Here is a 229,402-nt window from a genome sequence, read left to right as displayed (position 1 = left end):
ATGTGGTTTACGCAAAAAATCTTGGTGTGGATATCGATAATCTGCTTGTATCACAGCCCGATTACGGCGAACAGGCTCTTGATATCGTCGAAACGGTTGCGCGCAGCGGAGCGGTCGATCTTATCGTCATCGATTCGGTCGCAGCACTTACTCCTAAGTCTGAAATCGAAGGCGAGATGTCCGATCAAAACGTCGGTGTTCAGGCGCGTCTGATGTCAAAAGCGCTCCGTAAACTTACGGGTGTGCTTCATAAGATGAACTGTACGGTCATATTTATCAACCAGATTCGTATGAAGATCGGTATGATGGGATACGGTTCGCCGGAAACTACCACGGGCGGAAACGCGCTCAAGTTCTATGCATCGGTGCGTATCGACGTCAGACGTATTGCCTCGCTTAAACAGGGTGAAAGCCAGATCGGTAACCGTGTGAAAGCAAAAGTTATAAAAAACAAAGTCGCACCGCCGTTCCGTCAGGCAGAATTTGATATTATGTTCGGAGAGGGGATCTCAAAAGAGGGTGAACTGGTCGATTACGGTGTTAAATTAGACATTATCGATAAAAGCGGAGCCTGGTTCTCGTATGAGGATGTAAAACTCGGACAGGGCCGTGAAAATGTGAAACAAAAATTTAAAGACGAGCCGGAACTGGCTCGTGAAATAGAAGATAAAATAAAAAATGCCATGGGTATGAGCTCTCTTATGACCATGGATGTATCAGACATAGATGAAGGAGATTTAGATATATGATTTTTATAGATAATGTTAGTGCCATAGAGGTTATGGATTCACGCGGAAATCCGACTGTAAAAGCCACTGTAGAGTTAAGTGACGGCACGACTACTAGCGCTATAGTTCCTTCGGGAGCAAGCACGGGTAAGAGAGAAGCATTGGAACTTCGTGACGGCGATGAACGTTATATGGGAAAAGGTGTTTTAAAAGCCGTCGAAAATGTAAATACCCATATCGCCGACGCTTTAATAGGTATGAGTCCGTTCAATCAGGCGATGGTCGATGCGATCATGAAAGAGCTTGACGGTACGGATAACTACGGGCATTTAGGAGCGAATGCAGTTCTTGGAGTCTCTATGGCGGTTGCACGCGCAGCGGCAAAAAGTCTGAAGATGCCTCTTTATCGTTATCTTGGCGGTGCAAATGCCATGGTTATGCCTACGCCGATGTTAAACATCATTAACGGCGGAAGCCATGCAGACAACTCTGTCGATTTTCAAGAATATATGATCATGCCGATCGGCTTTGAAGACTTTGCGGATGCACTGAAAGCTTCGGCTGAGGTGTACCACAACCTAAAATCTATTTTAAAATCAAAAAATCACAATACGGCACTCGGCGACGAAGGCGGTTTTGCTCCTGATCTCAGTTCGAACGAAGAGCCTATACAGGTCATAATGGAAGCGATCAAAAAGGCGGGGTATGAAGCCGGTAAAGATATCGCGATCGCGCTGGATGTCGCTGCATCCGAACTGGTAACGGAAGGCGGGTACCGCTTGGAGTCTGAAAACAGAACCGTGACCTCAGAAGAGCTTGTAGCTTATTATGAAGATTTGTGTGCAAAATATCCTATCGTTTCCATCGAAGACGGCTTAAGCGAAGACGATTGGGCAGGATGGAAAGTACTGACTGAAAAGCTTGGAGAAAAGGTTCAGTTAGTCGGTGACGATCTTTTTGTTACCAATGCGGCTATATTAAACGAAGGTATACAAAAAGAGATAGCAAACGCTATTCTTATCAAACCAAATCAGATCGGTTCGGTAAGCGAAACCATGCTGACGGTTCGTTTGGCACAAAGAAACGGTTATAAATGCGTTATGTCTCACCGTTCCGGAGAGAGCGAAGATGCGTTTATCGCCGATTTTGCGGTCGCACTTAACTGCGGCGAGATCAAAACAGGTTCGACTGCCCGCGGCGAGAGAACGGCAAAATACAATCGTCTGCTAGAGATAGAAAACGAGATTGTATACGGTGAATATCTAGGTTCACTGCTTTTTAATTGATTTGACGGGAAGTTCTTTCCTGTCGATTATTTTTATGAAGGCGAGACTATGAATCATGATGAAATGTATGATGAAATAGATAGTTCACAATCGATTACCGAGAAATATCTTGGTCTCTCCGTAGGTAAATTTCTGGCTGCACTTTTTATCGTCCTTTTTTCGGGAGTTTATATAGGCAGTCTTTTGTACGGCACAAACTCTTTACAGGTTTTGATGAAACTCGATGATTATCATGACTATCTCAAAGATGAGATACATACGCTAAAAAAAGAAAATGCACAGAAGCAAAGAGAGTATTTTGAATTAAAAGAGATTACCGCACAATAATTTGCTATAATAACTTTCATAATAAAAAAAAGGGTGGCAGTGTTTAAAAGTATTATTTTATTCATAATGTTTATCGTATCCCTAAATGCCAGAGAAAACCCGTTTTTTCCTTCAAAAGACTCTCAAGACCTTTCCATATCGACAAACAAAGTGCAAAAATATGAACCGCTCAAAAGAGCGACTCTGACTCTGCCTTCAAGCGCCAGAGTGATAAGAGAAGTTTCTGTAGAGTATGTTAATCTTGACGGTTCCATCGAAAAAAAATCGATATCTTTAGATAATTCTATTGACTGGCATCTTCCGATTTTTATCTCACAGTCATACACGAACGATACGGCAGTCCAAGAAAATATTCCTATGAAAAAAGAGGAAAAGTATGAAAAAGTCGCGGATTATAAGTTTATCTCTTTTTCAGTAAAGAACAAAAGATTAAAGATAATCACAAAAGACAAAAAAATACGTAATTTTATGCTTATTGATCCCTATAGGATAGTTATCGATTTTAAAAGAGTTTGTGACTTTAGATCATATCAGGAAAATGTAAAAAATTCTGTGTATAAAACGATCAAGATCGGTAATCATGACGGCTATTACAGAGTGGTTATAGAGCTTGACGGACAGTATGAATATACTCTAAAACGAGAGAAAAAAGGTTATTTGCTTTTTTTAAAGTAGGATTCGCCTCAAGAGCTTTATGCTCTTAAGACATAGAGTACTATTTAGCGTTATCTGCCATTCTTTGCAGGTGTGCCTTATAATCTTCGACATTAAAATCTGTCACTCCTGCAACACCGTCATCGACTGCAGCCTGTGCTACCGCTGATGAGACGAACACAAGAAGTCTTTTATCAAATGGAGACGGAATGATATAATCAGGGCCGAAACTCATATCATCTCTTTTGTGTGCTTTTTTAACATAGTCAGGAACATCTTCTTTTGCAAGTTCTGCAAGTGCTTTAGATGCTGCCATTTTCATATTTTCGGTGATCTTAGTCGCTCTTACGTCAAGCGCTCCGCGGAATATAAAAGGGAAACCAAGAACATTGTTCACTTGATTTGCAAAATCGCTTCTTCCAGTTCCCATGATAAGGTCGTCTCTTACCTCTTTTGCAAGATCAGGCATGATCTCCGGGATCGGGTTTGCACAAGCGAAAATAATCGGATTGTCAGCCATAGAACGAACCATATCCTGTGTGATCTGTTCCGGACCGGAAAGACCCAGAATCATATCGGCATTTCTTGCCGCATCAGCAGGCGTACGGTCTTCTGTATCGATCGCATAAGCCGCTTTTTGTTTGTTAAGGTCAGTTCTTCCTGTGTGGATAACGCCTTTGGAGTCAAGCATAGTGATGTTTTTAACACCAAGCGCTTTATACATATTCGCACAAGCGATACCGCTTTCTCCCGCACCGATAACAACGACTTTCAGCTCTTCGGCTTTTTTACCGCTCATCTCAAGAACGTTAATAAGTCCCGCTGTAGTGATAACTGCCGTTCCATGCTGATCGTCATGGAAAACAGGTACGTTACAGATCTCTTTAAGTCTTTCTTCGATCTCAAAGCATTTTGGTGCAGCGATGTCTTCAAGATTGATCCCGCCGAAAGTATCGGCGATAGCAGCTACTGTCTTGATGATCTCTTCTGTATCTTTTGTGTTAATCTCGATATCGACTGCATCAACGTGAGCAAATGCTTTAAAAAGAACACATTTACCTTCCATAACCGGTTTTCCCGATAAATGGCCGATATCGCCAAGACCAAGAACGGCAGTACCGTCTGAAATAACTGCAACCAGATTACCTTTGTTAGTATAATCATACGCAGTACTGATGTCTTTTTCTATTTCAAGACAAGGGTAAGCGACACCCGGGCTGTATGCCATTGCAAGCTCAGCTACCGTATCGCAAGGCTTTGTGATTAGTGTACCGATTTTTCCGTTACCTTCAAACTCGTTACGAGCTTTATGGTAGTTTAGAGATTCTTGTTCGAAAGAAGCCATTTGTTTTTCCTGTATTATAAAGTAGAGTTATTTTATCTATTACACAGTTAGAAATTTGATAAATATAAATACATAAGGTCAAGAAGCAGAAAAAAGTTACGATAAGTGACATAAAACTGCATGATATTGTTAAATGTTTACAAAAAGAAACACTGTGCGTCGTTCACAGAATCTTCATGAAAATTAAAAAAAAATTTATACCGGAAAATGCGGATAGTTTAGTAGCTTTTTTTGCTCTCTAATATATAGAAGAAGAAAAATAAAAAATAAAACAGAGCTATTTATCATAGATTATGAAACTAATAGAAACGGTGTATTGAAATTTACGATTATGACAGTGTATAGAATTTTTTTAGTCCGAGAGAGGCTTTTTTATCGAGGTTATAAGATATCTTTTTGAGATAACTTAAGATATCTTTTTGGGAGATGCCGGTTTTTTTTGAGGCCTTTTGCAGTATATATCCCGGAATTCTTACTTTTGCTTTTGAGAAGTGTTTTTCTATTTTTTTTATCCTGCTGCCGTGATTGCGGTATGACAGGAGCGCAAAAACGAACGGAAGATGATGTTTATCATTCCATGTTTTTGCCAGATCTATATGAGGTCCTCCGCTGAGATAATATTCTAACGCTCTGTCTCCGATAAGAACCTCTCCTTTGATACCCAGGATATTTGCCAGAAGATTTGAGGTTGCCGATGCCGTATCTTTCTTATATTCGTCTTGAGGGATCACAAGTACGCTCAGCACCTCTTTTTTGGCGATGATGCCGAGTTTTGCATATTTGTATTTTTTTGCTTTTATGCTGGATATAAATGCGGCGTCTACTCTTCTTCGTTCAAAAAGCACGTTTATTTTTGCAGGAACGTTTTTTTTGTATTCCATTGTCATGTTTTCTCTGCTGGACCTGTTGAAGCGCTTTATAAATACGTGAAAAGGTAAAAGATTAAGATATTCTATTTTTCCAAAAACCAAGCTAAGAATTTCCCGATGTTTATTTATGTAAGCGAATTATAGCTACATTTTTTGATATAATCGCTTTAACAAAATGCAAAGGAAGAGATATGGTACATATCGAATTTTTAGGTCCCATACAAAAAGAGCCTCTTGATCTGGAAGCGCTTACCTTAAGAGAGGTCGCCGATATTTTAAACCAGGACGACGAATTGAAAGAGTGGTTGCAGACAAGCGCCGTCGCCCTGAACGATACGCTTGTTTCATCTCTTGATATAAAACTTAACGACGGAGATAAAATTTCACTTTTGCCTCCGGTTTGCGGCGGATGAGCATGTTAGAACTCTACAGCGGTCCGTTGGATGTCCCTGAGATCTTAAAAAGATGGTATGAGAGCGAGGCGCTTAGCAACTACGGCGCGTATATCCCTTTTATAGGAACGGTAAGAGCCGAAGACTCTATCGAAGCGTTGAGCTTTGATATCTATGAACCTATTCTTGAGAACTGGTTTAAAGCATGGGAACAAAAAGCAAAACAAAGAGGTGCAAAAGTCGTGATGGCTCACTCCATAGGCGACGTTCCCGTTCATACGTCCTCATACATCGCAGCAGTCTTCTCTCCAAAAAGACGTGTCGCACTAGAGCTTATAGTGGAGTTCGTGGAAGATTTTAAAGCGAGTGCGCCTATATGGAAATACGATATCATAGCAGGCGAGAGGATCTATGCAAAAGACAGATCGACGCGTATTAAAGGCAGCGGGCTTCTGGGAGCGGAAAAATGAGCTTTATTTCATACGAAGCATCCCAAAACATGCTGCATCTTTTAGATGTAGGCGCTTTGCGTTTTGAGAATCTTTTTCTCAGCGATGCGCTCGGGCGTATTTTAGCGGAAGATATCGTAGCACGAAGCGCCTCTCCGGAGTTTCCTACGGCATCGATGGATGGGTATGCGATAATAGGGCAGGATCAGGAGCTGGGGCGTATTAAGATCTTAGGCGATAATCCTGCCGGAAGCGAAGAGAGAAGAGTGATCACGAGCGGACACTGCATAAAAACCTTTACGGGCTCGAAGATACCCGAAGGTGCAGATACTCTCATTCAGATCGAAAACGTTACGGTCGAAGGCGATGAGATCGTCATAGACGAGTATGTGCAGATCGGATCAAGCGTCCGCCCCGTAGGCGAGAGTTATCATGCCGGCGATATTCTCATCAAAAAGGGCACAAAGATCTCTTTTACAGAGATCGGCGTTATGGCGGGGTTGAACAAAGTCACGGTGAAAGTTGCCTTAAAACCGCGTGTGGCTGTTATATCGACCGGAAGCGAAATTCTTGACCTGGGCGAAGATGCCGCGACATCCACGCAGATCAGAAGCTCAAACAACTATACCATCGAAGCGATGGCAAAGCTTGCAGGTGCCGAAGTTATCCAGCTCGGCGTGGTAAAAGATGACAAAGCTTCCATTATGGAGAGTTTTGAGAATGCGCTTGGCTGCGCGGATATCGTTATATCCACAGGCGGTGTGAGTGTGGGTGATTACGATTTTGTAAAAGACATTGTTCCGCGCCTTGGTGCCGAAGTCGTTTACAAAGGGGTAAACATCAAACCGGGTCAGCATATCTTGCTCGCACAGCGCGACAACAAGTTCATAGCCGCGCTGCCCGGTTTTGCCTATTCATCCACAGTTACCGCTTTACTCTATGCAGTTCCTTTGATATACCGTTTTTTAGGGATGGAACCCGAACTGCCGGTTGTGGAAGCAAAATTAAAAGAGCCGTTTTATAAAAAATCGAAAAAAACGGAGTTCACGGCTTGCAACCTGACTATCGAAGACGGAGCTTACATGGTCGATTTTAAAGATAAAAAATCGGGAACGTCGGCGATACTTACAAACCTGCTATGCAACTCAGCGCTTATGATAACAGGCGAAGAGGACGGTGATCTGGAAGAGGGAATGCTCGTCCATGTAATACTTTTAGACAGACTGTAAAGTTCTGTCTGTCTCTCTTAAAAAGTTCACCTTATGTGTAAGCTTTTTTTCTGACTTCATTTTAGAAAAATTAAAGGATTTTTATGGGCATAATTATTTTTACTGTGATCGTATTACTAAAATTTTTTACATTAATTGATGTTTCTTGGACAATCGCTATGCTTATAGGATTGAGCTCAATTGCACTTGATTTTGCTATGCCAGCAAATTCGGCTCATATTGATTATGTAAAAAGATTAGAAACACGAATAGATGAATTGGAAAATGAAATTGCAGATTTAGAAAAAAAAGTTGACGATTATAAATATGATGAGATAGATTGAAATGAAATATAAAGTATTTGATGAAAAGACAGATGTTTTATCACATGAATTTACTTATAATAAAATTGAAACAGATTTTTTAAAAAATCATATGAAAAAGAATAAGAGTATATCTATTGATGATATAAGAAGGATCGCTTTATGGAAATTAGATAGAGTATTAGAGATAAGTGAAGAAACATTACAAAATTTAAAACGAATAGCTGTCCATAAGGATATTACTATCGATGCACAGATTGTACTTGGAACAATACAACTATTGACTTCATCTAAGGGTGTTGGTTTTCCAATGGCTAGTGCAATATTAAAGTTTTTAAGACCTGATATATTTCCTATAATCGATATTAGAGCATATAGAGCAATTTATGGTAAAAAAATAACCTATAGTCAATATTCAATTGATAAGTATGTTGAGTATACAAAAAAACTTCAAAAGATATCTGCAGATTTGGGTATTGAACTAAATGAAATTGATGAACAATTATATTGTTTTGATAAAAAATATAATGGGAAAATATAATTAAATTAAAAATAAAATATGGTAATTTAATCAATGAAAAATCGACTTTTATTGTCAATGCTTCAAATACTGAGTTGATATTAGGAAGCGGAGTTTCAAAATCATTCAGAGAAAAATGCGGCGGTAGTTTTTACCAACAATATCTTTATGAAATAAAACAAAAATATATTGATATCTTTGGGACGATTGAACAAGGTGATGTCATTATCTCGAATGCGGGATCAGCGAAAAATTTTAAATATGCCTTACATGTAGCCGTCATGAATTATACAGATGACACAAAAGTACCTTTTCCGACATATTCACAAATTAAAAGAAGTTTGAAAACAATATTATCATTAATTGAAAAAAAAGTTATAAGTGAAAAATTGACTAATCCAACACTAACCATTCCTTTATTGGGGACAGGAACAGGCGGTTTAAAAAAAGAGAAAATATTTTTTATGATAAAAAATATGTTTCAAAATAGTGATCTCAATTTAACTCTGATAATATATATTCACGATAAAAAAGATTTTCTTAAATTTTTTTATAAAAATTTGAAAAAAGAATTTAGTAGTTAATACCTATTTAACTCATTTCCCAAGCTTCAGCTTGAGAATAAATTAAGAGCTTTTTACTACTTTTTTGCGGAGAAAAAAGTATGAGAGATTTCTTTAAAATTTGTAAAGTGAAAAAAATTCTACTTAACGATCTTCGCTTTAAGCGCTTCTTCTGAAAGATGTTCACTTACATATTTTACGACAACGAGCTTTTCACTTTCGTTGATATACCATTCTGCAATATGCTCATGCTCCAAGCCGTTTAGTTTATCCATATCCACATGGCTTTGCGGAAGATACAGATGCGAATGCAGTATAGGGTTTTGAAGTTTGAACGTTGTCCATAACAGCCAAAGAAGAGCGACTGCTGCCGTACCGATACCCAAAACTTCACGATCGGAATAATCCAGTAGGATACCCGCTGCCGTACCGCCGATAAATGTCATAAAATAAGCGACCGTGTTTGCGATGCCCAGTGCGGCACCTTTTTGGTGAACTTTTGCGAATTTGGAGATCATAGACTGTACCAGCGGCTCCATCATATTAAACGCTAAAAAGAAGCTCACAACGCCTACGACGAACATAGTACTGCTATTTGTGAGTCCCATAAGCAAAAATGCGGCAATAAAAAGAATTATGGAGAGAAGGAAAACCTGCTTTGGTTTATTATACTTTTCACCCAATATCGCGGCAGGTCCCATTGCGATAAGCCCCATGATCATGGCCGGAACATACGCTTTGTAAAGATCGGCTTTCGCCCATCCAAAAGCGGGACTGGTCAGAATGATAGGGATGATAACAAACGCCATCGTCATCAATCCTTTTTGCATCCCGTCGATAACGAGCATACTTAAAAGATTTTGATCCTTTAGGATGTCGGATGTCTTGGAAGTGTTATGGTAAATATGTTTGATCTTCGGAGGATTGGGAACTTTCGTAAAGAGCATAAGCATTGCTAAAAGCGCTAAAACCGCCGCAATCCAAAAGAGCGTGCTCACGCCGAAATGTCCTCCCACAACCGGACCTATGACCATGGCGGCTGCAAAACTAAGAGCGATCGAACCGCCCATCATCGCCATCGCTTTACCGCGGATCTCCTCTTCGACAAGATCGCTTATCATGGCGACGATCACAGAACCTATGGCCCCCGCACCCTGTAAAAAGCGTCCGAGCATAAGCATATAGATGTCCGTACTCATTGCGGAGATGACCGAGCCGGCAAAAAAGATAAGCAGACCGATAAGAAGCGTAGGTTTTCTGCCTATTTTATCGCTCATGAGTCCAAAAGGAAGCTGAAACACTGCCTGAGTAAGGGCATAGCCGCCGACGATGATACCCACAAGCATCGGAGTCGCTCCTTTAAGGTGCAAAGCATAAGCGGAAAGAACGGGGAGAACGATAAAGAGACCTAAAAAGCGAAGTGATAATATTCCGGATAACGGAAGTACTTTTTTGAGCATTAAAAACCTTTATATAAATATATAAACTATTAAGAACTTTCAAATTATAATCCATAAATAGTTTATGAAATGTAAATGATCTGAAAGTTTAAAACATTAAAGATAAAAATAAGGAAGATAATGAAACTTGTACTTGCGACATCGAACAAGGGAAAAGTAAGGGAGATAAAACATATCTATGAAGATATGGATGTTGTTGCTTACAGTGATATTATCGAACCCTTTGAGATAGAAGAGAACGGTTCGACATTTAAAGAAAACGCTCTCATAAAGGCAAGGGCGGTTTTTGAAGCCATGCCGGACAAGGATGTCGTGGTCATAGCCGATGACAGCGGGATCAGCGTAGATGCACTCGGCGGCGAACCCGGAATATACAGTGCCAGATATGCGGGTGCGGACGCGACTGATAAAGACAATCTTTACAAGCTTGTTGATGCGTTAAAAGAAAAAGGGTTGAAAAGTTCCAAGGCTCACTACACAGCGGCGATCGCGATCGTAACAAAAGAAGCGGAATTTAGTGTTCACGGCTGGATGTACGGAGATGTGGTGACGACGCCAAGAGGCGAGAACGGATTCGGATATGATCCTATCTTTATTCCAGAAGGTTACGATAAGACGCTCGGAGAGCTGGATGAGGAGACGAAAAAAGGTCTTTCGCACAGATCGCAAGCTTTGAAACATACAAAATCCGTTTTGAAGTCTATTTCAAAGCATACCATTTAGCATCCTTGCTTAATCGGTTGTCATAAAACCCTTTGGCTTAAGCGATATAAAGACATTTCAAGACGTTGCATAAAAGTTGTAAATTTACAACTTAAATCTATACAAGTTTGCATGGCATCTCCTTCAAACTGCAGGGATCATCCCAAAACAGTTATGCAGGAGAAATAGCAAAAAATGTTCCATCAGTTAAAAAATGTTAGCAATGTGATACCGAAGATGATGCGATAGATGCCAAAAGAGACAAACGTAAAGTTGTCTAAAAATTTTAAGAACAGTTTGACGGTCAGATAAGCGGTTATGAACGCAACGATGAAACCGACAAGCAGGACTATCAGGTTTGCATCGCTGAACTCTTTGTAGTGCTTTAGCAGGTCATAGGCACTCACGGCGCTCATAACGGGAAGGGCGAGCAAAAAACTGAATTCCGCACTCGCCTTTCTGCCAAGACCTACAAGAAGCGCACCGATGATGGTAGAACCCGCACGGCTTGTCCCGGGAATGAGTGCAAATATCTGAGCTATTCCGATGAACAGTGATTGTTTCATAGTAACATCTTCGACATTTTGAATCAACCTGCTCTCATCTTTGATAAAAAATTTCTCGACTATCAAAAAAACGACTCCGCCGATGATGAACATGACGGCGACTATATGAAGGCTGAATAGCTCTTTTATTTGATGTGCGAAGATAAACCCGACGATGCCGATAGGCAAAAAAGCGACAAAAAGTTTTATCCATAAAGAGAGATGTTTCGGTGAAAACTTGTCCTTATAGTTAAACACGACCGCCAAGATGGCGGCAAATTGAATAATGACCTCGTATGCCTTGGTGACGCTTGTCTGATCTATACCCAAAAGATCGCTGACAACGATGAGATGCCCTGTCGATGAGATCGGCAAGAACTCTGTAAATCCTTCGACTATGCCTAATATGATGGAATCAAAAATTGTCATTTGATATCTGCCTTTGTTTTTAAGAAGTAAAATTCTACCACCAAAGTTATTAAGTATTGGTTTGTTATTATTTTAAAAATATTTGCGAGGAACTATACTATGCCATTATTAGACAGTTTTAAAGTCGATCATACGAAAATGACAGCCCCTGCCGTGCGTTTTGCAAAATCTATGAAAAGCAAGTGCGGCGACGACGTGACGGTATTTGATCTGCGTTTTACTCGTCCAAATGCCGAAGACAACATCCCTCCGCGGGGTATTCACACGCTGGAGCATCTTTTTGCGGGTTTTATGAGAGATCATCTCAACAGCGACGACGTGGAGATCATCGATATCTCTCCGATGGGATGCAGGACGGGCTTTTACATGAGCCTTTTTGGAACTCCTGATGAAAAGAGTGTCGCATCGGCGTGGGAAAAAAGCATGAAAGATATTTTAAACGTGAAAAACCAAGAGGAGATACCCGAGCTCAACGTCTATCAGTGCGGAACATACAAAATGCACTCTTTAGAAGAGGCGCACGCGGTATCCAAACAGGTTCTTGAGCGCGGTATCGGCATCATGAACAATGAAGAGCTTGCTTTGGACGAATCTCTTGTCAAAGTAGCAAAATAAAAATATATCCGCTTTTTTTGCATACAGGATACTCTTCATTAAAAATAATCCTGCATGCAGACGATTAAATTTAAGATTTATACTTCTTTGGTTATAATACGCAGTTTTTTATTATAGATTACGGCACACGGGCAAAGCCCGAGTACCTGCGCTAGGCGCTGTGCCGCAAAGCTAGCCCCAAAGGGCAGAATTTCATTATTTGATATATATAGGACAACGATAATGTTACTTTTTACGCCAGGACCTACTCCTGTTCCCCAAAGTGTTAGAAATGCAATGAGCGATGAAACGCTGCATCACAGAACACCGGAATTTGAAGCGATTTTTGAGAGAACCCGCGGACTTTTATTTGAACTTTTTGCAATGGATGAGGTAGTGATGCTTTCATCAAGCGGGACTGGGGCTATGGAAGCCGCGGTCACGAATCTCTGTAAAAACACTTTACTAAATATCGATTCAGGGAAGTTCGGCGAGCGCTTCGGAAAGATCGCGGTCGCTCATGGATTAAAGAACGTCAGTATCAAGCATGAATGGGACACGCCGGCCTCTGTTGAAGAGGTAACGGCGGCGATCAAAGCAAATCCGGATATTGACGCGATCGCTATGCAGGTGAGCGAATCGGCAGGCGGACTTCGACACAGTGTCGAAGAGATCGCAGCAGCCGTTAAAGCGATAAACAAAGATATCATCATCATCGCCGACGGTATTACTGCCGTAGGCGTGGAAAAGATCGATGTGACAAATATAGACTGTCTTTTAGCAGGCAGCCAAAAAGCGTTGATGCTTCCTCCTGGTCTTGCTATCTTGGGGCTTAGCAAACTTGCTTTAGAGAAGATCGGAAGCGGAAAAGGGTACTACTTCAATCTGGCGACAGAGATCAAAAACCAGAACAAAAATACGACCGCGTGGACGGCTGCGACAACTTTGATCATCGGTCTTGAATCTGTTTTGCAAAGGATCAAAGACGAGGGCGGTTTGGAAAAACTCTATGCCGATACGGCCCGCCGTGCAGATGCGAACATAAAAGCGCTTGAAGCTTTGGGTCTGCATGTGTATCCTAAAATTCCGGCAAAATCTATGACGACCATAGATGACGAAAATGCAAACGAAATAAGAAATATATTGAAAAAAGAGTTCGGCATTAACGTAGCCGGCGGTCAAGATCATCTAAAAGGCAAGATCTTCAGGATCAATCAGATGGGGCTTATCTCCGCTTATGAAGCGGCTTGGGTCGTAAACAGTGTCGAACTTGCTCTTGACAAGCTTGGGAGAAGAAAATATGACGGAACCGCTAACCGTATATTCAATGAGGTGTTTTTTCAGTTATGATTTTTGAGCAAACGCTTTACGCGAAATTTATGATGATCGGAGTATAGATGATTTTTGAACATGAGATACCCGATGGCAGTAAGCTCTATTTTGCCGAATCAGCGAAAAAAAAGCGCCAGATAGAAACGGTAGCATCAGACATCCTCTATGCGGAGGGATTCGATGAGATAGTAACTCCGCTGTTTTCGTATCATCAACATCTAAGTATACCAGATGAGCGTGAACTGGTACGCGTGAACGACAAGCAAAACCATAAGATGACGCTTCGAGCGGATTCTACCATCGATGTCGTGCATATCATAGACAAAAGACTCGGACGCAATACTTCTCACAAAAAATGGTTCTACATCCAGCCCGTCTTCAGGTATCCATCGATAGAAAGATATCAGGTCGGGGCCGAATTTTTGGGAGAGAGCTCGCTTTCACGCGTGATGAGTAGTGCGCTAAAGATATTTCAGGCATTGAAGCTCAAACCGCTGGTTCAGATATCCAACATGCGTATACCGGCGATATTATGCAGAATGTTCGATCTGAATCTGGATGATTTCCGTCATATTAACATAGAAAAATTTTTGAGTTTGAATGTGGACTGGCTAAACAAACTTGTTTATCTTCAATATGTCGAGCAGATCGATGAGATCATCACGATGGTTCCCCAAGAGATCAAGACGGAACTCTTGAAGATGAAAGAGCTTTGCAGCGAACTGTCCTGCGAAAATACGGTTCTTTCACCGCTGTATTATGCGGAGATGCTATATTATGACGAACTTTATTTCAGGGTAATCGAAAAAAATGAAGTCTATGCGCGCGGCGGAAGATATAAAAATGATGAGCTCACCTCCGTGGGCTTTGCAATATATACAGATACTTTAATAGAAACTTTGAGCAAGGAAGATATAAAATGAGAGCGGATTTAATTGTAGGGATACAATGGGGTGACGAAGGAAAAGGCAAGATAGTCGATCTTTTGGCACAAAAATATGATGCGGTAGCACGTTATCAAGGCGGACACAATGCGGGACATACGATCGTAGTCGACGGCAAAACACACGCTCTTCATCTTATTCCGTCGGGAATATTAAATCCTAAAGCGATCAATATTATCGGAAACGGGGTTGTTGTATCGCCTGAAGCGCTCATAAAAGAGATGAAACAGTTCGAAAATCTTCTCGGACGTCTGTATGTCAGCGAATCGGCTCATATGATCTTAAACTTTCATATAGCGATAGATCAGGCAAAAGAGAAGCTTCGCGGTTCAAAAGCGATCGGTACGACGGGGCGTGGAATAGGGCCTGCATACAGTGAAAAAGTTGCTCGTCAAGGCTTTAGACTCGGTGAACTTCGCGACATCGACAAGCTCGTGGCAAAAGCTATGGAGTATTTTGAACAAAACAGAGCCGTATTTGACGCACTCGGCGTCGAATGTCAGGGTGAGATGTCGCTAAGAGCCGAACTTGAAGAGTATGCAGCAAAACTGCTTCCTTTCTTGGCAAATACGACCCAGATGACATGGAAACTTTTAGACGAAGGCAAAAAAGTCCTTTTAGAAGGTGCACAGGGAACGCTTCTTGACATAGACCATGGTACGTATCCGTTCGTTACGTCCTCTTCGACCATCAGTGCAGGCGCATGTACGGGGCTTGGGATCAATCCAAAAGATATCGGGCATATCACGGGTATCGTAAAAGCTTACTGTACACGCGTAGGAAACGGCCCTTTCCCTACGGAAGACTTCGGCAAAGACGGCGATATATTAAGACAAAACGGTCATGAGTTTGGGACCACCACGGGCCGTCCCCGCCGCTGCGGCTGGTTTGATGCCGTAGCGTGTAAATATGCAAGCCGAATAAACGGATGTGACACGCTGAGCATTATGAAGCTTGACGTACTTGACGGGTTTGAAGAGATCAAAGTATGCGTGGCATATGAAGTCGACGGACAAGAGATAGATTATATGCCTGTAGATCTGGAGAACGTAAAACCCGTTTATAAGACTTTTAAAGGATGGGAAAAGTCTGTCGGAGCAAGAACGTTAGAGGAACTGCCTGCAGAAGCAAGAGAGTATCTCGATTTCCTTGAGAAGATAACACAGACAAAGATCGGTATGATTTCGACATCTCCTGATAGAAATGATACAATACTTCTATAAAAAAGATCTAACCGGCTTATGAGATGTCCAGTTTCATAAACCGGTTCACATAGGAACGATTATGAAAACGCGTTACACGCCACTTCTTAAAATCAAAAAGAATGATCTGGACAGATGTGAACGTGAATTGCAACAGGCAAATGCAAACTTAAAAAGTGCAGAATCTTCACTTGCAGAAGCATACGGCACTCTTCAAAGCCTCCAACTTCCAAAAAGCGGCAAGATACAGGATATGTTGTCCGCCAAAGCCTATATCAACTCCCAGAGACTGATCGTAAACGATAAAAAAGACTGGGTATTATTTGCTTCTAAACAGGTCGATGCGGCAATTTCCAAGCTGAAGAGTTCAAACGTAGAATATGAAAAATTCAAATATCTGAATCTCGAAGAGGTTAAAAAAGCTCTAAAGCAGAGAAGCATCAAAGAATCAAAAGATCTGGATGAGATCGCGATAATGACACATAACGGAAAAGGAAATATATGAGATACCTGTTTTTGGTTTTACTGATAACGATAAACCTTTTTGCAATAGAAAAAAATGACAAGCTTTTTGAATGTACGAAAGTCTTTGAAGACAGAAAGAACGAACTTTTAGTGGAACTTGAACGCATAGACGAGCAAAAACAGGCTCTTGACGCATTAAAAGTGGCGACAGAAGAGCTTTTAAAGAAAAAAGAGAACGATCTTAATGTAAGAGAAGCAAAAATAGATGAAAAATATGACGACGTCAATAAAAAAGAGGCTTCCATAAAAGCGATGCTTGAAGAGAACAAGAAGGTTTTAGAGACGATAAAAAATACAAAAATGGATAAGATCTCCCAGACATATTCAAAGATGAAGCCGGCGGCAGCAGCGGGGGTTCTTGCCGATATGGACGAGAATATCGCTGTTAAGATTTTGGCATCGCTCAAACCGGCGATAGTCGGAAAAATATTGACAAAAATGGATCCGCAAAAAGCATCGAAACTCACGATTATGCTCACAAAAACGGAAGCTCAATAGAGGAGAAAAAAGAGTTTAAACCAGCACTAAAAAAAGGTAATGAAGACGGTTAAAATAAAAAGCCGGACAACTAATTATTTCTTTACCTTTTTTATTGTAAAATAATAAAATTTTAAATAGGGCTTAGTATGAAAGTTTCACTCAAAACTGTACCGCATATATCAAGTAAAATAGCGATAGATTTAAATAAAAGTGGTGTCGTTACAATGACTAAGGGTTTAGAAGCAGTAGCGCATGAAGCGGAAAAAGTTTTATTGGAAAATATAAAACAAGAGATGGCTTTAGAAGAAAAAGTCCACGAGATCGTCGATGACAATGAGGACCAGATAGAGTTTTATCTGGCGGACGAACGTCAGCTGTTCTTTATGATTAAGAAAAAATTAGCACCTGAATACGGGGTCATTTTGAATTATGAGGAGCGTTACTCCGACCTTTCACACAAAATATTGGATGAACTTTATGAAGAGGATCTGATACATTTCGATGTAACGGAGAACCGTATTAAAAATATTATCTACAACTCCATAACTTCGTTTATCGCAGATAACGACGAGATTGAAAATGCTGTAAGAGACAAGATAAGTTCATATAAGCGCAATATTATCCCCGGTACGGACGACTATGAGATACTTTATGAAAAACTTTTCCATGAAGAGCTGCAAAGAAGAGGAATGGCATGATGCAAAAAGTTTGGTTATACCTTGAAAATGGAACTTTTTTAGAAGCAAACAGTTTTGGTGCGAGTACAACAAACGTCGGTGAAATAGTTTTCAATACGTCGATGAGCGGATATCAGGAGATCATGTCTGATCCCTCTTACGCAGGTCAGTTTGTTACTTTTACTATGACGGAGATAGGCAACGTCGGTGTGAACGATGAAGATATGGAGAGCAAAGCAGCACACGCAAAAGGGATGATAGTTCGTCAATATCAAGAGCGCTACTCCAACTTTAGAGCAGAGGGCTCGCTTTCGGATTTTCTTAAAAAACACAATGTCATGGGGATCTGCGACATCGACACCAGATATCTTACGAAGATGATCAGAAAAGAGGGCTCGATGATGATGGTCGCTTCGACCGAAGTGAACAGTAAAGAGGAACTTAAAAAGATATTGGAGAGCTCTCCGCGTATAGAGGATGTGAACTATATAGAAAAAGTCAGTACAAAAGAGAGCTATGTTCATAAAAACGGAACATATGACGCTTTTAACTTCAAATACAATGACGCGCCAAAACCCGAGGCTAAAATAGTCGCTATAGATTTCGGCGTGAAAAGAAATATATTAAACGAGCTTACGCAGGCGGGAATGCAGGTGGAAGTCGTTCCTAACACTTTTAGCGGCGACGAGCTTATCTCAAGATACAACAGCAAAGAGATCGACGGCGTGTTCTTGTCAAACGGTCCCGGCGATCCGCTTGTATTGAAAAAAGAGCATGAGCAGATAAAAAAACTGATCGAAGCAAAGGTTCCGATGTTTGGGATCTGTCTGGGGCATCAGCTTCTTTCCATCTCCCACGGGTATGATACTTTCAAGTTAAAGTTCGGACACCACGGAGGCAATCACCCCGTAAAAAATGTAAAAACGGGCGTGGTGGAGATAACCGCACAAAACCATAACTATAATGTTCCAGAAACCATTGTCGAAGTGGCCGAAGTTACTCATATGAACCTTTTTGACGATACTATCGAAGGGCTTCTGTATAAAGACGGACCGATATTTTCGGTACAGCACCATCCCGAATCAAGTCCCGGGCCAAAAGAGAGCAGATATATATTCGGTGAATTTCTTTCACTTATGAAATCTCAAAGATAGGAGTTATCACTCTTTTGAGATATTACTTAACATAAAGTTAACACTTTAACGTTAAAATTATAAAAAAAAGAAATAATTACCAATGAACAGTATTGAACTAACGGCTATCATAAGCTTCGCATTTCTCGCCTCTATAGGACATTGTGTCGGTATGTGCGGCGGATTTATCATGACATACACCATGGCGAAAGTAAAACCTACCGCCTCCAAAGTGACTCAATCGCTGTATCATCTCTCCTACAATCTCGGGCGTGTGTTCACATATACTATTTTAGGTGCGTTTTTTGGATATTTCGGTTCTTTATGGGAGATAAATCCGCTTGCCAGATCCATTATGTTTACCGTCGCAGGTATACTGATGGTGGTCATGGGACTCTCTTTTGCGGGGAAATTGAGATTTTTGAACTCCATCGAAATCCCGATCGGCAATTACAGCTGGTTTAAAAGGATATTCACTTATCAGATGAACTCCGGGAACAAAAGCAGTTTTTTCGTCTTGGGGATGCTCAACGGACTTTTTCCATGCGGGCTGGTCTATACCATGCTTGTAACCGCAACAACCACTTCTTCGGCATTTTACGGCGCTTTGGTCATGTTCGTCTTTGGTATATTCACGATCCCGACCCTGTTCACTTTTGCTTTTGTGATCAGTTTGTTCTCAGGTCAGAAATTTCGCTCGTTCATGATCCAGTTCGCTGCATTGACGGTTATTATTTTCGGAATATGGACCATTTATAAAGCATATCTTCAATTTGACTATTGGTACAACACGAACAAAGAGGCGGAAAAGATCGAGTCCGCGCAGATGAAATTCGGTCCCGCTATGAAGTGTGCTCCGGGCAAATGCGGCATGGGGAAATGCGGCTCAAAAAAATAACATTTTTGTTATAGTGTTACGAAATTCTACAATCATATTAATTTTTCCTTAAAATTAATTTTTACTAACGTATTGCAACTAAATAATTAAATTTTTATATTTCTTCTGCTATTATGATGCTGTTTATAGTCTATACTTGTGTATAGACTGTTACGCTTTGAATCTTGAAGGAGGCTATATATGGAAAATCGTCCATTAGAGTATGACTATACAGTTGCTAAGATGTTCATGCTTACAACAATTCTGTTAGGGATTGTAGGTATGCTTATCGGTGTAATTTTGGCTGTAGAGCTGGCTTTTCCTAGTGCTAATACTATGCTAGGCGGGTTAGGTCTTAACGAATTTACGAACTTTAGTCGTTTACGTCCACTGCACACTGATGCAGTTATTTTTGGTTTTACGTTAAGTGGTATTTGGGCTACTTGGTACTATGTTGGTCAACGTGTATTAAAAGTCTCGATGGCAGAATCCAAGGTATTAATGTTCCTTGGTAAATTACATTTCTGGTTATATTTACTAGTCGTTGTATCTGTTGTCGTTTCTCTTTTTGCGGGTGTTACAACATCAAAAGAGTACGCAGAGTTTGAATGGCCTATCGACATCGGTGTCGTTTTGGTCTGGGTTATTTGGGGGTTAGGTTTATTCGGTCTTATCGGTATCCGCCGTGAAAGATCGCTTTATATTTCGATTTGGTATTATATTGCTACTTTCTTGGGTATAGCAATGCTTTATCTATTCAACAATATGGAGATCCCGACCATACTTGCGACTTCACCTGCAGGTGAGACCGGTATAGGTGCTTGGTACCATTCGATCTCTATGTATTCAGGTACGAACGATGCTCTTGTCGAATGGTGGTACGGACACAATGCGGTTGCATTCGGCTTTACCGTTCCTATCGTTGCAATGATCTATTACTTCCTGCCAAAAGAATCAGGTCAAGCTGTTTATTCATATAAACTGTCTTTACTTTCTTTCTGGGGATTGATGTTCGTTTATCTATGGGCAGGCGGACACCACCTTCTTTTCTCTACAGTTCCTGACTGGATGCAAACTATGGGTTCTATCTTCTCTGTAGTTTTAATTCTTCCGTCTTGGGGTAGTGCTATCAATATGCTTCTTACAATGAAGGGTGAGTGGCAGCAAGTCGCGACATCTCCATTGATCAAGTTTATGATTTTGGCTTCGACTTTCTATATGTTCTCTACATTAGAGGGACCGATTCAAGCTATAAAATCTGTAAATGCTATCGCTCACTTTACTGACTGGATCATCGGTCACGTTCATGACGGTACACTTGGCTGGGTCGGATTTATGATTATGGCGGCGCTTTTCCATATGGCTCCACGCGTATTCAAACGCGAACTATATTCAAAATCGTTAATGGGAACTCAATTCTGGATTCAAACTTTAGGTGTTGTTTTATATTTCACTTCTATGTGGATTGCCGGTATCACACAAGGTATGATGTGGCGTGCCCACGATGAGTACGGTAACTTGGCTTACTCGTTCATCGATACGGTTTCAGCGCTACATCCTTATTGGACAATTCGTGCTGTAGGTGGTTTATTGTATCTGGTAGGTTTCTTCATGTTCGCATACAATATCTATAAAACTATGACAGCCGGTCGTCGTGTTGAAGAGAGCGAGTTACAAAACGCTTCTCCTATGGCAGCGTAGAAAGAAGGGGGAAAATAATATGTTTCATTGGTTAGAAAAACATCCGTTCTTTTTTGCGGTAGGAGTTTTTGTCGTTATTGCGTTTGCAGGTTTAGTAGAGATACTACCGAACTTTGCACAAGCCGCTCAGCCGGTAGTCGGTACTAAGCCATATACTATATTGCAGATGGCAGGCCGCGAAGTTTATATCAAAAATAGCTGTAATGCTTGTCATTCACAACTTATTCGTCCATTTAAAGCTGAGACTGATCGTTACGGTCACTACTCTTTAAGCGGAGAGTATGCTTATGATCGTCCATTCCTTTGGGGTTCAAAACGTACAGGTCCGGATCTTCACCGTGTCGGTAACTATCGTACTACCGATTGGCATGAAAATCACATGAAAGACCCGGCGGGCGTTGTCCCTGGTTCTGTAATGCCGGCATATACCTGGATGTTTACAAACTTAGCTGATATCGACACTGCATATGCGGATCAATTGACAAATGCAGAATTTTTCAATGTGCCATACAACAAACCTGTACCTATGAAAGACGGCAGTACAGTTACGGTTCCAATGGCAAAATCAGTAGCAGACGCTCACGCAATGGCTTTGGCTGAAGCAAAAGTGATTACTGCTGATATGAAAGATAAAAATGTACAAGATATGGTTGCGGCAGGAAAAATTCCTGAAATCGTAGCTTTGATCGCATATTTGAACAGTTTAAAATAGGGGTGAAAGTGGATATAGTTCAACTTCAAGGATACGCCTATTTTGGACTCGTTGTATTTATGGTTGTAATTCTTTACAGTTATATTTATCATCTATACAGCAGCGAGAAAAAAGGTGTAAAAGATTATGAGAAGTATGGAAATATCGCTTTAAACGACGAGATCGATGATGCTCCGGTTGAAAAGATCTCTAAAGATGAAAAAAATAAGTAGGAGGCATATATGAATAAGCTTTATTTGGCAGCTGTGGTATTTGTTGCTGCGATGCTAGGTTTTACATATGTTGCGATGGATATCAAGGGCGGCTTAAATGGTGACATTGTCAACATGCTGGCTATACTCGGTGCAATCGCGCTAGTAATCGTATCGGTTTTTGTTGTTACTAAATATGTTCGCCAAATGCAGTCAGACACAGCTGGCGGTGAACTTGCAGATGAAAAATGGGACGATATAGGTGAATATAAAAATCCACTTCCAATGGGATGGGCGATTATATTTTTTGGAATGATTATTTGGGCAGGATGGTATTTTGTAGCCGGGTATCCGGTAAACGCATATTCTCAAATCGGCGAGTATAATGAAGATTCGGCTGCAGCGAACGCTAAGTTCGAAAAGAAATATGCAAACCTTAGCCAAGAAGAGCTACACAACATGGGTGAGTCGGTATTCTTAGTCGATTGTGCGCCTTGTCACGGTCTTGCTGCTGACGGTATGGACGGTAAAGCTGCTAACCTTAACAAGCGTTTAGAAGCAAAAACCGTAGCGTACGTGATAAACCACGGATCAAACAACCATTTAGCCGTACATCAAGAGATGACGAACGGCAAGCTGGTCAAAACTACGAGTATGATGCCTGATCGCAACGGATTGTTCAATTCAAGTACGAATGCTCTAATCACTGATGCTGAGATAGAAAAAGTTGCAAAATATGTTTCTAACGGTATGAAAGGTGACGGTGCCGATATCTTTGCAGCTACTTGTTCATCTTGTCACGGTCCTGATGGTAAAGGTATGGATTTTGTTGCTCCGAACATAGCTGCGTTTACTCCGGCTTTCGTTGCAGATATATTATCACACGGCAAAAAAGGTGCTATAGGTACTATGCCGGCATTTACTAATCTAAACGATACTCAGATTAAAGCCGTATCAACTTATATCACAGACATAAGTAAAGGAGAATAGTAATGGAAAATAATTTCAAAGGTTCCGGTATATTTTCACTTGACGGGATTACGGGTATGTTAATAGCTACTGTCTTATTACTATCTATCCTAGCAGGATTGACTGTGTGGGGATTAGGTGTTCAAAACGCCAACCAGCAGAAATTCTATAAAATCACTGATGAAAAATCCATCAAAATGATAGATACTACAAGCGGCACTCACCGTGTCCTTGTAAACTAAGGAGTCAAATTATGGATAAAATTATAACAATCGGTTTAGCCGTATTGGCAGTAATCACTCTGTGGTCGGTTCTTACTCCTAATCACCTATTTATAGGTTAAGAAAACTTGAATAAGTTTAAAAGAGGGCTTTTTGCCCTCATTCTCTTCTTTTATTCCATCAATCCCCTATATGCAGAGTATTTATATAAAGATGAAGTGATCTTCAATCCGAAGTTGACGCATGACGTCGAAGTTATGGGCGAAGAGCTGCATGACAAAACGGGTATTGCCCTGCGTCTTGTCGTCTTAAAACAGCTAGATGCCAATCAGACCATTGTCGATTATGAAAAAAATTTGATAAAAAACTTTAGCGAACCGACTATATTATTGACTTTTTCAGAGGTAAATAAAAAAGTCGATATACTGGCTCGTCCGAAATCTTTATACAAATATTTTGACAGAAGACAGGTGTTGTCGCCTACAGCGACCGGGTTGCAGGCGTTCTTTATGGCTGTTTTCTTCAGCAATAGTTTTGATGATTTTAAAGAGAATGTAACCAATTACGGCGGTACTATCATCCCTATCCTTGCAGAGAAAGCAAAAGGGGCAGAGATAGTCAACAAATACAGCGCAGCGTTGTTTAACGGTTATGCAGATATAGCAGAGCAGGTCGCACTGTCTAAAAACGTTAAGTTGGACAGTGCGGTGGGCAACTCCAACCGTTATACGATCGAAGCGGTCAAAGTTGTATTTTACTTATTTGTAATATATGGACTTTATTTATACTTGAGAAAAAAATTCTACATGAAGAAGAATAAAAAATGAAAAAAAACAGCGGTATGATTTGGCCGATTGCCATAGGTTTGTCAATACTCGGTGTTGTCGGACTGGGTGCATGGACGATAGTCGAAACCTCTAAGGCTCCTGTCGAAGAGAGCGATATCTACATGACCTATTATCAGGATGCGGATGCGAATGCAAATAAAATAATAAATGCGACAATAGCGTTTAATAAAAAGTATAACATCCAATATCTCGGTAAACGCCTGGACCCGAACAATTCACAGATCATCTATAAGATCACGACAAAAGAGGGAAAAAATGTTGATAATGCGAAAGTTAAAGTTATTATTACCAGACCTCAGACGCATCAATTTGATATGACATTGAACGATCCTAAAGTCAGTGACGGAACATACAGTTTTGAAACAAAACTTCCCGGAATCGGCAGATGGAATATCATGGCTCAGATCGAAGTAGGTGATAATAAACGTTTTTTTAATTTAAAAACAGATACTAGAACTGACGCAAAGCCGACAGAATACTAAAGGTATGCAAGCAGAAACTCTTATCTTTCCTACGACTCGTGCGATCAGGCACGAGTTGCTTTCACTGAAAAAATCAACCCTTTTTTTACAAAACTACATAACCGTCTCCGAATTTATCGAGAGAGCCTGCATCGTAGAGGGTTTTACAAAAATAGACAGTGACACGCGTCTTCTTCTGCTTTTGGAAGCATCGGATTTTAAAGAGTTCGAATCCCTTCATATAGAAAGAAATTTTTTTACCTTCACCCAGAACAGCAGTTATATATTTTCCCTTTTTACAGAGCTCGGCGGAGAAAAAGTAGAGCTTGACGATCTTGAGCTTGCAGATACGTACGGAGATTATGAAGAGCATATAGCAATACTCAAAATTCTCTATAAAAAATATGAGGTGATCTGCCGCGAAAAAAAGATATTTGACCCGATCTTTTTACCTAAATCGTATAAATTTAATGCGGAGTACGTAAAAACATTAGGTGAGATAAGAGTTGTCGTTGAAGGGTATTTGACGGCATTTGAGATCGAAATCTTGCAAAAGTGCAGTGAGGTCGCGGATTTAAAAGTAGAGATAGCCACGACTGCTTTTAACCAAAAGATAAGAGAGAGATTCAAATCTCTCGGATTTTCCTTAGAAGGCGGGTATACCTATCTTTTGGATTTTAACGGTAAAAAGATTTTAGATGCGCAAAAAATATTTAAAAATACCGATATCGAATGCAGCGGTTTTAGTGAGCGTCTGTTGCAGGCCGCTTTTGTAAAGCAGAAGGTTTATGAATATATCCAAAAAGGCTTAAAGCCCGAAGATATCGTGGTCATACTTCCCAATGAGTCGTTTGCATCCATTTTAAGACTGTATGACGATCAAACGAACTTTAACTTTGCTATGGGAGAGGATTTCAAACGAACCGAAGCCTATATGCATCTAAATGCTGTATGCGAATATATAGAAAATCCCACTGTACAAAACGGTGCAAGAGTGCAAAGATACGGATCGTCATTTTACGAGCTCCTGTCTCCGATCTATTACGCCGATATGAAAAAAGTGGATTTTAAAGAGCTGATAGAAAGATATACAGACTCTTTACGGATAAGTTCGCATAAAAAGGTGATCGAAGAGGAGCTGTACGGTTTTGTACGATTAAAATATCTGTATGAAGAGTTTAATCTTAGGTCGACTCTTCATCTTTTCATGCAAAGACTTGCCCAAAGAAGCGTGGATGACGTTCGAGGAGGAAAGATAACCGTGATGGGCGTGCTTGAGAGCAGATATGTTCGCTACAAAGGTGTCATTATGGTCGATTTTAACGACTCTGATGTTCCTAAAAGAAGTGAAAAGGATCTGTTCTTAAACTCGGATATCAGAGCTCTTGCAAATTTGCCGACGCAAAACGACAGGGAAAACCTGCAAAAACATTACTACGCGCTGCTTATCGACAGAGCACAATATGTAAGCATCTCTTACGTCGCTTCGACATCTTCGATGCCCTCAAGATTCTTAACGCAGCTCGGTATAGAAACAAAAGAGATAGAGAACGAAGCGGCATTTGCAGCCATACTGCATAAAAACGTGCCGCAAGAGAAAAAAGAATCGGATGAAGAGATAACAGGTGAATATGATTTTTCAAAAATAAGACTTTCTGCGACATCGCTGAAAACGTTTTTGGAGTGTAGAAGAAGGTATTACAATAGATATATCATGCAGCTTGAAAAACATGAGTTTCCGCAGGATTTTCCGACAGAAAACAAAATAGGACAGGATCTGCATGAAGCCCTCAGAAACGTTTATTTGAAAAGATCCGTTTACACGGACAAAAGGGAGCTGCAAAGTGCGATATATAAAGAACTCGAACGTATCAGCGGAAGCAGTTCTCTGGAGCACTACCAATTAAAACTCTGGAACAAGAAATTGAATTCTTTCGTAGAAAACGAGATGCAAAGATTTGAGCAGGGGTATGCGGTCTATGATTGTGAAAAATCGCTTACATGCAAGTTTGCCGGTATGGAACTTACAGGTCAGATAGACAGGATCGATATAAAAGAGGAAAAACTTTTCGTACTTGACTATAAAAGCGGAAAGTATCCTTCCTATACAACAAGAACACTTCAAAAAGCTACGGATTTTCAACTAGAGTTTTACTATCTTCTGGCCTCGACGATCAAAAAGGTAGACGCTTGCGGATATTATGATTTAAACAGTGGAAAGATCGTGGACGAAACACTCCTTGAAGAGAAACTGGAGCTTTTACAAAGACATCTAAAAGAGATGCTTGAACAAAAAAGTTTTAGTTTTGACAAAACCGAAGATGAAAGCAAATGTCAGTATTGTGAATTTGTATATCTGTGTGGACGTGGATGATGTTTAAAAATAAATTGGCCTACGAGGCGAGTGCGGGAAGCGGAAAGACTTTCAATCTGGTCGTGAGATATCTGAGTCTTCTTTTTATGGGAGCATCGCCTTCAAAAGTGCTGGCACTCACCTTTACGAATAAAGCTGCTTCGGAGATGCAAGAACGCATTGTTCTTACGCTTAAAGAACTTCAAAACAGAGATGAGCTTGATGTCATTTGCGATGTTACCGCAATACCGAAAGATGAGATACTTAAAAAGAAAAAAGATGTTTTAGAGCAATTCTTAAATGCAGACGTGAAGATAATGACGCTTGATAAATTCTTTGCAAAGATACTTAGAAAGTTTTCACTTTACGCAGGACTGATGCCCAACTTCACGACATTTGCATCGCAGCATGAGCAAAAACTCTTTGCGCGCTTTTTGGACGAGGTAAGCGTAGCTTACAAAGATGAAACGCTGATCGATCTCTCGCTTATGATGGACAAGCGCGTGAGCGACATCTTTTCACTGCTCGATGAGCTTTACTCAAAACTCTCGGAGATAAACAAGCTCTCATTTGCGTATGCGCCTTATAAAGAGTACGAGCAAAAAGTACTTGATGCGTTTTTAAAGATACGTCAGGCGGTGCTTGCATGCCGGGATGCTTCGACTACCGTGAAAAATGCGGTCGAGGGAGAAGAGTTCGAGTCCGTCTTGTCAAAAGCGTGGCTTTCAAGGGATACGCTTGATTATTCGACGTTTAAAAAGTGTTATCAGCCTTTCATGGACGGCGAGCTAAGAGTTATAAAAGAGAACGTAGAACTCTATATGAAAGCCCGCGAACAGAGTTTTTTCAGTTCACTTTTTGCTCTTTTAGATACTTATGTCAAAAGCAAAAAAGCGCTGGCTTATGAGATTGCAGAGCTTGGATTTGACGATATTTCGGCTCTTGTGCATGAACTTTTAAGCAGCAGGATCGACAGTGAGTTTCTCTATTTCAGGCTGGATTCCAAGATAGAACATATCCTGCTCGATGAGTTTCAAGATACAAGCGTACGGCAGTATGAGATACTCCGTCCGCTTATCAAAGAGATCACTTCGGGAGAGGGAGTGCATAAAAACGGAAGTTTTTTCTTTGTAGGAGACGTCAAACAATCTATCTACAGGTTTCGCGGCGGTGTGAGTGCCCTTTTTGATTTTGTGCGTCAGGATAACGATGTAGAAGTGGAACCGCTGGTAGTAAATTACCGTTCTCAAAAAGAGATCGTGGATTTTGTAAACAGCGTGTTTAGAGAGAAGATCAAAGGCTACAAAGACCAAAGCGTCAAGACGGACGCCGCGGGAGGATATGTCGAGGTCGTTAAAAGCGATGATATCTTACAAACGACGCTTCTCAGACTTCAAGAGCTAATAGACCTTAAAGCGAATTTAAACGAGATAGCCGTACTTACGGCAACCAACGGTGACGGGCAGGAGATCGAAGCGGTACTGAAAAATGCCGAAATAAATGTCGTGACGGAAACGACGACAAAACTGATAAATCAGGATGTCGTAAAAGCGCTTATCGAGTATCTGAAATACCTCTATTTCAAAGAAGAGATATACGGACACAACTTCTTTGCGCTGCTCGGACGTGAAAACTCTGCGCTTGCAAAAGTAGATGTAAATGTTCTTTCTTTGCAAGAGATAGTAAAAGATGCCATCGACAGATACGATCTTTTCGACGGAGAGTTTCATCTTCTTCGTTTTATGGGTATGCTGGAGAACTATCAGGATATAGAGCAGTTTCTTTTTGAGTATGAAAGAGACGATACGACTGCTGCGGCATCTGATCTAAACGGAGTAAGAGTACTTACCGTACATAAATCAAAAGGGCTGGAGTATGCGCATGTTATCGTGATGGACAGATTAAAAAAAGCCCCTCCCTCCCGTGCCCCTATCATCTATGAGTATGACGGAGTAGAGCTGCGTAACATCTATCTCAGGATGAGCGGCCGCGATGCTTTGGACAGCTCTTATGCAGCGGCCCTTCAAAAAGAGAAAAATCTCGTCGCAGAGGATAATCTAAACGCCCTGTATGTCGCGTTTACAAGGGCAAGAGAGAATCTTTTTATCGTTAGCAAGGAAAAAGATTCCGTTTTCGAACCGTTGAATCTGGAAGCAGTGAGTTACGGTGTTTTAGAGGTAAAAGAACATGCGCAGGTGAAAAAAATACAAAAGACACCTCTTGAGTACAAAGCACTGCGTTACGGAATACAAACGGATATCTTGTCAGTTGCCAAAGAGGAGGAAGATGACCGTCGTGCTCTCAATTTCGGTCTGGCTCTTCACTACTGTCTGGAGATGATGCAGGAATTTACAAAAGAGAGTCTGCAAAGCGCTTACAGCGTAATGTTAAACAGATATGGGAATATTCTTGATGCGGATGAACTTGCAGGTATTCAAAAACGTATAGAGGTGCTTTTAAAAAATGAACGCTTCTTAGAACTTGTAAAGGGTGAGCATTTTAAAGAGAAAGGGATGTTGGTAAAGGGCGAGCTCAGATATATGGACCTGCTTGTAAAACGAGTCGAGGGCGGGTATAATATCATCGATTATAAAAGCTCCCAAAACCCTAGTGAAAACCATGTCAAACAGGTGCTTGGATACAAAAGAGCGGTGCAGGAGATCACGTCGTGTGAAGTGAGAGGATACCTCTGCTATCTTCATGAAGACGAGACAAAAATAAAAGAGGTTTTATGAGCTTATAAAAACCTTAATTTAAGGTCATTATAAGTTTATATAGATATACTTTCGCCACTTTAATTCGACGAAAGGTTCGAGAATGAAATTTACAAAAATTGCAACTCCTGAACAAATCGATCAAAAATGGGTTTTGATCGATGCTGAAGGGAAGACGTTTGGACGTATCGTAACTGAGATCGCTACTCGTCTTCGCGGTAAAGATAAACCGTGTTATACACCGAATTTCGATTGTGGTGATTATGTGGTTGTAGTGAACGCTTCAAAAGCTGTATTCAAAGGTGCAGGTAAGATAGCCGGTAAAGAGTATTTTACTCACAGCGGTTACTTTGGATCGACTAAAAGCGTTAAAATGACCGAGCTTTTAGAAAACAATCCTGAGAAACTATTCAAACTGGCGACTCGCGGTATGCTACCAAAAACAAAACTTGGTGCTAAAATGCTTAAAAAACTAAAAGTGTATGCAGGTGCAGAACATCCTCATACTGCTCAATTAGCGAAGTAAGGACATATAGATGGCTAATAAAATATATGCAACAGGACGTCGTAAGTCTTCAATAGCAAAAGTGTGGTTAACTCCGGGGACTGGTAAAATCACAATCAACGGTCTTTCATTAGACGCATGGTTAGGTGGTCTTGAAGCGAAAAAACTTCGTGTAAAACAACCACTTGCATTAACAAAACAAGATACATCGGTTGATATCGTAGCTACTACATTAGGCGGTGGTTTCGGTGGACAATCCGATGCATTACGCCACGGTATCTCTCGTGCACTGGTTAAGTTCGACGCATCGTTTAGAGCGATCCTTAAACCAGAAGGCATGATGACTCGTGATTCACGTACTGTTGAACGTAAGAAACCGGGTCTTAGAAAAGCACGCCGTTCACCGCAATTCTCTAAACGTTAATCGTTTCATGGAAAAAGCCCTTTGGGGTTTTTCCGTTTTTCTCTTCAAAAAACAATTTTCACCTTTTAACTGCTATAATTCCTCTAAAAAGATTTTATATGATACGCTATTTCTATCTTTTGATCATCTTTATCTCATTGCACGCATCGACGCTGCATCTTGCTACCTCCGCGAATCCTTCGCGTTTAAATCCTATTTTGGCGACGGATTCAAGCTCATCGGAAATAGCTGATTTTATATTTAACGGTCTTGTAAAATACGATAAAGACTCATCTACCATCATCGGCGATCTGGCGGAGAAGTTCTATTTTGAAAACAACACGACGCTTATTTTCAAACTTCATCCAAACGTAAAGTGGCAGGACGGAGCTCCCTTTAGTTCCAAGGATGTGGTCTTTACGTACGATCTTATAAATTCAAAAAACGTAGTTTCACCCTACAGCGCGACTTTTCGCATGGTCAAAAGCGTCGAAGCCCTCGACAAGGATACCGTAAGGGTTACCTATAAAAAACCCTATTTTAAAGCACTGGAAACATGGATGATGGGTATTTTGCCCTATCATATACTAAAAGACGAAAAAAATCTTATGAACTCCTCTTTTAACACGCATCCCATAGGAACAGGAGCGTATAAACTAGAGCGTCTTGAATACTCAAAAGATATAGTCTTGAGTGCGAACGAGAACTATTTTTTAGGACGTCCGAAGATAGACAAGATCGTCTTTCATGTCATCCCCGACCCTATGACGCGTTTTTTGATGCTAAAGTCGGCAAAGATAGATGTCGGCTCGCTTGAACCGATGGAGCTTGAAAGACAGGTGAACAAGAACTTTTTCAAGATTTTTAACAAATATGAAGATATTGCTCACTCCTATACGTATCTCGGATTTAATTTAAGAAAGAAAAAGTTTCAAGATCCGCGTGTCCGCGAAGCTCTCTCGTTGGCTATCGACAGAGAAGAGCTGGTAAATATCCTGTTTTTGGGACATGCGAGAGTCTGTACAGGTCCTTTTTTACCGACGGGAGCCGCTTTTAACAAGGATGTCAAAGCGCCAAAACAGAACATAAAAAGAGCCAAAGAGCTTTTACGCGAAGCCGGATATGATCAAAAGCATCCCCTCTCTTTTGAGATAACGACGTCAAACTCCAGCTCCGTACGTCCTTATGCCGCGCAGATACTGCAGTATCAGCTTCACAAAGCGGGAGTCAAAGTAACGCTGCGCGTTATGGAGTGGCAGGCATTTTTAAATATGGTGGTCTTTCCAAGAAAGTTTGATACCGTACTTTTGGGCTGGTCACTCTCATCTACGCCCGATCCCTATCTTTTGTGGCATAGTGACAACGATAAAAAAGGCGGGTTTAATTTTATAGGGTATCATAACAAAAAAGTTGACCATGAGATCGACGTGATGCAAAATGTGGTGGATAGAAAGAAGCTGGCACATATCTGGCAGAGTATCTTTGCCGATATCACAGCCGACAACCCGTATCTGTTTTTGTTCATCCCCAATAACATAGCCGTAGCCAACAAAAAAATAAAAAATATCGAGCCGAGCCCTAGCGGGATCTGGTATAACTACAAAGACTGGGAGATCACAGATGAGTGAAAAAAGTACATTTGACAATAGAGCCGAAGGCTGGGACAGTTCAAGCATGCGCGTGCAGCTTGCGCAAAATACTTACAATGCGATCGTAAAAGAGATACCGCTGAAAGACGATATGGATGTTATCGATTTCGGCGCGGGGACCGGGCTTTTGAGCAGAAATATCGCTTTACATGTAAATTCTTTGCTGGGCATAGATACTTCGCGGGGAATGCTTGAAAAACTCGATGCTTTGGAGATGGACAACGTCGTTTCCTGTTACGGCGATTTCTGCGAGTTTAAGAGCGTGAAGAAGTATGACGGGATCGTAAGTTCCATGACGATGCATCATATCAAGGAACTGGACAAACTCTTTACAAAGATGCATGAACTTTTAAAAGAGGGCGGCTTCATCGCGATCGCCGATCTTATGAGCGAAGACGGGACTTTTCATCCGGATAACGAAGGAGTGCATCATTTCGGGTTCGATGAAGATGAGCTTGTCCATATAGCAAAAAAGCACGGCTTTAAAGAGGTGCGCTATGAAAAGATATTTGAAGTGGAAAAAGAGGGCAAAAATCCTTACGGCATCTTTTTGCTGACGGCAAGAAGATGACGATACTCTTTGATCTGGACGGAACCCTTATAGATTCGACAGAAGCCATATTGGAGAGTTTTTACAAAACATTTGAAATATTCGATCTTCCTTTCCCAAAGGAAGCGGATATAAAAGCTTTGGTGGGACATCCGCTTGATGTTATGTATAAAGAACTCGGAGTCGAAGAAAAGATCGTTTGGGATCTGGTAGATGCTTATAAAGAGCATTATAGAGAGATATCGACGCAAAAGACGGTGCTTTTGCCGTTTGCAAGAGAGGCCGTGGAACTTGCAAGTAAAAATGCAAGAGTCGGTGTCGTTACGACAAAAACCGGCAAATATTCCAAGCTTTTGATGGAGCATTTTAACGTAATGAAACATTTTGAAATATTAATCGGCAGAGAAGATGTAAAAAACCCGAAACCGCATGCCGAGCCCATACAAAAAGCGATAGATTTTTTAAGGGTCGACAAGGAAGATTGCTGGATGATCGGAGACACGAGAATGGATTTGATTTCAGCAAAAAATGCAGGCATAAAAAGTGTCGCAGTGATAAGTGAATACGAAGCTGTAGAGGAATTGAAAAAGCATACGAATATAATAAAAAGTAATGCACTGGAAGCCGTCCGAAGTATCCTAAAATAGGTAGATATAACACAACTTTATCATCTTCATAAATAACATTCTTCAAACAAGCTATATTTAAGAGCAAGTTTCATAAAATACTCCAAACGTAAAAACAATTCTTTTTTGAATTTCAATATGTAAGGGGACTTTAATGCTAGAAATCAGATGGCACAGCCGTGCGGGACAGGGTGCTGTTACTGGTGCAAAAGGCTTGGCAGACGTTGTTTCAACGACAGGAAAAGAGGTGCAGGCTTTCGCATTTTACGGATCTGCCAAACGTGGAGCAGCGATGACTGCGTATAATCGTGTTGACGATAAACCGATAATGAATCACGAAAAATATATGAGTCCGGATTATGTTTTTGTTATAGATCCGGCTTTGGTTTTTACGACAGACGTTACTATCAACGATAAAGAAAGTACGGTCTATATCGTTACTACTCATATGAACACCGATGAGCTTGTGGCTGCACAGCCTAAGCTTGCAGGTAAAAAAGTCTACACGGTCGATTGTATCAAAATCGCTCAAGAGACTATCGGACGTGCTATTCCAAATACGCCGATGCTCGGCGCGTTTATGAAAATCTCGAATATGTACGACATAGAGTTCTTTAAAGAGAATATGAAACGTATCCTGGGTAAGTTACCTCAAAAAATCATTGATGCAAATATGCTGGCTATCCAGCGTGCATACGATGAAGTGAAATAAGGAGTGAATGATGGCAAATAAAGGGTGGGATGAATTCGAAATCGGTGCGATGCTTCGTTCGTTTAACGGTCCTGTTAAAGATGTTGCATTAATTCATCAAGAAGATAGAGCTTATTCGGAAAATAACTCTTTTACTGCAAGTGTCGCAGACTGGCGTATAGAAAAACCGGTGTTTAACAAAGACTTTTGTATCGATTGTCAATTTTGTTGGATATATTGTCCGGATATCTCTATTATCTCTCGTGACAAAAAGATGGTAGGTGTCGATATGGATCACTGTAAAGGATGCGGGATTTGTGTCGAGGTGTGTCCTACAAATCCGAAATCGCTTCTTATGTATTCAGAACAGACAGATGAGGAAGAAGCACTTGCTGCTTGGCCTAGTAAAGATGAAGGAGAAAACTAATGGCATTTGATAAAATGGAACTACGAGACATTGAAGTTTGGGACGGTAACTTTGCTGCTGCTCAAGCTTTGAGACAATGTCAGATAGATGTTGTTGCCGCATATCCTATTACCCCATCGACTCCTATCGTCGAGGGTTATGCTAAGTTTTTAGCAGACGGTTATGTGGAAGGCGAATTTGTTATGGTCGAATCCGAGCATGCTGCGATGTCAGGGTGTATCGGTGCTTCTGCCGCAGGTGGACGTGTTGCGACTGCGACTTCGTCTCAAGGTCTTGCGCTTATGTCTGAAACGCTTTATCAAGCTTCAGGTATGCGTTTACCGATCATTTTGAACCTTGTCAACCGTGCGCTTGCTTCTCCGCTTAACGTTAACGGTGACCACTCTGACATGTATATGGTCAGAGACAGCGGCTGGATACAGTTCGATGCATACAATCCGCAAGAGGCGTATGACTTGAACTTCATCGCTTTTAAAGTAGCCGAAGATCATGATATCCGTTTGCCGGCTATCGTCAATCAAGACGGTTTCATGACGTCTCATACCGCACAGGGCGTAAAAACTCTAAGCGATGACGTAGCTTACGGATTTGTCGGCGAATTTAAGCCTATGAACGATATGCTTGACCTTGACCACCCTGTAACTCATGGTGTTCAAACGGAAGAGGATTGGCATTTCGAGCATAAAGCTCGTCAGCATAGAGACCTTATGACAAAGGTGATCCCGAAAATTGAAGCGGTGTTCGATGAGTTTGAGAAATTAAGCGGACGTAAATACAATATCGTAGAAAAATATGACATGGATGATGCAGATGTTGCAGTCGTATGTCTGGGAACATCGGTAGAAACTGCACGCGAGGTTGCAAAAGAGATGAGAGAAAACGGAATCAAAGCGGGTGTCGTCGGTATCCGTGTTTTAAGACCGTTCCCTTTCATGCAGATCGCAGAAGCACTTAAAGACGTAAAAGCGATAGCGGCACTTGACCGTTCATCTCCAAACGGAGCGGCGGGTATGCTGTTCAACGAGATTGCGGGTGCGCTTTACAACACCGGTTCCAAAGCTCTGCTTTCAGGTTATGTATACGGTCTTGGAGGTCGTGACTTGACAAAAACACATCTAAGAGACCTGTATAAAGAGCTTCAAGCAAATGCAGACGCAGGTAAAGTAACAACTCAATTACAGCAGTTTATCGGCGTTCGCGGTCCGAAACTGGCATTTTTATAAAAGGAGATTCTTATGAGTGAAATGAAAAAAATTAAAAACTTAAAAGAGTTTTCAACATCGGCGGATCGCTTTGAGGGGGCAAACCTTCTTTGTCCCGGTTGTGCTCACTCTATCATTGTTCGTGAAATCTTAAATGCGACAAACGATGATCTTATCCTTTCGGCGTCTACGGGATGTCTGGAAGTGTGTACGGCAGTTTATCCATATACGTCTTGGGATGCTTCTTGGATACATATCGGTTTTGAGAACGGTTCGACTGCAGTTGCAGGTGCAGAGGCAATGCACAAAGCGCTAAAAAGAAAAGGGCGTCTAAAGCAGCCTGATCGTGAGCCTAAGTTCGTTTCTTTCGCAGGTGACGGTGCGTCTTACGATATCGGTTTCCAATGGATCTCGGGATGTATGGAACGCGGTCACAACATCATGCACGTCGTACTTGATAACGAAGTATATGCAAATACGGGAGGACAGCGTTCAAGCTCTACTCCTATCGGTTCAAGCGCTACTACTTCTCCTGCTGGACGTATAAGCTACGGTGAAAAGAAAAACAAAAAAGATATGCTTTCTATCATGGCGGCTCATCAGGTTCCATATGTAGCGCAGGTCGCTCCAAACAAATGGAAAGACATGGTGAAAAAGATCCAGCACGGTCTAGCTGTGGACGGACCTGTATTTATCAACGCGATGAGTGCTTGTACGACAGAGTGGAAATTTGATCCGAAAGATACTATGAGTATCTCTGATCTGGCGACGGATTCTTTGGTATTCCCTCTTTACGAAATAATCGACGGTCATGAACTAAACATCACTTACCGTCCTAAAAACATCGTTCCTGTAGAGGAATATCTTGCAGCACAAGGACGTTTTAAACATCTATTCAAAGATGAGTACAAATATCTTATCAAAGAGTGGCAAGAGCGTATCGATGCTCAGTGGGCGTATCTGCAACGCCGCGAAGAAGCACGCGTATAATAAAAGCTTCATCTTCAGTAGCCCCAAGGGCAATTGTCCCTTCGGTCGGGCACGCACTTGCGTCCAAATCGGACGTCGGTGCACTGTTAGTGCTACCTCAGTCCGACTTGGACACAATCTACACTAAATCTAAAACTTTTTGACCTTTTCCTTTTTGACTTCTTTAAAATAAAATATTAACGCTTTCTCCAAGTTACGGTAATGGAAAAATAATGGTAAAATCACAAGAAAAATAGGAATGATAATATGAATATTTTACTCGCAATGGACAGTGACGATGTCGAAGAAGCAAAACTTTGCAGAATAAACGACGTTAAAAAATGGGCTTTGGTCGTAGTGGAAGAGGGTGAGATCGTCGAAGTCTTCTTTGAAGAAAACAGAGGAGATTTCAAGATTTTTGCCGAAACGGCCGTCGTATTTGACGACAACGAATATGTCTGGCCTTTTATGGAGGAGCAGATGCAGGTTCTTGTGGCTCATACCCAGAGATATATCGACGACATCGTAGAAGCATATCTGTTTAAAGAACTTCATGAACTCGCGTATTAAAGAGCTCATTTCCCCCTTGCCCGGTTTTACTATCTTGCATGCAAGAGCAGAAGAAGATGCGTTGACGCCGATACTCAGCAGTATGCTTCAAGAAGCGGGCGGAACGCTGAATCTTGCGATATATGAGCCAAAAAACGAGGCAGAAGAGTTTGACGACAACGTAAAAGTACAGTATGTGGAAAACTACGACAAAGTGTTCCGTGCACTGCCAAGAGACAACGATATCGTCATCTTGCAAGACGTGCTTGCAAAACACTCCGATAAAGAACGGATGCTTAAAAACGCTTATATGACCCTGGCAAATGCGGCGCAGATAATCATTATGGAAAAAAAGGGCGTAATGGATATCGATGAAGTAAAATCATGGCTGTATGAGCGAGAGTTTCGCGCGGCCAACGAGATAGAGATCATCGACGGTTATGATCTTATTATGGCAAAGAAGATGCATATGTGGGGTAACGGTCTGTAATGCCGAGTTCTCAAAAACATACGACGGTGCAAAGCGAAGACGGCACGTTTACCGCCTTTTCAAAAGAGTTCGGTGAGCATTATCATTCTACAAAGGACGGCGCGCTTACGGAGTCCCTGCAAAAACATGTCATCCCGGCATTTGAGCTTTCAAAAAACAAAAGTGAGCTGACGATCCTTGATATCTGCTTCGGTTTAGGGTTCAATACGCTTGCGACACTTTACTACATGAAACGCGAGGGGATACAAAAAAAACTTTCTGTCTATTCACCTGAGTTTGATAGAGAGCTTATCAATTCTTTACAATACTTTCAATATCCCGATATTTTCGATGATCTTAAAAAGATCATCGTCTCGCTTTCAACGACGGGCGAGTATAAAGACGATGACCTGCATGTAAGCCTCTACCTCGGTGATGCAAGAGAGTATCTTCTCATATGTAAGGAAAAGTTCGACATCGTGTATCAGGACGCTTTTTCACCTGCTGCTAATCCGCTTCTTTGGACCAAAGAGTATTTCAAAGATATTAAAAAGCTTATTAAAGATGACGGTGTGCTGACGACGTACTCTGTCTCTTTGGCGACAAGACTCGCTTTGCATCAAAACGGGTTTAATATTTACCTTGCGACACCTAAAGGGTGCAGAAGCTCCACGATCGCTTCTCCTTCGCCAATTGAAGGATATGAGGTGGTAGATATGCCTCATAAGATCCTTTGCAATCCCGGTGCAAAAGCTTTAAGCGACGCCGATATACAGTCTCTTTAAAACGGTGATGATGCTTTGCACCGCTTTGTCCGATGTAGTCTCATTGACGGTATGGTACCCGATCGTCGGTATCTGAAGGGTCGTACCCTGTATAGCTCCCTTTGTGGCATGGATAAGCCTTCCCAGCTCGGTGACGCCGATCGAGCCTTTAGTTCCGTTTTGAGCCATTTTGTTTTTGAGATAGGTGTCTTTGAACTGGTAACGTATCTTCTCTTTTATCGCGATCTTTTTGATCTTCTCTTTTAGCGATGATCGGAAAACGGCATTTGCATCTCTGTGTCTGAGTACTATATCTATATTTTTTAACTCTTCAAGCGTCTTGTAGGGACTGGTATCTAAAACAAGCAGTTCATCGGTCGAAATATCGAACCGCTTGAACCATTCGAGCAAAAATCTCCAGCTTTTTCCCGCTTCTTCAGAAGATGTGAAAAATGCCGTTCCCCGGTATCCTATCTGGTACATATAGATGATGATGGCGACCGAGAGAACGTTGTCAAGCTGCGCGCTGATGAGGTCGTCTTTGATCTCCAGCTTGTCCATAAAAGCGATCGGTGTTCCGGGAAAAAGATGGTCGAACCCTTCGACTTTGAAGATGATGTTGTTTCGTCTTGTACAAAGATATGCTTCCTTGATGACGCCAAGACCCAGATAGCTTCCCGACCACGGCTGATACGCCTGGACCTTTTCATCCACGAAACGGCTCGTAAAGTTGTTTAGCATTTGCTCAGAGTTTGAGTTTCCCGTCAGATCGGCTCTGTTTTTTGCTATGAATGCCGCATACTGAAACTCGTTGTGTCCGGTGCAGATAAGCCCGTTTCTATCCGAATGAGCAGAGAGGTATCCGCTTGAGGGGTCATCTCCTTTTGCGACCAAAACGCCGTCATAGTATTCGACGGTAACGCCTATCTCTTCGAGCTCGCGCTTGACGAACATAAAAAACGGGTGCTCGGCCCCTACGACGCTCGGTATGCGTATCAATTGTTTTAAAATATCGTAGAACTGTTCCATGGCTACTCTATCGTGTCCTCTTCGTTTAATTCTATGAACTCGCTTTGTTCAAACGCGTCTTCGTTGAAATACTCTATCTTGTCTTCGGCCGCCTCAAGGTTTCTGAACTTTGCGATGTGAAATACCGCATCTCCTTCCTGAACCAGCGGGATTTCCGATTTTCCGATGATAACGCCGTCAAAGACGGCTTTTATCTCAAAATTTCCGTCTTCTAAAGGATTGTCGATATATGCGATTGTCTCCTCTTTTTTTACCGTATCTCCAAGTGCCTTGATAGTTCTTAGTATCCCGCTTTCTCCGGCACGGATCCATTGACTGGTTTTGCTTATGATGGGGATCTTCATACTTTTTTTCATCCCTTTTTTTGGCAGCATTCCGTTTTCTCTCAGTACGTTTACAAGTCCTTTTACGCCTATTCTGATACTTGTTTCATCAAATCGGAGTGCTTCTCCCGCTTCATACAGCAGTATCGGCACGCCGTTTTCCTGAGCGGCTGCTCTGAGTGATCCGTCCCTGAGCTCTGAGTGCAGAATCACGGGTGCCTGAAATGCTTTTGCAAGCTTGAATGTATACTCGTTGTCCAGATTCGTCCTGATCTGAGGAAGGTTCGATTTATGGATGGACGCCGTGTGCAGGTCTATTCCCAGATCGCATTTTTTTACTATCTCTTGGAAAAATATCTTTGCTACCCTGCTTGTCAAAGAGCCTTTGGAACTTCCCGGAAAACTTCTGTTAAGGTCTCTTCTGTCGGGCAGATATCGCGAGAGCGTCATTATCCCGTAAACGTTTACGATAGGAACGAGAATAACGGTTCCTTTGAGCTTTTGCAGGATCTCGAGCTTTTTAAATCTTCTTATGATCTCTATGCCGTTAAGTTCGTCGCCGTGCACCGCGGCGCTGATAAAAACGACCGGTCCCTCTTTTTTACCCCGTATAACCCTTATGGGCAGGTTTGTAGGCGTGTTGTAGAGTTTGGGCAGTTCAAGATTGATAACGACATTGGAATTTTTTGGGATCTCCTGAGATCCTATGATAAATTTCACACCGGACATCTATGCTCCTATGCTGTCCTTTTTCAGCTTTTTCTTTTTGGAAACGGTGTCGCTTTTAGGAGTCACGTTCTTTGCTATATAATCCATTATCTTACTCGCGATATCTATATTCGTAGATTTTTCTATTCCCTCAAGACCAGGAGATGAATTCACCTCCATGACAAGCGGACCGCGGGATGAAGGGATCATATCCACTCCGCATACGCCAAGACCCATCGATTTGGCCGCCGCAAGCGCGACAGCCTTCTCTTTGCGCGAGAGCTTATGTGCACTCGCGCTTCCGCCCTGATGCAGGTTCGATCTGAAGTCTCCTTCGGCTCCCTGTCGTTTCATAGCACCTACGACTTCGCCGCCGACGATGAAGGCTCTGATATCTGCTCCGCCCGCTTCTTCTATGTATTCTTGAACCAGCAGGTTTACTTCCATACCGTAAAATGCGTCAAGGACGGATTTTGCCGCTTTTTCACTGTCTACCAGAACTACGCCGACTCCCTGCGTACCTTCGAGTATTTTAAGGATAAGCGGTGCGCCTCCGCTGAGTGCTATAACGTCTTTGGCGCTTGATTTGTTCGATGCAAAGACGGTACGGGGCATATCCACGCCGTTTTTAGAGAGGATCTGAAGACTTCTTAGTTTGTCTCTGCTTCTTTTGATCGCAAGACTTCCCGTGACGCTGAAACACTCCATCATCTCAAAGTGTCTTACCATAGCCGTACCGTAAAACGTCCTGCTCGCACCGATACGCGGAATGATGGCATCGGGAACGGGAAGCTCTTCTCCCAGATAGTTGATTCTGAGATGCCCCTTCATGATCTCGATACTGCACTTCAGGTAGTCGATGACTCTTACTTCCCACCCTCTTTGCTGTGCAGCTTCCACAAGTCTTTTTGTAGAGTAAAGTTTTTTGTTTCTCGATAATATATAGACTCTCATGTTTTTCCTTTTTATGCTTGTTGTGTCAGGTACTCTTTGGAGACGTCGACTAAAAATTTGTTCGTCAAAAATTTTCTGCCTATGAGCATCGGATATTTCATATCTGCACGGTTTGTCAGAGATATTACGGTCTTGTATCTTTTGCCGAAGAATTTGACCGAGACCTTTATGGATGCTCTTTCTTGTATGATGCCGTTAGAGCTTTTTACTTTTTTTATTTTATGAACTGGCATCTTCATTTTTTTGCCATGATAGGAGGGATGAACTTCGTCCAAGAGCGTGAAATGCACGAAGTTGTCTTCATCGATAAAAATGTCGTCGCAATGCAGAGCGTTTGAATCCGCGCCCGTATCGACCTTTGCGTCCAGATCATAGAGTTGTAGATCGATGATCGAGATCAGCTCTTTTCTTCCCACTATCTTTTTATCGGTCATGACGGTGCCTGCGCTTTGGATTCGTTTTTCATCAGCCATATAAATACATCGGCTACCGCCTGATATAACTGCACGGGTATCTCGTGATCCAGCTCCAGATTTATCAAAGAGGAGGCAAGCTCCGGATTTGAAAAAATGGGAACGTTATACTCTTTTGCTTTTTGGATTATTTTTTGTGCGAGTTCGCCTTTTCCCGAAGCTACTACTTTTGGGGCCGTATCTTTTTTGTCGTATTTGAGTGCTACGGCTTTATCGCTGTTCATCTTAGTAGAGCGAACTTATCTTGTCGAAGTCGTCCCAGGAAGGAGAGGACGCTTGATGTTTGAGTATATGCGCGACGTAGCGTGCGAACATATCCGTTTCTATGTTTACGTGTGAGCCGGTTTTGTAGGTTGCAAACAGGGTTTCTTTCATCGTATGGGGTATGATCGTAAGTCTGAAGGAGTCTTTGAACACTTCGTTTATCGTAAGACTTACTCCGTCGATCGTGATGGAACCTTTTGGAACGACGTAAGAGATAAATTTTTTGTCGATATCTATAAAGACGTCATAGCTGTTGCCGTTGTTTTTGATGGATTTTATCGTTCCTACGGTGTCGACATGGCCCTGTACGATATGCCCTTCAAATTTGTCGCCCATGCTCATGGCAGGCTCTATATGGACTCTGCTTTTGTAGTTTTCCATCGCCAGTATCTTTTGGCTTTCGGGGGAAAGCTCTACGCTAAAACCGTCGCTGTTCACCTTTGTGACAGTGAGACAGGCACCGTTTATAGCGATAGAGTCGCCGATACCGGCTTTATATTTTGCGCGGAGCGTAAGAGTGCTTCCCGAGAGGCTTTTGACTTCTGCCATTTCGCGTATGAGTCCTGTAAACAAATGTTTCCTTTGCCGTGTCTGGTTTAAAAGACTATCTTTCCGTCTTCTTGAAGGGATTTGATGATCTCTTTTGCTTTTGGATGCCCTTTGTATGCCGCTTTTCTGCACAGGTCAAGTGCTTTGTCGTGGTCCTCTTCGCATCCGATACCCTGATCATAAAGAAGTCCGAGGTTGTAAAGACCCTCTTTAAGCTCCCCTTCTGCCGCGCGTGAAAAACAGATGAAAGCTCTTCTGTCGTCTTTCATCACCCCATGGCCGTCTTTGTACAAGACGCCTAGATTGTTAAAGGCTTCCAGATGTCCGCGTTTTGCCGCTTCTTCATACCAAAACGCTGCTTCGCTGAAGTTGCCGACGCAGCCGACCCCTTTTTCGAGCATGACCGCCGCTTCATACATCGCAGGCGGAACTTCCCTGACGGCTGCTTCTAAGAAAAGCTGATGCGCTTTGTATTGGTCAAAGGGTACGCCGTGAAGACCGTTCGCATAAAAAAGTGCGAGGTTGTACAGGGCATAAGGCTGTTTGTTTTCTGCTGCCTGCGTATAAAGTTCTACGGCTTTTTGCAGATCCTGTTCGCACCCTTGTGCATTTTGGTACATGAAAGCCAGCGAAGTCTGCGCTTCCGCGTCCCCTTCTTGGCTTAGTTTCGTATACATATCAAACGCAGTCTTGAAATCTTGTTTGTTATAAGCTTCATGTGCCTGTTTTAGCATGGTTTGTCTTTTTATTGAATTTTTCTAATTGTATTTGATATATCGTTAGCTTACGATAAATGAAAAAAGCTAAATACGATCATAAAGTTAACGCCTGAGTTTGTTTATACGGCGTTTGTTCTTCATCTTCACGATAGTGTCTACCAGCTCCTCTTTTTTTGCTAAAAGCTCATGACGTACAAGATGCTCTCCGCCGCCGTCAACCTCTTCGTCATACTCAACTACTTCAGGAACCCAATCTTTGAACAGATCTTCTTTTTTATCTTTGTTATTACTCATAAAATGTATTTTATACAGAGTATCATAAAAACTTAATAAATTCGACTAATTAGATGATAAAGAGCTTCTGTTAACATTGCTGTTTTATAATCTTGAAATATTATCTTGTCAAAGGAGATATCGTGAAAAAATATATCTGTACCACCTGTGATTATATTTACGACCCAGAGATCGGTGATGAAGAGGGAGGCATCCCTCCCGGAACCGTTTTTGAAGATCTGCCGGATGACTGGGTCTGTCCGGACTGCGGTGATTCGAAGGAAGTTTTCGAGCCTTTGGAGGATTAATAACTTTTTTGTTACATACAAGGTTGTTGCCATCTCTTTTATGCCCAAATAGTTATGCAACAACCTACTTTAAAAGTAGGATGTTATAATTTTGGCTATAACATTAGAAAAAGTATCGATTTAATATGATTCAAAGTGCCAACAAAGTCAATAAAAAAGTTTCACTGATATTTATAATTTTCGCTATTGCTCTCATCTTTTCATTCATCTCTCTTGAAAATCTTTTTTTGGGCAATCAGGCAAATAAGATATCGCTTGAAAATGCGGTAAAAAAAACAAAAGAGAGAGAACTTTTCTTTAAAAATTTTCTCGATCATGCTTCAAATACGCTTCATACCGTCAGAAAATCCAGAGCCTTTAACGAGTTTCTTACACAACAAAACGGAGAAGCTATCGAAGATATGAAGGATATGTTCAAGATAATAGCAAAAGACGATCTCTCCTTGATGCAGTTGAGGTATATAGACAAAGAGGGATATGAAAGGATAAGAATCGATCGAGAAAAGGAAAACAGCGAACCGTTTTTTATTCATCAAGCAGATCTGCAAAACAAATCTAACAGGTACTACTTCTTCGACTCAAAAAACAAACCTCTGGAAAAAGTATGGTTTTCCGCGCTTGATCTCAACATCGAACATAAAAAAGTCGAGATCCCTTACAAACCGACCTTAAGAGCCGTCCTTCCCATCGAAAAAAACGGACATTTTGACGGTATACTCATCATCAACTATTTTATGAAGGGTTTTTTGCAGAGATTTTTGAATGCGCCTTTATACGATATGATCCTGATAAATGACCAAGGATACCCGTTGTCTCATTATGACAATTCAAAAAGCTGGGGGTTTTATCGGCATCCCAAGTACAATATAAAAAGCGATTTTGCGAACTCCGCAGACAAAATACTCTCCGGCAGCATAACGATACATGAGAACTTTATCTCAAAAAGATTGGATCTGCCGATCAAAGACGGCCTGATACTGATAATGCAGTTAAAACACAAATATCAGCAGGATACGAGCGAGCAAAGATCGACTTTGTATCTGTTTATCGTGTTGATAGTATTTTTCCTCGCGGCTATTACAAGCGTCTTTTTGTCTTCAAGTGTCGGAAAACTCTACAATGAACTCAATAAAAAGCTGGAAAAATCCCAACTAAAATTTTTTACTCTTTTTAAAGAGTCTTTAGATGCGATCGTTTTGATCGATCCGGCTACGCAGAAATTTATAGAGTTCAATCAAAAGACTTTGGATATGTACGGGTACACGAAAGAGGAGTTTAAAAACATAACCGTCAGGGATCTGGAAGTAAACGATACGGACGATGAGATCAAAAAACGACAAGAGCGCATCTTTGAAAAAGGGTGGAACACGTTTGTAACAAAGCACAGAACAAAGAACGGGCTTGAAAAAGATGTAAACGTAAATGCGGTAACCATAATGCTTGACGGCATGACGTATCTCTATGGAACGTTTCATGATATAACAAAAGAGAAAAAATATGAACGCAGTCTCAAAAAGCTTTTAAATCAGCAAGAAGCACTGATGCAGATAAAAACCACGGGTTTCGTGCATTTGAAAAACAGACGTTTTTTATGGACCAACGAAATATTTGACGAGATGTTCGGATATGCTAAGGGAGAGCTGCAGGGTAAAGATGCGCGCATAATATATGCTGATGAGCAGACGTACTTAGAGTACGGAAAAGAGGCGTATGAAACTTTGGCTGAAGCCGGTGTCTACACGGGAGAGATAGAGTGTGTCAAAAAAGACTCTACGCCTATAGTGCTTCGTGTCAGCCTCACCGCGCTTAAACATTCGGATAGCGAAGCTTTGGGTGTTTTCATAGATATCACGAAAGAAAAAGAGCAGCAAAAGCTCATCAATAGTCAAAAAGATGAACTCGAAGCTATTTTTAGTGTTTCAAAAGACGGCATAGCGATCTTGGATTTGCAGACCAATTTTCTCGACTGCAACAAAGCCTACCTGGAGATGACCGGCTTTACAAAAGAGGAGCTTTTAAGCAAGTCATGTCTGGAGCTGACTGCACCGGAGGATTACGAGCATGCACTAGAAGCGGTAGAGATCGTAAAAAAAGAGGGGTATCTAAAATCTTTTAACAAAACCTGCATAGTCAAAAACGGCAAAAAGCTTTTTGTGAATATGTCAATATCTATGATGCCCGACAATAAAAGGCTGCTCGTAACCACAAAAGATATAACGGAGATGAAAAAATATGAAAAAGAGCTTGAATTTATAGCTCATTACGACTCCTTGACCGGTCTGCCGAACCGTATTTTAAAATCCGACAGGCTCAATCAAGCGATGCTTCATGTACAGAGAAACGGAGGCTATCTTGCGGTCGTATATCTTGATCTGGACGGATTTAAAGAGATCAACGACACTTACGGACATGAGATCGGGGACAAGGTCCTCATCGAGGTGTCAAAACGTATGAAGTTCGCACTGCGCAACGAAGATACCCTCTCAAGGCTCGGCGGAGATGAGTTTGTGGCGATCATCGCCGATATGAACGACAGATCGGTTGCATCGCCCGTGCTTGAGCGTCTTTTAAATGCCGCGAACGAACCTATACTCATCGGTAAGTTAGACCTGCAGGTATCTGCAAGTATAGGAGTTACTTTTTATCCGCAAGACAGCGAACTTGACGGCGATCAGCTTATCCGCCAGGCCGATCAGGCGATGTACGTGGCAAAACAGGCGGGTAAGAACAGATACTACATCTTTAACTCATAAAAAGAGTATGACTATTTTATGTATGAGCAGCAGTAATCCGTAATGGTTTTTACTTTGATATCGAACGAGCTGTTTGCAGGTACGTTAAACTCGCACGGTGCGCTCATATCTACGAATGCGTCGCTACCCGGTAGTTTTACAGAGAACTCTCCCTGTAAAATTTCCATTATCTCTGCATCACCCGTGCCGAAAGTGTACTCACCTACTTGCATGATCCCAAGAGTTTTTTTCTCTCCGTTTGAAAATTCAACGGTACGGCTTGTGACTTTTCCGTCAAAATAGATATTTGCTTCTTTAACGACATCGACGTTTGTAAACTTTGACATATGTAACCTTTTTTTTGCGCAATTATATCTTATTCTCTATGCAAAGATAAAAGGGTATAATTCCATTATTATTTTACATTACGGAAAACAGATGAATTATGACGTAATCGTGGTCGGCGCGGGACATGCAGGTGTAGAAGCTTCCCTTGCCGCTGCAAGAATGGGGCATAAAACCCTTTTACTTACTATGCTTGCCGAACAAGTGGGAGCAACAAGCTGTAACCCCGCCGTGGGCGGTCTTGCAAAAGGTCACTTGGTGCGCGAGCTTGACGCTCTTGGCGGCGAGATGGGACTCATTACCGATGAAGCGGGCATACAGTTTCGCATACTCAACCAGACAAAAGGACCAGCAGTTCGCGGAACCCGCGCGCAGATAGATATGGACAAGTACCGTATCATCGCCAGAAACAAGATCCTCCACACACCGAATATGGAGCTTAAACAAGAGACTGTAGAAGCACTCATCTTTGATGGCGACACGGTCGTTGGTGTAAGAACGGAGCTTTTCCACGAATACATGGCAAAACGCGTAATCCTTACGACGGGAACATTCTTAAAAGGTGTTATCCACATCGGCGAATACCAAAAGAGTGCAGGGCGTTTTGGAGAGTTTAGTGCAGAAAACCTCTCGGAGTCTTTAAAAAGTAGAGACGTACGTGTGGGACGTTTAAAAACGGGAACATGTGCGCGCATCGACAGCTCAAGCATCGACTTTAGCGTAATGGAAGAACAACCCGGCGATGACGTACCGACACCGTTTAGTTTTAGAACGGACCGTGAAGAGTTTGCACGCACAAAAAAACAGCTGCCGTGCTACATCGCCTACACAAACCCTGAAACTCACGCCATCATCGAGGGTAACTTTCATAGAGCTCCTCTTTTTACGGGGCAGATCGAGGGAGTAGGGCCGCGTTACTGCCCGAGCATCGAAGACAAGATAAACCGTTTTCGCGACAAAGACCAGCACCATCTTTTCATCGAACCGCAGACCTTTGACAACACAGAGTGCTACATAAACGGTATGAGCACATCTTTACCTGTTGACGTACAAGAGGAGATGATCCACTCCGTTAAGGGGATGGAAAATGCGCGCATCGTGCGTTACGGTTATGCCATTGAGTACGACTACGTAGACCCGACAGAACTCAAACACTCTCTTGAAACTAAAAAGATAAAAAACCTTTTCCTGGCAGGGCAGATAAACGGTACGACAGGTTACGAAGAAGCTGCAGCACAAGGGCTAATGGCGGGCATCAACGCTTCTCTTTCACTCCAAGGAAAAGAGCCGCTAGTCCTTCGCCGTGATGAAGCGTACATAGGCGTGCTCATAGACGACCTTGTAACAAAAGGAACAAAAGAGCCGTATAGAATGTTTACATCCCGTGCCGAATACCGTCTGCTTCTTCGTGAAGAGTCAGCAGACGTTCGCTTAAGCGGTTACGGTCACGAACTTGGACTTCTCCCGCAAGATGCATATGAAAAGATGCTTGCAAAAAAAGAGCAGATAGCCCAGGGTGTACAACTTTTAAAAGAGACAAAGTTCACACCGAACAAAGAGTTCATAGCACTGCTTGAAAGCATGGGCGAGGACAAAATAACAGACACCATCTACGCAGAGCAGCTTGCAGCGCGTAAAACATTTACGGTAGAAAAAATGGTTGCCATAGTGCCTGAGCTGGAAAAATTCTCAGACTACATCAAAGAGGAGATCTTAGTAGAGGCAAAATACTCCCGCTATGTAGAAAAACAAAGCCAAGAGATCGAGAAGATGAAAAAATATCTCACCATCGAGATCCCTGAGGGTTTTGACTTCAAAAAAGTAAGCGGACTTTCAAAAGAGATCGTGGAGAAACTAGAAAAGTTCAACCCGCCAACGCTACAGGCCGCTTCGCAAATAAGCGGAGTAACCCCCGCAGCTTTAGAAATACTGCATATCTATATAAAAATATCGAAACGATAACAAATAGTTTTTATTGCAAAATAAAAACTATTTCATGTAACTTATCATTAGAACGGTTTAGCGCATAAAAATGATTATGTAAGTGATACTCTTTACAGCTCTTGTTGTTTTTTTCAAAAATTTTTCGTAATTCTGTTGCAGAAGGGATACCTAAATTTCGATATGAAAAAACAATGACTTTATCATGATACTTTTTGATAAGTTTATCTATTTGTGTATGTATTGTATGCTTATTTTCAAATTCATCTGAGTTATTTATCAAAACTTCTTTATTTTTTTTATTAGGATTAATAAAATCAAGGAAACTATCATAATGGGCTAAAGCTTCCAAAAAATGATAACGTTCATGATATCTTAAATGATAACCTCTTTCGCTTATATATGGAGGATCAATATAAATAAGATCAGCTGTTTCTTGACATTTTAAAGCTTGGTAATTTAATGCTTTATTCTTTAAACCATTTGATATAATATATTGATTTATATCTTTACAAAAAACTTTAAAGGTATTGACAAGATCTTTTTCCCAAGTAGTTTTATTCCCAAATTTCCTTTTAACATCCCGAGTTCTTAAAGAAAGATTTTTACGGTGAAAGCTATTAAAAGGTCTTTTAATAATTGCTGTTTGAGATAATGCATAAAATGCCATGGCTCTTTTATAAGGGCTTTTTAAATGAGAAATATTTTGCACGATTATATCAATAAGTTCATTTTCATGATCTAAAAAATAGATATCTTTATAATGTTCCTTTACATAATATTTGTAATCAATACCGTGTTGTTTTGTTATTAAAAAGTTAACATCTTTTTGTGTTAACTTAGTAGTGTTGTTTTGAAGTAAAGCTTTGCCGAATAAGTAATTAAACTTAAAAATATCATTATAAATAACTTGTTTACCTTCAAGTTTTGCTTTATATGCAAAAGTACCAGTTCCACCAAAGAGGTCAAGTACAGAATCAAATTGAATTTTCTCTTGTTCTATTAAGTTCCATATATCTAAAATGATTTTTCTTTTTGAACCATAATATCTTGTGACTGGTAATTTTTTCAATCTCTGTCTCACTTGAATAAAATTTGAGTGATCAAGAGCTTGCTTTTAAGCTTTCTTCAATTTTACTTTTCAAATTATCATAATAAATATCAGCTATACAATAAAGTTCTTTGTCTTTTTGCCCTGAAATGGGTACTTTAAAACTATACGCTTTGTCATGCTCTTGTAAGGCATTCCCATTTATAGGGTATTTTTCAATAAAAAAGTTAAATTTATCTTTGCAAGTTTCATCACTATTAAAGCCAATAATTATATACTCATCAAGTAAAGTTTTAGTTGAATCAGATTCATATTTTGAAGAAATTTTGTGTAAATCATTAAATTTTTTAAGTTGTCTTTCTATGTAATATCCTGTTAGTTTGGTTTTTGCTTCTACTACAAAAATCTTATTGTCATCTGTGAGTAGTATAAAGTCAAATTCTTTTTCATTAAGTTTCACACTGTAAAGTATATCTGTAATTTTTGATGAACCTTTCATTTCTTTAAAAAGCTCATCTAATAAATCTTCAAAAAAGTGTTGTTGATAATAAAAACTATATTTAGGTTCTAATGTCATAACCTCACAAACTTCATCTCTACTGTCTTTATTGTTACTATAATTGCATGTTACACCATTTTTATTAATCCAACTACTTAAGCCTCTTTGAGATTGATCTTCATGATTTCTACTCTTATTATCATTATAAATTCCAAAAAAAGCTTTATTTTTATCTTTATCAAAATAAGGTACAATAAATTGAAAATGTTTTAAACTAGCCAGTGAATGGTCATCTTTTGGTATATTTTTTTTGATTAAATATGATTTTTCAAAAAAATCTTCTTCTTTTTCTGTATTTTTTATATAAAAGTTATTTTCTAAACTTGCTAATATTTTTGCAGTATTATTCCCATCTTTTCTAAAATATTTTAAAAAGGCTTCCTTTATAGTCTTTCGTTTTAAATTACCAATATGTCTTTCATCAGCTGTTGTATGGTCAAGATTTATTTTTATATATTGAAAATCATAATGAGCTTGTTTTTCTTGCTTGATATACGATCTAAATTTTTCATACTTAAATGGAAATATAAAATCTCCTATTATTATATAGTCTAAATCACATTTATTAAGGTAGTCCAACCTGATTTCTTCTATTCTTTCAAAATTCACATAGCACTTTTTAATATGCACATAGTTTTCAAAATATTTTATATTAATACTATTGACATTTTCAAAGTCCAACTCTTTATTAATATCTTCAAGTTGAATACCTACAAAATCTACATAACTTATTTTATGGAAGTTGATTTCATCAACAATTTTCTGGGTATCTGCAAACTTCTGAATAATTGTTTCTAAATCTTTATTATCGAGATCTAATTTCGCATATGAACTTTCAAATAATTCACTTAGTATTTTATGATTTATCTTCCTAATAATTTTTTTGTCCAAATCATTTTTCATGTTACTCATCACAAATACTTTTTTATCTGGAATAATCACTTCACACTTACTAGTAGTGTGCAATATACTTTCAATTTTTTCAAATAAGCTTTCTTTTAAAATAAGTTTTATTTTATTATCTAGTTTTTCTAATAATAATTCTTCATCAGAGACATTTAGAAATGTCTTGAGTTTCTTTTTTATTCTTCCTTTAGGTAGGCAGGGCATTAAATTAATAGCTGTCATTAACAAATGGTTAAATTCATGTATTTTTTCTTCTAAATCATCTTTAATAATAATTTCATAGCAAGCATATTGTTCATTAGATTTAAACATTATAATACTCCGTCAAAGAACTTCATTAAGGCTTTTAGAACTTCGTCTTCTTGCTCAAAGTAATCGGAATCTAAATAGAGTTCTAATAATGTAAATAGCTGTTTAGGATTATATCTTACTAAGTCAATTTTATCAGTTGTTTGATCATCATCGCCAAAGTTTTCCTCTATTGAGAAGTCCATTTGATTTGGTATTAATAAAGTGATTTCTTTGCCATTTTGAATCGATTTTTTACAATTTATAATTTGATTTTCTAATGATGTGTTTTTAAAGAAGAAGTATATGTCTTTATTTGAAGTGAGTAATCTTCTATTCTGTTTATTTACTTCTATATTATCGTATGTAGATGTGATAAAAGTTGTTAATGGAGTGAAAATATTTACATATATACTTTTAAATAAATCCTCAAGTTCTAATTGAGATTCTTTTTCTTTAACATACTCTTTTAATGCAAATTGATCAATAATATTTTCTATTGATTCATAATCTTCATTATTCTGTAAAATTTCCATAATCTCTTGTAGTAATGCTCTATTAGTTTCTTCTATTAATCCTGATTGACGAGCACTTTTAACTCTAGATACAACTTTGGCAGATGTCGTATTTACAGAAATATTATTGTTTTCAAGCAAAGAAATAATTTTATTTACTAGCTCTTCTATGTCATCTTCATTTATTGGACTAATCTCTATTCTGTCTTTATCTATCCTAGATCTAAATGCTGGATTTTCATCTAAGATCTCTCTTGCTTGTTGATCTCCAGCTGTCATAGCAGTTAGTAATAAATGGCCATTTACCTTATTTGATATATCAATTAATTCTCTATAAGAGGTCAAAAAATTTCTTAACCTAGTTTTGGATTTATCATATAATTTTTCAATTTCGTCAATTGCAAAAATAAATAATTTATTATTTTCATAAAGTAAATTTAAAAATAGGGCGAGTATTTGAGTCATTGCATGTTCAGTGAAAGGTTTTATTTTATAATTATGGAAATAAGATTTGTAATATAAGTGTCCTGTACCCATTTGAACTAATTCATCTAGTTTTTTGTCATTATTTTTATTTTGAAACAATTGTTTAATGTATTGTGGAATATCTTCAAAATCTTCATATAATTCATCAACTTCATTTTCATCAAAATTTTGAATAGCTTCTATAAGTTGTTCATAATGTCTATTATTTAATACATCTAAAAGCATTGAAGAGATATTCACTAGATCTATATCTGCTGTTATATATTCGAAATGAATATCAAAATTCTTGATATTAGAGTTATTTTTAAAATATAGTTTTAAATATTTTAAAAGGTTTGTTTTTCCATTCCCATAATTACTAGTCAAAATCAATCTATCAAAATTTTGTTCATCAAGTTTTTCTAATCTTTTTGTTACTGCATTTTTTAAATGAGTTTGGCCTACAATGAAGTAAGGAAGTTCGGGTACCAACCCAGCATTATAAGCTTTTACAAGTCTTTTTAAGTTTGATTTACTAAGAACTAAATCTTCCCATAAATTTTCTAATTGTATCATTTTAAATCCTCTAAAATTTTAATATTTAATATAGGCTTTCGTCTAATAAAAAACCTTTTTCTAGAATCAGCTCCACCAATTACGTTATTTAATTTTACTCTTTGCCAGTTTTCTTTATCTAATACTAGATGATTCAAAAAATCTTGCATTTTATTATATGAAAACTTTGCTTCTTGTGCGATGTCGTATAAGTTTATAAAAGCGTAATTTTTTCTATCCTGTTCTTTAACTAATTGTTTATATGTTTTATTGATAGTTTTTAAACTTTCTAAATATTTTTCTAAAGGTGTTACTTTTGTTTTAATATATTGTTTAGCTTGTAATGCGACTTGATTATAATAGTTTTTACTTTCTTCTGTATCAAGTAATTTTAATTTAAATGAAGGTTTTATATTACCATTTGAACCTATACAGTCTATGTCTTTTAGCCACTGATTTCTAACAACAATGTAGTTGTTCCAACTAATTGCAGTATATACAAACTTTTTATGTGACAATGCTTCTGATATAAACTTTATAGAGTTTTCATACTTGGCTTTATCACCATAACCACTAACTATTTTTGGATGTTTTATTAATATGGTTCGCCAAAATATCAAAGGCAATATGAATAGTAAATCTTTTTCAATTATTCGATTAAAGAAGAAGGATTTTTGTTTTGAACTTAAATTAGTAAAATCTTTTTTAGATGGGTAGGAAGCCAACTCCAAACCTAAATCTGTTAAACTGTCTTTATAAATTAAATCAAATATTGCGGATAATTTTATATAATATCCTACAGTTTTAAATAGTGAGAAAATTTTTTTTTCTTCATCTGTTTTATCTTTTTTTGCAAGGTTGAAAGTAGTTAAAAAACTAATTTTTTCTTTTTTTGTTTTGTTCTGAAATAAATTATTGATAACCCCTAAAGATTCCTTACTTGTTATCCCAAATGTGTCTTTTGTTAAATTGTTTTCATATGAATGATTAAGTTCATTTAAAATATATAGAAAGAACTCTGCTCTAAATGTTTGTTTATCATACTTTTCATTTTTCATAAACTTACATAAGTGAACACAAGATTTTAATCTTGTATTAGCAGGCCTATGAAGACTTTCTATAAATTGTATCATTCTCTTTATCCCAGTAGTTAACTTGCCAATATTTTAATATTTTCTTTAGTAGTAAATTATTAAATGAAATAATAATTATGATTTAATTTTAATTAAAGTTTCATTATTGAGTTTACGATATTGCAAGAATTTCCCTCAAAACTACCATACTATCTCTTTTTTACCCTCTTTTTTTAGTATCTCATTTGTTTTACTAAAGTGTTTACAGCCGAAAAATCCTCGGTATGCCGAAAGGGGGCTTGGGTGCGGGGCGGTGAGGATGAAATGTTTGTTCTTGTCGATGAGGTTTGACTTGGCTATGGCAGGTGAGCCCCAGAGCAAAAAGATGATTCCCTCAAAATTATCGGAGATATGTTTTATGACGGTGTCGGTGAAGATCTCCCATCCTAAACCAAAGTGCGATTTTGGTTTACCTGCTTCGACCGTTAAAGTAGTGTTTAAAAGCAAAACTCCCTGCGTTGCCCACGGGGTAAGGTCGCCGTCAATTGCCTGAGGCTGTTTGCCTGTGTCGGCAGCTATCTCTTTAAGTATGTTTTGCATCGAGGGCGGGTTTTGAATGTTTGCGGGTGTGGAGAAGCAAAGCCCCTGCGCCTGTCCCGCTCCGTGGTACGGGTCTTGCCCGAGGATGACTACTTTGAGCTCTTCATATTTTGTTTTGCTAAATGCGTTGAAAATTTTTTCTTTTGGCGGGTAGACGGTCGTCGTTTCATATTTTTCATCGATGATAGCTTTGAGCTTTTTGAAATACTCTTTGTGACGCTCATTTTCAATAAGTGTTTTCCAATCCATGCGGTATTGTATCACAAACACCTCACAAAGAAATAGTATAATGTTTGCAGAAATAAAAACTACAGGAAAAACTCATGAACGGATATATGATGAGTGGATGGGGGTTTATGATGGGATTTGGCTGGCTGATTTTTATTTTGGCGATCGTGGGTGTGGTTTATTTTATGAACAACAGCTCTAAAAATGATGAGCCTTCCGCTAAGGATATCTTGGATAAAAGATATGCGAACGGAGAAATAGACGAAGAAGAATATAAAAGAAAAAAAGAGAATTTACGTTAAAAAAGGGAATATATGAAAATCTTTTTAAGTCTGATGCTGTTTGCCGCATTTGCTTTTGGCGGACATATCCAGTGGCAGAGCAGTTATGATAGTGCATTGGCAAAAGCAAAAGAGCAAAACAAAGACATACTGCTCTTGCTGCTAAAAAAAGACTCTCCAAGATGCAAGACGGTTTTTGTCGACATTTTCAATAAAAAAAGGGTTCAAGACGAGATAAACGAAAAGTATGTGGCTGCTATCGCTTTTTATGAAGATGAGAACAGTTATCCCATCGAGATGTTTTATACGCAGCAGTTTCCTGCACTTTTTTTCGTATCGGGAAAAGACGAGACATTTTTGACACCTTCGTTATCAGGACATTTTACAAAAAAAGAACTCTTGGAGAAACTCAAAAGAGAGTAGAAATCCAATGTAAAGCCTACAGTAGTTATAATCACCCCATTATTATAGTAAAGAAGTGAGTAACAGGTGAGAAAATTTTATTATGTAGATACTGGGCACAGGGTAGGGCTTGACAGATTTAGGCGCGCAGCTGCGATCTTAAACGCTTTGGACGATGACGAGATGACTCTTCTTTGTTCGGATTTCCGCATAGCGCATGAAGCCAGACACTTCGGTATAAAAAACAGTGTCGGCATAGATATGGTAAGAAACATCGTAAACATAGCGCATAAAGGAGACAAGATCATCTTTGACAGCGCAGAAGCAAATCCCTTGATGCTTGAAGATATGCGCTCCTATTTTTCGACTTTTATCCGAGTGAGCGACGATCCCGATGACAAACGTATGAACAACGAGTTTTTAATATCGCCGTATTATGAAGATGATCGTACATGTACATCCGTTGTCGTAGATGACAAATATTTCGGCGAGTTTGAAAAAAACATCGAGTTGGGATTTTTTTTCGGTGATGATGATTATGAAAAAGATATAGAAAAGAACCTTAAGTTTTTTGACGGATTGAATGTCGCTTTTTTGAGTGGATTTTATTATTTTTTGGATTATGAAGAGATGTTAACGGGCAGATTTGACAGCACTTTTGAGTTTGAAGAATACGACACGTTTATTACGTCGACAAAAATATTGGTTACTTCATCTCCTCAAGCCGTTTTGGAAAGTCTTGCAAGCGGCGGAAAGCCCGTCTACATGCAGAGAAAAGACTATAACAAAGATTTTGTAAAACTGTTCGAAACACTAAAAATACCAATAATTAACGATTTTAATAGAGCCGAATTTGATACCGTTTTGTCCATGGTTTCATCACAAAAATATAATAAATTACAACAAAATTGTAACAAAGTTGTAAATTATCTTAAAGATAAGTTGTATTTATAGATTTTTAAGAGTTGTTGATATAACATAAAGCCTACGATTCTACAAAGTAATGAGGAAAATACTATGAAAAATGGAAGAAGAGGGTTTATGGGTAAAGCTTTCGGCGCCGTTACGGGTGTCGGAGCTGTTGCTTCCCTTTATGCTATGAAAAAAACTTGGGATCCACTTCCAAGCGTACGTTCTGCAGGTTTCACGACTCTTGATATGTCTGTATATAAAGAGAATGAACTTGTAGTTGAAAAGTGGAGGGGGAAACCTATCTTTGTCTTGAAACAATCGGCAGAGATGGTAGCAAAACAAAATGAAGCTGATAAAGCTCGTAACATCGTTATCAACGGAAGCCACTACGTGGTTTGTATAGGTCTTTGTACTCACCTTGGATGTATTCCAGGATATGATAACAAAAAAGAAAGCTTCTTATGTGCATGTCATGGGGGTATGTACGATGCAACTGGTATGGTAACAAAAGCTCCACCTCCGCGTGGTCTTGATATTCCTCCTTTTAAAATCGACGGTAACAAGTTGGTTTTAGGTGAAGAGGGACCGGAATACAAAAAAATGGTAGAAAACGGCACTACGCTGAGAGTTTAAGGAGAAAAATAGATGGCACATTTTACAAAAGCTACAAGTGTTCACGATTGGGTAAATCAGCGTCTTGGCATTGATACCGTTCGTCGTGTTATGGCAACTGAGTATTGGATTCCAAAAAATATTAACTTTTTATGGGCAATGGGTATGGTATTGGCTATTACTTTTGCTCTATTATTGGTTTCGGGAATCTTTTTATTGATGTATTATCAACCAAACATCCATACGGCATTTGACAGTGTTAACTACACTATTATGCGTGAGGTTGAGTTTGGATGGTTATGGAGACATATTCACGGTGTAGCTGCATCGGTAGTATTCTTGGTTATATATATCCACATGTTTACGGGTATCTATTACGGTTCGTATAAAAAAGGGCGTGAGATGATCTGGATCTCAGGTATGCTTTTATTTGTAACATTCTCTGCTGAAGCTTTCAGTGGCTATATGCTTCCATGGGGACAAATGAGCTACTGGGCAGGTATGGTTATTACAAATATCTTCAGCCTTGGTGGATTGCACGCAAACGGTTTAGTTGAATGGATCCGCGGTGACTACGTTCCTGCGCAAGCATTCCTTGATCGTTTCTTTATGCTGCATGTACTTCTTCTTCCTTTGGCGATCATCGGACTTATCGGTTTACACTTCGGAACACTTCGTATTCCTCACGTAAACAACCAAGACGGTGAAGAGATCGATTTCGAAGCTGAAGCTAAAAAATATAAAAGCGGAAATAAAGCAGGTTCTAAAGTTATTGCGTTTGCTAACGACTTTATGAGTAAAGATATGTTTGTTGTTTCAATATTCCTGATCTTTTTCTTCTACCTTGTGTTCTATCATTATGATTTTGCGATGGATCCGGTCAACTTCGACCCTGCTGACGGTCTTAAAACACCGACTCACATCTATCCTGAGTGGTATTTCCTATGGTCTTATGAGATCCTTCGTCCGTTCTCTACAAATGTCGGTCTAATGGCATTCGGTTTTGCGCAAGTTATCTTCTTCTTGCTTCCGTTCCTAGACAAAAGTCCGAATGCTGTTCCTGCAAACCGCCGCGGATTATTCGCTGTTTGGTTCTGGGCTATGCTTATAGACATGATTGTATTGACGGCAATGGGTAAAGTACCTCCGATCGAACCGTACGGTACAGTAGGATTCTTTGCCGCGTTGACGTTTATCGGTTTATGGATAGTCCTTCCGATTATCACTAAACTAGAGAAAAAAGCGTAAGGAGAAAGAGAAAAATGAAAGAATTATTTATATTAGCAATAGTTACAGTCTTTACGCTTGTTACATATTACCTGGTCGAACCTTTTGCACACTCAAAGATGCATAAGCATGTAGAGAGCGAAAAATTCGTATACGCGGATCTGCCTGCACTTACAAAAACAGGTGATGCGGCACGTGGTAAAGATTTAGTTATGGGTGCCGGCGCATGTACTGGTTGTCACTCTATTAAAGTTGCAAGCGTTCCTGCTCCTATGGATCCTGTAGCGACTGCACAAACTTACGGTGTTGATACACCTGACTTAAGTAATGCGGGTGTCATTTACGATCCTAAATTCTTGGCAGCACTTATTAAAAATCCTGCTCACGCTTTAATGCTGGAGCATAAATACAATGAGTCTACAGGAAAAGTTCACCCGATGGCACAGTTTTACGGTGCAGGCGGAGATATAGACCAAGAAGTAGCCGATATGGTAGCTTATCTACAGTCTATCGCAGTGAAAAAAGAGGAGCTTACTCCTAAAATGGCATTTGAAACGGCTTGTGGACGTTGTCATGCTATGAAGTATGAAAAATGGACACAAATCGGTGAAAAACCTAAGTTCAAACATAAAAAAGATGAGTTGGCTTTCGATATCCAAGTTCTTACTTATCAAGATGCTCTAACAAAATATATGGGTAAACTTCCTCCGGATCTATCTATGTATATCCGTTCACGCGGTGAGCACTACCTAAGTACGTTTGTCGAAGATCCGCAAAACTTGCTTGAAGGTACGGCGATGCCTCGTGTCGGTGTTACTGCAGAAGCAGCTGAAAAAGTTATCGAACATTTAGCTGACAGTGGTGATACAAAACGCGTAGAGCGTGCAGAAGTCGGTAAAAATGTTATGTTCTTCTTAATCATTTTTGCTATCTTTGCATATCTATGGAAACGTTCAGTGTGGAGAGACCTACACTAATTCGTCAGCTAAAGGGATAACCCCTTTAGCTGCACACTTCTCGATTTTCTTTCCTGTTACATTTTCTATATTCATTATTAAAAACAATCCTATTTCATAAAACATCAACTATTTACAAACATCATATTGATATAATCTTTTACTTATAAAGACAAAGGACCTATTTGTTAAAAGACAGTTATGAGAGAGTAGTGGATTATATCCGGGTATCGGTAACGGAGAGATGCAATTTCAGATGTCAATACTGTATGCCGGAGAAACCTTTTTCCTGGGTTCCAAAAGAGAGCCTGCTTTCATTTGAAGAGCTGTTCGAGTTTTTAAAGATAGCGATCGATGAGGGCGTAAAGAAGATTCGCATAACCGGAGGCGAACCTCTGCTTAGAGAAGACCTGGACAAGTTCATCAAGATGATATACGACTACAAGAGCGATATAGATCTGGCGATGACAACCAACGGGTATCTTTTAAAAGGCGTCGCACAAAGACTTAAAGACGCAGGATTAAAACGCCTCAACGTCTCTATCGATTCTTTAAAACCCGAAGTGGCACAGCGCATAGCAGGAAAAGATGTACTTGCAAACGTACTTGCCGGAGTCGAGGAGGCTTTAAAGGTCGGACTGAAGGTAAAAGTCAATATGGTGCCTATGAAAGGCGTAAACGCTCAGGAGATAGTAGACGTGCTGCAATACTGTAAAGAGCGCGGTATGAGCATACGCTTTATAGAGTATATGCAAAACTCCCATGCTTCAGCAGATATCAAAGGGATGAAAAGCCCCGAGCTTCTTTCACTGCTAAAAGAACATTACGACTTTACGGACGAAGGGTTCGACGGACACTCTCCTTCGCATTACTTCAAGATGCAAGACGGATACAGATTCGGTATCATAGAACCTTATGAGGACGATTTTTGCAAGAAGTGCAACCGTATCCGCCTGACCGCCGAAGGGCAGCTCATACCGTGTCTGTACTTCGATGAGGCAATGAGCATAAAAGAGGCTATTCAGCGCAAAGATATAAAAGGTGCTGCTCTTGTCTTAAAAGAGGTGGTACGTACAAAACCGGAAAAGAACCGCTGGAGCGAATCGGACGATGAAGTCTCCACCCGTGCTTTTTATGAGACCGGCGGCTGATGCTGTATCTGGTAGAACATTTTTACTCCATACAGGGCGAAGGACGCTACACGGGAGTACCGTCGCTTTTTTTTAGATTCGGCGGCTGCAATATGCGCTGTGAAGGATTCGGCTGCGTACAGACTTCGCATGAGGGAGTGGAAGTGCTGGGATGCGATACCGTTTATGCGGTCAATAAAGAGTATTTCTCTTCAAAATGGATACCCATAACCAAGACAGAGCAGCTTTTACACATAATGGATATGTATGAGCTTCCGGATAATGTGGATGTCGTTCTAACAGGCGGAGAACCGCTTTTAAACTATAACGATGAGATCTTTTTGGAGTTTATAAAATACTTGAGAGAAAACGGTTTTCGCGTGACTTTCGAGACGAATGCGACGATAAACATCGATTTTGAAAAGTATCCGGTTTACAAGGAGTGTGTTTATGCTTTGTCAGTAAAGCTTTCGAACTCTCATGAGAGCTTTTCAAAGCGTGTAAAACCCGATGCGATCTTCTCCTACGCGCAAAACGCAAAAGAGGCATTTTTCAAGTTTTCCATAGATGAAGCATCCATAGACCTCGGGCTTGACGACGAGATCGACGAGATCATCTCATATGCGCCGTTTTTGCAGGTCTACTGTATGCCTCTTGGCGGCAGCAAAAAAGAGATAGAGAAAAACTCGGAGCCCCTTATAGAGTTTTGCAAGACAAAAGGCTATACTTATTCGGATAGATTGCATATCCGCATATGGGACCAAAATCATGGAGTGTAGAACCTATCTCAAAAATCTTAGCAGGGGTAAACAGAGATGATTTTTGGTTCAATCAAGGCAGTTTTTTGAAGCCCTAGCTAACGTTAAGGTAAAAAAAACTAACGCAGAGTGAGACAAAAACCACTCTGCCTGAAAGGTAGCACATAAAAAGATGATCGCAAGGCAAAATTTTGAAGACTTAGTAAACTAAGTCAAAGAATTTTAACGAAGCAAGTGCTCTTTTTATGTGCTATTTACCTATACTAAGATTTTGGAGAAAGGTTCTAAATATGATAATAAGAAAACTTTTTAAATTTGAAAATGCGCATATCGTCAGAGGATGCAGCTCTATCAGATGCAGAAGTTCCATTCATGGACATTCTTACAAGGTCGAAGTTCTGTTTGAGTCGAATTTTTTGGATAACGGACAGATGGTTTATGATTTTGGTTTGATGAAGCAGAACATGAAGTCTCTTGTAGAGAGCTTCGATCATGCCATCACTTTGTGGAGCGGTGATTCCAAAGAGTATCTGGCAGATATGAAAAAACATTCCGCAAGATGGATAGAGCTTCCCGTATCGCCTTCGGCCGAGCAGTTCAGCCGCGTCATATTTGTCATGGTGGATGCTCTTTTGGCGCTTACCCGCAAAGTGAACGGTGAAAAAGAGGTAAAACTTTACAGTATCATCGTACATGAGACCGATACCGGATATGCACAGTGTTTTGAAGATGATGCCTATTCAAACAGCATGGGCGACATAGATCTCAATGACATCATATTCAGCGATGCAGTAAAAGAAGGGTTTGCCGATCCCGATCTTTTTGAAAAGATAAAAAGCAAAAAAACTCTGACAAATCCAAAAAGCGTTTAGCGGGTAACCAGGTCTTTGATCTGGTTGCTTGTGAACTGAAATCTCGTGGGGATGAATTTTACGCTTGATCCCGATTGCAATTCGCTTATGCTCTCATCGACCATGATAAATCCGTTTGCGGTCGACATCGGCGAGACCATCCCCGGCGCGAACTTTTCGTTCGGGGTAAAATCCGAACCGTCGAAATATCCCGGCAGCAGAGTTCTTTTCCCCGGTTTTAATTTGTAATCATCTTTCATCTTCGTTTCGATCGCATTGATATATTTTGCTTCGTTTCCGCTCATCGCCAAAATGGCGGCTTTTGCAAAAAGTTCGAAATTAAGAGTAGCTGCAAGCGGATTTCCCGGAAGATTGAGTATGAATGTATCGCCGATCCGTCCAAAAGTAGTCGGTTTCCCCGGTTTTATGTTCACTTTTTCAAAAATGGTCTCAAAACCAAAATAGGAAAATGCCTCTTTTGTAAAATCCGCGTCTCCGACACTTACGCCTCCCGAAGTTATGATAAGATCGAAGTCAAGTGCCGCTTGTATCATTTCGCGTATGTTCTCCAGAGAGTCTTTTGCGGTTCCGATAAACTGTGCATCACATCCGAGTTCCATGGCGCGCGCTAGAAATGTAGGCGTGTTTGTATTGTAGAGCTGATGCTCTTCAAGTTTTTGCCAGTGCATCTTCAGCTCGCTTCCAGAAGCAAAAAGCGCGATACGCGGCTTGTCGTAGACATTGACATGCGAGATACCCTGAGATGCCAGAAGCGTTATATGGTGTGCGTTTAGATATGTCGATTTTGAGATGATCTTGTCATCTATCTCTATATCTTCTCCCGCGAGCCTTATATGTGCGCCATGCTTTATATTTTTGCTAAACGTCACGCAGCTGCCCTCGACTGTGACATCCTCTATAGGGACGATAGCTTCGCAGCCGGCAGGGATCTTTGCGCCCGTCATTATTTTGTAGACCGTATCGCCGTTTATGATAAACTCATCCTTATCTCCTGCAAAGATCGTATGCAATACTTCCACTGTTTTGCCTTGTATATCGCAATTCACGGCATATCCGTCCATTGCGGAGTTGTCGTAAGGAGGGAGATTATGCGTAGCTATGATGTCTTCTGCTATCACATGGTTAAGTGCGGATTCAAGCGGTAAGATCTTGGTAGTTTTAGGTATGACGTTGTCATAGATAAGTTTCAATGCTTCTTCAACTGATACGGCCATTTTGTAAACATCCTCTGTTTTTAAACATATTATAGTAAAATTCGCTTATGAATTACATGTATAATCTAAGTATAATTTTTCATAACTATAGCGTGATCTCGCTTTTAGTTTTGATCGGGCTTAATTTTGTGTTGCTTTTTAAAGCCGAAGAACTTCTTCCATATAGAAAGAAGATGGCATATATGACGCCGCTTATTGCCATTGTATTGGCTTCGATACTTTTCACCGGGACCATTATGATGGCGTCTAAACATCTGCATTTCACTTTGGCCAATATCGCTATGATAATCATCGGGACCACGTTTATCGTTTTGGAAGTCAAAAGGGTAAAACCTCTGAAGTATTTGAAAAATGTTCCCCATGCCATACCCGCGTACAGGGATTATGCGAAAAAAATAATCTCTGCGGAGCTTATCATCGTCATGATCATAGCCGTTTGGATGTGGATTTGATATACGTAGTCGATGATGACGCAGGACGTGAAAGCCTCAGCATAAAAGGCGAACTTTATAAGTACCTTGTAAAGGTAAGACGCCATAAAGAAGGCGACAGACTGATGTTTCGTTCCGGCGGCGATCTTGCAGTTGCGCATACCTATGTCATTGAATCGATAGACCCAAGAGCTTTGCATGCAAGACTTCTGGGATCGGCTGAAGAAAAGGTCGAAGCATCAAAGATCCTACATGTAGGCTGGTGCGTCATCGATACCAAATCCGTCGAGAAAGTATTGCCGATGCTAAACGAACTCGGCGTAAAAAAGATAAGCTTTATCTACTGTGACCGCTCTCAAAAAAACTTCAAACCCGACTTCAGCCGTTTCAAGCGTATCTTGGAAAGTTCCTCTTCACAATGCGGAAGAACGGATGTTATGGAGTTCGAGACACTCAAAAACATCGGCGAGTTTATCACAAAATATCCCGACAGCGCCGTTTTTGATTTTTGCGATACCGTCTTGAGCGGTGACGAAAAGTTCAAGACTATACTTATCGGAAGCGAAGGCGGTTTTTCCAAAGATGAAAAAGAGATACTTTCTAAACAAAAAGTCTACAGGCTCGACACTCCGATGGTTCTGCGTTCCGAAACGGCAGTTGTTGCCGTCGCGTCTAAGATGTTATTGTAAATAAATCTATTTTTAGGTATAATCCGATTTCAAAAATCCGCCCCCATACGGATTTAAAAAATATATAGATATACGCACGCAAACGTGTATCACAAGGAAAATTGATGAAAAAAGATATCCACCCGGTACTAGTAGATTGTACGGTAACATGTTCATGCGGCAACACGTTCGTGACAAAAAGCCAAAAAAGCGAAATGATTATAGATATCTGTAACGAATGTCACCCGTTCTTTACAGGTTCAGAGCGTATGGTCGATACTGCCGGACGTATTGATAAATTCAAAAAACGTTACAATATGAACTAATCAGGAGTCACTTTTTTGCTGACTCTTGTTCCAACTCCGATTGGAAACATCGGCGATATGACCCTAAGAGCCATGGAGGCTCTTGGGTCTGCCGATACCCTTCTTTGCGAAGACACCCGCGTTACAAAAAAATTACTCCAGATACTCAAAGAACGCTATAATCTTACTTGTAAAGAGAAGCAGGATTTTATTTCGCTTCATTCGCACAATGAACACCGTTTTGTTCAAAACCTCTCACCCGATTTTTTTGAAAAAAACGTTGTTTATGCAAGCGATGCAGGGATGCCCGGTATCAGCGATCCCGGCGCCATGTTGGTTCGCTACTGCATAGAAAATGAGATAGAATACGATGTGCTTCCCGGTGCGAATGCGGTTCTTACCTCTTATGCTGCCAGCGGTTTCAACGAGACTTCGTTTTTATTTTTCGGTTTTTTGCCGCATAAAGGTGCAGACCGCGACAAAGCTTTGCAAAAAGCGCTTTATAACGGCTATACGACCATCTTGTACGAATCTCCGCACAGACTGGAAAAACTTTTGAACGAACTTGCTAAAGAGGTGCCCCAACGAGAGATATTTTTGGCAAAAGAGCTGACGAAAAAGTTTCAAAGATATATGAGAGGGACGGCCGGCGATATGCTTAAAAAACTTGAAGGCAACTTCAAAGGCGAATGGGTTGTTATCGTCGAGGCGGGCGAAGCGGTAAGCTCAAATATAAGCCAAAATGATATACTGGCACTCGATATTCCGATCAAAACGGCATCAAAACTTATCGCCAAGATAACGGGTGAAAATCCAAAGAGCTGTTACAACAGGCTGCTCGAACTACAGAAATCCTCCTCAAACATTGACTAAAAAAATATAATTATTCCGATTTTTTAAGAATTTTTGGCTAAAATGTACGCCATGTTAATTTATGGGAAACAGCCGGTATATTATATACTGCAAAATCATCCTCACCTTGTAAGCAAACTGTACCTTGCAAAGGATATAGATAAGAAAGATTACTCAAAACTGATGAAGTCCGGTTTTGAGGTCAAACGCATTCCGTCCGATGCCGCTGACAAGATGTGCAAAAGCTCGAACCATCAAGGCTTTTTAGCCGAGATAGAGGATTTTGAGTATACGCCTTTGAAATCTTTTTTAGATAAAGATTTTGTAGTCGTTTTGGCATCGATCACCGATGTCGGAAATATCGGTGCAATTGTAAGAAGCGCCTATGCTTTTGGCGTTGAGGGTGTTATTGCCACGGGGATTAAACAGCTGAGTATGGAACCTGTCATGAGAAGCTCTACGGGGGCTTTATCGGATATGCCGTTTGCTCTTGTCTCAAATATCTATGATGTCATAAACGATCTGAAGACATCAGGATTTACGATCTACGGCGCCGTCATGGACGGAGAAGACATACGTGATGTGAAGCCTTCTAAAAAACGTGCGATCATACTCGGGAGCGAATCTGCGGGAATACCTCCCAAAGCGGAAAGCCGTCTCGATAAAAAGATCTCCATAAAAATGGAGAATGGATTTGATTCTTTAAATGTTAGTGTTGCGGGAGCTATTTTGATGGATAGGATGCGTGTATGAATGAAGATTTTGAAAAGTTAAAGGCAATAGGTGCACAGAAGATATATGAAAAGACTCATATAGCTCGTAAAAATGTGGAGTATATTCTCACGAAATCATTTGACAAGATTCCAAAGATCCAGTTTCGCGGGTTTATCTCTATCTTGGAACGCGAATATCATCTGGACCTGAGCGAACTTTTGGATGAATATGAACAGCAGCATACCTCTGATGAACAAGATCCGCTTGAACCTACGATAGATAAAAAAGAGAAGAGCAAACCCGATAAAAAACTGATTATTTTGATTCTGATAGCTATGCTTGCGGTCGGATATTTTCTGATATCGAACATATTAAACGATAACACGGAAGATCTGGAGCTGAACAACTCTCAGATAGAATCCGCAAAAGTACATCTGGACCTAAACACCACGGAAAAAAACGTTACGGTCGTACCGGCGGACACCAGTGTGATCCATGATCAAAACGTGACCGATAAAAACGATACGAAAGAGAGTCTTGCGGCGACAAGACTTGAGATACTGACTAAAAGATCGCTGTGGGTCGGTTATATAGATATGAGCGATTTTAAAAAGAAACAGATCATTATTCAGAACAATCTCGAACTGGACCCTTCAAAAAACTATCTGCTGGTCTTTGGTCACGGGATGCTAAAGATAGATCTGGGTATAGAGCTTAAAGAGTATCATGATGCGAATAAAAAATATTTCAAATTTGAAGACGGCGAGCTGACGGAACTTACAAAAAAAGAGTTTAAAAAATTGAACAAAGGGAATACTTGGTAAAGTTTGTTTTTGTAACTTTATTGGCGTGTTTCTCTCTTTTTGCTGCAAATCAGGATAACAACCAAACGCTTTCTATTGACACCAAGATAGAATCGATACTTGGCAGCAAGACCTATAACGCCAACAAAGATTTCATAAATATTATCTTTGAGCCGAAAAGTGCCTACTACAACGACAACAGACTCGATATCGTAAAGGTCGTCCAAACGCTAAAAGACAACGGACTGTTAAACCTTTTTTTTAATAAACCCCAAACCATAACGATGAACTTTTCGACAGACGGTTCACCGATATTTTTTGTAAAGCTTTTAGAAGATACGCTCCGTTCGATCGGCTACTACAGGTATATAACGAAAGAATCGCATATGAACCCTTCGGAGTTCGTATGGAGCATAGAACTCACGAGCGAATATGCGATCGACCCTACGATATTCAGAAAAGAGCTGAACAAGCGCGGATGCGATATTGTCGATATCTCAACGCAAAATCCGGCTTCATGGAGTTATCAGATCGATATGAAAAATGCGCATCTCAATGTCCTTAAGCTTACATCCACGGATATCATAAATCTGGAACGTTCCATTTATGAAAAATGGCTTGACGTTTCGGCGATAAAAAAGATAGTGATAAGTTCGAACTACGGTAACAGCTGGTATCCTTACATCTCGTTTTACGACAGATCCCTGCGTATCCTCAAGGTTAACAAAACGGACAGTAAAACGACGAGACTGAGCGTAGATATCCCCGCAGATACCGTATATATCAAAATAAGCGATCTCTACACACTCAAAAATATAAAAAACGGCCTCAATATAGAAGCGATAGGTTCTAGATAAATACGTGAATATTTATGTTAAAATTCCACAATTTATTTAGGCAGGTAGACCGATGTTTGATGAAATAAAATTTGATAGAATGGAAAGACTTCCGAAGTATGTTTTTGCGGAGGTCAATGAACTTAAAATGAAAGAGCGCCGCGCAGGCGCGGACGTCATCGATTTCAGTATGGGAAATCCGGACGGCGATACTCCTTTGCACATTAGAGAAAAACTTATCGAATCTGCCAAAAAAACAAAGACGCATGGGTATTCGACGTCAAAAGGCATCCCTAAACTTCTTCAAGCGATAGCCGACTGGTATAAACGCCGTTACGGCGTCGATCTTGATCCTCAAACAGAGTGTGTCGCTACGATGGGAAGCAAAGAGGGGTACGCTCATCTGGCGTATGCTATTACGAATCCCGGCGATGTCGCCGTCGTTCCGGATCCGACCTATCCGATCCACTCCTACGCTTTTATATTGGCGGGAGGAAACGTCGTTAAGTTCGGTCTTTCGTTCGATGAGGATTATAAGATCGATGAGGACAAGTTTTTCGAAGATCTCGAACGTGTCTTTAAAGAGAACTCTCCGAGACCGAAATATGTGCTTGTAAATTTCCCGCACAATCCGACGACTGCGACGGTCACGCAGGATTTTTACGTAAGACTGGTCAATATGGCAAAAAAAGAGAGATTTTATGTGATCTCAGATATCGCTTACGGAGATATCACGTTTGACGGTTACGTTACCCCGTCTATTATGAGCGTTCCGGGCGCAAAAGATGTAGCCGTCGAATCGTTTACGCTCTCTAAAAGCTATAATATGGCAGGATGGCGTGTAGGTTTCTTTGTAGGGAACAAAAAACTCATAGGAGCGCTTCAAAAAATAAAATCATGGCTTGACTACGGTATGTTTACGCCTATACAAGTTGCCGCAACTATCGCTTTAAACGGCGATCAGCAGTGTGTTAAAGAGATCACCGATAAATACGATCATCGTCAAAATGTCCTGCTTGATGCGTTTAATAAAGCGGGATGGCCGATGAGAAGAAATCAGGCGAGTATGTTTGTATGGGCAAAGATTCCGGAGTGTGCTATAGATCTGGGATCTTTGGAGTTTTCGAAAAAACTGCTTCGCGAAGCGCACGTGGCAGTTGCTCCGGGGATCGGATTTGGTGAATACGGCGAGGGATATGTCCGTATTGCGCTGATCGAAAATGATAAGCGTATCCGTCAGGCCGCAAAAAATATCAAGGTGTTTTTAAAACAGTTTGAAGAATCTAAGGATAAATAGTGATTACAGTAGGGATTATTGGTGTCGGAACAGTAGGAACGTCAGTAGTAAATATCTTAAAAGACAATCAAGAGATCATCTCGGCGCGTGCGGGTGACGAGATAAAAGTAAAAAGCGGGGTGGTCAGGAATCTTGCCAAGCACAGAGGTCTTGATATCATTTTGACAGACAATGCCCGTGATGTATTGGAAGATCCGGAGATAGATATCGTCGTCGAATTGATGGGCGGCGTTGACGATGCATTTGTAGTGGTAAAGCGCGCTTTAGAAAACGGTAAGGCAGTGGTCACTGCAAACAAAGCACTTTTAGCGTACCATCGTTACGAACTCCAGGATATGGCGGGTGATCTTCCGTTTGAATATGAAGCGAGTGTCGCAGGAGGTATCCCTATCATTAACGCTCTTCGCGACGGTCTTTCTGCGAACCATATCAAATCAATCATGGGCATAATGAACGGCACTTGTAACTATATGCTGACCAAGATGATAAATGAAGGCGTGGCTTTTGACGTTATTCTTAAAGAAGCCCAGGAACTGGGATATGCCGAAGCAGATCCTACTTTTGATATCGGTGGATTCGATGCGGCTCATAAACTTCTCATTCTTGCCAGTATCGCATACGGTATCGATGCAAAACCCGAAGATATCCTTATCGAAGGGATTCAGGAGATCACGCAAGACGATATCGCATTTGCAAAAGAGTTCGGCTACAGTGTGAAACTGCTTGGTATCGCAAAGCGTGTCAATAACGAAGTCGAACTCCGTGTGCATGCGGCGCTGATAGACAACACCGAAATGATCGCCAAGATAGACGGCGTCATGAACGGCATCAGCGTCGTAGGCGATAAAGTCGGAGAAACGCTTTACTACGGACCGGGTGCGGGCGGAGACGCAACTGCAAGCGCGGTCATAGCAAATATCATAGATATCGCCAGAAGCGGAAAAAGCAAGCCGATGCTCGGGTTTGACAAACCGCTGGAAAGAGGGTTGAAGCTAAAGCCTGCCGGCGATATCGAATCCAAATACTATCTTCGCATCAATGTCTCTGACAAAGCGGGAGTTTTGGCAAAACTGACAAATATCTTTGCAAACAACGAGATATCTATCGAAACGATTTTACAGCGCCCATCGCGTGAGGGAAGCGCGAATCTTCTTATCTCGACACACATGGCCGTCGAAAAAGATATACAAAACATGATCAAGAGCATAGAGGTTCTTGATTTTGTGAACTCAAAACCGGTTATGATCCGTATCGTATAAGTGAAGATACTCATAACAGGCGCAAGCAGCGGCATCGGTGCTGCGCTGGCGCACCGCTACGCAAAAGATGGCAACCACCTTATCCTGCTCTCCAGAGATAAAAACAGACTTCAAGACCTTCAACGCTCCCTGTCATGCAAAACCGATATCATAGATATAGATATATGTGATTTCGAGCTTTTGCAAAAAAGGATAAAAGAGATAGATTCGATCGATATGGTCATACTCAATGCCGGGATCTCTATAGGACACTCCCTTGAAATCACCCCGTTTGATGATTTTAAAAAACTCTACGATACGAATCTTCTTTCTTATCATGCCCTCCTTGAACCGCTTCTGCCGAAATTTAAAGAGAAAAAGAGCGGTACTATCGTGTTTATCTCCTCTCTTGCCTCGCTTATCACGATGCCCAGCTCCGTGGCTTACAGCTCTTCAAAAAGAGCCCTCAACGCGTATGCAGAGGGGATAAGATATAAATATAAGCCGCATGGGATCAATGTCGTCAATATCCTGCCCGGATTTATAGATACGCCGCTTACGCAAAAGAATGATTTTTCTATGCCGTTTTTGATGAGTTTGGAAGAGGGAAGCAAAAGGATAGAAAAAGCGATAGAAAAGAGAAAAAGGATCTACGCTTTTCCTCTTAGATTTTATTTAATCATAAAAACTCTCGGTCTGCTTCCACAGTTTTTAAGAGAAAGAATTGTAAACTCCCTATATAAATAATACAGGATCGTTCGTAATGGAAAATGTTGAAACTATAGACAGTGTGTGTACATACTGCGGGGTCGGATGTGATATAGCAGCGAATGTAAAAGATAACAAGATACAAAAGATTTTTGCTCATCCCGACGGTGTTGTTTCACAAGGAAAACTGTGCATCAAAGGAAAGTACGGCTTTGATTTCATAGAAGCGCAGGACAGGCTGCAGACTCCACGTATCCGTAAATCTTTTCTAGAAAAGAACCCGTATATAAAAGAGAGCATCGTTTCGACTCTGATCGATCTTGACGATATATGGTATGAGACCACGCTTGAGAGCGCGACTACCGCGGCGGCAATGAAACTTCAGGATATCCAGACGAAATACGGTGAAAAAAGCGTCTGCTCCATCGGCGGAGCAAGGACGTCATGCGAAAGCTCATACTTTTTTCAAAAGTTTACGCGTCATACTCTGAACTCTCCGCATGTGGACAACTGTGCGAGAGTCTGCCACAGCCCGAGTCTAAAAGGGATGAGAACTACCATAGGCGAAGGTGCTGCGACAAACCCGTACAACGATATCTATAACTGTGAATTTATGATCGTCATCGGTTCGAATACGACCGAAGCTCATCCTATCATCGCAAACCGCATCGTCGATATGGCGCAAAAACATGACAACCTGGCGGTATTTGACGTCAGAGAGATCAAACTTCACAGATTCTCTAAATATAAAGCGATTATCCCGCATGAAGCAAATCTTTTAGTTTTGAACATGCTTGCTTATACGATCATCGACGAGGAACTTTATCATGAGAGTTTCATCGCCGACAGGACAAAAGGATTTGCCGAGTTTAAAGAGAAGATATTAAACGATCCGTATGCAAATCCGAAATACTTCGAAGAGATAGAGGGATATGAATATCTCTCAAAGATGATACCGAAGATAGCTCGCGAGTATGCGCTTAAAAAATCGATGATCTTCTGGGGGCTTGGAGTTACCGAACATCTGGACGGCTCATATGCGGTCATGGCCATAACGCATCTGGCGTTAATGACTGGAAATGTAGGCAAAGAGGGTGCCGGGCTTATGCCTTTAAGGGGGCAGAATAATGTTCAAGGAGCCTGCGACATGGGTATGCTTCCATATTATGCGCCCGACTATCAGGAACCAAAAGAGATCGGACTGATGACCCCTCAGCTGGTCGATGAGATGCTTCAAGACCGCATAAAAGCGGTGCTTAACGTGGGAGAGGATATCACGCATATCCATCCGAATCTCAATAAAATAGATAAAGCCTTTGAACGGCTGGAGCTTCTTTTTGTGCAGGAACTTTTTATGACCGATGTCGCTTCCCGTGCGGATATCGTCGTAGGGGTGAAGTCGGCGTACGAGAAGACCGGAGTCTACGTTAACGCGATGAGAAGACTGCACCTTTCACAGCCGCTTGTAAAATCGGATCTGCCTGACGACTGGGAAGTGCTGCAGATTCTTGACAACAAGATGGGCGGAAATGCAAACTATGCAAGTTCAAAAGATGTCTGGGACGAAGTAAGAGAGGTCGCTTACCACCGCTTCAGCGGCGCTTCTTACGTAAGGCTCGAGCGTCACAGAAAAAGAGGGCTTCAATGGCCGGTTCACACCGAAGACACGCCTATTTTACATCAGCTTGACTTTAGAACCGAAGACGGGCTGGGAGAGTTTCATTACCATCAGTATAAACTAAGAGGAATGATAGAAGAGATTGTCAATAAAGAACTCACGGGATACCATTTCACCACGGGACGCACGATTGCCCAATACAACAATGCCTCTCAGACTTCGCGCAGTGAAAAACTGAACAAACGCTATGATGAAGATATTCTGCTTGTGCATGAGGGAGACAGAGGTGATTTTACGACGGAAAAAGTCATACTGAGATCTGAATTTGGAGAGACTACCCCTTTAAGCGTGCAGTTTACGGAAAAAATACAGCCGAAGACGCTTTTTTGTACTTTCCATCATGCAAAATCGAAGATAAACTCTCTTTTTGGAGACAAAAGCGACGAGCTTATTTTAACGGCGGCTTTTAAATCCGTAAAAGTAGAGATACTTCCTGTGCAATGAGCAGAGCAAAAGGCGATGCTGCGGAGAGCAGGGCCTGTGAATATCTCTCTACTAACGGGTATACGATAGTGCAGAGGAATTTTTACAGCAGGTTCGGTGAGATAGATATCATAGCTTTTAAGGATGAAGTTCTGCATTTCGTAGAAGTGAAAAGCGGTGAAGAGTATGAATCCGCAGTACAAAACATCACGCCTCAGAAGATGAGTAGAGTTTTGAGAACGGCAGACGTTTATATAAAGAAAAATGCACTTGAGTGTGCTTATGTGTACGATGCAATCATCGTCACGCCCGCCTCGATCGATATGATCGAAAACATCACCTTTTAAAATAGTATCTTAAAGAGTAAATAAATCCGTCTTGATATCCGTAGTAGCCGAGTTTGTTCAGTGCGTAACGGTACTGCAGCCCCGCTTTTACTCTTTTTGTCATATGCCACCAAAGTTCAAAAGAGCCTTGAATGCCGTAAGATTCTCCGTCTCCTGTGCGTGAACCGTCGGCTGCAAGGTAGTGTTTTTTATCTCTTGCGAACTCTTGCTCATGCCATTGAAAGATGGTAAATTTTTCCTTGTGCATCGTAAAATCATAGTTTAATATCCAGCCGAACATATAGCCGTTAAAACCGCTGTAATAGGTGCTTTCCTGATAGTGCGGAGCCAAAAAAGGCTGAAAGAGCAGATCCTCTTTTACCATTTTATACGAGATACCGGCGATGAGGTTTGAGATATGGTAATCTTTTGAATAAAGGTTGAAATCCTGAGAATATATATACCAGTTACTGTGAAAAAGCCTGATATCCATTGCGGGTTTGAAAGCGTATCTTCTGTTGTCTTGAGGTGTATTGTCATATCCTCTTGAAGGGTTTTCTATGTCAAAATAGCCATAGACGTCTCCCCACTCAAATCCGGCTCCGCCTTCTAGCTCCAGATAGGCAAAATCTCTTTGCGGCGAGCTTTTTTCTGTGCTTTTCGTCCAATCAAGATAGTTAGCGCTGACGTTTAAAAAAGAGTAGTTTGTTTTCAAAAGAGAATCGTCGGCAAAAAGAGAGGAACAGGTCAAAAATACTACTAAAAAAGCAAAGATCATTTTTTTATATTTTTTCAAATTATGCATTACTAAAGCAGCCTTTGTTTTTTGGTTCGAGGATGATATCATATGATATCTTTAAAGTCGCAGAACGTTTGTAAAATATCTATTTTTCTATGAATGTACGCATCAACGAAAAGGGCAAAAAATTAAATTACGATATGTTTAAATAAGAAAGATATTATAAGATAGTTTAAAGATTTCATTTGTATAATACAGCAACTAGATAACATAAAAAAGGAACTAAAGATAATGGGTAGATATATAGAACTTACTTCAGCGAATTTTGAAGAGACAATTAACGAAGGTGTGGTATTAGTGGATTTTTGGGCTCCATGGTGTGGACCTTGTCGTATGATCGCGCCTGTTATTGAAGAGTTGGCAGAAGATTTCGACGGAAAAGCAAAAATTTGTAAAGTAAACACTGACGAAGAACAAGATATCGCAGTCAAGTTCGGTATTCGTTCCATTCCGACTATCCTTTTCTTTAAAAACGGTGAAATGGTAGAACAGATGGTCGGTGCTGCTTCAAAACAGGCTTTTGAAGATAAACTAAACTCTCTTTTATAATAGGGAGAGTTGATGGCTAAAGGAGGCAGAAGCCTTTTTAGCGTCACTACCGTTTTTGCTTCTTTCTTCGGTGCGGCTCTTATTGCGGGGGCTTTTGCGTACTTCAATTATAAGTTTTCAGAGTATAAGTTCATAGATTTCGGTGAGTGGGTCTTTTATGAAAAAAGCGATATTTTCAGACCGGCCGACGATAAATACATCGTAGTTTTGTACAGTTCAAAAGATAAAAACACGCAAGACGTAATCTCAAACGTCAATGCCCCGTACAAAGTAATAGCGATAGATTTTTATCAAAACAGCTTTGAAAATACGAAAAATACGATATTTCTGCGTTCGGGTACCAATACGAATCTAAAATTTATTCAGAGATTTAATATCTATCATTCTCCATCTATTTTCATTATAAAAAAAATCAAAGACACTCTTTATAAACAAGATAGTATGATACGAGAATTAGATACATTAGAACAGATCGATAAAAAAATAAAAGAGTTATAGATGGAAAATAATATTTTAGATTGTGCTATTATAGGCGGTGGTCCGGCAGGTCTTACAGCGGGACTTTATACGACGCGCGGCGGTCTTGCGAACGTAGTGATGTTTGAAAAAGGTATGCCCGGCGGTCAGATAACGCAAAGCAGCGAGATCGAGAATTATCCGGGCATAACGGGCGAGATCACGGGTATGGACCTGATGATACCGTGGCCCGAACAGTGTCAGAAGTTTGGATTAAAACATGAGATGGTCGAAGTAACGCGTGTTTCACGCAAAGAAAACGGCAATTTTATCATACACAGAGGCGACGGTAAATCACAAGAAGCTTACAGTGTCATCGTTTGTACGGGTTCGACTCCCCGCCGTGCCGGCTTTAAAAAAGAAGATGAATTCTTCGGAAGAGGCGTAAGTACCTGTGCGACATGCGACGGATTTTTCTATAAAGGCAAAGAAGTTGCGGTCATCGGCGGCGGAGACACTGCTTTGGAAGAGGCTCTTTACCTAGCAAAGATCTGTACAAAAGTCTACCTTATACATCGCAGAGATACGTTCCGCTCGGCGCCAAATACCGTTGAACGCGTAAAATCCACCGCAAATATAGAGCTTGTTTTAAACGCCGTTCCCGATGAAGTGTTCGGTGATGCAATGGGTGTAACTGGTATCAGAGTCGTAAACAATGAGGGACAAAGCAGAGATATCGCAGTGCCCGGCGTATTTACATTTGTCGGGAACAACGTGAACAATCAGGTGCTTTTGCAAGAAGACGGAACATTTTTATGTGAGCTCAACAGTTTTGGCGAAGTTATCGTGGATTTGAGTATGAGAACCTCGGTCGAAGGATTGTTCGCTGCGGGCGATATGAGAGTAGAAGCCCCAAAACAGGTCGTCAGTGCTGCGGGCGACGGTGCAGTGGCAGCGCTTAAAGCGATCTCATACGTAGATGAAAAATTAAGCCATCAAAAAGATTAAATAAAATAAGGAATAGATATTATGATTAAAGTTGGAGTCTTTGGCGCGAGCGGAAGAGTAGGCCGTTTACTATTGGAAGATCTGAAATTAGAGGAAAATATGTCGCTGTCTACGGTGTATGTAAGAGAGAGTCTTGATTTTTCTATCGATCCTTCGGTTTTAGTGACAAACGATCTGCACACTTTTTTGAGTGCTTGCGACATTGTAGTGGATTTTTCTTTGCCGGAGGCATGTCAATGGCTTTTAGAAGAGGCCGTCAAAGCTCCGAAACCTTTGGTCATCGGTACGACGGGGCTTGATCTGCACCAAATGAACCTTTTAAAAGATGCGAGTGAAGTCATGCCGATTCTTTATGCTACGAACATGTCGCTTGGTGTCGCTCTTTTAAATAAACTGGTCCATATTGCGTCTCAGACTTTAGAAGGGTTTGATATAGAGATAGTCGAACAGCACCATAGACATAAAAAAGACGCTCCGAGCGGTACGGCGCTTACGTTGGCGTATAGTGCGGCGGAAGCCAGAGACCTTGATCTGGATAAAGTCAGAGTAAGCGGCAGAAACGGTAATATCGGCGAGAGAACGAAAGATGAGATCGCCGTTATGGCGCTTCGCGGCGGCGATATCGTCGGACGTCATACCGTAGGTTTTTATAACGACGGTGAATTTATCGAACTAAATCATACGGCGACAAGTAGAAATACTTTTTCTAAAGGTGCGCTTCGCGCTGCAAGATGGCTTGTGGACAAGCCTGCGGGACTCTATAATATTGCAGATTGTCTGGAGCTTTGACGATATATTAAAAAAGAGCCGTTTTAGCTCTTTTTTAGTATAATTCCAAAATAAATTTATAAAAACCATTTCAAAACAAAATCTTATAGTTTTTATAAATATATTTAACATTTACAAGGATTCTATCTTGCTTGAAAATATGAATGAAAAGTGTGCGGTCGTCGGAATATTTGGTCATAAAGAGGCTTCTAAGCTGGCATACTTTTCACTGCATGCGCTGCAGCACCGCGGTCAGGAAGCCGCCGGAATATCTTCTGCCGACGGAAAAAAACTTCATACTATCAAAGACAGAGGATTGGTAACCACCGTCTTTGACGAGAAAAAACTTGAAACGCTCAAAGGCAAGAACGCGATAGGACATACGAGATATTCTACGGCTGGAGATGATTCCATTCTTGATGCCCAGCCTGTTTTTGCAAGATACGATCTCGGAGAGATGGCCATCGTTCACAACGGTAACTTGACCAATGCCAAAGAGGTTCGTGATGCGTTGATCGAAAAAGGGGCGATTTTTCAAACTTTTATGGATACGGAGAACCTTATTCATTTGATCGCAAAAAGTGAAAAAGAGCATCTTGTAGACCGTATAATCGACGGCGTAAAACGAATAGAGGGCGCATTTTCATTAGTTTTTTTAAGCCGCACGAAAATGTTTGCTATGCGCGACAGATTCGGTTTTCGTCCTTTAAGTCTTGGAAGAATAGCCAACGGCGGATATGTCGTAGCGAGCGAAACCTGCGCATTTGATCTTATCGGTGCCAAGTATATACGTGACGTAGAGCCCGGCGAGCTCCTCATATTTGAAGAAGATAAGGCACCCCAGAGTATACGGATATTCGAGCCTACTCCAAAACACTGTATCTTCGAATATGTGTATTTTGCCCGTCCCGATTCAAGTATATACGGACAAAGCGTCTATCAGATGCGAAAGAACATGGGTGTCGAGCTCTCCAAAATAAAACCCGTCGATGCGGATATGGTCATTCCTGTTCCCGACGGCGGTGTTCCTGCGGCTATCGGATATTCTCAAGGAAGCGGAATTCCGTATGAGATGGGAATCATGAGAAACCACTATATCGGACGTACTTTCATCGAACCTACGCAGGAGATGAGGGATCTCAAAGTGAAGATGAAGCTTTCACCTATGCAGGAGATCATAAAAGGCAAATCGATAATCGTGGTGGATGATTCGATTGTCCGCGGAACAACCTCAAGAAGAATAGTTAGGATGCTCAAAGATGCAGGGGCAAGAGAAGTTCATATGAGGATATCCTCTCCTCCTACGACCGATCCATGTTTTTACGGTGTGGATACTCCAGACAAAGATAAACTTATCGCCTCGAATATGTCCATAGACGAGATATGTGATTTCATAGAGGCCGATTCTTTGGCGTATCTTAGTGAAGAGGCCCTGCTCAAAAGTGTGAACGCCGACACTGAAGATCGATATTGTACGGCTTGTTTTACAGGTAAGTACATAGTATAGGTTATGGAAATAAAACAGATATATACTTTTGGGAAGTACTTAAAAGATAAATTTGGTGTAAAAGTTTATAAAACCGCAGTATCGATATCCGGTTTTACCTGTCCCAATATAGACGGAACGGTCGCAAAAGGCGGGTGTACTTTCTGCGAAAACGATTCTTTCAGCCCGAGTTTGGACAGTGCAAAACCATTAAAAGGTTTTTACCTGAATTTGAATTCGGACGAAAATCCTTTTCTTGAGAAACAGCTTCTTCAATTGGAGACGCAGTTCAATGCTCTTAGCTCCTATCAAAGAAAAGAATACGGCATAGATAAATATCTCGTCTATTTTCAATCGTTTACAAACACTTATGCCCCGTTTGAAACATTAAAAGCCCTATATGACAAAGCGCTTTCCTTTGAAGATGTCGTAGGACTCAGCATAGGTACAAGAAGTGACAGTATCACAGACGAAACACTTGAGTACTTGGGAAAGCTGGCTAAAGATAAAGAGATATGGATAGAGTTCGGTATACAATCGGTCTATGATGAAACGCTCAAACGCATTAACCGTGGTCATAGCAGTGCAAACGTCAAAGAGTGGATATTAAAAGCAAAAGCAGCCGGACTTAACGTCTGCGGACATCTGATCTTTGGATTGCCGGGCGAAGACAAAAAGATGATGCTTGAGACTGCAAAACAGGCGTATGAATGGGGAATAGACTCCGTAAAATACCATCCTCTTTATGTCGTGAAAAAGACCGCGCTCGCAAATGAGTATGCCAGAGGCGAGTTCACTCCTATCGGTGAAGAAGATTATCTTGAAGTCTTGAACGAAGCTATTAAGATGAAGCCTGAGCATGTAAGTGTGCAGAGGATCACCGCAGGGATGAATGACGATTCCCTGATCGCACCGGCTTGGTGCAGAGATAAGAACCAGCAGGTTAGAAATATAAACAGCTCTTTAAAAAGAATAGGATTTAAATATTAGTGGGCTGTAACGCTTGTGAATTGTGAGACGTTTTCAAAATAGGGAGGATAATCGAACATGACTCTAAAGCTTTTTGCTTTGTTGGGTTTAAGGTCCTTGGCGACTACGAATTTTTTCGTTACGGTCTGAGGTTTATACAAGATATTCATCCCTCCGCTGAAAAATTCGGCAAATCCGCTCGGGCTGTAGAAGCTTCCGGCTTTGACTTTTCCGCCTGCATGCGCTTTGTTTACGAGCTTCACTTCAAATGTCACTTTTCCGATGGTATGGTTGCCGACGTTTTTTACGATTCCAGTATACACGATCTTCTCAATAGAAAGGATTCTGTGATTGTGTACATTGCTTAAGTGTACTTTTTTTGTATATTTGTCAATCGCTACAAGGGTAAAACCGACTACAAGAACGACTATTAGCGAGATGGAAAATATCATAGGCGCAATGATCTTTTTTTCTTGCTGCCTGAAAGCCAGAAAAACTCCGAGAATAATTAGTATGATCCCGAGCAAAATGATAAGATAGTGCCAAATAGTTAGATATGTGCTCATCTGCAATCAGCTCCCATAGAGACGTTATAATCGTTTTTGTAGTCAAAAGGCTCGACTATTATCTTCACGGCTCTTGTTTCATTTTTTAGAATGTCTTTTTCAATAATCGACATTTTTTGAAATGGATTAAGCATGAACAATCTGTCTAGTATCGCATTATGGGAAACTTTATACAGCTTTACGGTGATTTTGCAGGTATGAAAATCTCTTTTTGATTCGTTTGTGAGGGTTCCCGTTACTACGACTGCGGGAGTAAACTGCAGCTCTTTGACATCGGTGATCTTACAACTGTGCTTATATAAAGTTTTATGGAGTTGTATATATCCTACGACGGGTCCGATAAAGATGGTTATCATGCTTAATAGAAGAATTATAATGGATAAAAGATGTTTTTTTCTCAGCAGGAGTGCTGTAAGAAGCAGAAGCAAAAAGACAATAAATATACCGCCAAACAGGGCATAATCGTAATTGGTCAGCCCATGAATGAATGCGAGCAGTTTCTCTTTCATGATTCTCTGGAGTTCTTTTCCGCTATTCCGCTTATATCGAATCTGCGTGCAAGCTCTTGTTTGATACGGTCGGGGGAGATATCTTTATATGCAAGAGCGACCAGCATATGGTATGTCAGGTCGGCTGCTTCATAGATCATCTCCGCTTCGTCATCGTCTTTAAACGCAAAGGTGAACTCACCTGATTCTTCGATCACTTTTTTTAGTATGGTGTTTTCGCCTTTACTGAAAAGTTTTGCTGTCCAGGATGTGGAAGGGTCGGCATTTTTTCTTTCTTGGATCGTATGATACAGAGTGTCTATGACTCCGTATACCGCGTCGGTATCTACTTCAACTTCCGTTTGTATCTCTCCGGATTTAAGTTCGGTAAAAAAGCAGGAACGTCTGCCCGTATGGCAAGCTACGCCCTCTTGAGTCACTTTTATAAGCAGAGTGTCGTTATCGCAGTCGATATGAAAAGAGCGGATCGTCTGGATATGTCCGCTGCTCTCACCCTTCTTCCAGATACGCTGTTTAGAGCGTGAGAAATAGTGGGCGATGCCTGTCTTTAAAGAAAGTTCAAGAGCTTCTTTGTTCATATAAGCCATCATCAAGACCTCGTTATTAACAACGTCTTGAACGATCACCGGCAGCAGTTCCTGTTTTTTCCAATCAACGCGATCAAGTATGTTCTGCATTCGTTTCCTTAAGCTAAAAAAGTTCCGGGAGGAACTTTTTATTTAATCGATGTAACCTTGTTGCGGGATTCTTTCATATCAACCCAGATATTTGGAGTCGAACCTCCCGGTGTTAGGAATATTTTCGCATCTTTGTTCGTTTGAAGCGCTTCGTTGAACTTACCTTGTACTTTGATCTGCTCTAACTGCAGAAGTTTAGAAGTCAATGATTTTGATATAAGCATATTCGCTTTTGCATTTGCATCGGCTTCTATCGTTATAGCCTGTGCTTTACCTTGTGCTTCGATTCTAACGGCATCTGCTTTACCTTGCGCTTCAGCGGCACGTTTTAAAGCCTCTTGTTTTGCACGTGATACCTCTTGCTCTGCACGCTGTACCTCTTGTTTTGCTATCTGCACACGTTCGATCTGATCTTTTACTTTTTGCGGCAGGACGATCTCGCGCAGTTGAACGGATTGTAAAATTGCAGGAGAGTTCGGCAGGGCTTTTACGTTTTCACTGATCCCCGCTTCGATCTTGGTTGCTATGGTATTTCTCTCATTTGGCAGAGATTCTGCATCATAGTTTCCTACAACATTTCTCACAACGTCACGTACGACCGGATTGATGATCTTGTCTTCCCAGCTGAATCCCCAGTTGGAGATTGTCTGTGCGGCAAATTGAGCATTGAGTCTGTACTGGACTGTCAGCTCGATGGCAACAGGAAGACCGCGGCGGTCCAGAACGGTAACAGCAGGTTTTGTAAGGATACCGTCACCCTTGTCTGTTCTCTCCAATCCGCTTGCATAGTTGATGATACGTACTTTCGTATCGACCGTATAGACCTTTTGGATAAGAGGAATAATAAAGTGAAGTCCAGGAAGAAGCGATTGCTCTTGGTATTTTCCGTTTGTAGAGAGAATACCGCGTTCACCCTCTTGAATGATCACGAAAGGTTTGGCTATGATCAAAAGCAGAACAAGACCGATAATAAAATAGAGTATGATCGATTTGCCGCCGCCGAGATTAAAATCGATCTTTGGAGGTTTGGGTGCTTTTGGCGAAGAACCGTCTCCGCCGCCGAATCCACCGCCTTGGCTTTTTTTCTTGTTAAAGTAATCGTTCATATCTGATGCCATGTCAGTTTGTTCCTTTATATGAGTTTTGTTTTATTTACCGTATTGCAACGGTAAATTCTAAATTAATCGATATACGTCAAATAGTGTTCGTACTTCTTGTTACGTCCAAAAACGATATCAAAATACATCGATTGCAGTTTTTCTGTTACTTCTCCGCGTGCGCCGCCGCCTATGACCCTTGCATCCACGTTGCGTACTGGTGTTATCTCGGCCGCAGTTCCTGTCAAGAACGCTTCGTCGGCTATATAGACATCCTCTCTTGAGATACGTTTGCGTACAACTTCGATGCCGAGGTCCTGTGCCATTTCTATCACTGTTTTTTGAGTGATCGATTCCAGTGAATTGTCGTTTGGCGGAGTTATCAGTTTACCCTCTTTTAGCATAAAAAAACTCGCACCGCTTGCTTCGGCTACATACCCTTGATCGTCAAGCAAAAGTGCTTCGTCGTAACCGCAGTCGATCGCTTCATACTTTGCCATTTGCGAGTTCAGATAGTTTGCCGTGGCTTTTGCTTTACCCATGTTAGAAGTATTGGCAGGGCGGGTCATAGAAACTATTTTCAGTTTGATCCCTTTTTTCATTCCTTCTTCACCGAGGTATGCGCCCCATTCCCATGCGGCAAGTACGGTTTCTACCGGAGCATTTACATGATAAACGCCCATGACCCCGTATCCTAAAAATGCGAATGGACGGATATAAACGTTGTCACCGGTGAACCCATTGTCTTTTATGAGTTGTATCTGCGCTTTGTTAAGCTCTTCGACACTGTACGGGATGTTTATAAGAGTCATCTTTGCAGACTCTTTTAATCTTTTCGTATGGTCGTTTAAGCGGAAAATAGCGTATCCTTTATCGGTTTTATATGCTTTTGTTCCTTCGATTACGCCGTTTCCGTAGTGAATTGTATGAGAGAGAACGTGTACTTGTGCGTCGTCCCAGTTTACAAATTTTCCGTTCATCCAAATATATTTGGCTTTATCCATATTATGTTGTCTCCGTTGTTGCCAAAGTTAAAAGTCAGATATTTTACCAAAATAGCCATTTGTATTTTATTAAATTTGGATATATGGCGAACAATAAGGTAATTAAAAGAAGTATAAAGATACTATTTTGATATAGTTGTGAGGTGCAAATGCGTTTTTTGTTGTTAGTATTTCTGATTTTTAATGTATATTCTTATGCGGATAATATTGATGATTTTAATGATGAATTCGTAGAAAAAAAACATGAACCTTTTGACCCTCTTAGCGGTTATAACCGCGTTATGACGAATTTTAACGATTATCTGTATATGCATGTGCTGGACCCGTATCTGTTCAAAGGCTATGATTATGTCGCTCCAAGAACGGTTCGTTCGTCCATACAGTGCTTTTTCGATAACCTGAAATTTCCTATTACGTTTATAAACAACCTGCTTCAATTGAAGTTTAAAAGAGCATGGATAGATGTCGAGAGATTCGGTATCAATACGACGGTCGGACTTTTCGGTTTTTTCGATCCTGCATATACGTGGCTGAAATTGGATAAAAGCAATGAGGATTTCGGACAGACGCTCGGTCATTACGGAGTAGGCGGCGGATTCCCGATAACCCTGCCGTTTTTTGGACAGTACAACCTCAGAGATCTGGCGGGAGTTTATGTGGATGCGGCGGCCGATCCTCTTTATTATGACGATTACAGAAAATATAACGCGGTCGATAATAAATATCAATCTTGGGGTATAATCTCATACAAACAATTCAATGAAGGTTCGCTAAAAGCCAAAGAGTATAAAGAGTTTAGAAAAGATGCTATCGATCTCTATCCGTTTATACGCGATGCTTATGAACAGAACCGTGAGATGTTGATTAAGGAGTAACGGTGAAGTCATTTTTGATGATTTTGATTTTTGGAGTTTTTTTTACGCTGCATGCGAACGTAGAAGATGATATTACGAATATGATCGTTCAAAACAGCGAAAAAGTAACGTCCATATTGAAAGATAAATCGATGCCAAAAGCGGAACAGGACAAGGAGATAGTCAGGCTTGTCGATCCTCTTTTCGATTTTTATCTTATGGGTAAACTTTGTCTTGGGAAAACTATCTATACCTCTCTTACAAAGAAGCAGAAAAGCGAATTTCATGTCGTGTTTAACAGAAAAATCAAAGAGTCGTATATAAACAAACTGCATCTCTATACGGATGAAAAGCTCGAATTTGAAAAAGCCAAAAGGATCAGAAAAACGCGGATCACTCTGCTGAGCTATCTTATAACAAAGACGGAAAAGAAGCCTGTCATCTACAAGTTCTATGAAAACGACGAAAAAAAATGGCTTATCTACGATGTCGATATCTTCGGTGTCAGTATAGTTCAGACATATAGAAACCAATTTTCAGCAGCATTAAAAACAAAGAGTTTCGAACAGTTTTTAGAAGAACTGGATAAAGATAAATCGCAATAATGATAGAAAATTTCTATAAGAACAGGATCATCAAGTTTCCCAAGATCACGCTGTTCGTCCTTTTTTGTATCGTCACGTTTCTGGCGTTTTACATTCCGCGGCTCAGTGTCGATGCATCCGCGGAAACACTGCTTTTGGAAAATGACAAAGACCTTATATATACCAGAGAGATAAACAGCCGTTACGATGCGCCGGATTTTCTGGTCATCACCTATACTCCCGATGCGCCTCTCTTAAGCGAGAAAAGCCTAAAAAACCTGAAAAGTCTGAAAAAAGATCTACAGTCTTTGAACTTCGTCGACAACGTGGTTTCCATCCTTGATGTTCCTCTTTTTAAAAGCCCTTCAAAACCCTTAAAAGAGCTAATACAAAATATACCTACGCTGGAATCGAACTCGACGGACAGGAACCTGGCAAAAGCGGAATTTCTGTCAAATCCCATATATAAGAACAATCTGGTCGGAAAAGATTTTATAACCACTGCAGTCGTCGTCAATCTCAAAGAGGACAAAAGGTACAAAACGCTTTTAGATAAAAAGAACGCGACAAAAAAAGCAAGCGATATCAAAGCGTTTAAAGACTACAGAGAGATACAACGCGCCAGAGAACATCTCAATCTTCAAGAGATAAGAGACGTTATGCAAAAGCATTCTTACGACGCACAGCTTTTTTTAGGCGGCGTGGATATGATAGCCGATGATATGATCACCTATGTAAAGAGCGATATAAAGACGTACGGTTCGATCGTCCTTGTCATTTTACTTTTGATGCTTTACATCGTATTTCGGGAGCTGAAATGGGTAGTTATTCCTATCGTTATCTCCACGGCTTCCATTGTTGCATCGACGGGCCTTTTCGGTCTGCTCGGGTTTGAAGTCACCGTCGTATCGTCGAATTTTATCTCGCTGCAGCTGATTGTGACCATATCGATAATCATACATCTTATGGTCAGGTACAGGGAGCTTTTTATTACCCGAAACGAACTCTCCCAAGAGGAGCTGATTCTGCAGACGGTCACATCCATACTAAAACCCTCTTTCTTTGCCATCATCACCACGATAGCGGGATTCAGCTCTCTTGTCTTTTCGGGAATATTGCCGGTCATTATGCTTGGCTGGATGATGAGTCTCGCCATTACGGTTTCTTTGATAGTTATATTTTTAAGTTTTCCGGCGATGCTCGTTTTAATGAAAAAATCCGATAAAAAAGTATATTTTAAAACGAGGGTCTCATTGACTGCTCTTTGTTCGCATCTGGTGGAAAAACATAAAAAATCGGTCGTCTTTTTCAGTATGCTCATCTTTGGTATAAGCATACTCTATACATTTGATATACGGGTAGAGAACAGTTTCATCAACTATTTTAAAAAATCGACCGAGATATATAAAGGGATGGAGGTCATCGACAGATCCTTGGGCGGAACGACGCCTTTAGACGTCATCATCGATTTTCCAAAGCCTAAAGACACTCCTAAAAAAACCGTGAAGAAGAACGCAACCGAAGACGAGTTCGATGAGTTTGAAGATGAATACAATGCCATCAAGAATCAAAATCAGTACTGGTTCAGTGCCGATAAGATGGATGTGGTAAGAAAGGTTCACAGTTATCTTGAATCGATTCCCGAGATCGGTAAAGTTTTGTCTTTGGGAAGTGTTTTGGAACTCGGGCGCAGTCTCAACGACAACAAAGATCTGGATGATTTTGCTCTTGCCATGCTGTATAACGAGCTTCCGCAGAGATTCCGTAAGATCGTGCTCTCCCCGTACGTCAATATCAAAGCCAATCAGGTCAGATTTTCCATGCGCATAGTAGATTCAAACCCGAAACTAAAACGCGACCGTCTTTTGAAAAAGATTAAGTACGATCTGGTACACAAACTGGGATTAAAAAAGGAAAATGTCCATCTTTCCAATCTGATGGTACTGTACAACAATATGCTCCAGTCGCTGTTCAACTCCCAGATCAAGACGCTTGGGTTGATGCTTGTTTTACTGGGGATCGTGTTTTTTATTCTGTTTCGCTCTTGGAAGGTCATGCTGATCGCTATGATAGTAAATGTTATACCGATATCGCTTATTTTCGGTGTTATGGGCTATCTTGATATACCGCTGGACATGATGAGCATCACCATCGCATCCATCGCCATCGGTATCGCCGTGGATGATACCATCCATTATCTTCACAGGTATAAAAAAGAGTATGCAAAAGACCATGACTATGTCCAAGCGATGAAAAGATCGCATCAAAGTGTCGGGTATGCGATGTATTATACTTCCATTACCATTATGATCGGTTTTTTGGTTTTGGTACTTTCCGAATTTACGCCTACGATATATTTCGGGCTTCTTACGGTCTTGGCTATGTTCAGTGCTCTTGTGACGGACCTTTTACTGCTTCCTGCATTGCTCTTATTGGTCAAACCGTACAAAAAATAGTTAACTTTCTGAAACAAAAGATAAAATTGCTTATTTTTTAATCAAAGATAATTATTTTAATCAGGAAATCTTCGGTACAATACGGGCAATATATAATTAAGATCAGGAGAGATTTGATGGGAAAATTTGTTAATAACGTAGAGGAGTTTTTCTCTTTTTGTAAAGAGAACGAAGTTCAATTTGTGGATCTTCGTTTTACAGACATTAAAGGTGCTTGGCATCATCTTACTTACCGTATGAGCGCGGTAAACGAAAGTAACTTGGAAAACGGTTTCCCGTTTGACGGTTCGTCTATCGAAGCATGGCAGCCGATCAACAGATCAGATATGTTACTTAAGGCTGACGTGCCGACAGCTTTCTTAGATCCGTTCACTGCAGACCCTACGATCATTATTTTCTGTGATGTATATGACATCTATAAAGGTGAACTATACGAAAAATGTCCGCGTTCTATCGCGAAAAAAGCACTTGCGCATGCAGAGTCTTTAGGTATTGCTGATGCTGCATACTTCGGACCTGAAAACGAATTCTTTGTTTTCGATGACGTAAAATTCGTCGACAACATCAATGAATCCGGTTACAAAGTCGACAGTGAAGAGGGTGAGTGGAACTCTAACACCTCTTATGAAGATATGTACAACACTGCACACCGCCCGGGTACTAAAGGCGGTTACTTCCCGGTTCAGCCTACAGACTCTATGGTCGATCTTCGTGCAGAGATGATGCAGATTCTAGAGCAAGTCGGTCTTGAGGTTGTTCTTGGTCACCACGAAGTTGCTCAAGCTCAAGGTGAGATCGGTATTGTTTTCTCTGATATCATCGGAGCAGCGGATAATGTTCAAAAATATAAATACGTTGTTAAAATGGTTGCCCACCTTAACGGTAAAACTGCTACTTTCATGCCAAAACCTCTTTACGGAGATAACGGAAACGGTATGCACACGCACCAATCACTTTGGAAAAACGGTAAAAACCTTTTCTACAAAGAGGGTGAGTACGGAAACCTAAGTGAAACAGCTCTTCACTATATCGGCGGTATCTTTAAGCATGCGCGTGCCGTTGCTGCGTTTACAAACGCTTCTACGAACTCATACAAAAGACTTATCCCAGGTTTCGAAGCTCCAAGTATCTTAACTTACTCTTCTCAAAACCGTTCTGCATCTTGCCGTATCCCGTATGGTGCAGGTGAGAAAGCTACCCGTATCGAGATGAGATTCCCTGACTCAACTGCTTGTCCATATCTTGCATTTGCTGCAATGATGATGGCCGGACTTGACGGTATTCAAAACAAATATATTCCTGTAGGACCGATGGATGAGGATCTTTTCGAACTTACTTTAGATGAGATTCGTGAAAAAGGTATCCCGCAAATGCCTCATACATTGCGTGGTTCACTCGAAGCGCTTATCCGTGATAACGATTTCTTAAAACCGGTATTTACAGAAACGTTTATCGATACATACCAAGCATATAAATTCGAGCGTGAAGTATTCCCTGATGAAGGACGTCCGACAGCTTACGAGTTTAAAACTACGTATCAGTGCTAATCTCTTTGTTCCAGGTAAGCGTGAGCTTGCTTGGAAATTTTTTTCTTTAAAAAACTCCACTTAAATTAAATATACATACTTCTTTTTTAAATTACTCAACCGTAAAATTGGCTATAATTGCGCAAATAATTGTAAATTAAGAGTGCAGTTATTTAATATTTCAAGTAAAAAGGATTCTAATGAATCATATAAAACAGGGTAAATACCGCCCCTATCCGCAGATAGATTTGCCAGATCGCAAATGGCCTTCTAACACCATAACAAAAGCGCCGCAATGGTGCAGTGTCGATCTTCGCGACGGAAATCAGGCATTGATCACGCCGATGAATCTGAATAAAAAACTTGAACTATTTGCACTCTTACTCAAAATCGGATTTAAAAATATTGAGGTAGGTTTTCCTTCGGCCTCAAAAGTCGAATTCGACTTTTTGCGCAAGCTGGTCGATGATAAGCTGATCCCCGATGATGTGACGATCCAAGTTCTTGTCCAGGCGAGAGAACATTTGATAGAAAAAACGTTTGAAGCGCTTCAAGGCGTAAAAAAAGCGGTCGTGCATCTTTACAATTCCACTTCAGTCGCACAAAGAAAGATAGTGTTTAAAAAGACGCAGGACGAGATCGTCGAACTGGCTCTTGAGGGTGTCGACTTGATCAAAAAATATGAAAAAAATCATAACGGCCAGATCGTTTTGGAATATTCTCCGGAGAGTTTTACGGGAACCGAACTGGAGTTTGCAGCACGCATCTGTAATGCGGTCACAGAGCGCTGGGGAATCTCTAAAGAGCGTCCGGTTATTATCAACTTACCGGCAACCGTCGAGGTTGCGACACCCAATGTCTATGCTGATCAGATAGAGTGGATGAGCAGGCACTTGAACAACCGTGAACACGTGTTAATATCCACGCATACGCACAATGACAGAGGAACCAGCGTGGCAGCGACAGAGCTTGCGCTTTTGGCGGGAGCCGACAGGGTAGAGGGGACTTTGCTAAGTAACGGCGAGAGAACGGGAAATGTCGATATTATCACTTTGGCGCTCAATATGACGACACAGGGAGTTGAGAGCGGACTCGATTTCTCTAACGTAAACGAAGTCTTGGATATCGTTGAAAGATGTACGGAGATAGATACGCACTGCCGTCATCCGTATGTCGGAGAGCTTGTCTATACGGCATTTTCGGGTTCACACCAAGATGCGATAAACAAAGGTCTTGCGTTTCAAAAACTAAAAGAGGATCCTCTTTGGGAGGTTCCGTATCTCCCGATAGATCCCGAAGATGTCGGACGTACGTATGAGGGTATCATACGCATCAACTCCCAATCGGGCAAAGGCGGAGTCGCTTATATATTAGAACATGAGTTCGGATATCAGCTTCCTAAAAAAATGCATCCGGAATTCGGGCGTATCATTCAGGGAGTAACGGACAAAGAGGGCAGAGAGCTGAATAACGATGAGATCTTGGATATCTTTACAAAGACCTACCTTGAATCCGAAGGCGGTGTAGAGCTTGTAGATTTTGCCATCAGCTCTCCGACTTCGAAGGATAAAAACGTGTGGTGCAAGCTTACGTACTCATGCAACGGTAAGGAGATAGTCTCAGAAGGACATGGTAACGGTCCTATCGATGCCTGTAAGAACGCACTTTCAAAAGAGTGTGAATACGCATTTAAGATCAAATCGTATTCCGAGCACTCTTGCGGTGAACAAAGCTCGGCAAACGCAGTGGCGTACATAGAGATCGAGACAAATGACTTGACATCGTTCTTTGGCGTGGGGGTAGACAGTGATATAACGATCGCTTCTATAAAAGCACTTTTCTCCGCATTAAACAGAGCTTTTAACTAAAACGTAAAGAGTATGAGCAGTTCCGGATAGCCGGTACTGCACTCTTTAAAGTTAGAGCACTCTTTGTAGTATTCTTCTATCCATCCCGCACCCAAAAAAGTATTTTTCGATATATTTACCGTGATACCCGCTTTGACCCCGTAAGAGCTGTAGTCACTATAGGGCTCTCCCATAGATGTGTACCTGTAAAAAGTGCCTAGGTAAGGTAGAACTTTTTTGCTAAAAGGTATATAGTAGTTCAAAGGTACCGTTAGTTGGGATATATTTGGAGTGTTTCCAGACCAATATGTGTATTCAAGTCCAAGAGAGATATCGTCGGCAAAAAAATAGTCCGCGCCTGCACCTATGACCGTGTAGTTTTTCGTGTCTTCGTTCGTATTCAAAGAAGCGCTTCCCGCGGCGATATTTACGCCGATACTTCCTTTTTTGAAACTATCGGCATGTATGGAGGTAAAAAGAATGCTCAACAGAAATAGCAGATTTTTCATATTGCTTCCTTTTATTAAAAGATCAACTCCTCGTTTTTCTTCTCCGTATTATCATTTTTTGGAGGTTTGGAAGTGTTGGTAAAATATTCCGTTTCTCCTCCGATCTTGACCTCTATGACGCCTTCAGGTTTTACGAATCTTCTCTTGACCTGAGGATTGCTTTTTAGAAGCTCTTTGTAGAAGTAGTTAAATGCAGGAGCGGCTGTTCTTCCTCCAGTTTCTTTAGCATGCATCGGCGTATTGTCGTCATTTCCGAACCAAACGACGGTCTCTATACTGGGAGAATATCCTGCGAACCAGGCATCAACGTTATTGTTGGTGGTGCCCGTTTTTCCTGCGAGTTCTATGCCTCTTACCCTCGCGTTTCTTCCCGTTCCTCTTTTAACAACGTCTTGGAGTATGGATGTCATCAGGTAGGTCTGTTCGGGCGAAGTGATATATTTTCTTTTTGCTTCTTGTCTAAAGACGACTTCGGAGTTTTTCTCTACTTTTTTTATAAGAATCGGTTCCACCTGAATACCATGGTTTGCAAAAGAGCTGTAGTATTGAGCCAATTCCAGCGGAGAAAGAGAGATCGAACCCAGCGACAAGGAGAGATCATGAGGAAGGTTTTTTATCCCGTAGCTTTCCAATGACTGCAAAATAGTGTTTAATCCGATATCCGTGACCAGGTTTATAGTAGCCAGATTTCTTGAGTGGATCAGCGCTTCGCGCAGGGTTATAAGACCTTTGTAATTCTTTTCATAATTGTCCGGCTGCCATTTCATCTCTTCCCCGTCTTTTTCATACTCATAGGTCTTTGCAATATCGACTAGCTGAGTCGCACCAGAATAGCCCAGATCGATCGCTACTTGATAGATAAAGGGCTTGAACGCACTTCCGGGTTGGCGTCTTCCCTGTGTTGCACGGTTATAAGGGCTTTTATCGTAGTCGACGCTTCCAACAAGTGCAAGAATGTCTCCGCTGCTCGGTTCGATACTTACAAGTGCACCGTTTAGCTGTGTGAGGTTCGTATCATTGGAATCTTCGCTCGAAGAGACTCTGGTAATTGCTCGATCATATGCATATTTTAAAGCTTCCCTTCCGCTTTTTTGCATGTTCAAGTCGATCGTCGTATAGATGTCGTAACCGCCTGTTTTAATGTCTGGAAAATCTTTTATCAGCTCTCTTAGAACCTCGTCTACGACAAAAGGAGCCTGGTTTTGTGTAAGTGTCGAGTCATATACATGGGGCTGCTCTTTTGTGGCTTTTTCATAGGTTTTGTCGTCGATCCAGCCCAGTGAGTGCATACGTTCTATGACACGGTTCGCGCGTCCCAGCGATATCTCATAGTTTTTCGTCGGAGAGTAGAAGCTCGGGGCTTTTGGAAGACCGACGAGCATCGCCATCTCTTTTAAAGTGAGGTTTTTCAGGTCTTTGTGAAAATAGCCGTCCGCGGCCGTTTTCATACCGTAATAACCGTGTCCCAGATAAACTTCGTTCAAGTAGCGTTCTAAAATCTGTTCTTTGCTTAGTTCACGCTCCAGTTTCAAGGAGAAAATAAGCTCTTTTATCTTTCTTGAAATCTTTTTTTCACGCGTTAGCAACGTGTTTTTTACAAGCTGCTGCGTAAGAGTACTGGCCCCTTCGACCATCTTTCCTGCTTTTATATCTTTGATAAGTGCGCGGAAAATAGCGTCGAAATTGACTCCATGATGTTCAAAAAACGTGGTATCTTCTATGGCCAGAAGTGCTTCAATCAGTCTGGGAGGGATCTCATCAAACGTTGCATAATATCTGTGTTCTTCATTAAAGATGTTAGCGATCTTTTCGCCGTTTCTGTCATAGATTCTGGTGGTTAAGATAGGTTTATAGTTTATCAGTTTGTCCAGGTCGTAATTGTACTGGGTAAGATAATATCCGACAACTGCGAAAGGCGAGATGAGGATCAATAAAAAAATAGATATAAATGCTTTTTTCATTCGCGATATTTCCTGTTTGCAAAGTTTGCTTCTATGAGTGTTTTTGTATATATGTTCTGCGGATCGTTTAATACATCCGCCATTTTACCAGATTCTATGACTTTTCCGTTTTTTATGACGCATATCTCGTCGCACAAAAGCTGTGCAGAACTCATATCGTGCGTTACAAAGAGAACCTTGAAGCCAAATCTGTTTTGAAGATCTTTGAGCAGATCTATGATCGTCGTTCTTGTCTGCGGATCAAGAGCAGTCGTGGGTTCGTCAAGAAGCAGGAGTTTTGGGTTTGAACTGAGCGCAATGGCGATAACGACACGCTGAAGCTGTCCTCCGGACAACTCGGGAGGATATCTTTGAAGAAGCGAGATATCCAGATTGACCTGTTTGAAAAGTTCCTTTATCTCATCGAAAGGAATAAATATCTGATCTTTTATCTTCGTCAGCGGAGAAAGTGCGGTAAAAGGATTCTGCGGAACAAAACCTATGGTTTTTCCCGCTGCAAGCTCAAAGCCGCTTTTTATCTGTAAAGAGAGTTTCATCTCTTGGGGAAGCATGTTTAAAAGCGCTTTTATCGTAAGGCTTTTGCCGCTTCCGCTTTGCCCGACCAAAGCCAAAGAGGAGTTTATGTCAAAATCTATATTCACCAGGGTTTTGTCTTTATAGGTGATATCAAGATTAGATACCTTCATCTAAAAGCCTTTTTACTTTTTTGCATAACTCTTCAAATACCAAAGCATCGTCGTCGATCCTTGCAATAATACGCAAGATCGCTCTCTCGACGGTCGGCTGTCTTATGGCGCCTATCATATAACCCTCTTTTTTAAGAGTGTTTTTTACCTGCATCACTTTTTTATTGTCTCCTACCACAAGAGGGATTATGAGCGAAGGCGTATCCGTATGGAAGATGTCATGTGCGATCTTTTGCCGCTTTCTTATCTCTTTTTTCAAGCTCTCTTTGTTTTGCAGGATATATTTTAACGAGTTGTGGGCTAACAGAGTGTCATAAAGCGATAAAGAGGTCGCATATATTATCGGTTTTGCGCGGTTTAAGAGATACTCTATGATGTGCGAAGATGCGAGAATATATGCACCGAAACTCCCGTAAGCTTTGCCTAGTGTCCCCATTTTTATGTGGTTATCTCTTATCTGTATATCAAAAAGATCATAAACTCCCATAAGGTTTTTTCCCACGACTCCGCTGCTGTGTGCTTCGTCCACGATGAGCAGAGTATTTTCACTGTCGCATATTTCAAAGATCTCTTTATCCATCAAGTCGCCGTCCATAGAATATATTCCCTCGACGGCGACTATCTTTCTTTTTGCATCGGATTTATGCAAAAGCTGCTTTAATTCATTGGTATCATTATGTTTGAAGAACCTTACATGCAGATCGTTGAGATTGCTTGCAAGCACACCCGAAGCATGAAATTTTTCATCCATAAAAAGCGTGTCGCCTTTTCTCACAAGACTTTCGATGAGCGCTATATTCGCATTAAAACCGCTGCCAAGCACTATGCCCTCTTCAAATCCGTTTGCTTCGCATAATGCTTTTTCAAACTCTTTATGTATCTGATGGTATCCGTTTACGAGCAAAGAGGCTTTTGGCGCATGAACGGGGTTTGAAGCGAGTTTTTTGCATGTAAGATCGTGAAGCTCTTTGTTAGAAGAAAGCCCGAGATAATCGTTTGAAGCAAAATCTTTTAAACCATAATCAACGATCTCTCTTGTTCTGTAACGGTTTGATTTTATGAGCGCTTTTAGCTCGTTTGCGTAGTAATTCATGGTGGATATTATAACTAAGTAAGCAAAAAAAGTGTATAATTTGAATAGTCTGGGCGGTTCGACTACGTGCGTATGAGAGGGTTCTACATATACGTTTAGCGAATTTCGTAGAAATCTTTGTGTGTCGATGATCTCGTTTGAGGTACGTTGACTCTGCCGAGAGACTGTCGCCTGATGAGATTCTCGCTTCGCTAGTTTTTTTGCTTTGAGAACCAAAGCGATTTGCACAACGGCTGCTCGGGCTTAAATAGCTAATTCAGGTCATTTTTGTGATCTGGATTAGCTATTTTTTTATAGGATAGATTATTTTAAGGATTGTTGATGAATATTTTAGTTGTCGGTAGTGGTGGACGTGAGTTTTCGATCGGGCGTATGCTCAAAAAAGACCCTGTAGTGAAAAAACTGTATTTCGCTCCGGGCAACGGTGCCACCGACTCTCTAGGAGAAAATCTTTCTATCAAAGACTATAATGAACTAGCCGATTTTGCAGAAGCAAACGGTGTCGATTTGACGATAGTCGGGCCGGAAGCTCCTCTGGTCGGAGGTATAGTCGATATCTTTAAAGAAAAAGGTCTCGTGATATTCGGACCAAGCAAAGAAGCGGCGCGTTTGGAAGGTTCAAAAGTTTATATGAAGAACTTTTTGGCAAAGTACAATATCCCTACGGCGCGTTACATAGAGACCGATTCTATCGAAGATGCATTTAAGTTCATTGATATACTTCCTACCCCTGTCGTAGTGAAAGCCGACGGGCTTTGTGCCGGAAAAGGCGTTATTATCGCTGCGACTCATGACGAGGCAAAAGTAGCTGTTTCGGAGATGCTTAGCGGAAAAAGCTTCGGCGATGCGGGAAGAAAGGTGATCGTCGAAGAGTTTTTGGACGGGTACGAGCTTTCGATGTTTGCGATCTGCGACGGGAAGGACTACATCCTGCTTCCGGCGGCTCAAGACCATAAGCGTCTTCTTGATAACGATCAGGGGCCAAATACGGGAGGAATGGGTGCATATGCCCCGACTCCTTTGGTAAACGACGAGATCTACCAAAAAGTAAAAGAGAGGGTGATCCGTCCGACACTTGAGGGGATGCAAAAAGAGGGCGCACCGTTTGAAGGCGTGCTTTTCATCGGTCTTATGATAGTCAACGGCGAGCCGATCACTTTGGAGTTCAACGTCCGCTTCGGCGATCCTGAGTGCGAGATACTTATGCCGCTTATGAAGACTCCCGCCCGTGAACTTTTCTATAAAGCCGCAACAGGTAAACTGAATGAGCTTAATGTAGAGTTTGAAAACAAATACGCCGTCGGCGTGGTAATGGCAAGTGAAAATTATCCGTATTCCGAATCTGTTCCTGCGGAGATAGTGGTCGATGAGATCGTTCATGACGAGATAAAAGAAAATACTCATATCTCATATGCAGGTGTTAAAAAAGAGGACGATATCCTTTATGCGACGGGTGGACGCGTGCTGGTGTGTGTCGGTCTTGGCGATTCCATCAAGCAAGCCAGAGACAGAGCTTATATGCTTTGCGGACAGGTTCATTATGTGGGCAAAAAGCTTCGTATGGATATAGCGTATCAGGCACTGTGATCGATGAACGAAGAGATAGAGAACCTGCTTGATCGGGAACAGTTCGTATTGGCATCCATACAAAAGCGTGCTTTGGCTTTTTTTATCGACGAGGTGCTCTTGTCTATCATCTTTATCGCCATTATATGGAAGTATTTCGTTCAGGCGACGAATATCGAACAGATGATAGACCTTACAAACTCTTTTGTTCTGGAATATATGGCGTTGAAAATAGTCTATCAGACTTTTTTCGTCGCTTTGTACGGCGCCAGTATAGGAAAGATAGTCACAAAAATAAAAGTGATAGAGATCATGACCTTGGAGAAGCCGGGGATAATCGTATCTTTTAACAGAGCTGTCTTTAGAGTTATCAGTGAAATGATATTTTATCTGGGATTTTTGTGGGGTGTTATGAACCCTTCCAGACAAGCATGGCACGATCTAACTGCAAAAACCTTGGTGATCGATGCGTAAGGTATGCCTGCTTCTGCTGCTGCTGCTGTTGCCGCTTTATCTTTTTGGTGCCGATAAAGCTGATAAAGTAGAAGTCTATGCGACCAACATCGATAATCAGGCGAGCATAGTCAAAGCCAGCGGCGATGTTATCGTCTTATACAAAGATTATTACATAAGCGCGCAAGACGCCGTTTATGACAGACAAAACGGTAATTTGGAGCTTTTTGGGAATGTCAGAGCGACGCAAGGGTCCAACTATCAGCTTTTAGGTGATTATGCAAAATTAAATATTAAAAACAAAGAGAGAATCTTTAAGCCGTTTTATATGCTTGAACAAAAAAGCGAACTTTGGCTCAGTGCCGATAAGGGGCACATAAAAGATACTTTTTTTGATGTGAGGTCGGGGATGGTATCGGGATGTAATCCGAACAACCCTCTTTGGAAGATAAAGTTCAGTTCATCAAATTACGATGCGACCGATAAATGGATGAACCTTTACAACGCCAGACTTTACATCTACGATATCCCAATCTTCTATATGCCGTATTTCGGCTATTCTTTGGATACAACAAGACGCTCGGGGCTTCTTATCCCGGCATTTGGTATCTCCTCAGACGAAGGTTTTTATTATGAACAGCCTATCTATATCGCTGTGCAGAACTGGTGGGATCTGGAGATCAAACCGCAGATAAGAACTTCCCGCGGATATGGATCATACGAAACCTTTAGATTTGCAGATTCCAAGATATCAAGAGGGTCCATCACGACGGGATATTTTAAAGAGCAGAGAAGTTATGTCAACTTAAACAATCTGGCGCATGAAACTCATTACGGAGTAAATTTCAAATACAATAACGGCGACTTTTTAGACAGATGGTTCGGTTTCGGTTTAAAAGGACAATCGGGCATATATGCCGACATAAGCTGGATGAACGATGTCGATTATATAAATCTCTCCACAGCAGACACTATAAACAATGTAACTTCGAACCAGATCCTCTCTCAGGTAAATATGTTTTATAATACCGACAGAAACTATTTCGGTGCATATTTCAAGTATTATTTGAACCTCTCTTTGCAAAGCAATGCCAGAACGATACAAAAACTGCCTACGATTCAGTATCATAACTATCTTTCGACACTTTTAGATGATCATCTGACATACGACATAGATTTCTCATCGACAAACTTTTACAGAGAGGTCGGCAAAAATGCTCTTAGAAGCTCGGTAAATATCCCCGTAGAGCTTCAAACCTCGATCGCGGACGAATATATCAATCTAAGCTATGCGTCGCAGCTTTATGCCGAACATACTACGTTCAGCGGACCGGTGGACAGAGATTCGGGACAGGATCCAAACGTATACGAAGACGGCATTTTTTTAAGGCAGTATAATGTCTTTAACATCAATACGAACCTGACAAGAGCTTATGACAATGTGACGCATACCGTGGTCTTCGGTGCAGAGTATGTCAAACCGGGTTCCGATGCCAAATACGGATATTATAAAACAAGAGCGGACGAGTGCACCAACGACCCGACTTCGGTGGATTGTGAGTTTTACAGCATAAGTGATGTTGTTGAAAAAGTCGGGCTCGATCTTTCCCAATACCTTTTTGACGAAAACGGCGACCAATTTTTGTACCACAGGGTCTCTCAGCAGATATCTTATGCAACGGGTAAAGGCAAGCTCGGCGAGATAGAGAACGAGCTCGACTATAAAGTGACCAAAACCGTAAACTACTATAACGATACGTTTTATAACTACGATCAACATCTGATCTCAAAAACGATAAACACCATAGGTTATACCAATGAAGGAGTGAAAATAAGTCTTTCATATCTGTATAAAGACAGTTTTATAGATCCTTTGACGGTCGGTGCGGCTCCAAGATACACCAAATATCTGACATCGAGCTTCAGTTACAAATATAACGACCATTACAGTTATTTCGGTTCATACAACTACGATGTTCAAGCGGCGGTGAAGAAAAGTTCCGAGATAGGATTTTTGTATTCAAAAAGATGCTGGGATTTCGGACTTAGATATGTAGAAAACGTAAGACCGATACTTACCGCGGCAAATACTGCATCCTCTATAGATGACAGATATATCTTTTTTACGATAACCTTAAAGCCGATAGGCGGTTCGGAGCTAAACTATAGAATCCCGAGTTCTGCAAAAGGGCAGTGATGAAATGTAACAGTGTTATGCTCGAAAACAGAGAAGATGCCGCAGCAAGATTAAAAGATATCATTCCGATGCAGCAGATGAAAAGTGAAGACTGGAAAGTTATAGCTCTTTCTTCAGGAGGACTTGTTCTTGCATCATATCTTACGAACAAGACACAAAATAAGATGGATTTTCTGTTCAGTGCTTCTATTTATGCCCCTAATAATGAAGAGTGTGAAGTCGCCCGGGTAAGTGAAACCGAAGAGATCGTTATCAATGAGGAGTTAGTCGGTTCGTTTGGGATAGAGTATGATTATATTTACGGTGAAGCACATAGAAAGCATGAAGATAAAATTTTAAGTTATACTTACAGGTATAGAAAAGGCAGACAGCTTATGCCTTTGAGAGACAAGGTCGTTTTACTTGTGGATGAAGGCAGCGAAACGGGCTGCAAGTTCATGCTCGGACTAAAAACGGTTCTTGCGATGCAGCCTAAAGCCGTATATATCGCAGTGCCTATAGTTCCCAAAGCTGTTTTGGAAGCTCTTGAACCTTTGGCGGACAATATCTTTTATATCCAAGCGATAGAAGATTATGTCCAGACAAAATGTTATTACGAGGATCTGGACGACGTAGATAACGAGACTATCGAAAAACTATTAGGAGATAAAAATTGAAATACGATGTTAATTTAGCACTGGCAAACAAAGAGGAAAATTATTCCTTCAATGATGTAGCACGTCAGGCAAACGGTGCGGCGTGGCTGAGATGCAAAAATACCGTTATGCTCGCTACCGTAGTTATAGACGAGACAGAAGTGGTAGAGGATGATTTTTTACCTTTGACGGTTCAGTATATAGAAAAAACATACGCGGCAGGGAAGATCCCCGGCGGATTTTTTAAACGCGAAACAAAACCGAGCGATTTTGAAACATTGACATCACGCATCGTAGATAGATCTCTTAGACCGATCTTTCCAAAAGGTTTCGGTTATCCGACTCAGATCTCCATTATGGTCTTAAGTGTCGATGAGGATGCCGATCTTCAAGTCCTGGCACTAAACGCTGCTTCTGCCGCTTTATATGTTTCAGATATCGATATATCGACTAGTGTGAGCGCCGTGCGCGTTGCCAAGATCGAGGGAGAGTTGAAATTCAATCCGACGATCAAGGAGCTGAACGATTCGACATTCGATCTGTATCTTTCGGGTACTAAAGACGACATGCTGATGATAGAGATGAGGTCTCTCGGGTCAACGGAAGTAGAGATGATAGACGCTCCTATGGTCGATCCTATGCTGGATCCCGCTTTGATAGCCCAAACCATGCAAAGACACTCCTCAAATGCGATGCCAGAAGATGAACTCATAGATATCCTTGCCAAGGCTCAAACAATATTAAAAGAATCAAATACTCTTTATGAGCAGGAGTTTGCTCCATACTGCAAAGCAGTAAAGCCTTTAGAGTTAAAAGCACATTTCATCAATGAAGAGATGGTCGCTTATGTGGCACAAAAACATATCTCCGATATAAAAGCGGCGCTTGTACAGATGGCTAAGAGCGAACGTTCAACGGCTTTGAGAACATTGAGAAAAGAGATATTAAAAGAACAGCCCCAATGGTGCGAGCTTGATCTTAAAAATGCCATAGAGACCGTAAAACGCGATGTAGTAAGAAAGATGATTTTGCAGGATAATATACGTGCTGATGGCAGAGCGGTTGATCAGGTTCGTCCTATTACGATAGATACGAACGTGCTTCCTTCTGCACACTCGTCATGTCTGTTCACCCGCGGTCAGACCCAGGCCCTTGTCGCTCTTACATTGGGCGGACCAAAAGACGCTCAGATGTACGAAAATCTTACGGATTCCGGTACTCAAAACGAAAACTTTATGGTGCATTATAATTTTCCCGGCTTTTCTGTCGGTGAAGCTTCGCCTATCGGTGCTCCAAGACGCAGGGAACTCGGACATGGAAATCTTGCAAAACGCGCACTAGAACCTATCTTGGATATGGAGGGAGAGACGATACGTTTGGTTTCCGAGATCCTTGAATCAAACGGCTCTTCATCGATGGCAACGGTCTGCGGCGGTTATATGGCGCTTCGTGCGGCAGATATAGAGACATCGGACGTTATCGCGGGAATCGCTATGGGAATGGTCAGCGAAGGTGACAAGCATGTAATACTGAGCGATATCATGGGTCTTGAAGACCATGACGGGGATATGGACTTTAAAGTGACGGGTTCCAAAGAGGGTATCACTGCGATGCAGATGGATATAAAACTCGGCGGAATCAGTCTGGATATACTCAAAAAAGCTCTTTATCAGGCAAAAGAGGGGCGTATTCATATTTTAGATATTATGAACGAAGCTATCGGCAACATCGAGTTTAACGACGGAGTCCTGCCGACTACGAGCATCTTTCATGTCGATCCTGGAATCATAGGCGAGATCATAGGACAAGCGGGCAAAACGATACGCGAGATCATCGAAAAATTCGAAGTAGCGATCGACATAGATAAAAAAGTGGGTAAGGTGAAACTTTCGGGAACGAACAAAGACTCACTTTCTGCAGCACAAGAACATATTGAAAATATTGCATCATCGGCAAAAGTAAACAAAGTAGAGTATAAGGTCGGTGATATAGTCGATGGAAAAGTCAAAAAAATAGTTGATTTCGGAGCATTTATCGAACTTCCAGGCGGAGTGGACGGTCTTTTGCACATCTCCAAGATCTCTGAGGGCAGAGTAGAGAAAGTTTCAGACGTACTCAGCGAGGGAGATGCCATAAAGGTCGAGATATTAGAGTTTAAAGGAAATAAGATCGGTTTGGGACGTGCACATTAAAGCGTCTCTAAATATATCTTAAACTTATTTTGTGTACAATTGCGCGTTCAAAGTGATAAGTAGGGATACGCAAGCCGAACGGACTTTGTTTAAATTTTTATGGAGAAACATATGAAAAAGATTCTATTTTTAATGCTGGCTTTAGCCGGTGCTGCTTTCGCTGCTGACGGTGAAGTTGCAAACCAAACTTTAAAAGCGTACTCAGTAGTCGCTGCAGGTGTTGGTCTTGGTCTTGCTGCACTAGGTGGAGCTATCGGTATGGGTCATACTGCTGCTGCTACAATCGCTGGTACTGCACGTAACCCGGGTCTTGGCGGAAAGCTAATGACTACAATGTTCATCGCTCTAGCAATGATCGAAGCGCAAGTTATCTATACACTTGTCGTTGCTCTAATCGCATTATATGCAAACCCGTTTTTAGGTTAATCAACTTAAAAATATCTCTTGTCAGCTTCGGCTGACATCCTTTTAAAAACTTTTCTTTTTGCGCACGTGGTGGAACGGTAGACACGCTACCTTGAGGGGGTAGTGCCTTACGGGTGTGGGAGTTCAAATCTCCCCGTGCGCACCATTGTTTAAATCTCTTTTTTTACCGCTTTTATAAATTTCTTAATACTTTTCTTTTTGAATTTTTTGCCGTCTATATTTGCCGTAGGCAGTGATCTGCAATGTTTGCACATCCCTATGCATGATTTCACTTTTATCTGTGTATCAGGAAAATTTAAAGAGAGTTTTTTGATGAATTTATTTTTTTTAGAGTAGTTCTTACACACTTTGATCAGCATTTTCGCACCTTTTTATGAGCGATTGGATTTTCATTTTTTTAATATAGATCGGCATGACCGAAATAGATCTTTTTTTCTTTGTCTTTTAGCATCGATTCCAAGATACCTCTTGCTTTTTGTTTTGTCTCTTTATCAAAATAGATAAGCATATTTCTTGAAAAGATATAATCGAATCTTCCGAGTTCTAAAAATTCTTTATCAAAAATATTCACCTGTTTGAACATCACCTGCCCCTTTACAAAATCTTTAAGAGCGTATGTATTTTCTTTAAAGTCAAAATATTTCGATCGGATATTGTTGTCGATGTTTTTTACGTTTCTTTCTTTATAGAGAGCTTTTTTTGCCATCTCAAGGGCATCTGTGCTTATGTCTATGGCGGTGATATTAAATTTCTCCGCCGAAATACCTGCTTCTAAAAGTGCGATTACAAGAGAGTACGGTTCCTCTCCGCTCGAACATGGCGCGCATAAAACGGAAACCTTTTTATTTTCGCTTTTTATACACTTTACAAAATCTTCTATTTGTGAAACTTCCCTGTAAAAATATGTTTCATTCGTTGTAAGGTAATTAATAAGTTCCTGTTTAAACGAAGAATCTTCATGAACTTTTGTCAGGCAGGTTTGAAAGCTTCTTATATATCGTATCTTACAGAAGCTTGTCATCTTGCTTCTTAAGATGCCTAGCTGTCTGTCGAAGTTTATTCCCGTCTGTTCTTTGATATATCGGGCGATTGGCGAGACGTCGGTATAGTCTTCGGTTTCAAGAACCGTTGTTTTTTCTTCCGTAACGGTATCTTGTTTCTTTTTAAAAAATCTGCTCAGCATCTCTAAGCTCCAAACTTATTTATATAGTTTATGATCTCGTCAAGCGAGAGGACCTTGATCTCTTTTACAGCTTCCGCTGCTCTTTTAGGCATACCGTAGACCACAGCACTTTTATGGGATTCGGCGATAGTTTCTCTGCCGCTCCCGGAGAGATTTTTTATCCCCTTTACTCCGTCATCGCCTATTCCTGTCAATATAATTGCCAGAATTTCGCACGAAGAATCTATATTTACGGCTGAATCAAACAGAGCGTTTATACTGGGATTGTAATTGCTTTGCATATTCTCTGAGACGATAAAGTTCATCGTTTTGCCGTATTGGATCTCACTTTTTTTAGTGCAGATATAGATATGCGAACTCTTTATCTCTTGTCCGTTCTCGGCTAAAGAGACCTTGAGTTTCGATTCTCTGTCGAGTCTGGTCGCGAAACTCGGAAGATACTCATCACCCATATGTTGTGCGATTATAATGGTCGCATCAAAGTCTTTTGGCAGTGAAGAGAGTATCTTTTCTATATGTCCGGGTCCTCCGGTCGAAGAACCGATAAGTATCAGCTTGCGCATTTTGTCCTCAATTGAGTTCATGGTCTGCATACTATGATTATATACATATTTTAGTTGTTTTGGTCAAAAAACCAATAAAAAGCTACCATTAATCCGGGTGTTTTTTGGTATTTTTTCTCCAAAACGAACCGTTTTGCTTCATCTTTTTTTATATGTACGACCTCAATGCTTTCCTCTTCAAGCCCGCCGCCTTCGTTTTGCTTCATCTTTTCATCGATAATTGCGTAAAAAAGCGTCTGTTTCGCTCCTGAGATGCCTACGCTAGTGTAAAACGAGGTTATCTCTTCTATTTTTTCCAAGGGTACGTCATAACCGCACTCTTCGAGGATCTCCTCTTTTGCGATCTCTTTAAGGGAAAGCTCTTTGTCTACGATACCTGCGCAAAGTTCGTACATCATGCCGTCTGTCTCGTTACTCAGAAGAACAGGAGGGCGGAACTGTTTGACAATCACAAAGGTATCCAGATCCGTGTTATAAAGCAGTATAGAGACACTGTCATGGCTTTTTACCGCTTCCCATGTTCTATGGATGCCGTTTTGTTTGTAGTGGATCAAAAGAGGTTTGACAAAAGAGGGGTTTTTTAGTCGTGCGGTCTCTTTTATAGTCGGACTCATATGCTCTCCTGCATCTTTACTAGAAGGATCATTGGTTTACTTTGACTGGTTGTTCCTTCTTTGGTTCTATCTGGTTGCCGTTTTTGTCTACATAGTAGACTGGTTCATATTTTCCTAAAGCGATAGGTTTCGTATTTGCTTTGAGGTAGAGATCGATACTTTGATTGAGATTCTCTTTGAGCTTTTCAAATGCGACTTTGTCCTTGCCTTTGAGTTTGTTGGTAGTGACCCTTACGACGCGTGCTGGATTGATTGCGCGTCCGTCTTTGTAGAGTCCGAAATGAAGATGAGGTCCGGTTGAAAGACCCGTTGTCCCCACATACCCTATGATCTGCCCCTGCTTGACGTATTTTCCGCGTCTGATCCCGTGTCTAAAGGCTTTTTGATGAGCGTAAAGTGTTACGTAACCGTCGCCATGTGCTATTTTGATCAAGTTGCCGTAGCCGTTTGTTCTTCCGCAAAATATGATCCTGCCGCTTCCGGCTGCCATGATGGGTGTTCCGGGACGCGCGGCGTAATCTATGCCCAGATGTGCGCGGTATTTATGAAGAATTGGATGCCATCGCTTCAGCGTGAATCCTGAGCTTATTCTTGCTCCTCTGACCGGGCGGGCGAGTAGGAAACCTTCCACTTCCGCTCCCTTTTCGTCATAAAACCTGTCGTCCGTGTATCTGTATACGTAGTGGCGTTTTTTACCCAGTTGTATCATCGAGACATCAAGTGTGGGCATGGAAAAAGGCCGGCCCAATCTATACATTCTGTCATAGATCATAACGAGCTTGTCTCCTTTATGGACATCCACTTTGAAATTGAGAGAGTTTTTAAATCCTTCTACGAAGATCTGTGCGATCTTTTTTGAGTTGGTGGCTTTTATGATATCGTAATAGGGGGAGTTGTTTATCTCAAGGGTAAAAGCTTCTTTTCTTGTTTCGCTGATAATGGGGATCACTTCAAATCCGAGATCGTCCTTGTTTTTTGTAATATGGATCTGAAGCTCGTCATTGACGGGGATCAGGATCTGTTCGATCGTACCGTTTGCATCTTCTAGTATCTGATAGTTAACGCCCGTTCTTATCTCTTCGGTGATCTGTTTGTCATCTTTGTCCAGATTATAATATAGCGGTTTGTTTGAGAGGTTCAATCTTTGAAGGAACATCAGGTAAGTTTCTCCGTCATCCCAACGAAGATTTTTAACCTGCGATGAAAAAAGAGCCATCGGAATAAAAAATAATAGCAGCAAACGTAGCATCAAGTAACCTAAAAATAAAATATTGTGTAAGACTATCAAAACTTGACTTATAAAAGACTTCTTTGCCTCTTTATCAAATCTGATAAGTTAAGCAAGAAGTCTAAGGTTTCTTTGATATAATCCAATGAAAAAAAGAGAGAGTTTTTATGGGTAGATATCTGATATTGTTTTTGTCACTGTTTTTCGTCGGTTTTGCCAATTCCATGTCGCAGCCGATCATAAGTGTAGATGGCGATAAAGCCACCATAAAGATAGATAATATCGATGTAGGCATGAGCGGTTTTGTCGTAAAACATCTAAATAAAGAGCATAGTATAATACTGAAAAACGCCGTTGTAAGCGGGTTTGATAAAAAAACAAAGATAGCTACTCTGAAACTAAGCGATTACGATGCATTGAAACAAAACTCTCTGCCCAGCGGAAAATGGAAGGTCTCTGTCGGCGATGAGGTCGTGCTGGCTTTCGGTTATTCGCGTGCACTTTTGATCGCGCCCAATGAAGAGATATACCACCGCATTACAAAAGCGCTGCCTACACTTGAATGGGTGCATCCGGATCTTTTTGCGACGGTATTATCTTTTAACGGGCATCCTACGCCTTTAAAAGAGGATTTTAACAATATGTGCAGTATCTCATCGGCAGGGCTTCTCTATTTTTATATCCATGAAAATCTTTTTACCCTTGACTGCAAAAGTATGACGATACTGCAGATCACAAAGGCTCCTTTGAAACAAGAATCGCTGCAGTTACCGTTTTACTCACGAGTCGAGCAGATCAATGCGAACTGGTTTGGATCGGGGAGCAGTAAACTAAAAGCATATGATCCTTATTATTATGAGCTTTTGGTGAAGAACAATCCGAAAAACAAAGAGCTGTATGATCTGATAAAAAACAAAGAGCAGAAGTTGAGTTCTCTTTTGGATGATTTTGATATGAAGGATGAAAAGTGATAGATCAAAAACACTTAGAAAACTTTGCAAATATTGTAGGAAAAGAGAATATCTACAGCGACAAAGCACATCTTTTGGCGTATTCCTACGACGCGACCCGCGAGCGTTTCGAGCCTGATGCGGTCATCTTTCCCCGTCATGAACAAGATGTCAGCGATATTTTAAAATACTGCAACGAACACAAAATCATTATAGTTCCCCGCGGAGCCGGCAGCGGTTTTACTGGCGGGGCTCTTCCAAGCAGCGGAGGCATCGTGCTTGCTATGGAAAAACATATGAACAAGATCCTCGAGATCGATATGCAGAACATGGTCGCGGTGGTTCAGCCGGGCGTCATAAATATGGAGCTGCAGCGCGCGGTCGAAGAGGTGGGACTTTTTTATCCGCCCGATCCGGCAAGTCAGGATTATTCGACGATCGGCGGAAATGTGAGTGAAAACGCAGGAGGGATGCGTGCGGCGAAATACGGCATCACGAAAGATTACGTGATGGCGATGCGTGCCGTTTTGGCCAACGGCGATATCATAAAAGCAGGCAAAAAAACCATCAAGGACGTCGCAGGGTATAACATAACGGGAATTTTGATAGCTTCTGAGGGAACGCTGGCCGTTACTACGGAGATAACTTTGAAACTTCTTTCAAAGCCCAAGCTCACAAAGACTGCCATGGGGATATTTGACAGCGTGCATCAGGCTATGGAAGCCGTCTATAAGACGATGGCAAGCGGTGTGACTCCCGTTGCGATGGAGTTTTTGGACAATCTTACCATCCGCGCGGTGGAGCAGACATTCCAAAAAGGACTTCCCGTTGATGCAGGAGCTATTTTGGTAACCGATGTCGACGCGAATATGGAAGACGATCTTGATTTTCAGCTTGCACAGATAGAAAAGGTCTTCCGTGAAAACGGATGCAGCGAGTTTAAAGTTGCTCAGACAAAAGCCGAAGCGGCGGATCTTTGGTTTGCCAGACGTAACGCATCGCCGTCACTCAGTGTTTACGGAAGCAAAAAACTAAACGAGGACGTAACGGTTCCCCGTTCGGCTCTTCCTGCACTGCTTGAGAAGTTTTATGCGATTGCCGATAAATATAACGTGAAGATTCCCTGCTTCGGACATACGGGAGACGGAAACGTGCATACAAACGTCATGGTCGACGGCAAAGACCCAGAGCAGGTAAAGATCGCTTATAAAGCTATTGAAGAGGTATTTCAGGCTACAATAGACTTAGGCGGAACACTGAGCGGCGAACATGGGATAGGTCTGGCAAAGGCACCGTATATGCATATGGCTTTTACCGATGCTGAGATGAACCTTTTTAGATCGATAAAAAAAGCGTTCGATCCAAATAATATACTCAACCCTTCGAAAATGGGGCTTGATTAAAGATAATAACGGATATGTGATGAAAAACAAAAAAGAGCTGACGGAAATTACAAATGAAGTAAAATACCAGTTGACGGATATCGACATCGCTCCGCCTCTTTTATACAAAGCCCTTTTTACGAATCTGCTGCTAAAACATGATATAAAACTTGATGATGAAGAGCAGCTGATAAACAAGATACTCGATGAAAGAGTTTCTATGATAAACAGCATTCAGGAAAACACCTCGTCAAACATAGCAAAACTCGACAACAGCACGAAAGAAGCTATTTCCGCTATCCAAAATAAAGATGAAAACAGACTTGAAGAGGTGGTAAAAGAGATGACCTCTCTTCGCAAAGAGGTCGAAAAACTTAAAAAATCCGTTTTTACGGATACTTTGACAAAAGCCAACAACAGACAATGGCTGTATACTAAATATATCAACGGCAGCGAACATTTCAATTACGGCGGGATCATTGTACTCATAGATATGAACTATTTTAAAGATATAAACGATAACTACGGACATATCGCAGGAGACAAGGTCCTTGAATTCGCGGCAATGCACCTCAAAAAGACAAAAGGGGATCTGATACGCTACGGCGGTGACGAGTTTTTGCTTATCTTTGACGATACGCTGTCGTTAAAAAATGTAGAAGACATCATGCATAAAAACAGAGAGCTTATCATGAAAAAAGAGCTGAAATTTAAAGAGAACAGTTTTCGTACCAGTTACTCTTACGGTATAACGCCGTTTAAAAAGAATGACAATTTTCAAGATATTTTAACCGTCATAGATTCTTTGATGTATGAGGACAAAGAGAAGCTCAGACACAGATCTGTTTTGTCCAAATGATCTGATGCACAAAGTTATCTTTTAAGATATCTTTGTTTTATGTAAATTTCATATAGTATCGGAATGATGACCAGACTCAGTACCGAAGAGGTGATAATCCCTCCGATCATAGGTGCTGCAATGCGCTGCATGATCTCGCTGCCCACGCCTTGAGAGTACATAATGGGCAAAAGACCGGCAATGATGGCAAAAACCGTCATAAGCTTAGGACGGAGTCTTCTTAGCGCGCCGTCATATATGGCGTCTTTCAGATTGGCTGCGCTGAAAGCTTCGGAGTTTTTTTGCAGAGAATTTTTGACGCTTTGCTGCAGATAGACGATCATCACTATAGCAGATTCCGATGCGATACCAAGAAGTGCGAGAAACCCTACGATCACGGCTATGCTCATGCTAAAATGCAGCATATCCATATATATAAGTCCGCCAAGAAGCGCAAAAGGAAGAGTGAAAAATACGATAAGCGATGCTATGATATCTTTTAGTGCAAAGTAGATCAGAAGCAGTACGATAAGGGTGACTGCCGGGATTATCCAGATTATCTTTGCCATCGCAGATTCTAGATACTCGCTTTCTCCGGCAAATTCCGTATAATAGCCGCCTGGAAGTTTGATGTTTTTTAAAACCTTTTGTGCCATCTTTTTATATTCAGAAGAACTCACTCCGTCTTTGGGCGTGATATAAATATAGGTGACGGGCATCGCCATCTCGCTTTTTATGATGGAGGGGCTCTCTTTGTAGGAGATATTCGCAAAGGTCGACAAAGGTACGAAACCAAGAGGCGTCTTTATCATGATATTTTTGATGGAATCAAGGGAATCTCTTTCGTTATCCTCAAGTCTCATTGTTATCGAATAGCGTTCAAGACCTTTGTACATCGTCGATATTTTTGCACCGCCTACGGCAAAAGATGTGTAATCAAGCAGAGCCTCTTTGGTGAGAGCATATCTTTTGAGTGCCTCTTCGTTTATGTCTATATTTAAATAGTATCCGGCAGTGGTCTTGTCTGCAAAAACGGACATCGTCATCTTCTGTGCTTTGAGCTTTTGTTCTATCTCTCCCGCATAGAGCTGCAGTTTTTTTGCATCGTCGCCGTAGAGTTTTATTCCTATGGGTGTGCGGATACCGCTTAAAAGCATATCTATACGCCCTTTGATGGGATATGTCCAGGAGTTGACAAGCCCCGGTACATGCAAGGCGTTTTCCATCTCGTCTTGAAGTTTTTTGTATGTCATTCCTTTTGGCCATTCGTTTTGCGGTTTAAAAGTGATGATGGTTTCAAGCATTCCAAGAGGAGCGGGATCCGTTGCCGTATCTGCTCGTCCCCCTTTTCCAAAGACGGTGTTTACTTCGGGGAAACTTTTAAGTATCTTGTCGGTTCTTTGTGTGAGTTCTTTGCTCATATCGATGCTGGTTCCATACGGGGTCACGGGCATATACATGAACGTCTCTTCGTTGAGAGTCGGCATAAACTCCCATTTTAAAGAATTAAAAAGAGGGTACATGTAAGCCAGCGAGGCAAAAAGCAGGACTAAAACGATATATTTGAATTTTAATCCGTAAGTAAGCAGAGGACGATAGATATAGGTAAAAATTTTGTTTAAGATGTTTTTTTCTTCCGAAGGTATTTTCCCTCCCAAAAAGTAGATCATCAGTACGGGTACAAGAGTGATGGAGAGTATCGCTCCCGCACTCATTGCAAAAGTTTTGGTAAATGCCAGAGGCGTAAATAGCATCCCCTCCTGTCCCGTCAAAGAGAAGATGGGAAGAAAGGAGACGACGACCAGGATAAGCGCAAAAAAGATGGGACGTCCGACGAGCTGAGAGGACTTTATGATGGCGTCGATTCTCTCTTGTTTACCTATTTCGCCTGTTGTCTGCAGTTTGTGAAGTGTCTGATGCGCATTTTCTATCATGATGATGGACGCATCGACCATCGCACCGATCGCGATCGCGATACCTCCAAGACTCATGATGTTCGAACCGATACCAAAGAGCTTCATAAGCAAAAATGTCATACCGATCGTGATGGGCAGGATGATAAGTACGATAAGCGAACTTCTTAGATGCATCAAAAACAGCGCGATGACGACAATAACTATGAGAGACTCTTCAAAAAGCGTATGTTTCAGTGTATCCACCGCTTTATCTATCAAGCCGGAGCGATCATAGACCGTTGTCACCTTCACCCCCTCGACTTGAAGCTGGCTCAGTCTTTTTTTTACGTTTTGTATGGTTTTGTAGACATCTGCGCCGTATCTGACTATGACTATTCCGCCGACGACTTCTCCTTTGCCGTCAAGATCGGCGATACCGCGTCTGCTTGCCGGAACTTTTTCCACTCTTGCTATGTCTCCGAGGGTAAGAGGCGTGCCGTTTTTTTCGGTTATGACGAGGTTCCTTATATCATTTAGGTCCTTTACATAGCCTTCTGCCTGTACCATCCATTCATAACCGTTTTTTACGACTATGCGTCCACCCGTGTTATCGTTATTTTTTTTGAGTATTTTTACAACGTCCTGTATCCCTAGATTGTAGCGCACGAGCATGTCGTTGTTTATGCTTACTTGATACGTCGGTATGAATCCGCCTACGGCCGCTACTTCGCTTACTCCGTCAACGCCTAAAAGAGCATTTTTGTAATAGTAATCCTGCAGAGTCCTCAGTTCAGAGAGGTTCTTGGTTTTAGAGGACAAAGCATATTCATATACCCAGCCTACGCCGCTTGCATCGGGTCCAAGAGAAACATGCAGACTTTTTGGCAGAGTGGAACCTATGGATGAAAGCTGCTCGAGAACTCTGCTTCTGGCTTCGTAGATGTCGCTGCCCTCTTTAAAGATGATATAGACAAGGGCGTTCTCATAGCTTGAAAATCCTCTGACCGTTTTTACGCCCGGTGTGGAAAGAAGGGCGGTGATGATCGGGTAAGTACCCTGCCTGTCTATGATGTCGGGTGATTGTCCCGCCCATTTTAGCTGCAGTATGACTTGTGGGGGAGAGATATCCGGAAGTGCGTCAAGAGAGGTGTTTCTCATCGACCAGATCGAGCTTCCAATGAGTACAAGTGTAAAAGTCAGAAGTAAAAATCTGTTTTTGACGCTGAATCCTATCAGTTTTTCGATCATCATAGACTCCTAATACAGCCCGTTTATCTGTGCGTCGCTGTCCATCATAAACAGAGCGTTGTTTACGACTTCATCACCTTCATTGAGACCTTTTACGATGTATGTCTGTGCATTCAGTTCTTTTGCATCCACGCTTTTTGGTTCGTATTCTCCTTCATATTCACCTTTTATAAAGACATAGTATTTTTTGTTCTTAAAGATGACAGCGGTCGATGGAAGCGTGAGATAGCTTTTTTGTTTCATTTTTGCTATTACGGTCACGTACATATTTGGAAGCAGTGCATCGTCTTTGTTTTTAACATCGAGCCTTAGAATCGAGAGAGCGTCTTTTTTGCTCAGCATCGGGTAGAGATTTTCCTTATATGCTTTGAAATCTCCTACCGGAGAAACTACTTTAAAATCCGTAAATTTTGGAATAAGAGGGATATCTTGAGGCATGATCGAGATTTCCGCCCATACGTCTTTTAGATTTACGATGGTAAAAAGCTTTTGTTTCATCGAAAATGCAGAACCTTTTACGATATTTTTTTCAAATATATAGCCGCTTGCAGGCGCGTAGATGTTCGTATGTCGCGATACTTTGCAGTCGATCTTTATATCGTCGACCTCTTGTGCGGAAACGCCCAGAAGCAGAAGCTTCTCTTTGGCACTTTCAAGCATCGCTTTGTTGGGGATCTTTCGTATATATTTTAAAGTGTTTAGGTACTCCTCTTTTGCACGTAGGACCTCCGGCGAGTAGACTGTTGCCAAAAGAGCACCTTTTTTGACATATTCATAACGCTTGTCAACTTTAAGATCTTCGATATATCCGCCGAATCTCGGTGTTACGTCATAGATATTGGAATCGTTCTCTTTTATGTAGCCGTAATACTTTTTAGTCTGTGAACTCTCAGTTTTTTTTACTTTTACGGTCTGGACGTTAAAAAGCTGTTTTACCGTTACCTCTTTTGAGAACAAAAAAGTGTATAAAAGAAGTAGGATCGTCAGTATTTTCATAATCATTCTCCCGTCAGTGCATCAAGAGATGCTTTGGTTTTATTGAATTCGGCCGTCACCTGTATAAGCTGTTCTTCGAGTTTAAGCTTTTTGCCCAGCATATCGATATACTCAAAAAGCGTGTCGCCGCTTTTTACCGAACTGTCGACAAGCTCGAAAAGATGTTCTATCTGCGGCATGGATTGATCTGTTATGATCTTGTATACTTTGTAGTTCTTTTGCAGATTTTCGTAAAGCTGTGCGATACGGGAGACCAGCTTTTCTTTTAAGTCATTTCTTTGCGAACTTTTTGCAAGAAGCAGCTTTCTTGCTTCTTCGCGGCTCTCTTTTTCACTGCCGTATAGCGGCAGTGATGCACCGACGGTCACGGTCGCATAATCCGGATGATTTTCTCTGTAGTAATACCCGGCTTGTATATAAGGATCGATCTTCTCAGCAAGCTCTTTTATGTGAAGATCCGCTTTTTGTATCTCTACTTCTGCATCCCTTACATGCAGGGCGCTTGAATCGAGCACTCTGTTCTCATAAAACGTAAGGTTCTGCGGTTTATCCACACTCAAAGATATGTCCAGAGTTTTAACTTTTCTGCCCGCAAGATAAGAGAGTTTTTCATAAAGCGAGTTTTTGAGAGTCTGTAGAGAGCTTTTTTTGATCATAAGATCGCTAAGGGCGAGCTTTGCCGACATCAGTGCCAGATGGGTGTTGCTTGAAGTGATGTTGTAGGCTTCGTCCAGTGCAATGTTTTGGTTTGTGATGTTGATATAAGAATCTAAGATACCAAGCTGTTTTTGGACATCCCAGAGCGAATAGGCCGTTATTCGTATCTCTTTTTTCAGCTCAGATCTTAGATTTTCAAGACTCATATCCAAAAATCTTTTTTTAGAATCGACCTTCTGCTCTTGAGCATCTCTTTTGCCGAAATAGGGAATCTTTTGTTTGATGTTCACGGCACTGAACTGCATCGGTTCGAGTGTACGATCAGAAGGGTTGTCGAACTGTATGTCGCTTACGGTAAAAGAGATGTCGGGATTGGAAAAGTTTCTGGCACGGTTTTTTTCATTTTCGACAGCAGAAAGACGCTCCTGTATACTTTTTAAAGAACCATGATGGTTCAAACTGTACTCTATGATACCCTCAAGGGTATCGCCTTGCAGCAAAGACATCAGAAAAAGTAAAGACAGAAACGTTTTCATCATCTGCTTCTTTAGATATTAAGCGATGTTTTTATACGCACTTTTTTACCTTCGGCAGGAGCGATGTATATCCATACCTGCCAGGTTCCGCTCATAGAAAAATCTATACGAGCTTCATAGTTTCCGTTTCCTAATGATTTTGCTTCTACCTCTTGCTCCATGCGGGGCATCCCGGGCATCTCGGGCATGAATGCTTTGACCTTTACTTTTGCGTCTTTGTATTTTAGATGTAAAAGAAGTGTATTACTACCGGGAGTGAGAGGTTTTTCGGAACTGATTGTTACCTCCGTTTTGCCTCCTTGTACCGTTTTTTCAAAAGCCGCGGCTTGAAGAAGCGTTACTGTGAGGATAAGAGCCGTAAATATTTTTAGTAATTTTTTCATATCGAATCCTTTTTTTGTTTTCATATAATTATATTTGAGGTTTGTGAGGAGTTTGTGAGTTATAATACTTTATGATGAAAATTTTACTGCTAGAAGACGATACGGTCTTATCGGACATACTGATAGATTTTCTGCAAGAATCACACAGCGTGACGCATACGTACAGTATGCAAGAAGCTCTCAGACTCAGCGAAGACAATTCGTACGATCTGTATATTTTCGATATCAACGTCGTGGACGGAGACGGATTGACCCTGTTGCGAGAACTTCGGAGCTTTTATGACGAGACGCCGACTATCTTTATAACGGCTTTTCATGATACGAAATATCTGACAAAAGCGTTCGCATCGGGAGGAAACGATTTTATACGAAAGCCCTTCGAGCTTGAGGAACTTTCTGCCCGTATAGAAAACATTAAAAAGCATTTCGGATTGAACCAAACGCTGATTATAGGCGAAGAGATGGAGCTAAATACCCAGACGCATATCCTCAAAACTTCAAAACACCTGTTTCATCTGACGGCCAAAGAGAGTGAGCTTCTGCTCTATCTTTACAAACATAAGAACCGTGTAGTAAGTACGGACGAGATACTTCAAAATCTTTGGAAGTATGATGATCTGCCCTCATCGGATGCAGTGCGTACGCTTATAAAAGAGCTTCGAAAATATGTGGGTAAAGAGCATATCATAAATATAAGAGGCGAAGGGTACAGATTTGAATAGGTTAGAGAAAAGGTCTTTTTCATCTTTTTTACTGCTATACATCGGTTCGTCGTTTTTATTTCTGGCGATGTCGGGTTTTTGGTACTATAAAGCTCAAAAAAACGCATTGGAAAACACCGTTTACTATAAACTGCAACACTACAGCGATACCATAAGCGGGCTTATCATCAACGCACAGATGCACGGCACTGTTTTAAAAATTCCAAGACTTGAAGAGGGGTATGAATATTTTTTGGTAAGAACGGATGAGAAGCGGGTATTTCAAAACAGTTATTTTCAGGAAAACGGCTATACGTTTTTAGCATCGACCTCTCCTCAGGAACATCTGAATATCAGATATGTCGTGGTCAAAACGGACGAATATCATAAAAAACTGCTTTCTTTGAGAAAAGAGGTCTTATCCGTGATGACGGTCATATTTTTGCTGATAGTTTTGATCTCGTTTGTACTGGCGAAGCTTTTTATGCGTCCGATCCATCAAAAAGTCCTGCAGATCGAACAGTTTATCCAAGATATCTCTCATGAGCTAAATACTCCCGTCACCGCGCTGCAGATGAGCTCAAAAAGGGCGATGCAAAAAGGTGTTTACGACGAGAAGATACTAAAAAATATCTCCATCAGCACCAAACAGCTCTACACCATATACAGATCCCTTTCATATCTCAGCTTTTCGGACAGATCAAAAGAAGTACGGACAATAAATCTAAAAGAGATAATAAAAGAGGTTGTGGAATTTTACAGTGAGCTTTGTCTTGCAAAGAACATCGCTATTATCCTGCATATGGAAGATGCGTTTTTGAAGATGGATGAAGACAGGGCAAGGCTTCTTTTTTCGAACCTTCTCTCAAACGCCATAAAATACTCTATGCCCGATAAAAGGATAACGCTTACTTTGACAAAAAACAGATTTCTCATACAAGATGAGGGTGTCGGTATCGAACAGGAAAGTTTAAAAAGGATATTTGATCTTTATGAGAGGGGTTCTAAGCTCGCAGGCGGTTTTGGCGTGGGGCTCAGTATCGTCAAACAGATATGCGACGAAGCGGGTATAAAGATAGAAGTAGAATCCAGACTCAATCAAGGCAGCAGTTTTAAGCTTAGCTGGGAGGCGGTCTCAGATGAGTCCTAGCTCCGCCAAGATCGGTTTGATCCCTTTTGTTATCTCGAGAAGTTCTTCATAAAAAGTACCTTCAGCTCTGTCTTCAGCTATCCATTCTTCGATACGCTTTATCGTTTCGGATTTTTCATCTTCGCTTAGATGAGGTGCTTTTTCTACTTCCTCTTTTATCTTTTGTAAATGGGTATGGTCTTTGTGTGAACTCATAACTCTCTCCTTAGTAGTTTTTGTATTTGCCGGACTTTACGTCTTGGCGGATGTCGTCAAGTTTTTCTTGTAAGATATCTATCAAGATGTTTGCCGCCTTATTGTCGTCGGCTTCGGGAACATCCCAGTCGCTTATTTTCATATTTGCTTTAAACAGGAGCTCAAGAGCGTTTTGTATCTCTTCTTTTCTGCCTGCCAGTTCTTTTTGTATCACATCCATATCAAATCCTTTTATAGGCAATCAATTCTACAAGAGCAAGCCTTAAAGTTCTATGTTAAATTCTAGTTTTTTGCTCTTGAGGGCATAAAGGGAGGTTTGGCAAACCAGATGAGCACGATCAGACTTAAAAAGATGTAGCCCGAAATCAGCAGGATATCGTCGTTGGCTCTAGTCAGCGCCTGCTGATTGATAACATGGTTTATAAAAGAGAGCGGCGGGATAGACATCTTGGAGACAACGGCCGAGAACTGTTCGGTAGCATGAGAAAATCTTGTTATCTGCTCACTGTAAAGAGCATGATGGTAATCTCCCCTTGTCGTCCACATGCTCACGGCTATGGAAGTCCCGAAACCTCCGCCGAGGATCCTCAGAAAATTCACCACGCCCATAGCAGAAGCTATTTTTGAGGGATGGATTTCGGATATGATGATACTAGTCAGCGGCACAAAGAACATCGCCATCCCGATACCCATGAGAAGTCTCGGAAGAGACGCATGGATAATATCTATGTCCGTTGTAAAGTTTGCCATCCAGAAATAACTTAGCGCAAAAAGTATAAAGCTTACACTTACCAGGACCCGAAGGTTCAGGCGGTGCAGATTGTTGCCCACTATCGGCGAAAATAAAAAAGCAAATATTCCGACCGCCGCTGAAGCAAATCCTGCCCAAAAAGCGGTATAGCCAAGTTGTGTCTGCAGCCAAAGGGGAAACACGACGCCTCCTCCCAAAAAAACCGTATACCCCAAAGCAATACTTACTGTGCCTATGGTAAAGTTCCTGTTCTTAAAAAGTGTGAGATCGATGACGGGATGATCATCGTAAAGCTCCCAGGCGATAAAAAAACAAACTGCAATGAACGCCGTAATTCCCAAAGTGATGATGGTATTAGATTCAAACCAATCAAGCTCGTTTCCTTTGTCAAGCATTATCTGAAGGGTGCCGACCCCGACGACAAGTAGTGCTAGACCAATAAAATCGATAGGGAACTTCGATGTATTCGTTTCACGTTTTTTAAGCATCTGCCAAACGACAAAAGAGCTTATAACTCCTATAGGAACATTTATGTAAAATATCCACGACCAGGAAAAATTATCCGTTATATATCCTCCCAGAAGCGGTCCGGCGATAGGGCCTATAGTAGCCGTCATAGCCCAAAAAGCAAGGGCCAGACCTTTTTTGTGCTGCGGATAATTTGCCAAAAGCAGGCTTTGAGACAGAGGCATCATCGGTGCGGCGACGGCTCCTTGGAGCACTCTTGCCGCAATAAGCATCTCGTAAGTGGGAGAAAGTCCGCACATCATGGAAGTGACGGCAAACAGAAGTGTCGAAAAAACAAAAAGTCTGACCTCACCAAAACGTTTTGCAAGCCAGCCTGTCAGCGGCATAGAGATTGCGTTTGAGGCGGTAAACGCCGTAATGACCCATGTCCCTTGAGTAGAAGTGACACCCAGATTGCCTGCGATAGAGGGGATGGAGACATTGGCAATGGTGGTGTCTAGTACCTGCATAAAAGTTGCCAGCGCAAGCGCTATGGTGACCAATGCAAGCAAAGGAGCGGGAAGAGTCTCGTGTTCGTTCATGAATTTTGTTTGATGATCTCGTCTGCGATCAGTTCAGATTCTTTGAGGGCATTTGGATAAAGCCTGTAATTTTTATCGCTGTTTTTCTCCAAGATCGCGTGTTTGAGCAGACTGCCGTTTTTCTTATGGACATCTACGGTCACGGACATAGAGTTTCCTACCTGCAGAGGATGTTTTTTGAGCTCTTTTTCATTCAGCAGTATGCGCACGGGAATACGCTGAACGATCTTGATCCAGTTGCCGCTCGCATTTTGTGCCGGGAGCAGTGAAAATACCGCTCCCGTTCCGGGTGCGATCCCTTTTACCGTTCCATGATATACTACATCCTTACCGTACACGTCGGAAGTCAGAGTAACATTTTGGGAAACGCTTATATTTTTTAACTGCGTTTCTTTAAAGTTCGCATCTACCCAAAAGCCTTCGGTCGGTACAATAGAAAGCAGAGTGGACGCCGTACTTACGTTCTCTCCGATTGTAAAATTCTTTTTCGCAATCATACCGCTTATAGGTGCCAGAATATTGCATCTTTTCATGTTCAGATAGGATTTTTCAACCCGTACGACAGCATTTTTTATTTCGGGATTCTGTGAGAGATCCGTATCTTTTACGATGGCGTTTAAGGAGAGCAGTTTTTTGCGGGCTATCTCCAGCCTTTGTAACGCTGCTTCGTACGTATATTTCAAATTTTTGAACTTTTCGTCCGTGATTGCGTTCTTTTTAATAAGGAACTCGTTTCGTTTTAGATCGTCTTTGGTTTTGTTGAGATTCACTTCAGCCAGAGAGATCGCATCTTTTGCTTCCTCTTTTTGTACTTGAAGCTGCTTTATTCTTCGAACCGTTTTTGCAAGATTCGATTTTGCTTCCTCAAATGCAAGGTTGGCATTGCGGGAATCTATGTGTCCCAACACTGCTCCCGCTTTTACGTACTGCATTTCGCTGACAAGTACGTCATCGACAGTACCGGCGGTCTGCGGCGTTACGTATACGATGTTTTGTCCGACGTAAGCGTTATCGGTCGATTCATAGAATTGAGCGAACATATAATAATAAAGTGTATAACCTCCGCCTGATATGATAAAAAAGAGCGCAAGGAGGATAAGTATATTGTTTCTTTTTTTCTTTTTGTTTTTTGTTGATTCTTGTAATTCGGACAAAATATCCCCTTTAAATAACTATGTAAAGGAAATTTTATCACATAAATTTAAATAGATAGTAGTATATGCATATATTTTATTTGGAGATTCTAAAAAGCCTGCATGTCGGAAGATATGCAGGCCGAAAGTTTTAGTATTTGAGAGTAAGATTTGTATAAAAATAGCGTCCAGGCTCGTTTAAAAGCATCACACTGCCGCCGCCGCTTAAGAGCGTTAGATCCGCGTAAGTATTGCTTATGGCGTATGTAGTGTCAAAAACGTTGTCGACGCCAAGGTCAAGTTTTACATGCTTGTTAAAAGAGTGAGAGACTTTCATGTTCAGTACAGACCAGCCGTCTATCGCCTGCTCTTTGTCATCACTGTCATATCTGCTCCATGCATCGGTCGCTATGGTTTCCGCTTTTACATAAGAGTCTTTTTTGTACTCGTAAGTAAGTGCCAGATTGCCTTTTAAAGGCGTGATATTTGGAAGGTCTCTGTCTGTTTGGTTCGTTGCAAGCGTGTCTTTGCGGCCTACCTGATAGTTCACTCCGCCGTCTAAAGTAAGAGCATCGGAGATGAAATACGAACCGTTCATAGAGATACCGTAGATAGACGCATCTATGTTTTCATATTTTGTGGCGGTTGAACTTTGGTTGTTGTAGATAATATAATCTTTTAGTTTTGAATAAAACGCTTTTGTTTTAAGTATAAAGCTGTCGTAGTTGCTTTCCAAACCGAGATCGGCTTCGTAATTCTTGACCTGATCAAGATTTTGGTTTCCAAGAACAGTACCTGCGCTTGATTTAAAATAAAGTTCTTTGGCATCTGGAACGCGGGAAGATTTTCCGATACCGAAAATAAGTTTGTTGTTTGCGTTTAGTTTATAGTTTGTCAAGATGTTCAAGCTGAGCGCGTCATAGTTTCTTGTGTCATAAGCATTTGATTTTATATCCGTCGAGTCGTAGCGGATTCCCATTTTAAACGAGAAAGCATCAAAACTGCGGCTTAGCTCTGAAAATATCGCTGCATTGTTCGTATAGGCATCAGGGATACTGTCTCTGTTGAGATAGACGCCGTTTTTATAATATCTTCCGTTCCAGTTGCGTTTGCTTCCGTCAAGCCCGATAAGCAGTTCATACGCACCTGCATCAAGAGTATTTTTGATCTTTGCACCCTGTGTGTTGGTCGTCAGATGGCTTGTTACCTCGTTTGCGATGTTGGTTGCAGCTACCCTGTAAAGCGTAGACATCGGGTGATCGACGTCTGTCGCATAGTATTGCAGTTCAAGTTTTTTAGAAAAATCGCCAAGCTTTTTTATCTCATATGTTACATCGTAGATGTTTGAGTTGTCGTAAAGTGCGTCCATAGGTGTTGAAGGATAAAGGATATCGTCACTTCTGTTTGCCGTATAGCTGAGACGAAGTTCTTGATTTTCAGTCGGCGTGACAAACGCTTTCGCCATGATCGTCTTTTTCTCATATGCTTGGAGGTCGTTGTATTGTGTTTGATATTTGTTTCCTGCCGGTACATTGTTTTTGATCATCTGATCGTTGAAATCATCACCGTTGCCGTCTTTGTATTGATCACTTGTTTCCGCAGAACCGCTTAGCATCAAGCGAATGAGGTCGTTCCCTCCGCTTACAGTGGCACCGATTTTTTTGTAGTTGAAACTTCCAAATCCAAGATCAAGCTCCCCATGGAGATCTTTTTGGGGTTTTTTGCTTTTCATCGATACCGCACCGCTGAGAGTACCGAAATTCTCTACATCATACGGTCCTTCAATAATACTGATACTGTCGATGTTGTTGGCAAGTACATGCGAGACAGGCGGGTCCATTCTGTTCGGGCATGCTCCGTATGTCTTTGTTCCGTCCACTAAGACGTTGATGTCGTCTTTTCTCATCCCTCTTAAAATGATATCGTTTGCGATACCGCTGCGGCGGTTGACAGAGATAGAGGGGATCGCTTTTTGCAGAGCATCGGCCAGATCCGCGGATTTTATCTGTTCATGGCTGACATCGCTTAGCGTCGTAGAATCGACGTTGATGGCTTCAAGTTTTATGTCTTCTGCCATCAAAGCTGCTGCACAGGCAAAAGAAAGCAGTATAAATCTGTTTAATTTCATTCATTTCTCCTAGTTTGTCTTACGACAATCATAGGAAAAAAGTGTTACAGAAGTGTTAAGAAGCCCGTTTTTAGGCGGTATTTACGCGATTTTGTATTAATATTTATTTTTAAAGTCTCTTTAAGAATTATCAAGAGCTTTTGATATTTATGCCCTATAAAAACTGCATTGTCACACAGTGAAGCGAGCCGTGCTGGCGGATCAATACGGAACAGTCAACCGCGACAACGTCCCTGTCTTTAAAGAAATTTCTAAATACCGCCAACGCTTCTTCATCCTGTCTAACGCCGTAAGTCGGTACTATGACCGCATCGTTGATGATCAGAAAGTTAGCATAAGTCGCAGGAAGTCTTTCGCCGTCATAATAGATCGCATCGGTAAAAGGAAGCGGAATAAGATCTAAGCTATGCTGTTTTGCCAGCTCTTTTAGCTGCTCTTGCATCTTGAAAAGCTGTTCATAATGTTCGTCGTTTTCATCTTCACATGTAAGGTACATGATTGTTTTTTCATCCACGAATCTTGCAAGAGTATCGATGTGAGAGTCCGTATCGTCTCCTGCTAGATAACCGTAATCAAGATAGAGCACTTCATCAACACCGAGTTCCTCTTTTAAAAGCTGTGTCGTCTCCTCTTTGGAGTAAGAGGCGTTTCTGTTTTTATTGAGCATGCACTCTGAAGTAGTGAGCAGCAGCCCTTTAGAGTTGCTCTCGATTGCACCGCCTTCTAGAATAAAATCGATCGTCTTCATCGGTGTCTTGTATGTCGCTGCCAAAGCGCGGCTCATCTCATTGTCTTTGTTTGCGTCAAACTTTGAACCCCATCCCGTGAAGGTAAAATCCAAAAGCTTTTTCTCGCCGTTTTCTATGATGGAGACGGCGCTGCAGTCTCTTGCCCATGTATCGTTTGTCTCAAACTGGACATACTCTATGTTTTCATTTTCTCTAAAGTAGCTTTTGACTAACTCGATGTCATCGCAGACTACCAAACATCTCTCATATTTTGCGATGGCGTTTATGATGTTCACAAAATTTTCTCTTGCTTCTTCAAGGTAATCCGTCCAGTCGCTTTTTTCATGCGGAAAGATAACTTGGACGAAACTTTGTTTTTCAAATTCGCCGGCAAAGCATCTTTTTTGCCGACAATGGGATATAATTTCACTATGGCGCATATAAACCTCAATAAAAAATCATTTTTTAATAATCTCGACATTATCGCACAATTAACATCATCTAAAGATAAAATCGCGGTAGTCCTAAAAGATAACGCATACGGGCACGGGCTTTCATTTATGGCTCCTCTTTGTCAAGAGTACGGCATAAAAAAAGTTGTCGTAAGAAATCAAGCCGAAGCCCTTAAAGTTAAGGACTTTTTTGAGTATATTCTGGTTCTTGCAGATATTCCCGATGTCCCTGTAAGAAATGCCGTATATACGATAAATACCATAGATGCGGTAGAAAAATTCCCGAAAAATACAAGAGTGGAGATAAAGACTGACAGCGGCATGCACCGCAACGGCGTCGGTATAGAGGAACTTGAAAAAGCATTTCTTTTGTGTATTGAAAGAGGTCTGCATATAGAGGGTGTATTTACTCATCACAGAAGTGCGGATGAACTTTCAAGTGAGTTTTTTGTTCAGGAAAAGAACTTTCGAAAAATAAAAGAGCATGCGCTCGCTCTTGCAAAAAAATACCGGATACAAAAATTGAACTTTCATTCTCAAAACTCCGCCGCACTTTTTCGTGCGGGAGAATGCTTGCATGACATGGCAAGGATCGGTATAGCTACTTACGGATGTCTAAGCCCGGATAAAACACTTTACAAAGGTTCTTATGCAGAGGATTTAAAACCGGTACTTTCGTTGTACGCTTCTAAAATAGCGACACGTACGTTAAAAGCAGGCGAACGCTTAGGGTACGGCGGGATCTTTGAAGTAGATAAAGAGACGGTTGTCAGTATATATGATCTTGGTTATGCGGACGGGCTTTTGCGAAAAGCGTCAAACAACTATAAAACACCTGAAGGATACAGATTACTGGGACGTATCTCTATGGATAATCTATTCTTGGACACGGATAAAGAAGAGGTTTGTATCTTCAACGACGCAAACAGTTATGCAGATTCTTGTGATACAATAGGATATGAAGTTCTAGTCGGTATGAGGGAGTATATCAAAAGGAGTTTTGTATGAAAAAATGGAGTGCAAGTTTTAGATTTTGGCATTGGGCAAATGCAGTCGTCATCGTAGGACTTATAGGTACCGTCTTGCTAAGAAAAGGTTTCCTCAGTTATAAAGCAAATGCGCAGATCATCCTAGACAAGCTCACGGCGATCGATGTCAGCATTACGCTGGATCAGGCAAAGACAATAGCAAAAGCGATCCGCGCGCCTATGTGGGAATGGCATATCATTTTAGGGTACGTATTGGCGTTTTTAGTCGTTTACCGCATACTTCTTTTCTTTACGCAAAGCGGAAAACAAAGTTTTCGATTTAAAGAGCTGAACATGCACCATAAACTTGTAAGTATGGGGTATATCGGTATCTATGCAGTACTCTTTTTTATGACGATAAGCGGTTTAGTCATACACTTTTATCAAGAACTCGGCCTGCTTAAAGATAGTGCAGACGAGATCAAAGATGTTCATGAAGCCGTTTATCAGGTGGTTTTATATTTCGTTCCTCTGCATATAATAGGGGTAGTCATAGCCGATATAAAAGAGGAAAAGGGGATCGTTTCAAATATAATAAACGGAGGCTAGAACCAGAGAAAATTTCTCTAGTTCGCATCCGGTTTTGGAGTCGAAGCAGTGACCGCAGGAAGCTGCGGGTAGATGATGGTCGGTTTTTTGCCTTCAAGCGATCCGAAAAATGCTTGAATGTCCGCGGCCTCTTTGTCGCTGATCTTAATACCCAGCTGGATACGCCCCATCTCCTGGATCGCCTCTTTCAAGGTAGCTACCGCACCGTTATGAAAATATGGAGCGGTCTCGGTGATGTTTCTTAAAGTAGGAACTTTTACAAGACCGTTCTTGTTCCCTGCAAAATCTCCTATATGCGCGTATTTATACGGAGCTGCCACGCCAAAAGGCTGCATCTCTCCGCCTAAAGCTATGCCTGTATGACAAGAGGTACAGCCTTTGTCTATAAAAGTCTTCAAACCTCTTTTTTGCGTCGCGTTTAGTGCTTTGTCGTTTCCTCTTAAAAACTTATCGTACGGTGCAGGAGTGACAAGCGTACGTTCAAACGTAGCGATAGTATCGGCTACGAGTTCAAACGTTATCTTTTTATCTCCGTAAGCTTTTTTGAACTCTTTTACATATCGAGGCATCGAAGTAACGACGGCTACTATATGTTCTGGAGTCGCTGCCATCTCCGGCGCAGCCTGGATAGGACCCTGCGCCTGATTTTCTACATCGGGTGAGCGCCCGTCCCAAAACTGTGAACTGAAAAACACCGCGTTATAAACTGTCGGAGAGTTCAAATGGTGCGGATTTGCCGTCCATTTATGTCCGATTGCCGCACTTACACCGTCAACTCCTCCTGTTGCCAGGTTATGACAGGTATTACAACTGATAAGCCCGCTTTTTGAAAGCCTGGTATCAAAGAAAAGCTCTTTTCCGAGTTTTACTTTCGCTTTGGTAATAGGATTTTTCGGGTTATCTATAAGCTTGTAAAGCTGTGCTTTATTCGCAGGGATCGGTACCAATCCCGCGTTTTTTGCCTCTTTCATAAGAGGTGTGGCAGTCAAAGCCACGGCAGTAACCGCACTAAGTACAGCAAATTTCATAATTCTCTCCTCATTCAATGGATAATTTTTATCGTTTAGAATTATAATCTTAACGAACTTAAATGATAATTATCTATTTTTTCCTTGTCCCATTCCAGGACCCATCCCTTGACCGGAGCATTTTTTCATTCCCTGTCCCATTCCTTGGTTCATTCCAGGGCCCATTCCTTGACCGGAACATTTTTTCATTCCGTTTTTTTGCATTTTTTTGTTTCTCATCTCGTTTCTCTGATGGATTTGAAACTCTCTTTTATTGATAACGCCGTCCCCGTTCGTATCGATATCCGAAAAATTCGGAGCATTTTGCGCATTGCGCATCATTCTTCCCTCTTCGGCTTTCTCTTTCATCCTCTCCTGACGTTCATAATTAAACTCTTTTTGAGTTATCTTTCCGTCTTTATTTGTATCATAATCACCAAATGAAGGCATGTTATTACCCATTGCCGCCATTAGCGAACCGCAGACCACGAGACTTACAATTGTTAAACGTTTCATTTTAAACTCCTTTAGTGTTTGAAAAATATTATCGCAGATTATATATTAGCGCATCGTTAAAATAAATATGCTACCGTTATTTTTTGATTTTACTTTTATTTTTATGTCCATAGCATCCGCGAGTCTTTTTACGATGTCCAGTCCGATTCCGCTGCCGTGTTCTCCGCTGTATGAGCGTTCAAAGATCTTGTCCGGTTCTTTTATGCCTTTGCCGCCGTCTTCGATATATAAACTGTTTGTATCTTTGTATATTTTGATGAAACCGTTCTTTGAATTATATTTGCAGGCATTTGAGATAATGTTTTGCAGTATCTGCTTCATAGCATGCTGGTTCAGTTTTGCTTGAAAATTTTGACACTCAACGTCAAAATTGATGTCCGGATAGATAGGTTTTTGGATCTGTACGATCTCGTTTACCACTTCACATACATTGATAAAACTCATCTGAAATGTTTCTTCTTGAAGCAAAACGGTCAGATTTTCATGGAGTTCGGAGATGGTCTGTACGCTTTTGTTCAGTCTGAGCAGTGCATTGTTTTCTTTTAAGTCCTGATTTTTTTGCAGAATCTTCATATTGAGTTTTATGGAAGTAACGGGAGTATTTAGATCATGTATGAGATCTTTTGCGAATTTGTCTAATTTTGAGATGCTCTCTTCAAGAGGATTAAGTGCACTTTTTGCCAGCTTATAGCTGATAAATCCGAATAGAACGAGTAAGAAAAGCTGAACCAAGATGATCTTTACTCTGATACGAAACAGTTTCTGGTAAAAACCCTCGGCAGGTTTATGAACTATAAGATAGTACCTGTTATGGTTCATAGGCAGATATTTTATAAACTCATCGTTTTGGATCTTAAAGTTTCTGATATCTATATATTTATCTATTTTGTTTGTGAAAGAGTGACGGTACGAAGAGGGAAATTTTTCCAGACTTTCACCCATCTTGATCTGTCTGGCGTACTCTATAAGAGAGAACTCTTCGGTTTTTAAATACTGTTCTCTTATCTGCTGTTGATAGAAATACCCTGCAGCGAGGATCAAAACGGCGACACTTAAAAAATAGGTAACAAAAAATTTTAAAAACGCTTTTTTTTCATGATGATGCAAGACGGTATCCTATCCCTTTTACGGTCGATATGGGAAGACCGATCTTACGAAGCTTGTTTATATATACTCTCAGCGAGCCTTCGCTCATCTCTCTCCCTTCGCCCAGAGTATTCAAGATATTTTCTTTGAGCACCGTTTTATCGATATTTTGAAAAAGAATTTTCGTTATGTAAAGCTCATACGGAGAGAGCGGAAGAAATTTGCCGTTTTGGTAGAGTTCATCTTTTGAGATCATAAAATAAAAAGTACCCACTGCTATTTTGTCCGAATAGGTATGGTACTGTTTTTTCAACAAAGCTTTGATACGGATCAGAAGTTCGTCAAAATCAAAAGGTTTTTTTATATAATCATCCGCACCCGAACCAAACCCATGCGAAAGCGAGACGATATCGGTGAGTGCCGTAATAAAGATGGCTGGAGTATCGTACCCGCTTTCTCTCAAACTCTTTAAAAGCTCAAACCCGTCCAGATGAGGGACATTTACGTCAAAAAGCAGGATATCGAACTGCTTTTCGAATGTGTACTCCAGTGCTGCCTCTCCGTCTTGGACGTGAATGACCTTAAATCCGTCGGCTTCCAACAGTTCGACCAATGTTTCGGACAATACGACATCATCTTCTAAAAGTAATATGCTTGACATAGCAGGAAGTATATTTAAACATGCGTTAACACAGTGTTAATGTTTATTTTAAGTCAAAGAATAATAATTTTCTTTTAACAAATTATTTAATAATTAGAAGTTATAATCTTTTTCATGAATTATGAAAACTTATTAAGAAAACATGGATTAAAAGTGACTCCTCAAAGATTGGGGATACTCACGCTTATGGAAACACGCGGTCATATTAACGTGGATGAGATGTACAATGAAATAAAAAAACAGTTTCCCTCGATCTCTCTGGCTACGATGTATAAAAATATAATTGCAATGACGGAAACTTCGCTTATCAAAGAGGTGAAGGTTCCGCAGCAAAAAACAAGGTTCGAGATAGTCAAATCACCTCACGGGCATCTTTTATGCGACAGCTGCGGTGATTTTGTAGATATCGAGCTGGATATCGACGGATTGATAGAGGATGTCTCTAAAAAAAGCCGTTATAAACTGCTGGACACCAGTTTAGTTTTTTGCGGCATATGCCCGGGGTGTGCTTAAAACACGTCTGCACATCCAATATCTTTTTCTCCAATAGGGGTTGTTTATACTCGATATGATGACTCCGTGCTTTTTCGATGTATGTAAAAAAGTGTTGCCGCCGAAGTAGATTCCTACATGTCTTTTGTCGTATCCCGTTTTAAAAAATATCAGATCGCCCGGTCTTATCTGCGAATATTTTATCCGCTTGCCTATTTTGACCTGTTCTTTCGTCGTCCGCGGTATCTCGATCCCAAATGCATCTTTGTATATCCGCTCTACCAAGCCTGAACAGTCTACACCGTCAAGACATACCCCTCCGTATTTATAAGGGGCGTAATGCCATCTCTTATATTCTGCATGAAGTTTGTTTACGACAGGATTTTTCGATATCGGTCTTGAAGAGATTTTTTGGCGGTGAGGTTGTATATAGTTTGTCGGATAGGTGGGAGCTTTTGAGCATCCCGTGATGATAAGCAGCAGAGTGATTATTATCGAAAATTTTATCATATCATGAACTTATCTTTATTATCGCCTTTAAAAAGATCGCACCGTCGATTCCCTGATAAGCCAGATTTTCTATCTCATCCTCATTGTCTATATGAGCGAGTATCTTTGAATCAAAAAGATACTCGTTTGCTATCTTTTGGGCATCTTTTGCCAGTGTTTGATCCAGTACTATATAAGAAGCACCGAGATTTTCGGCATATACAACCTCTTTGATCGAATGTACATAAAGGGCGAACGTGATCTCGTTGCATGTCAAATGTTCGATGATGTCAAGGTTCTCTTCATTGAAATCAAGATAGATAAGTGAGTTTGAAGGCGTTTTCTTGACGGAAGAGACATCGTCTATATGGTAAAAGCTTTCACTCTCTATAAACCTGTGTCCAAAGAGTATCATTGCGAATCTTTCAGACACTCTTTGGAACAGTAATATTTACCGTTTGAGAGGATCGCTTCATTCACTTCCGTGTAAATGCCGCATTCTGAGCATGCGACCATATCGTTATCCTCCAGTTTTTGGGTTCCGCTTTTCTTGTTCGATGAACTGACAGGCGGCGTCTTTTTTATAAAAAAATAATAAACTACGGCGATCACGCCTATAACTACTAGATACTTTAACATCCCGTTTCCTGACTATTTTATATTTTTGATGATGAGGTAATGCCGATTATGAGCTTTTATAACCTCATGGTCATATCCCCCGTCCACTTCATCATACACTTTTTCACCTTTATAAAAAAGAAGCATCGTTGATTCTTTTCTAAAAGGCCTGCTGAGTTCGAGTAACATCTTTGTTTCGGTTACTGCGCGTGACGTTATTATATCAAATGTTTGGTTTTCCAGTTCCTCGACCCGGCATTTTTTCACTTCAACATTGTCCAGCTTTAGATCGGCTTTTATAAACTGCAGAAAACTTGCGCGCTTTGCCAGCGGTTCAACAAGGGTCACTTTCGTATCAGGAAGAGCAAATGCAAGAATCATCCCCGGAAATCCTGCTCCCGTTCCTATATCCATCAAGCTCTTTTTATGAGGCAGGAACCTTACCGGAAATACGGCGTCGTAGATAAACTCGTCCAATTTTTTCTCATCTTTGGCACCCGTCAGGTTATGTATTTTGTTCCATTTTAACAGAAGCTCTTTGTAGATTTGTACGTTATGAAAAAAGTCATCGGGGACATTGATGCCCTCTTGAAGTATCTGCGCTTTTAAGTCCAAACTGTCATCCTTCTATATATGGTGCCATTTTATCATAAGGAAGCCTAGAAAACTTTATAATCCTATGGAATATTTTTTGCTTGTTAAAGATATCTATTTTTTTGTTGAAGGGATAGATGATCTTTATAAAGGAGAAAAGTATGACAGTAAACAGTTCGATGCAGGCAAATTATGCGAATATATTAAATACGCAGAATCAAAACAAAATCGACACTTCATCGGCGGCAGCAAATTTCAATACGATGATGCAGCAGCTTAGCAATCAGCTTATTAGTTCTCTTGACACCAATAAAGACGGTTCAATTGATAAAACCGAGTTCAGTGCTGCGGCAAAACAGTTGTCTCAAGATTCCGCGAGTCTGGATAGTGTTTTTAATTCTGTTGATCTTAATGCCGACGGTAAGATAGATGCAACCGAGTTGATGAACGCTTTGGAAAAAACCGCACAAAACAGACAGCACAAACATGCACACCTAAGAGATAAAGCAAACGGCACGGCTTCGGAGAGTAATGAACTTTCAATGCAGCAAAACAGTGCTACGCAGACAGCCCAGAATGCATCGTCTCAAAACGATAATGGTCTTCAATCCATTTTGATGAAAAATATATTATCTGCATACAGCGTGAGCCATTCACAAAAAAGCGGCGGCAGTTTAAGCTTATCGGTTTAGATCGTATATATAACGATGGCTAGAAAGATTGAAGGAAACAGTCGGATTTTAGTCGCGAGCTGCTGATAACAGATTTGGTAGGCTTGTAAAGGAGTACATTGTCGACCAATTATGTATTGGACGTTGCTTTTATATTTTAAAATCGTCGATATCGTCTATAAAATAAAGTTTACATGTAAGAAGAGTATCCTTACATGCAAAAGAGAGATCAGTTAGAGTTTTTCGGCATATTTCCTTTTTTGCCGTTGCATTTTTGAGCAGGCATATTCGCTTTTTTGCCGTTACCTTTCATATTAGGTTTTTTGCAAGTACAAGCTTTAGTCGGATCTTTTTTTGCGGGACAGTTTGGATTGTTGCACTCTTGGCATTGACAGCCTTTTGCTTTCATGTTTTTAGACATCATCGCAGATCCGCATTTTCCTGCACCGCATTTCATATTGCTTGCGTTAAGTGAGGATGCGCCTACGAACATCATTCCTAATAAGAGTAGAATCGATAGTGTGAATTTTTTCATGTTCTTCCTTTTTGTGTATTTATAACCAGTGCCATTATATATTATTTTTTTTAATAAGGGGATGTTTTAACGAATTTTATCAAAGAGTTTTGACCAACTCTTTAAATCTGTTCCCGCGCTCTGCATAAGAGGTAAACTGATCCAGGCTCGCGGCTGCGGGAGAGAGCAGAGTGATTTCGCCGCTTTTGAGGACTTTCGCTATTTCGGCGACCGCATTGTCCAATATCTTGCAGCCAAGAGCGGCGATGCCGTGATCTTTTGAGAGTTGAAGAAGTTTTTCTTCGTTTGAACCTATGGCGTATACCTCTACGTTTAGTCCTTTCATATATTCAAAAAGCTGCGTCAGGTCGACGCCTTTATCGTCCCCGCCTAAAATAAGACGGATGTTTTTATCTTTATATCTTTTTAAAGCACCGATGGTCGCATCAAGATTCGTGGCTTTCGTATCGTTTACCCAAAGTCTGCCTTTTGAGTCCTGAAGCTCTTCTTGACGGTGAGGATCGATCACGAACGAGTTTATGCCTTCATAGTCTGTCTTGTTAAACAATATCTTTTTCACGCATAGCGCCAACAGGGCGTCCAGCAGAAACACGCCTTTAAAGTTTATCTTTTTTGGTTCTATATTAAAGAGCTCCGCCAGTTCGTTCTCGTCTTCGTAAAAGATGACGTCGGCACTGCAGGAAAGGTGCTCTTCGTAGATTTTCGGGATTATGGCGACCTCTCCGTCTTTCATCATCTTTACGGGTTTGAGCTTATCGTCAATGTAAGACTGCATATCTCCATGCCAGGAAAGGTGGTCTGGGGAGAGCGGAAGCAAGACATAGATATTGGGTTTGGCTTTTTTCGTATAGTGAAGCGTAAAACTGCTCGTTTCAAGTACCCATATGGGAGCTTTTTGATCAAGCTGTGCCAAAGGGGTTCCGATGTTTCCTCCTTCGACGCTGCCGTATTCACGCAGCAGATGCTGCAGCATCTGCGTCGTCGTCGTTTTACCGTTCGTCCCGCTGATCCAGATTGAAAAAGGCATGACGTCGGCAAAATAGTCGTATTCGCTTATAAGATGAGCGGCTTTTTGTATCAACGGATTATGCGGCGGGATTCCCGGAGAGGTGATCTCCAGTGATGAATATTTCGGATTGAATTCATTTGAAGGTTTTACTTTAAAGCCGTTCTCGTCGGTAAAGGGTTTTGTAACTTTATCATCGTAAAAAACGACATTTTTTATGATTTTTGCAAGAGCTTTTGTGGTCCCGCCGTATCCAAAAAGAGATACTCTGTTCATATCAGCGTATCTTCAGGGTAATGATCGCGATCAGATTCGAGATGATGGCGATGATCCAGAATCTGACGATTATCTTGTTTTCCGACCACTTTTTCATTTCGAAATGGTGGTGGATTGGAGCCATTAAAAAGATACGTTTTTTGCGCAGCTTGAAACTTCCGACCTGAAGGATCACGGAAAGTGTTTCGATAACAAAGATCAACCCTATAAGCACAAGAAGGATCTCGACCTTGCTGATTATCGCCATATAGGCTATAAATGCTCCAAGAGTAAGCGAACCGCTGTCCCCCATGAATATTTCGGCGGGATGACAGTTGTACCATAAAAATCCGGCAAGGGAGCCTATAAGTGCCGAAGCGATTATAACGACTTCACCTACGTTGAAATGGGGGATAAGGAGGTATTCACTGAAGATACTGTTCCCGGTTGCATACACTATGAGGCTGAGCGATGAAAGTGCGGCTATGGAAGGAACCGTGGCCAGTCCGTCAAGACCGTCCGTGAGGTTAACGGCATTTGACGTAGAAACGATCACGACGATCCAAAAAAGCATAGCGAATATTCCCATGTCGAATATAGGGGTTTTCATAAAAGGAAGATAGAGGTCCGTATCGAACTCGGCAAAAATGTATAAAAATGCCGCAACGCCTCCGGCGCTTAGAATCTGAGCGAACAGTTTTGCTTTTGCCGAGAGTCCCGCAGTATTGAGTCTGTTTTTTATTTTTGCCATATCGTCTTGAAGACCTATAAGTGAAAAAGTTATGATGGTAGTTAGAGCGCCGATAACGTAGATATTATTTAATTTCACCGTTAAAAAAGAGGCGATAATGGTGGCTATGATAAAAACGATTCCTCCCATCGTAGGAGTCTTTGATTTGAGCTGATGCGCTTCGGGTGCCCAGTTGTTTATCGGTTGCACGCTTGAACTGCTCTTTGCCCATTTTATAAATTTCGGCATCAAAAAGAGAGTAAGGGTAAGCCCTAAAAAAAATGCGATCCCGGCCCGTATCGTTATATATCCGAGGATGTTTATGTCAAAATATAAGTGAAGCCAATAAAGCAATAGCAGTATCCTAAATCGATTTAAAATGGAGATTATAGTATAATCGCACTAATCTTTTGTTTAAAAATGGAAATTTTCAAACAGATACAAAGGAAAAAAATTGTCTAAAAAAGCAGTTTTGGTCATCACGGACGGTATCGGATATTCGTCTAAGACACAGTACAATGCATTTTATAATGCCAAAAAACCGGCGTACGATGATCTTTTTAAAAATGTGCCTCATTCTCTCATAGATACTTTCGGATTAAGCGTAGGACTTCCGCATGGACAGATGGGAAACTCGGAAGTAGGACATATGACCATAGGCAGCGGACGGGTCTTGTATCAGGACCTGGTGAAGATCTCTTTGGCGCTTGACGAACACAGTTTTAGCGATAATGCGGAATTCAAAACCTTGCTGAAAAAATCAAAAAGGCTGCATCTTATAGGGCTTATGAGCGACGGCGGCGTTCATTCTCATATAGACCATTTTATGGGTATAGCGGATATCGCTTCGACTCAGGGCAAAGAGGTGTTTTTACATCTTATAACCGACGGACGGGATGTTTCTCCGACTTCGGCGACCCTTTATCTGCATCAGGTACAGGCACACTTGGGAGACAATGTAAAGATAGCATCCATCGGCGGGCGTTTTTATACGATGGACCGTGATAACCGCTGGGAAAGAGTACAGGCGGGTTACGAGGCAATTGTAAACGCTTCTCCAAAGAGCGATCACAGCGTGGAGGATTATATCGAAAGTTCATATGCTAAAAAAATCACCGACGAATTTATAGAACCGACGGCATTTGAAGGATACGAGGGGTTTAAAGAGGGTGACGGCGTGTTAACCGTAAACTTCAGAAGCGACAGAATGAGAGAGATCGTGACGGCTATCGGTGATGAAAATTTTGAAGGTTTCACAAGAAAATATATTCCCGTGAACGTTGCTACCATCACCGAGTACGATAAGAGTTTCGACTATCCCGTTCTGTTTAAAAAAGAATCGCCGAAAAATACGCTCGCAGAGGTGATATCGGCTAACGGGCTGCGCCAGCTGCATACCGCAGAGACGGAAAAATACGCTCATGTAACGTTCTTCTTTAACGGCGGTATAGATGAACCATGTCTTAATGAAACACGCGTGTTGATCCCGAGTCCCAATGTCAGAACATATGATATGAAACCCCAAATGAGCGCGCCTGAAGTCTGCGATGCCGTACTAAAAGCGATGGATGAAGATTATGATTTTGTAGTCGTTAACTTTGCAAACGGCGATATGGTCGGTCATACAGGAGATTTTGATGCGGCCGTCAAAGCTGTAGAGACCGTCGATACGCAGCTTGGGCGCATCGTAGCAAAGGCAAAAGCAAAAGATTATGCGCTGGTACTTACTTCCGATCATGGAAACTGTGAAGAGATGAAAGATGACAGCGGCAATGTGCTTACGAACCATACGGTCGGAAAGGTCTGGTGTTTCGTCATGGCAGAGGGTGTGAGTAAAGTCGAGACGGGGGGATTGAACAACATCGCCGCGACCGTTTTAAAACTGATGGATCTGCAAATACCAAAAGAGATGGATCACAGTTTGATATAACGCGTTCATGTGCTTTTTAATTTAATTGAAATGGAGAAAATAATTTTATGAAATTCAGTGGAAAAAATGTTTTAATAACGGGTTCAAGCCGCGGTATAGGCGCGGAAATAGCAAAAGTGTTGGCGGCTTACGGCCTAAAAGTATGGATAAACTATCGTAGCGGAGCGGCGGAAGCCGATGCAGTAAAAGCCGAGATAGAAGCAGCAGGCGGTACGGCAGCGGTCATAGGATTTGACGTAAGCGATGAAGACGCATTCGTGGATGCGATCAAGACTATCGTAGATAGCGACGGAGAGCTTGCTTATCTTGTAAACAATGCGGGTATTACGAATGACAAACTTGCACTTCGCATGAAAGTAGAAGATTTTATGTCGGTCATAAACGCCAACCTTACATCCGCGTTCATCGGCTGCCGTGAAGCGATGAAGGTGATGAGAAAGAAAAAATTCGGCTCGATTGTAAATATCTCTTCTATCGTAGGCGAAACAGGTAACGGCGGTCAGACGAATTATGCGGCAAGCAAAGGCGGTATGATCGCAATGACAAAAAGCTTTGCCATCGAAGCCGCATCAAGCGGTATCCGTTACAACTCTCTTACTCCTGGCTTCATTGCGACGGAAATGACCGATGTTTTGAGCGATGAGATCAAAAATTCGTTTACGTCCAAGATCCCTATGGGACGTTTTGGAAATGCCAAAGAAGTTGCCGAAGCGACGGCATTTCTGCTCTCGGATCATTCAAGCTACATTACCGGCGAAACGTTGAAAGTAAACGGCGGAATGAATATGGCATAATGAGCTCTGCTCATCTGCCGGTTTTGGCTCTTTGCGTTTGCATTTAAAGACGTGAATCAATTGAACTTCGGACCTCCGTATCCTCTTATGACTTACTTCGTAATTTAAGCAAATTATGTTACAATTCCAAGATTTTATACTTAAAAATAGGAGCTATGATGGCACTAATCGATGATATTAAAGAAGTTGTTGTTGAACAATTAAGCGTTAACCCAGACGAAGTAAAAGAAGATTCTAAATTTGTCGAGGATCTAGGTGCGGACAGCCTTGATGTCGTTGAATTAGTAATGGCGCTTGAAGAGAAGTTCGATATCGAAATCCCTGATGACGAAGCGGAAAAAATTCAGACTGTCAAAGATGTAATTGATTATATAGAAAGTAAATAATTACGTTATTGAGGCACCTGCCTCAATATTTGAGAGCCAGGCGATATTTTTAGATGTGATTTTTAAAAAAAGCATTTCTAAGAGTATTTACAGAGATATACAATTTTATAGGAGCTAAGAAATTATGAGAAGAGTTGTAGTAACCGGGTTAGGAATGATAAATTCAATAGGACATGATAAAGAAAGTTCGTTTAAAGCTATGTGCGCCGGTGAATGTGGAATAGATACTATAACTATATTCGATCCTAGTGATTATGCTGTAAAAATAGCGGGAGAGGTCAAAGATTTCGATCCCTCTGCCGTCATGGATGCCAAAGAGGTTAAAAAAGCCGACAGATTCATCCATTTAGGATTAAAAGCCGCAAAAGAGGCGATCGAAGATGCCAGGTTTTCAGATGAGATCGATAATGAGCGTTTTGGAATATCTGCAGCTTCCGGTATCGGCGGACTTCCTGCGATTGAAAAGAACTCTATCATTATCGAGACGAAAGGTCCTCGCCGTATATCTCCGTTTTTTATTCCTTCTGCGTTAGTCAACATGCTCGGCGGATTCGTATCGATCGCTCATGATCTAAAAGGTCCGAACCTGTCATCGGTCACGGCATGTGCTGCAGGAACTCACGCTATCAGCGAAGCTGCAAAAACCATTATGTGTAACGGTGCGGATAGAATGCTTGTTGTTGCCGCGGAATCAGCGATCACAGGCGCAGGTGTCGGTGGATTCGCCGCGATGAAAGCACTTTCTACAAGAAATGAAGATCCAAAACATGCTTCCCGTCCGTTTGATTCAGGCCGTGACGGATTTGTTATGGGCGAGGGTGCGGGAGCACTTGTTCTTGAAGAGTATGAAACAGCAGTTGCCCGCGGCGCAAATATCTATGCTGAGATCATTGGTTTTGGCGAGAGCGGTGATGCGAGCCATATCACGACTCCGAGTCTGGACGGTCCTCTGCGCGCGATGAAAGCCGCGTATAAGATGGCGGGAGAGCCTAAACTCGATTATGTAAACGCACATGGGACATCGACTCCTATCAATGACAAGAATGAAACGGCAGCGGTCAAAGAGCTGCTTGGCGGTGCGCAAAACTGTCCTCCGATGAGTTCTATCAAAGGTCAGATAGGACACTGTCTGGGAGCTGCGGGAGGTATCGAAGCCGTAACGTGTCTGATGGCTATGCGTGACGGTATCATCCCTCCGACGATCAACTATGAAACGCCGGATGAGAACTGTGATCTGGACTATGTTCCAAATCAAGCGCGCAAGGCTGAGCTAAACGTAGTTATGAGTAACTCCTTTGGTTTTGGCGGTACGAACGGCGTTGTAATTTTCAAAAAAATCTAAGGAACCTTCTTGGCAACATATCTTGATTTTGAACAAAAAATAAAACAGATACAAGAGGAGATAATCGCTGCAGAAGTCCGTCGCGACGATCAAGCAGTACAGATTTTAAAAAAAGATCTGGATAAAGAAGTATCCAAGACGTATAAAAATCTATCTCCGTTTCAAAAACTGCAACTTGCTCGTCATCAAGATCGCCCTTATGCACTCGATTATATCAATATTTTGATGCATGATATGTATGAGATCCATGGAGACCGCCATTTTAGGGATGACCCTGCGATCATCTGCTATCTTGGCTACATCGGCGAAGAAAAAGTGATGGTCATCGGTGAACAAAAGGGACGCGGAACCAAAAACAAGCTAAAACGCAACTTCGGTATGCCAAATCCCGAAGGATACCGCAAAGCCCTGCGTGCCGCTCAGATGGCCGAGAAATTTCATATTCCCGTCTTGATGCTCATAGACACTCCGGGCGCATACCCTGGCTTAGGAGCAGAAGAGAGAAACCAAAGCGAAGCGATCGCAAGAAACCTGCTTGAACTTTCCAAACTCAATACGCAGACGATCTCCGTGGTCATAGGCGAAGGCGGAAGCGGCGGAGCACTCGCAATCGGTGTGGCGGACAGACTTGCTATGATGCGTTACTCCGTCTTTAGCGTTATCTCTCCTGAAGGGTGTTCGGCTATTTTATGGAACGATCCGAGCAAAGTGGAAACGGCGACAAAAGCGCTTAGAATAACAAGCGGAGACCTTAAAGAGCTAAACCTTATTGACGACGTGATAGATGAGCCGCTTATCGGTGCGCATCGCGACAGGGAGGGTGCGGCAAAAGCACTGGGTGATTATTTCTTGAACCAGCTTCAAGAACTGCGCGCTATGAATGACGAGGAAAGAATGCAGCAACGCTACGAAAGGCTTGTCGGAATAGGCGAGTTTTCGGAATAGTTTTTATTCCTCTTCATCTTTTAAAAGGGGATCGAATTTCGGTCTCTTCAATCTTCTTTCATTCTTTGAAAAATTTATCAGATCTTCTACCGTTGTTACATTATTATCGAGCTGGCTCAAAGATTTTATGAACAGTTTCGCGGTAGTGATTGCATCTGAGAGTGCTCTGTGATGTGTCGCTTCTTTATGCAGCTCTAAAAGCGCATTGAGATAGGATAGTCCGTATCTGTATGATTCGATAGTCCTCTCCGCAAGATTTATGCTGCATAGATGTCTGTTTAATATAGGACTCAAACCGATCTTTTCCATCATGGAAGAGATGAACTTAAAGTCGAACTTTACGTCATGCGCCACAAAGATGCTGTCGGCCAAAAAGAGTTTGAACTCCTGCATTACCTGTTTGAGCGGCGGTGCATTTTTTGTATCTTCTACGCTTATTCCCGTGATGTCGGTAATATGTTTGTTGATGTCGGTACAATGGACTAAACTTTCAAAAGTATCTATGATCTCTCCGTTTAGTATCTTTACCGCACCGATCTCAATGATCTGATGTTTGTCCGTTTTGGAGCCGTTCGTCTCTACATCGACGATGCAAAATACGGCATCTTTGATATCGATAAATTTCGTAGCATAATAATAAAGAGCTTTGTCTCTGACGATATTTAACCCCTGCGCCCGCCAGAGTTCCAATGTAAAATCTACATCTTCCGAGCGGGTTTGCGATTTTATGCTCTCATACGAGAGGCCGGCGGTTGAAAGCTTGGAGAGGCTTTTTCTGTCGAGTGCGAAATCACCTAGCATTTTTTATAAACTCTCCTACTTTTTTATGATCTTTCTTGCCTTTGCTTTTTTCGACGCCGCTGCTTACGTCGACGCCGTAAAAACCGTATTGTTTCAGATCGGCTACATTTTGAGGATCGAGTCCGCCTGCAAGAATTATCTTTGAGCAGTCGATATCGTCAAACCACTCGGTATTTATTCGTTTGCCGGCTCCGCCGTAACTTTCTGAGTACGCGTCGATAAGTCTGTATTCATCTTGATATTTTAGGACATCCTCTTTTGTTTTTGCCCGTATAACCTTAAGATGCGGAGTCTTTAGCGAAGCGTAAAAGCTTTGGTCGGCTTCAAAATGTATCTGTGCCAGCGTGGCTCCGGTGTATGAACATATCTCATCTATCGTTTGGGCATCTTCATTTACGAAAAGGGCAACTTTTTCTATAAATGGGGGAAGCTTTTTTATGATCTTTTTTGCATCCTCTTTGGATATATATCTGGAAGACTCTTTGTAAAAGACGAATCCCAAAGCATCCGTACCTGCATCGATGGCCGCCATTGCATCTTCAAAAGAGGTTATTCCGCAGATCTTCGTTCTCATACTATTTATTTTCTCCTTTTTCAAAGAAGTTACTTCTTTGAAAAATTCCTAGCACTGAAGCTGCGCCCGTCGGCGAGAAATTTAACATTTTAGACTATCTATCGCTTCTTTATACGAGTCATGTTTAAATACATAACTTCCTGCCACACACACATCGACTCCCGCATCGCGAAGCATCTCTATGTTCTTGTCCGTGACGCCGCCGTCGATCTCTATGAGACAGTTGGGATTTATGGCATCTCTAAGCTCTTTTAAGCGTTTTATCTTTTTGACTACGTTTGGTATAAAACTCTGTCCGCCAAATCCCGGATTTACGCTCATGACAAGGACCATGTCAAGATCTTCGAGTATATATTCGATCGCTTCTGGAGGGGTGTGGGGATTTAAAACGATCGCTGGTTTTATGCCCAAAGATCTGATCTTTTGGATAAGTCTGTGAGGATGTTTTTCCTCTTCGATGTGAAAAGAGATATACTCCGGTTTCAAAGGAGCGAAAAGTTCTACGAAAAACGTGTTATTTTGGACCATTAGATGGATATCCAGAGGCTTTGTCGCCGCTTTTGCGATCGCAGACACGACAACGGGGCCGATAGTCAGATTGGGGACAAAGTGCCCGTCCATAACGTCGACATGAACAAGATCACATCCCGCTTCACAGATCGCTTTTACGTCATCTGCCAGATTGCCGAAGTCCGCCGAGAGTACACTAGGAGCTACAAGCATAAACTGCCTTTATATTTTTATATTTTTGAAATTTTACCAAAACTCTTCGCTTTATTAGCTTACAGAGTCTTTCTGCCGATCACCTTGTCAGAAAAAAGGTGAAATTGGCATCGTTAAAGCTCATATCGACCTGAACGCCTTTTTTATCATCGACCACTTCCAATAAACCTGAGACGTCAGAGTAGGTCCTTGGCAGCGTGATGTCTATGCTGATATGTTTTTCAGACAGCAGCGTTTTTGCGCGTCCGCCGATGATATTTACAAATTCGGCGAGGGCGTCTAATATCATGTTTACGTCATCCGTCTCTTCGCCTATGAGCAGAGCGCAGCTTTTTTTGGCGACGTTTTTTTGAAATATCAGGATTATCATCCCGTCTATGTCTCCGTAAAATCCGATCGAACTCGCCATTTTCGTATTTAGGTTGTCGATAAAAAGTTTCTGTATATCGGCTGACCTTTTGACGGCTTTGGCATTTGTCATCATAGCTATCGTGGAGACTGTGGCTTCGATAAAATCGGGAAGTTCCTGAACGACGATCTTTGTAAGTGAGCGTTTGTTCTTTCCTGAACCGGAACTGCTTCCGCCCAACTCTTCGAGCAGCTCCTTGTCTTGCAGGATATCATCCATATTGTCAAAAAACATCATGCCTGCATCTTCAAGCTCTTCTTTGAATACGGCGGGAGTCTTGTCAAAAGTCATACCCACAAAGCATATGGTCGCATTGTATTCCGCAGCGGAGGAACAGAGCTTTGAAAGAAAATTCACCGCATGGATGTTTAAAGAGAGCACTTTATAAGCGTCAAAAATAAAAAGCCTGAAGCCTACGTTGAGCGAGTTGTTATGATATAAGATATTGAACGAATTTCCTATCTCGGCGTCTAAAAATCCCGATACGGTATAGATGATGGCATTTCCCGTAACGCGGGTGGCGACTTTTTGCCCTATAAGTCCGAGATGAGAGTCTTCGATTATGTCATAGTAGGCATCGGGATTTGCGGATTTTTCAAGAAAATCTTCTCTTGTTTGTGCTATTACAGGGTTGTGCCCGTTGTCGTAAAGTTCTATTGCCAAAGCGGAACGTTGCGAAGGATCGTTGTTATATAAAAGAACGGTCTTGTCCTGATTTTTATAGGATTTTGAAAAAAGTTCGGCCGTTTTTTGAGTTTTAAAGAGTGAAAATGAAAGATTGTCCTTGTAGTATGTCGTGATCGCTTCATATTTTTTTTGGTCATAATCGCAGATACCGATGGAAATATGGTTTTTGGTACGAATTCTATGAAGCAGTTTTACAAAAACGTCGATACCGTTGAGATTGAAAAAGATAACTTTTTTTAGCGAAACCAGAAGCATATCGATTTTTAGATCCTCGGTTGCTCGTATATCTTCTATCGTCAAATAGGAGGGAGCATTGTTCCCGTCTAAAAAACCTTGGGGATAAAACACTCCTATGCCGTCTTTTACTACCGCTCTCATTGTTTTACATCCATATTCACTACCTGCATAAATTCCTCATAAATATCGCTTGCGTACTCGACATTGAACTCGATAAAATCGTTTAGACCCGCTTCTATGAATCTGGGCTGCGACAGCTCATAAAACAAAAGCAGGTGCATCCATTTTCCCAAAGTGTTTATGCTTCGGTTATTTGAGGGTTTAACCCCTGATGCTGCCTGTACGATTTCTCCTATTTTATCCGGCATATTCCAGCTTTTTGAAATATGTCTGGATATGTCGAAAAGGTCCAGATTCGTAAGTCTTTTTAAAATGGTGTTGTAATCCATATTTTTTGCACTTTTTAGCAGTTTTACGTTGTCTATATTGGTTTTAAAAAGCGCTTCACACACTATGATGCTTGAAGGCAGAAGCGTTATGGAACTTTCTATATCTTTATCGTCTATTTTCAAATATACCAAAATATCATGCCATTTTCTGCTGAGATCGGCTTGAAAATCGTAAAAAAGGGTTTGGTTCATTTTAAATAAAACCCATGTTTTAGGACTTAAAAGAGAGAGCATGTAGTTATAAAGCGATTGCTTTGCTGCGTTTACGCCCAGTATTCCAAAGATCTGGGAAAGGTCGCTGATCTCATTTCGAAAACCGTAGATCGGTTTGTTGACAAGATTTTTCAAGTAAGCCTTCAGTGCCAGATCCTGCTCGGCTATTTTTGCCGCCTTGACCAGATCGCCCGAATTGACGCATAAAAAGGTCTTGTTGAGTATCTCAGGAGTAGGCGGTATCTTTTTGATATATTCTTGAATATCTTCGGTTGTAACCATTTTTGTTCCAGTCAATAGTTAAGTATAGATGATTTTATCTCTTTAGAGTTTAATCGATAATTAAAGAAGAGTAAAAATAAAGTTTAAATAGTTGCTTAAGTTGTACTTTTGTTTTTATTTGCTATAATCCGCAACTTAAATTTTTTGTACAAGGGAGCCTAGATATGGCAAGAAGATGTGCTATTAGTGGTAAAGGCCCGATGAGCGGAAACAATGTTTCTCATGCGAAAAACAGAACTAAACGTCGTTTTTTACCAAACTTGAGAACAGTTCGTGTTACATTAGAAGATGGAACAACGAAAAAGATCAAAATTTCTGCAAAAGAGCTTCGCACACTTAAGAAAAACTCGTAACACGTAGGGATATGTCTTGAATCTTTTCACTAGGATTCGTAACTTTATCCATTGGGAGACACCTCCAAAGCCCGAAGTAAGGCTCCTTCCGGAGTTTTACGGGCACCTCAAACCATTCCGCTTACCTCTGATTTTAACCGTACTCATTATGTTGATAGGAACATTCGGCTATATGCTGATCGATGATTTTCCTTTGATGGATGCGATATATCAAACAGGAATAACATTCACCACCGTCGGATATGGAGAGATATTTCCGATATCACCTGCAGGCCGTATATTTACCATTACACTTATCATAGCGGGATTTGCCGTATTCTCAAGTGCGATAGGTACATTGGTCTCAGAACTCAACAAGGGAGTGATCTCCAGAGTATTAAAGGAACGCCGTATGTTATATAAGATTGCACGCCTGAAAAACCATTTTGTCGTGTGTTTTCACAATGATTACACAATAGAAGTCACAAAACAGCTGCGTAAAAACCATATACCTTTTGTCGTGATAGACCACAGAGAAGATATGGACGAGCTGGCAAAAAAATACAAATATCCCTATTATCTGCAAGCCGAACCGCATACGGAAGTGGCGATGCTCAAAGCGCATCTTTCGTCTGCCAAAGGGATCATAACGTTATCGGACAATATTGCCGATAACATCGCGATTATTGCGTCGATAAGGCTGTTTGAAAAAGAGCATTTACTTCCGCGTCCGTACTATATCATCAGTTCTGCCGAGAGTATGAGCGATGTCGAAAAACTTAAAAAACTGGGTGCAGATACCGTTGTGTCTCCGACAAAACTCACAGCGCAGCGCGTGAGTACCATGGCTGCCCGTCCCGATATGGAAAACCTGCTCGAAGAGTTTTTATACAGAAACGACACTCCTCTTGACTTGGAGCAGATATATGTGCCCAAATTCAGCTGGATGGTGTTGAAAAAATTAAGAGAATCGCATTTAAGAGAGATAGCCAACGTCTCGGTAGTGGGCATAACTAAAAAAGACGGAAAATTCGTAACGATGCCAAAGGGTGACGTCCTTATAACAAGTGAATGCAATCTGCTTGTTATCGGCACGCAAAAAGGGATAGCCATGACAAAAGGGATAGTCATGAAACGTAACAAACCGGAGGAGTTAAAATATGTATAAACTAAACAGGATCGAGGGTGGAGTGTGTGCTGCAGAAGGCTTTTTTGCCGACGGCGTTCATGCCGGTCTCAAGGCAAATAACGCTTTGGATATGGCGTTTGTCTATAGCGATGTGCTTTGCGATGTCGCATCTGTGTTTACTACGAACAAAATGACGGCCGCGCCGATTCGCCACTTTAAAAACAAAGGCGAGTTTCAGACGAATTTTCTTTTGATAAACTCAAAAAACGCAAATGCGATGACGGGAAGCAAAGGGATCGCCGATATCGATGAAATCCTTTCTTCGATAAATATCGAAGGTCTGGTGAACCCTGTTATGAGTTCTACAGGCGTTATAGGTGTGAGAATCCCTAAAGAGAAGATCATCACGGGTACGGCACAGTTTGACATCACTAAAAGAGAACCCGTCAATGCAAGCAAAGCGATCATGACGACGGACAGTTTTTCAAAGACTATCGCGTATGAAGTAGTGCTTCATAGCGGAGAGAAGTTTCACATCGGCGCGATGGCAAAGGGTGCGGGGATGATAAATCCCGCAATGGCTACGATGCTTTGTTTTATCACTACCGATGCGGATGTAAGCAAACAGGAGATGCAGGCAATCCTTGATGCAAACGTCAAGACGACTTTTAATGCGGCAAGCGTGGACGGAGACACCTCCACAAACGATACCGTACTGCTTTTTTCCAATAAAAAAAGCGGTGTTTACCATAAAGAAGCCTTCAAAGAAGCGGTCTATGAGATCATGCTGTTTTTGGCAAAAGAGATGGTAAGAGACGGCGAAGGCGCAACAAAGCTCGTGACCTATAACGTCACGGGTGCAAAAGACGATGCCCAAGCAGAAAAAGCAGCAAAGGCTTTAAGCGATTCGCTTCTGGTCAAAACGGCACTTTACGGCGAAGACCCGAACTGGGGGCGCATCGCTTCTACTATCGGAGCAAGCGGTGTGACATGCAAAGAAGAGACTCTTACGATATCGTTTGACGAGCTTTGCGTTTATGACAAAGGCGAGATCTATTTCAACAAAGATATGGAAGTAGAAGCAGCAGCCGTTATGAAGCTCCCTGCATTTACCATCAGCTGTGATCTTGGCATTGCAGAGGGAAAATTCACGGCTTACGGATGCGATCTTGGATATGAGTATGTCAAGATCAATGCGGATTACAGGACGTAATTGTCATTTACAAGAACAAAAGTTACAGGGCAAGAATAAATGTTACCGGAGGATTGAAAATTGTCAACAAACAATCAAACAATCCTCGATTTCTTCTCAAAATTCCCCAATCAACCGTTTGAACTAATAGTCGTTACCGAAGAGATGGAAAAGCAATGAAAATAATAATTATTGGAAATGGGTTTGATTTAAACTTAGGACTTAAAACAAGTTATAAAGATTTCATTGAAAGTGATTATTTTATATCTTTAGTTAGAGAAAATAATTCATTAGCAACATATTTAGTGGATAAAACTAAGTTAAATAATTGGGTAGACATCGAGCAAGAAATTACTCAATACTCCATACAGTTTAAAGAGAACGATGAATTTTTACATGTAAGAAATGACTTTGAAGCATTAAAAACAGCATTAACAAATTATTTAAAAGAAGCTCAAACTGGAAAAATCAATCAAAATTCAAAAGCTTTTGAAATGATTAAAAATGAACTTGATACAGCAAATGCAATTTATAATTTCAATTATACTAATTCAGTATTTAGAGTTGCTGAGATGTTAAATATTTCTGACATAGAGAATAAACATTCGTATGTACACGGTTCTATTGAAAATATGGATATTATTTTTGGTGTTGAAGATGATGCAGGAACCCTTTCGAATCATATCTTTTTTAAAAAAGCTTTTAATCCTAATTATGGAAAATCAGATATAAGCAAATATCTTAAAGATAACAAAGATAAACATGACTTTGTTGTATTTGGACATTCTCTTGGAATAACCGACAGTTCATATTTTTCAGATTATATTAATTCACTTAAATTCGCGAATAAACAAGCTAAGTTGAAATTTTATTATTATGGGGATATAGGTTATCACGAGATGATAAAAATCATCGATAAATATACAAGAAATTCTTTAACAATGTTTAAAGATAATACTGAATTTATACCAATCGATTCATCTGAAAGTACACCTGAGTGAGTAAAGCTCCACTTTTATAATACATACTTTTTTCTCCGCAAAAAAGTATCAAAAAGCTCTTGCAACGGCTTCGAGCTTGACTCCGTCAAGTTCCCAAGAAATAGTAAATCCATTCCTAAAAATACAAAACTCGGGCTTTGCCCTCAAACAGTTGTATTTTCTTAACGTCATTACTTTACTTTTTCTCGGCTCTGCAGATGTTGCAACTGACGTAAAAGTTTGACTAACGTAATAAAGCTTCAGATAATTTTCGGTAATTCCCATTTATATTTATAAGCCACGAGTCTAAGTGCGATAGAAAATATCGCTACAAAAAGTATGGTCGTTTGATTTAGAAGATCGCTTACATGCAAAAGCAGCAGCAGTATGGAAACTATGACCGAGATGGAGCCGTAGAAGTCGCTTATGAGCACTGCCGGGACCTGGTTTATGAGGATGTCTCTTATGACCCCTCCGCCCATTGCTGTGATGAAGCTTAGGATGATGACACCGAAGAAGTTGTATCCTGCACCTATTGCAAGCAAAGCTCCCGTGATACTAAATGCGACAAGTCCGATGGTATCGCTAATGACAAAGAGCCATCGTTTTTCAATACTTCCGAACCTATGTATTTTGATGACAAACGCCAGAAATATGACGACAAAAAGAGCGGTTGCGGGGTAGAGCGTCTTAAAAGCAAAAGGGGTGACGCTGAGGATGGTATCTCTCACGATCCCGCCGCCGAGCGCCGTGAGAGAAGCGGCTATGACGACGCCGAGGATATCGAGGTTGTTTCTTGTTCCAACTAAAAACCCGCTTACGGCAAATGCGATGATACCCAAGATATCTACCAAGATAAGCGGATTGAGATGCAGCATTTAGTTACGATAGTCCTCTTTGAAGTTCACGTATCTCGAAGCCGATGCGTAAAGCTCTTCTACCTCTTCATCGCTCAGTTCTCTGATGAGCTTTGCGGGGCTTCCCATAATGAGCGAGCGGGGAGGGAACACTTTGTTCTTTGTCACAAGCGCTCCTGCTCCGACTATGGACTCTTTTCCTATCACCGCACCGTCTAAGATGGTTGCGCTCATCCCTATGAGACAGGCGTCTTCTATGGTGCATCCATGCAGCATGACCCGGTGTCCGACGGTCACGTCGTTTCCTATGACGGTCGGATTGCCGTCGCTTCTGTCGGCTTTTTTGTAGTGCGTCACATGGACCATGGAGAGGTCTTGAATGTTTGTTCTGTCACCTATGGTTATATAGTGGACATCTCCGCGCACTACGCATCCAAACCAGATCGAACAATCTTTGCCTATACTTACCTCTCCTATGACATCGGCCGAAGGCGCTATCCAGGTTTTGTCGCCTATGCTTGGTGTGATATCTTTAAAGTCATGAACCATCAAGAATCCTTCAAAAGCCTGTATGCAAGCTGCTGGACATAGTTCGGTGATTCTTTCTTAAGAGCTTTTTGCATAGTGTTCATATGGTCTTCGATGATCTTATGGTTATTTACCACATTAGAAGCATCGGCTTTTATTTTGTGGTAACTTCCGTCGCTCATAAGCTCATGAGAGAGAACATTGTCCGTACATTGAAGCTGAAGTATCTGTAGAAGTTTCTGCGCATTGTCTTTATCTTCTATCCCCGTTAACAGCTCGATACGCCTCATCAGGTTGCGGGGCATCCAGTCCGCACTCGAAATGAAGAGGTTGGGCAGTGTATTTTTAAAGTAGAATATCCTTGCATGTTCAAGATATTTTCCTATGATGGAGATGACCCTGATATTTTCGCTTACTCCAGGTATCCCCGGTTTTAAGCAGCATACACCGCGGATGATAAGCTCTATCTTCACGCCTGCCTGACTTGCTTTATACAGAGCACGGATAACATCGTCATCGACCAAAGAGTTCATTTTTGCGATGATCTGCCCCTCTTTGCCTTTTCTTGTCTCATTGTTGATGAGCGAGAGAAGCTTCGGTTTGATCTGAGCCGGAGACATATAGAGTTTTTCCAGTTTCCCTTTTTTGCTAAATCCCGTTAGAAAGTGGAAAAAACGTGTCAAGTCGTTTGTTATCTCATCTTTTGCGGTCAAATAGCTGACATCGGTATATATCTTCGCCGTACTCGGGTTGTAGTTGCCGGTTCCGATATGGGCGTACTGTTTGAGCTTTCCGTTCGTACGCCTTGTTATAAGCGTTGCTTTTGCATGGACCTTAAAGCCGAAAATACCGTAGATGACGTGTGCTCCCGCTTTTTCAAGGGCTTTTGCCCAGATAAGATTGTTTTCTTCGTCAAACCTTGCTTTGAGCTCGACCATGACGGTTACCTGCTTGCCCGATTCTGCGGCGTTCATCAACGACTGGACTATCGGAGAGAGCGGTCCCGCACGGTAAAGCGTCATCTTTATGGTGACGACATCCGGATCTTTTGCCGCACTTTGAATCATCTTGACGATAGGTTCGAAACTTTCGTACGGATGGTACAGAGTGATATCTTGTGTTTCAAGAATATTAAAGATGTTCTCGTTGGAGTTTAACGGCGGCAGCAGTTTAGGATTGAACGGCTCGTTTAAAAGATGTGCGTAATCCTTGTTGCCGACGATCTGCCAAAGGGATGAAAGATTGAGTATGGTATGAAACTTATAGATATCGTTTTTGAATACGTTGATATGGCTGTTAAAAAAATCGATGATCTCGTCATCGGCATCAGAACCGACCTCAAGTCTAACGATCTCCCCTTTTCTACGGAGTTTCAGACCCTCTTCGAGGATCTCCAGAAAATCATCCGCTTCCTCCTCTTCTATGGCGATATCGGCGTTTCTCGTTATCCTAAACGGTACGCTTTTTAAAAGGCGGTAACCCGGGAAAATATCTTCGATATGTTCGGAGACGACATCCTCTACCGGAACATAGATGCTCTCTGTCAGCTGCACAAACCGCGACAAGACGCGAGGAACCCTTACTATCCCGAATCTTTCGACCGTGTCGTCGTCTTTATCCAGAAGTTTGACGATGATCCCGAAACTAAGATTGTTCAGGTGAGGAAAAGGGTGCGTCGCATCGACGGCGATAGGGATGATGATAGGATAGATGGATTCAAAGAACTTTTTGTTGATGATCTTTTTTTCCTGAATACTGAGATCTTTATATTTTTTTAGAAATATCCCCTCGTTTTCGAGCGATTTGAATATATCGGTCATACAGTATTCGACGACCTGTTGTTCTTGATGCAGATATGTTCTGATGTCGATGAGCTGCTGCAGAGGAGTGAGTCTGTCGGCTCCCGATACGATGACCCCGACACTGAAAAGTTTTTTTAGTCCGGCCACGCGGATCATATAGAATTCATCGAGGTTCGTGCCGTAGATAGCGAGAAATTTTAATCTTTCAAGTGTAGGCAGGGACTCGTCTTGAGCCTGCTTTAACACTCTTGTGTTAAACTGAAGCCATGACAGCTCGCGATTGTTGTATAAACTAGGGTCTTTTAAATTTATCATCATATAAAACCGTATCAATTAAATTTTACTTATTATATCGTAGAGATGATTACAAAAAGGTTATAATATCCAAAAAGGAATCATATGACACTATTTCAAATTCTTATGCTGGGGCTGGCAGCGTTTTTTTCATATAAAGTTTATCAGCATGTGCAAAATTTAGAAGAGAGCGGACAAAACAAAAAACAAGGGCAGCGTTCTCAAAACGGTTTTTCCCCTTTTGATCCGCCGCAGCTCGTAAAAAAAGCGGACGAGGCTTTTTTGGCGGGAGATCTTAAAAGAGCGTTTGCACTTTTGGACGAAGCAAACGTAAAAGATCCGAAAAATGCCGACATACTTGGAAAAATGGGATATATTTCGGCGCAGGAAGCAAGAGATAACGAAGCGGTATCGTATTATAAAGAGGCTTTGAGCATTGACAAATATAATGATACAATGCATAACGCATTGGCATCCTTATTGAGAAAACAAGGTGATTTTTCACAAGCCGAGGAGCATTATAAGAAAGCTCTGGCAATAGATGCCGGGTATGATGTCACATACTTTAACTACGCGAACCTTCTTACGGACATGAACCGGTACGACGAAGCTTTGAAGATGTATGAAAAAGCGCTGGAACTGAATCCGGAACTTAAAGAAGCAGAAGCGGAAATACAAAAGATCAAGGAAAAAGTTTGAGCAGAGAACAAAAAAAACTGGCCGTACTTATAGACGCGGACAATTCGCAGCCCAAGATTATCGAAGGACTTCTCGACGAAATAGCGAACTACGGCGTTGCGAGTGTCAAAAGGATATACGGGGACTGGACGGATACGAAACTAAAGGGGTGGAAAAACGCACTGCTTGAACACGGCATCCATCCGATGCAGCAGTTTGCGTACACCACCGGGAAAAACGCGACCGATTCTGCGATGATCATCGACGCGATGGATCTTTTATATGCCAAAAATTTCGACGGTTTTTGCATCGTTTCAAGCGACAGCGACTTTACGCGTCTGGCTTCAAGGATACGTGAAAGCGGATTGACGGTTTACGGATTCGGGGAGAAAAAAACGCCTAAATCGTTTATGAGCGCGTGCGATAAATTTATCTATACGGAAAACCTCAGAAGCGACGAGATAGAAGAAACCGACAAAGCCGAAAAACCAAAAGAGCCGATAAAAGATATATCAAGAGATATAAGGCTTTTGGCGATCCTGCGCAACGCCGTAGACGATACGTCGGACTATACTGGATGGTCGTATCTGGGGTCGGTGGGACAAAAGATCGTCAACAAGATACCCGAGTTCGATTCTCGAAACTACGGATTCAAAAAACTTTTCGATCTGATGCAGAGTACGAACTTGTTCGAGTTTAAAGAAGACTCAAGCTTTAAGACCAAAGCGGTCTATGTCAGATGTAAACGCTCAAGGAACTATGTATGAAAATAATAGATATTTATAATTTTTTAGATGAGATCTCGCCTTTTGAACTTCAAGAGAACTGGGATAATTCGGGACTCTTGCTGGGTGATCTCAACGAAGAGGTGGACAAAGTATATCTGAGCATCGATGTCGATGAAAAACTGATAGAGGAGATGGATGAGAACTCTCTGCTTATCACGCATCACCCTTTGATATTCGGCGGTATAAAACAGCTCCAGTTCAATCAGTACCCGGCACATCTGATAAGAAAGATGGTACAAAAGAACATCTCCAATATCGCAATGCATACAAATTTTGACCAGACACATCTAAACGAGTATGTTGCTACAAAAGTGTTAGGGCTTGAGATAGTAAAAAAAGAGGGTTTTATAGCCTATATGAAAGTCGATGAAAATTTTGATGATTTTGCACGTAAGATCTCTGCTGCTTTTAATCTGCCGCATGTAAAATGCGTAAAGGTGCATGAACGCATAAAAACCGTAGCTTTGACGACGGGTTCTGGAGCTTCGCTGATGCGTTCCATAGATGCAGAATGCTTTTTGACGGGCGATATAAAATATCACGATGCTATGGAGGCAAAAACCATAAATCTTTCGATGATAGATATCGGTCATTATGAGAGCGAACAGTTTTTTGGAAAAATTTTAGCAACATATTTGGAAAATTTAGGATTAGCGGTTATAATTTCACAATCAAAAAACCCTTTCACGTATATATAGGGATATTGTCGCACGCATCCAAAAAGGAAATAGATGAACAAACACTTAAAACAACTAATAGACCTCTCTGAAGTTGACAAAGAGATAGACGCTTTTGAGCCTCAGATCGATGAGGTGAACTATCAGTACGAAGCGGCTCTTGTAACCAAAGAGAATATAGACGGCGAGATCTCGTCTTTAGAAGAAGAGATGAAGAACGAAGAGTTGAAAAAACATAAAAACGAGCTTCACCTGGCAGAGCTTTCTGCAAAACTTGAAGAAAATAAGAAAAGATCCGCAGAGATAAAAACAGAACGCGAGATGAAATCCCTGCAGCTTGAAGAGGAGATCGCAAAAGAGCAGGTGACTTTTGCAAACGAGGAGATCGTACGTCTGGATAAGCTGATCAGTACAAAAAAAGAGAAGCTTGAAGAACTGGTTCAAAAAAGAGACGACCTACAGGAAAACCTGTCGACGATTAAAGCCGATGTCGATGAGAAGTTGACAGATATCGAAAAAGCCCGTCATGAGGTTTTTGCAAGAAAAGAGAAACTGGTAGGCGGGATGAACCAAAAAGGTCTTGCTTTTTACCAAAAGATCCGCCGCTGGGCTAAAAACACTACGGCAGTAGAAGTAAAAGAACAAGCTTGTATGGGATGTTTCATGCATGTAAACGATAAAGTGTACGCAGACGTCATCAAAGGCGAAGAGATCGTCACATGTCCACACTGCGGCCGCATACTATATATCGCCGAGGGCGAAGAAGCATAGGCTTGAAGCCGTTTTCTTTCATCTATTATATCTTAAGCGCGGGGCTTTATATTCTGGCTCTGCCGCTTTTGATATCTTTGTCATTCAAAAAAAAATATCAAGAATCCGTCCCATCACGTTTCTTTCTTTTCAACAATCCGAGATTTAAAAACTCCAACGGTATATGGTTTCATGTCTGCTCGCTCGGTGAAAGCAGAGCGTTAAAACCTATCTTGGAAAAAGTGGATAAAGAGAACGTAAAAATAACGACTATCACGCATACGGGGCATAACGAAGCAAAAAAGTACGGCGTGGAACTAAGATATCTTCCCTATGAGATGTTTCTACCGTTTTGGATAAGACCGCAAAGGATGCTGATCGTATTAGAAGCGGAGTTTTGGTATATGCTTTTTGCCGTGATGTCCGCGCGCGGCGGAAAAATCGTACTTTTAAATGCCCGCATATCGGACAAAAGCGTCAAAAAATATATGAAGATGGGGTGGTTTTACAGACGTCTTTTGGGATATGTGGATGTCGTCTTTTGTCAAAGCGAGATCGATGCATATCGTTTTGAAACCCTGGGTGCTAAAAATATCGAAGTCGTCGGTAACATCAAACTGGCGCAGGAGATAAAAGAGAACAAAGAGTATGAAAAACCGGCAGGTTTGACCATAGTGGCGGCAAGTACGCATGAAGGTGAAGAAAAGATAGTTTTGCAAGGATATAAAGAGTATATAAAAGAGAATAAAGCAAAACTTGTCATAGTTCCGCGCCATCCCGAAAGATTTGAATCGGTATATAGAATGCTGCTTGAGTTCTGCAGACAAAATAACGTAGAACTGAGCCGTTTTAGTGAAGATAAGAGCCTCTCTACACAGATTGTCTTAGTCGATATGATGGGCGAACTGAATAATATCTATAAGATAAGCGATATTGCCGTTTTGGGCGGAGCATTTAAAGAGGACGTAGGCGGACACAATCCGCTTGAACCGGCATATTTTGGATGCAGAATCATAACGGGCAAACATTTTCATGACCAAAAAGAGCTGTTCAAGTATGTCCATCATGTACAGTATATAGAAAACGGCGAACTTTTTTCTGCGCTCAAAGAAGCACAAAATCTTCCGCCTTCATCGGTCGATGAAAAGATAGACCTGGACAGAGTGATAAAATATATAAAGAGTTAAACGGGATTTTACTCAAGGAGTGAACAATGGAAAAAGATAAAGCGTATAAAGTATTGGCACAGCAAGAAGGCATCTCAAACAGCGAAGCAAAATCTCTGATAGACAGAGGTCTCGTATACGCGGGCAATAAAAAAGTGATGATCGCCCGCGGAGATATCGACGTAAAGACGAAGTTTAGAGTAGAGAAGGTCGAGAAGATCAAACCTATTTTTGAAAATGACGATCTGATCGTAGTGGACAAACCGGCATTTGTGAACTCCGACGAGATAGAACGTCAATTTAAAGGTGCGAAGCTTCTTCACAGACTTGACCGTGAGACAAGCGGAGTATTGATGCTCGTTAAAAACGAAGAGTTCCGCGAAAAAGCGATAAGAGAGTTCAAAAAAGACAATGTATACAAAGAGTATTCTGCCTGGGTTGACGGTATTTTGGTCGAAAGCGTCGATATAGACAAAGCACTGATCACCGAGAAAAGGAACAATAAAGCATATACGAAAATCTCTAAAAAGGGAAAACCTGCACGTACCGAGGTCACTCCCGAAATAGTGAGTGGTAAAAAGACAAAAGTGAAGTGCGTTATCCATCATGGACGCACGCATCAGATACGCGCGCACCTCAGAAGCATCGATTTTCCGATCATCGGTGATGAGCAGTACGGCGGCAGACGTTACAAGCGTGTGATGCTCCATGCAAGAAAGGTCACACTTTTGGGAATGATTTTCGAAGCGCCTGAACCCACAGCGTTCAAGCACTTTGAATCATAAATTTTTCTAAGCAAGCTTTTGATACAATTTGACACTTTAATTACATTTAGGATAGTTTTATGTTTGAAACATTGACCGACTCGTTTACATCTGCAATAAAAAAGATACGTTTTCATGACGATGAAAAATCTTTGACAAAAGCGACGGGCGAACTTAAAAAAGCGCTTTTGAAAGCCGATGTGAATCATAAAGTCGTAAAAGAACTGATACAAGATGTAGAGCTGAAAACAAAAGCCAAAGGTATCGGTAAAGACCAGTTTCTCGAAGCTTTAAGAGAGACTCTCTACTCCATCTTGGAAGTCGGAGGCAAAAAAGGTTTCGTCTTTGCACCCAACCCTCCTACTATCATTTTAATGACGGGTCTTCAAGGTTCCGGTAAAACCACGACAACGGGAAAACTGGCACTCTACCTTAAAAACAAAAAGAAAAAAGTCCTAGTCGTCGCAGCGGATTTGCAGCGTCTGGCAGCGGTGGAACAGCTTCGCCAGATAACCTCGAAGATAGAGGTGGAACTTTATGAAGACGAAGCAAATAAAAATCCTGTAGAAGTGGTAAAAGCAGCGCTTAAATATGCAAATACGAAGCTTTTTGACGTTGTGCTTATAGATACGGCGGGGCGTCTGGCGATCGATGAAGAGCTTATGAGCGAACTTAAAGAGGTCAAAGAGGTTGCCAATCCCGATGAGATCTTTTATGTTGCAGATTCTCTTACGGGGCAGGATTCGGTCAGAACAGCTATCAGCTTTAAAGAGCAGATAGGTATCGACGGAGTAATACTGAGCAAATATGACGGTGACTCCAAAGGCGGCGTGGCGCTCGGACTTTCGTCTCAAGTACAGGTTCCGCTTCGTTTTATCGGAAGCGGTGAAAAGATGGAGGATATAGAGGTCTTTATTCCTGAACGTATCGTAAACCGTCTGATGGGTCTTGGAGATATCGAAGGATTGGCCGAGAAAACAGCCAATATCATCGATGAGAAACAAGCCAAAGCGATGACAAAAAAGATTAAAAAAGGTCAGTTCAACTTCAATGACTTTTTAGAGCAGATGGAAAGTATGAAAAAGATGGGAAGCATGAAGTCTCTCATCGGCATGATCCCCGGAATGTCGGGTATGGCCGGAGCGCTCAAAGACTTCGATCTGGATAACTCAAAAGAGCTCAAGCAGATAAAAGCGATGGTCTCATCCATGACGCCAAAAGAGCGTGAAGACCCCGATCTTTTAAACAACTCTCGCAAACAGAGGATCGCGCAAGGGTGCGGACTGAGCCAGCCTGAAGTGAACAGAGTTTTAAAACAGTTTAAAAATGCAGGAAAGATGGCTAAGAAGTTCTCCGGTAAAAAAGGGATGCAGGACCTGCAAAACATGATGAGCCAGATGGGCGGCGGCGGGTTGAACGCTCTTAGAAGATAACTTTACTTTTGGTAAAAATTTTAGTACAATTGCGTTATCGTTTTGGCTTTTGAAATAATCCCTCTGTGATTGAAAGCTGTATATAACGCCATAAGGCGGTAAGAGGCACAATAAAACTACATAAATTTTATTTTGCGACATTCCCCCTATATTACATTTATCTAAGGAAAACTAATGACAACAATTAGACTTACTCGTATGGGTCGTAACAAAAAACCATTTTACCGTATCGTGGTAACAGACTCTCGTAAACGCAGAGACGGCGGATGGATAGAATTGATCGGACATTATAACCCGATGAACGAAGAAAAAACGCTTAAATTTGATGCAGAACGCCTTGACTACTGGTTAAGTGTCGGTGCAAAAATGAGCGACCGCGTTAAAAAAATCACCGGTAAATAATCATGATAACCAACTTCGTCGCTGAATTTGCCCGTTTGATAGCAACATATCCAAATGAGATTAAAGTGGAGTCAAAAGAGAGCGACGATTTAGTGGAGATCGTACTCTTTGCCAATCAGGTCGATGTCGGCAAACTGATAGGTAAAGAGGGCAAAATGATCGGTGCGATCAAAACAGTGATATCGGGCTGTAAAGCCAAAGACGGCAAGAGTTACCGTATCAATGTCGAACCTATCAGATAAACTTCTTCATATCGCGACCATCGGAAAAACGGTGGGACTCAAAGGCGATATGAAACTTCATATAAAAAGTGACTTCCCCGAACAATTTGTTAAAGGCGCGAAGTTTCTCATCAGTAAAAACCGTACCGTCGAGATCGAAGAGATCGATCTGGAACGTAACCTTTTTAAAATAAAAGGCGTCGATAATCCCGAAGATGCGAAACGTTACACGAATGAAAAAATATACACGACCTACGAAGAGACAAGAAAGAACATAAAGCTTGAAGAGGGTCAGTATTTTTATTTTGACATCGAAGGGTGTAAGGTTTATGACAACGGGCTTCTTTTAGGAATCGTGGATGAGGTAGAACGTATAGGTCCTACCGATTATCTTTCTATGATCACTGATGAAGCATTAGTCGCAAAACAGCTGCCGAAATTGTTTTTGATCCCTTACCAGGATCATTTTATCGTCTCCGTAGATATCGATAAAAAGAGTATACAAGTAAGCGGCGGGTTGGATATCTTAGAAAATTCATAAGAGGAGTGAACAATAATGAAGTTTACATTTGTAACACTCTTTTCAAACCTTATTGAAGGATATTTTCAAGATTCCATTCTTTCACGTGCGATCGAAAAACAGCTTTTTACGGTTGATTTTGTAAATCCGAGAGATTTTAGCCAGAACAGGCATAACAAGGTAGATGATACGGCATTCGGCGGCGGTGCGGGAATGTTGATGACCCCTCAGCCTCTTTATGATACGCTGCACAGCATAAAACAGGAGGATGAAGATGCCTACATCGTCTTTGTCACTCCCGTAGCAAAAAGCTTTGTGCAAAACGATGCAAAACGTCTGGCAGACAAAAAACACATAGTTTTTGTAAGCGGCAGATATGAAGGGATCGACGAGAGGGTCGTAGAGGAGTATGCGGACGAGGTCCTCAGCATCGGTGATTACATCCTCACGGGCGGCGAACTGCCTTCGCTTGTCATGTGCGACGCTATCGTTAGAAATATCGACGGAGTGCTTGGAAACAGCGAATCTTTAGAGGTCGAAAGCTTTGAATCCGAGCTCTTGGAAGCCCCATCCTTTACCAAACCGCAAATTTATAAAGAAAAAAATGTCCCATCAGAATTTTTAAAGGGAAATCATAGTAAAATTCGCACACTAAAATTTGCTTTATCAGAATGTAAAACCTCTTTTTTTCGTCCGGGTAGGCATTTGAAGCATAATACAAGGAAATCTTATGAGAAATAAGTATATTGAAAATTTTGAAAAAGCACAGATAGCTGAGAAAAACATTCCTGATTTCCGTGCTGGTGATACTGTTCGTTTAGCAGTAACAATTAAAGAGGGTGATAAAACTCGTGTTCAAAATTACGAAGGTGTCTGTATAGCGATTCGTGGTGAAGGAACAGGAAAAACCGTCACTGTCCGTAAAATTGGTGCTAACGGTGTTGGAATCGAGAGAGTTTTCCCAATCTATACAGATAGCATTAATGAGATCACAGTCGTTCGCCGCGGTCGCGTACGTCGTGCAAAACTATTCTATCTTCGCGATCTTGCAGGTAAAGCTGCTCGTATTAAAGAACTTAGAAGAAAATAATTCTTCTAAGTCTCCGCTCTATATCTTCGATCTCCCTATTTTTTAACATATTTTTTACACATTCTCGTTTATTGTAATTTCTTTTTTTTTGATATATAATTAACTAACTAGTTAGTTAATTAGGAGCCGATATGTCAAAATCACAACGTAATGCGATATCAACAAAAGCGAAGATCATTGAAAACTCCATGATCCTGTTCTCAAAAAACGGCTTTGATGCTACGACCGTCGATGAGATAGCAAATGAAAGCGAAGTTAACAAAGCTTTGCTCTATTATTATTTCAAAAACAAATCTATACTGTATGAAACCGTCATGAACGAAGTTCTCTCCTCTATCTATGCTCAAATCATAGAAGCCAATAAACTGTGTACGAATCCGGTTTCCGAGCTGGAGGCTTTTATAAAAACTTATGCGGATTTTGCAGACAAACAGCCCTATTTTCCCGCGCTGCTTTTAAGAGAGCTCAGTGACAACGGAGCACATCTTCCCGAAAAGATGTTCTCAAGTATGAGAAGACTTTTTAAGCTTTTAAGCGCGATACTGAAAAAAGGCGAAGAGGAGGGAGTCTTTCAAAACGTCGTTCCTATGGTTATACATTTTATGATAATCGGAACGATCAACCTGCTAGTAACCACGGCGCCGCTTCGCAAAAAAGCGGCACTGATAAATGAAGAGATCGATACATGCAGCGACTGCTCCATAGATGAGATATCCAATTATATATTTGAAAAGATTAAGGGCATATTGGAGGTTAAAGAATGAACAGGATACTCTTATTACTTCTCTTTCCGTTCTTGCTCAGCGCTCATACCGTCTCTGAACTTTTTGATGCGCTAAAATCGCATCCGCAGTCCAAATCCGACGAGATATCCGTGAAAAAAGCAAAGGCAGGCGAAGAGAAAACCTACTCCAAACTTTATCCGGAAGTAAACCTGTTTGCAAAATATGACAACTATTCGCTTCCTACCGGGATGATCCCGTTGGCTCCCAACCATATGCTCTCTTTGGTACAAAATCCGTCTCATCCTGCGCAGCCGTTTAGTTACAATATCTACTCGACGGGAGTATCGATATCGATGCCTCTTTTTGTCAAATCCATCTTTACCATGGCGGATAAAGCCAAGATGATGCAAAAGAGCGCAGAAGCGCAAAAAAAGATAAACCTTATAAAAAACGAAGCACTCATAGTGGGTGCCAATGCGAATCTGATATATCTAAAAGCACTCGAAAAAGCACTCGAAGGCAAAAAGCGATCGCTGCAAGAAACAAAAAAAACAGTGGAGATAAAAGTCGGTAACGGGCGTGCGGCGGCATCTGCACTTTATATGATAAACGACAGACTAAATCAGATAGATATAGCCGACAACGATATCGAGATCCAAAAAAGATCGGTAATCGGTACGATAGAGGGTCTGACGGGAATCAAGATCGATGATGCCCTGGCGATGCAAAAAACGGCGGAGATCACGAAAAATGAATTTGGATCGCTTCAGCCGCTTCGCGAACGGGTAAAAGCGGACAGATTGGAAACAAAGGCACAAAAAGAGAAGCTCTACCCATCCCTTTATGCACATGGAAGTTATATGAAAAGCTACGGCGAATCGTATAACACCTATGATTCTATAAGTGAAGAGTACGGTAATGTCGGAGTGGTACTCAACATTCCGATATTTAATATGAACCAATACGAGGAGATCTCTTTGGCGAAGCTTGAATCTGCTAAAAGCGAGATCGAGCTGCAAAAACTAAGTGACGAGCTCTCTTCACAAGCAAGGGTGCTGCAAGAATCCCTGCCTCTGCTTGAGAACTCCGCAAAGCTGTATAAGAGAAGCATAGATGAAAAGAAAAAACTTTTAGAAATCGCAAAACTAAACTATACAAATGCAAGGCTTTCAACCGAAGAGTATCTGCGGTATGAGGATGACGTGGTCGAGCAGGAAGCCAATCTTTATAAAACAGAAGCAAAATCATGGCAGACGCTGATGCAGCTGGCCGTCATATACGCAAACAATATCGAGGAGATAGTAAAATGAATAAAGCGATAAAAATAGCGCTAGGTGCGGCGATCGTCGCGGCACTAATCTTAGCAGGTGTCAAGACGATAAAAAATGCAAGAGCCAGAGATACTGCTGTTCCTCAGGCCAAAATATACCCTATAGTCGTTTCACAGATAGTGCCAAAGATCACGGATGTGAGGCTGACGCTTCCCTACCTTGCAGAAGTCAGTAACGACAAGGATGTAAAACTCTCTTCTCGTATCTCTGCAAGGATATTAAGTATCAAGTCAAGCGGATCGCATGTGCATAAGGGCGATGTCATAGTCAGGCTGGATACGACGGCGATCACAAGCAGTCTTGCAAGTGTAAAAGAGCAGCTAAAAGCAGCGGATATTTCCCTGCAAAATTTAAAAGCGACGCATCAAAGAACAAAGGAGCTTTTAAAGATTCAAGGGGCATCCGTGGAAGAATCGCAAAAAGAGCAAAACGCCATAGCAAACACGGAGGCACAGATCGCTTCACTCAGACAAAAAGAGATAGAGCTTGACAACAGTCTCTCATATGCGACTATCATTTCTCCCGTGGAAGGGGTGATAACTAAGACTTTTGACAATGACGGCGCACTTAGCATGCCGGGCAAAGCACTGCTGTCCATAAGTGCAAAAAACGGTTTTTATCTGATGGTCAGGGTTCCGAGCGAGCTAAATATAAAAGCTGTTTTGTATAACGGTAAAACATATCCTGCTATGGCTCTTGGAAGCACATACGCGGGACTGGCCGAGTATAAGGTCTATGTGGGAGGAAGCAAGCTTACAAGCGGAGACAGAATAGAGGTCGATGCCGTCTTGTATGAGGGCAAAACAGTACTCCTTCCGTTTGACGCCGTTTTAAACAAAGAGGGCAAAAGTTTTGTACTGGTCATCAAAGGCAGTAAAGCCGTGCCTAAGGAGGTTCACATCTTGCAAAGCGCACAGCAGGGGATCATCACACAAGAGCCTTTAACAGATGAAAAGATAGTCGTCGCCAAGCCGGATATCTTGCTGAAACTTCTTAGCGGACATGCTTTAAAAGTAAAGGAATAATTCATGATATTCGAGTATTTTTACAAGCGTCCATATATGCTTTACTCCCTTATAGCAACTTTTTTCGTTATGGGGATCATAGCTTTGACGACCCTGCCGAAAAATCTCTTTCCCGATGCGAACCCTCCCGAGGTGATCGTTATAACAAAGGTTCCGGGAGCTACGGCGCAAGTGGCTGCAAGTACGGTTTCAAAACCGATAGAGGAGGAGATATCGCGTTTGGGTCTGGTAACGGATGTCAGCAGCATCAACGTGGCGAACTTCTCGATCGTAAAAGCTGATTTTGGGTATAAAAAAGGGTTGAACGCCGCTGCAGTAGATGTCGCAAACGCACTTTCCATCGCAAAAGCAAAACTGCCTTCGGGTGCAAATCCGGCGATCTATACTGCCGGAGATTTTACGCTTCCCGTCGATGTCATATCTTTAAGTCCGAAAAATAACAATATAGACCTTGCCGATATCCGAAAGATTGCGGATAGTTTCATAAAACCCTATCTTCTGAGCAATCAGGAGATAGGAAACGTCGAAGTTTTCGGCGGATATGAAAGCTCGGTAAACATAGAAGTGGATCCGTTTAAAGCAAAAAGATACGGCGTGAACTTCGAGACGATAACAAAATCGCTTCAGGCTCTAAACCGTGACATGCCTCTTGGGTTTATAAAAGGGGATAACGATTTTTATACAGTGACCTATTACGGCGAAAAGGACAATATCCAGAAATTAAAGCAGCTGCCCGTTCTTGCCAACGTAAAGCTCAGCGACATAGCGGATATCAGCTGGAGCTATAAAAAACGTACCAGCGGTTACATCGGCAACGGCAAAGATGCGATCGCTCTTGCGATACAGCGTGCTCCTGGCGGAAGTGTATTGGATGTGAGTAAAGCGGCCCGCTTGGAGATGAAAAAGCTAGAAGCACAGTATCCCAATATCGATTTTCAGATAAGCGATACGCAAAGAGACCTTATAGAACAAGCGAATACGAATATGCTTGAGGCTCTAAAAGACGCCGTTATCTATACTTTGTTGGTGATCATGATATTTTTGGGCAACTTTAGAGCCATCATCGCCGCGGGTCTTTCCATACCGATGGTTTTCTTTTCGACGATGGCGATCATATGGCTGAGCGGAGGAGAGCTCAATATCGTCATCTATACCGGTATCATTTTGGCTTTGGGAATGCTCACAGACGATGCCGTCGTCATCCTTGAAAACATAGAGAGACATCTCAACGAAGTGCATGAAGATCTAAAAACTGCCGTCAAGAACGGAACAAAAGAGGTCTTAAATCCTGTGTTTGCAGGAACGATCGCAACAATTGCCATCCTCTTTCCGCTTATGTTCGTCGGCGGATTTCCGCAAAAGATATTCAGGCCTTTGATCGAAACTCTCATCATCGCACTTTTGGTCAGTTATTTTTTATCCGTTACTTTTATACCGCTTCTCTCTTCATGGTTATATAAAAACGGTACGGGCAAGACAAAAATAGAGAAAATATTTGATACGTTTTATGAGAAAACTATCGGAAGGCTTGTAGGACCCTATGTCGGGATACTCCGATTTTCAAACGGAAAATTAAAAATATTACGCCGCATGATGCTGAGTGCGGGTGTCATCATAGTACTGATCCTTAGCATGAAAAATATTATGCCTACCATCGGCAAGGATGCAATGCCGCCGATGGACACGGGGATCATCAAAGCGCAGGTGGCATTTAGTTCAAATGAAAGCGTCGAAAGCGCTCAAGCAAAGATACGACCGCTGATACAATGGATCGACAAACAGCCATGGGTGAAAATGAGCTCGGTCGCATTCGGTACCGAAGCGGGAGTACTCAGTCTTGGCAGCGGCAATACTCCCGCTGAAGCGACTATCACCATTAATGCGGTCAACCGTTTTGACAGACGCCAGACTATCTGGGAGCTTGAAAACATCATACGGGAGAAAATCTCGCACTTAGAAGGCGTTAAAAGAGACGATGTCTATGATTTTGGAGCGACCGCTCTTTCTTCGATAAAAGCGAGTCTGGATGTCAGACTTCAATCTTCCGTCGTAGAAGGAATGGCTGATGCATCGCATAAGATAGAAAAAGCGATACAGGATGTCCGCGGGCTTACTTCCGTCTCGACAAGCTGGGATAAAGATTTTACGGAGATAGAACTGGATATCGATGAGAACAAAGCTCTCAGCTACGGTATAACGCCGTATCAAATAGCGATGCAGCTTCCCATAAAAGGGGAAGTGGTCGGTCTTAACGCGAATCTGGAGTCTATGAACACCCAGTTCGTAAGACTCTATCTCAAAGGAAAATTTTCTAAAAATATCGAAACGTTGAGGCTTCTTCCTATAAAAACACCGACGGCTGAGGTACCTTTGGAAACACTGGCAAAGATAAAACGCCATCTCACCTTTGCGAAGATCGAACGCGACAAGATGCTTTACAGTCTTGATGTAAACGGGTACCGAGCTAAACGCCCGGTGACACACATTACAGAAGACGCCCAGGCAGCTTTGAAAAAAGTGGATCTTAATGACATACGGATAAGCCAGGCGGGAGATATCGCTCAGATCAATGACAGTTTCAAACGTATGCTCAAAGCCATAGGGCTTGGGATAGTCATGCTTATCATGACGCTTATAGCCATCTACCGTTCGGTGAGGATGGCGTTTATCATGATAATCGTTTTGCCGCTTTCTCTTATCGGGGCGTCATGGTCTATGCTGATCTTTGAAAAACCGAGCTGTATGCCCAGCCTGATAGGGATACTTCTGCTGTTTGGGATTATCATAAAAAATGCTGTTTTGCTGATCGATTTTTATCAAACATATCGTGCCGAGGGAGAAGGTGCGTATGAGAGTGCGGTAGAATCGGTAAAAGTAAGGTTCCGCCCGGTCATGATGACGGCGTTTGGGACGATCGCCGGGATGATCCCAATAGCGCTCGAACAAGCAGTGGGACTCGAGCGTTTGAGTCCGCTGGCAGACGTTGCGATAGGAGGGCTTTTGGTGGGTACTCTTTTGACCCTCGTCTATGTCCCGATGTTTGCGTATATATTTGATAAAAAAAAGGTGCAGGGCGTATGATCTTTGCTCAAAGACGATCTAGTAGTCTTTGAGGGCTCTTTGTATATCTCTTTTCATATCTTTTTCTTTGAGATCATGGCGTTTGTCATGCAGATTCTTTCCTTTGGCGATGGCTATTTGAAGCTTCGCCAGATTTCTGCTGTTTAGATACAGCTCCAGTGGGACGATCGTGTAACCGTCTTTTTCTACTGCTTCTTGAAGTTTTTTGAGCTCTTTTTTGTGCAGCAGAAGTTTTCTGCTGCCTCTTTCTTCATGTGCGTAGTAACGGTGAGTCGTCTCGAGTCTGCCGATATGTGCGTTAAAGAGATACGCTTCTCCTTTTACGAAACGGATGAAACTGTCTTTGAGATTGACCCTTGAAGCACGGATGCCTTTGATCTCGCTGCCGGTCAGTACCATTCCCGCTTCAAACTTTTCCTCTATGTGATAGTCATGATAGGCTTTTTTGTTTTTTGCTATCGTTTTACCCATTTTTGTCCTTGACTTCCTTCATATAAAAAAAACTGCTTCCGCTTCCGCTGAAAAAATACCCCTGCCTATAACTCTCTTTGAGTTTTGGGTAGTTGTGAAGAGCGGGTTTGAACAGGTCGTTTGCTTCGTCGATACTGAAGTTTTTCAGTATCTCCGCCGATTTCATCCTTTTTAATTTATCGGCTTTGAATCCGTCTATGGGATCAAAGTAGAGCTCTCTGTAGGTTTTGTATACCTTTGGTGTGGATATCTCGATATCGGGCGTGAATACTTCCAGATTCAAAAGCTCCTCATCGAATTTTTCCACTATCTCTCCTATGCCGCTGACGTTCGCGCTGTCATAATCATAAATAAAAAAAGGCACGTCCGCTCCCACTTTAGTCCCGATTTTTGCCAGTTCCGCTTTTGAAAGCCCCAGGTGAAGCACTTCGTTGCACATTCTTAAAAATGTTGCCGCGTCGCTGCTTCCGCCGCCAAGACCCGCAAAGGAAGGGATCTTTTTGTTTACATGTACACCATAGTTTCGAAGCAGTTTCGTGAGAGATTCCGATTTTGTATACTCTTTAAGGGCCATATATGCTTTATATATCGTATTTTGCGAAGTTTCGCAGTTAAAGTTGCCGGTGATCTCGAACTTTTCACTTGTTTTTGGAACAAAGGAAAGCTCATCGTATAAAGAGGGTATTTTCATAAAACGTGAAAGTATTTCATGGTAATCTCCGCGGGTTCCGGTGATTTTTAGAAAAATATTTACTTTGGCACAGGCTTTGTATAGCTTCATACTTTTTTGGAAAACTTCTTATAAAAACTCTCCAGGATAGAGTCATCGACATGGACGGATGCCGCTTTGTTCGAATTCTCTACCTCTTTTATGAGTTCGCTTCTCAGTATCGATATCGATGACGGCGCTTCGATCCCGATCTTTACCATCCCCTTGTCAATAGAGATTATCTTTACCTCTATGTTATCGCCAATGATTATGGATTCGTCTAATTTGCGAGATAAAATTAGCATACTTCAACCTTATTTAGTTCATATTTGACTTTGTTCTCAGATACATTTATTATCGTAATTGTATCATTATTATCCAAGTAGTAGTAACCGTCTTCTTGTATTTTCATATCTCTTATCTCTAAAGGCTTTCCAAAAAAGATGTTTTGGCTGTCCCCTTGGTAATAGTTTTTCGGAATATTGAGCACTTTTTTTATATCGAGCGGTTTTTCGTCTTCATAGAAAAAACTTCCTTCGTTGAGCCTTTCTAAAGCCGTAAGACTGCCGTTTGCAACATTTAGGTTATGTGCTATGATACGCCCAAGAGAGCGGATATACGTCCCCTCTGAAACCGTTGCTTCAAACGTAATGAAAGGATGACAGTAGGAGATGAACTTTGTCTCGTATATGGTTGAGGTTATCTTGTTTAAAACAACCTCTTTGCCCGCGCGTGCAAGATCGTAGGCACGCTGTCCGTCTATCTTTTTTGCACTGAATATCGGTGGTTCATAGGTCAAAATCCCTTCAAGTTTTTTTATGGAATCTTTCACAGTGTTTTCGTCAAAAGGTGTTATTTCATCTACTTTGTCTATCATTTCGATATCCAGAGAGTCCGAATGTGCACCGAGCCAAAGGGTCGCACGGTATCTTTTTGGCGTTTTGTCCAAAAAACGAAAGAGTCTGGTATGTGAGCCGAAGCCGATGATAAGCGCTCCTTTGGCAAAAGGATCGAGCGTTCCGGAAAATCCGGCTTTTTTCTCATTATATTTTCTTTTTAACTGCGATAAAAATTTATTGGAACCTACGCCCGTAGGTTTGTATGCCACGAAAAGTCTGTTCACAGCTTTTCCACGAAAGAGGCCAGTATTTCTCGATTGCTTCCGCCGAAATTGATGCTTAATTTAAACTCTTTACCGGCTTTGCTTATGCCCGTTACGCGTCCCGCACCGAATATTTTGTGGCGGACAAGATCACCTTTTTTAAAGGTTGTGCTCTTTTCTACGACCAAAGAACCTTCGCATAGTCCTGCTTCGTTAAAAAACCTGCTTTTTCCCAGTTCGCTTCTTCTGCCTTTGTAAAATCTGCTGTTGGCGTGTGAGAGTGTGAGGCTTTCTTTTGCTCTTGTAAATGCCACGTATCCCAGACGGCGCTCCTCTTCCAAATCGCTGCCGTCTCCTATAAGAGGCAGGAAGCCCTCTTCCAAGCCGATGATAAACAGATGTTCGAACTCTAGTCCCTTGGAGGCATGGATACTCATCATGTAGATGCTCTCACCCTCTATTTCATCCTGATCGCTTTGAAGCGTAAGCTCGTTCAAGAACTCATCTAAACTCACTTCGGGCTGGTGTTTGACGTATTCGCGAAACATTCCGTAAAACTCGTCAATGTTGAGTATCCTTTCTTGCCCGTCGGGAAGAGCGTTGTAGATATCTTTGATATGAAAAGTGTCTTCTATGAAATCCACGAATTCATACATCGCTTCTTGTGAGATTTTGTAAGCTTCTTTTATGTCGTCTATGAAATTTTTCAGTGTTTTGGCATTTTTCTTTTTGACAAGCTCTTCGAGCTCTGAAAGAGAATGTTTGTCGATATATTCGAACATAGAGATATCTTCACTGATCGCAGCGAGCTCGAGTTTGTCTATGGTCGCTTTTCCAAGACCGCGTTTAGGCTTGTTCATAATCCTTTTGAATGAAAAATTGTCATGGAAATTGGTGATGACGCGCAGATACGAGATAAGGTCTTTTACTTCTGCCCGGTCATAAAATCTGAGACCGCCGACAAGCTTGTAAGGGATGTTTGCGCGGTTGAGCCCATCTTCTATGGAACGGCTCAGGGCATTGACGCGGTAGAGTATGGCTATCTCACGCGGTGCGATGCCGCTGTCGATAAGCTTGATGATCTGATCGGCTATCTTTCTTGCTTCTTCATTCTCATCATCTGAGTTCAATGTTCTTACATCATCACCTTTTCCTCGCGTGCTTATGAGCTTTTTGCCCAGACGGGAGCGGTTGTGCTCTATGAGCGCGTTGGCGACTTTGAGTATCGGTTCGCGTGAACGGTAGTTCTCTTCGAGTTTTACGACATAGGCATCCGTAAAATCTTTGTCAAACTCCAGAATATTTCTAATGTGCGCACCGCGCCATCCGTAGATGCTTTGGTCGTCATCGCCTACGACACAGAGATTGTTATGTGTCATACAGAGCTTTTGGATAAGTTTCAGCTGCAGTTCGTTTGTGTCTTGATACTCGTCTATCATTATATATTGATATTTTCGGCTTGTTTTTAGAGCTAGATCTTCGTTTTCGCATAAAAGTCTGTAAGGCAAAGCCAGAAGGTCGTCGAAATCTACGAGGTTGTTCTCTAAAAGATAGCGTTCATACTCTTCATAAACCGTTGCGATCTGCTGATAGATCGTCATCTCCGCCTGTTTGTAAGCATCGTCGGGTGTTAAAAGAGAGTTTTTGTATCTTGATATCTCGCTTGCGATCAGTGGTGTGGGAATCTCGGGATTGAGCCTTTTGAGGATCTTTTTTTTATCATCGGTATCTATAACGACGAAGTTGTTGTCGCGTCCTAAAAGATGGATATTGAACTTTAAAAACAGTAGCCCGAATTTGTGGAAAGTACAGAGCAAGGGAGGATAGGATTTGTTGTCGATCATATTCAAAGCACGCTCGCGCATCTCGTTTGCAGCTTTGTTCGTAAACGTCAAAGTAAGCGTATTTCCTGCGGGTATACCGACCTCTTTTAAGAGATATGCCAGTCGTGAGGTGATGGTCGTGGTTTTACCGCTGCCGGCACCCGCAAGGATAAGGACGGGACCCTCCGTTTGCTTTACGGCGTCTATCTGAGCAACATTGAGTTTACTAAAAATCTTTTCCATATTGTCACATCGCTATCTGTAATATTTGATTTATTCTTTAATTATACCTAAAAAAATATGTTTTATTTCAAAACTATTGCATTCATTATAATTTTGAGTTATAATTTTATTATTCATTGAACTTATAGGAATTATTATGTTAAAAGATTTTGCTAAATTACAAACATTCTTGACCGTAGTAAAAGAAAAGAGCTTTTCCAAAGCCTCTGCAAAGTTGGGAATTTCCCAGCCGGCGGTAACGCAACAGATAAAATTCATAGAGGATTATCTTGACACGAAAGTTGTGGAACGCAAAAAAAACGGCATCCGTTTAACAAAAGAGGGTGAAGATCTTTTCCGTATAGCGACACGTTTGGAAAAAGCGATTATGAACAGTGAAAAAGAGCTTTTAAAGATAATAAACAAAGATTTTACGTTCGTAATGGGTTCGTCTTACGCGATCGGCAACTATATTCTGCCTTCATATATCGGAGCGATAAAAGACAAGATCAACAATGAGGTCCACATGCAGGTGGCGTTTTCAGCCGAGATCATAGATCAGCTTGAAGATAAAAAGATAGATATAGCTCTTATCGAGTCCCCGATCTTTCATGACGGCATCATCTACAGGGAGTGGGTCGAAGATGAACTGGTCATCTTTTCGAACCAGCCGATCCCGAAAAATCTTAGAAAAGAGGATCTTTACAAATTTGACTGGATATGCAGGGATGAAAACTCCCATACAAGAAAGCTGACCTCAGAAGTGTTTGAAGAGATAGGCGTTGAGTGCAGCAGTTTCAATGTTATCGGTGTCGTTGCAAGTACGACTGCCATAAAAGAATCGATCACGCATGCCCCTAAAAACGGACGCCCTATCGTATCGGTCGTATCCCGCCATGTGATATCAGACGAGATCGAGAACAACACTTTATATGAAGCGAGGATCAAGAACTACAAGATCACCCGTAAATTCTACATCGCGTATTCAAAAGAGCGCAAACATGACGCGTTCATCGACAATGTCGTAAACTTTCTTTTGTCAATAAAAGTCTAGATCTCCGTAAAAAGAGATCTCTGATCACTTTTTGAATTTTTTGTTTTCAGGATTTGAAAGCAGTGCTTCCATAGAGTTTTTTATGCCGTTGTCGTTTTTTACCGCGGTACTCTCTTCTTTTATCTTTTCATATGTAGCAAGATTGACGAAGATAGGCGTTTCATCGATTATAATCTGCATTATGCTAAGCAGAGGTACGCTTACAAAGCTTCCTATGTTCTCCGAACCGAAACCGGCTTCAAATATAAGTCTGTCGTCGTCTATATGGGCTGTTTCAAAAGTATAGCCTGCCAAAAAAAACAGTGTCATCGGTCTGAATTCGGATCGGATATAATCAGGAAGTTCAGGCTCAAAAGATATCTCGTCGATTTTGCATAAGATACCAAAATTCTGCTCATTTTTAAAAAAGAATATTATCAGCTCTTCGATGTGATTTTGCATCAGTTTTCTAAAATTGTTATTTTTTACGATATCAAATAACATAGGAACAGCCTTTAAACTAGTATTTTTTATAAAATTATACCATTTTTAACTATGCAAAAATCAACCATTGCGTTTAATACGGCGACATTGGCGAACTCTTGCATCTCATCGGCGGATATCTGTTTTTCGAAGATCTTTCCTTCATCGAGATATCGGGCCCTTGTCGTGCCGTAGAGCAAAGGAGATGCGGGAGTGTACCATTTCGACCCGTCGAAAAAAGCAAGATTTGCTTTTGAAGTATCGGTTATGTAGCCGTTCTTGACGATAACTATATCGTCGCATCCTTCTCTTTGTTCAAAAAGCAGATCAAGATATTCTCGGTTCTCATATTTCAAAGAGTAGTTTATGTTGTCGTTATGGATGAGTTTTAAAGAAGTTACTTCATGAAACGTGTAGGGATGGTAAGAAACCGTGACGTCATCTTCATTATATATCACTCTGCATCTGTAGATCCCTTTTGTCGGGGGTACGATGAGCTCTTGCAAATGGTATCTCGCCTCTTTGTTCAAGGTATGCAGGGAGTTTTCATATCGTGCCTGATGGTAGGAGAGGTTTTGTATCTTGCCGTCGATTATCTTGATGGTTTCTAGCAGGTTCTTATTCATCGAATAAAGAGGTACTCAGATATCTTTCACCCGTATCGCACAAAACGGTTACTATGGTTTTGCCTTGAAACTCTTTTTTTGAAGCCACCTGTATTGCCGCATAAACGTTCGCCCCCGCGGATATACCGACTAAAAGACCCTCCGTACGTGCGAGCATCTTTGCCGTTTCGATAGCATCTTCGTTGCTGACCTTTATGACTTCGTTATAGATCGTTACATCCAAAACATCAGGTACGAATCCCGCACCGATACCCTGTATCTTATGCGGTCCCGGCCGTCCGCCTGAAAGGACTGCGGAATCACGCGGTTCCACGGCAAAGATCTTTATATCGGGTATCTCCTGTTTTAGTACGCTGGATGTTCCCGTCAGAGTTCCTCCCGTACCGACGGCCGCAATAAAAGCGTCGACATTTCCGTCGGTATCTCTTAATATTTCCAAAGCCGTCGTTTTTTTATGGACCTCCGGGTTTGCAGGATTTGCGAACTGCTGCAGGATAAGAGAGTTTTCTATATTGCTTTTGAGTTCATCGGCTTTGTTGATGGCGCCTTTCATCCCCTCTGCGGCATCCGTCAAGACCAGTTCTGCCCCGAGAGCTTTTAAAAGCTTGCGTCTCTCTAAGCTCATGGATTCAGGCATCGTAAGGATGAGCTTGAGATCAAGTGCGGCACAGATTGAAGCTAAAGCTATACCCGTGTTTCCGCTTGTCGGTTCGATGATTGTCGTGTCTTTGTCGATGAGGCCGTTTTGCATGGCGGTCTTTATCATATTGAAGCCTATGCGGTCTTTTACAGAACTGGTCGGATTCATAAATTCGCATTTTGCCAGTATCGTCGCTCCTGTCTGATCTGAAAGTTTTGAGAGTTTTATTAAGGGAGTGTTTCCTATAAGTTCGGTTATATTTTGAGCGATCCTCATCTTTTTCCTTCATCATTATCGATATATATATTTTCTATTGAAAAATTTAATAGTTTAGGATTATTTTACCATAGAAAAGGCATAAAATCACGTTAAGAGGAAAATTGATTTAGGTCAATGCCAGCCATTTCGATTCTTATTATAATCCGAAACTATATATATTTTTTAAATTTTAATTAAGGATAATCATGTTTCGAAGATTAACCATACATAACAAACTCTTTGTCGTAGGCGCACTGGCGATAGGCGCTATTTTTTTATTTGGTATGAAACTTTCTTACGACAGCTATACCAATTACCGCGATGCCAAAAATACCCAGTCGATAGTGGCGCTCTCGCTAAAAATGAGTGCCGTTTTGCATGAGCTGCAAAAGGAGAGGGGTGCCAGTGCCGGCTTTGTCGGATCAAAGGGAGCCAGTTTTGCGGATATCTTATCAAACCAAAAAAAAGACACCGACAAAAAACTTGATATATTAAAACAGTATTTCGCCGACAGCAGCAATGAGTATAAAAAATATGCTCAGGAAAAGATAGATTTTTCCGAACTCTCAAACATACGAAAACAGGTTCTAAAGCAGGCTATAACAGTAAAAGAGCTTGTAGCGTATTATACGAATTTGAACAAATCGATCGTCGATACGATAGCGGTTTTTTCCACTAATCCAAAAGAGCTTACCACCCGTAATGCGATGAACAGTTTTGTGGTTTTTATAAGTGCAAAAGAGCGGGCAGGAATAGAAAGAGCCGTTTTATCCAACGTGTTTGGCGCAGATAAATTCGACAGGAACTCTTACGCCAAATTTTTGTCGGTTCTTTCGCAGCAGGAAGCATTTTTAAATCTATTTGAAACCACTGCTTCCTCTACGGCTCTTAAAAACTACAAGATCGCGCAGCAGGACCCCTCGTTTGCTGAAGTAAAGCGTATGCGGGAGCTGGCTTTAAGCAAAGAGGAAGGTTTTGGGATCGATCCGACTTTTTGGTTTAAGACCATTACGACAAAGATCAACAAGCTCAAATGGATGGAAGACAGGCTGGCCGATGAAACGATCGGAATCGCCGAGAGTAACGCTAAAAATGCACTTTTTATTTTAATCTCCGTTATTGCTGCTTCGTCTATTACGTTTGCTATCTTGATAATCGTATCAAGAGGCGTGGCATTTTCCATAAAACGTGCGATCTTACGATTTAAAGATCTGATAGAAAACGTAAATCATGGCAATCTTAACGTAGTTGTCGACCGTAGAAAGACAAGCCGTGACGAGATGGGAGATATAACCAAACTGCTGCAATCCCTGGTTGAAATCGTGGCCGAGATGACAAAACGCATTAATGAGTCGGTAGAAAAAGCGGCAAAAGGAGATTTCTCTTTTAATTTAAGCAACGAGGGATTTGACGGTGATTTTGCAAAAGCGATCGATATGGTAAACCGTGGTATCAGCGCTATGAAAGAGTCTCACAATAAGCAGCAGATCATCAACTTTACGTCTGAAGTGCGTTCGGTTGGAGATACGGGGGCCGGTTTAAGCCTGATGCAAAGCGAGATCACCAATACTATCGATAATTTGGTTGATGTGCAGCAGACAACTAAAAAGACCAGTAAACAATCGACGCAAAGCATACAAGTCGTCGAAGATATCTTGGTCAAATTGGAAACATTGGTGGAACATATCAACGAAAACAACATTGCAATCGAGGGTTTTGATTCCAAAACCAATGAGATAACGTCCGTTGTAGATCTGATCAAAGATATCGCAGATCAGACTAACCTGTTGGCACTCAATGCCGCAATAGAAGCCGCGCGCGCAGGAGAACATGGCAGAGGCTTCGCTGTTGTCGCCGATGAGGTAAGAAAGCTTGCCGAACGCACGCAGAAAGCGACTCAAGAGATCACGATCTCGATCAATACGATGAAGCAGGAATCTGGAGCTATCATGGAAAAATCGCGCGATATGACCCAGATCGCGCATGAATCCTCCTCTTCGGTCGAGCTTTTCAAAGAGACTATGCTGGAGTTGGATAAAGATGCAAGGGCGATGTCAGATGTCGTGGATAACATCGAAAATCAAGTTTTTATCGTACTGGCAAAAATAGATCACATCATCTTTAAATCCAATACTTACAATGCGATCATCGATGCAGACAGCAAAGAGGTAAAGTATCAAGATCACACCGAGTGCCGCTTGGGCAAATGGCAGCAAAAGGCCGGTTTGGAACGTTTTGGAGAGACGGATGCCTTTAAACAGCTATCTTCTCCGCACGCTGCGGTTCATGACAGCGTAAAAAAAGTTCTTACGTTCATTCAAGGCAAAGATACCAGAAGAGAAAATAAAGATACCGTTATAAAACTCTTAAGAGAGATGGAAAAATCCAGCGATATGCTCTTTGAAGTGATGGATCAGATGCGTGTACAGGGTGAACATTGATCAAATAACATAAGCAAAACGCCGGGCTCTATCTGATAATGCCTGTTCCCGCGCGGTTTGCTGCGTGAAATATAACAGTACCGTATTTTTTTGAATAATACTTCATAAGCAGTCTTTGTATGGTCGGTTCGACCGAAGGCAAAAACCATGCGTTATTGCTTGTGGCGAACATGAACTTGGGGTTGTCTTTATAAAGTTCATCTTTTGTGGCTTCGTAACAGATGGCGTTTCTAAACTTGATTCCTTTTATCATGAAGTCCGTCGGATCCGAAGCGACTGAAAAGTCCGATGCCCCTTCGAAAAAAGTATCGCTTACCCATTTTTGTGCAAATTTCGGAAGCGGTACATACTCTCCAAAAGGAACCAGAACCATTTTTTTAGCGATCGTATAGTTTCCGTCTTTAAAATGATATGTTACGTTAAAGTGCTTGCCGTTCTCCAAGATCAGCGCGCCTGTTATGATATCGATTTTTTTCGATTTTTTGCCGAGGTACGAAAGCAGCTGTTGTGAACGGTTTAAGTAAAGAGGAAAAGCGGATTCAGGGAGGACGACCACGTCGTAACCGTTTTTAACCGCATCGTCTATATATAAAAGATTCATGTTTACTATTTCCCGCAGATTGGCCCTGTCCCACTTTTCGTTCTGCCCGAGGCCGGTCGCAACGAGATCTATCTTTAAAGGCGGCAGCGGCAGCTTCTGATGCGTAAAAGAGAGGGCGGCAACAAGGATCAAAAGAGGGGAGTATCTGTATCTTCCTTTTAATAAAGCAGGCAGTGACAAAGCGATCAGGACAAGTGCCAGATCAAGCTTCGATATTCCAAAATAGCTGTCGACAAAGAGCAGTTCGATCTTCATCCAGTTAAAGCCGAAAGGTTCGATAAAACTGAGTCCAAAAAGAATCAACCCTCTTATGCAGACTTTTCTTGTCAGAGCCAGAGGAGCGAAGAACAGCGTATATACAAGAGAAAAACCAAGTGCTACCAGCGGCTCTACCCAAGTAGACATCCCATAATATTGAAAGCTGTATCCGATCCAGTAAAACCAGAACAATCCGATGAAAAAACCGCTGAAAAGTACGGCTTGTTTTGAACCGTAGAGCAAAAGCGCGATCGCTATAAGAGCAAAAAGCGAATCGCATAGTCTGCATGTAAGATTAAAATGAGCCAAATAGATAAAAGCGCTGAACATAGATGCGGTAAATATGGCCGATAAAATATCTTTTAAGTAAGGGTTCATACTGTTAATATGGCTTTTCATGCCAAAATTATATCTTTGTTTATGTTTAGTTTTGTATAATAACAGCAATTTTTACGTTAAAGGTTATTTATGGAACTATTTAGTCAGTTGCTGCCGTTTATATTTTTAATTGCGATCATGTATTTTGTGATTATCCGTCCTCAGCAAAAAGAGGCAAAAGCCCGCAAAGATATGATAGCGTCACTTAAAAAAGGCGACAGAATCATTACCGGAGGAGGTCTTATCGTCGAGATAAAAAAAGTTGAAGAGAAGTTTTTAATAGTCGCGATAGATAAAGAAAATACAGCAAAATTGGTAAAAGATTCAGTATCAAGAAAGTACGAGGATGAAGTTTAATTATAGAATAATAATCTTTGCCGTCGCAATAATCTTTGGGATCACGTTTTCTCTTCCATCCATTCTACAGACTGACAAAGGTGCTAAAATAACACTTGGCCTTGATCTTCAAGGCGGACTTCATATGCTTCTTGGAGTAAAAACCGACGAAGCCGTAGTTTCCCGTATAAAATCCCTGGCTTCCAGCGTGAAACATTTCACGGACCATAATGATATCTTGATCGACTCGCTCAGCGTGAAAGAAAGCAGTGTCGTTTTCTCTCTTTTGGATTCCGATGACACAAAATCCCTTTCCGAGTTTTTCAAAAAGATCAAAGGTGTAAAAGTCGATGTAAAAGGTGAAAACTATACGGTATCTCTAACGCAAGAAGAGATCGTCAAAACGAAACAGCAGGCTGTCACGCAGGCTATCGAAACTATCCGTAACCGTTTGGATCAGTTCGGTCTGGCTGAGCCGATCGTCGCTCGCCAGGGCGAGGACAAGATACTCGTCGAGCTTCCGGGAATAAAGACTCAAGAGGAGGAACAGCGTGCCCGCGAGCTTATCTCGCGTGCGGCAAAACTCGAACTTATGGCCGTAGATGAAGACCGCGCTGCCCGCGTAAACACGATGAGCAGACCTGAGGCATCTTCATTTGGTGACGTGATACTTCCCGATGCACAGCATAAAGAGGTGAAACATCTTGTAAAGGAGATCCCGATACTTGACGGAGGGATGCTCACAGATGCAAGAGTCGGGTTCGATAAGAATAACCGTCCCGTTATCAGTTTTACGCTCAACTCCGAAGGTGCTCAGATATTTGGAGATTTTACGGGCAAAAACGTAGGAAACCACCTTGCAATAGTGCTTGACGGCAAAGTTTATTCTGCTCCTGTCATCAACGAGCGTATAGGCGGGGGAAGTGGACAGATCAGCGGAAACTATTCGGTCGCCGAAGCACAGGATCTTGCTATCGCTCTTCGTTCGGGTGCACTTCTGGCACCGATATACCTAATGGAAAAACGTTCGGTCGGTCCGAGTCTTGGAGCGGACAGTATCAGGGACAGTATGATGGCTCTTACGGGTGGATTCGTCTTAGTATTTGGTTTTATGATCGTTTACTACCGTATGGCCGGAATCATCGCAAATATTGCACTTGTCGCCAACCTTTTCTTGATCATAGCGATCATGGCGCTCTTTGGTGCTACCTTGACGCTTCCCGGAATGGCGGGTATCGTACTCACCGTCGGTATGGCCGTCGATTCGAACGTTATTATCTCCGAGCGGATAAGAGAACTTTTATATAACGGCGTTTCTATGAAAAAAGCGATAAAAGAGGGGTATTCAAACGCGATGCGTGCAATTTTGGATGCGAACATCACTACCTTGATCGCTTCTGTCGTACTGTATGCATACGGAACGGGTGCGATCAAAGGCTTTGCTATCACCATTAGCATCGGTATTCTGGCTTCCATGTTAACGGCAATACTCGGAACGCATGGTATCTATGATATGTTAGAGAGCAGAGTGGAAAAAAGCAAGAACTATCTATTTTGGTTCGGGATTAAGGAGAAGTAATGGAGTTTTTTAGATACACACGCCCCTTTAACTTTATGGGACGTTCAAAAATAGCTATTGCTATCTCGATCATCTTGGTTTTATCATCGTATGCGATGTTGGCTACAAAAGGTTTAAATTACGGGATAGACTTTGCCGGCGGAACGATCGTTCAGGTAAAATACAAAGGAGCGGCTCCTATCGATAAGATGAGAGAACAACTCAAATCAAATCCATTGTACGACGGAGCTTCTATCACGGAATTCGGTTCGCCGCAGGAGGTCGTCATACGTATGAAGACATCTTCAAGCAGTGTGGGACAAGATATCGGCGACGTGACAAGAGCAGCGCTTAAAGGCAGCGGTGATTTCGAGATAAGACGTGTCGATATCGTCGGTCCGAAAGTGGGAAGCGAGCTAAGAGAAAAAGGGGTGATGTCTTTGGTCTTGGCTATCCTTGGAATACTCGTTTATGTCGCATTTAGATTTGAATGGCGTTTCGCGGTGGCTTCTGTGGCTGCACTTGTACATGACGTCTCCATATCGCTGGGTGCGATCTCTCTTGTAGGTCTGGATGTAAACTTAGACGTGCTTGCGGCAGTTCTTACGATTTTAGGATACTCTTTAAATGATACTATCATCGTTTTTGACAGGATACGTGAAGGGGTCGTCGAAACAAAAGAGCTGGAGCTGAGTGAAGTTATAAATGATTCTATTACGAGAACGCTTTCCCGTACAACGCTTACTTCACTTACGACATTTTTCGTTGTATTGACACTCTTCTTGTTCGGTGGAGAGATCATCAATGCGTTTTCCTTCACGATGCTCGTGGGTGTCGTGGTCGGTACATACTCGTCGATATTCGTGGCTTCGCCGATACTGTTATGGTTTGGATTTGATATAAAATCTTACCGTGCGAAGCTGGCTGAAAAAGAGAAACGTGAGCTTGAAAAAGAGAAAATGAGAGCTCAATACGAGGGTGGTGTAGTTTAACCAAAGGAGAGTGTGATGGACTGGGGAAAAGTAGTATACGTATTTTTTTCATTGATGAGTTTAACATCCATAGCCGGATTTTTATATGAACACACAAGTACCGCTTTATTTGTCGCCGCAAGTGTAAACCTTGTTTCGACGATACTGAAGATCGGTGTGAGAAACCTTCTTGCAGCCGAGCTTTTAGCCAGTTCATTGGTAGCGGATATACACCTTATACCGGCATTTGTGTATGTGGAGATAGTCGGAAACATGAGCTGGGCGATTGCACTCTCCATCGGAGCGCTTATCGCAAACATATTTTCGATGGGACTTGTATATATAGAGAGTTCCAAAAATAGAGAAGAGTATTAAGTAATGTTATGCACTCAAATGAGCAAAGCCCATTTGAGAAGCAGGGACACCCATGTCCCTACAACCCCCTAAAGTAGGAGATTTTTTTGCAATACACCCCCATGGATATAGAAAAAAAATGGCAGAAGTTCTGGAATGAGAATTCCAGTTTCGAGCCGAATGATGACTTTAGCAAAGAGAAAAAATATATACTCAGTATGTTTCCTTTTCCGAGCGGAAGACTGCATATGGGGCATGTCCGTAACTACTCGATCGGCGATGCCTTTGCACGCTATTACCGTCAGCAGGGGCTAAACGTTCTTCATCCTATCGGTTTTGACAGTTTTGGTATGCCTGCAGAAAATGCAGCCATCAAAAATGGAATACATCCGAAAAAATGGACATATGAAAATATAGACTATATGAGAGGTGAACTTGCAAATCTCGGTCTTTCGTTTTCAAAAGAGCGTGAGTTTGCGACGAGTGATGAGATCTATACAAAGTTCGAGCAGGGTTTTATTATCGATATGTTCGAAAAAGGGCTGCTTTACCGTAAAAAAGGTTTCTTGAACTGGTGTCCGCATGACCAAACCGTGCTTGCAAACGAACAGGTGATTGACGGATGCTGCTGGAGATGTGATACCGAAGTCGTAAAAAAAGAGATGTATCAATACTACCTCAAGATATCAGAGTATGCAGATGAGCTTTTAAACGACCTGAAGCTTCTTGAAAACGGCTGGCCGAAGCAGGTTTTGACTATGCAGGAAAACTGGATAGGAAAGTCGACAGGTCTGGAGTTCGATCTTTATCTCGATGATGCAAGTAAAGAGCTTCTGGGCGGAAACTTTGAAAAGTTCGACGTATTTACTACCCGTCCCGATACTATCTACGGAGTAAGCTATACGGCACTCGCACCCGAACACGACATCGTTACCTATATGTTAGAGAACAAGCTTTTTGATGAAGAGACGGCTAACCTTGTCCGTCATATGAAAAATTCGAATAACATCGATCGTCAAAAAGACAAGCAGGGTGTTGCTCTTGGGATCAATGTCATCCACCCGCTTACGGGCAAAAGCGTTCCTGTATGGATAGCAAATTTTGTATTGATGGATTACGGCAGCGGTGCGGTTATGGCCGTTCCTGCTCATGATGACAGAGATTATGAATTCGCGAAAAAATATGACCTGCCGATAAATGCGGTCATCAGACCAAAAGAGGGTGAGTTGCCGACCGATGCCGCATATACCGAAGCCGGAGTTTTGTTCAACTCAAGTAAGTTTGACGGCATCTCTTCGATCGATGCGAAACAGAAGATTATGGATCATTTCGAAGCCAAAAATATCGGTCAAAAGGTGATCAACTTCCGCTTAAAAGACTGGGGAATCTCGCGTCAAAGATATTGGGGCGCACCGATCCCTTTAGTACACTGTGACAAGTGCGGAATAGTCGCAGAAAAAAAAGAAAATCTTCCGGTCACTCTGCCTGAAGATGTAGCGTTCACGGGAGAAGGCAATCCCATAGATAACCATCCGACATGGAAAAACTGCAAATGTCCGAAATGCGGCGGAGATGCACTCCGCGAAACGGACACCATGGATACATTTGTCGAATCTTCTTGGTACTTTTTACGTTATACGGCATCAAAAATGACATGGAACGAAAAAGGCTTTGATAAAAAAGAGGTCGATTACTGGATGAACGTCGATCATTATATCGGCGGTATCGAACATGCGATACTGCATCTTTTATATTCAAGATTTTTTACGAAAGTATTAAGAGACCTCGGTTACATAGATAATACGGAACCTTTTGACAGACTGCTTACTCAGGGGATGGTCCTTAAAGACGGTTCGAAGATGAGCAAATCAAAAGGCAATACGGTCGATCCTGATGCACTTATAGAGAAATACGGTGCGGATACGGCAAGGCTTTTCATCCTTTTTGCAGCACCTCCGACGCAGGAGCTGGAGTGGAACGACAGTGCGGTAGAGGGAGCATACAGATTCTTAAAACGCTTCTATGACAGAAGTGCAAATGCATACAAGTGTGAGGCTTTACCTGTAATAGAGCATGCAAATCTAACAAAAGATGAAAAATTTGCCCGCAGAAAAGTATATGAGGCACTACAAAGAAGCGTAGAGGTCTATGCCGAGCGTTATACTTTCAATACGATGATCGCCGGTGTGATGGAAGCGATGAATGCACTCGGTGCGCAGGAAAACGCGGATGTCTGGACGGAGGGATACTGGATCCTTGCTTCGATCCTTGAACCTGTTGTTCCGCATATCTGCTGGGAGTTAAGCTCAAATCTGTTCGAGTGTAAAAACCTTGCACCTCAAAAGATCATAGATGAGGTCTTTGAAGTCGATACTATAAGCATGGGCGTATCCGTAAACGGCAAAAAACGTGCGGAAATAGAGGTCGGTGTAAGTGAAGAAGATGCAGATATTTTGGCTCTTGCCAAAGAGAGTGTCGAAAAATGGATAGAAGGCAAGGCGATAATAAAAGAGATAATCGTCCCGGGAAAACTTGTCAATATAGTGATAAAAGGATAAAAAAGTGTATCATGTAAGAAATTTTGTAGCAGTTTTGGTTATCATCTTACATGTAAGCGTATTGACGGGATGCGGGTACCTGCCGAGTTCCAAATATGCAAGAGAGGTCGTAGGCGATAAAGTCAGCACACAGGTCATCATTTCTGCCGTCGATCCTCAAAATACGGTGCTTATCAAAGATGCAGTAGACAGTGCGGTCATTAAAAGTTTTAAGACCTCTTTAACTGACAGAGCTCATTCTACGACACATCTCGTCATTTCGTTACAAGGTGTTTCTTATGCTCCCGTCCAGTATGACAACAACGGATACGTGATAGGGTACAGAACCACGACAGTTTTAAAGATCGATATGATCCATGAAGGGATAAGCAAAGTGTACAGTGTCAAAGGAACGTATGATTTTGCGATCGAACCAAATGCTATAATATCTGATCAGATCCGTTTTGAAGCGATCAAATACAGTGCGACCAAAGCCATCTCATCTTTTGTCGCTAAAGTTTCTGCACAGGGAGCTAGATCCAAAAAGGCCAAATGATGACAATAAACGGTATTATTAAAAACGCTGTTGAAAGACTAAAAAGAGAAGACAAGCTGTTAATGCCAGACGCGTATGCGGAAGCTTTTTGTAAAGAGGCCAAAATTGCAGGAATGCTTGTCGAGGATTGTAATCAGGTAGATAAATACGCCAATACTTTAAATAAAGATTATCAGCAGGAGTTACGGCAGTATCACTTAAAAACCACGCAGGAGCTGGTACGGTATCTGATATCAAAACTCAACCGTATGAATCCGACGAACTGTGCTACCATTTTGGCTGAAAACCAGCTCTTGACAAAAAGAGTGCTCGAAGCCGTTGAGCTTCTTCATAATAAAGAAGCCGCGACTCTAGCAAAAAAAAGTATAGATATCATAAATACGCCAAATGCTTCAAAAGAGCAGTATGAACACTACCGTCAGCTTTGGATCAATTTTATAACCAGCTATGACGACGCGTTTTTGAACCATCTAAAACCGATGGGCAAGGTCTATTCTCAAGATTTAAAGACTACCATTGAAAACCTTGCACATCAAAAATCCGTCTCCAAAGACAGGGATCTCAGGCATATTGCGACGATCATGATAGCTTCTTTGGTCCCTTCTATCGCTTCAAGCGTAAACGACAAAATAGCAAAAATCAGTGACGATCTGAGAAAAAATCCCGAACTTCTTACTTCCGAATCGATTGAAAAAGAGATAAAAACTGCTATAAAGCTCCGTATAGCACTTGACAAAGATGCTTTAAAAGAGATGATACAGTCTTTAGATATGGTGTTGGACAAACTCTCGATACAGCTTATAGATATGATCGAAAAATCCGACCAGTCGAACTCCGAGATAAAAGAGATCAAAAAAGACCTTGATAATCTCAACAGACAGGAAAATCTGGATTTTAAGACAGCTCATAATAAACTCTATACCATAGCTATAGCACTCGAAGAGAATACGGCTGCACTCAGTAAAGACCTAAAAGCCCATGATGACGAAGTAAAACTTTTGGGCAAGAAGATAGAGGTGCTTGAAAAAGAGCTCGAAGATGCAAAGAAAGCATCGCGAGAAGATTTCTTGACAAAACTTTTCAATAAACGCGCTCTTGACGATACTTTGGAGATAAAAGAGAATGAATTCGAGAGATTCGGCAGAGATTACTCGATTGTTATGTTTGATATAGACTATTTTAAGAAAGTCAACGACGAATACGGACATGAAGCGGGTGACGTGATCTTAACCGCTTTTGCAAATATATTAAAACAGGAGTGCAGAACTGTAGATACAGTCGGCAGATACGGAGGTGAAGAGTTTATGGCCATTCTCAGTGAAACCGATCTGAAGGGTGCCGTTATCTTTGCCGAGAAAGTGCGTGAACATGTACAAAAAGCAAAATTCCTGTTTCAAAACAGGCGCATAGACGTAACCGTAAGTGCAGGCGTAAGCGAACGAGCGAGGTTTCCGTCTCAAAAATCCGCTATCCACTCGGCAGACGAATATCTGTATCTGGCAAAGAAAAACGGAAGAAACAGGATAGAATCGCCATGATACAGCCCCTGGATCGATTTTTGGAAAATAAACCTCTTTTTTATGAAGAGATCGATTATGAGCGAATGCCTCGTGTTTATGCGAAAATAAGATCTAAACTGCCTCATGCAAAAATAATACATCTGATAGGAACGAACGGAAAGGGGACGACGGGCAGATTTTTGGCCACGGCTCTTTTTCACAAAGGCTTTAACGTCGGACATTACACCTCCCCTCATATATTAAAGTTCAATGAGCGGATCTGGAAAAACCGCAGCGATGTCACGGACAAAGAACTGCAGACGGCACATAAAAAGCTCTACAAACTTCTTGATAAGGAGGACAGGGAAGCTCTTAGCTATTTTGAGTATACGACGCTTCTTGCGATAATCGTTTTTGAGGGTTGTGAATATATCGTGCTGGAAGCCGGGCTTGGCGGTGAACATGATGCTACGGCGGTATTTGAAAAAGAGTTGACGCTTTTTACGCCTATAGATTTCGATCATCAGGCATTTTTGGGCGAGAGTATCAAAAGTATAGCGACGACAAAGCTGAACGCTATGGCAAAAACAGCGGTTATCGGATTTCAAAAACATGAAGAGGTTTATGAGTTGGCACGTGATATCGCGTATAAAAAAAATGCTAATATTATCTTTGTGAAAGATCTGAGTTCCTATAATATCGAAAAAATAGATATGATAGCCAAAAATCTGAGGCTCGCGAACCATCTCAGAGGTAATCTGGCTTTGGCAGCAGCGGCACTTTTAACTTTGGGATTTGACTACGATGCAGATGATTTTGCGGATGCCGAACTATTCGGCAGACTCAGTAGAGTGGCATCGAACGTCTATCTTGACGTCGGGCATAATGCTTTGGCGGCGGATGCGATTTCAGAATCTTTTGCGGGTAAAAAAATCACACTTGTCTACAATACGTATAAAGATAAGGATTTTAAATCGATTTTAGCTGTTTTAAAACCTATAATAGAGAGTGTTGAAATCATAAAAGTGAATGAGCAGAGAATAGTGGAAAAAGATATTTTGCAGTCAGTCTTTAAGGAGTTGTCCATACCGTATAGGGATTTTACAACGATCGATAAAGATAAAGAGTATCTGGTTTTTGGCTCATTTAGTGTTGCCGAGACATTTTTAAAGGGTTATGTTGGATAAAAAATTTACGATCACCATTCATGATGATAATAATTTTAAACAGATAAACTTACATAAGTTTGTAAAAAAAGCAGTTGCGTATGCCGTGGTTTTTTTAATGACTTTGGCGTTTATCGCCGTGACGACGATACTCTATCTCGATTACAGGGTAGATGCCGTTGCTCAAAAAAAGAACAAACTTGAAGAAGCATATAAGATCTTGAACGAACACAATAATGAACTGAAACTTTCAATCGCGCAGACACAAAAGAATCTGGACGATAAAAAAGATGAACTGCAAAGCGTTTCGGATAAGCTTGAAGATATCGAAGACCTCATAGGATTGAATCCTCCTACGAACATGCCTCTTATACAAAGAGCCGATATGACGAAGGTAACGTCACAGCAGATCGCAGTGCTTATGAAACTCGTACCAAACGGTTCACCGATCCCTTATAATGGGATTACGAGTAAATTCGGTTATCGTATCCATCCCACTCTTCATATTAAAGAGTTTCATCGCGGAGACGATCTAAAAGCCGAACTTAACACTCCCGTACGTGCAACGGCTGACGGCATGGTCGAATATGCAGGATATCATAAAACAAGCGGATACGGAAACCTGGTAATCTTAGATCACAGTTTCGGATTTAAGACATTTTTTGGACATCTCAATAAAATTGTGATAAAATCAGGCCAATTTGTAAAAAAAGGAACTATTATCGCATATACGGGGAACAGCGGTATGAGCAACGGTCCGCATCTGCATTATGAGATTAGATTTATACAAAGGCCTCTAAATCCGTTTTATTTTATAAAATGGAGTGTAAAAAACTATAAGGAAATTTTTGAAAAGGAAGTAAACATACCATGGCAATCTTTAGTAACAGCGACGTCAAACCTGAAAGTAGTAACAGCACCAACACAGACGCAAGTACAACCATCATCACCGTCGGTGCTTTCATTAAAGGGGAAATAGATCTAGAGTGTGATCTTTACGTAGACGGTGAGTTTGAGGGCGTTATCAACTCCAAGAAAAATGTAAATATCGGTAAAAACGGACATGTAAAAGGCAATGTCATCGCAAAGTATATAATCATCCAAGGCAAGATCGACGGAACCATAGACGCGGATAAAGTGCATATAAAAGCAGGCGGGCATGTCGTAGGTACGATCACTTCGTCCGAATTCATAATAGAATCAAAAGGTATTTTCGAGGGAGACAGTAAAATAAAGACGAGTTCTTCGGTTAAATAACGTTAGTTATGTTAAAATACGGACAATTTTTTATAGGATAAAATTTGTCGCAAACACGTTTATTTGAGTATATAAAAACTACAAAGAAACCCTCTTTGGACCTCTTGATATGTCAAGATGACAAAGAGGCTTCTTCTCTCGCCGACGTAGCCGGATTCTTCGATCTGGATTATGTCGTTTTCCCCGATTTTCGAGCAAGATTCAAAGATGATCTCCGCCCTTTTAAAGAGGAACTTTTCGAACTTTTCAGAGCTCTTAGAAAATACTATAACAGCGACAAAAAACCGCTGGTGATCTCACCTGTTAAAACCCTGCTTTTTCCTTTCCCGAAAGAGGAGCTTTTGCGCTCGACTGTTATAGAGTTCGGTTCAACGATAGATCTGCCCGGCTTTAAAGAACAGATGTTTTTTTGGGGCTATGAGTTCGTCGATATCGTTCAGATGGAGGGAGAGATCTCTTTTCGTGGAGACATCATCGATATCTACTCTCCCTCGGCAAAAAATCCGGTAAGAGTTTCACTTTTTGACAACGAGATCGAGCAGATAAAGGAGTTTGAACTTGAGACTCAGAGAACCGTAGGCGAAGAGCTGGAGAATTTTGAGATAACTTCTGCCTTTTATTCACTTGAGGAAGGGGAGTTCAACTCTTTAAAAGAGAGGATCGTACAAAGCGACAGCGACAGCTTTGTGAAAGATCTGGCATCGCTTGGTTTTTGGTATCTCGATGAGCTTTCTCAAAACTTTTTAGAGGGCAAAAACGTAAAACTGATACACGGTTTGGAGCCGGTTTTAGACGAGGCGTACGGATTAAACGATCCGCAGATACCAAGAGAGTCTTTCAACGCAGATATTGTTGCTCCCGAAGATATTTATCACCCTGTCATTCTCACCGACGTCAAGAGTCTTTTAAACGTTCATAAAAACAAAAAAATCACGCTTATCGCTTCAAATGAGTCACAGATAAAACAGTCGGGTATCTTTGACCTTGAAGGGATAGAAGTCCGTTACGCTCCGATAATACTAAACGTAATAGGAGAAAACGAGCTTATCGTTTCGCTCAATAAACCCGAAAAGAAACGCAGACGAAGAAAGACATCTATCCTTTTAGATGATCTAAAACCGGGCGATTATGTAGTTCATGAAGATTACGGCGTGGGTATCTTTGAGAAGATCGACCAGATGGAGATACTCGGCGGCATAAAAGATTTCATCGTTATCCGCTATATGGGTGACGATAAGGTTCTTTTGCCGGTAGAGAACCTGGATTATATAGACAGATATATCGCCGGAGGCGGAGCCGTTCCGGTCTTGGACAGGCTCGGAAAAGGCAGTTTTGCAAAACTCAAAGAGAGTGTCAGAAGCAAACTCTTCGAGATAGCTTCATCGATCGTGAACACCGCTGCTGCGCGCGCGCTCATAAAAGCGCCGAAGATCGAAGTCTCCAAAGGTATCATACAGGATTTTCAAGCTTCGGCGGGATTCCTTTACACCGATGACCAAAAGCAGTCTATAGACGAGATCCTTGATGAGATATCAAGCGGGCATATCATGGACAGGCTTTTAAGCGGGGATGTCGGTTTTGGAAAGACGGAGGTGGCTATGAATGCAATCTACGCCGCTTGTAAAGCGGGATTTCAAAGCGCGTTGATCGTTCCCACTACGTTATTGAGCTCACAGCATTTTAAATCGCTTGACAGAAGATTTGACGAATTGGGTGTCAGAGTAGCAAAGCTTGACAGGTTTATCGGTGCAAAAGAGAAGAAAAACATATTAAGTGCTTTAAAAGAGGGTGCCATCGATGTCGTGGTGGGTACGCATGCCGTCTTTGGCGCCGTGTTTCACAAACTCGGGCTTGTTATCGTGGATGAAGAACACAAGTTCGGAGTAAAACAAAAAGAGAAGATCAAAGAGCTTTATAATAATATCCATATGCTTTCCATGAGTGCCACGCCTATCCCTAGGTCGCTTAACCAGGCGCTTAGCTCCATAAAGACCATGAGCACGCTTCAGACCCCGCCGATGGAGAGACAGGGGGTGAGGACCTTTGTCAAAAGCTATGACGAAAAACTCATAAAAGAGGTGATCCTTCGCGAGCTTCGCCGCGGCGGACAGGTTTTTTACGTCCATAACTCCATAGACCACATGCCGATAAAATACGGCGAGTTAAGAGCGCTTCTGCCCGAACTCAGAATGGTCATGCTTCACTCCAAGATTTCTTCGGCAGATACGGAAAAAGAGCTTTTAAAGTTTGAAAACCGTGAGTATGACCTGATGATCGCGACCTCCATCATCGAGTCGGGTATTCATATGCCTTCGGTAAATACGATGATAATAGACGGAGCCGACCGATTCGGTATCGCGGATCTTCATCAGCTGCGCGGACGCGTAGGGCGTTCGAATATCGAAGGCTTCGCCTATTTTATAGTCGAAGATAAAGAGAATATTACAGAAGAAGCAAAAAAACGCCTTATCGCTTTGGAATCAAACTCGTTTTTGGGAAGCGGTTCGGTTCTTGCCTATCATGACCTTGAAATAAGAGGCGGAGGAAATCTGGTAGGCGATGCACAAAGCGGCCATATTAAAAACATCGGTTACTCTCTTTATCTGCGGATGCTCGAAGATGCGATAAAAGAGCTTAGTAACAAGGTTGAAGAGAAAAAAGCAAAGGTCGATATAAAGCTTGCTATCAGCGCATATATATCAGATGCTGTTGTAAGTGAAGACAGACTCAGACTCGATCTGTACCGCCGCCTCTCACAGGCTGAAGATGTAAACGAGATATATGAGATAGAAGAGGAGACGGTCGATAGATTCGGTGCACTTGATGATGTGACAAAACAGTTCTTCGAGCTTATGGTCATCAAGCTTTTGAGTCTGAGCAAAAAGATAAAAACAGTCACCTCATATGCTCAAAACATTACGTTTATCTATCAAAATGATTCTAAAGAGAGCATCAGTGCACCGAGCAAAGACGATGACGATATCATCAAAGCAACACTGGGGTATCTAAGAAACTCCAAACCCAAAGTTTTTTAAAATAAAACTCTGCCTCTTATGAGGCAAGCTTTAGTGCCTTAGCGGCTAGCGCAGTAAAATGGGTTTTACTCATTTTACGTATCAAATTAAGAAGGTCTTTACAGTGAAAATAGCATTTATCGGAGATATAGTAGGTCGCCCGGGACGGGTCATGGTACAACAATACTTAAAAGAACTTCGCGATCAATACGAGATAGATTTTGTGATAGCCAACTACGAGAACGCTTCACACGGTTTCGGGCTTACGAAAAAAAATGCCGACGAACTTTTTAAAGCCGGTATAGATGTGATGACCGGAGGGAACCATACTTTCGACAAAAGAGAGATATTCGATCTGTTTGATTCGTACGAGATACTGCGTCCCCATAACTATCCGGACAGTGTGACGGGAACAGGAATGAAAGTTTATGAAGTAAATGGTGAAAAACTGGCTGTTTTAAATGTCATGGGACATTACGGGATGCCTTACGTCGATAACGCTTTTAGATGCGCAGATGAAACGGTAAAGGCGTTGCATGATGACGGCATCACAAATATTTTTGTGGATGTTCATGCCGAAGCTTCCAGCGAAAAACGGGCTATGATGATGCTTTTAGAAGGGCGTGTGAGCGCCGTGTGCGGAACGCATACGCATGTGAGCAGCGATGACCTACAGATATCAAAAGGCACGGCTTATCTGAGCGATATAGGCTTGACCGGCTGTCGCGACAATATTATCGGGATGGACAAAAAGACTCCTTTAGATGCTTTTTTTACAGGTATCAAAGGGCATTTCGACGTTCCGAAAAATTGTAAAAAGATTCTGCAAACGGTGATTTATGATATAAAAGACGGGAAGTGCGAAGATACGTTTAAAATCAAAATATTTGACGATAATACCAAAATAATCACAAAAGGGTGGATCGAAAGATGAGGTTTGTTCGATAACCAAGAAGATTCTTGATTATTGTGCTTTGCCGAGTTCGGTCAAAAAACTTTCCATATCGTACTTGACCCTGAATTCAGGAGTCATAATATGGATCAAGATATCTCCAAGATCGGCGACGATCCAGTCGCTGCTCTCATCTACGTGCAGGAACTCTTCTGCGGGTTTGAGTCCTTTTTTCAGATGGTCAAGCAACGCTTCTGTATGGCGCTGCCCCAAAGATGAAGCTATGATGACATAGTCTACGAAATAATCCTTGTTTCTAAGGTCGAAAACCTCGATCGCTTCAGCTTTGTTCGCATCTAAAATATCAGATATCTTTTCTACTCTTTTATCCATTGTTTTCCTTATAAAATTTTTCTATTTCACCTGCTATTTCTACGGGTAAAAACTCTTTTTTGGTCTTTTCTCTTAAACTCGTCGAGCTTACGGGTTCATCCACATGCAAGAGGATATACCCTGAAGGTATATCGATATCGTCTCTGGAAGCTACGACAAAAGTGACTAGTTTTTTGAGCTCGTCGTAACCGTACCATCTGTCCAAACTCTTAAGATTATCGGCGCCTATGACGAGATAGATCTTCTCATATCTTTTTTTTAGGTGCCGTACGGTCTCTAAAGAGGGGACTTTACGCTTGCAGGCAAGTTCAAAATCATCCACTTCTACATCGTCATAGACAGAAAATATCTTTTTCAGCCATTTTAAACGCAGTTCGGGCGGCGCATGCACTTTTGATTTAAAAGGGTTTAAAAATGCCGGCATGACTATAACTTTATCTACATCCAAACAGGATAACGCAGCTTTGACGATACTGAGATGACCTAGATGGGGAGGATCGAACGTTCCGCCAAAAAGAGCTATAGTTTTCATTAACAGGGTGCCTTTAAACAAAATTATAGCAAATTTTTGCTAAAATAAGCCCAATTTTAACGCTTATTAGTAAGGAATAATATGTCACTAAAGATAGCAATTAATGGATTTGGACGTATTGGACGTTGTGTGGCACGGATAGCCTCAGAGCGTAATGATGTTGAGATAGTAGCTATAAACGACACTGCAAGTTTAGATATGATGGTGTATCTTTTAAATAACGATTCTGTTCATGGTAACTTTGGAAAAGATGTAGAAATTTTAGAAAACAACTACCTTAAAATCGGAAAAAACAAAGTAAAAGTATTTTGCGACAGAGATCCTAAAAACCTTGATTTTGCAGGTTGCGGCGCGGATATCGTTTTAGAGTGTACAGGCGTGTTTTTAACGCAGGAAAGTGCACAAATCCATATAAAAAACGGTGTAGAAAAAGTACTTTTCTCAGCTCCTTCAAAAGATAAAGAAACGGCGACGTTCGTTATGGGCGTAAATGAGAACAGTTATGACGGGCAAAAGATAGTTTCCAATGCTTCATGTACGACCAACTGTCTCGGACCGGTCGCAAAAGTACTTGATGACGCATTTAAGATCGAAAAAGGTCTGATGACGACTATTCACTCATATACTAACGATCAAAATATTTTAGATGTAAAGCATACAAAAGATAAACGCCGTGCCCGCGCAGGTGCGATCAATATGATCCCTACGACGACAGGTGCGGCAAAAGCCATCGGTCTCGTTCTTCCGCAGCTTCTCGGCAAACTTCATGGTCAGAGCGTTCGTGTTCCGACTCCTGATGTTTCGATGGTCGATTTAAACGTAATAGTCGGACGCGATACTTCAAAAGAGGAGATAAGTGCGCTGTTCAAAGAAAAAGCAGCGACCAACCTTAAAGGACTTTTACTGGTAGATGAAGAGATGCGTGTTTCTCAAGATTTCGTAGGTTCTACTTACAGCTCTATCGTGGCTGATGATCTGACGCAGGTAATAGGCGGCAATATGGTTAAAGTGATGGCTTGGTATGACAATGAGTGGGGATACTCAAGCCGTCTGATCGATATGGCGCTTCACATCAGTAAGTAAGTGAGATTTGATGCAGCTATATAGTATAAAAGATCTGGATTTAACGAATAAAAAAGTATTTATCCGTTGTGATTTTAACGTTCCTACGGATGAATATAACAACATAACGGATGACCGTCGTATCCGCTCGGCATTGGCGACCATAAACTACTGTTTGGATCAGGAGTGTGCAGTGATCCTTGCTTCGCATTTTGGACGTCCGCAGGGAGAGTGTGATAAAAGATATTCGCTTGCTCCCGTTCAAAAACGCCTGTACCAGCTTTTAAAAAGAGACGTCGTTCTTGCGAACGATGTTGTCGGTCATGATGCGATGCAGAAAGTATCGGAACTCAAAAACGGCGAAGTTTTGCTTTTAGAGAATCTTCGTTTTGAACCGGGCGAGACAAAAAATAACGAAGAGCTTTCTAAGAAACTGGCATCGATGGCGGATATCTATATCAACGATGCATTCGGCGTCTCTCACCGTGCGCATGCATCGGTCGAGGGGATTACGCATTTCTTTGACGAAAACAGTAAAGCCGCAGGATTTTTGCTTTTAAAAGAGATACAGTTCTTTGCTACATTGATGAAAAAGCCTGCCCGTCCGTTCGTGGCGATAGTCGGCGGCAGCAAGGTATCAGGAAAGCTTGAAGCACTCGTAAACCTTCTTCCTCGCGTAGATAAGATACTTATCGGCGGCGGAATGGCGTTTACCTTCTTGAAAAAACTCGGTTACAACATCGGAGCGTCGCTTGTCGAGGATGATTTGCTTGAAGAAGCGGGACGCATAATGGATGAAGCAAAAAGGCTCGGAGTGAAATTTTATCTTCCCGTAGATGTCATCGCTGCTGAAAAATTCGATGCAGATGCCGTCAGCAAAGCGGTCACGGCGCAAGAGATCCCTGACGGATGGATGGGGCTTGATATCGGACCGGCAACCGTCAGACTCTACCGTGAAGTGCTGGGCAATGTTCAAACCGTACTTTGGAACGGTCCTATGGGTGTTTACGAAATGGAACGTTTTTCACGCGGTTCAGGCAAGATAGCTCATTATGTGGCAGACAGTTATGCAACGACCGTGATCGGCGGCGGCGATACTGCGGATCTGGTACAGCGAGTCGGACTTGATGAAGAGATGACTTTTATCTCGACGGGAGGCGGTGCCACGCTGGAGCTTTTGGAAGGAAAAACACTTCCCGGAGTCGAACCACTTGTAAAAGCGGTGATGTCGTGATCGTCGCAGCAAACTTCAAGACAAATTTAACCAGATATCAGACAAGAGAATATCTGTCTCGATTAGAAGCGTTTATTCATGACAACAATATTAGTCAAGAAGTTTTCATATTTCCGACAGCGACATCGATCTACAGTCATGCGGGTAAAGTTAATATCGGTATTCAAAATGCATATCCTACAAAAAATGGAGCATTTACCGGAGAGATAGGCACGGACCAGCTGGACGAATTTGAGATCAGAACGGTTCTTATCGGACATAGTGAACGGCGTCATGTTTTAGGTGAAACGCAGGAGTTTATAGCAAATAAATATCAGTTTTATAAAGAGCATGGATACAAGATTATCTATTGTATCGGAGAGCCTTTAGAGGTAAGAAAAAGCGGTACTAGCGAGATGATGAGCTATCTTGACTCTCAGTTGGTCGGGATAGACATGCATTATGAGAACCTTATACTTGCGTATGAGCCGGTATGGGCAATAGGTACGGGAGTAACACCGACAAATGAAGATATTGTGAGTCTTCACTCAGCGCTTCGCCGTACATGTACTGCATCTATACTTTACGGCGGAAGCGTAAAAGCGGATAATGCCAAAGAGATACTTTCGTTAAAAAATGTAGACGGTATACTGGTCGGCAGCGGTGCATTGGACGTCGATGATTTTTGTTCTATGATAAATGATGCGGAAAATATAAAATTAAACAAGGAGATAAACAGATGATAATGAAGGGCAAAAAAGGCCTTATTGTAGGTCTTGCAAATGATAAGTCGATAGCATACGGTATAGCAAAAGCTTGTAGAGAGCAGGGTGCGGAACTGGCATTTACATTTTTAAACGATGCGCTTAAAAAACGTGTCGTACCAATAGCCCAAGAGTTTGGAAGCAGCCATGTTTATGAACTGGATGTCGGAAACGAAGAGCATATGGCAGGAATCGCTTCACTTATTGAAAAAGATTTCGGCAAGATCGACTTTTTAGTACACTCTGTTGCATTTGCGCCTAAAGAAGCTTTGAGCGAACCGTTTATGAAAACGACAAAAGAAGCTTTCGGTATCGCTATGAACGTTTCTGTTTATTCACTTATCGACCTTACGAATCGTTTGGAACCGGTATTAAATAAAGATGCATCGATTTTGACCCTAAGTTATCTCGGCGGACCGAAATATGTAGTCAACTACAATGTAATGGGTGTTGCAAAAGCAGCTCTTGAAGCTACTGTCAGATATATGGCGGTCGAGCTCGGACTCAAAGGACAAAGAGTCAATGCAATATCTGCAGGACCTATCCGTACACTTGCAGCAGCAGGTATCGGTGATTTTAAACAGATACTTACTTGGAACGAAATGAATGCTCCTCTAAAACGAAACGTGACAATCGATCAGGTAGGAAACTCCGCAATGTACCTTTTAAGCGATCTGGCTAGCGGAGTAACGGGAGAAGTTCATTATGTAGACAGCGGGTACAACATCATGGGTATGGCAGCTGCAACAAAGGATGAAAACGGTAAAACCGTCCTCTGCTGGGATACAAAAGGGGAATAGTAGACAGAATGTCTACTTTCCTATAACAGGCAGTTTGTCCATTTTCTCTTTCATAGACGGTTCGTTTGATTTGGGTTTGTTTTTTATATAAGCCCCCACTTTATCCACATACTCTTGAAGAGTAAAGTTTCTGCTTTCGTTCTCATCCATTTTTTTAATAGTTTCGTTCTTGTCGACTGTCGGAGTCCACTCTTTTTCGATCCAGGCGTCAAGTGATTTTTGCATTACTCCGTCTTTTTTGTTTTGATGTGTCGGGGACACCGCGTTTAATTCTTTATTCTGTGAAGGCGTCACTATTTCCTTTTTTACTTCTTTTTTTACTTCCTTGTGCATCGGAGACACCGTATTTAATTCTTTATTCTGCGAAGGTGTTATTACTTCTTCGTTTGTTTTTTTCTTATTGTTGAAATGCTTATCAGCATAATCTTGCATCGTATGACCGCTGCATCCAGCGATTAGAAATGTTACAGAAGTAAACATACATAAATGACCCAGAAATCTCATTTTTTTCCTTCATAGCTTAATTTTTTTTTAAAAGAAACATAAGTATATCAAAAAAAGAGAGTTTTTCACATTTATACTTTAAATTGTTGTGACAATATTGTTATAAATCCCTTGTATCGGGCTAAAACAGGACAAATCTTTTTATCTGTTTTTACAGAAATTTTTAAGAAATCTGTGCTACAATGGTCCCGGCAAAAATTAAAATAGGTCAAGCTTAAGGAGAATGAATGAAAATAGTAAAAATGAGTCTTGCGGCAGCTTTGTTAGTTGGTGCATCTGCATTTGCAATCGACAATGTAAAAGTATCAGGTGATGTACAAGTATTTTATAGTACAAATGACATGACACCATCAAATAGTGGTGTATCTGGTGTTGGTTTAGCTAAAACAGGTACAAGCGGTTCTTTATTTGATAAAGAAACTTCTGCTGCAGATGCAGGCGTGCATTTAAATGCGAGTGCAGATTTAGTAAAAAATGATTTAGTAAGCGTAAGTACAGGTGCTGCTTTCACTGCTCTTTCAACTTTAGGATTAGAAAACAACTTTGTAAGTAACGTGTGGGGAAGTTCTCACGCTGCTACAGTCGGTAATGGTTCTGGATATGGTGCAAAAGTTGAAAATTCTTCATGGTTCAATGAAGCATGGATAGCAGCAACTTTAGATAAAACAACTGTTAAAGTCGGTCGTATGGAACTTGATACACCGTTGGCATTTACAGAAACTTGGTCAATTGAGCGTAACAGCTTTGAAGCGGCCGTAGTAATCAACCAAAATATTCCTGACACAACATTGGTAGGCGCTTATGTTGGCAATGGTAATGGCAATGATAATAGTAAAACAGTTTCTTCTGCAGGTCTGGCTGTGGGTGCTGTTGTTAATCAAAATGGTGAGTTTAAAACTTATGGTACAGACGGCGCATATGCTGCAGGTATCATAAACAACTCTTACAAACCTTTAACTGCACAAGCATGGTATTACGATGTGTCTAAATATGCACAAGCTTATTGGTTACAAGCTGATTTTAGCATGAACGGTGTAATGGCAGGTGCTCAATATTCTGCAGTTAAAGCAGATGCTTCAGGTTCAAAAGAAGATAATGTATATGCATTAATGTTAGGTTATGCAATGAAAGATAAGTTTACAGTTAAAGCTTCTTATTCATCGGTTAATGATGATGGTAGTGTTGGTAAAGCTGGTTATAATACTGCTACTGCTGATGCACAATCTAAACTTTATACAGAAGCATGGTGGAACTATGGTTATGTATCTGCAACTGGCACAAATTCTTATAACATAACTCTTGAAGTACCTGTTAAAAATGTTGCAGATTTTGGTGTTTATTATACAAATGCTGATCAAAGTGCAAAAGGTGCTACAAATGCCGGTAACGCAGTACAACATGATTTAAGTGAAATTACATTAACAGCTACTAGATCATTTGGTCCGTTAGACGCAACTCTAGCATATAGCAATATTGATGCTAAAAATCAAAATATCAAAGCAGGTCATACAAAAGGTAGCGCGTATAGCCAAGTACAAGCATATTTAACTCTAAACTTCTAATAAAAGTTTTTAGTTAAACCTCTATTTCGCCTTCGGGCGAAATATCCTCTTTCAAATCTAGCTCATATAAAAACTTTTTATTTATAACTGACAACTATCTTTTTACTAATTGTGTAGATTCGTATCTTTGATAACAAAGTTGTATATAAATAGTCAGATCGTTATGTAAGTAGGTTTGTTTGTTTGGAGCTTTATTCCATCATATAAAAAGATCTTTTTGTCAGCCTATGACGCCGTTACTCATAATATATCTGTTTCTTCCGCTTTCTTTTGCTTCATAGAGTTTTTTATCTGCTTGTTTTATGATATCTTCTTCGTTGAGAGCTTCATCGGCTATACAGGATACAAGACCGATGGAAAGAGTTAAATAATCGCTTACTTTACTGCCGCTGTGCGGGATCTTGGACTCTTCCATCTCAGTACATATCTTTTGCGCCAATGTCGCACTGTCTTGTGCGTCTACGTCCGTGATAAGAACACCGAACTCCTCTCCGCCGAGTCTAAAGACAAAGTCGCTCGGTCTTTTTAAAACCGATTTTAACACCCTTGCAACCTCTTTGAGTGCTTTATCTCCTTCGATATGCCCGTATGTATCGTTGTATTGCTTGAAATAATCTACATCGAGCATCATAAAGGTTATCTGATTTTTAACACGTTTTGCGCGTTTGACTTCTCTTTCAAATACTAAATTGAAATATCGTCTGTTATGAAGATTTGTAAGTGAGTCGGTATAAGAGGCATTTTCCAGTTTCCTGTTGGCTTCTTTTAATTTGCGTGAAGCCACTTCCAGATCCGATTGATCTTTTTGTATGCTTTTAAAGACAATAAACGATATCAATAATACGCCGCCAATGACAAAGAACAGGATAATCCCCAATTTTATCTTCGTTTCGTAATATGTATCTAAAAGTTCTTTTCTTTGAAATTGTGCACTGTCTATCTCATAGGCCCTTAATTTACTGACTATTTCATCGATATGGGTTATTTCTGACGTTAGCGTTTTTATGGATATCTTATTTACCTCTTTTCCCTCGAGACAGATTTGTTCTAGCTTTTGAAGATATTTTTTTGATTTTTCGATCTCCTTGGTAGCGTAGTTAATATAGGGAATTTCATCATTGCTTTTATATTGATTTTTATAACTGTTCCAATTCTTATCTATTTTTTTTATCGCCTGCTTGATAGTAGCGGCGGTTTGACGTGAGTTCATAATATTGTTTTTTGCCAGATAGATATTCGTTTGAAGATGTATATGATAAGCATCCAATATCTCATCAAGCTCCAAAACGGTTACAAAAGAACCAAAATACAGGGAATCCAGATTTTTTTTCATTGACGTGATATTGAGTGTTCCTACGATGCCTATAAACGAGAGACCGAGGGTGATAAGTATAAAAAGAAAGAGCAGTTTGCTTTTAAGACGAAGGGCATCGATAAACTTCAAGCATTTCTCCTATGATTTCTATAATAGAGAAACAAAGCAAGTTTAATGCCAGAAATTATAAATAAGGTCTATTTTTTGTAAGGGACGACAGGCAGTTTTTCCCCGATGGCATACATCATACCGCCTTTTAAGTCATATACATGGTATTTCAGTTCGTTCGATAAAAATTTTGAGACAAGGTTCGTTCTGCTCCCCGTCCTGCATACAAGGGCGAATGGTTTTTTCACATCGACTTTCTCAGACAGCTTCTTTAAAAAAACGGGTATGTTATAGTTGCCTTTTTCATCAAAAAAAGTGATAGGGATAGCATTTTTCAATATTCCTGTTTCTTTCCATTCGCCTTTTGTCCTTATATCTACTATCGGTATGTCTTTTTTCAAAAAGCTCTGATCCGGATATATTTTTATGACTTCCGCAAATAACGATGTCGCAGCTAAAAGCAACAACAATATAAATATTTTCATACTGTGTGTCCTACCTCTGTTTTGTTATATAATTATACTTATATAAATTAATAATTAGGTAAATGATGTCAAAAAATATAGATTCCGTTTTAAGACTTAAATATATAAGAGTCTTGGAGAGATTTTTTAAAAGTGTCGTATCGTATCTTTCCATAACAGGAGAGATAACAAAAGAGGGATATGTTAAAAAAATAGAGAACAATCTAAAATATTTTCAAAAAACCCAGAGTGTGATGTTGTACAAAGGAGAGTTCAGTGATCTGGAGTCTCTGGTAAAGGAGATGATAGCCTATTCAAGCGGTGATGAAACGATAGAAAATATAAAAAGTGATATATTATATAAGGCAAACAGACTTGAAAAAACGAAAAATAATAGAAAGTATAAGAAAGATAAACATAAGGCGGAAAAATTTAAAGATTGGTGATCAATAGGTGTTAATATTATAATAAAATATGTTAGAATAAACGCATATTCATTCAGCAAAACGGGGAGTAAACCAATGGAATTTTCTAAGAACATGAGTATCCATAAGAAGATGAATTATCTTTTGATTTTTGTTGCCATATCAATATTTTTCGGATCCATATCTACCTTTTTTATTTTAAACAGTATAGACTCCAGATATCAAAGATTGAAAGAAAAATATGTAGCAGGAGAAATATATACGCTCTCCATCGAAGCAGATATGAACTATGTCAGCAGAACGGACAGGGATATTATGCTCGGCGGAAATCATGACGCGGATATACAAAAAATATCCCAAAAGATCGATAACGTATCCAAAAACTTTAAAAACCTAAAAGAAACCGCTGTAAATGACAATGAACTCTCTTTGATAAACGACGCGGAAAAATCTACAATGTTCTTTTTAAACAACGCATTTACAATGATGAAGTCCTTGACTCCCCAGCAGATAAGCGAAGATAAAGAGGGTGAGATATATAAGCGTTACAAAACGACATTGACCCCGCCGGCCGAAGAGTCCAGAGAAAAATTTAAAAAGGTCGTCGAACTTAAAGCGCAGGCTCTTGAAAAAGCAAGTGAGGATATGTCGACGCGCACCTCTATATACAAGTTTATCGCATTGATCGCGGGTATCGGTATCGGTATAACGGTCTTAATCTTCTCTCAAATCCTGATCAAATCCATCATTAACGCAATAAGCAGTTTTACGCAGGTGATGAAGCACACTGCAGAAGGTAATTTAAAACACGACAATATCAGCAAAAACGAATCTACCGAGTTTGGAGTAATGGGAATAGCTTTGTCATCGCTTTTGGATCAGATCGAAAACTTTGTGCATCAGATAAACAACTCGATCAGTAAAGCTTCTACGGGCGATTTTAGCTACGAGATAAATGCAAAGGGGATGAAAGGCGAGTTTGTCAAAGGTATCGAACTCGTTAAAAACAGTATACATGTTATGAAAGAGCAGGAGTTTAAAAAACAGCAAGACGGATTTAACTCTCAGCTTAGTACTCTAAGTATCGGTGTGACCGAGAGTATGACGTTAATCCAGCAGGATTTGGCTACCAATATCGAAGCTTTAAAAGTCGTAACACAGGCTACAAAATCCGCCGAAGCCCAGGCAACGGACTCTAAACAAAATATCGAATCGATAGTAAAAGAGCTTGAAGATTTGAAAGAGCAGGTCGGTATAAACAATCATGCCATAGATGAACTTGCTTCTCAGGCTGAAAGTATCACCTCGGTCATAGAACTCATTACCGATATCGCAGACCAGACGAACCTGCTTGCACTCAATGCGGCGATAGAAGCAGCGCGTGCGGGAGAGCACGGACGAGGTTTTGCCGTTGTGGCGGATGAAGTCAGAAAGCTTGCCGAACGTACGCATAAAGCAACGGGAGAGATTTCGATCTCGATCAAAACGCTGCAGCAGGGTATGAGTGAAATACAGGCAAGCAGCGATTCTATGAGTAATATAGTCGAACAATCAACTCATAAGATATATGATTTTGAAGAAACGCTGACCGAGCTCAGCGATAACTCTTCAAGCATAGTCAAATCGTCATACAGCATGGAAAACAGCGTATTTGTCGTATTGGCCAAGATAGATCATATACTTTATAAATCGCGTGCATACAACAGTATTATAACTGCCAAACCTGTCCTCTCTGTCGTCGATCATCATGGATGCCGTCTTGGTAAATGGTATGACGGAGAAGGCAAAGAGAGATTCGACCATACCAATTCATATGCGAAATTCCCTGCACCTCACTCTACGGTGCATAAAAACGCTAACGGAAATATGAAATTCTTAGAAGCTGATAATCCGGCAGAAAACATCCTTGTGCATAAAGACGAGATCATAAATAATTTCCAAGAGATGGAAAAAGCAAGTTCTGAACTGTTCGTATTGATGGACAGTATGCTTGCTGAAGTCAAGAAGCTGAACAGTTAGAGGATTTCTCTATCTGTTCCCTGCATTTACGGCGAGCTGCGCCATTTTTTGAAAATAATCTTCTATACTTTTAGATCCGTCTATGATTTTATCCAGTTCGATCAAAAAATAGTTTTGAGTTTTTACATCGGCCATATTAAAAGTATAGATAACCCACTCGTAGTTTAAGGAGAGTTTTGAGCCGTTGTCGTCGACCTCAAATGTCTTATAGAGATTTATATCTTGAAGAGCCAGTGAATCAAGAGCTTTTTTATAGAAATCGTTTATATTATAATCGATCAGTTTTTCCAGTTCGTTCTCTTGTATCTTGACATCCACTTCTTCCAAGCCGTTTTGCCCGATGATAAGTGCTTTGCCCAAAAAGAGCTGCTGGCCTATAAAAAAAGGAGTATGCGTAGTACTAAGAGCATTTCCGTCCGTATAGATTATATGATCGTTGAGGATATGCGAGCTGTCTACCAATATAGAATTGAAAAAAGTATATATACTATTTACCTGTCCGTCAAATTCTTGGATTTTTATGCTCTTGTCCGCTGGATCGATTGAGTAAGCTTTCATAAGTTTTTTTACCTTAAATAAATGAAAAATTTGATGTTTGAAAGTGAAGTATAGACTTCAAAGGAAGAGTTTCTGTTAAGCGAAAAATCTCTATTTTTGGGCTTTTGCTTGACATATATCCTTAAAATTTCGAAAAATTTTATCATTTCCGGATATGAAAAGTCAAGAAAAAATATATCTTGTGCATACTCTCCGTTGATATAAATCAAGGCGTAGTTTTCAGTACTTGTTAAAATTTTAGATTATAATGATTAAAAGGATTGTTTATATGAAAAAAATATTGTTGTTAATTATGCTCGTTTCGTCCGTATTATTTGCAAAATCGGAGACGCAGGCATGTAAAAAATGTCATCCGACAATAGTCGAGGAGTTTCAAAGTTCTTTACATAAACATGCTTCTTTCAACGATGATAAGATACATAAAGCACTCTGGGACAGACATCCGCTTCATGCAAAGGGTAAGTATGAATGTGCTAAATGTCATGCTCCAAACGCTAAAAACGAAGAGGATATGAAAGAACCGTTTACATGTTTGAGCTGCCATACGATAACAAATATAGAACATCATCCGATCTCAGATAAAAATATTTACGAAACCAAGCCAAAACAGTTCTATTCTGCAGAGGCGGGAAGAGAGAACGAAAAGTTGGTCTATAAAGAAAAAACTTCATTTTTCGGATTGCAGACAGGAACGGTAGGGTCTCCGTACCATAAGATAGATTATAGAAACAAGCAGTTTTATACGGGAGAGATATGTATGGGATGCCACTCTCATAAACAAAATTCTCATCAATTCACGCTCTGTCAGACGGACAAAGAGGGCGCGAGCAGTAAAAAACAAAACTGTATTACATGCCATATGCCAAAAATCAAAGGCACTGCGACTACGATCAGGATCAGCGAAACACATGCTTTTCACGGTTTTGCCGGTGCTAGAAATAACTCGGAGATGCTGTCTAAGTACGTTGAACTCAGCTTTGAACAAAACGAGAATGGCTTTAGCATTGGTATAAAAAACAGATCGCCGCATGATCTTTTAACCCATCCTTTAAGAGTCGTAGAGCTTAGAGTCAACCTCATACGAAACGGTAAAACGACCGCTTTAAAAAGTCAAAAGTTTTTAAAAGTGATAGGACATGACGGCAAACCGTCCATGCCGTGGATAGCCGATAAAATTCTAATGAACACTATGATAAAGGCAGACGAAAAAAGGACCGTGGCATATACAACTCATCTGCAAAGCAAAGACACGATCGAAGCAGAGCTTGGATTTTATATTGTAAATCCCAAAGCACTCGGCAAGCTCGGACTTGAGAAAAATGAAGACGCCAAAAAGTTCACGATCTTAAAACAGAAATACTTCACCGTCAAATAGAATATAATGCATATGCTATAAAATCGTCAGTATAGTTCAATGCTTCGGTAAGTTTATGTAAGATTGTAAACTTTCACAAAAAAACTGACAAAGTTTGAAATGAAAGATAAAATATGGGAACGATTACTGGGCTAAAATTAGGTTATTTTTGTTTTTTGAGATGACTGACATTTCAATTAAATATTGCTATAATTTAATAATAAATTATGATTTACTAAGATATTCTTTTCGAGAAGAGAATGATCGATGAAGTATTTCAGCTGATAAGTGCATCTAGCTAAAACAGATAGATTTCTCAGACGTTGGCGTGTCCAGACATGTGAAAATAATGCACTAGATTTAAATATGTTTAAGAGGGGTAAAAAGTGAAAATAATATCTATATTTTTAATTGTTTTTTCTTTTCTTGGGTGTGCTAATATTAAAACTTCTTATCATTCAGCACATGGGATAGATTATAGTCCAGTTAATACGAAATCCCAAGTTCAGAAAATTCAAGAGTTAAGCCAAGGAACTCAAGAACAAAAAAATAGTGCAATAGAAGAAATAAAGAACCATTCGGATAAATACGCTCCTGCAGTTTTTTTCCCTGTTGCAAGAGAGCTCTTTAAACAAGGAAAAATGGACGAAGCACTTTTTTGGTTTCATGCAGGAAGAATCAGAACAATATTTGACATTAAAAGGTGTACGGATCCTACAGTAAAAGGAGCAGTGGTAATACTGAGTAGGAACTTGCCATCGGAATTTTATAAAAAGCAAGCTCAAAATCCTGATCTTACAGAAAAGATGATTTTTAAAGCCATAAATTGGGATAAAGCAACACCGTATAACTATGATCCAAGATGGATTGCACTCCATGGTATCGGTGCATTTCAAGGGAAATTAAGTCCTCAGCTAGTAATCCCCGAATATAAATGGGGATTACTAGCTGATCAGAATCGACGAAAGTATCTTCAAACTTCTCTTAACATTCTTCAAAGGCTCAGAAGTAAAAAGTAAGAGTTTTGGTTCATTTTATTAATGATAAACTATATTATACACCTTCGAATTTAGTGGAAAGTTTCCAAGAGATTTTCTACGCAAAATACATAAAAACACTGAGAAGGTCTGTAAAGACTGTTATAGCATAGCGGCAATGGCTGGGTAATGACAGATTTTTTTACACACATGAAGAAAGAAGAATCTTTTATTCAAAACTATAAAATGTTTCATTATCAAGAAGAGACCGTGATTTGGGATACAAAAAAAATAAAATCATTTCCTATCAAGACAGTAGATTGTAATGTTCTTCCGGAAATTACTCAAGGGTTTAATTTAACAGAGGGAAACTAATTCAAAAGAAGTCTTACTCATTTCTAGAATATGAAGGCAGAGAAAAAAGCTTTTTTGCCAGTAAGACAATCAACCTTGGAATTTGATGTTCAAAGTGGAAAACTCTGTTGTATTGATAAATGTATGTACCCATTATTTGACTACCAGTGTGCGTCAAAAATGTGTATAAAAATATTTTTTTTTAAATTCAGATATTTTAAAATGTAGTGAAACATGGATTTAGAAAGAAAAAGTGGTGACTCCAAGGGGAGGGTCACTCCATCACTTTCCAGCCCAATTTTAGGGCCCTTAATTGAGTATCACAACTCTCGTGTGTACAAATTTGTGTACAAAATTTATATACCGATTCTATCCTTTTTTCTCTTGAAATGTCAAGAAACTACACTAATTATTTTTATAAACTTCACTTATAATTTTAGAAACCATATATTTAGAAAAAAACTTTTTTTTGTAAGGTTTATAACAATGTAAGGACTATTAGTCTTTAAATAAAAGAAAAAAGGAGAGAAAAATAAAAAAATAAGTAAAAGCATAGAGAGAGTGACAGCTATACTCTCATCATATTAGCTCGAGTTTGTGTGTTCAAAGTGACATACTATTCATAATATAAATACTCTGCTGATCGTGCATTGTGTGTTCATTTTAATAGGGTTTTCGGTATATGTTCCCACTATAAAAACTATACTTGTCTAATTTTTTTGCGCTGTACACATAATTATTATTATGTCCTTCTAGGACTCTTTTTAATGAAGTAGTAAATCAATAAAAGGAGGCCATTATGCCACATAAACTACATTTCGAATTTTACGGTGATAAATATTTTATCAATGTTGCAAAAAAAACTTTGCTTATCGTAAATATAAAAAACCTTAGTCGTCAATTCTACTATTTAGATGGATTACATATCGGAGATGCTTGGATTATTTTAGAAGCAACGCTCTCTTCAATAGATGCCATTATCTGGGAATTTGAAGATATAGATATCAATTTTAAGTATTCTAAGAAGGTTAAGTGATATGGCATTCAAAAAAAATGATGTAAAAAGATTATCTCACATCTTTGAATGTTCTGAACAGGATGTTCACTCTGCACTTTACATGTGTACTGCTTATCTGAAAGAGAACAATATAAACACTTATACAGTGGCACGGACCATAAGTATTCTTGCTGATAAATTACAAAAAACACGAAAGAAAAAAGATGTGGTTGAATATCCGGATTTTGATATGAAGCACATTGTAGTTAGAAAATATCGAGCTGACATTGTTGAACTTTATAATTCAACAATTGGAACATTAAAAGGTTGGGGATGGATTACAGCAGAATTACAAAGGCTACATAATATAAAAGTCTCTCGACAAACAATCAGGGCCTATATACAAAAATATCAGGAGTGGCAATTATGGCAAACTTAAAAGGAAGTACATTTTCGAAACAAATAGTGAATGCAAAAATACGCATAGAAGCTCGAGGTATTGGTAGGTATCAAAAACAAGATTTACATCTTACCCATAGCAACGCCCTAGCCTTGAAGCGAGACTATTGGTTGAAATCTTTTGCAGAGTATGCGAGTTCTTTGAAGTTAAATGAGACGAAATTAAACAACTATATGAATAATCAGATTGTTAATGATTTTCTTACTCTAAAAACAGCTCACTTAAGTCAAAAATCTGCAATCAATTTTATCAGAGGATTTTCAGCTTTAGTGGATGCTTTGAAAAGTACAGGAGTCACTGCTAATGTAGATAAAAATGTCTTCGATTTACATGTAAATAAGGTCAAGCAAAGCAAGCGAAATCAGCAAAAAACACAGAATAGAGATATTAAAGATATAGAAAGTGTAATCAACGAGTTATATGAAATTAACCCATCTTTTGCTGCTATGGCAAAGTTGCAAAGCAGTTTGGGTCTTAGAGTGTCAGAAGGAATAGAACTTTTAAAAAATTCAGACCAGTATATTAAACAAGACAATGCTATTCAAGGGTTGGTCGGTAAAGGTAATCATGTGTACGAACCAAAGCCATTAACGATGGAATTACGACAATTATTAAAGCAAAATCAAACAGTAAGCTACCAGTCTTACCAAAACGCTTTAAAATCTTTGGGTTTGACAAGTCATAGAATGCGTTTCACCTATGTCAGAAACCGTATGGAACAGCTTTTAAAGACAACAAGCTATAAAGAAGCCCTTGCTATTGTGTCAAAAGAGATAAATCATGTAAGACCAAGCATTACAGCCTGGTATCTTTCCCAAACTTCTTTCTAATTTCAAAAATCAAAAAAATTTTTACAGTTTACAACATAGATATCTTCCTTTAAGGACCTATCTATGTTTGACACTATACAAGAGCGTTTACAGTTTATCTCGGGCTTCATAAAAGAGAAAAAGATACAAGAAGAAAATAATGATTTCCCCACCTCCTTGTATCCTTATACTGACTTCTCGGACACATTGACATTTGCACCTATGACAACAAATGCGTTCCATAGTTACTGCAATATTTACAGAGATTATGCGGATGAAAGAACAAATAATTTTTTGGATAAAGCGTATGTAATAAAAAGAGAAAATGATCGTTATATATGTGGTATGCGAGAATTACATGACACACAAGAGAAGGCACAAAGAGCAGAAGTACAAAATCTAATGAGCTCAATGGAAGCACACGCAGACGAGTTTACTCTTGAACCGTATATGCTGACGCTTACTTTAACAAATGAAGAATTGAAAAGTAAAAGTTCGAATGTATCGTTTTTAGAACACGCAACTGTAGTATATGATCAAGTGAAAATTCTAAGATATTTTATGAAATTGATTTATTCAGATCGCTTGACAAAGTACAAAATGCCAAACTTTTTTTGGATGCGAATGCTAGAGTTCACCAAGATCGGAAATGCTCATTTGCACGAAGCTTTGTATATCAAGAGAGATAACCTAATAGATATGATAGAACTAATCGGCAGAAAATGGCTGGACTTCCCACTTGTTGGTAGAACACATCTTACTGTTGATCCGCGCTCGTGGAAAGAGATATCAAGAAAACTTGAATACAAAAGAATCAGTACAAATGAGTACCTTTTAGTGGATTATTCACATGTAAAATTCTTTGAAAAAGGCCATCAGGATGCAGGTAAAGGCTTCATAATAAGAGTGCTTACAAAGAGGAAAGAATCCAATAAACAGTCAAAAAAAGCTGTCAGCAGATACATAATGAAATATCTGCTCAAGACTCGATCAAGTGAACATACAAAAGCATCATTACAGAGAGCAGTATTTAGTTTTTTACGAATTAACCCATTTAGTTTCAAACGGGGAGTACTGTTTTCATTAACAAAGTTTCGGGCGATTAAAAACAAGCTGATTAAAGAACAAGTCATATCCAAGGAAGACAAACATAGCTTATATACACTTGCAAAAATGCAAAGGAGAGGTAAACTGAAAGTGAGAGATCATTATGAGTTTACCTCTTTTGGAAGTTTCCAGTGGAAAGCTTCCAAAACAGATTTTGTGCCATTGCCACAAGATCTTTTAGGCTATAACTTTAAAAACTTTCAGGGGCATCTGATCCCTGGCAAGTTCTACGATCAAGATTATTGGAAAGCTTTTTTTACAATAAGAGTCATTGATGTTATTTTTGAAGACAAAGTATTTAAAATATATCTTGAACCGCAATACGAAATAGTTTACTCTTGGTTGTTGGAGTAGTCCGAGTGACACCATCTCTTTTGGTGTTAAATAACATAAAAAGAGATGGTGAAACGAAATCTATTCATAAAGCATTATTTTGTCAGTAAGAGAAGGAAAATAATATATATAGTGCCGTAAATACTGTGTTTATTTTCTGTATAAGTTGTGAACGAAGTATAGTGAAAGATGTACATAAAAAATTGATGAAATACTTTTTAGAAAGATGTTTATATTATTAATTAAAAAGTGACTCAAAAATCAGGTATCTTGAAAGATTTTGCTATAATAAGCAAATAAATGTAAAAGGTAATTTATGAATGATTCTACAATGATGGTTATTGCACTTTTGACATTAATGGTGACTGCTATTGGTGTGTTTTACACTTACAAGTCATTTACGAAAAAGGATCCGTCAACGGCCAAAGTAATTGGAATTGGTGATGCAACTAATGGTGATAAAGTTATGGGTGATAAAGTTGGTGGTGATAAAGTTATGGGTGATAAAATCGTCAATGAGAAAGATAAATCATGAGCTTATTTGATCATACAGAAGGAGATAATGTTCATGGTGATAAAGTCATTGGTGACAAAGTCATGGGTGATAAAAAGACCTATGTTCTTAACCATGTAGACTTAGATATTGGTATTTTAAAAGATATTTTAGAAAATAATCCTCTTGTTATAAAAGCATCACTTACTAAGTTGCATACGATTCCAAGTCAATTTGCTCCAGATGAAAGAACAATTCCTATCAGTGATAAAAATCTTCAGAATGGATTAGAAGAATTCTACGAAAACTTTATAAAAAGAATAGAACAAAAACTTTTGGCATTAGATAAATTTTTTCAAGAGAATGATTATGTAGATGATATTGAAAGTGCTGCTGATTCAATTAAGATGTTTATATTCACTTATGCCAATAGAAATAGTATGAAGTTAGAGCCTATGATTTTTAATGCAATCATTCAAGAACATACAAAGCCAATATCAGGTGGTCAAGAAAAAGGTATTATGAAACTCATAATATATTATTTATATAGATATTGTTATATAGGGCTTAAAGATGCCTAGATATATTATGACTCATAGAAGTAAAGATTTGAAGCGAAGTGTTTTGGTAGTGTCATATCATCTTATGATGGAAATGAAAACACATAAAGAATACAAATTAAATGATATGTATCAATATTTGAAAAATAAATTAAAAATACAACAAAAAGATTTTGTTTATACATTGAATTTTTTGTATATCTTAGGCAAGTTAGAATATATTAAAGCTGAAGACACAATAAGGTTATCTAAATGAAATTATCAAAAATATATTCAGATAATGAGAATTTTAAAAGCATAGTATTTAGAGATAGTATAAATTTTATCTTGTCAGATGATCATAGTGTTGGTAAAAGTACATTATTTAGTTTAATTGACTTTTGTTTGTTAAAAGGAAGTAAAGATTTCTTAAGCAGAGAACAATTTTCAAACTTTACATTTTACTTAGAATTGGAAGTAAATTCAAATAAATATTTGACAATAAAAAGACCAACTCGTGGTTCAAGCAATATTACAGCAAAGATTTTAGATCATAAAGATCTTTTACTAGATACTGATACATTTGATATTGTAGGTGGAGTCGAAGTAGTTAAAGCGTACATTCAAAAAAGCATAGGATTTTGTTTAGATGATTACCGACAATATGTGAGTTACTTTTTAAGAGATCAAGATAATCAAAGTGATGTTTTTAGGTTAAATAAATTTATAAGACAGAGAGATATTCATTATAAGCCAATAATTTCAAATCTATTAGGCATTGATGGAAACAAGATAAGAAGAAAATATGAACTTGATAATGAAATAGAAGAGATATCAAAACAAATTATTGTAAAAGAAAATGATTTAGGCAATTATAGAACTAAAGAATCTATTATAGAAGAAATATCTGTTTATGAAAAGCAATTAAGCGAAAAAGAAGAACTCTATGCTAATTTCGACTTTTATTTAAGTGAAAAGAATATAAGTAAAGAACTTATTAACAACATAGAAACAGAAATATCATTATTAAACCAAGAGCGAAACTCACTCAATAGAGAAATAGATTATATAAATAAATCTTTGGAAGAAGAAATAGCAATTGATGAAGAGGATATTAATGGTTTATTTGATGAAATGAAAGTTCTATTTCCTACAGATTTAAAAAAGAACTATACCAGTGTCATTGCTTTTAACAAACAAATTTTGGAAGAAAGAATAGTAGTATTTAAAGAAAATAAGACAGAATTTTTAGCACAAATTGAAAATATTGAAAAAGAATTACTTGGTTTGAATGAAGAGAGAAGTAAGATCCTATCTGTATTAAAAAATACAGATACAATGGCCAAATTCAAAGAGTTAGAAAAAGAAATCATTAATTTTAGAACAAAGATAGAAGTTCACAAAGATAGATTAAATATTTTTGATGAGATACAACTAATGAAAGAAACTTTAACTTCTAGACGAGAAGAGCTTAGTAAGACAATTCAAGAAAATAAAAGAATAATAACTAGTCCATTTATAACTCAATTGAAATCTAATTTAATTAAATACGGTAAGCTTGTTTTTAATAGAGAATTGGCTTTTTCAATAGGATTTAATACTTCAGATAATATTGAATTTGACTTGAAGGTAGAAAATAGTCAAGGTTTTGATAATGCTTTAGATGAAGGGCATACGCTTAAAAAGCTTTTATGTTTTGTTTTTGCTGCTGCACTGGCAGAATCATATAAAGATAAAGAGTTCATAAAATTTGTTGCTTTTGATAGTCCTTTTGATGGTGATAAAAATACATATCAAGATGGTGTGTATACTGCCATCAAAGAATTAGGTGCAAAAAATATTCAAACGATTATTACTACAGTATCTGAGGTTGTTAATAATGCAACTAATCTACAAGAGATTAAAGATAATTATGTTGTTAGATATTTAAGTGAAACAGATAAATTAATAGGCGATTTTTAAGTATAGATCACTTATCTTTTTAGGTGAATCTATTTGTATTATTTATAAGGAAATATCTAATAGTGGTAGAAGTAAAATCAAAGCAAACATTGAAAGATGCTATTCTAAGCGGTGAAGATGAAATTAAAGTTGACAATCCAGAGCTAGAAAAATGGATTATTCTTATTCATGGAATTAAACAAGTTACATGGAGTGTGGCAATTTGCCTAGTGGCAGCAGGTATATATAGTCTCCTTGCAACACCAGCAACAGGAGGAAGTACAACTCCCGTATCAGCTATCGCCGCTGGTGGAGTGTCAGTTTTGATTGGTATGCCTGCGGCGATTGCAATGATAAGTTTAGGAGTGGTTATGGGCGGAATAGTTGGCCTTAAAGCTATCCGCAATAATTATCGAATCATGTCTAAAACACCAGGAGCTTTAATTCTGAAAAGGAAGCATAGCGCAGGTTGAATTTAATTTCAAGTGAATAAGATCTTTGAAGTCAAGTGTCTTAATCCCCTCATAAAGCTCTTCAACTCCATACCCTTGCGAATAAACAACAGAGGTCATATCTTTGTCAGGTTCGTGACCCATAATGCGATTCATAAGGTCTTTTGGCAGCTTATAGTGAACAGCATTTTTCATAAGCTGGTCTCCAACATTATGTCTAAGACTATGAAATACCTGATCTTCTTCTTCAGTTACATGCTTCCTGAAATACTTCATAAAATTCTTGCCATAGTCCGTGTTGTACCTTTCCTCTTTCGGGTGGAGCCTCAGGTTTTTCCATAGTCTTGGCTGTTTATTTTTTATGGAATTGTAGTATTCAATAAATCCAAGCTCAATAAGCTTAGGATGAAGTGGCACTAGACGGAAGGCATTCTCATTTTTAAGATGTTTGTCTTTCTCTTCATTGAGGTCAAAGTACCATATAATCTCACCCATGTCTGTTGTAATACTTTTAAGGTCTTCTACATAGAGCTGGCATATCTCGTTTTGTCGCATACCAGAATAACCAGCAATTATAGGAATCCAGTATTTCTCAGGTGCAAATGTGAGGGTATGCTTCAGCTTGTCCGTATAGAGTTTAGAAGTGAAAAGCTTTTTAAGATTCTCTTCGCTTAGTGGTTTTCTCTCTTTTTGAATCTTCTTGCTGTTTTTTGGTTTTTTCATCAAGAATGGTTCGACTATGTTTTCTGTTATATAGCTGTATCTCGCATCGCTTGCAATATCGAATATCTGTTTTATTGAGAGCATCTTCTTTTGCTTTGTAGCGAATGCTGTTTTTTCATTCTCTTTTAACTCTATGGTTTTAAGCTCAGAGTAGGTAAGGTGTTTAAACTGTGGTTTTTTAGTTCTGCTAGAGGGAAGGTGGTTATGCAGTGCATCTGCAAAGGTTCTTAGGTCTTCTTTTGTAAAGGAGGTAATGTCTCTAGCCTCTGCATTTTCAATGACATAGATAAAGTCTTGATATGCAGCTTCATAATCTCTCCATGTACTTTGAGTAGTATTTGGAGCTGTGAGCTTTTTCTCTTTTATGAAAAGCTCATAGAGTTCCTTAAAGGTGATGGTCGTTCTTTTTACTTCTTTTGGTTCCTCTTTATTTGAGGTGCAAAGTCTGAACGCACATCAATGATCTGCGTGAATGTCTCTAATGCATCGAGGTTCTTGAGGAGTTTCTTTTTTTCTTGGAGAGTATAGTTTCCTATCTTGTTTAATATCTGATCGTTGATTTCTTCGTTTTGTTCATGGTAGAACTGCTCTGTTGAGTAGGTGATGATTGGAAGAGTTGGAGTATTGAGTTCTGCAAACTCTTTCATCCGTGTCATGTACTGCATAACAAGTGCATCTTTATTGTTTCCGCCATATAAAACTAGCATAGTGAGAAGCTCCTCATAGATTGAATTTAGTACCTTTATCGACAGTGTAACCTGGAAATGGCTGCTTTGCGACACTTTGATTCGGATTTCTTCACGATTTTTGAAGTATTTTAAACATTCTTTGGGGATTCTTCTGCGAAAATAGAAAGTTTTATTGCGTTGTAGAAAAAAGTTACTCATAATTTGACCACCGTGTGTGACAAAAATGTGTACAAAACGCGCTATGTGACATTCACTAAATTGTTAAAGTGGCTAAAATAGGGAGTTAGAAAGAAAAAGTGGTGACTCCAAGGGGATTCGAACCCCTATGGCAAGGATGAAAACCTTGAATCCTAACCATTAGATGATGGAGCCAGTTATAAAGTGGTGTCCCGTGATGGACTCGAACCATCGGCCACATCATTAAAAGTGACGTGCTCTACCAACTGAGCTAACGAGACAAAATATAAAGAAACGCCCGCTTTGCGATGTTTCCTAAAACAAACACCTGTGTTTGTGGAGGGGAATTATAGTAAAACTATTTTTTAATGTCAAGAGTTTTTTTTAAAACGCGATTTTATTTGGTATTTATTTACTTCAGCTAAGTTATACTGTCACGAAGACGATACTTTGAGAAAATATCAAATATAGGAAAAACGGATGATTTCTAAGATAAATGAGATAAAAAACGAAGTTGCTAAAGTTGTTATCGGTCAGGAAAAAATGATCGACGGTCTTTTGATCGGACTTCTTTGCGAGGGGCATATACTTATAGAAGGCGTTCCGGGACTTGCAAAGACAACGACCGTAAAAGCGCTTTCGCAGAGTCTGGGGCTTAATTTTAAACGTGCACAGTTTACGCCCGATCTTTTGCCCTCGGATATTTTAGGTGCACAGATATATGATCCGCAGACAAACGAGTTCAAAATAAAACGCGGCCCGATCTTTACCAACCTGCTTTTGGCCGATGAGATAAACCGTGCTCCGGCAAAAGTCCAGTCGGCTCTTTTGGAGGTTATGCAAGAACGTCAGGTGACCATAGGCGAAGAGAGCTTTAAACTTGAAGCTCCCTTTTTTGTTATGGCAACGCAAAACCCTGTAGAACAGGAGGGAGTCTATCAGCTTCCAGAAGCTCAGCTTGACCGTTTTATGCTGAAGCTCGACGTAGGATATAATACGAAAGATGAAGAGCTGGAGATCGCAAGACGAATCTCCAGCGGAAAATATGAGCAGATCGTCGCGATCATAAATAAAGACGATCTTGCTCAGCTCAAAGAGGTCGTAAAAAACATACATGTAGATGCCGAAGTTGAAGAGTATATGATAACTCTTGTCGATGCTTCCCGTAATCCAAAGCAGTACGGTCTTGATGAGATAGCGGAGTTCATCCAGTACGGAGCGAGCCCGCGTGTAAGTATCGACATGTTCAAAGCCGTAAAAGCGATGGCATTTTTACGGGGTAAGGATTTCGTGACTCCGGTGGATGTCGCTTACATCGTAAAAGAGGTCATGCATCATCGTTTGGTTTTGACCTATGAGGCAGAAGCGGAGGGGATAACGACGGACTTTATCATAGATAAGATCGTAAAAACGGTTCCTATTCCGTAGAGGTTCTTATGAGCAAATTAAAAAAAATACTTGTGCGTGCCCGCCGTCAAGTCTTCAGCGAGATGAGCGGAAACAACCCTTCCATCTTCAAAGGCGAAGGATACGATTTTATAGAGCTGCGCGAGTATATGCCCGGCGATGATATCCGCCATATCGACTGGAACATCACGGCAAAGATGCAGTCTCCCTATATCAAGATATTTAAAGAAGAAAGAGAACTCAACGTCGTTGTAGCTTCGATGCTAAACGGAAGCGTCTACTTCGGAAGCAAAAAGTTCAAGCAGGATCTTATAGCAGAGCTTGTCGCCCTTCTTGGTTTTTCAACTCTCAAAAACGGCGACCTTTTAAGTTCTTATATTTTCACAGACAGGATCGTATCTCATTCAAAACCGACCAAAAAGATGAGCTTTGCCACAAAAAATGTACAGCAGATAGTCGAATTCGATCCATTAAACGAAAAAGCCGATTACAAACTTATGGTCGAGAGTCTGTATAAAAGATTGAAACGAAAATCCCTGATAATCCTTATCGCGGATTTTTTTGATATACCCGACATCAAAGTTTTGGCAAAAAAACATGAGGTCATAGCTCTTATCGTCCGCGACAGGTTGGAAGAAAATCCGCCGGTTATGGGATTTTCATCGTTAATGGATCCTGAGAGCGGCGGAGTGCTCGAAGGCGACTTTAATGAAAAAAGCGTCAATGAATACGCGAAAAAAGTGCATATCCATGATAAGAAGCTGTATGAGAACTTTAGAAAAAGCGGTGTCAGATTCACAAAAGTCTATACCGACGATGTTGCAAGCGTAAGCTTAAGAAGAGTTTTTGAGAGAAGATGATGAACCCGGATGAGATAAAAATACGAGATATAAAACCGCTTTTAGAGATACAAGATCACAGCATCTATCTTTTTGCCGCGTTGATCGTCATCGCGCTGATTATACTCTTTGGCAGCGCATACCTTATTTTTCGATGGTATAAAAACAAAAACCGCATAAATATAAGAAAATCCGCATATAAAAAGCTTTTGCAGGTAGAACTCTTTGAAGCGAAAAAAGCGGCTTACGAAATAACCAAATACGGATATCTCTTTAAAGATGATTCGCAAAGAAACAGGGATATGTATCATAATCTCGTCGAAAGACTCGAAAAGTACAAGTATAGAAAAGATGTACAGGATTTTGATGAGGAAGCAAAAAGCTATTTTGAACTCTATAAAGGGATGATAGATGTTTGACGGTTTCTATTTTGAACACCCCAAAGTCTTATTTGTCATTTTTTTCTTTATAGCATGCGCCTCATTATGCCGCATGCGGCTGCCGTCGTTTTATTTTCCCCATTCGCAGCAGTTCGCAAAAGATACACTCGGCAAGTCAAAACTGCTTTTTTTGCTCAAATGGCTCTCTATAGTCATGCTCATACTGGCGTTCATGTCGCCGGTAAAAGACGAACCCTACGAGATCGCACCAAAGCATGGCTACGACATAGCGCTTATACTCGACAGCTCGGAATCCATGGGTTCGCATGGTTTTGATACCACGAACGTCAATGCCACGAAATTTGATGCGGTAAAGAGCATAGTAAAAGATTTTATCGTCAAAAGAAAGAACGATAATCTTGGGATAGTGGTATTTGGAGCCTACTCGTTCATAGCTTCGCCTTTGACATACGATAAGAACATACTTCAAAAAGTGGTTGATCAGATGTATATCTCTATCGCCGGACGGTATACGGCGCTTTACGATTCTCTGGCACAAGGCGTGAATCTGCTTAAAAACTCTAAGGCAAAGACAAAGATAGCCATTCTTTTGACAGACGGCTACAATACGCCCGAAGCTACGAAAATACCTTTGCGCGTAGCACTGGACATGGCAAAAAAAGAGAAGATAAAAGTCTACACCATAGGCATAGGAAATCCGGGCGAGTTCGATCAGGATCTTTTGGTGAAAATAGCAAAAGAAACAGGTGCAAAAGCATACGGTGCAGGAGACGCTTCACAGCTTCAAGGTATTTACAACGACATTGACAAGCTTGAGAAATCCGACCTAAAATCGCAGACTTTCACAAACGTAAAATATTACTATTTCTATCCTCTTTTTATAGGATTGCTTACTTTGATGCTGTATGTTTATCTTATGAACAAAAGGGGGCATGAATGACATTTTTACATCCTGAGTTTATATACTATATGCTGCTTCCGCTTATCGCTCTGTTTGCGCTTCTTTTAACGCAAAAAGACAGACATGCCCTCTTTTTTTCAGAGGAGACGATGGAAAAACTCCGTATCAATTCAAAAAGAATGAGCCTTCGTGTCAGAAACGTCCTTTTTTTTATCATAGGCTTACTGCTCATTTTGTCGCTTGCACAGCCCGTCGTTCCAAACGGAAAGGTAGAAATAAAAGCCAAAAGTGCAGATATTATGATAGCATTGGATATATCGGATTCCATGCTGGCGACGGATGTTTATCCTTCGCGCCTGGAACTTGCAAAACACAAGATACTCGATCTTTTGAAAATAGCTCCCAACGAGCGCATAGGGGTAGTTGCCTTTGCAAAATCAAGCTATCTCGTCTCTCCGCTTAGTTTTGATCATGATGCCGTTTCGTTTTTGACAAAACAGCTTGAACCGGAATCCATAACAGAAAAAGGAACGGATCTGCTGCAGCTGCTTTATTCTGTTAATGATAATCTCAAAAAGCAGAAAAACAGATATCTGCTGCTTTTAAGCGACGGCGGTGACAAAAAGGACTTTAGCAAAGAGATAGCGTATGCAAAAGCGCATAACATTACGGTATTTATTCTCGCGCTTGGAACAAAAAAAGGTGCTCCCATCAAAGAAGAGGATGGATTCATAACGCAAAACGGCAAAATCATAATCTCGAAACTCAACGAGTCAGTATCTTCTCTTGCGACAAGCACGGGAGGTGTTTATATAGAGGGAGTAAATTCCGACAGAGACGTCAAAGAGATGTTAAAAGAGATACGGTCTCGCAGCAAACAAAAAACTTTGAAATCCGAGACGATCACAAGATACATACCGCTGTTTTATATACCCGTAGGATTTGCTCTGTTTTTGCTTCTTATCGCGACGAGTTCCATGGGCAGACGGGAGACGGTAAACGTGCCGGGAGCGTTTTTGATAGCTCTGTTTTTATCGGCTTCTGTCCCCTCTTATGCGGGAATCATGGATTTTAAACTTGTCGACGATGCAAAAAAATCGTATGAGAAGGGAGATTATAAAAAGAGCAGTTTATTGTACGACAAATATGTAAAAGAGCATGATACGAACGAAGCCAATTACAACCTTGCTTCTGCGCTGTATAAAGATAAAAAATATAAAAAAGCCTCGCATCTTTACAACAGTGTTCATTTTGCGGATAAAAAGAAACAGGCGGGAGTTTTGTACAATCTGGCAAACTCCTATGCAAAATCCGGAAAACTTCAAGAAGCCCTTGATACTTATAATAAATCTCTTTCTTTAAAAGATGACGAAGATGCAAAGATAAACAGGGATATCATAGAAAAACTGCTAAAAAAGAGAAAAAACAAGAAACAAAACCAGCAAAACAAAAAGCAGCAGCAAAATAAGCAGAACAACCAAAATAATAAGAGCGGACAAAATAATCAAAAAGACCAGAACAAACAGGGGCAAAACAAAAACGGACAAGACCAGAACAAGCAAAACGGCAAAAACAATAAAAACAGCGATAATCAGGGGTCTCAAAATAAACAGAACCAAAAAGAGCAGAATAAAAACGGACAAAACGATTCGAAAAAATCAAGTAAAGCAGCCGATCAAGAGAAAAAAGAGAAGCAACAAGATCAGCAAAACAAAAACGCTCAGAACAAAGGTAAACAAAGTCAAAACGACACTCAAGAGCTAACAGGAACGCAAAAAAGCGATAAAGAGAAGCAACAAGATCAGCAGACGGGTTCAGATGCTTCATCGGCAAAGAAAGGATCCATGAGTGACAAAGAGGAGAAAAAATGGATAAAAAGATTGAACTCAAACACTCCTGCACATATCTATAAGCTAAAAGCCATGAAAACCGATAAGGATGATGAAAATGAAAAACCTTGGTAAGATAATAATTTTTTTAATATTTGCTGCAAATCTTTTTGCCGGTGTCACGGCAAGTGTCGATCAAAGTGTCATCACTCCGGGCAACATCGTAAACTTCAGCCTGCAGGTAAGCGATACGGGTTTTGAGAAACCAGATATCGATACCCTGTGCGGCGTGAACATACTTGGACGTTCATCTCAAACGAGCATCAGCGGCATAAACGGGAAGTTCACAAAAACCCAGACGCTCGTATACAGATTCTCGCCGGAAAAAAGCTGTACGATCGACCCCATAGAGATCAAAACAGACAGTGGCGTAGTCAAGACCAAGCCCATAAAAATAGATGTGCGTCCGCTTTCTGCAGATGCGAAGGCCAAGTTTTCTCTAATGTATAAAAGCGATAGGAAAGAGGTTTACGCCGGCGAACCTTTTAAGGTTATTTTGACTTCAAGGATCAGAAGGGACATGAAGATAATCGATTCAAAATTCGAGCCTTCGGATATGAATGGGTTTTGGATAAAAAAACAGCAGCAGACAGACGGTACGTATGAGGGAGATTATCTGCAGACAAAGGTGATATATATCCTCGCTGCGCAAAGAGACGGCAATCTGACCATACGTCCTGCCAAGATGAGTCTTGCGCAAAGAGGTCCCAGAGATGATTTTTGGGGTGATATGATGCCCCGTATCAAATGGAGCAGATACATTTCTAATAGGCTGCATGTAAAGGTGAAGCCTCTGCCAAACGGTATCGACATAGTAGGGCATGACATAACTATGGATATCTCGATAGACAAAACAAAAGCCAACCGTAACGAGCCCGTAAATGCGACCGTAAAGCTTACAGGTGTGGCGAATTTCGAAGATATAGGTTCCATAAAGCCTTTTATTCCCGATGTTTCCGTGTTTGAAGATGACGCAAAGATAGAACATTTTATAAAAAACGGCGCATACAGCGGCGAATATAGTAAGAAAATAGCATTTGTCGGGGACGGAAACTTTACGATCCCTGCTATACAGATAAGATATCTGGATACTAAAACCAATAGCGTGAAGACCCTGAAAACGCAGCCGGTACATATAGAGATCGCCGGAGGTGCTGCTAAAAAAAGCGAAGAACCTCTTAAAGTAGAGAGATCATCTATCGAAGAAAAAGCAGTCGGAGTAAAGGGAGCCCCCAATATCTCCTACATTTATATCGCTTTTTCCGCTTTGGCGGGCTTTGTCCTTGGAATACTTCTTATGCTGCTCAAGCCGTTGTTTAGAGCAAAAAAACGTACCGTGCATATATCCTCAAAAGATACAAAAGCGATACTTTCAAAGCTCATAGAGTTCAAAGAAGACCCGGAAGTAAAAGAGATGATAGATATATTGGAGAAAAAGCTTTATTCAGGCGAAGATGTGCAGATAGACAAGAATAAGCTCAAGGAGCTTAGAAAGAGATATGGTTTTTAACTGAAGATATTGTAAAGAGTATTGGCATCTTGCATATCTTTATGCAGCTCTTTCCAGTTTTGATCTTTTATATGATTTTTGAATATACGAAGCTCTTTTTCAAACAGCTCTATCGCTTCAAGGACGTTCTCTCTATTTTGTTTAAAGACATCTTCCCACATAGCGGGAGAACTTTTCGCAAGGCGGCTCATCGATCTGAAACCGCCGGCTGCAAGGGTGAGGATATCTTCTCTGTTTTCTTGCTGTATAACCGTGTTTGCCAGCGAGTATGAGATGGCATGGGGCATATGGCTGATGAATGCGGTATGACGGTCATGCTCGTGGGCATGCATATAGCTTATTTTCATTTCAAGCCCCTCAAAGAGCCTGATAGCCGTCTCTTTTTGACGGATCCCGCTCTCCTGCAGATCACATAAGACAACAACGCTGTCTTTGTACAAGTTCTCCACCGCGGCATAGGGACCGAAAAACTCCGTTCCCGTCATAGGGTGTGCTGCGACTACGTTTGCGCGTATTTGCGGAGGAATGGATTTTACGATCTTTTCTTTTGTACTTCCAAAATCTATAACGGTCGCGTAAGGGGAGATGTCTGTCAGCTGGTTTATGATGGAGATGATACCATCCACGGGAACGGCAAGAAAGATAACATCGCATCTTTTTATCTCTTCGAACTCCACGATTCTTTTTACAAGCGAAAGTTCAAGAGCTTGCTTTTGATGCTCTTTGTTATGATCGTTTCCGATGATCTCGTTTACAAACGGTAGTTTTTTGAGACTCAGCGCAAGGGAACCGCCCATCAGTCCAAGACCGATTATACCTACTTTCATAATTATTCCTATCACATATTGCCTGCTGAAGCTTCGCTTTTTAGCAAGAATCATTCTTTTTTACAGCAATGATACACTTAAATTACTTGAGTTTACGTAAGATTAATCACATTAAGGGTAAAATCTTAGACTTATTATTTAAATTTTAGGAAATTTATGAAAATAGTTTTTTTAGCATTTGCTTTTTTTATGGGGCTGAGCGTTTACGCCGATAAGATAAAAGAGATAAATTATGACGGTCTGTATCACATCTCAAGAGATGTCGCTATGCGTATGGTCGACTTGGATGTCGGAGATGAGCTAGACGCCAAAAAGGTGGACGATGCTATTAAAAAATATTTCCAACAGGGATATTTTCAAGACATATACGTAACTAATATGGACGGGAATGTTACGTTTCACTTTAAAGAGAAGCCGATCATCTCCAAAGTCGAGTTAAAAGGCTATAAGGATGACGACAAAGATTTTTTAAACGATGTGGTCATGATAAAACGGGGTGTGCTGTATGATGAGAAAAAGATAGAAGCCGCAAAGAACAGAATTATAGAATCACTCAACCATGACGGAAAGATCGATTCTGTCGTCGAAGTTGAAAAAACTATTCAAGAAAACGGCAGTATGCATATCAAATTTGTTATAAACGAAGGCGAAAAGATCATTATACAAAAGATAAAATACAGCGGTCTCAAAAGATTCAAAAGCAGCGATTTTGACGATACGGTGGCAAATAAAGAGCATCAGTTCATGGGATGGTTCTGGGGCAGAAACAGCGGTGAGCTGAAAATACAGGACCTGCAGTATGATCCGTTTCGCATACGCGATTACTATATGCAGTACGGCTATCTCGACGCCAAAGTGGATGCTCCGTTTGTGAGGGTCAATTTTGATCATTATACGGGAGAGATGAGTTACCAGATCGCCGAAGGCGACGTATACCGCATAAGCGGCATCGATGTGGATCAGACAAAACAGGTCATCGACGATGCGAAGCTTTTAGCAGTCGTCAAACTTAAAAAGAACGAACCGTTCAACATCAAAACTTTCCGTGAAGATTCCGACAGAATAAAAACCATAGTTGCAGATCTCGGATATGCATTTGTAAATGTCGTACCCGATCTTCAAAAAGATAAAAAGAACCATACTGTCAATGTCGTTTTTAAGGTCATACCCGGCGAAAAAGTACGTATAAGAAATGTTATCATCTCTGGGAACACGCGTACTCTGGACAGGATCATCAGACGCGAACTCTATCTGGGGCCCGGAGATATGTACAGTCTTACCGACCTGAAAGATTCGAGAAATGCGATCGGACGTCTTGGGTATTTTGAAAGCAACACTATCGAAGAAAAACGTATAGACGAGCGCACGATGGATCTTATAGTGAAAGTCAAAGAGACTCCTACCGGAAACATTCAGCTGGGCGGAGGATACGGAAGTTACGGCGGATTGCTTTTAAGCGTTGCCGTGAGTGACAGAAATATCTGGGGATCTGGTATAAACGTCGGCGTTAAACTTGAAAAATCCCAAATGACGCATAACTATTCATTCTCTATCTCAAATCCAAGACTTAACGATAGTGATTACAGCGGCAACTTCTCTATCTATCAATCCGCGACCGATTATACGGATTATTCGGTGGAAAGTAACGGAGTAAGCGTGGGTGTCGGGCATAGATTTACAAGACATGTTTCCGGATATCTGGGGTACAACTATTCTCAAAATACGTACAGCAACGTGGATCTTAATGCAACGAGTACGTACGGGAGCTACTATTTTGAGAGTTACTCGAAAAGTTCTGCGGTAGTAAGTATGAGTTTTGACAATACCGATGATTACTATCTTCCGCGTGAAGGTATGATCGCAAGTCAGAGCATAGAAAAATCCGGTATCGGCGGAGATGCGGATTTTTATAAATTTTTGACTAAATTTAGCAAATACAACGGCTTAAAAGATTATGTAGGTTTTGATGCGATTTTTAGATATAAAGCAAGATTCAATTATGCGGTCGATTCAGGGTATCTTCCGATCGCCGAGAAATTTTATATGGGGGGTATCGGAAGCGTGAGAGGATATCAGTCATATTCTCTTTCTCCGACCGTTCTTGATAACGGCGAAGTAAGACGCGTGGGAGCCAATGAAACCTTTTCAAATAACGCAGAGATAAGTTTTCCGCTGGTGCCTAAGGCAAAAATGCGTCTGGTAACGTTCCTTGACTGGGGATTCATAGGAGATAACTCTCTTAGTGAAATATCTCGCGGCGGTTATGGAGTCGGGATGGAGTGGTTCTCTCCTGTCGGACCGATCCAGCTGATGTTTGCAAATCCATTGAACCAGCAATCCGGTGACAAAGTATCACACTTTGAATTTACGATGGGACAAAGGTTTTAAGGGGTAGAGAAGGTATTTAAACGAACTCTACTCGTATCCCTTGCGGGAACTCTAGATTCTTGACCGCGTCTTTTACAAGATAGAGATTGTCTTTTGAAGCTATTTGCAGAGAGTTTTCGTTAAAGCCGATGTTGTAGTCGAGGTTTCTTGGTCTATGCGTTAAAAGAGCGGATGAGAGAGAGATGATAAAGCTTAAGAGTTCGGCGATCTTCTCATCTGGCAATATATTTTTATATTCCGTAATATGTGCTGTTGCCGGTGCTTTTCTTTTGGCATATCGGGTAAGCGTTGCGATAAGTATTATTTCCTGGTGCGTGAAACCGTATTCAAGCGCCGTCTGGATGAGGTAATAGCTGTGCTGATTGCTGGAATAATTATGAAGCGAAGCCCCGATAGGGGAAAGTTTTGCGCCGATGACCAGCGATTTTTTATATTTTTCATCTATATCGTAACTTTCACATATAAGATCAAAAATATGTTTTGAGAGTTTTGCCAATTGGTTTGAGTGGTTCTTGTCAAAGATGTATGAATCAAGCAGATATCTTACGGACGGATTGAAATTTGCGGGGAAAGTGCTGTCTTTTTGACCTCTTAGAAGGTCGCTGAGATAGACACCCTCTCTGACTCCGACGCCGCTTGTTATGAGGTTATCTATATCGTTTTTTCTCTTAAGCAGTTCGGATATTATCAGACTGCCCGGTTTTATGACGTCGTAACGGTCGGGTCTTATGTTCAGATGCTTCAGACGCCGTTCATTTGCATTTAGTATCTTGTCTATGAAATTGGACATGGTTTTTGAAGAACATTCAAAAGCGTGGAGCTTGTTGAGCGGATATCTGATATCTTTCATAATAGCGCGTGAAAGGGCGCGAAAAGTACCGCCTATACCTATGAGGTTTGAGATACTGATATCACTGAGCTTATCCAGTTCTTCGTTGATATATTTTTTTGCGCCCTCTATATCTTTTTTATCAAAGAAAAGTTCTTTGAGCCTCACGGTTCCAAGAGCAAGCGAGAGGGTGTTTTCTACTTTGCCGTTTAGGATATAGGAGAATTCCGTAGAACCGCCTCCTATGTCTATGGTCAGCGCCTCGGCTTGCGGCAGCAGATTACAGCAGGCTAAAGCGCCGTACAACGCTTCTTTTTCGCCGTCGATCACTTTAATGTTGAGTTTCAGACCGCTTCTTACGCGCGAGATGAACTCTTTTTTGTTGGGAGCGTCGCGCAGTGCCGACGTTGCGACACAAAGGATCTTTCTGGCTTTAAACGACGACGCTATGCTTAAAAAGTTTTCAAGCGCGTCATAGGTTCTCTGCATAGCTTCCTCTTGCAGATTGCCTCCGTTTTTATAGGCATTTTCTGGAAGCCTTACACGGCTTTTTACCTCGTGTAAAAGATGAAAGGCAAAACGGCTTGTTTTTTCATAGATAACCATTCTGGCCGAGTTAGAGCCTATATCTATGACAGCCGTTATTTTTGCCAAACTATTCCTCTTCCGCTAAAATCGATTTATATTTATATTGAAGTTCTGCTATTGTTTCCACATTGTCCTTGTCGGGAACGATACATTCAACAGGACAAACCGCTATACATGAAGGCTCATCATAAACACCGACACATTCCGTACATCTATCCGGATCAATAAAATAGATCGGATCTCCCTCTTCAATTGCCGTAGTAGGACATTCGTCACGACATGCATCACACGCTATACACTCTTCATTTATTAGTAAAGCCATTAAAAAACCTTATAGTTAATTGTTTTATGCTCGATTTATAGCAAAAATAACCTTTAAATTATTTGAAATGCAAAGGACAGCAGAGCTTGGAGATAATCGTGAGTGACGCTTTTGTTCCGGATACCCCATCCCCTCTATTTTTCAGCTCTATTTTACCGCCTATGGCATCAGCGGCGCTTTTTGCCAAAAAGAGGCCCAGTCCGACCCCGCTTTTATTTCCCTGGCGTTTAAAAGGAGCGAACAGATCGACGCTGTCATCGATACCGCAGCCTTCATCGAGTACTTCTATAACAAGCCCTTCATCGTTTAAATAACTGCTTATATAAACTCTTTTGTCTTTTGGAGTGAACTTCAGGGCGTTTTGCAAAAAGTTTTGGACTATCTGGTTTAAAAGACTGACCTGAAGCGTTGCCATAAACAAGTCGGGTTTAAAGCTCATGATGAGCTGTTTACCTTCATTTTCCGCAAGCAGTTTGAAGTCGTTGGCTTTTTCCCGCAAAACGGCTATGATATCGACTTCTGTCGGTTTTTCAAGCTGTGCTCCCTCCTGACGTCCGATATTGAGTATGTTTGAAACTATGTGGTTCATGTCGTCCACGGCTTTGTTGGTAGTTTTTAGAGCCTCTACGTACTCTTCGGGTGTGCGTTTTTTAAGAAGAGTGACCTGATTTTTCAATTTTATGACTGCAAGAGGAGTCTTTAGTTCGTGTGCAGTACCGATAAAGAGCTCTTTTTGATATTTTACAAAATTTTGAAGTCTGTTGATAAGATGATTCAGGGTATTGCCAAGAGGTTCAAACTCTTTTGGCAGCTCTTCTATTTTGATGGTCTGCATCAAGTGTTCGTTCATGTTCGAGAGTCTGTTTGAGAGTGTTGTGACCGGAGCGATCAGCATCTTAGACAGAGCGATAGCATACAAAATTATGAGAATGAAACCGACGGTGTTTATGATAAATATAGAGTTTAAGATGTTGTTTAAAAGCTGTTTTGTGGGAGTGATGTCTCTGGTGATCTTCAGATAGCTAAGATCATGGATCTTAAAGGGATAGATGATGGTAAGATATGTCCTGTTTTTTGTTGTCTTTTCATACATATGTACATAATCCAGCTGCTGTTTCAGGTTCACAAGTTCAACGGAGAGTCCCAAAAAGGTATCGGGGTTTGTTACGGTTGCGTCATAAAGGGATTTATAAGAAGCGATATTTTGAGCAAACTTTATCAGTTCGTCTCTTTTTTCGTCATAGATCGATTTTTCAATGTACAAATAAGCAAAAGAGGTAAATATCAGTATCAAGGATGCAGAAGCAAAAATAAGTTGAATGAAAAAGCGCTTGCGTATACTTCTTTGCATTAACATGTCGAGTTCCTAATATAATATACGGAAATTATAACGAAAGTGTCTTGTATGTAAAGAGTGATGGCGGATATATGCTGAGAGAAAAAACAAAGCATTTTGGCGCGGCAAAAAGGCTGAAGCCCTTAAGCGCATAAAACAGTGATTAGTTTACTTCTTTTGGAAAACAAAATCTGTAACCGCGGCGGCGGACCGTTTCGATAGTGGTAATTCCTAACGGTTTGTCCATTTTTTGACGAATTTGATTGATCGCGACCTCGATAACGTTTGGAGTTACAAGTTCAGGTTCTTCCCAGATAGCATCAAGCAGCTGCTCTTTTGAGACGATCTGGTCGCGGTGGCGTGCAAGGTGTGTAAGAACTTCGAATGGTTTGCCCTTGAGCTCGATCTCCTGCTCTTTATAGATGATCTTTTCCTCTTCGGGATTGATCGTAAGATCTTCGATCTCGATAATAGAGCTTCCGCCAAAACGAAGACGAGCTTCTAAACGGGCTATGAGAACGTCGAAGTTAAACGGTTTGCGGATATAATCATCGGCACCCGCACGCAGTGCTTCGATCTCGCTTTCATCGTCATCTCGGGCAGAAAGTACGACTACAACGGTTTTTGGTGTATTTGTTTTTATGTTAGGGATGATATCGACGCTATCGCCGTCCGGTAACATCCAGTCCATCAATACTAAATCGTAGTTACGGATATCAAGATAGTATTCGCCATCTTTTAAGGTTTCTACAACGTCACTTTGGTAGCCAAACTCTTTTAGCCCCTCTGCCAGCATTTTGTTTAGAGTAACTTCATCTTCTATAATCAGAATACGCATATTTTAAGTTCCTATGAGCGAAAAATTTTGCGCAATGATAGCATACTTTTAGAAAAATTTAAAGTTTTTTTCAACTTTTTTTAAAATTTCTCTAATTTTAGATTAAGAATAGGACCTGAAATCACTCACGCTAACCACACACTCTTGTAATATTGAAGGTTTTGTTATTTTCATGAAAAGTGTCGAAATATCGGGATATTTTTCTTTCAGAAGTGAAAAAAGATGATGAAGTGCATCCTCTAAAAGTTTGAATTTTTTTTCCTGCATAGCAGATCTTACAAGTTCGGCAATATCGGCATAGTTTATAAAATCCGATCTGAATTCGTATTCGAGCTCAAGATTTATTACGACATCTTGAGGAGTTTCTCTTTCAAAATCGAGTATACCGATGATACAGCTAAATCTAAAATCTTCTATATAGATTTTCAAATGACTCTTTTCTCCTTGCCTTGAAAAATCCTGATGATATTTGGAATGTGTTTATAAAAAAGGATGAATCCTATCAGTATCACCGGCGCATGTGCCATGTTGGGATGAATATAAAAGCTCGATATCATAAGAGCCGTAAGGCCCAAAAGCGAAGAAGCCGATGATATTTTCAGTGTTTTTGCAAAGCCGAACCATACGACGAGTGCAATGATCGTTTCATACGGAAGCATGAACAGCATTACTCCCATGCCGGTCGCGACGCCTTTTCCGCCTTCAAAATTCAGATAAGGGCTAAAGCAGTGGCCTATGACGGCTAAAAAAGCGATTCCCCACAGAGTTGCTTCACTTGCGCCTAAAAAATGGCCTGCAGCCAAAACGGCAATCCCTTTTAAAGCGTCCAGAACAAGCGTGGCAGCTCCCAGTTTTTTTGCTAAAGCAGGATTTGATTCTTTTACCACCCGCAGTACGTTGGTCGCACCGATACTTCCGCTTCCGCTTGTCTTAAGGTCGACTCCCGCAAAGAACTTTGCAAGCAAGAGACCAAAAGGTATGCCTCCAATAAGATATGCCGCTAAAAAAAGCTGTCCGTTCAAGCTGAATAAAAAATCCATCATCTGCATAAATCCTAATATTTTGATTGAGGGAATTCTACAGGAAATATTATTAGAATTTGATATAATTTCGAAATTATGGATTTTTAGGACTTTAAAATTGAACTATACTACAGATGAATTAAAAGCAAAAATAAAAGAGCTTAAAGAAAAATTGAGCGTTACCGTAGTCGCTCATTTTTATCAAAGGGACGAAGTATTTGAGATGGCGGATATCGTAGGCGATTCTTTGGAACTGGCGAAAAAAACGCAGGCCGACGATGCCGAGTTTGTGCTCTTTTGCGGTGTCGGATTTATGGGACAGAGCGTAAAAGTCTTAAGTCCCGAAAAACGCGTAGTGATGCCAAAAGTAGCCTGCTGCGCCATGGCAAGAATGATAGATATCCTGTATTTTGACGAATCTGTTGCTTTTTTGGAAGACAACGGAATAAAAAAAGAGGATGTACTCCCTATCACCTATATCAATTCCAATGCGGATGTCAAAGCCAAAGTCGGAGAGATGGGCGGGATGGTCTGTACGAGCGCAAATGCC

The 229,402-nt window shown here is 40.8% G+C and carries 243 protein-coding genes and 3 tRNA genes (2 of these 246 only partly in view); 157 read left to right on the top strand and 89 right to left on the bottom strand.

Annotation, left to right across the window (positions count from 1 at the left end; all coding sequences use genetic code 11):
* From recA to WCY03_RS10570, 4 genes are all read left to right on the top strand, one after another.
* On the top strand, positions 1-749 hold the 3' portion of the coding sequence (gene recA / locus WCY03_RS10585; RefSeq protein WP_345992783.1) for a recombinase RecA. 295 nt of this gene lie to the left of the window's left edge; 749 of the gene's 1,044 nt are visible here — the last part of the coding sequence; its start codon lies off the left edge, out of view; the stop codon is at positions 747-749.
* Positions 746-2,014, top strand: coding sequence for a phosphopyruvate hydratase (gene eno / locus WCY03_RS10580; protein WP_345992782.1), 1,269 nt, complete (start codon positions 746-748; stop codon positions 2,012-2,014). Before recA ends, eno begins: the two co-directional genes overlap by 4 nt.
* Positions 2,015-2,062: 48 nt before the next feature.
* The gene (locus tag WCY03_RS10575) at positions 2,063-2,341 is read left to right on the top strand and encodes a hypothetical protein (RefSeq protein ID WP_345992780.1); all 279 of its coding nucleotides are present in this window, start codon (positions 2,063-2,065) and stop codon (positions 2,339-2,341) included.
* 66 nt (positions 2,342-2,407) lie between these two features.
* Complete coding sequence (locus WCY03_RS10570) at positions 2,408-3,016, top strand: AMIN domain-containing protein (RefSeq protein WP_345992778.1); 609 nt, start codon at positions 2,408-2,410, stop codon at positions 3,014-3,016.
* Positions 3,017-3,056: 40 nt separating this feature from the next.
* Here the strand turns inward: WCY03_RS10570 and WCY03_RS10565 are convergent, their stop codons facing one another.
* Together WCY03_RS10565 and WCY03_RS10560 are read right to left on the bottom strand one after the other, a co-directional pair.
* Positions 3,057-4,340, bottom strand: a complete 1,284-nt coding sequence (locus WCY03_RS10565) for a malic enzyme-like NAD(P)-binding protein (protein WP_345992776.1) — start codon at positions 4,338-4,340, stop codon at positions 3,057-3,059.
* Positions 4,341-4,669: 329 nt separating this feature from the next.
* Positions 4,670-5,311, bottom strand: coding sequence for an MqnA/MqnD/SBP family protein (locus tag WCY03_RS10560; RefSeq protein WP_345992775.1), 642 nt, complete (start codon positions 5,309-5,311; stop codon positions 4,670-4,672).
* Positions 5,312-5,400: 89 nt separating this feature from the next.
* Here WCY03_RS10560 and WCY03_RS10555 point away from each other — a divergent pair, with 89 nt between their 5' ends.
* The 6 genes from WCY03_RS10555 (at position 5,401) to WCY03_RS10530 (ending at position 8,685) form a co-directional block, all read left to right on the top strand.
* Positions 5,401-5,622 carry a MoaD/ThiS family protein gene (locus WCY03_RS10555; protein WP_345992773.1) on the top strand — a complete coding sequence of 74 codons (222 nt, stop codon included), beginning with the start codon at positions 5,401-5,403 and terminating at the stop codon, positions 5,620-5,622.
* Between the two features lie 2 nt (positions 5,623-5,624).
* The gene (locus WCY03_RS10550) at positions 5,625-6,071 is read left to right on the top strand and encodes a molybdenum cofactor biosynthesis protein MoaE (protein ID WP_345992771.1); all 447 of its coding nucleotides are present in this window, start codon (positions 5,625-5,627) and stop codon (positions 6,069-6,071) included.
* A complete protein-coding gene (locus tag WCY03_RS10545; RefSeq protein WP_345992769.1) occupies positions 6,068-7,279 on the top strand; it encodes a molybdopterin molybdotransferase MoeA in 1,212 nt (403 codons plus the stop codon). Before WCY03_RS10550 ends, WCY03_RS10545 begins: the two co-directional genes overlap by 4 nt.
* Positions 7,280-7,362: 83 nt before the next feature.
* Positions 7,363-7,602 (top strand): hypothetical protein, encoded by a 240-nt coding sequence (locus WCY03_RS10540; RefSeq protein WP_345992767.1) that lies wholly within the window; start codon positions 7,363-7,365, stop codon positions 7,600-7,602.
* Position 7,603: 1 nt separating this feature from the next.
* Positions 7,604-8,122, top strand: coding sequence for a hypothetical protein (locus WCY03_RS10535; protein ID WP_345992765.1), 519 nt, complete (start codon positions 7,604-7,606; stop codon positions 8,120-8,122).
* Complete coding sequence (locus WCY03_RS10530; protein ID WP_345994087.1) at positions 8,119-8,685, top strand: macro domain-containing protein; 567 nt, start codon at positions 8,119-8,121, stop codon at positions 8,683-8,685. The genes WCY03_RS10535 and WCY03_RS10530 overlap by 4 nt, the downstream gene beginning before the upstream one ends.
* A gap of 119 nt (positions 8,686-8,804) precedes the next feature.
* Here the strand turns inward: WCY03_RS10530 and WCY03_RS10525 are convergent, their stop codons facing one another.
* Positions 8,805-10,124 (bottom strand): MFS transporter, encoded by a 1,320-nt coding sequence (locus tag WCY03_RS10525; RefSeq protein WP_345992763.1) that lies wholly within the window; start codon positions 10,122-10,124, stop codon positions 8,805-8,807.
* 120 nt (positions 10,125-10,244) lie between these two features.
* On the opposite strand from WCY03_RS10525, the gene rdgB reads away from it, so the two are divergent.
* Positions 10,245-10,847 (top strand): RdgB/HAM1 family non-canonical purine NTP pyrophosphatase, encoded by a 603-nt coding sequence (rdgB, locus tag WCY03_RS10520; RefSeq protein WP_345992761.1) that lies wholly within the window; start codon positions 10,245-10,247, stop codon positions 10,845-10,847.
* A 182-nt stretch (positions 10,848-11,029) separates the two neighbouring features.
* Here rdgB and WCY03_RS10515 read toward each other — a convergent pair whose 3' ends face one another.
* Positions 11,030-11,800: an undecaprenyl-diphosphate phosphatase gene (locus WCY03_RS10515; protein ID WP_345992759.1), complete on the bottom strand. Its 771-nt coding sequence runs from the start codon at positions 11,798-11,800 to the stop codon at positions 11,030-11,032.
* Between the two features lie 99 nt (positions 11,801-11,899).
* On the opposite strand from WCY03_RS10515, the gene luxS reads away from it, so the two are divergent.
* The 31 genes from luxS to WCY03_RS10360 all read left to right on the top strand — a co-directional run bounded on the left by luxS (position 11,900) and on the right by WCY03_RS10360 (position 38,559).
* Positions 11,900-12,415, top strand: coding sequence for an S-ribosylhomocysteine lyase (luxS, locus tag WCY03_RS10510; RefSeq protein WP_345992757.1), 516 nt, complete (start codon positions 11,900-11,902; stop codon positions 12,413-12,415).
* A gap of 222 nt (positions 12,416-12,637) precedes the next feature.
* Entirely contained in the window at positions 12,638-13,744 is a 1,107-nt protein-coding gene (locus tag WCY03_RS10505; RefSeq protein ID WP_345992755.1) for an alanine--glyoxylate aminotransferase family protein, read from the top strand.
* Between the two features lie 47 nt (positions 13,745-13,791).
* On the top strand, positions 13,792-14,649 hold the full coding sequence (locus WCY03_RS10500; protein WP_345992753.1) for an ATP phosphoribosyltransferase regulatory subunit: 858 nt from the start codon (positions 13,792-13,794) through the stop codon (positions 14,647-14,649).
* Positions 14,646-15,893: an adenylosuccinate synthase gene (locus tag WCY03_RS10495; protein ID WP_345992752.1), complete on the top strand. Its 1,248-nt coding sequence runs from the start codon at positions 14,646-14,648 to the stop codon at positions 15,891-15,893. The genes WCY03_RS10500 and WCY03_RS10495 overlap by 4 nt, the downstream gene beginning before the upstream one ends.
* A gap of 61 nt (positions 15,894-15,954) precedes the next feature.
* The gene (locus tag WCY03_RS10490) at positions 15,955-16,377 is read left to right on the top strand and encodes a flagellar export protein FliJ (protein WP_345992750.1); all 423 of its coding nucleotides are present in this window, start codon (positions 15,955-15,957) and stop codon (positions 16,375-16,377) included.
* Positions 16,374-16,895: a PDP protein gene (locus WCY03_RS10485; protein WP_345992748.1), complete on the top strand. Its 522-nt coding sequence runs from the start codon at positions 16,374-16,376 to the stop codon at positions 16,893-16,895. Before WCY03_RS10490 ends, WCY03_RS10485 begins: the two co-directional genes overlap by 4 nt.
* Before the next feature lie 128 nt (positions 16,896-17,023).
* Complete coding sequence (locus WCY03_RS10480) at positions 17,024-17,575, top strand: DUF507 family protein (RefSeq protein WP_345992746.1); 552 nt, start codon at positions 17,024-17,026, stop codon at positions 17,573-17,575.
* The gene (gene carA / locus WCY03_RS10475) at positions 17,575-18,708 is read left to right on the top strand and encodes a glutamine-hydrolyzing carbamoyl-phosphate synthase small subunit (protein WP_345994086.1); all 1,134 of its coding nucleotides are present in this window, start codon (positions 17,575-17,577) and stop codon (positions 18,706-18,708) included. The genes WCY03_RS10480 and carA overlap by 1 nt, the downstream gene beginning before the upstream one ends.
* Positions 18,709-18,790: 82 nt before the next feature.
* Complete coding sequence (locus tag WCY03_RS10470) at positions 18,791-19,585, top strand: sulfite exporter TauE/SafE family protein (protein ID WP_345992744.1); 795 nt, start codon at positions 18,791-18,793, stop codon at positions 19,583-19,585.
* A gap of 180 nt (positions 19,586-19,765) precedes the next feature.
* The gene (gene ccoN / locus WCY03_RS10465; protein ID WP_345992742.1) at positions 19,766-21,265 is read left to right on the top strand and encodes a cytochrome-c oxidase, cbb3-type subunit I; all 1,500 of its coding nucleotides are present in this window, start codon (positions 19,766-19,768) and stop codon (positions 21,263-21,265) included.
* 19 nt (positions 21,266-21,284) lie between these two features.
* Positions 21,285-21,977, top strand: a complete 693-nt coding sequence (ccoO, locus tag WCY03_RS10460) for a cytochrome-c oxidase, cbb3-type subunit II (protein ID WP_345992740.1) — start codon at positions 21,285-21,287, stop codon at positions 21,975-21,977.
* Positions 21,978-21,985: 8 nt separating this feature from the next.
* The gene (locus WCY03_RS10455) at positions 21,986-22,189 is read left to right on the top strand and encodes a cytochrome c oxidase, cbb3-type, CcoQ subunit (protein ID WP_345992739.1); all 204 of its coding nucleotides are present in this window, start codon (positions 21,986-21,988) and stop codon (positions 22,187-22,189) included.
* A gap of 9 nt (positions 22,190-22,198) precedes the next feature.
* Entirely contained in the window at positions 22,199-23,158 is a 960-nt protein-coding gene (locus WCY03_RS10450) for a c-type cytochrome (protein WP_345992738.1), read from the top strand.
* Between the two features lie 2 nt (positions 23,159-23,160).
* Positions 23,161-23,379, top strand: a complete 219-nt coding sequence (locus WCY03_RS10445; RefSeq protein ID WP_345992736.1) for a DUF4006 family protein — start codon at positions 23,161-23,163, stop codon at positions 23,377-23,379.
* Between the two features lie 11 nt (positions 23,380-23,390).
* Positions 23,391-23,480, top strand: coding sequence for a hypothetical protein (locus tag WCY03_RS10440; RefSeq protein ID WP_345992734.1), 90 nt, complete (start codon positions 23,391-23,393; stop codon positions 23,478-23,480).
* 6 nt (positions 23,481-23,486) lie between these two features.
* Positions 23,487-24,185, top strand: a complete 699-nt coding sequence (locus WCY03_RS10435; protein ID WP_345992732.1) for a 3-dehydroquinate dehydratase — start codon at positions 23,487-23,489, stop codon at positions 24,183-24,185.
* On the top strand, positions 24,182-24,688 hold the full coding sequence (locus tag WCY03_RS10430) for a FixH family protein (RefSeq protein ID WP_345992731.1): 507 nt from the start codon (positions 24,182-24,184) through the stop codon (positions 24,686-24,688). Before WCY03_RS10435 ends, WCY03_RS10430 begins: the two co-directional genes overlap by 4 nt.
* A gap of 4 nt (positions 24,689-24,692) precedes the next feature.
* Positions 24,693-27,041: a PD-(D/E)XK nuclease family protein gene (locus tag WCY03_RS10425; protein WP_345992729.1), complete on the top strand. Its 2,349-nt coding sequence runs from the start codon at positions 24,693-24,695 to the stop codon at positions 27,039-27,041.
* Entirely contained in the window at positions 27,041-29,755 is a 2,715-nt protein-coding gene (locus tag WCY03_RS10420; RefSeq protein WP_345992727.1) for a RecB-like helicase, read from the top strand. The genes WCY03_RS10425 and WCY03_RS10420 overlap by 1 nt, the downstream gene beginning before the upstream one ends.
* Positions 29,756-29,837: 82 nt before the next feature.
* Entirely contained in the window at positions 29,838-30,260 is a 423-nt protein-coding gene (gene rplM, locus WCY03_RS10415; RefSeq protein WP_345992725.1) for a 50S ribosomal protein L13, read from the top strand.
* A 10-nt stretch (positions 30,261-30,270) separates the two neighbouring features.
* Positions 30,271-30,663, top strand: coding sequence for a 30S ribosomal protein S9 (rpsI, locus tag WCY03_RS10410; protein ID WP_345979754.1), 393 nt, complete (start codon positions 30,271-30,273; stop codon positions 30,661-30,663).
* A 98-nt stretch (positions 30,664-30,761) separates the two neighbouring features.
* Positions 30,762-32,270, top strand: a complete 1,509-nt coding sequence (locus WCY03_RS10405) for a peptide-binding protein (RefSeq protein WP_345992724.1) — start codon at positions 30,762-30,764, stop codon at positions 32,268-32,270.
* Positions 32,263-32,862, top strand: coding sequence for a class I SAM-dependent methyltransferase (locus WCY03_RS10400; RefSeq protein ID WP_345992722.1), 600 nt, complete (start codon positions 32,263-32,265; stop codon positions 32,860-32,862). Before WCY03_RS10405 ends, WCY03_RS10400 begins: the two co-directional genes overlap by 8 nt.
* Positions 32,859-33,488: an HAD family hydrolase gene (locus WCY03_RS10395; protein ID WP_345992720.1), complete on the top strand. Its 630-nt coding sequence runs from the start codon at positions 32,859-32,861 to the stop codon at positions 33,486-33,488. Before WCY03_RS10400 ends, WCY03_RS10395 begins: the two co-directional genes overlap by 4 nt.
* 133 nt (positions 33,489-33,621) lie before the next feature.
* The gene (locus WCY03_RS10390; protein WP_345992718.1) at positions 33,622-34,179 is read left to right on the top strand and encodes a pyruvate flavodoxin oxidoreductase subunit gamma; all 558 of its coding nucleotides are present in this window, start codon (positions 33,622-33,624) and stop codon (positions 34,177-34,179) included.
* Between the two features lie 10 nt (positions 34,180-34,189).
* Positions 34,190-34,585, top strand: a complete 396-nt coding sequence (locus WCY03_RS10385) for a 4Fe-4S dicluster-binding protein (RefSeq protein ID WP_345992716.1) — start codon at positions 34,190-34,192, stop codon at positions 34,583-34,585.
* Positions 34,585-35,808: a 2-oxoacid:ferredoxin oxidoreductase subunit alpha gene (locus tag WCY03_RS10380; protein ID WP_345992714.1), complete on the top strand. Its 1,224-nt coding sequence runs from the start codon at positions 34,585-34,587 to the stop codon at positions 35,806-35,808. The genes WCY03_RS10385 and WCY03_RS10380 overlap by 1 nt, the downstream gene beginning before the upstream one ends.
* 12 nt (positions 35,809-35,820) lie before the next feature.
* A complete protein-coding gene (locus tag WCY03_RS10375; RefSeq protein ID WP_345992712.1) occupies positions 35,821-36,777 on the top strand; it encodes a thiamine pyrophosphate-dependent enzyme in 957 nt (318 codons plus the stop codon).
* 246 nt (positions 36,778-37,023) lie between these two features.
* Positions 37,024-37,326, top strand: coding sequence for a hypothetical protein (locus WCY03_RS10370; protein ID WP_345992710.1), 303 nt, complete (start codon positions 37,024-37,026; stop codon positions 37,324-37,326).
* Positions 37,310-37,795, top strand: a complete 486-nt coding sequence (locus WCY03_RS10365) for a hypothetical protein (RefSeq protein ID WP_345992708.1) — start codon at positions 37,310-37,312, stop codon at positions 37,793-37,795. Before WCY03_RS10370 ends, WCY03_RS10365 begins: the two co-directional genes overlap by 17 nt.
* Positions 37,795-38,559 (top strand): MnmC family methyltransferase, encoded by a 765-nt coding sequence (locus WCY03_RS10360; protein WP_345992706.1) that lies wholly within the window; start codon positions 37,795-37,797, stop codon positions 38,557-38,559. The genes WCY03_RS10365 and WCY03_RS10360 overlap by 1 nt, the downstream gene beginning before the upstream one ends.
* On the opposite strand, the gene WCY03_RS10355 is transcribed toward WCY03_RS10360, so the two are convergent.
* The 8 genes from WCY03_RS10355 to WCY03_RS10320 form a co-directional block, all read right to left on the bottom strand.
* Positions 38,530-39,567, bottom strand: coding sequence for a peptidase M42 (locus WCY03_RS10355; RefSeq protein WP_345992704.1), 1,038 nt, complete (start codon positions 39,565-39,567; stop codon positions 38,530-38,532). The two genes, WCY03_RS10360 and WCY03_RS10355, sit on opposite strands and share 30 nt — an antisense overlap.
* A gap of 2 nt (positions 39,568-39,569) precedes the next feature.
* Positions 39,570-40,619 carry a succinylglutamate desuccinylase/aspartoacylase family protein gene (locus WCY03_RS10350; RefSeq protein ID WP_345992703.1) on the bottom strand — a complete coding sequence of 350 codons (1,050 nt, stop codon included), beginning with the start codon at positions 40,617-40,619 and terminating at the stop codon, positions 39,570-39,572.
* The gene (rimK, locus tag WCY03_RS10345; protein ID WP_345992701.1) at positions 40,620-41,552 is read right to left on the bottom strand and encodes a 30S ribosomal protein S6--L-glutamate ligase; all 933 of its coding nucleotides are present in this window, start codon (positions 41,550-41,552) and stop codon (positions 40,620-40,622) included.
* Between the two features lie 11 nt (positions 41,553-41,563).
* On the bottom strand, positions 41,564-41,986 hold the full coding sequence (locus tag WCY03_RS10340; RefSeq protein ID WP_345994085.1) for a RimK/LysX family protein: 423 nt from the start codon (positions 41,984-41,986) through the stop codon (positions 41,564-41,566).
* Entirely contained in the window at positions 41,983-42,249 is a 267-nt protein-coding gene (locus WCY03_RS10335; RefSeq protein WP_345992700.1) for an EscU/YscU/HrcU family type III secretion system export apparatus switch protein, read from the bottom strand. Before WCY03_RS10335 ends, WCY03_RS10340 begins: the two co-directional genes overlap by 4 nt.
* 1 nt (position 42,250) lies before the next feature.
* A complete protein-coding gene (gene ribE, locus WCY03_RS10330; protein ID WP_345992698.1) occupies positions 42,251-42,862 on the bottom strand; it encodes a riboflavin synthase in 612 nt (203 codons plus the stop codon).
* 23 nt (positions 42,863-42,885) lie between these two features.
* Positions 42,886-43,572, bottom strand: coding sequence for a tetratricopeptide repeat protein (locus tag WCY03_RS10325; protein ID WP_345992696.1), 687 nt, complete (start codon positions 43,570-43,572; stop codon positions 42,886-42,888).
* 87 nt (positions 43,573-43,659) lie between these two features.
* On the bottom strand, positions 43,660-43,851 hold the full coding sequence (locus tag WCY03_RS10320) for a hypothetical protein (RefSeq protein WP_345992694.1): 192 nt from the start codon (positions 43,849-43,851) through the stop codon (positions 43,660-43,662).
* Between the two features lie 122 nt (positions 43,852-43,973).
* On the opposite strand from WCY03_RS10320, the gene rd reads away from it, so the two are divergent.
* Positions 43,974-44,138 (top strand): rubredoxin, encoded by a 165-nt coding sequence (gene rd, locus WCY03_RS10315; RefSeq protein WP_345992692.1) that lies wholly within the window; start codon positions 43,974-43,976, stop codon positions 44,136-44,138.
* Positions 44,139-44,263: 125 nt separating this feature from the next.
* A complete protein-coding gene (locus tag WCY03_RS10310; protein WP_345992690.1) occupies positions 44,264-46,891 on the top strand; it encodes a diguanylate cyclase in 2,628 nt (875 codons plus the stop codon).
* An 11-nt stretch (positions 46,892-46,902) separates the two neighbouring features.
* Here the strand turns inward: WCY03_RS10310 and WCY03_RS10305 are convergent, their stop codons facing one another.
* On the bottom strand, positions 46,903-47,217 hold the full coding sequence (locus tag WCY03_RS10305) for a pyrimidine/purine nucleoside phosphorylase (protein WP_345992688.1): 315 nt from the start codon (positions 47,215-47,217) through the stop codon (positions 46,903-46,905).
* Positions 47,218-47,308: 91 nt separating this feature from the next.
* Here WCY03_RS10305 and mnmG point away from each other — a divergent pair, with 91 nt between their 5' ends.
* Positions 47,309-49,177: a tRNA uridine-5-carboxymethylaminomethyl(34) synthesis enzyme MnmG gene (gene mnmG, locus WCY03_RS10300; protein WP_345992686.1), complete on the top strand. Its 1,869-nt coding sequence runs from the start codon at positions 47,309-47,311 to the stop codon at positions 49,175-49,177.
* Between the two features lie 10 nt (positions 49,178-49,187).
* Here the strand turns inward: mnmG and WCY03_RS10295 are convergent, their stop codons facing one another.
* The 5 genes from WCY03_RS10295 to ung all read right to left on the bottom strand — a co-directional run bounded on the left by WCY03_RS10295 (position 49,188) and on the right by ung (position 55,417).
* Positions 49,188-50,228 (bottom strand): DNA adenine methylase, encoded by a 1,041-nt coding sequence (locus WCY03_RS10295; protein WP_345992685.1) that lies wholly within the window; start codon positions 50,226-50,228, stop codon positions 49,188-49,190.
* A gap of 31 nt (positions 50,229-50,259) precedes the next feature.
* Entirely contained in the window at positions 50,260-51,984 is a 1,725-nt protein-coding gene (locus WCY03_RS10290) for a hypothetical protein (protein WP_345992683.1), read from the bottom strand.
* Positions 51,984-53,516 (bottom strand): hypothetical protein, encoded by a 1,533-nt coding sequence (locus WCY03_RS10285; RefSeq protein WP_345992681.1) that lies wholly within the window; start codon positions 53,514-53,516, stop codon positions 51,984-51,986. The genes WCY03_RS10290 and WCY03_RS10285 overlap by 1 nt, the downstream gene beginning before the upstream one ends.
* Positions 53,513-54,553 carry a hypothetical protein gene (locus tag WCY03_RS10280; RefSeq protein ID WP_345992679.1) on the bottom strand — a complete coding sequence of 347 codons (1,041 nt, stop codon included), beginning with the start codon at positions 54,551-54,553 and terminating at the stop codon, positions 53,513-53,515. Before WCY03_RS10280 ends, WCY03_RS10285 begins: the two co-directional genes overlap by 4 nt.
* 216 nt (positions 54,554-54,769) lie before the next feature.
* On the bottom strand, positions 54,770-55,417 hold the full coding sequence (gene ung / locus WCY03_RS10275; protein WP_345994084.1) for a uracil-DNA glycosylase: 648 nt from the start codon (positions 55,415-55,417) through the stop codon (positions 54,770-54,772).
* Between the two features lie 74 nt (positions 55,418-55,491).
* Between ung and WCY03_RS10270 the strand changes: the two genes are divergently transcribed.
* The 9 genes from WCY03_RS10270 (at position 55,492) to WCY03_RS10230 (ending at position 62,546) form a co-directional block, all read left to right on the top strand.
* The gene (locus WCY03_RS10270; protein WP_345992677.1) at positions 55,492-55,698 is read left to right on the top strand and encodes an SHOCT domain-containing protein; all 207 of its coding nucleotides are present in this window, start codon (positions 55,492-55,494) and stop codon (positions 55,696-55,698) included.
* Positions 55,699-55,710: 12 nt separating this feature from the next.
* Positions 55,711-56,100, top strand: a complete 390-nt coding sequence (locus WCY03_RS10265) for a thioredoxin family protein (RefSeq protein WP_345992675.1) — start codon at positions 55,711-55,713, stop codon at positions 56,098-56,100.
* Positions 56,101-56,166: 66 nt separating this feature from the next.
* The gene (locus WCY03_RS10260) at positions 56,167-57,033 is read left to right on the top strand and encodes a hypothetical protein (protein ID WP_345992673.1); all 867 of its coding nucleotides are present in this window, start codon (positions 56,167-56,169) and stop codon (positions 57,031-57,033) included.
* A 63-nt stretch (positions 57,034-57,096) separates the two neighbouring features.
* On the top strand, positions 57,097-57,624 hold the full coding sequence (gene petA, locus WCY03_RS10255) for a ubiquinol-cytochrome c reductase iron-sulfur subunit (RefSeq protein ID WP_345992672.1): 528 nt from the start codon (positions 57,097-57,099) through the stop codon (positions 57,622-57,624).
* A gap of 12 nt (positions 57,625-57,636) precedes the next feature.
* Complete coding sequence (locus WCY03_RS10250) at positions 57,637-58,851, top strand: cytochrome bc complex cytochrome b subunit (protein WP_345992670.1); 1,215 nt, start codon at positions 57,637-57,639, stop codon at positions 58,849-58,851.
* 14 nt (positions 58,852-58,865) lie between these two features.
* Positions 58,866-59,807, top strand: coding sequence for a c-type cytochrome (locus WCY03_RS10245; RefSeq protein ID WP_345992668.1), 942 nt, complete (start codon positions 58,866-58,868; stop codon positions 59,805-59,807).
* A 164-nt stretch (positions 59,808-59,971) separates the two neighbouring features.
* Positions 59,972-60,937 carry a GTP 3',8-cyclase MoaA gene (gene moaA / locus WCY03_RS10240; RefSeq protein WP_345992666.1) on the top strand — a complete coding sequence of 322 codons (966 nt, stop codon included), beginning with the start codon at positions 59,972-59,974 and terminating at the stop codon, positions 60,935-60,937.
* Positions 60,937-61,695 carry a 7-carboxy-7-deazaguanine synthase QueE gene (locus WCY03_RS10235; RefSeq protein WP_345992664.1) on the top strand — a complete coding sequence of 253 codons (759 nt, stop codon included), beginning with the start codon at positions 60,937-60,939 and terminating at the stop codon, positions 61,693-61,695. The genes moaA and WCY03_RS10235 overlap by 1 nt, the downstream gene beginning before the upstream one ends.
* A gap of 269 nt (positions 61,696-61,964) precedes the next feature.
* A complete protein-coding gene (locus WCY03_RS10230) occupies positions 61,965-62,546 on the top strand; it encodes a 6-carboxytetrahydropterin synthase (RefSeq protein WP_345992662.1) in 582 nt (193 codons plus the stop codon).
* Here WCY03_RS10230 and glp read toward each other — a convergent pair.
* Positions 62,543-63,760: a gephyrin-like molybdotransferase Glp gene (gene glp / locus WCY03_RS10225; RefSeq protein ID WP_345992660.1), complete on the bottom strand. Its 1,218-nt coding sequence runs from the start codon at positions 63,758-63,760 to the stop codon at positions 62,543-62,545. The genes WCY03_RS10230 and glp overlap by 4 nt on opposite strands.
* 47 nt (positions 63,761-63,807) lie before the next feature.
* On the opposite strand from glp, the gene WCY03_RS10220 reads away from it, so the two are divergent.
* The 12 genes from WCY03_RS10220 (at position 63,808) to WCY03_RS10165 (ending at position 74,060) form a co-directional block, all read left to right on the top strand.
* Complete coding sequence (locus WCY03_RS10220; RefSeq protein ID WP_345992658.1) at positions 63,808-64,212, top strand: hypothetical protein; 405 nt, start codon at positions 63,808-63,810, stop codon at positions 64,210-64,212.
* On the top strand, positions 64,203-64,880 hold the full coding sequence (locus WCY03_RS10215) for a 16S rRNA (uracil(1498)-N(3))-methyltransferase (protein WP_345992656.1): 678 nt from the start codon (positions 64,203-64,205) through the stop codon (positions 64,878-64,880). The genes WCY03_RS10220 and WCY03_RS10215 overlap by 10 nt, the downstream gene beginning before the upstream one ends.
* Positions 64,881-64,984: 104 nt before the next feature.
* Positions 64,985-65,185 carry a 50S ribosomal protein L31 gene (gene rpmE, locus WCY03_RS10210; RefSeq protein WP_345992655.1) on the top strand — a complete coding sequence of 67 codons (201 nt, stop codon included), beginning with the start codon at positions 64,985-64,987 and terminating at the stop codon, positions 65,183-65,185.
* A gap of 15 nt (positions 65,186-65,200) precedes the next feature.
* Positions 65,201-66,037 carry a 16S rRNA (cytidine(1402)-2'-O)-methyltransferase gene (gene rsmI, locus WCY03_RS10205; RefSeq protein ID WP_345992652.1) on the top strand — a complete coding sequence of 279 codons (837 nt, stop codon included), beginning with the start codon at positions 65,201-65,203 and terminating at the stop codon, positions 66,035-66,037.
* 51 nt (positions 66,038-66,088) lie between these two features.
* Positions 66,089-66,769 (top strand): 23S rRNA (guanosine(2251)-2'-O)-methyltransferase RlmB, encoded by a 681-nt coding sequence (gene rlmB, locus WCY03_RS10200; RefSeq protein ID WP_345992650.1) that lies wholly within the window; start codon positions 66,089-66,091, stop codon positions 66,767-66,769.
* Positions 66,766-67,554, top strand: coding sequence for a hypothetical protein (locus WCY03_RS10195; RefSeq protein WP_345992648.1), 789 nt, complete (start codon positions 66,766-66,768; stop codon positions 67,552-67,554). Before rlmB ends, WCY03_RS10195 begins: the two co-directional genes overlap by 4 nt.
* Positions 67,548-68,390: a hypothetical protein gene (locus WCY03_RS10190; protein WP_345992646.1), complete on the top strand. Its 843-nt coding sequence runs from the start codon at positions 67,548-67,550 to the stop codon at positions 68,388-68,390. The genes WCY03_RS10195 and WCY03_RS10190 overlap by 7 nt, the downstream gene beginning before the upstream one ends.
* Positions 68,391-68,442: 52 nt before the next feature.
* Complete coding sequence (locus WCY03_RS10185; protein WP_345992644.1) at positions 68,443-69,666, top strand: LL-diaminopimelate aminotransferase; 1,224 nt, start codon at positions 68,443-68,445, stop codon at positions 69,664-69,666.
* On the top strand, positions 69,666-70,925 hold the full coding sequence (locus WCY03_RS10180; RefSeq protein ID WP_345992642.1) for a homoserine dehydrogenase: 1,260 nt from the start codon (positions 69,666-69,668) through the stop codon (positions 70,923-70,925). Before WCY03_RS10185 ends, WCY03_RS10180 begins: the two co-directional genes overlap by 1 nt.
* Positions 70,926-71,651 carry an SDR family NAD(P)-dependent oxidoreductase gene (locus tag WCY03_RS10175; protein ID WP_345992640.1) on the top strand — a complete coding sequence of 242 codons (726 nt, stop codon included), beginning with the start codon at positions 70,926-70,928 and terminating at the stop codon, positions 71,649-71,651.
* A 16-nt stretch (positions 71,652-71,667) separates the two neighbouring features.
* On the top strand, positions 71,668-73,734 hold the full coding sequence (locus tag WCY03_RS10170; protein WP_345992638.1) for a molybdopterin-dependent oxidoreductase: 2,067 nt from the start codon (positions 71,668-71,670) through the stop codon (positions 73,732-73,734).
* Positions 73,731-74,060, top strand: a complete 330-nt coding sequence (locus WCY03_RS10165) for a YraN family protein (protein WP_345992636.1) — start codon at positions 73,731-73,733, stop codon at positions 74,058-74,060. The genes WCY03_RS10170 and WCY03_RS10165 overlap by 4 nt, the downstream gene beginning before the upstream one ends.
* On the opposite strand, the gene WCY03_RS10160 is transcribed toward WCY03_RS10165, so the two are convergent.
* Entirely contained in the window at positions 74,050-74,844 is a 795-nt protein-coding gene (locus tag WCY03_RS10160; protein ID WP_345992634.1) for an outer membrane protein OmpK, read from the bottom strand. The two genes, WCY03_RS10165 and WCY03_RS10160, sit on opposite strands and share 11 nt — an antisense overlap.
* A 204-nt stretch (positions 74,845-75,048) precedes the next feature.
* Here WCY03_RS10160 and trxA point away from each other — a divergent pair, with 204 nt between their 5' ends.
* The 6 genes from trxA (at position 75,049) to WCY03_RS10130 (ending at position 80,095) form a co-directional block, all read left to right on the top strand.
* A complete protein-coding gene (gene trxA / locus WCY03_RS10155; protein ID WP_345994083.1) occupies positions 75,049-75,387 on the top strand; it encodes a thioredoxin in 339 nt (112 codons plus the stop codon).
* A 12-nt stretch (positions 75,388-75,399) separates the two neighbouring features.
* Positions 75,400-75,885, top strand: a complete 486-nt coding sequence (locus WCY03_RS10150) for a hypothetical protein (RefSeq protein WP_345992632.1) — start codon at positions 75,400-75,402, stop codon at positions 75,883-75,885.
* 12 nt (positions 75,886-75,897) lie between these two features.
* Entirely contained in the window at positions 75,898-76,851 is a 954-nt protein-coding gene (trxB, locus tag WCY03_RS10145; RefSeq protein ID WP_345994082.1) for a thioredoxin-disulfide reductase, read from the top strand.
* A 21-nt stretch (positions 76,852-76,872) separates the two neighbouring features.
* The gene (dapB, locus tag WCY03_RS10140) at positions 76,873-77,640 is read left to right on the top strand and encodes a 4-hydroxy-tetrahydrodipicolinate reductase (protein ID WP_345992630.1); all 768 of its coding nucleotides are present in this window, start codon (positions 76,873-76,875) and stop codon (positions 77,638-77,640) included.
* Positions 77,641-77,767: 127 nt separating this feature from the next.
* Positions 77,768-79,126 carry an amidophosphoribosyltransferase gene (purF, locus tag WCY03_RS10135; protein ID WP_345992628.1) on the top strand — a complete coding sequence of 453 codons (1,359 nt, stop codon included), beginning with the start codon at positions 77,768-77,770 and terminating at the stop codon, positions 79,124-79,126.
* A 9-nt stretch (positions 79,127-79,135) separates the two neighbouring features.
* Positions 79,136-80,095: a TIGR01212 family radical SAM protein gene (locus tag WCY03_RS10130; protein WP_345994081.1), complete on the top strand. Its 960-nt coding sequence runs from the start codon at positions 79,136-79,138 to the stop codon at positions 80,093-80,095.
* On the opposite strand, the gene WCY03_RS10125 is transcribed toward WCY03_RS10130, so the two are convergent.
* The 5 genes from WCY03_RS10125 to WCY03_RS10105 all read right to left on the bottom strand — a co-directional run bounded on the left by WCY03_RS10125 (position 80,092) and on the right by WCY03_RS10105 (position 83,927).
* On the bottom strand, positions 80,092-80,640 hold the full coding sequence (locus WCY03_RS10125) for a DUF2393 family protein (RefSeq protein WP_345992626.1): 549 nt from the start codon (positions 80,638-80,640) through the stop codon (positions 80,092-80,094). The two genes, WCY03_RS10130 and WCY03_RS10125, sit on opposite strands and share 4 nt — an antisense overlap.
* Complete coding sequence (locus WCY03_RS10120) at positions 80,637-81,149, bottom strand: DUF2393 family protein (protein WP_345992624.1); 513 nt, start codon at positions 81,147-81,149, stop codon at positions 80,637-80,639. The genes WCY03_RS10125 and WCY03_RS10120 overlap by 4 nt, the downstream gene beginning before the upstream one ends.
* A complete protein-coding gene (gene hisIE, locus WCY03_RS10115; protein WP_345992622.1) occupies positions 81,146-81,826 on the bottom strand; it encodes a bifunctional phosphoribosyl-AMP cyclohydrolase/phosphoribosyl-ATP diphosphatase HisIE in 681 nt (226 codons plus the stop codon). The genes WCY03_RS10120 and hisIE overlap by 4 nt, the downstream gene beginning before the upstream one ends.
* Positions 81,827-81,864: 38 nt before the next feature.
* The gene (locus WCY03_RS10110) at positions 81,865-82,944 is read right to left on the bottom strand and encodes a prohibitin family protein (protein ID WP_345992620.1); all 1,080 of its coding nucleotides are present in this window, start codon (positions 82,942-82,944) and stop codon (positions 81,865-81,867) included.
* A gap of 62 nt (positions 82,945-83,006) precedes the next feature.
* A complete protein-coding gene (locus WCY03_RS10105; protein WP_345992618.1) occupies positions 83,007-83,927 on the bottom strand; it encodes a branched-chain amino acid transaminase in 921 nt (306 codons plus the stop codon).
* A gap of 158 nt (positions 83,928-84,085) precedes the next feature.
* Between WCY03_RS10105 and WCY03_RS10100 the strand changes: the two genes are divergently transcribed.
* From WCY03_RS10100 to leuA, 5 genes are all read left to right on the top strand, one after another.
* Positions 84,086-84,802, top strand: coding sequence for a VacJ family lipoprotein (locus WCY03_RS10100; protein WP_345992617.1), 717 nt, complete (start codon positions 84,086-84,088; stop codon positions 84,800-84,802).
* 2 nt (positions 84,803-84,804) lie between these two features.
* On the top strand, positions 84,805-85,386 hold the full coding sequence (locus tag WCY03_RS10095) for an ABC transporter substrate-binding protein (protein WP_345992615.1): 582 nt from the start codon (positions 84,805-84,807) through the stop codon (positions 85,384-85,386).
* A complete protein-coding gene (locus WCY03_RS10090) occupies positions 85,386-87,821 on the top strand; it encodes an efflux RND transporter permease subunit (protein ID WP_345992613.1) in 2,436 nt (811 codons plus the stop codon). The genes WCY03_RS10095 and WCY03_RS10090 overlap by 1 nt, the downstream gene beginning before the upstream one ends.
* Before the next feature lie 116 nt (positions 87,822-87,937).
* Positions 87,938-89,368, top strand: a complete 1,431-nt coding sequence (gene glnA / locus WCY03_RS10085) for a type I glutamate--ammonia ligase (protein ID WP_345992612.1) — start codon at positions 87,938-87,940, stop codon at positions 89,366-89,368.
* 179 nt (positions 89,369-89,547) lie between these two features.
* Positions 89,548-91,215 carry a 2-isopropylmalate synthase gene (leuA, locus tag WCY03_RS10080; protein WP_345992610.1) on the top strand — a complete coding sequence of 556 codons (1,668 nt, stop codon included), beginning with the start codon at positions 89,548-89,550 and terminating at the stop codon, positions 91,213-91,215.
* On the opposite strand, the gene WCY03_RS10075 is transcribed toward leuA, so the two are convergent.
* Genes WCY03_RS10075 through WCY03_RS10060 form a run of 4 tightly spaced genes read right to left on the bottom strand, consistent with a single transcriptional unit; the run spans position 91,212 to position 95,443 of the window.
* Complete coding sequence (locus tag WCY03_RS10075; protein ID WP_345992608.1) at positions 91,212-91,703, bottom strand: outer membrane beta-barrel protein; 492 nt, start codon at positions 91,701-91,703, stop codon at positions 91,212-91,214. The genes leuA and WCY03_RS10075 overlap by 4 nt on opposite strands.
* Before the next feature lie 14 nt (positions 91,704-91,717).
* Positions 91,718-93,664, bottom strand: coding sequence for a PBP1A family penicillin-binding protein (locus WCY03_RS10070; protein ID WP_345992606.1), 1,947 nt, complete (start codon positions 93,662-93,664; stop codon positions 91,718-91,720).
* Complete coding sequence (locus WCY03_RS10065; protein WP_345992605.1) at positions 93,661-94,350, bottom strand: ATP-binding cassette domain-containing protein; 690 nt, start codon at positions 94,348-94,350, stop codon at positions 93,661-93,663. Before WCY03_RS10065 ends, WCY03_RS10070 begins: the two co-directional genes overlap by 4 nt.
* A complete protein-coding gene (locus WCY03_RS10060; RefSeq protein WP_345992603.1) occupies positions 94,337-95,443 on the bottom strand; it encodes a pyridoxal phosphate-dependent aminotransferase family protein in 1,107 nt (368 codons plus the stop codon). Before WCY03_RS10060 ends, WCY03_RS10065 begins: the two co-directional genes overlap by 14 nt.
* Positions 95,444-95,764: 321 nt before the next feature.
* Here WCY03_RS10060 and purD point away from each other — a divergent pair, with 321 nt between their 5' ends.
* From purD to WCY03_RS10025, 7 genes are all read left to right on the top strand, one after another.
* The gene (purD, locus tag WCY03_RS10055) at positions 95,765-97,030 is read left to right on the top strand and encodes a phosphoribosylamine--glycine ligase (protein WP_345992601.1); all 1,266 of its coding nucleotides are present in this window, start codon (positions 95,765-95,767) and stop codon (positions 97,028-97,030) included.
* Between the two features lie 3 nt (positions 97,031-97,033).
* Complete coding sequence (locus WCY03_RS10050; protein WP_345992599.1) at positions 97,034-97,483, top strand: RDD family protein; 450 nt, start codon at positions 97,034-97,036, stop codon at positions 97,481-97,483.
* Positions 97,476-99,659, top strand: coding sequence for an LPS assembly protein LptD (gene lptD / locus WCY03_RS10045; protein ID WP_345992598.1), 2,184 nt, complete (start codon positions 97,476-97,478; stop codon positions 99,657-99,659). Before WCY03_RS10050 ends, lptD begins: the two co-directional genes overlap by 8 nt.
* Positions 99,659-100,315, top strand: a complete 657-nt coding sequence (locus WCY03_RS10040) for a phosphoribosyltransferase (protein WP_345992596.1) — start codon at positions 99,659-99,661, stop codon at positions 100,313-100,315. Before lptD ends, WCY03_RS10040 begins: the two co-directional genes overlap by 1 nt.
* Positions 100,312-102,486, top strand: coding sequence for a polyribonucleotide nucleotidyltransferase (locus tag WCY03_RS10035; protein WP_345992594.1), 2,175 nt, complete (start codon positions 100,312-100,314; stop codon positions 102,484-102,486). The genes WCY03_RS10040 and WCY03_RS10035 overlap by 4 nt, the downstream gene beginning before the upstream one ends.
* A gap of 111 nt (positions 102,487-102,597) precedes the next feature.
* Entirely contained in the window at positions 102,598-102,912 is a 315-nt protein-coding gene (locus tag WCY03_RS10030) for a F0F1 ATP synthase subunit C (protein ID WP_345992593.1), read from the top strand.
* Between the two features lie 60 nt (positions 102,913-102,972).
* A tRNA-Leu gene (locus WCY03_RS10025) sits at positions 102,973-103,057 on the top strand.
* 4 nt (positions 103,058-103,061) lie between these two features.
* Here WCY03_RS10025 and WCY03_RS10020 read toward each other — a convergent pair.
* From WCY03_RS10020 to WCY03_RS10000, 5 genes are read right to left on the bottom strand one after another with little or no spacing between them, the layout of a single operon-like run.
* A complete protein-coding gene (locus WCY03_RS10020; protein ID WP_345992591.1) occupies positions 103,062-103,271 on the bottom strand; it encodes a hypothetical protein in 210 nt (69 codons plus the stop codon).
* Between the two features lie 38 nt (positions 103,272-103,309).
* Positions 103,310-104,095, bottom strand: a complete 786-nt coding sequence (locus tag WCY03_RS10015) for a CheR family methyltransferase (protein ID WP_345992589.1) — start codon at positions 104,093-104,095, stop codon at positions 103,310-103,312.
* Positions 104,096-104,097: 2 nt separating this feature from the next.
* Positions 104,098-104,658 (bottom strand): CheB methylesterase domain-containing protein, encoded by a 561-nt coding sequence (locus WCY03_RS10010; RefSeq protein ID WP_345992587.1) that lies wholly within the window; start codon positions 104,656-104,658, stop codon positions 104,098-104,100.
* Positions 104,659-104,708: 50 nt separating this feature from the next.
* Entirely contained in the window at positions 104,709-105,272 is a 564-nt protein-coding gene (locus tag WCY03_RS10005) for an NUDIX hydrolase (protein ID WP_345992586.1), read from the bottom strand.
* A 28-nt stretch (positions 105,273-105,300) separates the two neighbouring features.
* On the bottom strand, positions 105,301-106,521 hold the full coding sequence (locus tag WCY03_RS10000) for a peptidoglycan DD-metalloendopeptidase family protein (RefSeq protein WP_345992584.1): 1,221 nt from the start codon (positions 106,519-106,521) through the stop codon (positions 105,301-105,303).
* A gap of 146 nt (positions 106,522-106,667) precedes the next feature.
* Between WCY03_RS10000 and WCY03_RS09995 the strand changes: the two genes are divergently transcribed.
* Genes WCY03_RS09995 through WCY03_RS09985 form a run of 3 tightly spaced genes read left to right on the top strand, consistent with a single transcriptional unit; the run spans position 106,668 to position 109,691 of the window.
* Complete coding sequence (locus tag WCY03_RS09995) at positions 106,668-107,471, top strand: plasminogen-binding N-terminal domain-containing protein (protein WP_345992582.1); 804 nt, start codon at positions 106,668-106,670, stop codon at positions 107,469-107,471.
* Positions 107,468-108,853: an FAD-linked oxidase C-terminal domain-containing protein gene (locus WCY03_RS09990; protein ID WP_345992580.1), complete on the top strand. Its 1,386-nt coding sequence runs from the start codon at positions 107,468-107,470 to the stop codon at positions 108,851-108,853. The genes WCY03_RS09995 and WCY03_RS09990 overlap by 4 nt, the downstream gene beginning before the upstream one ends.
* 19 nt (positions 108,854-108,872) lie before the next feature.
* The gene (locus WCY03_RS09985) at positions 108,873-109,691 is read left to right on the top strand and encodes a GGDEF domain-containing protein (RefSeq protein ID WP_345992579.1); all 819 of its coding nucleotides are present in this window, start codon (positions 108,873-108,875) and stop codon (positions 109,689-109,691) included.
* Between the two features lie 14 nt (positions 109,692-109,705).
* Here the strand turns inward: WCY03_RS09985 and WCY03_RS09980 are convergent, their stop codons facing one another.
* From WCY03_RS09980 to WCY03_RS09965, 4 genes are read right to left on the bottom strand one after another with little or no spacing between them, the layout of a single operon-like run.
* Entirely contained in the window at positions 109,706-112,813 is a 3,108-nt protein-coding gene (locus WCY03_RS09980; RefSeq protein WP_345992577.1) for a CusA/CzcA family heavy metal efflux RND transporter, read from the bottom strand.
* A gap of 9 nt (positions 112,814-112,822) precedes the next feature.
* Positions 112,823-113,809, bottom strand: a complete 987-nt coding sequence (locus WCY03_RS09975) for an efflux RND transporter periplasmic adaptor subunit (protein ID WP_345992575.1) — start codon at positions 113,807-113,809, stop codon at positions 112,823-112,825.
* Positions 113,810-113,811: 2 nt separating this feature from the next.
* Entirely contained in the window at positions 113,812-115,002 is a 1,191-nt protein-coding gene (locus tag WCY03_RS09970; RefSeq protein WP_345992573.1) for a TolC family protein, read from the bottom strand.
* 11 nt (positions 115,003-115,013) lie between these two features.
* The gene (locus WCY03_RS09965) at positions 115,014-115,385 is read right to left on the bottom strand and encodes a FixH family protein (protein WP_345992571.1); all 372 of its coding nucleotides are present in this window, start codon (positions 115,383-115,385) and stop codon (positions 115,014-115,016) included.
* A 71-nt stretch (positions 115,386-115,456) separates the two neighbouring features.
* On the opposite strand from WCY03_RS09965, the gene WCY03_RS09960 reads away from it, so the two are divergent.
* The gene (locus WCY03_RS09960; RefSeq protein WP_345992569.1) at positions 115,457-116,107 is read left to right on the top strand and encodes a response regulator transcription factor; all 651 of its coding nucleotides are present in this window, start codon (positions 115,457-115,459) and stop codon (positions 116,105-116,107) included.
* Entirely contained in the window at positions 116,100-117,236 is a 1,137-nt protein-coding gene (locus WCY03_RS09955; RefSeq protein WP_345992568.1) for a HAMP domain-containing sensor histidine kinase, read from the top strand. Before WCY03_RS09960 ends, WCY03_RS09955 begins: the two co-directional genes overlap by 8 nt.
* On the opposite strand, the gene WCY03_RS09950 is transcribed toward WCY03_RS09955, so the two are convergent.
* From WCY03_RS09950 to WCY03_RS09925, 6 genes are all read right to left on the bottom strand, one after another.
* The gene (locus WCY03_RS09950; protein WP_345992566.1) at positions 117,222-117,431 is read right to left on the bottom strand and encodes a hypothetical protein; all 210 of its coding nucleotides are present in this window, start codon (positions 117,429-117,431) and stop codon (positions 117,222-117,224) included. The genes WCY03_RS09955 and WCY03_RS09950 overlap by 15 nt on opposite strands.
* Positions 117,432-117,441: 10 nt before the next feature.
* Entirely contained in the window at positions 117,442-117,651 is a 210-nt protein-coding gene (locus WCY03_RS09945; protein ID WP_345992565.1) for a hypothetical protein, read from the bottom strand.
* Positions 117,652-117,713: 62 nt separating this feature from the next.
* Complete coding sequence (locus WCY03_RS09940) at positions 117,714-119,231, bottom strand: DHA2 family efflux MFS transporter permease subunit (RefSeq protein ID WP_345992562.1); 1,518 nt, start codon at positions 119,229-119,231, stop codon at positions 117,714-117,716.
* A complete protein-coding gene (locus tag WCY03_RS09935) occupies positions 119,228-120,385 on the bottom strand; it encodes an HlyD family efflux transporter periplasmic adaptor subunit (protein WP_345992560.1) in 1,158 nt (385 codons plus the stop codon). The genes WCY03_RS09940 and WCY03_RS09935 overlap by 4 nt, the downstream gene beginning before the upstream one ends.
* Positions 120,386-120,515: 130 nt before the next feature.
* Complete coding sequence (locus WCY03_RS09930) at positions 120,516-122,492, bottom strand: TonB-dependent receptor (RefSeq protein WP_345992558.1); 1,977 nt, start codon at positions 122,490-122,492, stop codon at positions 120,516-120,518.
* 154 nt (positions 122,493-122,646) lie between these two features.
* A complete protein-coding gene (locus WCY03_RS09925) occupies positions 122,647-123,660 on the bottom strand; it encodes an agmatine deiminase family protein (protein ID WP_345992556.1) in 1,014 nt (337 codons plus the stop codon).
* Between WCY03_RS09925 and WCY03_RS09920 the strand changes: the two genes are divergently transcribed.
* Together WCY03_RS09920 and WCY03_RS09915 are read left to right on the top strand one after the other, a co-directional pair.
* The gene (locus WCY03_RS09920; RefSeq protein ID WP_345992554.1) at positions 123,652-124,680 is read left to right on the top strand and encodes an alanine racemase; all 1,029 of its coding nucleotides are present in this window, start codon (positions 123,652-123,654) and stop codon (positions 124,678-124,680) included. The genes WCY03_RS09925 and WCY03_RS09920 overlap by 9 nt on opposite strands.
* Positions 124,677-125,249 carry a cytochrome b/b6 domain-containing protein gene (locus tag WCY03_RS09915; RefSeq protein ID WP_345992553.1) on the top strand — a complete coding sequence of 191 codons (573 nt, stop codon included), beginning with the start codon at positions 124,677-124,679 and terminating at the stop codon, positions 125,247-125,249. Before WCY03_RS09920 ends, WCY03_RS09915 begins: the two co-directional genes overlap by 4 nt.
* Before the next feature lie 17 nt (positions 125,250-125,266).
* Here WCY03_RS09915 and WCY03_RS09910 read toward each other — a convergent pair whose 3' ends face one another.
* The 4 genes from WCY03_RS09910 to WCY03_RS09895 form a co-directional block, all read right to left on the bottom strand.
* Positions 125,267-126,277 carry a cytochrome-c peroxidase gene (locus WCY03_RS09910; RefSeq protein WP_345992551.1) on the bottom strand — a complete coding sequence of 337 codons (1,011 nt, stop codon included), beginning with the start codon at positions 126,275-126,277 and terminating at the stop codon, positions 125,267-125,269.
* A 69-nt stretch (positions 126,278-126,346) separates the two neighbouring features.
* The gene (locus WCY03_RS09905; protein WP_345992549.1) at positions 126,347-126,772 is read right to left on the bottom strand and encodes an EF-hand domain-containing protein; all 426 of its coding nucleotides are present in this window, start codon (positions 126,770-126,772) and stop codon (positions 126,347-126,349) included.
* 45 nt (positions 126,773-126,817) lie between these two features.
* Positions 126,818-127,879, bottom strand: a complete 1,062-nt coding sequence (locus tag WCY03_RS09900) for a HAMP domain-containing sensor histidine kinase (protein ID WP_345992547.1) — start codon at positions 127,877-127,879, stop codon at positions 126,818-126,820.
* The gene (locus WCY03_RS09895) at positions 127,866-128,519 is read right to left on the bottom strand and encodes a response regulator transcription factor (RefSeq protein WP_345992545.1); all 654 of its coding nucleotides are present in this window, start codon (positions 128,517-128,519) and stop codon (positions 127,866-127,868) included. Before WCY03_RS09895 ends, WCY03_RS09900 begins: the two co-directional genes overlap by 14 nt.
* 114 nt (positions 128,520-128,633) lie before the next feature.
* Here WCY03_RS09895 and WCY03_RS09890 point away from each other — a divergent pair, with 114 nt between their 5' ends.
* On the top strand, positions 128,634-129,032 hold the full coding sequence (locus tag WCY03_RS09890; protein ID WP_345992543.1) for a Fur family transcriptional regulator: 399 nt from the start codon (positions 128,634-128,636) through the stop codon (positions 129,030-129,032).
* Here the strand turns inward: WCY03_RS09890 and WCY03_RS09885 are convergent.
* From WCY03_RS09885 to rsmG, 4 genes are read right to left on the bottom strand one after another with little or no spacing between them, the layout of a single operon-like run.
* Positions 128,997-129,521 (bottom strand): NlpC/P60 family protein, encoded by a 525-nt coding sequence (locus WCY03_RS09885; RefSeq protein WP_345992541.1) that lies wholly within the window; start codon positions 129,519-129,521, stop codon positions 128,997-128,999. The two genes, WCY03_RS09890 and WCY03_RS09885, sit on opposite strands and share 36 nt — an antisense overlap.
* A 1-nt stretch (position 129,522) precedes the next feature.
* A complete protein-coding gene (locus WCY03_RS09880) occupies positions 129,523-129,915 on the bottom strand; it encodes a hypothetical protein (RefSeq protein ID WP_345992538.1) in 393 nt (130 codons plus the stop codon).
* On the bottom strand, positions 129,912-130,139 hold the full coding sequence (locus tag WCY03_RS09875; RefSeq protein WP_345992536.1) for a PP0621 family protein: 228 nt from the start codon (positions 130,137-130,139) through the stop codon (positions 129,912-129,914). The genes WCY03_RS09880 and WCY03_RS09875 overlap by 4 nt, the downstream gene beginning before the upstream one ends.
* A 12-nt stretch (positions 130,140-130,151) precedes the next feature.
* A complete protein-coding gene (gene rsmG / locus WCY03_RS09870; protein WP_345992534.1) occupies positions 130,152-130,733 on the bottom strand; it encodes a 16S rRNA (guanine(527)-N(7))-methyltransferase RsmG in 582 nt (193 codons plus the stop codon).
* A gap of 140 nt (positions 130,734-130,873) precedes the next feature.
* Here rsmG and WCY03_RS09865 point away from each other — a divergent pair, with 140 nt between their 5' ends.
* On the top strand, positions 130,874-131,404 hold the full coding sequence (locus WCY03_RS09865; RefSeq protein WP_345992532.1) for an EF-hand domain-containing protein: 531 nt from the start codon (positions 130,874-130,876) through the stop codon (positions 131,402-131,404).
* A 208-nt stretch (positions 131,405-131,612) separates the two neighbouring features.
* Here the strand turns inward: WCY03_RS09865 and WCY03_RS09860 are convergent, their stop codons facing one another.
* The 3 genes from WCY03_RS09860 to mraY all read right to left on the bottom strand — a co-directional run bounded on the left by WCY03_RS09860 (position 131,613) and on the right by mraY (position 134,263).
* Positions 131,613-131,918 carry a hypothetical protein gene (locus WCY03_RS09860; RefSeq protein WP_345992531.1) on the bottom strand — a complete coding sequence of 102 codons (306 nt, stop codon included), beginning with the start codon at positions 131,916-131,918 and terminating at the stop codon, positions 131,613-131,615.
* Positions 131,919-131,997: 79 nt separating this feature from the next.
* Positions 131,998-133,200 (bottom strand): UDP-N-acetylmuramoyl-L-alanine--D-glutamate ligase, encoded by a 1,203-nt coding sequence (murD, locus tag WCY03_RS09855; RefSeq protein WP_345992529.1) that lies wholly within the window; start codon positions 133,198-133,200, stop codon positions 131,998-132,000.
* Position 133,201: 1 nt separating this feature from the next.
* Positions 133,202-134,263: a phospho-N-acetylmuramoyl-pentapeptide-transferase gene (gene mraY, locus WCY03_RS09850; RefSeq protein ID WP_345992527.1), complete on the bottom strand. Its 1,062-nt coding sequence runs from the start codon at positions 134,261-134,263 to the stop codon at positions 133,202-133,204.
* Between the two features lie 100 nt (positions 134,264-134,363).
* Here mraY and gpmI point away from each other — a divergent pair, with 100 nt between their 5' ends.
* The 5 genes from gpmI (at position 134,364) to accA (ending at position 139,306) form a co-directional block, all read left to right on the top strand.
* A complete protein-coding gene (gene gpmI / locus WCY03_RS09845) occupies positions 134,364-135,839 on the top strand; it encodes a 2,3-bisphosphoglycerate-independent phosphoglycerate mutase (RefSeq protein ID WP_345992526.1) in 1,476 nt (491 codons plus the stop codon).
* 47 nt (positions 135,840-135,886) lie between these two features.
* On the top strand, positions 135,887-136,633 hold the full coding sequence (gene fabG, locus WCY03_RS09840; protein WP_345992524.1) for a 3-oxoacyl-ACP reductase FabG: 747 nt from the start codon (positions 135,887-135,889) through the stop codon (positions 136,631-136,633).
* A 158-nt stretch (positions 136,634-136,791) separates the two neighbouring features.
* Entirely contained in the window at positions 136,792-137,019 is a 228-nt protein-coding gene (acpP, locus tag WCY03_RS09835; protein ID WP_345979537.1) for an acyl carrier protein, read from the top strand.
* A gap of 124 nt (positions 137,020-137,143) precedes the next feature.
* On the top strand, positions 137,144-138,361 hold the full coding sequence (locus WCY03_RS09830) for a beta-ketoacyl-ACP synthase II (protein WP_345992522.1): 1,218 nt from the start codon (positions 137,144-137,146) through the stop codon (positions 138,359-138,361).
* 9 nt (positions 138,362-138,370) lie between these two features.
* Positions 138,371-139,306: an acetyl-CoA carboxylase carboxyl transferase subunit alpha gene (gene accA, locus WCY03_RS09825; protein WP_345992520.1), complete on the top strand. Its 936-nt coding sequence runs from the start codon at positions 138,371-138,373 to the stop codon at positions 139,304-139,306.
* Between the two features lie 3 nt (positions 139,307-139,309).
* Here accA and WCY03_RS09820 read toward each other — a convergent pair whose 3' ends face one another.
* The 5 genes from WCY03_RS09820 to WCY03_RS09800 all read right to left on the bottom strand — a co-directional run bounded on the left by WCY03_RS09820 (position 139,310) and on the right by WCY03_RS09800 (position 143,681).
* Positions 139,310-140,107, bottom strand: a complete 798-nt coding sequence (locus WCY03_RS09820) for a 3'-5' exonuclease (RefSeq protein WP_345992518.1) — start codon at positions 140,105-140,107, stop codon at positions 139,310-139,312.
* The gene (locus WCY03_RS09815; protein WP_345992516.1) at positions 140,097-140,681 is read right to left on the bottom strand and encodes a phosphoribosylanthranilate isomerase; all 585 of its coding nucleotides are present in this window, start codon (positions 140,679-140,681) and stop codon (positions 140,097-140,099) included. Before WCY03_RS09815 ends, WCY03_RS09820 begins: the two co-directional genes overlap by 11 nt.
* A gap of 81 nt (positions 140,682-140,762) precedes the next feature.
* Entirely contained in the window at positions 140,763-141,404 is a 642-nt protein-coding gene (gene rpe, locus WCY03_RS09810; protein WP_345992514.1) for a ribulose-phosphate 3-epimerase, read from the bottom strand.
* A gap of 79 nt (positions 141,405-141,483) precedes the next feature.
* A complete protein-coding gene (locus WCY03_RS09805) occupies positions 141,484-142,878 on the bottom strand; it encodes a chemotaxis protein CheX (RefSeq protein WP_345992512.1) in 1,395 nt (464 codons plus the stop codon).
* Positions 142,875-143,681 (bottom strand): HDOD domain-containing protein, encoded by an 807-nt coding sequence (locus WCY03_RS09800; protein ID WP_345992510.1) that lies wholly within the window; start codon positions 143,679-143,681, stop codon positions 142,875-142,877. Before WCY03_RS09800 ends, WCY03_RS09805 begins: the two co-directional genes overlap by 4 nt.
* Before the next feature lie 164 nt (positions 143,682-143,845).
* Between WCY03_RS09800 and rpmB the strand changes: the two genes are divergently transcribed.
* The 4 genes from rpmB to WCY03_RS09780 all read left to right on the top strand — a co-directional run bounded on the left by rpmB (position 143,846) and on the right by WCY03_RS09780 (position 147,335).
* Positions 143,846-144,034: a 50S ribosomal protein L28 gene (gene rpmB / locus WCY03_RS09795; protein WP_345979523.1), complete on the top strand. Its 189-nt coding sequence runs from the start codon at positions 143,846-143,848 to the stop codon at positions 144,032-144,034.
* 16 nt (positions 144,035-144,050) lie between these two features.
* Entirely contained in the window at positions 144,051-145,181 is a 1,131-nt protein-coding gene (locus tag WCY03_RS09790; protein ID WP_345992508.1) for an NAD-binding protein, read from the top strand.
* Positions 145,174-146,355 (top strand): bifunctional glutamate N-acetyltransferase/amino-acid acetyltransferase ArgJ, encoded by a 1,182-nt coding sequence (gene argJ / locus WCY03_RS09785; RefSeq protein WP_345992506.1) that lies wholly within the window; start codon positions 145,174-145,176, stop codon positions 146,353-146,355. The genes WCY03_RS09790 and argJ overlap by 8 nt, the downstream gene beginning before the upstream one ends.
* A 155-nt stretch (positions 146,356-146,510) precedes the next feature.
* Positions 146,511-147,335, top strand: coding sequence for an AbiH family protein (locus WCY03_RS09780; protein ID WP_345992504.1), 825 nt, complete (start codon positions 146,511-146,513; stop codon positions 147,333-147,335).
* A gap of 239 nt (positions 147,336-147,574) precedes the next feature.
* Here the strand turns inward: WCY03_RS09780 and WCY03_RS09775 are convergent, their stop codons facing one another.
* The 3 genes from WCY03_RS09775 to WCY03_RS09765 are packed head-to-tail and all read right to left on the bottom strand — an operon-like array spanning position 147,575 to position 150,816.
* Positions 147,575-148,192 (bottom strand): TRIC cation channel family protein, encoded by a 618-nt coding sequence (locus WCY03_RS09775; protein ID WP_345992502.1) that lies wholly within the window; start codon positions 148,190-148,192, stop codon positions 147,575-147,577.
* Entirely contained in the window at positions 148,193-148,720 is a 528-nt protein-coding gene (locus WCY03_RS09770; RefSeq protein WP_345992500.1) for a gamma carbonic anhydrase family protein, read from the bottom strand. It lies immediately after the preceding gene.
* Positions 148,720-150,816 carry an RNA degradosome polyphosphate kinase gene (locus tag WCY03_RS09765; RefSeq protein WP_345994080.1) on the bottom strand — a complete coding sequence of 699 codons (2,097 nt, stop codon included), beginning with the start codon at positions 150,814-150,816 and terminating at the stop codon, positions 148,720-148,722. The genes WCY03_RS09770 and WCY03_RS09765 overlap by 1 nt, the downstream gene beginning before the upstream one ends.
* An 84-nt stretch (positions 150,817-150,900) precedes the next feature.
* Between WCY03_RS09765 and WCY03_RS09760 the strand changes: the two genes are divergently transcribed.
* The 16 genes from WCY03_RS09760 (at position 150,901) to WCY03_RS09685 (ending at position 165,446) form a co-directional block, all read left to right on the top strand.
* Positions 150,901-151,494 carry a tetratricopeptide repeat protein gene (locus tag WCY03_RS09760; RefSeq protein WP_345992498.1) on the top strand — a complete coding sequence of 198 codons (594 nt, stop codon included), beginning with the start codon at positions 150,901-150,903 and terminating at the stop codon, positions 151,492-151,494.
* The gene (locus WCY03_RS09755; protein WP_345992496.1) at positions 151,491-152,240 is read left to right on the top strand and encodes an NYN domain-containing protein; all 750 of its coding nucleotides are present in this window, start codon (positions 151,491-151,493) and stop codon (positions 152,238-152,240) included. Before WCY03_RS09760 ends, WCY03_RS09755 begins: the two co-directional genes overlap by 4 nt.
* The gene (locus tag WCY03_RS09750) at positions 152,237-152,959 is read left to right on the top strand and encodes a Nif3-like dinuclear metal center hexameric protein (protein ID WP_345992494.1); all 723 of its coding nucleotides are present in this window, start codon (positions 152,237-152,239) and stop codon (positions 152,957-152,959) included. The genes WCY03_RS09755 and WCY03_RS09750 overlap by 4 nt, the downstream gene beginning before the upstream one ends.
* Positions 152,960-152,992: 33 nt before the next feature.
* Positions 152,993-153,709 carry a C4-type zinc ribbon domain-containing protein gene (locus WCY03_RS09745; protein ID WP_345992492.1) on the top strand — a complete coding sequence of 239 codons (717 nt, stop codon included), beginning with the start codon at positions 152,993-152,995 and terminating at the stop codon, positions 153,707-153,709.
* Between the two features lie 2 nt (positions 153,710-153,711).
* Positions 153,712-154,875, top strand: a complete 1,164-nt coding sequence (gene waaA, locus WCY03_RS09740) for a lipid IV(A) 3-deoxy-D-manno-octulosonic acid transferase (RefSeq protein ID WP_345992490.1) — start codon at positions 153,712-153,714, stop codon at positions 154,873-154,875.
* Positions 154,876-154,901: 26 nt separating this feature from the next.
* Positions 154,902-155,639, top strand: coding sequence for an RNA pseudouridine synthase (locus WCY03_RS09735; RefSeq protein WP_345992488.1), 738 nt, complete (start codon positions 154,902-154,904; stop codon positions 155,637-155,639).
* 59 nt (positions 155,640-155,698) lie between these two features.
* Positions 155,699-157,051: a signal recognition particle protein gene (gene ffh, locus WCY03_RS09730; RefSeq protein ID WP_345992486.1), complete on the top strand. Its 1,353-nt coding sequence runs from the start codon at positions 155,699-155,701 to the stop codon at positions 157,049-157,051.
* Between the two features lie 174 nt (positions 157,052-157,225).
* On the top strand, positions 157,226-157,453 hold the full coding sequence (rpsP, locus tag WCY03_RS09725; protein ID WP_345979503.1) for a 30S ribosomal protein S16: 228 nt from the start codon (positions 157,226-157,228) through the stop codon (positions 157,451-157,453).
* A 2-nt stretch (positions 157,454-157,455) separates the two neighbouring features.
* Positions 157,456-157,695, top strand: a complete 240-nt coding sequence (locus tag WCY03_RS09720; RefSeq protein WP_345992484.1) for a KH domain-containing protein — start codon at positions 157,456-157,458, stop codon at positions 157,693-157,695.
* A complete protein-coding gene (gene rimM / locus WCY03_RS09715; RefSeq protein ID WP_345992482.1) occupies positions 157,676-158,215 on the top strand; it encodes a ribosome maturation factor RimM in 540 nt (179 codons plus the stop codon). The genes WCY03_RS09720 and rimM overlap by 20 nt, the downstream gene beginning before the upstream one ends.
* Before the next feature lie 15 nt (positions 158,216-158,230).
* Entirely contained in the window at positions 158,231-158,935 is a 705-nt protein-coding gene (gene trmD, locus WCY03_RS09710) for a tRNA (guanosine(37)-N1)-methyltransferase TrmD (protein ID WP_345992480.1), read from the top strand.
* Positions 158,925-159,284: a 50S ribosomal protein L19 gene (gene rplS, locus WCY03_RS09705; protein ID WP_345992478.1), complete on the top strand. Its 360-nt coding sequence runs from the start codon at positions 158,925-158,927 to the stop codon at positions 159,282-159,284. The genes trmD and rplS overlap by 11 nt, the downstream gene beginning before the upstream one ends.
* A gap of 131 nt (positions 159,285-159,415) precedes the next feature.
* On the top strand, positions 159,416-160,048 hold the full coding sequence (locus tag WCY03_RS09700; RefSeq protein ID WP_345992476.1) for a TetR/AcrR family transcriptional regulator: 633 nt from the start codon (positions 159,416-159,418) through the stop codon (positions 160,046-160,048).
* Positions 160,045-161,319, top strand: a complete 1,275-nt coding sequence (locus WCY03_RS09695) for a TolC family protein (protein ID WP_345992475.1) — start codon at positions 160,045-160,047, stop codon at positions 161,317-161,319. Before WCY03_RS09700 ends, WCY03_RS09695 begins: the two co-directional genes overlap by 4 nt.
* Entirely contained in the window at positions 161,316-162,365 is a 1,050-nt protein-coding gene (locus WCY03_RS09690) for a biotin/lipoyl-binding protein (RefSeq protein ID WP_345992472.1), read from the top strand. Before WCY03_RS09695 ends, WCY03_RS09690 begins: the two co-directional genes overlap by 4 nt.
* 3 nt (positions 162,366-162,368) lie before the next feature.
* Positions 162,369-165,446, top strand: a complete 3,078-nt coding sequence (locus WCY03_RS09685) for an efflux RND transporter permease subunit (RefSeq protein ID WP_345992471.1) — start codon at positions 162,369-162,371, stop codon at positions 165,444-165,446.
* An 18-nt stretch (positions 165,447-165,464) separates the two neighbouring features.
* Here WCY03_RS09685 and smpB read toward each other — a convergent pair whose 3' ends face one another.
* The 5 genes from smpB to WCY03_RS09660 are packed head-to-tail and all read right to left on the bottom strand — an operon-like array spanning position 165,465 to position 169,794.
* Positions 165,465-165,917: an SsrA-binding protein SmpB gene (smpB, locus tag WCY03_RS09680; protein ID WP_345992469.1), complete on the bottom strand. Its 453-nt coding sequence runs from the start codon at positions 165,915-165,917 to the stop codon at positions 165,465-165,467.
* A complete protein-coding gene (locus tag WCY03_RS09675; RefSeq protein WP_345992467.1) occupies positions 165,910-166,698 on the bottom strand; it encodes a 4-(cytidine 5'-diphospho)-2-C-methyl-D-erythritol kinase in 789 nt (262 codons plus the stop codon). The genes smpB and WCY03_RS09675 overlap by 8 nt, the downstream gene beginning before the upstream one ends.
* Positions 166,695-166,931 carry a carbon storage regulator CsrA gene (gene csrA, locus WCY03_RS09670; RefSeq protein ID WP_345992465.1) on the bottom strand — a complete coding sequence of 79 codons (237 nt, stop codon included), beginning with the start codon at positions 166,929-166,931 and terminating at the stop codon, positions 166,695-166,697. Before csrA ends, WCY03_RS09675 begins: the two co-directional genes overlap by 4 nt.
* A complete protein-coding gene (gene truB, locus WCY03_RS09665; RefSeq protein WP_345992464.1) occupies positions 166,925-167,749 on the bottom strand; it encodes a tRNA pseudouridine(55) synthase TruB in 825 nt (274 codons plus the stop codon). Before truB ends, csrA begins: the two co-directional genes overlap by 7 nt.
* On the bottom strand, positions 167,746-169,794 hold the full coding sequence (locus tag WCY03_RS09660; protein ID WP_345992463.1) for a UvrD-helicase domain-containing protein: 2,049 nt from the start codon (positions 169,792-169,794) through the stop codon (positions 167,746-167,748). Before WCY03_RS09660 ends, truB begins: the two co-directional genes overlap by 4 nt.
* A 136-nt stretch (positions 169,795-169,930) precedes the next feature.
* Here WCY03_RS09660 and WCY03_RS09655 point away from each other — a divergent pair, with 136 nt between their 5' ends.
* Complete coding sequence (locus tag WCY03_RS09655) at positions 169,931-170,827, top strand: LysR family transcriptional regulator (protein ID WP_345992461.1); 897 nt, start codon at positions 169,931-169,933, stop codon at positions 170,825-170,827.
* Positions 170,828-170,851: 24 nt separating this feature from the next.
* Here the strand turns inward: WCY03_RS09655 and WCY03_RS09650 are convergent, their stop codons facing one another.
* From WCY03_RS09650 to cysK, 3 genes are read right to left on the bottom strand one after another with little or no spacing between them, the layout of a single operon-like run.
* Positions 170,852-171,310, bottom strand: coding sequence for a hypothetical protein (locus WCY03_RS09650; protein ID WP_345992459.1), 459 nt, complete (start codon positions 171,308-171,310; stop codon positions 170,852-170,854).
* A gap of 26 nt (positions 171,311-171,336) precedes the next feature.
* Positions 171,337-171,915: an aminotransferase class IV family protein gene (locus tag WCY03_RS09645; protein WP_345992456.1), complete on the bottom strand. Its 579-nt coding sequence runs from the start codon at positions 171,913-171,915 to the stop codon at positions 171,337-171,339.
* Positions 171,908-172,831: a cysteine synthase A gene (gene cysK / locus WCY03_RS09640; protein ID WP_345992454.1), complete on the bottom strand. Its 924-nt coding sequence runs from the start codon at positions 172,829-172,831 to the stop codon at positions 171,908-171,910. Before cysK ends, WCY03_RS09645 begins: the two co-directional genes overlap by 8 nt.
* A gap of 188 nt (positions 172,832-173,019) precedes the next feature.
* Here cysK and WCY03_RS09635 point away from each other — a divergent pair, with 188 nt between their 5' ends.
* Positions 173,020-175,254: a nitrate- and nitrite sensing domain-containing protein gene (locus WCY03_RS09635; RefSeq protein ID WP_345992451.1), complete on the top strand. Its 2,235-nt coding sequence runs from the start codon at positions 173,020-173,022 to the stop codon at positions 175,252-175,254.
* Between the two features lie 28 nt (positions 175,255-175,282).
* Here WCY03_RS09635 and WCY03_RS09630 read toward each other — a convergent pair whose 3' ends face one another.
* The gene (locus WCY03_RS09630) at positions 175,283-176,512 is read right to left on the bottom strand and encodes an apolipoprotein N-acyltransferase (protein WP_345992449.1); all 1,230 of its coding nucleotides are present in this window, start codon (positions 176,510-176,512) and stop codon (positions 175,283-175,285) included.
* 69 nt (positions 176,513-176,581) lie between these two features.
* Here WCY03_RS09630 and yajC point away from each other — a divergent pair, with 69 nt between their 5' ends.
* The 12 genes from yajC (at position 176,582) to WCY03_RS09570 (ending at position 190,673) form a co-directional block, all read left to right on the top strand.
* Positions 176,582-176,848, top strand: coding sequence for a preprotein translocase subunit YajC (gene yajC, locus WCY03_RS09625; protein ID WP_345992447.1), 267 nt, complete (start codon positions 176,582-176,584; stop codon positions 176,846-176,848).
* Positions 176,838-178,406, top strand: coding sequence for a protein translocase subunit SecD (gene secD, locus WCY03_RS09620; RefSeq protein ID WP_345992446.1), 1,569 nt, complete (start codon positions 176,838-176,840; stop codon positions 178,404-178,406). The genes yajC and secD overlap by 11 nt, the downstream gene beginning before the upstream one ends.
* A complete protein-coding gene (gene secF / locus WCY03_RS09615) occupies positions 178,406-179,377 on the top strand; it encodes a protein translocase subunit SecF (RefSeq protein ID WP_345992444.1) in 972 nt (323 codons plus the stop codon). The genes secD and secF overlap by 1 nt, the downstream gene beginning before the upstream one ends.
* A gap of 15 nt (positions 179,378-179,392) precedes the next feature.
* The gene (locus WCY03_RS09610; RefSeq protein WP_345992442.1) at positions 179,393-179,731 is read left to right on the top strand and encodes a DUF6394 family protein; all 339 of its coding nucleotides are present in this window, start codon (positions 179,393-179,395) and stop codon (positions 179,729-179,731) included.
* Between the two features lie 101 nt (positions 179,732-179,832).
* Positions 179,833-182,268, top strand: a complete 2,436-nt coding sequence (gene leuS / locus WCY03_RS09605; protein ID WP_345994079.1) for a leucine--tRNA ligase — start codon at positions 179,833-179,835, stop codon at positions 182,266-182,268.
* Between the two features lie 4 nt (positions 182,269-182,272).
* Complete coding sequence (locus WCY03_RS09600; RefSeq protein ID WP_345992440.1) at positions 182,273-182,803, top strand: hypothetical protein; 531 nt, start codon at positions 182,273-182,275, stop codon at positions 182,801-182,803.
* A complete protein-coding gene (locus tag WCY03_RS09595) occupies positions 182,803-184,341 on the top strand; it encodes a GGDEF domain-containing protein (protein WP_345992438.1) in 1,539 nt (512 codons plus the stop codon). The genes WCY03_RS09600 and WCY03_RS09595 overlap by 1 nt, the downstream gene beginning before the upstream one ends.
* Positions 184,338-185,489: a bifunctional folylpolyglutamate synthase/dihydrofolate synthase gene (locus tag WCY03_RS09590; protein ID WP_345992436.1), complete on the top strand. Its 1,152-nt coding sequence runs from the start codon at positions 184,338-184,340 to the stop codon at positions 185,487-185,489. Before WCY03_RS09595 ends, WCY03_RS09590 begins: the two co-directional genes overlap by 4 nt.
* Entirely contained in the window at positions 185,482-186,447 is a 966-nt protein-coding gene (locus WCY03_RS09585; RefSeq protein ID WP_345992434.1) for a M23 family metallopeptidase, read from the top strand. Before WCY03_RS09590 ends, WCY03_RS09585 begins: the two co-directional genes overlap by 8 nt.
* Positions 186,339-186,725: a polymer-forming cytoskeletal protein gene (locus tag WCY03_RS09580; RefSeq protein WP_345992432.1), complete on the top strand. Its 387-nt coding sequence runs from the start codon at positions 186,339-186,341 to the stop codon at positions 186,723-186,725. The genes WCY03_RS09585 and WCY03_RS09580 overlap by 109 nt, the downstream gene beginning before the upstream one ends.
* A 44-nt stretch (positions 186,726-186,769) precedes the next feature.
* Positions 186,770-189,760, top strand: a complete 2,991-nt coding sequence (locus WCY03_RS09575; protein WP_345992431.1) for a DEAD/DEAH box helicase — start codon at positions 186,770-186,772, stop codon at positions 189,758-189,760.
* A 103-nt stretch (positions 189,761-189,863) separates the two neighbouring features.
* Positions 189,864-190,673, top strand: a complete 810-nt coding sequence (locus tag WCY03_RS09570) for a TIGR00282 family metallophosphoesterase (RefSeq protein ID WP_345992429.1) — start codon at positions 189,864-189,866, stop codon at positions 190,671-190,673.
* A gap of 30 nt (positions 190,674-190,703) precedes the next feature.
* Here WCY03_RS09570 and rsfS read toward each other — a convergent pair whose 3' ends face one another.
* Positions 190,704-191,024, bottom strand: coding sequence for a ribosome silencing factor (gene rsfS, locus WCY03_RS09565; RefSeq protein WP_345992427.1), 321 nt, complete (start codon positions 191,022-191,024; stop codon positions 190,704-190,706).
* A complete protein-coding gene (nadD, locus tag WCY03_RS09560) occupies positions 191,017-191,556 on the bottom strand; it encodes a nicotinate (nicotinamide) nucleotide adenylyltransferase (RefSeq protein WP_345992425.1) in 540 nt (179 codons plus the stop codon). The genes rsfS and nadD overlap by 8 nt, the downstream gene beginning before the upstream one ends.
* Positions 191,557-191,637: 81 nt before the next feature.
* On the opposite strand from nadD, the gene gap reads away from it, so the two are divergent.
* From gap to fabI, 4 genes are read left to right on the top strand one after another with little or no spacing between them, the layout of a single operon-like run.
* On the top strand, positions 191,638-192,639 hold the full coding sequence (gap, locus tag WCY03_RS09555) for a type I glyceraldehyde-3-phosphate dehydrogenase (RefSeq protein WP_345992423.1): 1,002 nt from the start codon (positions 191,638-191,640) through the stop codon (positions 192,637-192,639).
* Positions 192,640-192,649: 10 nt separating this feature from the next.
* Entirely contained in the window at positions 192,650-193,852 is a 1,203-nt protein-coding gene (locus WCY03_RS09550; RefSeq protein ID WP_345992421.1) for a phosphoglycerate kinase, read from the top strand.
* Positions 193,849-194,574, top strand: a complete 726-nt coding sequence (locus tag WCY03_RS09545; protein WP_345992419.1) for a triose-phosphate isomerase — start codon at positions 193,849-193,851, stop codon at positions 194,572-194,574. The genes WCY03_RS09550 and WCY03_RS09545 overlap by 4 nt, the downstream gene beginning before the upstream one ends.
* Positions 194,571-195,395 (top strand): enoyl-ACP reductase FabI, encoded by an 825-nt coding sequence (gene fabI / locus WCY03_RS09540; RefSeq protein WP_345992417.1) that lies wholly within the window; start codon positions 194,571-194,573, stop codon positions 195,393-195,395. The genes WCY03_RS09545 and fabI overlap by 4 nt, the downstream gene beginning before the upstream one ends.
* Before the next feature lie 12 nt (positions 195,396-195,407).
* On the opposite strand, the gene WCY03_RS09535 is transcribed toward fabI, so the two are convergent.
* Positions 195,408-195,899, bottom strand: coding sequence for a hypothetical protein (locus WCY03_RS09535; RefSeq protein WP_345992415.1), 492 nt, complete (start codon positions 195,897-195,899; stop codon positions 195,408-195,410).
* A gap of 227 nt (positions 195,900-196,126) precedes the next feature.
* On the opposite strand from WCY03_RS09535, the gene WCY03_RS09530 reads away from it, so the two are divergent.
* Positions 196,127-197,461: a porin gene (locus WCY03_RS09530; RefSeq protein WP_345992413.1), complete on the top strand. Its 1,335-nt coding sequence runs from the start codon at positions 196,127-196,129 to the stop codon at positions 197,459-197,461.
* Between the two features lie 220 nt (positions 197,462-197,681).
* On the opposite strand, the gene WCY03_RS09525 is transcribed toward WCY03_RS09530, so the two are convergent.
* Both WCY03_RS09525 and WCY03_RS09520 read right to left on the bottom strand, forming a co-directional pair.
* Positions 197,682-198,905, bottom strand: coding sequence for a diguanylate cyclase (locus tag WCY03_RS09525; RefSeq protein WP_345992411.1), 1,224 nt, complete (start codon positions 198,903-198,905; stop codon positions 197,682-197,684).
* 68 nt (positions 198,906-198,973) lie between these two features.
* A complete protein-coding gene (locus tag WCY03_RS09520; protein ID WP_345992409.1) occupies positions 198,974-199,369 on the bottom strand; it encodes a rhodanese-like domain-containing protein in 396 nt (131 codons plus the stop codon).
* Positions 199,370-199,434: 65 nt separating this feature from the next.
* Between WCY03_RS09520 and WCY03_RS09515 the strand changes: the two genes are divergently transcribed.
* Positions 199,435-199,794, top strand: coding sequence for a hypothetical protein (locus WCY03_RS09515; RefSeq protein ID WP_345992407.1), 360 nt, complete (start codon positions 199,435-199,437; stop codon positions 199,792-199,794).
* A gap of 75 nt (positions 199,795-199,869) precedes the next feature.
* Positions 199,870-201,792 carry a methyl-accepting chemotaxis protein gene (locus WCY03_RS09510; protein WP_345992404.1) on the top strand — a complete coding sequence of 641 codons (1,923 nt, stop codon included), beginning with the start codon at positions 199,870-199,872 and terminating at the stop codon, positions 201,790-201,792.
* 9 nt (positions 201,793-201,801) lie between these two features.
* Here the strand turns inward: WCY03_RS09510 and WCY03_RS09505 are convergent, their stop codons facing one another.
* A complete protein-coding gene (locus tag WCY03_RS09505; RefSeq protein ID WP_345992402.1) occupies positions 201,802-202,350 on the bottom strand; it encodes a hypothetical protein in 549 nt (182 codons plus the stop codon).
* A gap of 268 nt (positions 202,351-202,618) precedes the next feature.
* Between WCY03_RS09505 and WCY03_RS09500 the strand changes: the two genes are divergently transcribed.
* The 10 genes from WCY03_RS09500 to WCY03_RS09455 all read left to right on the top strand — a co-directional run bounded on the left by WCY03_RS09500 (position 202,619) and on the right by WCY03_RS09455 (position 212,187).
* On the top strand, positions 202,619-203,725 hold the full coding sequence (locus WCY03_RS09500; RefSeq protein WP_345992400.1) for a multiheme c-type cytochrome: 1,107 nt from the start codon (positions 202,619-202,621) through the stop codon (positions 203,723-203,725).
* Positions 203,726-204,090: 365 nt separating this feature from the next.
* On the top strand, positions 204,091-204,723 hold the full coding sequence (locus WCY03_RS09495) for a hypothetical protein (RefSeq protein WP_345992398.1): 633 nt from the start codon (positions 204,091-204,093) through the stop codon (positions 204,721-204,723).
* Between the two features lie 1,111 nt (positions 204,724-205,834).
* Positions 205,835-206,071 carry a hypothetical protein gene (locus WCY03_RS09490; RefSeq protein WP_345992396.1) on the top strand — a complete coding sequence of 79 codons (237 nt, stop codon included), beginning with the start codon at positions 205,835-205,837 and terminating at the stop codon, positions 206,069-206,071.
* Position 206,072: 1 nt separating this feature from the next.
* A complete protein-coding gene (locus WCY03_RS09485; RefSeq protein ID WP_345992394.1) occupies positions 206,073-206,471 on the top strand; it encodes a hypothetical protein in 399 nt (132 codons plus the stop codon).
* Positions 206,459-207,322, top strand: coding sequence for a hypothetical protein (locus WCY03_RS09480; protein WP_345992393.1), 864 nt, complete (start codon positions 206,459-206,461; stop codon positions 207,320-207,322). Before WCY03_RS09485 ends, WCY03_RS09480 begins: the two co-directional genes overlap by 13 nt.
* 63 nt (positions 207,323-207,385) lie before the next feature.
* The gene (locus WCY03_RS09475; protein WP_345992391.1) at positions 207,386-208,762 is read left to right on the top strand and encodes a hypothetical protein; all 1,377 of its coding nucleotides are present in this window, start codon (positions 207,386-207,388) and stop codon (positions 208,760-208,762) included.
* 295 nt (positions 208,763-209,057) lie between these two features.
* Positions 209,058-209,276, top strand: coding sequence for a hypothetical protein (locus WCY03_RS09470; protein WP_345992389.1), 219 nt, complete (start codon positions 209,058-209,060; stop codon positions 209,274-209,276).
* Positions 209,273-209,815, top strand: coding sequence for a hypothetical protein (locus tag WCY03_RS09465; protein WP_345992387.1), 543 nt, complete (start codon positions 209,273-209,275; stop codon positions 209,813-209,815). The genes WCY03_RS09470 and WCY03_RS09465 overlap by 4 nt, the downstream gene beginning before the upstream one ends.
* Before the next feature lie 231 nt (positions 209,816-210,046).
* Positions 210,047-211,735 (top strand): hypothetical protein, encoded by a 1,689-nt coding sequence (locus WCY03_RS09460; RefSeq protein ID WP_345992385.1) that lies wholly within the window; start codon positions 210,047-210,049, stop codon positions 211,733-211,735.
* A 62-nt stretch (positions 211,736-211,797) separates the two neighbouring features.
* Positions 211,798-212,187 (top strand): hypothetical protein, encoded by a 390-nt coding sequence (locus WCY03_RS09455; protein WP_345992384.1) that lies wholly within the window; start codon positions 211,798-211,800, stop codon positions 212,185-212,187.
* On the opposite strand, the gene WCY03_RS09450 is transcribed toward WCY03_RS09455, so the two are convergent.
* From WCY03_RS09450 to WCY03_RS09435, 4 genes are all read right to left on the bottom strand, one after another.
* On the bottom strand, positions 212,155-212,973 hold the full coding sequence (locus tag WCY03_RS09450; protein ID WP_345992382.1) for a site-specific integrase: 819 nt from the start codon (positions 212,971-212,973) through the stop codon (positions 212,155-212,157). The genes WCY03_RS09455 and WCY03_RS09450 overlap by 33 nt on opposite strands.
* 323 nt (positions 212,974-213,296) lie before the next feature.
* Positions 213,297-213,596 (bottom strand): hypothetical protein, encoded by a 300-nt coding sequence (locus tag WCY03_RS09445; protein WP_345992380.1) that lies wholly within the window; start codon positions 213,594-213,596, stop codon positions 213,297-213,299.
* A 279-nt stretch (positions 213,597-213,875) separates the two neighbouring features.
* A tRNA-Glu gene (locus WCY03_RS09440) sits at positions 213,876-213,950 on the bottom strand.
* Positions 213,951-213,960: 10 nt separating this feature from the next.
* Positions 213,961-214,036, bottom strand: a tRNA-Lys gene (locus tag WCY03_RS09435).
* A 199-nt stretch (positions 214,037-214,235) separates the two neighbouring features.
* On the opposite strand from WCY03_RS09435, the gene WCY03_RS09430 reads away from it, so the two are divergent.
* Genes WCY03_RS09430 through WCY03_RS09405 form a run of 6 tightly spaced genes read left to right on the top strand, consistent with a single transcriptional unit; the run spans position 214,236 to position 220,702 of the window.
* Positions 214,236-215,183, top strand: a complete 948-nt coding sequence (locus WCY03_RS09430; protein WP_345992378.1) for a MoxR family ATPase — start codon at positions 214,236-214,238, stop codon at positions 215,181-215,183.
* An 8-nt stretch (positions 215,184-215,191) separates the two neighbouring features.
* The gene (locus WCY03_RS09425; protein WP_345992377.1) at positions 215,192-216,022 is read left to right on the top strand and encodes a DUF58 domain-containing protein; all 831 of its coding nucleotides are present in this window, start codon (positions 215,192-215,194) and stop codon (positions 216,020-216,022) included.
* The gene (locus tag WCY03_RS09420) at positions 216,019-216,420 is read left to right on the top strand and encodes a hypothetical protein (RefSeq protein WP_345992375.1); all 402 of its coding nucleotides are present in this window, start codon (positions 216,019-216,021) and stop codon (positions 216,418-216,420) included. Before WCY03_RS09425 ends, WCY03_RS09420 begins: the two co-directional genes overlap by 4 nt.
* Positions 216,413-217,342, top strand: coding sequence for a VWA domain-containing protein (locus WCY03_RS09415; protein ID WP_345992373.1), 930 nt, complete (start codon positions 216,413-216,415; stop codon positions 217,340-217,342). Before WCY03_RS09420 ends, WCY03_RS09415 begins: the two co-directional genes overlap by 8 nt.
* Complete coding sequence (locus tag WCY03_RS09410; RefSeq protein ID WP_345992370.1) at positions 217,339-219,267, top strand: VWA domain-containing protein; 1,929 nt, start codon at positions 217,339-217,341, stop codon at positions 219,265-219,267. The genes WCY03_RS09415 and WCY03_RS09410 overlap by 4 nt, the downstream gene beginning before the upstream one ends.
* Positions 219,251-220,702, top strand: a complete 1,452-nt coding sequence (locus WCY03_RS09405; protein WP_345992368.1) for a BatD family protein — start codon at positions 219,251-219,253, stop codon at positions 220,700-220,702. The genes WCY03_RS09410 and WCY03_RS09405 overlap by 17 nt, the downstream gene beginning before the upstream one ends.
* On the opposite strand, the gene WCY03_RS09400 is transcribed toward WCY03_RS09405, so the two are convergent.
* The gene (locus WCY03_RS09400; protein ID WP_345992366.1) at positions 220,699-221,529 is read right to left on the bottom strand and encodes a prephenate dehydrogenase; all 831 of its coding nucleotides are present in this window, start codon (positions 221,527-221,529) and stop codon (positions 220,699-220,701) included. The genes WCY03_RS09405 and WCY03_RS09400 overlap by 4 nt on opposite strands.
* A gap of 156 nt (positions 221,530-221,685) precedes the next feature.
* Between WCY03_RS09400 and bamA the strand changes: the two genes are divergently transcribed.
* A complete protein-coding gene (gene bamA / locus WCY03_RS09395) occupies positions 221,686-223,917 on the top strand; it encodes an outer membrane protein assembly factor BamA (protein ID WP_345992364.1) in 2,232 nt (743 codons plus the stop codon).
* Between the two features lie 16 nt (positions 223,918-223,933).
* Here bamA and WCY03_RS09390 read toward each other — a convergent pair whose 3' ends face one another.
* From WCY03_RS09390 to plsY, 6 genes are all read right to left on the bottom strand, one after another.
* The gene (locus tag WCY03_RS09390) at positions 223,934-225,400 is read right to left on the bottom strand and encodes a Ppx/GppA phosphatase family protein (protein ID WP_345992362.1); all 1,467 of its coding nucleotides are present in this window, start codon (positions 225,398-225,400) and stop codon (positions 223,934-223,936) included.
* Position 225,401: 1 nt separating this feature from the next.
* The gene (locus WCY03_RS09385; protein ID WP_345992360.1) at positions 225,402-225,656 is read right to left on the bottom strand and encodes a YfhL family 4Fe-4S dicluster ferredoxin; all 255 of its coding nucleotides are present in this window, start codon (positions 225,654-225,656) and stop codon (positions 225,402-225,404) included.
* Between the two features lie 58 nt (positions 225,657-225,714).
* Positions 225,715-227,007, bottom strand: a complete 1,293-nt coding sequence (locus WCY03_RS09380; RefSeq protein ID WP_345992358.1) for a HAMP domain-containing sensor histidine kinase — start codon at positions 227,005-227,007, stop codon at positions 225,715-225,717.
* Positions 227,008-227,155: 148 nt separating this feature from the next.
* On the bottom strand, positions 227,156-227,830 hold the full coding sequence (hsrA, locus tag WCY03_RS09375; protein ID WP_345979415.1) for a homeostatic response regulator transcription factor HsrA: 675 nt from the start codon (positions 227,828-227,830) through the stop codon (positions 227,156-227,158).
* Between the two features lie 102 nt (positions 227,831-227,932).
* The gene (locus WCY03_RS09370) at positions 227,933-228,259 is read right to left on the bottom strand and encodes a dihydroneopterin aldolase (protein WP_345992356.1); all 327 of its coding nucleotides are present in this window, start codon (positions 228,257-228,259) and stop codon (positions 227,933-227,935) included.
* Positions 228,256-228,870 (bottom strand): glycerol-3-phosphate 1-O-acyltransferase PlsY, encoded by a 615-nt coding sequence (gene plsY / locus WCY03_RS09365; RefSeq protein ID WP_345994078.1) that lies wholly within the window; start codon positions 228,868-228,870, stop codon positions 228,256-228,258. Before plsY ends, WCY03_RS09370 begins: the two co-directional genes overlap by 4 nt.
* A 100-nt stretch (positions 228,871-228,970) precedes the next feature.
* Between plsY and nadA the strand changes: the two genes are divergently transcribed.
* Positions 228,971-229,402, top strand: partial view of a quinolinate synthase NadA gene (gene nadA, locus WCY03_RS09360; protein ID WP_345992354.1) — the 5' portion only. 567 nt of this gene lie beyond the right edge of the window; only the first 432 of its 999 coding nucleotides appear in the window; it begins with the start codon at positions 228,971-228,973; its stop codon lies beyond the right edge, outside the window.

Source organism: Sulfurimonas sp. HSL-1716, assembly GCF_039645975.1.
In the GTDB taxonomy this organism is placed as follows: Bacteria; Campylobacterota; Campylobacteria; order Campylobacterales; family Sulfurimonadaceae; genus Hydrocurvibacter; species Hydrocurvibacter sulfurireducens.
The sequence above is the reverse complement of the archived record's forward strand: the minus strand, read 5'-3'. Positions and strand labels throughout refer to the sequence as shown.

What these genes read in the sequence shown, in the direction of transcription:
- eno (WP_345992782.1), top strand. Translation starts at nt 746, where the DNA reads ATGATTTTTATAGATAATGTTAGTGCCATAGAGGTTATGGATTCACGC.
- WCY03_RS10575 (WP_345992780.1), top strand. Translation starts at nt 2,063, where the DNA reads ATGAATCATGATGAAATGTATGATGAAATAGATAGTTCACAATCGATT.
- WCY03_RS10570 (WP_345992778.1), top strand. Translation starts at nt 2,408, where the DNA reads ATGTTTATCGTATCCCTAAATGCCAGAGAAAACCCGTTTTTTCCTTCA.
- WCY03_RS10565 (WP_345992776.1), bottom strand. Translation starts at nt 4,340, where the DNA reads ATGGCTTCTTTCGAACAAGAATCTCTAAACTACCATAAAGCTCGTAAC.
- WCY03_RS10555 (WP_345992773.1), top strand. Translation starts at nt 5,401, where the DNA reads ATGGTACATATCGAATTTTTAGGTCCCATACAAAAAGAGCCTCTTGAT.
- WCY03_RS10550 (WP_345992771.1), top strand. Translation starts at nt 5,625, where the DNA reads ATGTTAGAACTCTACAGCGGTCCGTTGGATGTCCCTGAGATCTTAAAA.
- WCY03_RS10545 (WP_345992769.1), top strand. Translation starts at nt 6,068, where the DNA reads ATGAGCTTTATTTCATACGAAGCATCCCAAAACATGCTGCATCTTTTA.
- WCY03_RS10540 (WP_345992767.1), top strand. Translation starts at nt 7,363, where the DNA reads ATGGGCATAATTATTTTTACTGTGATCGTATTACTAAAATTTTTTACA.
- WCY03_RS10535 (WP_345992765.1), top strand. Translation starts at nt 7,604, where the DNA reads ATGAAATATAAAGTATTTGATGAAAAGACAGATGTTTTATCACATGAA.
- WCY03_RS10525 (WP_345992763.1), bottom strand. Translation starts at nt 10,124, where the DNA reads ATGCTCAAAAAAGTACTTCCGTTATCCGGAATATTATCACTTCGCTTT.
- rdgB (WP_345992761.1), top strand. Translation starts at nt 10,245, where the DNA reads ATGAAACTTGTACTTGCGACATCGAACAAGGGAAAAGTAAGGGAGATA.
- WCY03_RS10515 (WP_345992759.1), bottom strand. Translation starts at nt 11,800, where the DNA reads ATGACAATTTTTGATTCCATCATATTAGGCATAGTCGAAGGATTTACA.
- luxS (WP_345992757.1), top strand. Translation starts at nt 11,900, where the DNA reads ATGCCATTATTAGACAGTTTTAAAGTCGATCATACGAAAATGACAGCC.
- WCY03_RS10505 (WP_345992755.1), top strand. Translation starts at nt 12,638, where the DNA reads ATGTTACTTTTTACGCCAGGACCTACTCCTGTTCCCCAAAGTGTTAGA.
- WCY03_RS10500 (WP_345992753.1), top strand. Translation starts at nt 13,792, where the DNA reads ATGATTTTTGAACATGAGATACCCGATGGCAGTAAGCTCTATTTTGCC.
- WCY03_RS10495 (WP_345992752.1), top strand. Translation starts at nt 14,646, where the DNA reads ATGAGAGCGGATTTAATTGTAGGGATACAATGGGGTGACGAAGGAAAA.
- WCY03_RS10490 (WP_345992750.1), top strand. Translation starts at nt 15,955, where the DNA reads ATGAAAACGCGTTACACGCCACTTCTTAAAATCAAAAAGAATGATCTG.
- WCY03_RS10485 (WP_345992748.1), top strand. Translation starts at nt 16,374, where the DNA reads ATGAGATACCTGTTTTTGGTTTTACTGATAACGATAAACCTTTTTGCA.
- WCY03_RS10480 (WP_345992746.1), top strand. Translation starts at nt 17,024, where the DNA reads ATGAAAGTTTCACTCAAAACTGTACCGCATATATCAAGTAAAATAGCG.
- carA (WP_345994086.1), top strand. Translation starts at nt 17,575, where the DNA reads ATGCAAAAAGTTTGGTTATACCTTGAAAATGGAACTTTTTTAGAAGCA.
- WCY03_RS10470 (WP_345992744.1), top strand. Translation starts at nt 18,791, where the DNA reads ATGAACAGTATTGAACTAACGGCTATCATAAGCTTCGCATTTCTCGCC.
- ccoN (WP_345992742.1), top strand. Translation starts at nt 19,766, where the DNA reads ATGGAAAATCGTCCATTAGAGTATGACTATACAGTTGCTAAGATGTTC.
- ccoO (WP_345992740.1), top strand. Translation starts at nt 21,285, where the DNA reads ATGTTTCATTGGTTAGAAAAACATCCGTTCTTTTTTGCGGTAGGAGTT.
- WCY03_RS10450 (WP_345992738.1), top strand. Translation starts at nt 22,199, where the DNA reads ATGAATAAGCTTTATTTGGCAGCTGTGGTATTTGTTGCTGCGATGCTA.
- WCY03_RS10445 (WP_345992736.1), top strand. Translation starts at nt 23,161, where the DNA reads ATGGAAAATAATTTCAAAGGTTCCGGTATATTTTCACTTGACGGGATT.
- WCY03_RS10440 (WP_345992734.1), top strand. Translation starts at nt 23,391, where the DNA reads ATGGATAAAATTATAACAATCGGTTTAGCCGTATTGGCAGTAATCACT.
- WCY03_RS10430 (WP_345992731.1), top strand. Translation starts at nt 24,182, where the DNA reads ATGAAAAAAAACAGCGGTATGATTTGGCCGATTGCCATAGGTTTGTCA.
- WCY03_RS10425 (WP_345992729.1), top strand. Translation starts at nt 24,693, where the DNA reads ATGCAAGCAGAAACTCTTATCTTTCCTACGACTCGTGCGATCAGGCAC.
- WCY03_RS10420 (WP_345992727.1), top strand. Translation starts at nt 27,041, where the DNA reads ATGTTTAAAAATAAATTGGCCTACGAGGCGAGTGCGGGAAGCGGAAAG.
- rplM (WP_345992725.1), top strand. Translation starts at nt 29,838, where the DNA reads ATGAAATTTACAAAAATTGCAACTCCTGAACAAATCGATCAAAAATGG.
- rpsI (WP_345979754.1), top strand. Translation starts at nt 30,271, where the DNA reads ATGGCTAATAAAATATATGCAACAGGACGTCGTAAGTCTTCAATAGCA.
- WCY03_RS10405 (WP_345992724.1), top strand. Translation starts at nt 30,762, where the DNA reads ATGATACGCTATTTCTATCTTTTGATCATCTTTATCTCATTGCACGCA.
- WCY03_RS10400 (WP_345992722.1), top strand. Translation starts at nt 32,263, where the DNA reads ATGAGTGAAAAAAGTACATTTGACAATAGAGCCGAAGGCTGGGACAGT.
- WCY03_RS10395 (WP_345992720.1), top strand. Translation starts at nt 32,859, where the DNA reads ATGACGATACTCTTTGATCTGGACGGAACCCTTATAGATTCGACAGAA.
- WCY03_RS10390 (WP_345992718.1), top strand. Translation starts at nt 33,622, where the DNA reads ATGCTAGAAATCAGATGGCACAGCCGTGCGGGACAGGGTGCTGTTACT.
- WCY03_RS10385 (WP_345992716.1), top strand. Translation starts at nt 34,190, where the DNA reads ATGGCAAATAAAGGGTGGGATGAATTCGAAATCGGTGCGATGCTTCGT.
- WCY03_RS10380 (WP_345992714.1), top strand. Translation starts at nt 34,585, where the DNA reads ATGGCATTTGATAAAATGGAACTACGAGACATTGAAGTTTGGGACGGT.
- WCY03_RS10375 (WP_345992712.1), top strand. Translation starts at nt 35,821, where the DNA reads ATGAGTGAAATGAAAAAAATTAAAAACTTAAAAGAGTTTTCAACATCG.
- WCY03_RS10370 (WP_345992710.1), top strand. Translation starts at nt 37,024, where the DNA reads ATGAATATTTTACTCGCAATGGACAGTGACGATGTCGAAGAAGCAAAA.
- WCY03_RS10365 (WP_345992708.1), top strand. Translation starts at nt 37,310, where the DNA reads ATGAACTCGCGTATTAAAGAGCTCATTTCCCCCTTGCCCGGTTTTACT.
- WCY03_RS10360 (WP_345992706.1), top strand. Translation starts at nt 37,795, where the DNA reads ATGCCGAGTTCTCAAAAACATACGACGGTGCAAAGCGAAGACGGCACG.
- WCY03_RS10355 (WP_345992704.1), bottom strand. Translation starts at nt 39,567, where the DNA reads ATGGAACAGTTCTACGATATTTTAAAACAATTGATACGCATACCGAGC.
- WCY03_RS10350 (WP_345992703.1), bottom strand. Translation starts at nt 40,619, where the DNA reads ATGTCCGGTGTGAAATTTATCATAGGATCTCAGGAGATCCCAAAAAAT.
- rimK (WP_345992701.1), bottom strand. Translation starts at nt 41,552, where the DNA reads ATGAGAGTCTATATATTATCGAGAAACAAAAAACTTTACTCTACAAAA.
- WCY03_RS10340 (WP_345994085.1), bottom strand. Translation starts at nt 41,986, where the DNA reads ATGACCGATAAAAAGATAGTGGGAAGAAAAGAGCTGATCTCGATCATC.
- WCY03_RS10335 (WP_345992700.1), bottom strand. Translation starts at nt 42,249, where the DNA reads ATGAACAGCGATAAAGCCGTAGCACTCAAATACGACAAAAAAGATACG.
- WCY03_RS10325 (WP_345992696.1), bottom strand. Translation starts at nt 43,572, where the DNA reads ATGCTAAAACAGGCACATGAAGCTTATAACAAACAAGATTTCAAGACT.
- WCY03_RS10320 (WP_345992694.1), bottom strand. Translation starts at nt 43,851, where the DNA reads ATGAGTAATAACAAAGATAAAAAAGAAGATCTGTTCAAAGATTGGGTT.
- WCY03_RS10310 (WP_345992690.1), top strand. Translation starts at nt 44,264, where the DNA reads ATGATTCAAAGTGCCAACAAAGTCAATAAAAAAGTTTCACTGATATTT.
- WCY03_RS10305 (WP_345992688.1), bottom strand. Translation starts at nt 47,217, where the DNA reads ATGTCAAAGTTTACAAACGTCGATGTCGTTAAAGAAGCAAATATCTAT.
- mnmG (WP_345992686.1), top strand. Translation starts at nt 47,309, where the DNA reads ATGAATTATGACGTAATCGTGGTCGGCGCGGGACATGCAGGTGTAGAA.
- WCY03_RS10290 (WP_345992683.1), bottom strand. Translation starts at nt 51,984, where the DNA reads ATGTTTAAATCTAATGAACAATATGCTTGCTATGAAATTATTATTAAA.
- WCY03_RS10285 (WP_345992681.1), bottom strand. Translation starts at nt 53,516, where the DNA reads ATGATACAATTAGAAAATTTATGGGAAGATTTAGTTCTTAGTAAATCA.
- WCY03_RS10280 (WP_345992679.1), bottom strand. Translation starts at nt 54,553, where the DNA reads ATGAAAAATGAAAAGTATGATAAACAAACATTTAGAGCAGAGTTCTTT.
- ung (WP_345994084.1), bottom strand. Translation starts at nt 55,417, where the DNA reads ATGGATTGGAAAACACTTATTGAAAATGAGCGTCACAAAGAGTATTTC.
- WCY03_RS10270 (WP_345992677.1), top strand. Translation starts at nt 55,492, where the DNA reads ATGAACGGATATATGATGAGTGGATGGGGGTTTATGATGGGATTTGGC.
- WCY03_RS10265 (WP_345992675.1), top strand. Translation starts at nt 55,711, where the DNA reads ATGAAAATCTTTTTAAGTCTGATGCTGTTTGCCGCATTTGCTTTTGGC.
- petA (WP_345992672.1), top strand. Translation starts at nt 57,097, where the DNA reads ATGAAAAATGGAAGAAGAGGGTTTATGGGTAAAGCTTTCGGCGCCGTT.
- WCY03_RS10250 (WP_345992670.1), top strand. Translation starts at nt 57,637, where the DNA reads ATGGCACATTTTACAAAAGCTACAAGTGTTCACGATTGGGTAAATCAG.
- WCY03_RS10245 (WP_345992668.1), top strand. Translation starts at nt 58,866, where the DNA reads ATGAAAGAATTATTTATATTAGCAATAGTTACAGTCTTTACGCTTGTT.
- WCY03_RS10235 (WP_345992664.1), top strand. Translation starts at nt 60,937, where the DNA reads ATGCTGTATCTGGTAGAACATTTTTACTCCATACAGGGCGAAGGACGC.
- WCY03_RS10230 (WP_345992662.1), top strand. Translation starts at nt 61,965, where the DNA reads ATGATAATAAGAAAACTTTTTAAATTTGAAAATGCGCATATCGTCAGA.
- glp (WP_345992660.1), bottom strand. Translation starts at nt 63,760, where the DNA reads ATGGCCGTATCAGTTGAAGAAGCATTGAAACTTATCTATGACAACGTC.
- WCY03_RS10220 (WP_345992658.1), top strand. Translation starts at nt 63,808, where the DNA reads ATGAATTACATGTATAATCTAAGTATAATTTTTCATAACTATAGCGTG.
- rpmE (WP_345992655.1), top strand. Translation starts at nt 64,985, where the DNA reads ATGAAAAAAGATATCCACCCGGTACTAGTAGATTGTACGGTAACATGT.
- rlmB (WP_345992650.1), top strand. Translation starts at nt 66,089, where the DNA reads ATGTTAATTTATGGGAAACAGCCGGTATATTATATACTGCAAAATCAT.
- WCY03_RS10195 (WP_345992648.1), top strand. Translation starts at nt 66,766, where the DNA reads ATGAATGAAGATTTTGAAAAGTTAAAGGCAATAGGTGCACAGAAGATA.
- WCY03_RS10185 (WP_345992644.1), top strand. Translation starts at nt 68,443, where the DNA reads ATGTTTGATGAAATAAAATTTGATAGAATGGAAAGACTTCCGAAGTAT.
- WCY03_RS10170 (WP_345992638.1), top strand. Translation starts at nt 71,668, where the DNA reads ATGGAAAATGTTGAAACTATAGACAGTGTGTGTACATACTGCGGGGTC.
- WCY03_RS10165 (WP_345992636.1), top strand. Translation starts at nt 73,731, where the DNA reads ATGAGCAGAGCAAAAGGCGATGCTGCGGAGAGCAGGGCCTGTGAATAT.
- WCY03_RS10160 (WP_345992634.1), bottom strand. Translation starts at nt 74,844, where the DNA reads ATGCATAATTTGAAAAAATATAAAAAAATGATCTTTGCTTTTTTAGTA.
- WCY03_RS10150 (WP_345992632.1), top strand. Translation starts at nt 75,400, where the DNA reads ATGGCTAAAGGAGGCAGAAGCCTTTTTAGCGTCACTACCGTTTTTGCT.
- dapB (WP_345992630.1), top strand. Translation starts at nt 76,873, where the DNA reads ATGATTAAAGTTGGAGTCTTTGGCGCGAGCGGAAGAGTAGGCCGTTTA.
- WCY03_RS10125 (WP_345992626.1), bottom strand. Translation starts at nt 80,640, where the DNA reads ATGAGCACATATCTAACTATTTGGCACTATCTTATCATTTTGCTCGGG.
- WCY03_RS10120 (WP_345992624.1), bottom strand. Translation starts at nt 81,149, where the DNA reads ATGAAAGAGAAACTGCTCGCATTCATTCATGGGCTGACCAATTACGAT.
- hisIE (WP_345992622.1), bottom strand. Translation starts at nt 81,826, where the DNA reads ATGCAGAACATACTTGATCGCGTTGATTGGAAAAAACAGGAACTGCTG.
- WCY03_RS10110 (WP_345992620.1), bottom strand. Translation starts at nt 82,944, where the DNA reads ATGGCATCAGATATGAACGATTACTTTAACAAGAAAAAAAGCCAAGGC.
- WCY03_RS10105 (WP_345992618.1), bottom strand. Translation starts at nt 83,927, where the DNA reads ATGGATAAAGCCAAATATATTTGGATGAACGGAAAATTTGTAAACTGG.
- WCY03_RS10090 (WP_345992613.1), top strand. Translation starts at nt 85,386, where the DNA reads ATGATAGAAAATTTCTATAAGAACAGGATCATCAAGTTTCCCAAGATC.
- glnA (WP_345992612.1), top strand. Translation starts at nt 87,938, where the DNA reads ATGGGAAAATTTGTTAATAACGTAGAGGAGTTTTTCTCTTTTTGTAAA.
- leuA (WP_345992610.1), top strand. Translation starts at nt 89,548, where the DNA reads ATGAATCATATAAAACAGGGTAAATACCGCCCCTATCCGCAGATAGAT.
- WCY03_RS10075 (WP_345992608.1), bottom strand. Translation starts at nt 91,703, where the DNA reads ATGAAAAATCTGCTATTTCTGTTGAGCATTCTTTTTACCTCCATACAT.
- WCY03_RS10070 (WP_345992606.1), bottom strand. Translation starts at nt 93,664, where the DNA reads ATGAAAAAAGCATTTATATCTATTTTTTTATTGATCCTCATCTCGCCT.
- WCY03_RS10065 (WP_345992605.1), bottom strand. Translation starts at nt 94,350, where the DNA reads ATGAAGGTATCTAATCTTGATATCACCTATAAAGACAAAACCCTGGTG.
- WCY03_RS10060 (WP_345992603.1), bottom strand. Translation starts at nt 95,443, where the DNA reads ATGAATTACTACGCAAACGAGCTAAAAGCGCTCATAAAATCAAACCGT.
- purD (WP_345992601.1), top strand. Translation starts at nt 95,765, where the DNA reads ATGAATATTTTAGTTGTCGGTAGTGGTGGACGTGAGTTTTCGATCGGG.
- WCY03_RS10050 (WP_345992599.1), top strand. Translation starts at nt 97,034, where the DNA reads ATGAACGAAGAGATAGAGAACCTGCTTGATCGGGAACAGTTCGTATTG.
- lptD (WP_345992598.1), top strand. Translation starts at nt 97,476, where the DNA reads ATGCGTAAGGTATGCCTGCTTCTGCTGCTGCTGCTGTTGCCGCTTTAT.
- WCY03_RS10040 (WP_345992596.1), top strand. Translation starts at nt 99,659, where the DNA reads ATGAAATGTAACAGTGTTATGCTCGAAAACAGAGAAGATGCCGCAGCA.
- WCY03_RS10030 (WP_345992593.1), top strand. Translation starts at nt 102,598, where the DNA reads ATGAAAAAGATTCTATTTTTAATGCTGGCTTTAGCCGGTGCTGCTTTC.
- WCY03_RS10020 (WP_345992591.1), bottom strand. Translation starts at nt 103,271, where the DNA reads ATGCTGATCAAAGTGTGTAAGAACTACTCTAAAAAAAATAAATTCATC.
- WCY03_RS10015 (WP_345992589.1), bottom strand. Translation starts at nt 104,095, where the DNA reads ATGCTGAGCAGATTTTTTAAAAAGAAACAAGATACCGTTACGGAAGAA.
- WCY03_RS10010 (WP_345992587.1), bottom strand. Translation starts at nt 104,658, where the DNA reads ATGCGCAAGCTGATACTTATCGGTTCTTCGACCGGAGGACCCGGACAT.
- WCY03_RS10005 (WP_345992586.1), bottom strand. Translation starts at nt 105,272, where the DNA reads ATGAGTCCGACTATAAAAGAGACCGCACGACTAAAAAACCCCTCTTTT.
- WCY03_RS10000 (WP_345992584.1), bottom strand. Translation starts at nt 106,521, where the DNA reads ATGCTACGTTTGCTGCTATTATTTTTTATTCCGATGGCTCTTTTTTCA.
- WCY03_RS09995 (WP_345992582.1), top strand. Translation starts at nt 106,668, where the DNA reads ATGGGTAGATATCTGATATTGTTTTTGTCACTGTTTTTCGTCGGTTTT.
- WCY03_RS09985 (WP_345992579.1), top strand. Translation starts at nt 108,873, where the DNA reads ATGAAAAACAAAAAAGAGCTGACGGAAATTACAAATGAAGTAAAATAC.
- WCY03_RS09980 (WP_345992577.1), bottom strand. Translation starts at nt 112,813, where the DNA reads ATGATCGAAAAACTGATAGGATTCAGCGTCAAAAACAGATTTTTACTT.
- WCY03_RS09975 (WP_345992575.1), bottom strand. Translation starts at nt 113,809, where the DNA reads ATGAAAATACTGACGATCCTACTTCTTTTATACACTTTTTTGTTCTCA.
- WCY03_RS09970 (WP_345992573.1), bottom strand. Translation starts at nt 115,002, where the DNA reads ATGAAAACGTTTCTGTCTTTACTTTTTCTGATGTCTTTGCTGCAAGGC.
- WCY03_RS09965 (WP_345992571.1), bottom strand. Translation starts at nt 115,385, where the DNA reads ATGAAAAAATTACTAAAAATATTTACGGCTCTTATCCTCACAGTAACG.
- WCY03_RS09960 (WP_345992569.1), top strand. Translation starts at nt 115,457, where the DNA reads ATGATGAAAATTTTACTGCTAGAAGACGATACGGTCTTATCGGACATA.
- WCY03_RS09950 (WP_345992566.1), bottom strand. Translation starts at nt 117,431, where the DNA reads ATGAGTTCACACAAAGACCATACCCATTTACAAAAGATAAAAGAGGAA.
- WCY03_RS09945 (WP_345992565.1), bottom strand. Translation starts at nt 117,651, where the DNA reads ATGGATGTGATACAAAAAGAACTGGCAGGCAGAAAAGAAGAGATACAA.
- WCY03_RS09940 (WP_345992562.1), bottom strand. Translation starts at nt 119,231, where the DNA reads ATGAACGAACACGAGACTCTTCCCGCTCCTTTGCTTGCATTGGTCACC.
- WCY03_RS09930 (WP_345992558.1), bottom strand. Translation starts at nt 122,492, where the DNA reads ATGAAATTAAACAGATTTATACTGCTTTCTTTTGCCTGTGCAGCAGCT.
- WCY03_RS09920 (WP_345992554.1), top strand. Translation starts at nt 123,652, where the DNA reads ATGGCGCATATAAACCTCAATAAAAAATCATTTTTTAATAATCTCGAC.
- WCY03_RS09925 (WP_345992556.1), bottom strand. Translation starts at nt 123,660, where the DNA reads ATGCGCCATAGTGAAATTATATCCCATTGTCGGCAAAAAAGATGCTTT.
- WCY03_RS09915 (WP_345992553.1), top strand. Translation starts at nt 124,677, where the DNA reads ATGAAAAAATGGAGTGCAAGTTTTAGATTTTGGCATTGGGCAAATGCA.
- WCY03_RS09910 (WP_345992551.1), bottom strand. Translation starts at nt 126,277, where the DNA reads ATGAAATTTGCTGTACTTAGTGCGGTTACTGCCGTGGCTTTGACTGCC.
- WCY03_RS09905 (WP_345992549.1), bottom strand. Translation starts at nt 126,772, where the DNA reads ATGAAACGTTTAACAATTGTAAGTCTCGTGGTCTGCGGTTCGCTAATG.
- WCY03_RS09895 (WP_345992545.1), bottom strand. Translation starts at nt 128,519, where the DNA reads ATGTCAAGCATATTACTTTTAGAAGATGATGTCGTATTGTCCGAAACA.
- WCY03_RS09890 (WP_345992543.1), top strand. Translation starts at nt 128,634, where the DNA reads ATGAATTATGAAAACTTATTAAGAAAACATGGATTAAAAGTGACTCCT.
- WCY03_RS09885 (WP_345992541.1), bottom strand. Translation starts at nt 129,521, where the DNA reads ATGATAAAATTTTCGATAATAATCACTCTGCTGCTTATCATCACGGGA.
- WCY03_RS09880 (WP_345992538.1), bottom strand. Translation starts at nt 129,915, where the DNA reads ATGATACTCTTTGGACACAGGTTTATAGAGAGTGAAAGCTTTTACCAT.
- WCY03_RS09875 (WP_345992536.1), bottom strand. Translation starts at nt 130,139, where the DNA reads ATGTTAAAGTATCTAGTAGTTATAGGCGTGATCGCCGTAGTTTATTAT.
- WCY03_RS09865 (WP_345992532.1), top strand. Translation starts at nt 130,874, where the DNA reads ATGACAGTAAACAGTTCGATGCAGGCAAATTATGCGAATATATTAAAT.
- WCY03_RS09860 (WP_345992531.1), bottom strand. Translation starts at nt 131,918, where the DNA reads ATGAAAAAATTCACACTATCGATTCTACTCTTATTAGGAATGATGTTC.
- murD (WP_345992529.1), bottom strand. Translation starts at nt 133,200, where the DNA reads ATGAACAGAGTATCTCTTTTTGGATACGGCGGGACCACAAAAGCTCTT.
- fabG (WP_345992524.1), top strand. Translation starts at nt 135,887, where the DNA reads ATGAAATTCAGTGGAAAAAATGTTTTAATAACGGGTTCAAGCCGCGGT.
- acpP (WP_345979537.1), top strand. Translation starts at nt 136,792, where the DNA reads ATGGCACTAATCGATGATATTAAAGAAGTTGTTGTTGAACAATTAAGC.
- WCY03_RS09830 (WP_345992522.1), top strand. Translation starts at nt 137,144, where the DNA reads ATGAGAAGAGTTGTAGTAACCGGGTTAGGAATGATAAATTCAATAGGA.
- WCY03_RS09820 (WP_345992518.1), bottom strand. Translation starts at nt 140,107, where the DNA reads ATGCTAGGTGATTTCGCACTCGACAGAAAAAGCCTCTCCAAGCTTTCA.
- WCY03_RS09815 (WP_345992516.1), bottom strand. Translation starts at nt 140,681, where the DNA reads ATGAGAACGAAGATCTGCGGAATAACCTCTTTTGAAGATGCAATGGCG.
- rpe (WP_345992514.1), bottom strand. Translation starts at nt 141,404, where the DNA reads ATGCTTGTAGCTCCTAGTGTACTCTCGGCGGACTTCGGCAATCTGGCA.
- WCY03_RS09805 (WP_345992512.1), bottom strand. Translation starts at nt 142,878, where the DNA reads ATGAGAGCGGTAGTAAAAGACGGCATAGGAGTGTTTTATCCCCAAGGT.
- WCY03_RS09800 (WP_345992510.1), bottom strand. Translation starts at nt 143,681, where the DNA reads ATGGTTACAACCGAAGATATTCAAGAATATATCAAAAAGATACCGCCT.
- rpmB (WP_345979523.1), top strand. Translation starts at nt 143,846, where the DNA reads ATGGCAAGAAGATGTGCTATTAGTGGTAAAGGCCCGATGAGCGGAAAC.
- argJ (WP_345992506.1), top strand. Translation starts at nt 145,174, where the DNA reads ATGTATAAACTAAACAGGATCGAGGGTGGAGTGTGTGCTGCAGAAGGC.
- WCY03_RS09780 (WP_345992504.1), top strand. Translation starts at nt 146,511, where the DNA reads ATGAAAATAATAATTATTGGAAATGGGTTTGATTTAAACTTAGGACTT.
- WCY03_RS09775 (WP_345992502.1), bottom strand. Translation starts at nt 148,192, where the DNA reads ATGCTGCATCTCAATCCGCTTATCTTGGTAGATATCTTGGGTATCATC.
- WCY03_RS09770 (WP_345992500.1), bottom strand. Translation starts at nt 148,720, where the DNA reads ATGGTTCATGACTTTAAAGATATCACACCAAGCATAGGCGACAAAACC.
- WCY03_RS09765 (WP_345994080.1), bottom strand. Translation starts at nt 150,816, where the DNA reads ATGATAAATTTAAAAGACCCTAGTTTATACAACAATCGCGAGCTGTCA.
- WCY03_RS09760 (WP_345992498.1), top strand. Translation starts at nt 150,901, where the DNA reads ATGACACTATTTCAAATTCTTATGCTGGGGCTGGCAGCGTTTTTTTCA.
- WCY03_RS09750 (WP_345992494.1), top strand. Translation starts at nt 152,237, where the DNA reads ATGAAAATAATAGATATTTATAATTTTTTAGATGAGATCTCGCCTTTT.
- WCY03_RS09745 (WP_345992492.1), top strand. Translation starts at nt 152,993, where the DNA reads ATGAACAAACACTTAAAACAACTAATAGACCTCTCTGAAGTTGACAAA.
- WCY03_RS09735 (WP_345992488.1), top strand. Translation starts at nt 154,902, where the DNA reads ATGGAAAAAGATAAAGCGTATAAAGTATTGGCACAGCAAGAAGGCATC.
- ffh (WP_345992486.1), top strand. Translation starts at nt 155,699, where the DNA reads ATGTTTGAAACATTGACCGACTCGTTTACATCTGCAATAAAAAAGATA.
- rpsP (WP_345979503.1), top strand. Translation starts at nt 157,226, where the DNA reads ATGACAACAATTAGACTTACTCGTATGGGTCGTAACAAAAAACCATTT.
- WCY03_RS09720 (WP_345992484.1), top strand. Translation starts at nt 157,456, where the DNA reads ATGATAACCAACTTCGTCGCTGAATTTGCCCGTTTGATAGCAACATAT.
- rimM (WP_345992482.1), top strand. Translation starts at nt 157,676, where the DNA reads ATGTCGAACCTATCAGATAAACTTCTTCATATCGCGACCATCGGAAAA.
- trmD (WP_345992480.1), top strand. Translation starts at nt 158,231, where the DNA reads ATGAAGTTTACATTTGTAACACTCTTTTCAAACCTTATTGAAGGATAT.
- rplS (WP_345992478.1), top strand. Translation starts at nt 158,925, where the DNA reads ATGAGAAATAAGTATATTGAAAATTTTGAAAAAGCACAGATAGCTGAG.
- WCY03_RS09700 (WP_345992476.1), top strand. Translation starts at nt 159,416, where the DNA reads ATGTCAAAATCACAACGTAATGCGATATCAACAAAAGCGAAGATCATT.
- WCY03_RS09695 (WP_345992475.1), top strand. Translation starts at nt 160,045, where the DNA reads ATGAACAGGATACTCTTATTACTTCTCTTTCCGTTCTTGCTCAGCGCT.
- WCY03_RS09690 (WP_345992472.1), top strand. Translation starts at nt 161,316, where the DNA reads ATGAATAAAGCGATAAAAATAGCGCTAGGTGCGGCGATCGTCGCGGCA.
- WCY03_RS09685 (WP_345992471.1), top strand. Translation starts at nt 162,369, where the DNA reads ATGATATTCGAGTATTTTTACAAGCGTCCATATATGCTTTACTCCCTT.
- smpB (WP_345992469.1), bottom strand. Translation starts at nt 165,917, where the DNA reads ATGGGTAAAACGATAGCAAAAAACAAAAAAGCCTATCATGACTATCAC.
- WCY03_RS09675 (WP_345992467.1), bottom strand. Translation starts at nt 166,698, where the DNA reads ATGAAGCTATACAAAGCCTGTGCCAAAGTAAATATTTTTCTAAAAATC.
- csrA (WP_345992465.1), bottom strand. Translation starts at nt 166,931, where the DNA reads ATGCTAATTTTATCTCGCAAATTAGACGAATCCATAATCATTGGCGAT.
- WCY03_RS09660 (WP_345992463.1), bottom strand. Translation starts at nt 169,794, where the DNA reads ATGGAAAAGATTTTTAGTAAACTCAATGTTGCTCAGATAGACGCCGTA.
- WCY03_RS09655 (WP_345992461.1), top strand. Translation starts at nt 169,931, where the DNA reads ATGTTAAAAGATTTTGCTAAATTACAAACATTCTTGACCGTAGTAAAA.
- WCY03_RS09650 (WP_345992459.1), bottom strand. Translation starts at nt 171,310, where the DNA reads ATGTTATTTGATATCGTAAAAAATAACAATTTTAGAAAACTGATGCAA.
- WCY03_RS09645 (WP_345992456.1), bottom strand. Translation starts at nt 171,915, where the DNA reads ATGAATAAGAACCTGCTAGAAACCATCAAGATAATCGACGGCAAGATA.
- cysK (WP_345992454.1), bottom strand. Translation starts at nt 172,831, where the DNA reads ATGAGGATCGCTCAAAATATAACCGAACTTATAGGAAACACTCCCTTA.
- WCY03_RS09635 (WP_345992451.1), top strand. Translation starts at nt 173,020, where the DNA reads ATGTTTCGAAGATTAACCATACATAACAAACTCTTTGTCGTAGGCGCA.
- WCY03_RS09630 (WP_345992449.1), bottom strand. Translation starts at nt 176,512, where the DNA reads ATGAAAAGCCATATTAACAGTATGAACCCTTACTTAAAAGATATTTTA.
- yajC (WP_345992447.1), top strand. Translation starts at nt 176,582, where the DNA reads ATGGAACTATTTAGTCAGTTGCTGCCGTTTATATTTTTAATTGCGATC.
- secD (WP_345992446.1), top strand. Translation starts at nt 176,838, where the DNA reads ATGAAGTTTAATTATAGAATAATAATCTTTGCCGTCGCAATAATCTTT.
- secF (WP_345992444.1), top strand. Translation starts at nt 178,406, where the DNA reads ATGGAGTTTTTTAGATACACACGCCCCTTTAACTTTATGGGACGTTCA.
- WCY03_RS09610 (WP_345992442.1), top strand. Translation starts at nt 179,393, where the DNA reads ATGGACTGGGGAAAAGTAGTATACGTATTTTTTTCATTGATGAGTTTA.
- leuS (WP_345994079.1), top strand. Translation starts at nt 179,833, where the DNA reads ATGGATATAGAAAAAAAATGGCAGAAGTTCTGGAATGAGAATTCCAGT.
- WCY03_RS09595 (WP_345992438.1), top strand. Translation starts at nt 182,803, where the DNA reads ATGACAATAAACGGTATTATTAAAAACGCTGTTGAAAGACTAAAAAGA.
- WCY03_RS09590 (WP_345992436.1), top strand. Translation starts at nt 184,338, where the DNA reads ATGATACAGCCCCTGGATCGATTTTTGGAAAATAAACCTCTTTTTTAT.
- WCY03_RS09580 (WP_345992432.1), top strand. Translation starts at nt 186,339, where the DNA reads ATGGCAATCTTTAGTAACAGCGACGTCAAACCTGAAAGTAGTAACAGC.
- rsfS (WP_345992427.1), bottom strand. Translation starts at nt 191,024, where the DNA reads ATGGATAAAAGAGTAGAAAAGATATCTGATATTTTAGATGCGAACAAA.
- nadD (WP_345992425.1), bottom strand. Translation starts at nt 191,556, where the DNA reads ATGAAAACTATAGCTCTTTTTGGCGGAACGTTCGATCCTCCCCATCTA.
- gap (WP_345992423.1), top strand. Translation starts at nt 191,638, where the DNA reads ATGTCACTAAAGATAGCAATTAATGGATTTGGACGTATTGGACGTTGT.
- WCY03_RS09550 (WP_345992421.1), top strand. Translation starts at nt 192,650, where the DNA reads ATGCAGCTATATAGTATAAAAGATCTGGATTTAACGAATAAAAAAGTA.
- fabI (WP_345992417.1), top strand. Translation starts at nt 194,571, where the DNA reads ATGATAATGAAGGGCAAAAAAGGCCTTATTGTAGGTCTTGCAAATGAT.
- WCY03_RS09535 (WP_345992415.1), bottom strand. Translation starts at nt 195,899, where the DNA reads ATGAGATTTCTGGGTCATTTATGTATGTTTACTTCTGTAACATTTCTA.
- WCY03_RS09530 (WP_345992413.1), top strand. Translation starts at nt 196,127, where the DNA reads ATGAAAATAGTAAAAATGAGTCTTGCGGCAGCTTTGTTAGTTGGTGCA.
- WCY03_RS09520 (WP_345992409.1), bottom strand. Translation starts at nt 199,369, where the DNA reads ATGAAAATATTTATATTGTTGTTGCTTTTAGCTGCGACATCGTTATTT.
- WCY03_RS09515 (WP_345992407.1), top strand. Translation starts at nt 199,435, where the DNA reads ATGTCAAAAAATATAGATTCCGTTTTAAGACTTAAATATATAAGAGTC.
- WCY03_RS09510 (WP_345992404.1), top strand. Translation starts at nt 199,870, where the DNA reads ATGGAATTTTCTAAGAACATGAGTATCCATAAGAAGATGAATTATCTT.
- WCY03_RS09505 (WP_345992402.1), bottom strand. Translation starts at nt 202,350, where the DNA reads ATGAAAGCTTACTCAATCGATCCAGCGGACAAGAGCATAAAAATCCAA.
- WCY03_RS09500 (WP_345992400.1), top strand. Translation starts at nt 202,619, where the DNA reads ATGAAAAAAATATTGTTGTTAATTATGCTCGTTTCGTCCGTATTATTT.
- WCY03_RS09490 (WP_345992396.1), top strand. Translation starts at nt 205,835, where the DNA reads ATGCCACATAAACTACATTTCGAATTTTACGGTGATAAATATTTTATC.
- WCY03_RS09485 (WP_345992394.1), top strand. Translation starts at nt 206,073, where the DNA reads ATGGCATTCAAAAAAAATGATGTAAAAAGATTATCTCACATCTTTGAA.
- WCY03_RS09480 (WP_345992393.1), top strand. Translation starts at nt 206,459, where the DNA reads ATGGCAAACTTAAAAGGAAGTACATTTTCGAAACAAATAGTGAATGCA.
- WCY03_RS09475 (WP_345992391.1), top strand. Translation starts at nt 207,386, where the DNA reads ATGTTTGACACTATACAAGAGCGTTTACAGTTTATCTCGGGCTTCATA.
- WCY03_RS09470 (WP_345992389.1), top strand. Translation starts at nt 209,058, where the DNA reads ATGAATGATTCTACAATGATGGTTATTGCACTTTTGACATTAATGGTG.
- WCY03_RS09465 (WP_345992387.1), top strand. Translation starts at nt 209,273, where the DNA reads ATGAGCTTATTTGATCATACAGAAGGAGATAATGTTCATGGTGATAAA.
- WCY03_RS09460 (WP_345992385.1), top strand. Translation starts at nt 210,047, where the DNA reads ATGAAATTATCAAAAATATATTCAGATAATGAGAATTTTAAAAGCATA.
- WCY03_RS09450 (WP_345992382.1), bottom strand. Translation starts at nt 212,973, where the DNA reads ATGCTCTCAATAAAACAGATATTCGATATTGCAAGCGATGCGAGATAC.
- WCY03_RS09445 (WP_345992380.1), bottom strand. Translation starts at nt 213,596, where the DNA reads ATGCTAGTTTTATATGGCGGAAACAATAAAGATGCACTTGTTATGCAG.
- WCY03_RS09430 (WP_345992378.1), top strand. Translation starts at nt 214,236, where the DNA reads ATGATTTCTAAGATAAATGAGATAAAAAACGAAGTTGCTAAAGTTGTT.
- WCY03_RS09425 (WP_345992377.1), top strand. Translation starts at nt 215,192, where the DNA reads ATGAGCAAATTAAAAAAAATACTTGTGCGTGCCCGCCGTCAAGTCTTC.
- WCY03_RS09420 (WP_345992375.1), top strand. Translation starts at nt 216,019, where the DNA reads ATGATGAACCCGGATGAGATAAAAATACGAGATATAAAACCGCTTTTA.
- WCY03_RS09415 (WP_345992373.1), top strand. Translation starts at nt 216,413, where the DNA reads ATGTTTGACGGTTTCTATTTTGAACACCCCAAAGTCTTATTTGTCATT.
- WCY03_RS09410 (WP_345992370.1), top strand. Translation starts at nt 217,339, where the DNA reads ATGACATTTTTACATCCTGAGTTTATATACTATATGCTGCTTCCGCTT.
- WCY03_RS09405 (WP_345992368.1), top strand. Translation starts at nt 219,251, where the DNA reads ATGAAAAACCTTGGTAAGATAATAATTTTTTTAATATTTGCTGCAAAT.
- WCY03_RS09400 (WP_345992366.1), bottom strand. Translation starts at nt 221,529, where the DNA reads ATGAAAGTAGGTATAATCGGTCTTGGACTGATGGGCGGTTCCCTTGCG.
- bamA (WP_345992364.1), top strand. Translation starts at nt 221,686, where the DNA reads ATGAAAATAGTTTTTTTAGCATTTGCTTTTTTTATGGGGCTGAGCGTT.
- WCY03_RS09385 (WP_345992360.1), bottom strand. Translation starts at nt 225,656, where the DNA reads ATGGCTTTACTAATAAATGAAGAGTGTATAGCGTGTGATGCATGTCGT.
- WCY03_RS09380 (WP_345992358.1), bottom strand. Translation starts at nt 227,007, where the DNA reads ATGCAAAGAAGTATACGCAAGCGCTTTTTCATTCAACTTATTTTTGCT.
- hsrA (WP_345979415.1), bottom strand. Translation starts at nt 227,830, where the DNA reads ATGCGTATTCTGATTATAGAAGATGAAGTTACTCTAAACAAAATGCTG.
- plsY (WP_345994078.1), bottom strand. Translation starts at nt 228,870, where the DNA reads ATGGATTTTTTATTCAGCTTGAACGGACAGCTTTTTTTAGCGGCATAT.